Here is a 230,686-nt window from a genome sequence, read left to right on the forward strand (position 1 = left end):
ATTCTTGTTCATATCTTATAAGTCTTGTCCTACAACATACTGCAGGTTTTCGTAGTATTGATTAAGTTCTTTTTTAGTATCCAGTATGATCATTTTATTTCCGATGTAGGTATCCAGAAAATCCATGTATTCCAGCATGCTGATATTTCTTAGTCTGAAATTTTTCTCATGGCTTACCAGCAATCCATCCAATGTAGATTCATAGCTTTCATCGATTTCTTCTGAAACCTGCTGTGTCCGGATATAGTTTCTAAAAACGGAGACAATTTCGTTCTCAGATTTCAACATATTTTTACGGGTTTCTATTTTACTTTTTTCAATTTCAAGTGTGGCTTCCTGGATATTTCCTTTATTGCGGTCGAAAATGGGAAGGTCCACAGATACTCCCAGCCCTATAAAGTCTTTCATAATATTCCCACCACGGTCATACCCTATGGAAACAGCCACATCGGGAGTTTTCATAGCATTTTGTATTTCGAGATTTTTGGCTGCGTGTTTCTCTTTATTTTTCGAGATCAGAATATCGGGGCGGTTTTCTTTTGCCTTCTCCATCCATTGGTTCACTTCCAGTTCTGAAAGTTGTTTCTCCGGCATGACAAATGAATCCGAAATCACCAGATACGTTTGAGAAGGCAGCATCAATAAGGCTTTCAGCTCTACCTGCTGATCTTCAATTTCCTGTTTTAAAGAAATCAGTTTTTTCTTGAATTCAATTTCCTGTGCTTTCAACCGGACATATTCAGCTTTACTGATATTCCCAAGGCTTAATTGATTATTATAGGATTTTGTCAGTTTCTCAATGGAAGCAATCTGCCCTTGGTAGATTTTCTGCTGTTCCTGATTGTAAAGAATTTCAGTGATCGTATTTCTCAATGTTTTCTTAAGCTCACGCAATACTTCCTGCAATTCATACTTCTCTCCTTCCACTTCTATTTTCTGCAGTTCAATATTTTTCCTTCTCTTTCCGGCAGTCTGAATCACCTGTTCTATCTCGGCAGAGATCTGTGTATTTTTCCCCCAGTTTCCTATCAATGCAGGCTGCTCTTCTATATCATAGGTTCTCCATAGATTCACTTCACTGATACTTAATTTGGGATTGGGCCAAAATTTAGCCTGAACAGCACGAGCTTCAGCTTGTGAAATTTCAAGCTTCTGTGCAATAAGGTCAAGGTTTTTAGCCAGAAAAATAGTTTCAGCTTCCTTTCTGCTGATTTTCATAGTATCTGAAATCTGCGCTGAAAAGAAACTGAAACAGGGAATATAAAATAGGGTTAAAAATAGCTTCTTCAAGGGTCTTTTATTTAAGACTACAAAGCTATTTGTCTAATATTAGAGGGAATTTTAAACAAAATTAAAATTCGGTTAGTTCAACATTAGAGTTTGATTAGAACTTTTAAAACACGAATAATTTCACCAATAACACGATTATGAGTGAATCGGAAATTTAAGAAGGACAGTAGTTCCAACATTGACAACAGAATCAATCTTCATTATAATATGATGATGATCGAAAATACTCTTCGAAAGGGATAAGCCTATTCCACTTCCTTTAACGGTATCTACATTTTTTCCTCTGTAGAAAGTTTCAGATATTTTTACAAGATCATCTGACGGAATCCCTCTTCCTTCGTCTCTGACTTCAATATACAATTGATTATCTTTCTCGGACAAGATAAGCACTATGGGTTGATCATAGGAATACTTGATCGCATTTTCAACAATATTATATAACGCTAAGTACAGCAGCGTTTCGTTTCCTGGAAATTCCAGCAAAGCAGGATTTGTTACCTGAAGCTGTATTTTAATGGATGAGTTCTTTTCTTTTGCTTTAGTATCCAGTTTCTCGTAAATTTTCCAGATCAGTTCATCCACTCTCATTGGTTGATGAGAAGATTCAAGTTTGGTCATTCCGGACATCAGTAAAAGATTGTTGAGAATATTTTCAATCTCATATACATTCTCCAATGATTCTTTTGCTACTTCCTTATACTCTTCCGGAGTTCTATCCTTTTGGGCAAAAACTTCCAGATTTCCGGAGATTGCTGCCAGAGGAGTTTTAAATTCATGAGAAACATAATTAATAAAGTTTTGCTGCAAGAGTACATTTTCGGAAATTCTGCCCAGCAGTTTATTATAGGATTTTATCAGATCCTCAATTTCATCATTCGTATTGGCAGATGTTATAATTGCGGTAGAAATATTATTATAATCCACTTTATTGATGCGCTCCACTACATTGGAAATAGGTTTGTAAACCACCTTTGAAAGATACCTGCTCAGAAAATAAATCGCAAGCAGCCCAATCACCAATACAGAAAGCATAATAATAGCAAGCCTTAATATCTGCGACTGAAATGAATCATTAGGGGATTTTACAAAAACCACAAAGTCTCCCTGGTTATCCGGATAGAAAATCCCATAGTAGAATTGGTTATCCGACATAAACTGCATGCCTTTATTAGCCCGGACTGCCTGCAGGTGAAAAGGTTTGATATTCTTATCATTAAGGTTCTGTCCAAAAGTAACCTCATTGTTCTGGTTGTAAACAGCTACTCTGTTATTCTGAATCAGATGATTGTATTCTTTTTTGATCTGGGCATGGCGGTCTTTTGGAAGTTCATCTTTATCAAGATAATAAATAGCAGAAATTAGAGCCGTATTCCTTAGTTTTTCAAAATAAAAAATCTTGGTACTGTCATAATAGGCAAAGAATATCACCGCAGATGTGATGATAGAAACAATGCCGAATGAAAGGCTTGAAATAAGAGTAAACCTGCTTCTGAGAGTCATTTTCAGTCTTTAATTAGATATCCGGTTCCTTTTACCGTATGAATAATTTTCTGTTCTGTTTCGTCAATTTTATTACGCACATAGGAAATATAAACATCTACTACATTCGTTGTATTATCAAAATCAATTCCCCATACTTTATGCAAAATCTGGGTTCTGCTCAGCACCTTGTTTTTATTCTCCATCAGGAAAGTAAAAAGTTTGTATTCTGTGGGAGAAAATTCAATTTCCCTGTTGTCCTGCGTTACCTTGTGAAGGTCTGTATCAATCGTAATATTGCCGCATGACAGGTATTGATCTTCTTTCTGATAACTTAATTTATTTCTTCTGGTTAAAGCCTTAATCCTGGAAATAAGTTCCTCAAAATGAAATGGTTTTGATAAATAATCATCAGCTCCCATATCCAGCATCTTGATCTTATCATCCGGACTATTTAGGGCACTTAAAACCAAAATCGGTGTATAATTTCCTTTAAATCTTATAAGCTGCGTAAGCTGCATCCCATCCAATCCCGGAAGCATAATATCCATTAAAATAAGATCAAAATCATAGGTATGAAGAAGTTCACGTGCCTTTTCTCCGGAATCTGCAAGGGTCAGATTGTAACCAGCCTCGGAAAGGCCTTTTATCAGGAAATTGCTGATTCTTTGATCATCTTCTACCAACAAAATATTCATAAGTCTCTGAAATTTCCCATAAATATAGGTAATCTTTGGGAAAACATAGAGGAAACAAACCGTAAGCAACCTCATGAAAGTTGAAATATGTTTGATAGTAACTTCCACCCTTTTTTCATAATTTTGGAAGATGGAGATGATATATTTAATTATTGGGTTTGTTGCCGGTGGCGTGCTGGGAGCGGTGATATTGTATTTTGCATTGAAATCATCAATGGTTTCGAGAAGCTCTTATGACGGGCTGAATACCTTATCTATTAAAACTCAGTCTGATCTTGAAAATTCAACCCTGAAAATTCAGGAACTTAATCAAAATCTCAGCAAAGAGAAAGAATCCAATATGCTGCAGCAGGATCTTCTGGATGATCTGAAAAATGAATTCTCTAAAATCTCCGCTGAATATTCTTCTTTAAACATCCAGTTTCAGGAATTGAAACAATTCAATCAGCGACAGACCTCTCAAATAGAAGCACACATCATTGAAAAACAGGATATCTTCGCCAAAAACTCAGAACTTTCTGCAAAAAATGAAGGGCTACAGAAGTCTCTGGATACTCAAAAGGAAGAAATTGTAAAAATCCAGGAAGAATCCAAACTTCAGTTTGAGAATCTGGCGAATAAGATTTTGGAGGAAAAAACAGAAAAGTTTACTGCTTTAAATCAAAATAATTTAAAAAACATCCTTGAACCTTTCCAGGAGAAAATTGCCGACTTAAAAAACAAAGTCAACGAAGCCTATGAAAAGGAAAATAAAGAACGTTTCTCCCTTGCCGAAAAAGTAAAAGAACTGGCAGAGCTGAACCAACAGATTTCTGAAGATGCAAAAAAACTGACCCGCGCTTTGAAAGGGGAAAGTAAAACTCAGGGGAACTGGGGCGAGATGATTTTGGAAAGTATTCTTGAAAAATCAGGGCTTGTAAAAGGAAGAGAATATTTCCTGGAGCATGAATTGCGTGACGAAGATAACAATGCTTTATTCTCCGAATTTTCAGGAAAGAAAATGCGCCCGGATGCCGTTATAAAATATCCGGATGAAAGAAATGTTATCATTGATTCTAAAGTTTCTCTGACTGCGTTTACCGAATTGGTAGACGAAACCGATGCTGATGTATACGCTATAAAACTGAGCCAGCATCTTGGATCTATCAAGAATCATATTAATCAATTGAGTCAAAAAGCATACGATGACTACGGAAAATCATTAGATTTCGTGATGATGTTTATTCCCAGCGAACCGGCTTATATTGCAGCCATGCAGGCTGATCAGAATCTTTGGAACTATGCCTACGAAAGAAGAATCCTGTTATTGAATCCCAGTAACCTGATCACCTCCCTTAAACTGATTGCTGATCTTTGGAAACGTGAATACCAAAACCGAAATTCCATAGAGATTGCTGAGCGGGGAGCAAGATTGTATGACAAATTTGTAGGTTTTGTTGATAACTTAGAGAAAGTTGGGAGAAATCTTGACCAGGCGAAAAATGTATATAATGATGCTTACAAACAGCTTCATACCGGAAATGACAACCTTGTCATCCAGACTCAGAAGCTGAAATCGTTGGGTATCAAAAACAAAAAAGATCTGCCTCAAAGTCTTATTGACAATAGCAATCTTGTTGAACCATCTGAAATCTAAATCCGGATTTCATGGGTTTATTTTAAATCAGAATATAATCTTTGGACAGCCATATTTCTGCAAATCGCTATAAATTAATTTCCATTGCTGCTATTATATCCTTTGCTATTTATCTAAAAAGAAAAAATAAACTCCCTTTCAAGATAACCTGGAAAAGTCTTTTTATCAAAACCAGAGAAGTTCAATCATAAATTTTGCATAATTTTGCGGAATGTTGATAGAAAGTTTTCAAAACGAAAAAATAAAAAATGTCACTAAGCTCCTTACTGACAACAGATTTCGTAAAAAATCAAAAGTTTTTGTAGTAGAGGGCCAGCAGGAAAATGAAAGAGCCATGCAGTATGATTTTGAACCGCTGGAATTCTTTGTCTGTGAAAATATCTTTAAAGGAATCCTTCCCGAGGGAAAAATCCATTATGTGAGTGAAAAAGTATATGAAAAAATAGCTTACAGAGGAAGTTCCGAAGGAATTATCGGGATCTATCAGGCGAAGGAGACTCTACTTTCATCATTCGCTCCTAAAGAAAATTCTACAGTAATTATTGTTGAAGGAGTAGAAAAACCGGGAAATCTTGGAGCTATTTTAAGAAGTTGCGAAGCATTTGGGGTAGATGCATTGATTGTAGCTGACGGAAAAACTGATTTTTACAACCCTAATGTGATCAGATCCAGTGTAGGTTGTCTTTTTGGTATGGAAGTATATCAGGCTGAAAATGAAGAAACATTGGAATTTTTGCAAAAAAACAGCTTCAATATCTACACTACATTGATGGACGAAAGTGCTGAAGATCTTTATAAGAGAGATTTCAGACAGCGTTCTGCAGTATTATTTGGAACGGAACATTCGGGATTGAGTGATTTCTGGATCGGAAAAGGAAAAAATACGCTGATTCCTATGGCCGGAAGTATTGATTCTTTAAATCTGAGTAATGCAGTAGCTATTACCTGCTATGAATCTTTAAAACAAAAGAAAGGATAAAGGCTATTGATAAATAAGGCTGAACTTTATTTTCAATGAGATTGCTTCGCCTTCGGCTGGTAATGACTAAGCATAAAAAAACCGTTTCACTGGGTGAAACGGTTCTTTTATTGTTAAGCTTATGCTAGAATTATTTCTTAGCAGCATCTTTAGCAGCATCAGCAGCTCCTTTAGCAGCATCAGCAGCTCCTTTAGCAGCTTCTCCAGCTCCTTTAGCAGCATCTTTAGCAACTTCAGCACCAGCAGCAGTAGTAGCAGCAGCAGCATCTTTAGTAGCTTCTACAGCAGTAGTTGCAGCAGAATCAACAACTTTAGCAGCAGAGTCAGAAACTACAGCAGCAGAATCAGCTACAGTAGCAGCAGCAGAATCAGTTGTTCCTTCAGTAGAAGTAGCTTCAGTTTTTTTACAAGCAACTAGAGAGATTGCAGCGATAGCAGCTACGAATAATGACTTTTTCATAATAAATTAAATTTAATTTTGTTAATATTGTTTTATAAAATTTTCTTCTGTTCTGTTATTTGAACAAGACAAAGGTATAGCAGTTAGAAAATTTGTTTATGAAAAATAATTGTAATACCTTTGTAAAATAGTTTTACAAAAAAACATAGCTGATAATCAACAATTTAATTATTTTTTGAAAAATTGACAGATTTAGATCTATTACACTTTGAGCAGCTAAAAAAGGATGTTCAGGGTCAATACTTAAAAGAACATACCCCTTCGCAGGATGATATATCCAAGTGGAAGGGTATAGATATTATATATTTTCAGGAAGACCTACGCAAAAAGGCAAAAGGCAATATCAGTGAAAAGTCATTTTACACCTATTTCAAAAGTTCACCGGTTACGAAATTACCAAGGATAGATATGCTCAATTTATTGAGTATCTATACGGGTTACGACTCATGGTACGAGTTCAAGAAACTGCATCTTTTTGCAGGCGAACTGCTACAGGAAAATGAAAATCTGGAAGAAGAAGAAATCAATGAACTTGAAAAAACAGTTTCTGCAGCTCCTGAACTTCCAAAAACAGAATTTCAACCTAAAAAAGTCGAAAATACACCCACACAAAACGTTGATTTACAAAAATCAAATACTGAAAATCAACAAGTTAACCAAAACATAAAAACAACGCAGGAAATTGAAATTTCTCCTGTTCCGCCTAAGAAAAATTTCATCAAAAAGAACGCCTGGGCATTGGTTACTTCGGTTTTGATTACAATTACCGGTCTTTTGGGATTTAAAGACGTACTTTTTTCAAAAACCTATAAATATTGTTTCATTGATAAAGACAGAGGAGTTTCTGTCATCAACACTTTAGAAATAATGGTGGTGAAAGAAAATGAGTCTCCATTGATGTATAAAATAAAACCAGGGGAGTGTTTTTATTATTCTACTAAGGATAAAAATTTAAAAATGCGCATCAGTGCTCCTTTCTATGAGCCACTGGAAGTCAACAGAAACCTTGAGAATGCACCTGAGGAGGAAAAAATAGAACTAAAGCCGGATGATTATAAGATGGCAGTGTACTATTTCTCGATAAAAGACATCAAAGGAGGAAATCCGGACGAACAGGTTGCTCTCATTAAACAGAAAAGAAATCAGCTGGAAAATTTAATCAGCAGCAATGCCGTGATCTACCAGGTATACGACAATGATACCTACGGGATAGAAAGACTGGATAAGCAGAAATACATCACTCTGGTAACCACTCCAACGACTTCACTGAAAAACCTGAATGTAATAGAAATGAAAAAGGATAACAAAGGTAAGATTGTATCCATCAAATTTAAAATTGCTACCACAAATGAAAATAATAAGTAATTTTTTAATTTTCGCCGTACTTCTGACATTATTTATTGCCTGTAATAATAAAACCTCAGAGGTAAGCGACCTCGATAAACTACGAAATAGCAACAACGAAAAGAGCTATCCGGCAGTACAGATGGACAGCATGCAGGCGATCAATTCCATTACCAAACAGAAAGTTCAGGAACTTTTTGACCTGTCTACTCTATATCTATCCGGAAATAGAAACACGGAAATAGACACCGTTATTTATTCACAAATGGAAAGCTACTTCCACAAACCGGATTCTTTGACGTTTAAAAGATTACTGAAAGAGCTGGATAGTATGAAAGTAAAAACAGCAAAGGTCAGCAATCTGAATGTATATAAAGAGTTTTATAAAAAAGACACATTAGACTATGCTAAGTTCAGTGTAGAATATTTTGATAATAAAAACAAGTCGTTGGGAAGCTTTGAAAAGAATGCACAATACATTTTGTTATCTACTTCCAAACTCAAAAAGGAATTTAAGTTTTACTTTTTAGATTTTTATTCCAAGCCACTTAAGAAAGACAGTACTTCTGTAGGAGTAACCAAATAGTCCACGGGAATATCATTTTCCCAGACATCATCCACATATTCATCGGGGTCAAAGTAATTGACTCCGATTTTTTTGGTCTCAACTGATATGTTTTGGAATAATCTATCATAAAAACCTTTCCCATATCCTACTCTATTCCCTTTTCTGTCACAGTACAGCAATGGCGTAATCACATATTGAAAGTTATTTTCACCTGAATCCTCATTGGAAACAGGCTCTGAAATTCCCCAGCTGCTGATTTCAAAAACAGTATCTTCAAAGATTTCAATAGTAATTAGCTTATCACCCACAATTTTAGGAACATAAACGCGGATATTTTGAGATAAAAAATAGTGAATAAAGATTTGTGTATCAATTTCTTTTCTTGCCAGAATCGGGATGAAAACATGTACTTTTTCTCCACCTTTAGGATTGAAATGATGAATGAAATTTTCAAAAATCTTTTCAGATAACAAGAAAGCCTCATCTAGAGACAAGGCTTTTCTTTTTTGGGTATATTTTTTTCTAAGCTCAGCTTTTAGCATAATTATTAAGTTATTTTAACTGAAATAATTTTTACCGGACAAGCTTTTGCAGCTTTATCGCTTATTCCTGATTATGCGTTTTGCACAATTCTATACAGTTTATCAGATGAACGAACTCTGAATGGAAGTTCAAAAGTAATCTGATCTCCAGGTTTTGCAGTTTCACAAGGACCGCCATCTACATACATTTCAGTAACCGCCACTTCCTGTTCTCCGGTTGTAGGCCCTGAAATTAATACTTTATCTCCTACTGACAGATCCTTAAGTTCAATTAAGAACTGTGCAATTTTCGATTTTGAATAATAATGTTCTGCTTTACCAATCAATTCTTTTTTGACAGCAATTTTTTGGCGGATATTTTTTGTTTCAGCTTTTGCTAATGGCGCATCTGGTAAATCTCCTGAGTTTTTGAATTTCAAGGCATCAGATTTTCCTTTTCTGAACACTTTATTTCCTACCTGTAGTCCTTTTCTTAATTTCACCTGCTCATCCCAAGACAAATGTATAGTGTCCAAACATTCTGTAGAACAACAGTTTTCCATTGCTGCCTTACATTCATCACATTGGATAAATAATAAATGGCAAGCATCATTAGCACAGTTGGTATGGTTATCACATGGTTTTCCACACTGGTGGCATTGTGAAATAATGTCATCTGTAATTCTCTCTCCTAAACGGTGGTCAAATACGAAGTTTTTACCAATAAACTTACTTTCTATTCCTTCTTCTTTAATCTGGCGGGTGTATTCAATGATTCCGCCTTCCAACTGGTAAACATTTTTGAAACCCTGATGTTTGAAGTAAGCACTGGCTTTTTCGCAACGGATTCCTCCGGTACAGTACATCAAAAGGTTTTTATCTTCTTTAAAATCCTGTAACTGCTCGTTGATAATCGGTAAACTTTCTCTGAAATTTTCCACATCCGGAGTAATTGCCCCTTCAAAGTGCCCTACTTCACTTTCGTAGTGATTTCTGAAATCTACTACTATGGTATTGGGATCTTCAAGTAAATTATTGAACTCCTGAGCTTTTAAGTGAATTCCTTTATTGGTAACATCAAAAGTTTCATCATTCAAACCATCAGCAACAATTTTATTTCTAACCTTAATTGTCAGCTTTAAAAAAGAATAGTTATCCTGATCAACAGCGACATTCAAACGGATTCCTTGCATGAAGTCATACATTTCCAGCGTATTTCGGAAAGCCTCAAACTGATCCGCAGGAACACTCATCTGAGCATTAATTCCTTCTTTTGCTACATAAATACGGCCAAGTGCATCCAGTGCATTCCAGGCTATAAATAATTCGTCGCGAAATTTTTTAGGGTCTTCAATTTTGGCATACGCATAGAAAGACAAAGTAAGACGGTCTTTACCGGCTTCATCAATAAGTTGAGCTCTTTCTTCTGCGCTTAAGGTGTTATACAGTTGCATGCTATAAACGTTTTAAGTGAGAATAAAATTTTTGCAAAGATAATCATTTTCGAATTAAGTATCTTTATGACACAAATCACAGATTATGAATAAGGAGCGGCTGATAGTGACTATCTGACAATAAAAGATGGAAAATACAGCATACTTAGACTCTAAAAACTGACATATTTTCTTTAATTTTTTTTTAAGTTTTGTTAACTCTGACATTAACAATTATGACATAAGGCATAAAATGATATAATAGCCGTTAAATTTTAGTTAAAATTGAAACATAGCATACTAATTGCTTACTTATTTAACATTAAATTTGTTTACTCAAAAACATAAAAAAGAAATTAATTAATAAACAAGAAAGATATACAATGAAGAGTACTTTAAAAAAACTATTACCATTTGCAGTAGTAGGAGTAATTTCCGGAGCTACTACCGTTGGAGCCATACAATATTTAGGACACAACTCCAACAATGGAGATCAATCTTACTTCAGAGCATCAGCACCTAATACCTCATTCGCAGGAATGAATACAGGGGCAGTAGGTGACGATTTTGTGAAAGCAGCCAAAACAACCGTTCCGGCTGTAGTTACCATTAAAAATTACCAAAGCAGAACAGCAAGCAGAGCTTCTGAGCAGGATTTATTTGACTTTTTCTTCGGAGATCCTTTCGGGGGAAGAGGCCAGGGCCAGCAGAGACAGAAGCAGCAACAGGCTCCTGACAACATGCCATCAGGAATGGGTTCAGGTGTCATCATCTCTCCGGACGGTTACATTATTTCCAATAACCACGTGGTAGCAGGTGCTAATAAACTGGAAGTAGTATTGAGCAACAAAAAATCATATATCGCTACTTTGGTAGGAACTGACCCAAATACAGACATCTCTCTATTAAAGATTGAAGAAAAAGGTCTTCCTTATTTAAATTTTGCAAATTCTGACAATATCGACGTAGGACAATGGGTACTTGCGGTAGGAAATCCATTGGGATTAAACTCTACGGTAACAGCAGGTATTGTTTCGGCTAAAGGAAGAGGTATCGGAATCTTAGGAGGCCAGGGAAAAGCAACTAATCCTATTGAAAGCTTTATCCAGACGGATGCTGCGATCAACCCAGGAAACTCGGGAGGAGCTTTGGTGAATACGAATGGGGAACTTATCGGAATTAACTCTGCAATCCAGTCTACTACAGGATATTATCAGGGATATGGATTTGCTGTTCCTTCTAACTTAGCCAGAAAAATTGTTGAGGATATCAAGAAATTCGGAATTGTACAGAGAGGATTCTTAGGAGTACAATCTTTAGATCTTTCGAATGATCAATTGGTAACTTCATACAACAAACAGTTCAAAACGAGTCTGAAAATAGGTTCTGGAATTTATATTACAGGATTCGGCGAAAACAGCGGTGCTGAAGATGCAGGATTGAAAAAAGGAGATATTATTACTAAAGTAGATAACTACGATATTACTGATTTTGCTGATCTTTCTATGTCAATCGGAAGCAAGCGTCCTGGTGACAAAGTTCAGGTAACGTATTCTAGAAATGGTAAAGACGGAACTGCTACAGTAACACTTAGAGACCAGAAAGGAGGTACTTCTACAAGAACTAAAGCTGATCTTAGTGTAACTGAAAAAATAGGAGCTGAATTTGACCCGCTTACAGAGCGTTTCAAAACAGAATATGGACTGAACAGTGGTGTTGTTGCCAAAAGCGTTTCTGAAGGCAGCGAAATGGCTAAAATAGGAATCGTAGACAACTATATCATTATTGAAGTAAACGGCAAGCCTGTGAATTCTCAGAAAGACGTAGAAAAGATCCTGGATAAATACCAGGGAAATGTACAGGTGAAGTTTGTAGATGACTACGGAAGAATTTACACAAAAGGATTCAAAATGCCTTAATCAGAAAACAAAATTAGTTTTTCATATCAACAAAAAACGCTGCAGAGATCTGCAGCGTTTTTTTATTATTTATTTAGGTTTATTCATTTTTTCAGCAATTCTTTTCTGTTTGTTCCGCTCATAAATAATTTCTACAATCTTACCTCCAATCCAGGAAAACGGAAAGAATGTAAGGAAAATAGAGATCTTATAAAATGTAGGGTGATAAGGAAATATAATCACATCCAGCATCGCAATAAAGAGCATAATAAAACCGATCAGAATAGCATAAGCTACTTTAGCATATTTAACGATGATCGCTGTTGCAACGCCTCCAATAGTAGTTCCCAATCCGGAAATAAACAATAGGAATCCGAAAAACGCCTGATCATCTTTCATACTGAAAAGAAACCTCTGCCAGTGCTCAAACGGAGCAAAAGCATCAAAAGTTATCCATTGCGGAAAAACCCTTATACCAAGAGTAATAATAAGCCCTGCAATACCAAGACCTACCAGAACCGCAATTGTATTTCTTATAAAATTCATTAATCCTGATGTGCGATCATAGAAATTTCGATATCCACATTTTTAGGCAGGCAAGAAACCTGTACTGTTTCACGGGCAGGATAGCTTTCTGAATCTAAGTAAGATGCATAGATATCATTCATTACAGCAAAATCATCCATACTCTTAAGGAAGATTGTTGCTTTTACAACGTTTTTGAAAGTCATTCCAGCTTCAGTAAGAATTGCTTCAAGGTTTTTCATTACCTGGTGCGTTTCTTTTTCAATTCCTTCTACCAATTTACCAGTTGCAGGATCTACAGGAATCTGTCCGGAGATATACAAAACTCCGTTTGCCATATTAGCTTGTGAATAAGGACCGATAGCTGCAGGTGCATTAACTGTGTTGATTATTTGTTTCATAGCGGATATTTATTTTTTTCTAAGGTCATATGCCATCACTTTTGTCAGTAAGAAAATTTCTTCAGCAGTGATTTCATTAGAATTTATTTTGGTTGCAAATATAAAATTTATATTATCAAATGCCAATCTGATATTAGAAAGGTGCATTAGGCTGGGTAAAGCTTCTGTCTTTGTACTTCAATGCATCACTTAAGATATTGGCTTTGATCCCGATAAAGAAGTCATACACTTTATACTGTCCGAAAGGAACCCAGTTGAAATTGATCGTAAAACTTCGCTGATCTCTTGAAAAACCAATTCTCGTATACGCCAATTCTTTAGTCACCATATCATAATGAGTACTTCCTGTGATATTCCAGAAAGGTGTCAGCTTAAGACTACCGTCTAATCCTATCGATGCAATTTTGTTGGCAAATTTGCTCAGTCCTTTTGAGTAGGCATAGTTCGCGCTGATATTTAAAGTCCATGCCTGGTCAAAATGGGCATAATGATCATCATCAAAATAATAATTTTCATTTCGGACCTCTCCTTTTGATGAGTATTTCTTAGCATAATCTGTTTTCTCTCCAAAAATTTCGCTGCTTAAAGGATAAGACAGCTGAACATTGAATCCTTGCACACTAAAGTGTCCGAACTGTTCTGTTCTTACCCCAGTATCCTGGCCTGAAGAGAAATCTATTTTATAAGGTTCCAGCGCAAGACTGGTATTTACCGTAAGTTTATTATTAAAGAAAGAAGATTGTCCGTTGATTGAGAACACAGACCAAGGGTGATCCTTAGCAGCGAAGTTGTAGCTTCCTGAAAGGTTCAAAGATTCAAATATCTTGATTTTTTTCACTCCTGTAGAATCGCTCTTAGATTTTACTTTCATCTCGATATTGTTACCAATATTGAAACCTAAAGCTCCCTGCATTCCACTTGACGGGCTTCCTATGATTCCTTTTTCAAAAATAGAATAAGGAGTAAGCGCTCCGGTTGCATTGTAATAATTTTTATAATATCCGAAATTAGGACTTGAAAAATCCGGAGAATAGGTAAAGCTGACACTTGGTGTCATCATATGTCTTACTGCTTCTACTGCAGATCCTTTTTTAAATTTCATCATTCCGAAAAGTGTGGTCTGAAGACTGGCTGAAGTAGAGAATGTAGAATATCCTGTAAAATTCTTATTGATCTCATCTACTGTTACGTTCTTTACCGGATCATAGAATCTATTCAGTGTTTTTGTCGTCAATGCATTGTCGATATTCGCACTTAAACTGAAGGTAAAATATTTTGCCACTGTGGTATTGGTAGCCAATGCGATATTGTTTTTAAGCCCCGTCTGCATTTTGTCCCACATTTCTTTTTTAAACAGTTCGTTTTCCTGAGTATTAACGAAATTGGTAAGATTGAAACCTGTATTCACTGTAATATTTTCAAGAAGTCCCTGTCTTATTCCTGTTCTTGATTTAAACAGATAAAACTGGTTAATCGCTACGTTCATCTGTGGAAGACGAAGGTCTGCCAATCCTGTTGCAAAGTTCTGTGAATATGAAGCCGTTCCTGTAATTGTTGCCGGAAGTTTCAGAAATCTTTTGGTAAGAGTTACCGTAGAGTTCTGTTGGGTATTCAATACATTCTGGTTGAAAATATAGTTGTTGTTAAGCGGATTATTGTAAAACTTCGTACTTACAATGTCCACAGAAGCACTGAAGGTAAGGAAAGGATTCGCTTTAGAATCCTGAGAATGCGTCCAGTTGATTCTATAGGTACTGTTTTTTGTATAATCATCCAGCCCTTTAATACCTCTTACCATGGTTCCGATATCCGCCGTAAAGTTTCCGGAGTAACGGTATTTCTTCTGATAATTTACCTGAGGACGTAAATTCCAGCTTCCTTTGGTATAGATATCAGCAAGAACTTTAACGTCAAAGTGTTCTCCAATTGGCTGGTAATATCCTATTCCGTTAAGGAAAAATCCTACATCTTCCCTTTCTCCGAAACTTGGAATCAGAATACCGGCCGCTCTTTTATCTGAAAACGGTAAAATGGCAAATGGAAGGTAAAGAGGGGTAGGAACCTGCTCTATAAACATCTGGATAGGTCCTGTAACGATCTGAGATTTGCTTTTGGTTTTAATCAGCTTAATATTATAAGCTCTCATAAAATAATCCGCGGCCGTATCTTTTTTCTTAATGAAATAATCATCCGTTGTATAATCCGCTTTTCTCATCGCGAATACGGAGTCATTATATTTTTTGGTCTTCTGCGCTATAATTACCCCTTCACTTTCTTCTGTTCTCGCATTGAAAGCAATAGCCTGTTTGGTTTTTGTATTATAGCTGAATTCGTTGGTTTCGTACTTTTTCCCGGCCTGTGTGGTAATTACGGGCTCAATAATTTTCCCTAAAGAATCCTGTTTTCCTCTGGCATAGATCAGATTTTTATTATCATCAATTGAAATATAGTCTGCATCAATCTGCATATCCTGGTACTTCACCTGGGCATTTTTGTTCAGAAAAGTCATCTTTTTAGGGATGTCTCTTCTCTGATCATCAGCTTTTGTGCGAAGAACATCATCTAAAGTTTCTTTTTTTACAACTATGGTATCCTTTTTGGAAATAGTATCATTAACCGCATTTTTAGGCAATTTTTCAGGAGTTTTCTGTGCTAAAAAATTGTTAAAAATTAGGATAATTAAAATTTGTAATATATTTTTGAGGACGGTTTTGGCCAATTTTATTATATATAATTAAGGCCCAAAATTAATATAATTTTTATAACTGTAAGATGCACAAACAAAATTTTAAAATAATTTTATCATTTCTCCTTATCCTTACGAGCAACTTTATTTTCTCTCAGAAGAAGTTTACTATCGTTCTGGATGCTGGACACGGAGGAAGTGATCATGGGGCCAACAGGACCTATTCCGACATTGGAAGAGTGGCGGAAAAAGACATTACACTTGCCATTACGTTAAAAGTAGGCGCAATGTTAGAGAAAAACAGAGATTTCAAAGTCATATATACCCGTAAAATTGACGAATATCCTTCTCTATCTGACAGAACCAACCTGGCCAACAGGAGTAAAGCAGATCTTTTTGTATCCATTCACTGTAATTCTTCCCAAAGACCTACAGCATATGGTACAGAAACCTATGTACAGGGACCTAACCAGAATAATGAAAACCTTGAGGTAGCCAAAAGAGAAAATGATGTGATCTTCCTGGATGAAAAAGATAAGCAGACCTTCGGTTCTTACAATCCTGATTCTCCGGAGTCATTAATTGCCTTAAAACTTCAGCAGAACAAATATCTGGAATCAAGTCTTCTTTTGGGAGGATTGGTAGAAGACAACTTTGTGAATAAAGACAAACGTTCTTCAAGAGGTGTTTTCCAGAAGAACCTTCACGTTCTCCGTATGAATGCCATGCCATCTGTACTGATAGAAACAGGTTTCATCAACCATCCGGAAGAAAGCCACTATATTGCGTCAGACAAAGGACAGACTGAGATTTCAGAAAGTATCTATAACGCAATCATAGATTACAAAAAAGCGGTTGACAGAAAATCCGGAGGTTCTATTGCGATCAAAAAGCCAGAACCGGAAAAACCAGCTGAAACTCCTCTGAAAAATGATTTCAGAATTCTATTGATGAGTTCGCCTACGAAATACAATGAAAATGATCCTGCTCTGAAAGGATTGAATTACATTCTTACTCTTAAGGAAAACGGACAATACAAGTATTACTATGCTGTAACGAATATGGCTTCTGTAAAAGACATTAATCTTAAAACAGCTAAGGATGCAGGCTTTAGAAATGCTTTTGCCGTTGGATTTATGCCTAATCAAAGGATTAATATGGGGTATTACACCATAGAAGTATACTCCGGAGATAAGCTAAACGGTAATTCTTATATCCTTCAGAATCTGAAAGACGTAGAAAGAGAGAAAGACAATGGCGTTTTTTATTATACCTATGGAAAAGTGTACACGTTGGAAGATGCAGCAAAGCTTCAAAAAGAACTTGAGGCTAAAGGTGTCAAAAACACGGTGATACAAAAAGTCTATAAATAATTAAAAAAAATAATTTTGAAGTTAAAAAGTTAATGATTACTTTTGCAACCTCAAAATTTGGCCTATTCGTCTAGTGGTCAGGACTCAAGATTTTCATTCTTGCAACAGGGGTTCGATTCCCCTATAGGCTACAACTTACAAACCTTTAACAGATCTGTTAAAGGTTTTTTTATGGATTAAGGTCTTCTATACTTTGCGTTCAAAATCAACTTAGGTATTAAAAAAAATGCTGTAAAAGGTAAAGATCTTACGGATTTCCATAGTGAACCTGAGAAAATCATTAAAAATTACAACATCCTAACAACCTGAAATTAATATCATTATAATATAGAGCCTTTACTTTTGTTGTAAAAATTCATTCCATTTACGTTATATGTCACAAAAGCATTATATTTGCAAAAATTTTAGTCATAGTTGGTCACCCGGATATGGCTGCACTGATGAAAAATATTATTGATAAATCATTGTCTGTAGTTTTCTACAGGCTACCAAATTTTATATCATGCCGGATTTAAAAATACAAGAAGCAAAATTGCTTTTTAAGAAAATCCACTCTAACCCAAAAAGTTACGATTTACAAATCAATGAAGACGGGATTACAGGCAGAGATGATAAAATCAGTTTCAGACTTTACAGGACTGGAGAGAGGGTTGCTTTTGAAGTAACAATTGATGGACTCACTTTCACCAACACCACTGGAGAATGGAATAATGCATTGATCATGCTGGGAAATACGATCAAAAAATTAGAAAAAGAACAAGAAAATTTAAAAATAGAACAAGCAATAAATAAACTAAGAAAGTACCTTTCAGAAGAAAATTAAAATTTTTGAAAATAAATTTGGTAGTTTTAAAAAAAGTTTATAGTTTTGCACTCACATTTAAACGATATGGCAAATCATAAATCAGCACTAAAAAGAATCAGACAAAACGAAACTAGAAGACTTCGTAACAGATATTACCACAAGACTGCTAGAACAGCTTTAAAGACTTTAAGAAATGAAGAGAACAAAGCTGCTGCTACAGAACAACTGCCAAAGGTTATCGCTTTATTGGATAAATTAGCTAAGAAAAATATTATCCACAAGAACAAAGCGGCTAACTTGAAAAGCAAATTGACAAAGCACGTTAATAAATTAGCGTAAAAATATAGCTGGCCCGTTCGTCTATCGGTTAGGACCTCAGATTTTCATTCTGGTAAGAGGGGTTCGATTCCCCTACGGGCTACTTAAATCTTATAAAACCACTGATAAAACAGTGGTTTTATAAAGACAAAGTAGGAAAGCTATTTTTTACACAATCAATCTAACCGGCCCGTTCGTCTATCGGTTAGGACCTCAGATTTTCATTCTGGTAAGAGGGGTTCGATTCCCCTACGGGCTACAAGATTAAGAGTTGATACTTATAAAAACAAAAAACTAACACATTACTTTGGTAGTGGAAGATAGAGGGCCCGTTCGTCTATCGGTTAGGACCTCAGATTTTCATTCTGGTAAGAGGGGTTCGATTCCCCTACGGGCTACAAAAGGACTTTTTCGAAAGTCCTTTTTTCGTTTCTATATATACATTCAGACAATTTTTATCTGCAGTATCTTTATTCATTTGATCACTGCATTACCTGAATTACCACACTCCCCTTCCATTTTGGGAATTATTCATTGAATTATACCTGACAATACCTACAGAAAAATCCTCTTAGTTTTCCTTCTATCTATTATACAATCCAAATTGAATCAATAGGGATCAATCTCAAAGCTTGGGAAGGAACAAAGGTTTCAATTCATTTGAATAGAAAAAATGATTTCATAAATTTCATTGAGCCCTATACAAACAATACTCCGTTTCCCAACTTTTACGTTTGATCTATCAATAGTCTATGCCCCTCATAACAGAGGTATATTAAATTTTATTAAAAATATCACCAATAATGGAAATATTATTTTTTACCTGACTATTAATCCTTAAATTTGACTAAAACTATTCACACTAAAATAAATAACATGAAAATTAATTTACTTATGGGAAACTTTAAGGCTGGATTAATGGCTTTATTTCTATTTTCAGCCAGCACCTTATCTTTTGCACAAAACAGAATTTATGCACACGCTCAAAGCTCAGGTGTATTTGGAGTCGCTTGCCTGGGATGCCGTATAGACAATCCTTTAAATGCAGTTGGGTACAACGAAGATGACTATTCAACAATGGTATTGGGAACAGCTTTGTTAGGAGGAATTCAACAAACATTGATCTTTCCTGACCTAAGATCAGATACAAGACTGGTCGTAGGAATCGGAACTGACAACATTCCATTATCTGTACAGTTATTAAGTGGAGTAACTCTTGAAACCATGAATGGAGGAACTTCTAATGAAGACCGCAGAACGATAGACGTAAGTCTTCTTAAACTGGGTGCCATTCCAAACAGAGGAACAGTAGAATTCAAGCCGGCAAAACCTTACGACGGGATAAGAATAGGTTTAACAGGAGGTGTATTAAGTCTTGGCGGCGGATTCAGAATTTATTATGCATACCAGGATCCATTAATCAGTATTATGGCTCACAGCCAAAACGGCCAGGTTACTCTTGGAGGAAATGTTCCGGTAGAAGGTTCAGAGGTTGTATTGTTCAACACTTCCGGAAAAGAAGTATTCCGCTCTACATTAAAATCAAACACTTTTGAACCCAGACAGTCTGAGGGTATTTATATAATGAATATACAAACTAAAGAAGGAAAAACATATTCCAGAAAAATTTTAATTAAGTAATTAAATAAGCGATACAATAATGCGGCAGACTTTTAAGCTGCCGCATTTTTTTTGCATTCACGCTCAGAGAAATACAAGAAAAAAAATAATAAAAACAAATTCATAATCATAAATATCAACAAATTATTAACAAATCACATAAATATGAAATAAAATAAGCAACATAATTATTTTATTTATAAATTTACAAAAAGCTAAAACCCAAAATTTTTCTACATATGAAAACTTATTTATTACTTGGCCAACGCACAATGAAAGCTGCAGTTTTGGCATCATTCTTATTTTTAACAAGCACAACGTCTTTTGCACAGATTGTAAAAACCTATGCAAGCAGCCAAACCAATCAGGTATTGGGAGTATGCTTGGGCTGCGGAGTATTGAATCCTCAAAATGCAGTAGGAAGTAACGAAACTGACTACTCTACGATCCAGGTTTCAGTAGGTCTTTTGGCAAGAACGGAACAGACATTGATCTTCCCAACTACCAACATCGCCAACAACACCAATAAGCTTGTCATTGGAATTGGTTCAAACGGTACTCCACTATCTGCTCAGATATTGGGAGGTGTATCTATTGAGACATTCAATGGAGAGGTGTCCAACAATGATCGTCAAAGCCTTACTACCAGTCTGCTCAACCTTGGAGCTGGCGACCCAAGCAAAGGTGAGATTGAGCTTACCATGAACATTCCTTTTGACCGTATCAAAATCAATGTGAACTCAGGGTTATTGAATATTGGTGGTGAGCTTAGAGTATATTATGGATATCAGTACAAAGATCCGTTCATCAATTTCATGGCTCACAGTCAGAATGGACAGTTTACTCTTGACAAAAATATTTCGGCACCAGGTTCCGAGGTTAGTCTGACCAATACTTCAGGAAAAGAGGTATTCCGTTCTAAGCTGACATCCAATACATTTGAAACAAAGCAGCCACAAGGAGTATATATTATGAACCTTACTACAAAGGAAGGAAAAACATACTCTAAAAAGGTGATCATCAAATAAGAAAGATCCATTACAGATCAAACGCGGCAAGCTTTTCAAGCTTGCCGCGTTTTTTATAGGAATAATGTATTCCCATTCTTCATGATAAACCTCTGTCACTTCATTAAAAAACCCTGACCAAGACTGGCCAGGGTTATATTAACAAGATTTACTATCTAAAATAGTATTAGTTTTTAATTACTTTTTGCTGGTATACAGCTTTATCTGTCACAGCTTTCAGAATATAAATACCTTTTGGAAGAGCACTTACATTGATCTGTCCGTTGTTCAGCTGTGCATTAACCACTCTGCCTGAAGCATCATACATAGAAACAGTCTGGATTTTCTCCTGAGTTTTAAGAGTAAGAATATCGGTAACCGGATTCGGATAAATACCAAACTCAAGCTTCTTCACCTCAGCAGTTGCCAAAGTAGCTCCTAAACTGTTTACACTCACTGTTTTTTCTACAAGCTTACCATTTGAGTTAAAGCTGATCACAATATCAGAAGTTCCTGAAACAAGCGGTGTCAGCACCAATTCATCATTATCGTTAATCACTGCAGAAACTGCTGTAGGATTACTGTTTGATTTTATAGATTTCACTACAGATACCGCCATATTATCAGCATCGGAAACGATTGTTTTCAGATCAATTGCAGTAGTACTTCCGGCTGTAAGCTGTGAAGGTAAAGTATTGCTTACCACAGGAACTGAATTATTGGTAAATACCGTCAGTGATGGGAACCAATAGTAATCATTCAAGGTTTTTGTATTGATAAGAGTTCCGGTCATATTATAAGTATGAATCCAGTTTTTCTGATAGTGTGCACCATATCCGCTTTCTGTTGTATTCAGAACAAGTTCACCCGTAATAGGATTTATACGAAGAGCCGCCCCGTAAGGGATTTGCTTAAACTGTCCTGTTTGTCCCGGAATGGCAGCAAAGTTTTCGTTAAATGTTTTAGTGGTTACATCAAATCTTACAATCTGCGTTCCTGAACTCCAGCTGCTGATTGAATTGATCCAGTATAAAGCATTTTCCTTGTTACTTGCTGTAAATCTACCTGCATGCCATGCTCCCCAGTCTCCCATATATTTGGTAGTAGGAATATTATAAACCTGCGTTGCAAAAGTAGTAGGATTGATGTTGATCAGCTTCTGATCCTGAATTCCCCATACACTTCCATCTTTAGCCTGAACCACTGAGTAAAAACCTCCAGCTATCGTACTGATCACGGTATCTGTAGCAGGATTAATAACCAAAATTCCTGCTCCTTGCTTCACTGCAAACACATATTGTGAAGTACGGATCATATTTCCGATCTGTCCGTTACCTCCTGTTCCAGCAATCAGAGAACCTACCTGCAGATTGTCAATATTGAAAAGAACAATTCCGGTAGAAGTACCAATGTAGCCTTTATGTTCATTTACTCCTACAAATGATCTTCCGTCTCCGCCACCGATTGTATTAAAACCGGCAATTTTCTGCATAGTCTGCGCATTGGCAACTACTAGTCTTCCGCCTGGAGTATATTGAGTATCTCCTCCATCGGCAGCCTGTTTTGATATGAAATAGAATTTATCTCCATAGATTGTTCCGTATTGTGTAGTCGCTCCGAAAGCCTGGTTATTGTTTGCGTTGCTGTACACACGGTAATTGATCTGACCGTTATTGTCAATAAAATTAACAGAACCGTTGGTGTGACCAAACCATTCTTCATTCACCATGAAATATCCGTTCGTAAAGTTATTGGAAGCTACATACGGTGATACAGGAGTGATGGTAGAAGAGACAGGTGTTTGATTAAATCCTACATTGAAATTCCAGACATCCCATGAACCGTTTTCCAATGCACGTGAAGAAGCTCCAACGCTAGAATATCCAAAATCAGCATCTGCAGGATTCTTTACCCAATAAGACCAATATCCGTTCACGGTCCATCCGGACTGCCAGTGATCATTAGCAGCATCTACAATGGTATAGCTGTCAAAATCATAAGCCGTTGTATTAACAAAACCATTCACCGGATATAACGGATAAGTGGTATTTCCACTTTTGATCAGTGCATTGGTCCCTTGACCGTTCAGGTCAAAACCTATTCCTCCTACTGCTGATCCAAATTGTGTTCCCTGATACAGCAATGTGTATAGTCTGTGGTCTGCTTTAGCAATCGCTTTCAGCATGTCTTCTCCTGTGGCATTTCCGTCCCATTTGAATCCCCAAACCATCGCATCAGGGTTTTTGCTGTCGTTCCACTGTACTACAAAAGCAGCCTGGTTCGCTCCGGATCCTACCCAATACTGAATATCAGAAAAACTGATCGTAGTGGTATTAAGATTGCTGATCCCTGAAATATCATTTCGGGGTACACCTTGAACCTTTATCTGTGCATTCGATACGCATGCAAACAGAAAAAGCATCATAAAAAGATAAAACTTTTTCATTCTTTATTAATTTAAATAGATTGTAATATTATTTGAAATGTAAATCGTAAGCTCCTGCCACTTCTGTGGAAACTTCACCCAGCCAGCCAGCTTCCTGATTGACTCCTGTATATATTTTCATAAAATCTACTCCGGGAAGTTTCACATATTTCCCACTTCTGTCTACGGCCCAGGAAATATCAATATTGGAAGCTTCATCATTATTCGGGGCATTATCAGCATATCCGAAATCATATGACTTTCCTACCCAATATGACCCGTCTCCGTTCTGATCGTAAAAATTATTCGCCAGTCTTGTTCCCGAAAAACCGTAAGAACTATCTGTAAACCATAAAGGATAATAGCTCTGTGCATGGAAAGTATTTTTTGTTTTAAAACCCTGATTCCCCAGATTGTCATTCCATTTGATATATTCTACATCGGTCTGCCAAAACTCAGTTCCGGCTACAGGGGTTTTATTTTCATCAGGTTTATGGTACGTTATACTGTACTCTTTTACCGTTGTATTTTTAAAATATTCACTGCCTGCAATTTCGTACCACTCATCATTATCAGGTTTTCCGTTTTTGTTTCTGTCGTAGGCCACCATGATAATTCCCGGTTCACAAGATCCTGAACGCTGATCACTGGCATCATTTCCAAAGAATGCATTTCCAAGCACTTTAAAATCTCTTCCATTCAGGTTCGGAACAGTATGGTCAAAACCAAAAACCACATATCCACCATATCCTCCCAGACTGATCATACTGGAATTGCCTCCCACTAACGACTCATTTGCTTTTTGAAGCATATTTGCTGCGGTATTTCCGGGTAAATATTCAGGAATTTCATTCATAAACTGTCCTACGGCAGGACGGAATTCCAATACTTTGGCGATATATTTACTGTAGGGCGTTTTTTCTTTGGTAACGATGATTTTAGAATGATATACCTGTTCTTTCCCTTTATTATTAATTTTTAAAGTCAGAGGATAGGCATCTGCCGTGGGGCTGATAAATTCAAGTTCTGAATTTTGAGAGATAATAGAATCATTGACACTCCATGTTACAGATCCTGATGCATTGGTTGGGATACTCAACACCTTAAAACGTTCAATGGAATAAGAATCGTCAAGACCATTAAAGGTAAACTCATCTTCATCATCATGTTTACAGGCTATCACTCCTACCAGGAAACATGATAATACTCCGATTTTTAAATAAGTAAAGGTATTTCGTTTCATTTCTTAAAGTTTGATTATTTGTATAAAAAAGCGAAGTGAGCCGGGATATTTCCGCCCTCCGTTTTCCATTTAAAATGTCCGTTTTTATCAAAGCAATACACAAATCCCAGGGAAACATAATTCCTTGCATCTGTAATATAGATATCTTCTGTAATGGGGTTTACTGTAATTCCGTAAGGTGTTTTAATTGCGGCTTCATATTGTTGGTCAAAAATTCTGTTGGCAATAATCTGTTCTGTTTTTACATCAATGATCCCAAAGCTTTTTTTGTAACTGTGGGTGTTGTAATTGAATTCGTTTCCATAGAAATAAAGCTTATCGTTCACAATTGTCATTTCACTCACTGCGAGATGAAAGTCTTTTTTGACAGCACCTGTTGCTGCATCTAATAAATATAAACTGGAAGCAACTTCATAATAATTCCCTCTTGAACTTACATACAGATCACCGTAGTTGTCTTTTTTAATGTGATGAAGATTGATAGCTACATCCAGTTTTTTGATCTCTGTAAAGCTGTTCAAATCTATTACGGAAACGGTCTTGTCATAGTTGGGCGCCCGGTATCCTCCGGAATTGGCAACAAAAAGCTGGTTTCCAACAATCTCCATTTCTTCCGGCTGATATCCTACCGTTACTTCACGATTGATAGAAAGGGAGGTGGTATCAATTTCCACTACTTTTCCCTTGGGTGCTTTAGGGTTAATATCTACCGGACCTGCATAGCTGCTGGCATACGCTTTCCCATCTTTGAAGGCTAGATATCTGCAGTTTTGCAGCGGAATAGAAGTAATTCGTTTGGCTGTTTTCGCATCCAGAACTTCAATTTTGTTGGAAACATTGACCACGATATACAGTTTGCTTCCGTAGACTTTGATATCATTTCCTACATCTCCCAGTTCTTTTACCACGTTGGGGTTAATTTCCGCATAGATGTTCCGGTAGTAGGTTCCTTTGGTATAATCAAAAAAATCCAGTGTACATTTGTTGCTTCCCATATTCCCTTCGTTCAGCATATAAAAGCCTTTTATGGCTGTATTTTCTGAGGGAAGTCCTTCCACCACTTCCTGACGGACAATGACATCATCTGTACGGCATGAAGTAAGAAAAGCTAATACAAGAAACAGAAAATAAAAGTTTAGTTTTCTCATAAGGTGAAGTTTAGAATAAGTTTAAAGTTTCTTCCCGGCATTGGATAGTTGATGACCACATCATAATATTGGTTGAAGATATTATTCATCTCAAGGCTTACTTTAAATTGATGATTCGCCCAGTTGATTTTTTTCTGAACAGACAGATCATGAGTGTACCAAGGCTGTACATAATTGTATTGGATATTATCCTGGTTCACATCATAGCGTTTTCCTACATACATCGCACTGTAATTGAAACTCCAGTCTTTGTAATCTGCCATCAGGGTAAATGAACCACTGTGCCATGGCGTATAAGGAATCTGATTTTTGTAGAATGTATCTTCCGGATCTGTCATATCTCTTGCACTTTGGTAGGTGTAAGAAAATAATGGCCTCAGTTTTACTTTTCCTAACTGCATTTCTGCCTGAACGTTTACATCAGTACCAATGATTTCTACCAATCCAAGGTTCATCATCAGCCAACGGAACATACTTCCGTTAGGAGCTGCGACAATTTTGTCCTGTACTTTGTTGTAGTAGCCGTCTACTTTAGCATAAAAGGATTTAAAGAAATGGTCATTATAATTCTTCTGGTAAGTAAATCCAACATCATACTGATTGGTAAATTCCGGTTTCAGGTAAGTATTTCCTATATTGGTATAATAAAGGTCATTGAAAGTAGGCAGTCGGAAAATTCTTTTATAGAAAGCTCTGAGGGTAAGCTCAGGAATGATTTCAGGCTGATAGCTCATAAATACTGCAGGTGTCCATTCTCTGCTGTCTCCGGGCCTTTTGTTTTTTCTTACTTCTTCAAAGGTAAATGTTCCTAAAAGGCTTCCCAGAATTTTCAACCTGTTCCACTGGTAAGTTGTAGCTAAAGCGACTAATGTTGTATAGCGTGTAGGATAAGAAAAGTTATCCAGGTTGGCATCCAGATTATTGTACTGAAAATCTCCGCTCAGGCTGACATCCCAATTGGGAGTGATAGAATAGACATTGGATGAGGAAAGATAAACCTCTCTTTGGATGTACACATTATCTGTATACATAATAGACTGAGAACGGACTGTATCCATAAAATGGGTATAATCGTAGGCAAATTTTGCTTTCAGCTGTGTTTCAAATTTTGGGAACAACTTTTTTCTCAGGTTGGCCTGTATAAAATAATTCTCATCGGAAAGTCTCGCTCCTCTTCCACCAAAACGGCCATTCACAATAGGAGCCGGCATTCCACGGTCTGAAATATAACCATAACCTCTGATGTTCCAGCTTCCGTTATTTAAAGTTCCGTTTAAGGAAGTTTCAAAGCGTTTTGCTTTAATATCCGAATCCTGTCTTTTTGCAATGGTATCATAAGCCTGCTGCCCATCAGGATATTTTTTAGCATATCGAAACCTGTAGATTCCATCACTTTGCATAAATTCGGCACTGAAACTGGCAGAAACCCTGTCTGATACTTTCTGCTCTAATCGGAATGATGGATTAAAAAGATCAATGGAGGCACTTTTGGCTCTTATCACAAGGTTGGTTTTCCTTGTTCCTTTAAATACTGGTATTTTAGGCTGTAAGTAGATAGATCCCGAAGAGCCGAAATCTTTTGCAGGCTGGAAAATCTCACTTTTCTGACCATTATACAATGATATTTCTTCAAGATCGTCCAATGAATATCTTCCGAGGTCAACAAGCCCATTCTGTGCATTTCCCAGTTGAATTCCGTCATAGAAAACACCTACATGCTGGCTTCCAAGACTTCGGACGTTAATGGTTTTCAGACCACCCATACCACCGTAGTCTTTGATCTGAACTCCGGAAAAATACCGAAGAGCATCCGCAACGGAATGACTGTTCAGTCTTTCCAGCTCTTCTCCCTGTAATGTTTGTGCCGGAACGATTTCCTTAAAGTTCTTTTTGTAGAGACTGATCACCTTGATGGATTCTTCCTTCAGCGTATCATTTTTCTTTTTTTGGGAATATAAAAGCTGAGATGCGATCACCAGTATTGTGAAAACAGCTTTATGAATTGTAGAAGTAGTCAGTTTTGCCGCCATTAGCTCATTTAGGATAATGATGACGCTAATGGATGTAAGAAAACAACGACAAAGCACAGCTGTCACTGCACAGAATCATTGATGTCCTAAGCTTTATTCCACGAAAGCGTCAAACGATTATGGTCTGGCAGGTCTTCTGACTTACTCCATTTTTGAAATCCTTCCCATTAAAAAACAGTGGATATATTTTTCAAAAACTTTGGTGTGGAGCTTACAGCAGCGGGTCTGTTCCGGATTTTCACCGGATTCCCTTTTAAGAGCTTTTTAGGGCTCACCAAATTTCGGCAAAGATAAAAAATTATTCCTAACCCCCAATTAAAATCATGATTCAGAAACAATTAAAGCCCCCGAAGGAGCTTTAACAGTATTAAAAAGAGAGTTTATTTTAAATTCCGATATTCAGGAAAATACTGAACCTGGATTTTGCTTCAATGTCTCCTCCTGCCAAGCGGGTGTACATAGGAAGCATGAGTTCACTTCCCAAACTCAGTTTTTTATAAGAAGCTTCAAATCCTAATTTCCCATACAACGCACTTCCTGCAGTATTGGGTAAAGCTTCATCGAACTGTTTATTCTGAGCATAGACTTCTCCCTGAACTCCTGTTTTTACAGAAAAGATAGATTTTTCATTTCCTGCAACCTGATAAAAACCTGTTGCAGCATAGTTCCACTGATTTCCGAAACGGTAGTTTTTCTTATTTTCCGTTTTTATGGTATAATCTGTATTGACCAATACGGCTACTTTATTTTTCTGAAATTTATAATTCAAAGCAGCCTGATAATCCCAGCTTCCGGTTCCGAGCTGAAAACTCGGATTGACACCGGAGATTCCTTTTTCGTCAAATTTTCCCAAAGGAATTTTTACGCCCAAACCTCCACTCAGGTGATGGGAATTATCTTTAGAACTCATCAGCTGGTAAATTCCCATCAGGTTCAGATCGCCAATTCCATTGATTTTAATATCTCCCTGCATGGTTTTCTTTTCATGGAAATGGAAGGGCAGACTTGCATATACACTCAGCTTATTAGTTAAGGGAATTTTCCCCCAAATCTGCAGGGTATTGAAATACTGATCCTGTGTAAGGTCTTTTACAAATAGGTTCTCCTTTGCTTTGTAATGCTGTGCAAAGTATTTGATCCCTATAAACTGTGGATTCAATAAAGACTCGAAGCCGGATGATCCGTTTCCTGCAGCACAACCGCAAGCGTCACAATCATCATCAAAATCAAACCTGCTAAAGGTTTCCGGAGAAATATAAACGCTGTCTCTAATGGTCTTCGCCTGATACTGATTAAACAGGATTAAACTTAGTATGAATATAATCTTCTTCATGTTTTCTATAAATTATTCTGCAAATTTTGGATTGGATATAAAACTTTTATCAGACAGGGTTTTCAGGAATGCTATAATTGATTGTTTTTCCTGACTGTTCATGGCAATTCCTATATGACCGTTCTGTTTCAGCTGTGGGTCAAGATTGGTATTATCTTCTACCTGATCTGAATAGAAGTTGAGTACCGCATCTAGGGTGTAAAACCTTCCATCATGCATGTAAGGAGCTGTATATTCTACATTTCTTAGACTCGGAACCCGGAATTTCATCCAATCTACCTGATTTAGGGTCACTCTGTAACGCCCTGCATCCTTGAATTCCGTATTATAATACATTCCTGTATTCCGGAAACTTTCATCAGTAAACAGTTCTCCGCTATGACAAGAGGCACATTTTTGCCCGAATAATGCCATTCCCTGAGATTCGGTTGAAGTCAATTGTTCCTTTCCCTGTTTGAATCTGTCATATTTTGAATCTGCAGAAATCAGTGAAGCCATAAACTGAGATAAAGCTTTCAGAATTCGTTCTCCGGTAATGGTTTCGTCTCCATAAGCTTCTCGGAAAAGTCTTTTATACTTCTGGTCATCTTTTATTTTCGAAATCGCTTCCGGTATGGAGCTGTCCATTTCATTAACGTCTGTAATAGGACTAATGGGCTGTTCATTAAGATTATGAATCACTCCGTCCCACATATACCTTTTCAAAAAAGCCATATTCTGAATGGGTGGTGCATTTCTGATTCCGATTCTGTCATCTACGCCATGGCTTACAGTATGCCCGTGGTGGGTAAAAGCATTTTCCTGAATATGGCAGAACCCGCATGAGATGGTATTATTTCTGGAAAGTCTTCCTTCATAGAATAGTTTCCGCCCCAGTTCTACTCCATTTTTTGTCACCGGATTAATGGATTTATCGAATGTCATTTCGGGAAAATAAGAAGGAAACTGCAGATTATATGCTTCATCTTTTTCCAACGGCTGTATCACCTCATCAGAGCATGAAATACAGCTCAACAGAAATACAAGCAGAACCAGTATCGTTTTAACAAAAAAATTAATCATTGTGAACGTGGTCTACTTTAAACATTTTCTTAAGATTGTTGGTAACATCTACCAGGTGCTGGTTTGAACCCATCAGCATATCATTGGCTGTTGTAAGAGTAAGTGCTTTATCTCCACTCAAGAACTGGTTAAGATCTGCCAGAATATGAATAGATGGACGAATCTGTCCTGTCACTCTTGCCGTTGTTGGAAGGTTCAATGTAATTTCACGGTATAAATCGGGCTGTTCGTTAGCTATAACATTTCCCATATTTCCGGTATGATTCATGAATTCTTTAGAAGGAGAATCTGCACCATATTTCCCTTCCAGTTTCACAAAAACATATCCTGCAGCCCATGACCACGACATCCCTTTCTGCTTAGCTTTCGTCCAGAATTCAGCTTGCCCGTCTTGTCCCAGCAAGTAAGCTTTCTGGCTGATTCCCAACCCGAATCTTATTTTTTTATAATTATTTTTCTGAATACCATCCAGATTCAGATAGACCACTCCAGCTACAGCATCTGCCTGATCCACAATAAATGCTCCTTTATCAGGATTGTTTTCGTTGTATTTAAATTCATTTCCGTTCTCATCAATCAGTGTAATATTACTGATGACATATTTTAATGCCGAAAAATTATGTTTCTGTCCCTGAGAAGAAGTCTGCACTGTCTGATTTAAAATAACATCTCCTACATTATTAAATCCGTTTTGAAATTTGATCTGAAGTTTTCCAGGTGTAGTATCTTGTGAATTATCGTCATCCCTGCTGCTGTCGCAGGATACAAAAGAGAATAAAGTAAAGGCAATAAAGAATAATGATAAAAATTTATAAATTTTCATTGTTGATTTTTTAAGTTGAATTATATTTTTGAAATGTGAAAACATTCTTTTTTACCACAAAAGGCACAAAGTTTTTACACTTAAGTTTATTAAGTGACTTTTATGGTTGAATCATGATATGAATAACTTAAAAAACCGGCGGTTTGAAAATATGGCTGAGAAACAGAAAAGAATAGGCTGTTTCGTAGATAAAGTTGAAATTGAAAAACGGGCGTTTTTCAGTAGTCATGATCTCTGCAGTTTCAGGCAGGATATAGGTATCAAGGATCTTCTGTCCTGAGTTTTTGAGTTTCTGAAAAGGGGAAGTTTCTGAATCATTGGTCTTGGCCAATTCTTTACTCAAGTAACATTTCCCGTTGCAGTGTACCTCCGGCCTTGCTTTATTTATACAAAGGACTTTGGTGATATAATCATAATTTACAGCATACTCTACCAATGGCACCAAAGGTCTTAGCACCATATAAAAAGTAAAAAGTATGCTGTAAAGTAATTTCATCAGATTATTTTTTGCTTACAGCTTCTTCATATCTTCTGCTGATCTCCTTCCAGTTGGTAACATTCCAGATAGCGGTAAGATAATCTGCTCTTTTATTCTGATATTTTAAATAATAAGCATGTTCCCAGACATCAATCCCGAAAACAGGTGTTCCTTTCTCTTCCACTACATCCATCAAAGGATTATCCTGGTTAGGAGTAGAGGAAACAAACAATTTCCCATCTTTTCCTACAGAAAGCCAAGCCCATCCTGAACCGAAACGGTCTGCTCCGGCTTTAGCCATTTTTTCTTTAAAAGCATCCATACTTCCGAAAGTTTCAGTGATGGCTTTTGCTAATTTTGCAGAAGGCTGTGTATTTTTCTGAGGAGTAAGTACCGTCCAGAACAGTTCATGGTTGTAATGTCCTCCCGCATTATTTCTCACCGCAGCAGGCAGTTTTGAAACATTGGAAAGAATCTGAAACAACGTTTCTTTTTCCTGTGGAGTTCCTGTAATAGCCTTATTCAGGTTGGCTACATATGCTGCAGCATGTTTTGAATAATGAATTTCCATAGTCTGGGCATCAATATTTCCCTCCAGAGCATTATAAGCATATGGCAGAGGTGTCTGCTTAAACTGAGCCAGTGCAAACTGAGCCGCGAAAACTGCACTTAAAGCAGCTATTTTCATAATCTTCATAACTTTTTTGTTTATGGTTGAACAATGTTTTTCTTTCATCAGCAACGGGAATGAAAAATCCGTTACTTCAATAACTTTTTAATATCTTCTATCAGGATTTCTCTGTCAGGATGGTATTTCCCGGTCAGCTTGGGAGTTTTTCCTTCCGGATCTTCGTAATTTAATCCTGAATAATACAGAATAGGCATATTCTGTTTGTTGTACCTGCAACGGATATTTCCGTCCTGATCTACGAGGGCAATCATTCCGCTGTGGTTCAGACTTTCTCCTTCATTTTCTTTATCACCAACGTAGATATTAAATTGATCAGCAAGATCCCCAATGTATGTACGGTCTCCGGTCAGAAAATGCCAGTTGGGAGATTTTGCCCCTATTCTTTCAGCATGTTCTTTAAGAGCTGATGGAGTATCATTTTCCGGATCAATACTGATAGAGATAATCCCGAAGTTGGGATCATTGACCTGATTCTGAATGGCCTTCATATTGGTATTCATTACAGGACATATGGTGGGACATTTGCTGAAGAAAAATTCTACCAGATAAACCTTTCCCAACATATCTTTATTGGTGATTTTTTTACTGTTCTGATCGGTCAGTTCAAAATCAGGAACTTTCATAACGGTATAAAGGTTCTTTTTAAAATACCCCATTCCTATACCGATTCCTACGAAAAGTAATGCAATAACCGCAATGGGTATAATTACTTTACTTTTATTGTTGGTCTTATTATTTTTGGGCATATTTCTCAGGGCTTTTTTTGAATTCATCTTTACAGTAAGAACTGCAAAAACCATACGTTTTACTTTTATATACAGCAGTATCTTTTAGAAATCCGGCAGTTTCCATATGGCATATCGGATCTTTTTCATTCACTACCTGTACATTTTCTATATTTTTTGCGGAAGAACTCATGTGGCTTTTATGCTTTACCTGAGGAGTTTCCTTTGCACAAGACCATAGTGATATTGACAGCAGAGCAGTCAAAATAATAGGAGATTTCATTTTGATGTTAAATTGAAATTAATAATGTTAAATAAGATTATGATGCAAAGCACAAGTCTAAAATTCATGAACAGTAAGCCTAGCAACACAAGATTTCTGAAAACAAATTCCTGTGTTTTTTACAGCTTACAATTATTGATTTTAATTGTCCAGCATATCTTGAACGACTTTTTAATGAAAGTATAAGAACGCTCATTTTACAAACTAAAATTATAGTTTAAAATAAAAGTTAAGCTAAAGGAGGATGGAATATCCTGGAGAAGTATTCTGAAGAATGAGAATTAAAGTAGCTTGAATCCGGAACTTCAGTATGTAATTCGGAGTTTGGCTGAGCTGAAAAAGAAAGAATATCGTGAGAAATAAAGACATCCAGGCCGGCAATCTTTATCGTTTGAGAGCTATTGGATTGTTTTTCTGTTTTGGCCAGTTCTTTTTCCACATAGCACTTTCCTTTACATGTTGACTGTGGTACATTTCTGTTCTCACAAAGGTTTTTCACAATATAATCATAGTTCACAGCATAATTTACCAGTGGCAAAACGGGACGTACTGCAACGGTAAAAATGATGAATATGGAAATGAATAACCTCAACGATTTAATTCTCTGTTACAAATATACTACTTCAAAATTGTTTTATAACAGATTTATGATGAATGTCATTATGCTTATCTACTGTTACCTATAAAAATCACAAAACTGTGCCTGTCACCGGTATAATATTATTCCGACCTTTGAGTAAGACTTTAGACCTAAATAAAAATTTAGTTCTTTATATACAATTTAATCTTGTTGATAAAAGCTCTGCTGATGTTTTTGGCAGAGCTTTTTCTTATTTTGTTGGGACTCTCAAAGGTGCTCAAATACTTACTGTTTTTGAATGAGACTGATCATTAGATTCCTATAGAATGACAGACTGTGTGTATCATTTTTATACTCGTTGTAATTGTCACTCTGCAGGAGTCTCAATAGCATATGAATTTTAATAAAATGACTGGCATGATGTGTAATTTAAAGCAAAAGCTCCACTGAAATTCAGCAGAGCTTTTATTGAATATAATTGAGTTGTGTTTATTATTTGCTTTTTAAAATTTCATTCTCTGAATTCTCACTGCATTTAAAATAGCCAGCAACGCTACTCCTACATCGGCAAAGACGGCTTCCCACATTGTTGCCAGCCCTCCTGCTCCGAGGATCAGAACAACGGCTTTTACAGCAAAGGCAAGAATAATATTCTGCCAAACGATCTTTTTCGTTTGTTTTCCGATGTTGATAGCCATTGGGATTTTACTTGGTTTGTCATCCTGAATTACCACATCTGCCGTTTCAATGGTAGCATCACTTCCTAAACCTCCCATCGCAATTCCTACATCACTTAATGCAACTACGGGTGCATCATTTACTCCGTCTCCTACGAAAGCTACGGTCTGGTTTTTAGCTTTGATCTCCTTAACCTTATTTACTTTATCTTCAGGCAGCAAATCTCCGAACGCATTGTCTATTCCCAGCTGATCTGCTACATATTTTACAACGGTACTTTTATCTCCGCTCAGCATCGTGGCTTTTACATTCATCTTGTGGAGATTGTCCACGGTTTCTTTGGCATCTTCTTTTATGCTGTCAGCAATGGTGATATATCCTGCAAACTTTTTATCATAAGCTACTGCGATCACCGTGTACACAATATTGGCGTGGTTGATATCATAACTGATATTGAACTTATCCATCAGTTTAAAATTTCCTACCAGAAGTTCTTTCCCATTAATGGTTGCTTTCAGCCCATGGCCTGCAATTTCTTCTAAATTTTCTAAAGGGATCGCGTGATTAATATCTCCTACATAATTGTGAATAGCTGTTGCAACTGGATGGGTACTTTTGCTTTCAAGAACATTGACCATCTGAAGAATTTCTTCTTTATTAAATTCAGAGCTCATGCTCACTTCCTGCACTTTGAATACGCCTTCCGTCATGGTTCCTGTTTTATCCATCACTACATTCTGAATCTCTGCAATGCTGTCCAGGAAATTACTTCCTTTGAATAATATTCCGTTTCGGCTTGCCGCGCCAATTCCTCCGAAATATCCTAATGGGATTGAGATAACCAAGGCACAAGGGCAAGAAATTACAAGGAATATCAATGCTCTGTACAACCAGTCTCTGAACTGATAGTCACTTACAAAGAAATAAGGCAGTAAACAGATTCCTATAGCCAGAAATACAACGATAGGGGTATATACTTTCGCAAATTTTCTGATGAATAATTCTGTAGGCGCTTTCTGAGCCGTGGCATTCTGAACCATTTCTAATATTTTACTCAGCTTGCTGTCTTCATAAGCAGTAGTTACTTTTACCAAAGCAATACTGTTCATATTGATCATTCCTGCAAGAACCACTTCGCCTTTATTTTTAGTATCAGGTTTACTTTCACCTGTTAAGGCTGCGGTATTGAATGAAGCAGAATCTGAAAGCAGCTCACCATCCAGTGCCAGTTTCTCACCGGGTTTCAGCTGAATAATATCTGCTATTTTAGCTTCTTTGGCTTTCATTGTTTTTGGCTGATTATTTTCCATAATCGTCACCTCATCAGGACGCTGATCCAATAACGCTTTTATATTTCCTTTGGCTCTGGTTACCGCCATAGACTGGAATACCTCTCCTACTGCGTAAAACAGCATTACTGCTACTCCTTCAGGATATTCCCCGATAGCAAAAGCTCCGATAGTTGCTATACTCATCAAAAAGAATTCTGAAAACACATCTCCTTTGATGATACTCTTATAAGCATCCTTTAATACAGGAAACCCTACAGGAATATAAGCTATCAGGAACCATACTAAGCGAACCCAGCCCGTAAACCATGCGGGTTTTATATAGTTATCAAAAGCAATTCCCAATAATAAGATGGCAAAGGATATAATGGCAGGAAGGAACATCTGAAAGACCGTCTGATCTCCGGAGTCATGGGAGTGATCATGGCCGTCATGGTTATGACCATCACCTTCTGTATGATTGTGTTGGTGTCCTTTTGTATCTGGTTTTTCCGGGGTTGTACTACAGCATTTTTCCATAACTGATATTTTTATACAAATTTAATGGTGAGACAGGTGCAATGCTATTGCAAACTTTCAAGACAGTTTTCGCAGATTCCTTTGGCAAACAAACGTATTTCATCAATCCTGAAATTGGTCTGTATGTTTTCAGGGAAAGAAATATCTTCTTTACAGGTGGTTTGCTTGCATATTTTGCAGTAGAAATGCAGATGCCAGTCTTTATGTGTTTTTTCATCACAATCATCTTCACATAGTTTGTATTTTGTGGTTGTATTTTCCTGAATGCTGTGAACAATTCCTTTTTCTTCAAAGGTTTTCAATGTTCTGTAAATGGTAATCCTGTCAGCATTTTCAAAATGATTTTCTATTTCAGAAAGGGATAAAGCTGCTTCCTGAGAGCTTAAGAAATCATAGACCAAAATCCTCATGCTTGTAGGCTTGGTATTTTTATCAATGAGTTTGTGTTCTATATCTTTTTTCATTGTACGCTTTTAAAAATTTACAGATGGACTTCCTTTTCTTCATATCCTTCGTCTTCTATCTGAAAAGTGGTATGACTTATTTTAAAGTTATTAAGAGTGGTATCCGTCAATGTTTTTAATAATTGATTCTGAGAATATCCGGCTTCTTTTACCACATGGGTACTCATTGCATTGACGCTGGATGTAAGTGACCACACGTGGAGATCATGAACATTTTTCACGCCGGGAGTTTTTTCCAAAGATTGACGAAGCTCTTGAATATCCACATCTTTAGGTGTTCCTTCTAATAAAACATTAATGGCTTCTTTCAATAGTTTCCATGTTCTTGGGAAAATTAATAGTCCAATTGCTGCTGAAATCAATGGATCTGCGTAATACCAGCCTGTTGTCAGCATAATTACTCCGGCAATCATTACTCCTACTGAAGTAAGCATATCTGAAAGTACCTCAAAATAGGCGCCTTTCATATTCAGACTCCCTTCAGAATCTTTTCTTAGAATCATCATTCCGATAATATTGACGATCAATCCTATTCCTGCTACAATCAGCATTGATTTACTTTGAACTTCGGGTGGATTCTGAAAACGTTTGTATGCTTCAAATAAAACATAGATCGAAATCCCCAGTAAAACAACCGCATTGATTACTGCTGCGAGTATTTCAGTTCGGTAATAACCGTATGTTCTGGAAGGATCTGCTTTTCTTTCTCCTATTTTTATTGCTATAAATGCCAGCAGCAATCCTACTACATCTGTCAGCATATGCGCTGCATCTGCTAATAACGCAAGACTGTTGGTAACAATACCTCCTATCACCTCAGCAATAAGATAGGTACCGCTAAGGCAGAGTACGATCAGGAGGTTCTTTTTATGTCTGCTTCCTGCAGAAACGGTTTGTGTTGGTGTGTTTTCCATATTGTATGTATGGTTTAATTACATTTCGTAATAGGATGTATTTTCTTTTTTGGGTGGAACATTTTGTTCACCAATCATTTGTCTGATGTTGATTTCTATAGTCTGCGCCAGAGAAGTCATCGGAGTATCTACAGGACCATTTTCAAACGGATCCTGCATGATGATTGATGTTTTTTCAATCGCAATGAATGTAACCGGAACCAGGAAAGTAATCGCAATTTCTACGGCCAGCTGTGAATCATCAAGTCCAAACGGAAGTATAGCGGCAAAAACATAGATCAAAATATGAACTAAAACACTGTAAGAACGCGGGAAAACCGTATTCTTGAGTCTTTCACATTTTCCCATACTGTCGCAAAGCCTTGTGATGATATCATTGAGCTGCATCTGCTGAAAATCTGTCAATCCTTTGGAAGCAGCAATTTCTTTCAGCTGTCTGGAATGTTCGTCCAGAATAGCATTGGGAATATTTGCTCCTTTGATTTTATGTTTATCCAGATATGACTGAACTTTCTCAGAAAACGGAAGTTTTCTCAGAGCTTCTCCAAGGGCATAGGTCCAGATAATCTGTCTTTCGGCAAAATCTTTTACCGTGCGATCATTTCCTGCAGGCATAAACTGAATGATCAGTCTCACAAAAGTTCGGGAATCATTCACAATAGCTCCCCAAACGGTCCTGGCTTCCCACCATCTTTCGTAGGATTGGGACGTCCGGAATGCCAACAGTAAGGATACCGCTGTTCCCAGCAATGCAGGAATATTCAACGGCAATGAAATCTTGCGAAACCATGGCAATTCGTCCAGAAGACCAATAGCTATGGCAAATATTCCGATAAACAGAATTTGGGATTTTATTTCACGGATGAAATACCAGACTGATATTTTTTTGTTTAATAACATAATCAGGTTATTTATTAAAATTCGGTGAGATAATCTTTACTCTTTCCAGCCGCTTTTATTCAATAAAACAATTCCGTAAACAGCTCTAATTTAAGGATAAAAATCGACATTTTACTGGTTCCGGCTGCTTTCATTAATGTTCGTGTTCGCCTGAATTCACCAGTTTAGCATTCACAAAAAAGGCACCTTTCACCACGATTTCTGCATTGTCAGGAATATTTCCTACAGATGTTATGGCTGTATATCCCATATCGGATGTTCCTTTTACCACTTCTATTTTTTCAAAGTTTAAGGTCTTTGGGTGTGGTTTTCCTTTTTCTTCGTGTTCTTCTTCCGCTTTTTTATCGGTCTGAACAAATACAAAATATTTCCCATCTGCTTCTACAATGGCTTCTGTAGGAACTGCAGGGGTTGTACTTTTATCAAGGCTTACAATTCCGGTGATATTCATTCCGTCAATCAGACCAGATTTATTTCCGATCACTTCACAATGCATAGAAATGGTTTTACTTTCGTTCTCAAAGGAAGATCCGATGCTGTAAATTCTTGCATCATATTCGGTTTCCGGATTGTTGGTCAGTTTAAAATGAACAATCTGCCCTACTCTCATTTTAGGAAGATCTTTTTCAAATACCTGAAGGTCGAGATGGATAGAACCATTGTCAATCACTGTAGCGACAGGAGAAGAAATGTCAACATAACTTCCAATTTGCGCTGTAATACTGCTGATCGTTCCGCTGATAGGCGCAGTGATCACCAAACCGGATTTCATATTTCCGTTGCTTACTTTTCCAGGGCTTATTCCCATCATCTGAAGCTGTTTCAACAGGGAAGCTCTTTTTGTTCTTAAGGTTTTAAGTTCAGCATCGGCGCTCTGAAGGTTTTTCTTGGCTCCTGCATCATTATCAAAAAGTTCTCTCTGTCTTCTGTATTCCTGTTCCGCGTAGGTTATTCTGCTGTTTGTAGTCAAATAATCTTCCTGAAGCTGGATGTATTCCGGATTGGCAATGGTTGCTATCACCTGTCCTTTTTTTACAATACTACCTACCTGAATATTGATGGTTTTAATAATTCCTCCGTACAGCGAAGTAATGGTTGCTTTATTACTGTTCGGAACACTCAGCAGACCATTTGCTTTTATAGTAGAGGTCAGTTCTTTCATTTCTACCGTTCCCAACGCAACTCCTACAGATTTCATCTGATCTTCCGTGAGAGAAGCGATAGTTTGTGGAGCTTCTTCACGTGCCTGCTCTTTCTGTTCTGTTTTTTCAGGAGCTTTTTCTTCCGAAGCTTCTTTTTTTCCACAGCTTGTTAGTAAGATTAAAATCAGGATAAGGGGTATGATATTATATTTGAGTTTCATATGTAAGAATGTATTTTGTCTGATACTGTATTTCAGCACTTTCATATTATTTATTAATGATTGAATTAATGGTCACTACAGATTGATTCACCTGCTGAATAGATTCCAGATATTTCAGCTGAATATTAGTGGCAGTCTGCAGGGCAAAAAGATATTCCACATAAGAAATCTCTCCTGTTTTATATCCTAGCTGAGCTGCTTTTACGATTTTCTCAGCATTCGGCAGTGCCTGACTTGTATAATAATCATACTGCTGAGTATCCTGCTGATACTGGCTGAAAGCATTTTCCAACTGTGTTGTAAGCTGCTTCTGCTGCATTTTCGCATTGGTTTCAGCTACCTGTCTGTTATATTCCAATGCCTGAATTCTTGCTTTTGTAGCTCCAAATGTCAATGGAATAGCCACTCCTACTGTTGCTGACTGAAACCGTTTCCCTGAGTTATAAAAATTCTCCTGTCCGTTGATGGTATGAAGACCTATCAAAGACTGGTTGGTATATCCTAAACTGAAATCAGGCAGTCCGAGAGATTTTTCAACCTTTTTATTTTTTTCAGCAATTTCCATTTCCTGATAGAAAGCCTTTACAGACGGGTTATTAGCCACTACAGCGCTGTCCAGTACATTTTCTGCTTTTAAAGGTTCATAGTTTTTATTAAACGGAACTTCAATATCTTCCGAAGTATTTATAAGGGTCTTTAAATTCTTATAAGCATTATTCAAAAAGACTTCATTTTGCCTCAGCAGAAGATCAATTTCTCCTTTCTGAGTTTCCGCTGTACTTATTTCAATCTTCTTTATATCTCCGGCTTTAAATCTTACGGTTGCAATTCTGATAAATTCTTCATAATAACTGTCAAGACTGGTCAGCTGTGCTTTATTATACTGAAGATATTCAATCTGATAATAATAAGTACGCACCTGTTTTATCAGTTCATTGGCCGTGATTTCTTTATCAATCTGCCTGCTTTTGATATTCTCATTAATCAAATCTTTTCTTGCTTTAAAAAGTGTAGGAAAAGGAATGCTTTGGGAGATCGCAAACGACTGGTCAAACTTCGGACTGTTGTACTGACCGAGCTGTGCTTCAAAACTTAACTTGGGAAGTTCTTTTGCTGTTGCCCTCAATGCTTCAGCAGATTTAATACTTAAGTCTTTTGACTGTAAGGTTAAGTTATTATTTACGGTTTGTTCTACTGCCTGCTCTACTGAAATGGGTTTGGACTGTGCCTTAAAAGTCTGTCCCAGCATCATAAATCCCAAAACAAGAACGGCAGTAATTGTTCCCGTATTATTATTTTTTCTTTTCAAAATCTTTGTGTTAAAAATGATATATAACATCGGCAAAACAAATAACGTAAGGAATGTTGCCGTTACCAGACCTCCAATTACTACCGTGGCAAGAGGTTTCTGTACCTCAGCTCCCGCTCCAGTGGAAATAGCCATTGGTAAAAATCCTAATGAAGCTACTGTAGCGGTCATTAATACAGGTCTCAATCTGGTTTTTGTTCCTTCAAATACTCTTTTTAGAATATCCGTTTCACCATCTTTTTCTAATTGGTTGAATGTGCCTATCAAAACAATTCCGTTAAGAACCGCTACTCCGAAAAGGGCAATAAACCCAATCCCTGCACTGATACTGAAAGGCATATCTCTTACCAGAAGTGCGAATACTCCGCCAATGGCACTCATAGGAATCGCTGTAAAAATCAATGCAGCCTGTTTGAATGAGCGGAAGGTAAAATACAGCAGCATAAAAATAAGAAGCAGTGATACCGGAACGGCAATCATCAGACGTTTGCTCGCTTCCTGGAGGTTTTCAAACTGTCCGCCATAGGTAAAATAATATCCGGAAGGTAGTTTCACTTTATCCAGTTTTGCCTGAATATCTGTCACTACACTTTCCACATCACGTCCTTTTACATTGAATCCAATAACAATTCTGCGTTTTCCCTGCTCACGGCTGATCTGTGCAGGCCCCAGTTTGTAACTTATATTCGCTACCTGTGACAATGGAATCTGCGCTCCCGTGTTGGAAGTAATCATCAGGTTATTCACATCTGAAATATCGGTTCTGTGAAGACTGTCCAGACGGACAACCAGATCAAAACGTCTTTCATTTTCAAAAACCTGCCCGGCAGATTTCCCTGCAAAGGCTGTGCTTACTGCATTGTTGACATCTTCGATATTTAATCCATAATTGGCGATTCTTGTTCTGTCATATTGAACGTTGATCTGTGGAAGACCGCTTACTCTCTCAATCTGAGGTGCCGTAGCTCCATCAACAGTCTGAATAATCTTTCCAACCTTATCTGCATATACCGCCAGGGAATCCAGGTTTTCTCCAAAGATCTTTACAGCAACATCCTGTCTGATCCCTGTCATCAGCTCATTGAAACGCATCTGAATAGGCTGGTTTTTTTCAAAGAATACTCCCGGGATAGTTTCCAGCTTTTCACTGATCTCATCTGCCAGTTCGTTATAGGATTTTTTGGTTTTCCATTCGCTTTGCGGTTTTAATACTACGATCATATCCGTAGCTTCAGGCGGCATCGGGTCTGTAGGAACCTCAGCAGATCCTGTTTTTCCGACCACCATTTTCACCTCATCAAACTGCTTGATAATTCTTGAGGCCTGCATAGAGGTTTCTATACTCTGGCTGAGTGAACTTCCCTGTGGTAAAATACAGTGAAATGCATAATCACCTTCCTGCAGCTGCGGAATAAATTCACCGCCCATATTTTTAAAAATAAAAGCAGAGATAAGGAAAACTACAGCAGTAGCTGAAACAATAATATATTTTACTTTAACAGCTTTATGCAACAATGGCTGATATACCTTTTGCAGACTGTTCATCATTTTATCAGAGAACGTTTCTTTATGGGATATTTTTTTAGATAAAAACAGCGCGCTCATCATCGGAATATAGGTCAGAGATAGAATCAAAGCTCCCAGAATTGCGAATCCTACAGTTTTTGCCATTGGGGTAAACATCTTGCCTTCTACACCTGCCAATGTAAGAATTGGGATGTAGACGATAAGAATGATAATCTCTCCAAATGCGGCACTGCTTCTGATCTTTGATGCGGAAAGGAATACTTCTTCATCCATTTCAGACTGCGTCAACGCGCGGACAGATTTTCTTACTCCCAAATGGTGTAATGTGGCTTCTACAATAATGACGGCTCCATCCACAATCAATCCGAAGTCTATGGCTCCAAGACTCATCAGATTGGCACTGACTCCAAAAACATTCATCATTCCCAGCGCAAACAGTAAGGAAAGCGGAATGGCAGAAGCTACGATAAGCCCGGCTCTTAAATTTCCAAGGAAAACGACAAGAACGAAAATCACGATTAATGCACCCTCGATGAGGTTTTTCTTAACGGTGCTGATAGCTCTGTCTACAAGGTCTGTTCTGTCCAGGAACGGTTCTATAATGACATCATTAGGAAGAGATTTCTGAATGGTTGGAATTTTTGCTTTGATGCTGCTAACCACTTCATTACTGTTGGCACCTTTCAACATCATGACTACTCCACCTACGGCATCAACTTTTCCATCATATGTTAATGCTCCGTAACGAACGGCACTTCCTAAGCGAACATCAGCAACGTCTTTTATAAAGATAGGGACACTTCCTGTTTCGTTTTTAACCGCAATATTTTTAATGTCTTCAAGAGAGGTTACCAATCCGATTCCACGGATGAAATAGGCGTTGGGCTTTTTATCAATATAAGCACCTCCTGTATTCTGATTATTTTTTTCAAGGGCTGTAAATATTTCGGTAATACTTGTTCCCATTGCTTTTAAACGATTGGGATCAATAGCCACTTCATATTGTTTTAATTCTCCTCCAAAACTGTTGATCTCAGCTACTCCTGGAGTTCCGTTTAGCTGTCTGCGAACAATCCAATCCTGCATGGTACGGAGTTCTTTGGCATCGTATTTTTTTTCACTCCCTTTTTTAGGGTGAAGAATATACTGATACACTTCTCCTAGACCTGTACTTACAGGAGCCAGCTCAGGAGTTCCCACTCCTTTTGGAATTTCTTCCACAGCATTTTTCAGCTGTTCATTAATGAGCTGTCTCGCAAAGTACACATCTACATTTTCTTTGAACACCACTGTAATTACAGAAAGTCCAAATCTCGAAATACTTCTTGTTTCCTGAATATCGGGAACATTGGCAATACTCTGCTCAATAGGAAAGGTAACCAGCTGTTCCACTTCCTGTCCCGCCAGTGTAGGACATACGGTAATGATCTGCACCTGGTTGTTGGTGATATCCGGCACGGCATCTATAGGTAATCTGGTAGCACTCCAAGTTCCCCAGATAATCAGTACCAGGGTCATAATACCAATGATAGCCTTGTTTTTGATACTGAATTTTATGATTTTATCTAACACGATTGATATTTAATTTTTATTGAAAATGAATGCACACAGCATTACAATGCTGCAGCAAAAATATCCTGAAAACCTCTGCAATGGTATTGCAAAGTTTCAAGCACAGTTAAGTATTAGAAAGCAAAACTTTCTAAAGTTCAATAAAAATTAAATTTTAGGAGGCTGCCAGATAGGATCGTAAATCTGGTAAGCAAAGTCGTTTTTATGAAATAAGATCTTCTTTGAAAAGTAAGCTGGAATCTGCTCAGGAATCTCCAATAGAGGATCCATTTTAAATGCTGAAACTGTTATCTGACAGCAGCTGCATGCACACAACGGAGAACAGATATCTCCTTTTTCTGTAGAATGAGCACTATTAATGCTTAATGCAATCTTATTATCTCCTGAATTCAGCGGATGGGACGTGTCTTCACATGGCATCAATGATAATGCCATGAAATAAAATGCAAGTATCCATCTTAAGAGTTTCATTGTTACAAAGGTAGAGATTTTTTCTAAAATAGGGGAAAGCTTAATTATTTAATGCATCTCATTTATTATAATCCCTAATAAAATACATTCCAGCTATTATTTATTAGCTTTGTACTTCATAAAACCGTTATATCCAATATCATCATTACTCTTAATGAATCTGCTTACATCAAAATTACTTTTTACGGTATGCCTTTGTTTCATCATATTATCATGTGAACCCAAAGAAGTAGTGACCAAAGACATTTCCATTGCTACCCCAAACAGGAATCTATCAACTCTCAAAGGCACTGACATTTACATGACCTTATCATACACTGAACCGGACACTTCAGATACCCTCCGATTTAAACTTACAGAGTACGATTGGATTATTTTAAAAAAAAGTTTTGAGAAAAATCAGCTCTATCTGATTAACAACACTACAAAAATTGGGGAAAGAGTACATTCCATCTATATGCCGCATAAGATTAAAATCAAAACCAACAAAAGGCTTTTATCTGTACAGTATCGGTTCTTCATTGATGAAAAGGAAAAGTTTGATAGTATAAAAAGTGAAAAATGTAAAAAGTTCTTGAAGACTTTTGATTCTTTGGTATATTACCGATCAGAAAAACACTTCAATTAAGATTATGAAAATTAAACATGTAACAAAAATCATCGCGATATTTCTATTTTCATTACACATCTGTTGCTCAAAGGAAAAAGACCAAAATAAACCTAAGGATATCCCAATAGAAAAATATAAAAAAGAGATTCTGATGAATGGTAATATTGATGCTTACAAACAACTAACACTATATTATCTTAACTCACCATTTCATAATGAAACTTTGCCCTACTCAATTTTAATGGCAGATAAATATAATAACGGAGATGCCTGTCATGAGATCTTTGTACAAATAATTGGACTGAAACAGGCTCCAGGAACTCAACATTATGATCTATCAATTTTTAATAAGTTGAATAAGGGCGAAAAGGAATATGTTTTATTTTATTTGAAAAAAGGAGCTAAACTCAAAGATATAGGATGTATAGTAGCTCTTAGAGACCTTGGTATTTCTGACAAATAGTATAACCATTGTAACAAATACCCTTTATTCATAAAAACAAACCCGTTGCTAAAAAGCAACGGGTTTTTATTAAAAAACCACCGCAATCGCAGTGGCTTAAAAAATCAAATCTAATTATAAGTATGTCTCCTTATAAGTTTGGGTTATTTTCAGCTTCTCTCTGTGGAATGCTGAATAAATAATAATTGCTATTTGGAGTGAAAGCAGATTTATCTGGAAAATCAAGAACAGAGTGTCCTTTACCGTCTACAGTTTTCACGGTACCGTCCGGTGTAGTGATCTGAACTTTTATAGGTTTACCATCAGCATCTACAAATGGTTTTCTTACCACTGTTCCCTGCGTTCTGATAATATCTGAAAGGGAGAATCCTTCTCCGAATAATTCTTTTCTTCTTTCAATCAGAACTGCATCTACTACCGCATTCTGTGATAATGATCCAGCGTAAACATTGGCATTTCTGGCCGATTTCAACTGGTTCAAGACTGTCACAGCCTGAGAGACATTTCCGTTTCTCGCTTCGGCTTCAGCTTCGATCAGATACATTTCTGCAGCTCTCATGTAAACAATATCTGCAATAAGAGTTGGTTTAAATTTAAACTTAGCATATCTCAGCAATCCTTCTCTTCCCTTCTGTCCATCCCAAGAAAACAGCTGCGATCTGATATCATTGGTATCAAAAAGATCTTTAAAATAAGGATCTGCCATAAAGCTATAATAATAACTTCCTGATGAAGACACATCCAGATAGTGGAAAGCATAACTTTCATCAGATTGTTCCTGTGTTTGACCGTGTCCCCAGATCCATTCTGCATTGTTGATATCATTAAAGCCGTCTTTGTATTTTTCCGGAACCATTAGAGGGAAACCTTCTCTTGCAATTTTCGCAGATGCTGAAGCCTTACTCCATTCCCCTGTATTCAGGTAGGTTCTTGCCAAAAGTCCGTTCACAACGGAATGGTTGATCTTATCCTTATTGTTCCTTGTATAATTTTTCAACAGGTTGTCTGCATCCGTAAGATCACTTTTAATCAAAGTATAAATTTCTTCAAGGCTTGCTCTCTTCTTCCCTACTGTACTTGTTGTGGAAGGCTCAGTATAAATTGGAGCTGTCAACGCCGACTTGTCTTTCAGATAGCTGAACTGATAAAAGCTTGCCAGATTCAGATAACAGAAAGCACGTAATGCTTTGGCCTGTCCTTTCACCTGATCCTTTTTCTCCTGGCTGCCCTCCGTTCCATCAATTCTTGCAATAACATTATTCATATTATTGATCGCAGAATACAGCATCGTCCAGATAAATAACGGGCGGGATGCCGTACTGTTCACCATTTCCGTAAAGGCATAAGTAGAAGCAAATCCATACTTGTTGGTTAGCACCGCTACATCACTTCCCATTGCATCACTGGCTCTTAAAACAGTGGAATACCCGATATTAGCATAGGTTGTTCCGTCATTATTAAATTTTGCCCAGGTACCGTTCACCACGGTTTCAGCATTTTCTGCTGTTTTGAAAACTTCTACGCTGCTGGCCTGATCAGTCGGAGCAGTGTCCAGTTCACTTTCACAGCTTGTCAGCGATAAAAATCCGATGAGTGCAAACGATAGATATATTAATTTTTTCATTGTTTCAATTTTAAAGATTAAAGTGTGGCCTGAAGACCAAAAGTGATCGTTCTCATTGCAGGATATCTGTAATACGTTGTTCCATCCAAAGCCTGCTCAGGATCCATTCCCTTATGTTTATAGAAGGTCAGAAGGTTTTCTGCCTGGATATAAATTCTGAACTTCTTCAATCCTATTTTCTCAAAATAATCTTCTGGAAGCGTATATCCTAAGCTTACATTTTTAAGCCTTGCATACGTTCCGGAGTAAAGAAATCTTGAAGAGGTAGATGTCCAGTTATTCGTTGTTGTACTCAGTCCCGGAACATCAGTATTAGGATTATCCGGAGTCCATCTGTTAAGCATTTCTGCGCTCCATGCCCGTCCGCCGGCACTTCCGTTGTGCATGATAGAAGTATAATCGGTATCCAGAATTTTTCCACCAATTTTGAATGTCAGTAATCCTGAAAAATCAAAATTCTTATACGTAATGCTTGTACTGATTCCTCCGGTCAATTTTGGCAACGCAGAACCTTGCAATAGTTTTGTTGCTTTTGAATATTCTGAAGTAGTTCCTTCTACTGAATTTCCGCTGGCATCTATAGAAACCGTTTTCCACAATGGTTTTCCATTGCTCGGATCTACACCAACCCATTCCGGAATGAAGAAATCATATACAGAACCTCCTACCGTCAATAACTTACTTCCTACCACAAGAGAACCACCAGGCAACTTGGTCACTTTATTGTTTAAAGTACTCAGGTTTACATCTACATTCCACTGGAAATTATCATTCTTAATTGGTGTTGTGAATAATGAAAATTCAAATCCTGTATTCTGAATCGTTCCGATATTCGCCGGATAATCACTGATTCCCAAAGACGGCGCAACCGGCATATTAAACAAAAGATCCTGGCTTTTTCTTTTAAAGTATTCAATATTTCCTTTAACTCTGTTATTCAGAATAGCAAATTCCAATCCTACATTTAAGTTAAGGTTGGTTTCCCACTTTACATTATTGGTAGACGTTTTTTCAAGTGTAGTTCCCGGCTCTCCACCAAGACTGATAAACCTGTACAACTCCTGATAAGCATAATAAAGCGGCTGTCCGTTAGGTCTAAGTAATTTATCATTTCCTTGTCCTCCGTAGCTGGCACGCAATGTCAATTGATTAAAGACATTCAGGCTTTTTACAAATTCTTCATTGGATATTTTCCATGAACCTCCAACTGACCAGAATCTCCCCCATCTGTTATCCTTCGCAAATCTTGAAGAACTGTCTGCTCTTCCTGATGCAGATAAAAAGTAAGTATTGTTATAATCATACTCTACTTTTCCAAGGAAACTCAATAAGCTTAATGTATTACTGTTCCCACTGAAACTTCCCAATAAAGAAGCAGCATCCGGCTCATAGTAATAAGGCAGAGAAAACTGACTTCTTGTTCCTGAAATAGTTTGATAATCATATTTATAGAATTCATGTCCTGCTAAAGCATTTACGTGGTGCTTTCCAAATTTCTTATCGTATGTCAGAATATTGCTAGTTGTATAAGAAAGTGTTCTGGTATTGGTTTTCGTTACCGAACCTCCAATCTCAGCGCCTTGTCCCAGCAATGGGTTTGAGTAATAATGACCGTTATAATTCACCAAATCAACAGAAAAACTCGTCTTGAATTTCAACTCTGGTAAGAAAGTGAATTCCATGAATCCTTTTCCGGAGAAGTTATCTTCTTTATTTTCGTTTTTGTCTAATGGCAGTGTTGCAGCGGCATTCTGATTCTGAAGTGCGTTGGTAGGTCTGTATTTTCCAAAATCATATATAGGGTTTCCATCAGCACCCAAAATATAATTTCCATCGGCATTTCTTTCATAATAAGGATAGAATGAAGGAATGAATCTCGCGGCATTGATGATGTTGCTTGCCTTGGAATCCGAAGAGGTCGGAGCCTGCTGAATACTGTTTGTATAGCTTAAGTTCACCCCAACATTCAGCCATTTTTTCACTTCAGAATTGATCTTTAATCTTGTATTATACCTTTTAAATCCTGATTCAATCGCCATCCCTTTATCATCCAGATATCCTAATGAGAAGAAATAATTACTTTTTTCACTTCCTCCGCTGATATCAAGATCTACCTGATTTCTTGAAGCCACTCTCTGCAGAATATCTCTCCAGTCGTCATTCCAAAGTGGTGATGCACCAGGTAATAGCTTTCCATCGGTTCCTACCGGTTTTGGATAGTTCGTTCCGTAAGGATTGATCCCCAGTGTGGAAACAAGATTGTCTGTTGCCATCTGAGCTGCCTGCTGAGAAGACACTTTTCCGGATTGGTATCCATTTCTCAAAGCTTCCCAATATAATTGAAAGTATTGGTCTGTATTTACCTGTTCGTAATCTTTTACCGCTCTTCCTGAGAATCCCTGACTGATATTAAAATTAACCTTTGCTTCACCCTTCTTACCTGATTTCGTGGTAATGATGATAATCCCGTTTGCTCCTCTGGAACCATACAGTGCACTTGCTGTAGCATCTTTCAAAACACTGATGGATTCAATATCACTTGGGCTTATAGAGTTAATATTTCCGTCAAAAGGAATTCCGTCTACTACATAGAGCGGATCACTGGAAGCACTTATTGAACCAACTCCTCTGATTCTGATGGTAGAAACGGCACCAGGCTGTCCTGACGAACTGGTAGTCTGAATACCGGCAACCTGCCCTTCCAGCGCTTTGGTAACATTGGTTACAGGTCTGTTATTGATTTTATCGCTGGAAATTGTAGCAACAGAACCGGTATAGCTGTTTCTTTTAGCCTTACCATAAGCAACTACTACAACTTCATCAATCTCTTTTTCATGAAGGCTATCCTTTTTCGGATTAGAATTCTGTGCTTTCACACTGGTAATTCCCAGAAAAAATGCTGCAACCGGAGGAATCCAAGCTTTAGAAGTGAATAAATTATTACTAATCATAATCAATTTTATTTGTCGTATATTAAAATTTTGCCCTTTGCAGAAAAGTCAGCAAAGGGCATCGATAAATACGATAAACCAAATGCTTATTTTTCCTTTAAAGGCTGAACGTAACACCTTGCCCTTCGGGGTAGGTTGTCAAGATTTCATAGGGTCAGTTCCCTCCATCTTTCTTTATAAGCCGATCGAAATATGGTTGCAAAGCTAAAAACTTTTAGTCTATAAAACAAGTAGACTTATAATTTTTTCATGATAAATTTTCAAAAATTAACATAAGATTTTAATAAAACTCATTACTATAAGGAGTTGCAACCATTATCATTTTAACAGACATGACAAATATCATTGTCAATAATTTAATTGAACCAAAGAAAATTTGTGCGGAAATTTTTGATCATTAATTAAAAAAAGTTTTTAATTTTATAGTATGAAAGTTTTGATTATAAACGGGCCTAACCTCAACCTGTTAGGTACCAGAGAACCGGAAATCTATGGAAATGTCTCTATGGAAAACTATTTGGAAATTTTAAGATCCGAGTTTCAGTCTTATGAATTAAAATATTATCAGTCTAATATTGAAGGCGAGCTTATTAACAGGCTTCAGGAAGACGATTTTGATGCAGTCGTGATCAATCCGGGCGCTTTTACCCATTATTCTTATGCTATTGCCGATTGTTTAAAAAACATTCGGAAACCAAAAGTAGAAGTTCACATCAGCAATATCTACAAAAGAGAAGAATTCAGACAGAAATCTGTGACAGCAGCTAACACTGACGCAGTTTTATCAGGTTTTGGGATGGATGGGTATAGATTGGCTTTATTAAGTTTAAAATAATTCCGGTTAATTTTCCTACAGATAATTATGGATAAATTTATGAAGATAAATGATAAAATTTACTGTAAGGATATTGGAGTATATTCCGGTCAATTAACGAAAAGAAAATCTTATATCATCGAAGAAATAAACGATGAGAATATAAGGATTCAAAATAACGAAGAAAAACTGAGATGGTATTCGAAATTTCATTTTAGTTTAAACAATGAACCGGAAATAATTTCTATTAAAATAGATGATAAAATAGGAAATATTGAATCTGATGCTATAGAAGTAACGATTATGTTTTCTAATAAAGTAAAATATTGGATGACCTTCACAACTCCAAAGTATTTAGATAAAATATTGGACGAAGCGTCTTACTTTTCTTCAAAACATTTTATGATCATAAAACATCTAACTGAAGAATCAATCAAATCAACAGTCCTAAAACTGGATGAACAGAATGAGTTGATTGAAAACTGTCAAAAATATTAATAAAAAAGCCTCATCAGTGATGAGGCTTTTCTTTTCTGTATATTTTGATAACTATTAGATAGTTTGTTCCTGTAATTGAGGTCCTGAAGCAACTAATTTCTTACCTTCTTCAGTATCGCAGTACTGCTCAAAATTCTTGATATATCTTGAAGCAAGATCCTTTGCTTTTTCTTCCCATTCTGAAGCACTCTCATACGTATCTCTAGGATCTAAAATACCTGTAGAAACGTTTGGTAATTCAGTAGGGATCTCAAGGTTCATGATTGGAACCTGAGTTTTAGGTGCATTATCGATAGAACCGTCAATGATTGCATCAATAATTGCTCTTGTATCTTTCAGAGAAATTCTCTTTCCTGTACCATTCCAACCCGTGTTTACCAAATAGGCTTTAGCACCGTGCTCTTGCATTTTACCGATCAATGTTTTAGAATACATTGTTGGATGTAATGTAAGGAATGCTTCTCCAAATGCTGGAGAGAAAGATGGCTGAGGTTCTGTAATTCCTCTTTCTGTTCCGGCTAATTTTGATGTATAACCGCAAAGGAAGTGGTATTGAGCCTGATCTTCATTCAAGATAGAAACCGGAGGAAGTACCCCGAATGCATCTGCTGAAAGGTAAACGATCTTCTTCGCATGACCAGCTTTAGATGGTAATACAATTTTGTTGATATGATAGATTGGATAAGAAACTCTTGTATTCTCAGTGATAGATCCGTCTGTATAATCTGCTACTCCATTGTTTACTACAACGTTTTCAAGAAGTGCATCTCTCTTGATGGCAGCGAAGATATCCGGTTCTTTTTCTTCTGATAAATCGATAACTTTAGCGTAACATCCACCTTCATAGTTGAATACTCCATTGTTATCCCAACCATGCTCATCATCACCGATAAGGTATCTTTTCGGATCTGCAGACAAAGTAGTTTTTCCTGTTCCTGAAAGACCAAAGAATAAAGCTACATCACCTTTTTCACCTACGTTAGCAGAACAGTGCATTGAAGCCATCCCTTTTAATGGAAGGTAATAGTTCATCATTGCAAACATCCCTTTTTTCATTTCACCTCCGTACCAGGTACCTCCGATGATCTGTAATTTTTCAGTAAGGTTGAACATGATGAAGTTTTCAGAATTCAATCCCTGAGCTTCCCAGTTAGGGTTTATTGTCTTAGAACCGTTGATTACTGTGAAATCAGGCTCTCCAAAGTTTTCAAGCTCATAGTGAGAAGGACGAATGAACATATTAGTAACAAAATGCGCCTGCCATGCTACTTCTACGATAAATCTTACTTTAAGTCTCGTATCTGCATTCGTTCCGCAGAATGTATCTACTACATAAATCTTTTTAGATTCAGCAAGCTGGTTCAGCACTAGTTCTTTACAAGAACCGAAAATTTCTGCTGATGTAGGTAAATTTACTTTACCATCCCAGAAAATAGTATCTCTTGTAACATCATCCTGAACAATATATCTGTCTTTAGGTGAACGACCTGTGAAAATTCCTGTTTTTACTGATACCGCGCCCGATTCCGTAAGTTCCGCTTTCTCAAACCCCTGATTTTCAGAAGAAACTTCAGCCTGGTATAATTCTTCATAAGAAGGATTGTACACTACTTCATAGTTCCCTTTAATCCCTAATTTCTCTAAATCCTGGATGATTTTAGTGTTTTTCATTTTACTTATATTTTCTATTTCTTTATTGACTTCAACAAAAATAATATTAATTATTTGTTAAAGGTGGTTTAAATATACTGATATAAGTCAGAATGACAAATAAAAAAACAGGATCGTAAGGGTTTGATTATAAATTAATTATATTTTCCCAGTCAAAAATAGTTGTAAAACCTTTCTCCCAAAAATAGTCTTTAAAGCCCCCAAATTTGGCACTCATTACAAAATCTCCCCCCCATGCGCCCAAACTTTTGACAAAAGAAGGGCAATCTGAGAAGAACTTCTCCTTAACTGTGGATATTTCAAGAAAATCAGCAATTTTACGCTCATGAATCATCATTAATTCGGAAAAATTTTCCAATTCACTGCATAACAATATTTTTTTTGTGATATCTGAAAATTCACCAACCAATTCCGGAGACTTCTTTTTTGATTTATAAAAGTTGATTCCTTCTCTGCTATCCTGTTTCTGATTTAAATGAATAAAAATCAATTCATTTTTAAAAGAAGGATTGAAATCAACCTTCTCATATTTAATCTCAGGTTTACTTTGGAAAAGGACTGCAGATTTTTCTTTTGCAACGGCAATATCATATCCACTGCCTCCCAAACTGATTGTATTAAGATAAAAAGGATCTATTTCAGCCCATTCTGCAAGATTGTTCATTAAAGTAGAACTGCTTCCAAGGCCATAGTCTGCAGGAAACTGAAGATTGGTCTTTAAATGGTAAGTAAGATTGGTCTTGAATTTAGTAGTAGAAAGCTGCTGAACATTTTTTAATGTTTTGACAATAAACTCAGCGCTTGATGGAATGTTGGTTTCTAGGATCTGCCAGTTTTCATAGTCAATGACAGCTTTCAACCATAATGTATTCTGATGATAGGCTTCCCAAAGAATAAGTGACTTGCCATCTTCTTTTTCTTCAAAGAAAAACTCTTGTCCCAGCTTGGTAGGTACCGCTAAGACAAGAGCTCCATCAATTGCGAAATATTCTGAAGTAAGCATAAGCTTGCCCGGTGAAAATATCGCGTTCATATATTTTTAATTAGATTGCAGAAACTGCATCTACTGATCCGTCAATTTTTTTGATCAATCCCTGAAGAGTTTTTCCTGGTCCTACTTCTACAAAGTTGGATGCCCCATCTTTAATCATATTCTGAACAGACTGAGTCCATTTTACAGGACCGGTAAGCTGAGCGATCAGATTTTGTTTGATCTCGTCAGGATTCGTTACCGCTGTTGTAGTGATATTCTGATATACAGGAATAGTTGCTTTTCTGAATTTTGTTTTTTCGATAGCGGCTGCCAGTCTTTCCTGTGCAGGCTGCATCAATGGTGAATGGAAAGCTCCGTTTACCGGTAATAACAATGCTCTTTTAGCTCCTGCTTCTTTCAGTTTTACACAAGCTTCTTCTACTGCTGGTGTTTCTCCTGAGATTACCAATTGTCCTGGGCAGTTATAATTTGCCGGAACAACGATTCCGCTGATCTGTGCACAAATTTCTTCAACCTTAGCATCATCTAATCCTAAGATAGCAGCCATAGAACTAGGATTGGCATCACAAGCTGCCTGCATCGCTTTTGCTCTTTCGGAAACTAATTTCAAACCGTCATCAAAGGATAAAACTCCGTTGGCAACCAAAGCTGAAAACTCTCCTAAAGAGTGTCCTGCAACCATTTCAGCACCAAGACCGTTTACGGCTTTTAATGCTGCTACTGAATGTATAAATATTGAAGGCTGGGTAACCTCTGTTTTTTTAAGATCTGCATCCGTTCCGTTAAACATAATGGAAAGAATGTCGAAACCTAAAATTTCATTGGCAGATTCCATCAGATCTTTAATATCTTTTCTAGAATCATACAATTCTTTTCCCATTCCTACGAACTGAGAACCCTGCCCTGGAAATACAAGTGCTTTCATGTATTGAATTAAATATTATGCAAATATAACTATAATGTTAACAATATTCTTTTAAAGAGCTATAAATCATGTTAAGGTACCAGCCTGATTACTCTGTAACCGGTGTTTACATAAGCACCATTAGCTTTAGATTTTACAAACTCAAATTTTGTAGCAAGCTGAGTCTGAACTTTATTCATCTGCTTAAAGATCTCGCCTTTTTTATTTTCTCTGGTTAACATGTCGTTTACTACATCAAAACCTACGATAGCATATTTTGGAGGAGTTTTACAGTATTTGCTTTTGTAAGCAGCCAGAATTTCTTTTTCAAAACCACCTTCTGTATTGATCTTTCTGTCCATCAGATATACCAGACTTGCCTGGCTCAGCTCGTCAACTTTCTTCTCAAAAGTCGGAGAATAGAACATACTGAATGCTTTCACGCCTTGTACTTCCTTAGAAATAGCAATAATTCTATTAGCAAAAGCATCTCCTGCTGCATTATCATCATTAGCCAAAATAGCAATAACCGGTGCAGACTGACCTGTCATCATATTCTGATCTGGCTGAATATCTGCCGGAGAATTAACAATAATGACATTAGGGTTTTTCACTGCTTTTTCAAGCCCTGCTTTGATATAATTGGCATTTTCTTTCTTAGCATCTGCCACTACATATATTTTCTGATCAGAATAAATTCCTTTTACTTCTTCTACAATCTTATCAGCATACGTCTGATTGTTGGTTTCAACAATAATAAGATTACTGTAGTTATATAATTCCGGAGTGTTGGCAAATGGTGCTACAATCGGGATTTTCTGATTTTTGGTAAAATCAAGAACATCAATTACATTAGATTTAAAGAAAGGCCCGATAATAAGATCTGTATTGTCCGGATTGATTTGCGTCAAAGAGTTTTTGAATGACGCTTCATTTCCTGAATCTACGATTTTAATATCCAGTTTTTGTCCGCCTCTGGCATTTCTTTCAATAGCAAGTTTAGCTCCTGTTAAGAAGTCAAGTGCCATTGTTCTGTACTGGGTTTCGTTTGTACTGTACCCGAATGGAAGCATTAGGATCACGCTAAGAGCATCACCGTTTTTCTTAATGTATGCTGCATCCTGCTTTTTGATCTTTAAAACCATTCCGGTTTTCAACCCATGAGAAAGGTCCGGGTTAAGAGCAATAAGTTCATCTATAGAAACACCGAATTTATTCACGATGGAAAATACAGTATCTCCTTGTTGAACGGTATAGGTTACGTAATCGTCTCCTGCAGCAACATTGGAAGAGGCAGTCGATTTTTCGTTACCTGAATCCATTTTTGCTTTTGGATTTGCCGGCTCAGCAACGCTATCCGTATTTGTATTAGTATTGGATGTTTTTATTTTAATGGTTTCACCAGGTTTAAGTCCTTTTTCTTCCAATCCTGGATTTAAAGCATAAAGATCCTGCTGGCTTATTCCAAACTGTTTTGTAATTCTGTAATAATTATCTTTAGTCTGAATCACATAAGATTCTCCTTCTACAGCTGTTGTAGGAGTAGTGGTTGTTATTGTTTTTTCAACAGGAGATTCAATATGTTTTTCTGTTGTTACAGCCTGTTGAGTCCCTCCATATTTTTTAATACTGGCAAGAGGTAATGCAATCTCATCTCCGATTTTCATATGAGAATCCAGTTCAGGATTCAGTTTTCTCAAATCAGTTTCAGAAATTCTGTATTGTTTTGTGATGCCATAGATCGTTTGCTTTGGCTGCAAAACAATTTTCCCCACAGAAGAAGCACTTGTGTTTGAAGTTACTTTTTCTACTGGAGCTGGTTTGGTGGCAACCGGAGTGGCAGTTTTTTCTGATTTTATAGTTAAAACATCTCCGATAGCTAGTTTACCATCTTTATTTTTTGGGTTTAGCTTCAGCAATTCATCTACAGTCATTCCATACTTTTTGGCAATGTTGTAAGGATTATCACCTTGCACAACCGTATGTGATTTCTGGGCTGAAACTCCCAAAACCATACATAAACTGGATAGAATAAAAAACCTCTTTATCATATTCGATAATTATAATTTACAAAAATACTTCTTTAAAATTAAATGGCAACAATTATTAATTTGGAATCTTGAACCACCATTTCTTCCAAACAATTTTCAAGCCATGAATAGCCATAATCTGAAAAGAATACACTAAAATTATAGACTCTCTCCTGCCATGTTTTGGCTGGGTGAACATCTAAAAACAGATTTTCAAGCCTTTCCAGCAATTCATTTTGTTTTATTTTCTCAGCATGAAGCAGACGTTTTTTCATCCTTTTAAATGATTTTAATTGTCGTACTTCTTCTGCTTTTACCATATTTCCGAAAGATTTCTCAGTAGTTTCTGCTGAAGTTCTCAACGCTGAAAAATTACTAATCAACAGTTCTTCTTTCTCATCAAGTAATTGTAAAATCGGATTGTCTTTTAAAATTTTATGATTGGTAAGTACAGTGAAATTCTGGAAAAAATCTTCTATTTTAAGATCCAATTTCTCAATCTTCCCTAATGTTTTCTCTTTCAGGAAAAGCATGGAGTTTCTTGGAATCAGTATAGGGAAAGGAATATTAATTTTTGAAAAGTAGTCTTTCAGTTCCAGCCAGTACATGATTTCGGCATTTCCTCCAATATAAGCCAGGTTCGGAAGTACATTTTCCTGATATACCGGACGCATTAATGCATTGGGACTGAATTTTTCAGGGTGATTTTCCAATTCAGCCAGGATTTCTTCTTCTGTAAACTGAGTCGTTTTATCTACGATGATATATTTCTGTCCGTTAAATTCTATTCTGTCTCTGGTTTCAGAAAGATAGAAAAGGTTAATCTCGCGGGGATTCACCTGAACTTTCCCATATTTTTCTGTCAGAAAATCTACTTTATTCTTAGATGCTTTCTGTAAACCAAAGTGAAGAAGTTCATCTTTAAAGATCTCCTTCATTTGATTTTTAAGTTCTTTAGAGTCTCCATCTAAAATCAAAAGCCCAAATTCTGAAAAAAGGCGATTAACAAGAATCTTAATTGCCTCCGTTAAAGTGTTTCCTACTTTATAAGCTTCTTTCATCATTAAGATCAGCTCGGTTCCAAAAATAGAATCTTTGAATTCTTTTTCAAATTCAGAAATAAAATAGGTATCACTGATCTGAATTCTTCCAACCGGACCTCCTGATTTCTCATTGGTCTCGTAATAATTATTCTCGGTTTTAAAATGATTGATCTCTGCGAAATCATGATCTTCTGAAGCCATCCAATATACCGGAACGAAATTAAAATCCGGGAAATTTTCTTTCAGATAGGTACATGTCTTTATTGTCTGAAGAATTTTATAGACAAAGAAAACAGGTCCCAAAAACAGATTCAACTGATGTCCCGTTGTAATGGTAAATGTATTGGGTAGTTTAAGATTTTCAAGATTCTCTCTCTGCTTTGAAGATAGGGACAAGCTTGAAAGCTGTTCTTCGAATACCTCAGATAAAACTTCTCTCTTCTCTGATGAAAAAGAGTCTTTTTTCAAATGTATCTGTTGTTTAAAGTGATCTAAAGAAAATGTATTATTTTCAAAACCCTCAATTTTCTGATTTAAAAAATCTTTTACTAACTGAGGAATACTTTCTATATCGTTGAATGATATTTTATTTATTGTTTTCAACTTGTACAGTTTTTAGTTGAACAAATACCACACGATTCCGATGTTCAATCTGAAATCATATACCGGATAATGTGGAAATGCATATGCTTTGTTATTGGAAATAACAGTTCCTATCTGCTGACCTTCTATGAAAAAGAACATTTTTTTCACTTTCATATTAATATAAATATCGGCGATAGGCTGTCCTCCAATTGAAAATGAATCTGCTCTGGGAAGGATATATTCATTAAGAACAGGGAAATAATCTCTTGATGCAAACTTAGAGAAGTAATATACTTTAATACCTGCCTGAATTTCTGCTGCTTTTTTGAATGCCTGTGTCTGGTAGAAGAAATTGGCTCTACCAATAAAGCTTGGCATAGGAAGCAGTTCTTTATTCGTTAAGGTATTTTGGAAATGTACCCTTGTATTCAGATGGAATTTATTGAAGCTGAATGTAGCATCACCTCCGATCTGAGAGATATTCACAGAATTATCACTTTGCTTCGGATTTCCGTTGCTGTCAAAATAAGTAAAGTTATCTATTCTGAAATAGTTGGCGAAAATCTCTGTTTTAAACCATTTCAAATTGATGCTTCCTCCCACTTCCATTACAGACTGGTTCTTTGCATTTTCAAGATAATAATTGAAATTATTGTAAACAGAAGTATTCAACAAATAATTGAATGAAGGATAAGCACTTTGAAAGTTTACTTTGGCATTAACAAAATAATCCTTAATAGGCTCAAACTTCAGGTTATTGGTTGTTTTAAGGTAGCTTTTAAATTGGCTTCCGTTTGAAAATTCAAGGAATGAGTTCAGCTGGATTTTATCCCAAAGTTTTACATGTAAATTTCCCACGGCTCCAATTCTGTTTTCTTTAAGCTCGCCAGGAAAAGGAACATTATTAAGAGCAACAACATCTCTTATTCCCAATTTGATCATCTGATAACGTACACCGGCGTCCAGTTTGAATTTCTCATTATTAAAAACCAAGCTTACCGTATTGCTAAAGTTTTCAGAATATTTTTTTGTAGTCAATGGAAAACCATCAACCAATTCAGTAGGAGCATCATACCAATAGGACTCCAACCCTGACTGGTTATAATAATATTTATTTCCCTGATGAGAAATAATATGTCTTATGCTGAAAGGAAATTTCCCGGAATTGAATGGAGTGAACTGGTGGCTCAGGTAGTATCTTCTGTAAGAAAACTGCGAGCTGCTGGATACCAGATTCACCTGTGCATTTTGCCTGTTGCTATAATTACTGTCACCATTCATAAAAAGATTATCTTCAGTAATACCCCCACTTTCCTGATTGTTTACATTCTGGTGAAGATAATGAGCGAAGATTTCATAATTTCCACTTTTTGAAATATAGTGCCCTGAAAATAAAGTATTGTTATTCGCTGCTAATGAGTTTCGGTAAAGTCCCTGAGAACGAAGTCCCATATATTCAAGAGCAAAATTGAATCTTTTTCCGATATTCTGGGTGTAAGTAGATGTTAAAGCAGCCCCGTTTCGCATTGCATTATGATAAACAAATGTAGCGGTAGGTGTTTTTACATCATAGTATTTCACATCATTTGCCCCAATGATCATATAAGATTTATTGGATGGCAGTAAAGAAAGGTTCTGCTCATCATTCACCTCAAACACAAGAGGATTGAATCCTGATCCTATATTGGCAGTCTGTACTCTCCCGAAGTTATCTTTATTATTTTGTTGTGAAAAGATATAGGTTTTATCAAAAGTCATTACGGTATCAAAAACTTTCTTTTCAGAAAACTGAGTCTGATACAGGTAATCATTAATAGTGGGCTTGAAAATTTTCAGGGAATCTTTTTTCCCGGAATCTATTACAAGAGTGTCTTCTTTTTTAGATTGAGGCTTTGTATCAGCTTTATTAACGACCTGAGCCCTGGCTACAAAACTTAAAGAGAAGAGTATGAAAAGGATGTACTTCATTATTCATTATTGTACAGCAAAAATAAGAAATAAAAGGACACAAAAAACCCCACAAAAAATGTGGGGTTTGAGATATTTTTATTAGAAAAAATTTTAGTTTTTCACTAGGACCAATTTTTGACCACTAGCAGTCCCAGCAGGACCTGAGAAAGTAAGAGCAGAAATATTTATACCACTAGTACAAAAGTTAACTGTCCCTGTACCCGTTAGTGACATACTACCTGTCGGCGCGTCATAAAGAAAAGGTTGATTGGAAGCTACTGTGATATTACCATTATTCTGAACAGTAACAAGCATGTAAGATGTAGTCGGGTTGCTAATATAAGGATTGTTGGTTGACAATATCTTAAATTGGTTAGCAGCAGGACCTGGCTGTATAGTAATCATGTCTCCTGGTGAATAATCTTCCCAAGTATCTGTTACAACCTTATACGTTCCTGTGAAACCTGACATATTAAATGGACATTCTAATGAATAGCTCAATGTATGAGTTTGATTGAACGTAGCATTAGGCACTGACGAAGAAATCTTAAAAGTAATCTTTTTTTGTGTTTCCAGAGCACCACTTTCTAATAATTGAATTTTAAAGCTTCCAACCTTTTGTCCAGCAGGAAGATTATCCGTTTTATTTAGAATCTTAAAATCAACACCTTCTACTGCTGTAGAATTAGCGGCATCAACAGCAATTTTCACTTCTGTATTTTGCCTTGCTTCACTTAAAGTGGTATATACTACTGCAACCTCTCTAGATGTTGTTCCTTTTACTACTGTTGCCTCAGAGCTTTCAGCACCAAAACTCACAAAATTATCACCGTCATATACTGCATCGTCTCTCTCTGAACAAGCAGAGATCATTAATGCAAAAAGGGGAATACTTAAATATTTTAAAATTTTCATAGCTAAAATTCGCTTTTAATTATTAATAACCAGGGTTTTGTTGCACTTGAGGATTTAAATTAATCTCTTGAACTGGGATAGGCAATGTATACTTATGACTATTGTTCGGAAGGTTGGTAACCGTAACAACATCATCTGTTTGGTTTCTATCCATAGTAACACCTGCTGCAGTAGCCAATCTTTTTAAATCTATATATCTGTGCCCTTCTAACGCAAGATCTACTCTTCTCTCTTTCAAAATATCAGCATAAGCAGCTGTAGATGAAGCATATACCGGAAGAGGAGCTGTTCCACTGTTATATCTTTTCGCTCTTACTTGTTGAATTAATGTTGCTGCACCTGTAAAATTATTAGCAGCTGTTTCACATTCCGCTAAGATGAAATACATTTCTGACAATCTAAATACTTTTAAATCATTTCTTGTAGCAGCACTTGTTTTACCAGGGTATTTATCTACTACCAGTTGATCAGTATCTCTAGGAGAAGTACTTGTTAAATAATTAGGATCAATTAGAGATGAAGGATCAACATATACTGATCTTCTAACATCACCTGGAGTTGTATTAATGATATTAAATAGGTTTCTTCCTAAAGCCCACATTGGATTTCCTGTAATACTAGAACTGTTGGTATTCCATCTTGTTCCAATTGAACTTCCGTTTCCTGTAGCCAACCTGTTTAACGCAAAAATAATTTCTCCTCTTGCAGTATCATTCCACATTGTTGGATATGCTGAAGCAGCTGTTAATGACAACCCAGCATTAGACACTACATCCTGTGCATATTGCTTAGCTAAAGTTGTATTCCCCCTATAAAGATTAAACCTTGCAGAAACAGCATTTACAAATCCCTTATCTACATAATATCTACCTGTTGGAGTATTATAAGCTAATATTCCTCTCGCATAGTCTAAATCTGCATTAATAAAATCATAAACATCTTGATTTTTGCTTCTTGGAAGCTTTACGTCAATCAAGGGAACATCTTTTAGAAGCAAAACACCTAAACCGTTTGCATCTTTCATATCCTGAGCGAAATAAGTTTCCAATTGAAGATAACAGAAAGCTCTTATCGCTCTCGCCTGCGCAATTATTGAATTATATTGAGCTACTTCACTAGCAGCTGGAGTAACTTGTGCTGCACCAGCAATTAACCTGTTTACACGATTAATTACCAAATAATGCTGTGCCCAAATTCCAGTTGTCAAGCCTGTTGTAGGATCTATAAAATAACGGTGTATTTCATATTCCTGACCACCACTACCTGCTCCTGGCTTTACTTCGTCAGTAAATACTGCAGAGAAATAGATATCATTATTGGTATCCATGTTGGCATACACAGATCCAACTAAATAATCATTAAGATTCGATACACTTGTAAATAAAGTTGCATCATCCAGTAACCCAGGCTGCTCTATATCAATGGCATCCTTACAACTGTTTAAAGTAAAACCAACTGACGATAGACATACTGCTATCACTAATGCTTTTTTATATATTTTATTCATTTTTTCTTTTTTTAAAAATCTACATTAACCCCTATAGAATATGTTTTTGGATTTGGATATACGTTAAGTGAATACGTTGTAATCGGCTCCACATCAAAACCTTTCCATCCTGTGAAAGTATATATGTTCTCAGCTTGTGCAAAAACCTTAATAGAATTAATTGGCAAATTACCTAATATTTTTTTGCTGAAAGTATATCCAACGCTTACATTCTTCAATCTAACAAAATCAGACTTGAAAAGGAATCTATCAGAAGAACCTTCTAATGTTGAATTCACAGCTGATAAACTTGGCACTGTGGCGTTCGTATTGTTTGGAGTCCAAGCATTTAGCAAATCAGCTGAAACGTTAAGTCCAGAAGCTGCATAAGAAGGATTCATTACCCAAGAATATAAGTTATCATAGATATATCCTCCTTTCTGATAAGAAAATAAGGCGTCTACAAAGAACCCATCATGTTGGAAATTAAATCCAAATCCACCTGTATATTTAGGCATAGGGCTTTTTCCTGTAAGTCTTCTATCACCAGCAGTTGGTGTTTGAGTTACATTTCCATTGATATCTAAGAATAACTGTTCTCCGTTAGCTGGATTAACCCCTAAATAAGGATAAAGCTGCCATTGATCTGCAGGCCCTCCAACACCGTCAACAAAATCACCTGTAAGGTCATTAGCTTCCATGCTGATAATCTTGTTAGAGTTATAACCCATATTTGCAAATACAGATAATTTAGTACTACCTTTTCTTAATACATGGACTCTTAAAGATCCTTCAACTCCTTTATTATCCATTACACCATTATTACCTCTTAGAGAACCTTGACCTGTAACATAAGTTACTGGGATAGAATTGAATAATCGCGATGTTCTTTTGTGATAATAGTCAAATGTACCTTCTACTAAACCTTTGTAGTTGAAATCTACTCCCAAATCAAGTTGTTTCACCTGTTCCCATTGTAAATTCTTGTTACCAAGGTTTGCCAAATAATATCCTGGTAAGCTTTGGTAAGCAGGCGCTGTAGTAGGGTTTGGTCCATTATAATCTAAATATGAAGAAGGGCCTACTGTTAACACATTGGTATTATTAGCTACAGTAAATAAATTTTGATTACCCGTTGTTCCAATAGAAGCTCTAAGTTTTAATAAATTAAATCCTGAACCTTCCATAAAGCTTTCCTGATCAACATTCCACCTTCCTGCTACAGACCAGAAAGTTTCCCATCTGTTGTCTTTCGGGAATCTATATGAACCGTCTCTTCTTATAACCCCAGACACCCCATACTTTCCTTTGTAGTCATAATCTACAGTTCCAAAATAGGCTAGCGTTCCTGCAGTAACTTTCAACGCACTTGCAGAAGGGCGGTAGATATTTGGTGTAGCTGGGTTGAAAGGAACATAACCGGTTCCTGCACCGAATTCCCAAACTAAAGGATCAAGACCGTTCTGCTGTTGAGTATAACTTTGCCAGTTTACTTTAATATAATCCAGATAAGCAGCAGCAGTAATAGTATGATCACCAAATGAATGGTTATACGTAATATTTGTAGTAGTATTAAAAGTTAAATCATTTACAGTGTTAAATTGTTCAAATCCACCATATTTTGCTCCTTGCCCTGCAGCTACAACTAAAGATAAATAACCGTTTGCTGCTCTTGCAAATTGTCTTTGATAATTTTTATAATCAACACCCGTTCTGTTTCCAATACTCAAATCTGATGTAAGTTTGTAATTAGCACTTACGTTAGCTGTTAAGCTGGTTTCCGTAAACTGGTTTCTAATACCTCCCATGATATTATCATAAAGAATATATGCTCCGTTTCCGTTACCACTTGCCTGTCCAATCTGATTGAATAACCCTAATCCGTTGGTAAATGTAGGTGCCGCTAAATAAGGTGCGGAAAGCACTGTTCCAAATAGAGGATTTTGTACAGTATTTCCATTAATAGCAGTATTGGTTTCGTCGTCTAACTGATTTCTTTTTGAAAATCCTAGTCCTAAGATTGCACCAAAGGTTAATCTTCCATCGCTACTTTTTCCATTAAGGTTATTTCTTAGAGTAAATCTTTTGAAATCCGTTCCACGAATGTTACCTTCACTATCAACATATCCTAAAGAAACAAAGTTGCTTATATTTTCTCCACCTGCACTAACAGAGAGTGTATGTTGCTGGCTCATTCCAACTCTGGAAAACAGGTTTCTCCAATCTGTATTAGTAGTATAATTATCTATATCATTTTGAGACATAGTAGCACCTTTTCCTCCACCTGCATTCTTCTGAACCTGTAATAGTTCTCTTCCGGAAGACATATTGTAATCCGTTTTTGGCAAAGCAGAAAAGGAAGTTAATGCATCGTAGGAAATTCTAAGCTTTGAATTGAACTTACCTCCTTTAGTAGTGATTACTACAACTCCGTTCGCAGCTCTGTTACCATAAATTGCAGTAGCCTGAGCATCTTTTAGAATACTAAACGTGTCAATATCATTAGGGTTTAAGTTTCTAAACTGTGACCCCGATGTAATGATCCCGTCAATAACATACAAAGGATCTGTAGAACCATTTAATGAACTAAGTCCTCTGATGATAATATTGAACTTACCAGAACCTGGGGATCCAGATGCTGAGTTCGCCACAATACCTGGTGCTGTACCCTGTATAGAGTTAAGAACAGAAATATTTGGTCTATTCTCTAATGTTTCAGAACCAATGGTTACTGAAGAAGCACTAGATTTAGCCTTAGTAGATGTCTTGCTATAACCTAACACAACAATTTCTTCAATTTTCTGTTCTTTGTCTTTTTTAGAACCTGTCGTATCTTTTTGAGCAAATACTACCTGCCCTGTGAAAAATAACACACCGGCTGTCAGTACACGTAATTTAACATTCATATTAACAAATTTTAATATATTTAATGGGCAAATATGTTAATAAATATTAACATCTACAAATTAAACCTCCGTTTAAACTATGCTTTTTTTTAATATTTCATTTAAATTCTACACAAATCAAATAAGATTCCATAATAATAGATAGTTTTTATTAAGTGAAAATTATTTTTTTCACGCTTTAAATTCATTTTAACAAATTATTAATAAGTTAAAATTTATTATTTAGAATAATTATAAATTAAATAGGTTTGAAAAATAAAAAATACCCTTTATAAAAAAGTGGTTTTCACCTATTTAGGATATAATTATTTATTTTTTTATTGACAGTTATTTTTTTTTATTAAACTTTAAAAATATCTCAAATTTTGGTGTTATGGTAGCCTTCCAGATTTAAACCACATCATAAACCTTTAGTCATCCATTTAATAATATCTTGAAACATTCCAAACTTTGAAACTTTACACAAAAATTTAATTATTATATTTCTCAGCTCTTAAAGTTTCTAAAGTCTATTCCTGAAAGAAATATACATCCGGCAGTTGGTCCTGTTTTAGAGATTTAAATATTTATTTAATTTCTAAAAATTTAACCATCTATGTCAATATCATAATAATGAATAGCAAATTCAAAAAAAGAAAATCAAGTATTAAAATTGTATAAAAAAGTTAAATTTGGCTAAAACCCTTTATTAATTTAACTTTCCTGACTCTGATGTTTTAAAGCGTATGAAACTGTACATTGCCAATGGAATTATCTTTTTCGTTGATAGATCTATCTACAATGAGATTTATATATGACATAAAAATAATTTAACAAAACTAAAGTCTATCTGACAGTATTCATCATTTTTTATTAACTTTACAATAAATAACTAATTAACCGTAAAAATATTTAGAAATAACTTAAAAATGAAAAAAATACTATCTATCGCTCTATTTTTACCATTTGTATTTGTAGATGCTCAACAATCTTTAAATATAAATAATATAACCGGCAGTCAATCCGTCTTTGAAAGTGTAGCTTCAGGAACCGGAGCTCCTTTAAAATATGAAGATATACAAGGTTCTCCGTATCAATCACCATTGTTCCAAAAAGCTTCAGTTGGAGAAAAATACGGAAATATAGATGTAAGATATAACGCTTACACTGATGATATAGAATTTCTAAACAATGGAAAGACTGAAGTTTTACCTAAACAAGATGATTTTACCAGAATTGAGGTACTTTCGTCTAAACAAGCTTTTGTTTACTTTAAAAGCAGTACGGAGCCGAAAGGTTATCTTACTGAAATAGCAAAAGGAAAAAATTCGGCATATAAAAAAGAAAAAGTTACTTTTAAAGATGCTACTGTTGCTTCTAATGGCTATCAAACAGGAAAACCTGCCATGTTTATAAAACAAGATCCTATTTATTATCTGAAGACAGCTTCAGGAAATATGAATAAAGTCTCATCATTAAAAAAGATAACAGAACTTTTCCCAGAAAAAGAGAAAGAGTATAATACATACATTAAGTCTAATAATTTAAAATTTAATGATGCTGATATAGCTAAACTAGTAGCTTTTATCAATCAATAATTAGAAATTAATTTTCAATACAAGAGTTTTTCTAATTCTCACAACTTGTAAATAATTTAAGTAATACTATAAAAAAATCCATCTCACAAGTGAGATGGATTTTTTTATAGTTACGAATATTTAGTTTCAAGACTAATACTCATATTATTTCAGTTTCTTCTTAACCGCTACTTCTTCGTATACCTCAAGAATATCTCCGATTTCGATATCATTATAACCTTTCAGGTTCAGACCACATTCGTAGCCTTTTGTGACTTCTTTAACATCGTCTTTGAAACGCTTCAAGCTTTCAAGTTCACCATCAAATTTAACAATACCGTCTCTCAACAAACGTACTCTCGACTGTCTTGTAACTTTTCCAGTAAGAACCATACATCCGGCAATTGAACCAACTTTAGAAATCTTGAATACCTCACGGATTTCAACATTACCAATTACCTGCTCCTGAATTTCAGGAGAAAGCATTCCTTCCATTGCTTCTTTTACCTCATCAATTGCTTTATAGATTACAGAATATGTTCTGATCTCAATTTCCTCACGATCTGCAAGCTCTTTTGCATTAGCTCCAGCTCTCACGTTGAATCCAATGATAATAGCATCAGATGCTGCCGCCAAGTTGATATCAGACTCCGTAATCTGTCCTACACCTGAGTGAAGAATTTTTACGCTGATTTCTTCTGTAGACAATCTTTGTAACTGATCAGAAAGTGCTTCCACAGAACCATCCACGTCACCTTTAAGAATAATATTCAATTCCTTGAATTCTCCTAAAGCAATACGTCTACCTAATTCTTCAAGTGTTGTATGTTTTTTCGTTCTAATAGAAAGTTCTCTCTGAAGTTGTTCTCTCTTATTTGCAATAGCTTTACCTTCACTTTCGTCAGCATATACACGGAATTTATCACCAGCTGTAGGTGCTCCGTCTAAACCTAAGATTGTTGCAGGAATTGAAGGACCAGCCTCCGTAAGGTTTTTCCCTCTTTCATCAAGCAAAGCTTTTACTTTACCATGATTTTTACCTGCTACCACATAGTCTCCTACTTTTAAGGTTCCAGTTTGTACCAACATTGTAGCAACATAACCTCTACCTTTATCCAGAGATGCTTCAATAACAACACCATTTGCAGAACGTTCAGGGTTCGCTTTTAGTTCAAGCATTTCAGCTTGTAATAAAACTTTCTCCAATAATACGTCTACATTATTACCAAACTTAGCTGAAATCTCCTGAGCCTGAACATTTCCTCCCCACTCTTCCACTAAAACCGGAGGGTTTAAACCTGAAAGTTGTTGACGGATATTATCAGGGTTTGCATTTGGTTTATCAACCTTATTGATCGCAATAATCATAGGAACTTGTGCAGCTTGGGCGTGAGCAATAGCTTCTTTTGTCTGTGGCATTACATCATCATCAGCAGCAATTACAATAATTGCAATATCTGTGATCTGTGCACCTCTAGCTCTCATTGCCGTAAAGGCTTCGTGACCAGGAGTATCTAAGAATGTAATTCTCTGACCGTTTTCCAGTTTCACATTATAAGCACCAATGTGCTGGGTAATACCTCCGGATTCACCGGCAATTACGTTAGTTTTTCTAACATAATCCAATAATGAAGTTTTACCGTGGTCAACGTGTCCCATTACAGTAACTACTGGCGCTCTTGAAACTAAGCTTTCTTCAGTATCAATTTCATCTTCGCTGTCTGTCTCTTCAAGATCAGCATCCGAGAATTCAATTTTATAACCAAACTCATCTGCCACCAATAATAAAGTATCAGCTTCAAGTCTTTGGTTCATGGTAACCATTACACCTAATGAGAAACAAGCAGAGATTACTTCAGTTGGAGAAACATTCATCAAACTTGCCAATTCACCTACAGTGATGAATTCTGTTACTTTAAGAGTTCTGTCTTGTGCTTCAAGCTCCTGCTGACGCTCATCCTGCTCTCTACGGAAAGTTCTTTTGTCCTTTCTATGTTTTGCAGATTTAGATTTACCTCCTTTGTTAGTAAGTTTTTCTAATGTTTCTTTAATCTGATTTTTAACTTGCTCGTCAGTTAGCTCAACTGGCATAACTCTTTGTCCAGGTCTGTTGTTAGGGCCTCCTTTTTTGAAGCCGCCACCACCTTGACCTTGAGGACGATTTCCACCCCCTTGGTTATTCCCAAAACGGTTTCCACCCTGACCTCCTTGACCTTGAGGGCGATTTCCTTGTCCTCCCTGACCTTGACGGTTACCACCTTGTCCACCATTATTCTGCGGACGGTTTCCTTGGCCTTGACCTTGTCCACCTTGGTTGTTATTATTTCCTGAGTTTTGATTATTCCCCTGACCTTGTTGGTTATTTGGGCCACCAGGTTTTTCAATTCTCTTTCTTTTCTTTTTTGCTCCAGAACCTGGTTTTGGTGCAAATTGAGTCAAGTCAATCTTTTCCCCAACGATCTTAGGACCGTCAAGTTTTTGATAAACTGTCTCAATTTTCTGAGGCTCCTGAGATTCAGGCTCAGCCTCTACTTTTGGAGTTTCCACTTTTTTCTCCACTACAACAGCGGGTTTAGGAGTTTCTTTTACTGGTTCCACAGGTTTAACTTCTTCTTTTTTCTCCTCCATTTTTGGCTTGTCTTTTTTCACAGGTCTGTTTCTAGATTCTATTTGAGACAAATCAATTTTATCCAAAACTTTGAATTCCTGTTTTTCAGGAGCTGCTTTCACTTCCGGTTGTTCTTCTTTCACGATTTCTTCTTTCTTTTCTTCAACCGGTGTAGCAACAGGAGCCACAGGAGCTGCAGGAGCTTCCTCAACTTCAGGCTTCTTAGGTTCTAAATCTATTTTACCTAAAATTCTAGTTTCTGGTTTATTTGCTTTAGCTCTTATCACTTCAGGGGTTTTCTTTTCTTCAATTTCCAGTTTTTCTTCCGGAACTTTAGTGATCACCACCTCATGGGAAGCCTTTCTTTGTTCGCCATCCTTAGCAAACTCAGCCTCCAATGCAGAATATGCCGATTCTTCCAATTGAGCGTTAGGATTGCTTTCAACCACGAAACCCCTTGACTGTAAAAATTCTACTAATCTGGACATCGAAATATTGAATTCCTTAACCGCTTTATTTAATCTAATTTTTGGCATCTATATTATTTACTGTTTTTTAATTTTTAAAATTAAAGTATTTCCTTTTTACTGTTTATTAAAATTTATTTAAATTTTAATCTTCAAATTCTTCTCTCAAAACACGTTTCACCTCTTCGATTGTTTCTTCTTCAAGGTCTACCATATTTAAAAGACTTTCAGTTTCTTTATCTAATACTGATTTTGCAGTTGTAAGTCCTACTTTCTTAAACTCATCCAAAATCCACTGCTCGATATCGTCATTAAATTCTCTCAATTCAACATCGTCATCCTCGCTGGACTCTCTGTATACATCAATTTCATATCCTGACAACCAAGAAGCCAGTCTAATATTCTGTCCTTGTTTTCCAATTACTTTAGAAATCTCTTCAACAGGAGTATATACTAATGCATAGTTTTGCTCCTCATTGATGTCAATTTTATTGATGGTAACATTTCCTAAAGCTCTCTTCACCAAAATCTCAGGGTTTTTAGACCACTGAATAACATCGATGTTTTCATTTCTCAACTCTCTTACAACCCCGTGAATTCTAGATCCTTTAACACCTACACAGGCACCTACCGGATCAATTCTGTCATCATAAGCATCTACTGCAATCTTCGCCTTTTCACCAGGAATTCTTACTACCTTTTTCAGCATAATTGTTCCGTCCTGGATCTCAGGAATTTCCAGCTCTAATAATTTCTCAAGGAATTTAGGTGCAGTTCTGGAAATAATAATCTGTGGTTTAGAACCTTTAAAGTCTACTGTTTCAACAATAGCTCTGATATTCTCACCCTTTTTAAAGAAATCGGATGGGATCTGGTTTTCTTTTGGTAAAATAAATTCATTTCCTTCATCATCCAACAAAATCACGTGCTTGTGACGGATATGGTGAACTTCCCCTACAACAATTTCCCCAATTTTATCTCTAAACTGCTCATACAGCATTGCATTATTGTGCTCCTGAAGTTTCGTAGCCAAAATCTGCTTAAGGGTAAGAATATTTCTTCTTCCCAATTGTGCCACAGGAATTTCCATTGTAAAGTCCTCACCTACTTCGAAGGTAGGGTCAATCTTCTTTGCTTCAGAAATTTCAATTTCCAAATCATCATCTTCAGACATTTCGTCCTCTACAATTGTTTTATTTAAAAATATCTGAAAATCTCCTTTATCCGGGTTTACAATCACATCAAAATGATCATCTGAGTCAAATCTTTTTCTCAAAAGAGTCTTCAGTGAATCTTCAATAATTGCCATAAGATCAATTTTACTGATCCCCTTTTCGTCTTTAAAATCACCAAAGGATTCAATCAACGCTATATTATCCATCTATTCTTTTTTCTTTTTAAAATTTAATTACTACTAACGCTTTTTTGATCTCGGAGTAAGAAATCTCTTTCTCCTCTTCTACATCTACTTTCCCTTTTCCGATATCTTTCGGCTTGCGGTAACGTAAAGTAAGTGTGATCTTCTCATCATCTACTTTTGACAATTCTCCTTCTATTTTAGAAGAATCCTCCAGCATCACCTCAATTTCTCTCCCAATATTTTTACCGAACTGTCTTGGTGTGGATAATGGCTCGCTCAATCCAGCAGACATCACCTGAAGGCTGAAGTCATGCTCTTCACGATCCATATTGAATTCTATTGCACGGCTTGCATCAAGGCAGTCCTGCAGTGAAACTCCATTATCACCATCTAAAATCACTGTAATATCATCCCCTGCAGAAATTTTAAGATCTATCAGAAACAGATCTTTTCTGGTCTCAAGGAATTCATTTAATAATTCATCAATTCTTTTTCTAAACTCCATATAATTTTATCTTGATTTACAGTACGAAAAAAGGCTTTCTTCCGAAGCCTTCCCATTTTTTCCCGTAAATCCATTGCAAATATACGCATTTTTTCTAAAAACACAAAATTATCTTAAGTATCAAGCAAATAGCGCCAGATTCATTTACAATAAATTAAAGGAATATGTCACAGGATTTTTATTACTTTTGTCTCTAGAATTTAAAAACAAACATTTTGAATATAACGATTGTAGGAACAGGTTATGTAGGATTAGTTACAGGAACTACTCTGGCAGAACTTGGCAATTCAGTATACTGTGTTGATATTGATGAAAAAAAAGTAGAAGGTTTGAAAAACGGCGTTGTTCCCATCTATGAGCCGAACCTTGAAGAAATGTTTTTAAGAAACATCCAATCTGAAAGATTATTTTTCACGACCGATCTTAAAGAAGCCTTAGACAAAAGCGAAGTCATATATCTTGCATTACCGACTCCTCCAGGAGAAGACGGTTCGGCAGATTTATCTTATGTACTTCATGTAGCCAATAATATTGGTGAGCTGATGACAGAATATAAAGTTATTGTCAATAAAAGTACCGTTCCCGTAGGAACTGCAGACAGGGTAAGAGAAACAATTTCATCTAAAACCCAACTCCCTTTTGACGTAGTTTCAAATCCTGAATTTTTAAGAGAAGGTTTTGCCGTGGAAGACTCTATGAATCCCTCAAGAGTAGTTGTAGGCGCCAGCTCAGAAAGGGCAAAAGACATCATGTCTAAAATTTACCAGCCTTTTACCAATACAGGAATCCCGATCATCTTTATGGATGAGAAATCATCAGAACTTACAAAATATGCAGCGAACTCTTTTTTAGCAGTAAAGATTACCTTTATGAATGAAATTGCCAACTACTGTGAAAAAGTAGGTGCAGATGTAGACAAGGTAAGACTCGGAATGGGTAGTGATGACAGAATTGGGCATAGGTTCTTATTCCCTGGAATAGGATATGGAGGAAGCTGTTTTCCTAAAGATGTAAAAGCTCTTATAAAATCCGGAAAACAGGAAGATTTTAATTTTCAGATTCTTGAAGCTACTGAAAATGTAAATACCACTCAAAAAGTAATTCTGGTATCTGAAATTGAAAAATATTTCGGAGGAAATATAGAAGGAAAGAAAATTGCCATGTGGGGACTTGCCTTCAAAGCAAATACAGATGACATCAGAGAAGCTTCATCTTTAGACAACATTGCTCTTTTATTAGAAAAAGGTGCTGAGATTATAGCGTATGATGCTGTTGCAGAAAGCAATGTTCAGAAACTTATTGGCGACAAAATACAATATGCCAAGGGAATGTATGATGCACTGGAAGATGTTGACGCATTATTTATTGCTACAGAATGGCCTGAGTTCAAAAATCCAAACTTTGAACTTATGGCGAAAAAAATGAAAAATAAAGTCATTTTTGACGGCAGAAATATGTATCCGCTGGAAATCCCTGAACAAAATGGATTTCATTATAAAAGTATAGGAAGAAAGACCATCTCAAAATAAATAAATGAAAAACATTATCATTACAGGAGGCGCCGGCTTCATTGGCTCCCATGTTGTAAGAGAATTTGTAAAGAACAACCCGGATATTACGATCATCAACCTTGATGCTCTTACCTATGCCGGAAATCTGGAAAACTTAAAGGACATAGAAAATGAGCCTAATTATGTTTTCGAAAAAGCAGACATCACGCAACCTGAAGAACTTAGAAAAGTTTTTGAAAAATACAATCCTGATGCTGTAGTACATTTAGCCGCAGAAAGTCATGTGGACAGAAGTATTACCGATCCAATGGCGTTCATCAACACCAATGTAAACGGAACAGCTAATCTTCTGAATCTTTGTAAAGAGTTTTGGACATTAAATCCTGATCATACTCATGGCAGATTCCCAGATGAAAAAAGAACAAACCTTTTTTACCATATTTCAACTGATGAAGTATATGGAAGTTTAGGGGAAACAGGATTCTTTTTAGAAACAACTTCATATGACCCTCAATCTCCGTATTCTGCGTCAAAAGCAGCTTCTGACCATTTGGTAAGAGCTTATGGAAACACATATGGAATGCCGTTCATCGTTTCCAACTGTTCAAATAATTACGGACCCAATCACTTTCCTGAAAAACTGATCCCTCTTTGTATCTCAAATATTATCAACGAAAGGCCTCTTCCTATTTACGGTGACGGAAAATACACCAGAGACTGGTTATTTGTAATTGATCACGCCAAAGCGATTCATCAAATCTTTATGGAAGCAAAAACTGGTGAGACTTATAATATCGGAGGATTCAATGAGTGGCAGAATATTGATCTTGTAAAGGAACTCATCAAGCAAATGGATGCTAAACTTGAAAAACCGGAAGGTTATTCTGAAAAACTGATTACGTTTGTAAAAGACAGACCAGGCCACGACAAACGTTACGCTATTGATGCAACAAAACTAAATAAAGATTTAGGATGGAAACCGTCAGTAACCTTTGAAGAAGGATTGGGTAAAACAATTGACTGGTATCTTGAAAACAAAGAGTGGCTTGAAAATGTAACTTCAGGAAACTATCAGGATTATTATAGCAAGCAATACAACTAATCACCCAGCTATTGAGAGAAAATAAAGAACACTCTTATTCTTTAATGATCATCTATAAATAGCAAAAGAAATTCAACTTACAACACAAAAGAAATAAGCGTAATACGCACCACCAAATGAAAGGAATAATATTAGCCGGAGGATCCGGAACAAGACTTTACCCTCTAACTATTGCAGTAAGTAAGCAACTGATGCCTGTTTACGACAAACCCATGATCTACTATCCTCTTTCCACACTTCTTTTAGCAGGGATCAAGGATATTCTTATTATCACGACTCCACATGACCAAGCTGGTTTTATCAAGCTTCTGGGCGACGGTTCTCAAATCGGCTGTAATATAGAATACATTGTACAGCCAAGCCCCGATGGTTTAGCACAGGCATTTATTTTGGGTGACCAGTTTATTGGCAATGATTCTGCCGCACTGGTACTGGGCGATAATATTTTCTACGGTTCCGAAATGGGAACTTTACTAAAAAATAAAACCAATCCGGATGGAGGAGTTGTTTTTGCCTATCACGTTGCGGACCCGGAAAGATATGGTGTTGTAGAATTTGACAAAGACTTAAAGGCTGTTTCTATTGAAGAAAAACCTCTAAACCCAAAGTCAAATTATGCCGTACCTGGTCTTTATTTTTATGATAATAATGTAGTAGAAATCGCTAAAAATATCCAACCTTCTGCAAGAGGCGAACTGGAGATTACTGATATCAACAATGTCTATTTAAAAAACGAAAAGCTTGAAGTTGCTGTTCTGGACAGAGGTACTGCATGGCTGGACACCGGAACTTTTGATTCTCTTCATGATGCTTCAGAATTTGTAAGTGTTATTGAAAAAAGACAAGGATTTAAAATCGGATGCATTGAAGAAATTGCATTCAGAAATAAATTCATTAATGAAGAGAAACTTCTTGAAACCGCTGCTAAATATGGCAAAAGTGGCTATGGTGAATACCTGAAACAACTTATTGGTAAATAACAAATACAATTCATAAAAATCATAGACTATTGGCTTTATAGCCAATAGTTTTTGTTCATACCACCAAATATCAATATATTAGTTGTTGCTTTTTAGTTTTATTTATCATGAAAATTTATAAACTAAAAGATATGGTAAGAATTAATTATTATAAATTTGCAAAAACTTACACAGATGAATGAACCACAACAGAAGTGGACTGAGACGATTGATGCAGATCATTCGTTATTTGACTTGAAGCTAAAGGAAGTCTGGAAATACAAAGATCTTGTTTATATGTTTGTAAAAAGAGACTTTATATCCAGTTTTAAGCAGACTATTTTAGGACCTATATGGTTTTTTATCAATCCCATTCTAACAACAATCGTATATCTGGTTATTTTTGGAAGAATTGCCAAGCTCCCAACAGATGGAGCACCACCTCTTCTTTTTTATCTGGCTGGGGTCACTCTTTGGAATTATTTTTCTTCTTCTTTACTGGCAACATCTTCCACTTTTACTGGAAATGCCGGAATTTTCGGAAAGGTTTATTTTCCAAGACTGGTCACTCCACTTTCTATTGTCATTTCTAACCTTATGAGGTTTGGAGTGCAGTTTATTTTATTTATCCTTGCCTGGGCTTATTATTACTATAAAGGTGAAGCTCATCCTAATATCTGGATCCTTGCAACTCCATTTCTCATACTTCTGATGGCACTTTTCGCATTAGGTGTTGGAATGATATTTTCTTCACTTACTACAAAATATAAAGATTTGGCAATGCTGTTAGGTTTTGGGGTAAGTTTATACATGTATGCTACACCTGTGATTTACCCGGTATCTTCATTGCCAGGGTTCTTTAAAAAATTAGCTTATTACAACCCATTGACAGGTATTTTTGAATGTTTCAAATATGCGTGGATCGGTGTGGGAGATTTCTCCCCTGCCATGCTTGGAATCAGTACCGGCATTATTCTTATCCTTTTAATGATAGGAATTGTTATCTTCAATAAAGTTGAAAAGAGCTTTATGGATACTGTATAGTGTTTACTAGTACCTTATTATTAATTTTAAATCAATTAAGAATATGCTGTCTTTAAAAGCAGAAAATATATCTAAACAATACCGTCTGGGACAAGTCGGAACAGGAACTCTTTCTCATGATCTCAACAGGTTTTGGCATAAAGTAAGAGGAAAAGAAGATCCTTATCTGAAAATTGGAGAAGCCAATGACAGAACTACAAAAGGTCAATCTGAATACGTATGGTCTCTTCAGAATATCAATTTTGAAATTGAAAAGGGAGATGCCGTTGGAATTATTGGAAGAAATGGCGCAGGAAAATCAACACTGTTAAAGGTATTGAGTAAAGTTACAAAACCTACAACAGGACAGATTTATACCAACGGAAGAATTGCCTCTTTATTGGAAGTAGGAACAGGGTTTCATCCTGAAATGACAGGGCGTGAAAATGTTTTTCTTAATGGAGCAATCTTAGGAATGACAAGAAAGGAGATCAAGAGAAAATTCGATGAAATTGTAGATTTCTCAGGCGTTGAAAGATATATAGATACTCCTGTTAAAAGGTATTCTTCGGGAATGTATGTCCGCCTTGCTTTTGCTGTAGCAGCTCACTTAGAATCTGAAATCCTTATTGTAGATGAAGTATTGGCAGTAGGAGATGCAGAATTTCAGAAAAAATGTCTTGGTAAAATGAATGATGTAACGAGAGGAGAAGGCAGAACTATTCTTTTTGTTAGCCATAATATGACTGCTATTAAAGAATTATGTACAAAAGGAATTCTTTTAAACCATGGAAAAATTGATTATCAAGGTGATATCCTTAATACCATCATAGAATATCAAAAAAGTAGTGCAAGAGAAAGCTCTTATCAATATAATGGAAATCTGGATGAAGCAATAGGTAATGAAAATATCAGAATAAAAGAGTTTTCAGTATCTCCTATCAATGGAAATTTGTTAGATATAGATTCCGGGGTGCATGTAAAGCTTACTTTTTATAATTACTGCCCTGATATTACACTTGACACCACCTTTGAATTGAAAAATTATGATGAGTTGGTGATATTCCATGTTGGAAAATTTGTTTCATCAAAAGGAGATTCAAAAGTAGGTGAATACACTGTAGAATTTGATATTCCGACAGGACTTCTGAATGCAGGAAACTATTATTTCAAACTTTACTTTGGAAAAGATCAGAAAACACTTCTATACGGAATTGATAATTTTATCGGATTTGAAGTAGAAAATGTAAAAGTAGGAGACATCATGTATGTTTATCCTGGAATAACCAGACCTCAATTTGAATATAAAGTACAAACACCGTAATTGCTTCTAACATTCGTTTTATCATCTTATCAAAAACAACTTTATGACAGGCCCTCATATAATAAATTTGAATAAAATAGGTTCTCCCGAACTCGGATATATTACTATTTCTGAAACACAGAAAGATGTACCTTTTGATATTAAAAGGGTATATTGGACTTATTACACGCCACAGGATGTCAGCCGGGGAGGACATGCCCATAAAAACCTTCAACAGCTAATTGTTGCCGTAGCAGGAACAATTACGTTCAATACAGAAGATAAGAATGGTAAAAAAGAGGTTTTCGTATTAGACAGCCCCAATACAGGTTTATATATTCCTAAATTAGTATGGAGAGATATAAAGTTCAGCCACAGTGCTGTATTATTATGTCTGGCATCCGAACTATATGACGAGGATGACTATTTCAGAAATTATCAGGATTTTAAAAATTACCCAAATGAAATTTAACAATAAGAATGTATCCATAAGCGATAAAGCCAGAATAGGCAAAAACGTAAAAATTGGTGACAACACCGTAATTTATGACAACGTTATTATTGGTGATAATTCTATTATTGCGAATGACTGTGTCATTGGAGAGCCGCTTAATGATTATTATTTTAAAGATGATTATGTAAATCCTGAAACTATAATTGGTGAAAATGCATTAATAAGAAGTCATACGATCTTATATGCAGGTTCCCGTTTTGGTAATAATTTTTCTACAGGACACAGAGTTACGATAAGAGAAAACTCTGTTTTCGGCAATAACTGTAGATTAGGTACGGTAACAGACATACAGGGATATGTTACTTTTGGTAATAACTGCTGGCTTCACAGCAATGTTCATATAGGTCAAAAGTCTACCATAGGAAACTTTGTTTTTATTTATCCTTATGTAGTGCTTACTAATGACCCTACTCCTCCTTCTGATGTGTGTATAGGTGCTACCATCGGGGATTTTTCTCAGATAGCAGTAGGCACTGTTTTACTTCCGGGAACAACAATCGGGAAACATTGTCTGGTAGGAGCTCAATCACTGGTAGGAGGTAATTATGAAGATTATTCCCTAATTCTTGGAAATCCTGGAAAAAAAATCAAGGATGTCAGAGAAATGAAATCGAGAGACACAGGAAAATCACATTATCCGTGGCCTTATAATTTTTCAAGAGGCTTGCCTTGGGAAAATGAAGGATTTGATGTGTGGAAAAAAGAAAACGGATACGAAAACGATTAAGAAAACAATTGAAAACCAATAGTTTCAGATATGATATTTCTTTTCTGCGTGCATTTTCTGTACTCGCAGTTCTTTTCTATCATTATAAATTTCACTGGTTTAAGTCAGGATTTATCGGTGTTGACATATTTTTCGTTATTTCAGGTTTTTTAATGACCAAAATTATTTTGTCTTCTTTTGATAAAGGAAGCTTTAATATTTTAGATTTTTACAGAAGAAGAATTATCAGAATTATTCCCGCACTTTTGGGATTAGTTGTTACTTTCTCATTAGTAATATTCTTTTTTCTTCAACCGCAGATTGTCAATTTTTTCAGAAGTGCTTTTTCCAGCGTTCTGTTTTTTTCTAATATCAATTATTACTTAAACAACGGATATTTCGACTCCTCGTCTCAATACAACTTTCTATTACATTCATGGTCACTTTCCGTAGAATGGCAGTTTTATTTAATTTATCCGCTCATATTACTTCTCTTAAGAAAACTATATACAACTAAAAAGAACAGCTTTATTGCAGTCTTTTTAGCATTAGCCTTTATTTCATTTGGTGCTATGCTAATTCATAGCAGTTATGATCCTGACTTTTCTTTTTATATTTTTTATCCCAGAGCCTGGGAGATGATGTTGGGTGGACTTGCATTTCTGTTGGAAGATAAAATGCATCATATTCCGAAAAAAGTAAAGCTAGTCTTGGCTTTGACTTCTCTTTCGGCAATAATATCTTTTATTTTTCTCTTTCATGCATCTTCATGGCCTTCGTTGTATACCATCATTCCAGTATTCTTTACAGCATTGCTTATCGGCCTGAACTATGAATTCATAGCATACAAAAATAAAATAGTTACCTATCTTGGAAATATATCTTATTCCCTGTATCTGTATCACTGGCCATTGTATGTATTGATCCTGTTTTTTGAAGTGGATGTCAGTTTGAAATATCGTGTTCTAGCAATATGTGTTTCATTTATTCTTGCTATACTCTCCTACGAGGGGATTGAAAAAAGAAATTATTCTAATAAGGCTAAATTAGTTCTGACAGTCAGTCTGATTATATTCATTTTTTCATTCTCAATTACAAAAGTAGATGCTGAGAATTATACGGATGAAAATAAAAATCTGATCAATACTACCTCAAACTATAAGTATAGTAAAAAAGCTGAAGATCAATATAAAATTGACACAAAACACCTTACTCATAAAAAGGATTATAAAACGATTCTCAAAAATTTAGATATTCCTATTCCTAATAAAAAAAACATTGTTCTTTTAGGAGACAGCCATGCAGGAATGTTTTCGGAAACAGTACATAATATCTTTGCTGATACAAAAGATGTTAATCTCATTCAGATTACCGCAGATGCTACCTATCCGATGGAAAATTCTAAAGGGATTTATCCTAATCCTATCAACTATTTCAATTATATATTCAGGGAATATTTCCCAAAATATCATAAGGATATAGATCTTATTATCATTAATGCCAATTATTCAGGGTACCCTGAAAAAGAGATAAAAAATAACCTAAAAATAACCGAACAGTATTTTTCAAAATATAATATGCCTACTATTTATATAGGCATGACCGATATTTATGTGATCGATTTTCCAACGTATTACTACATCAAGAAAAAGTATAATGCAAATATGTATACGGAAGCAAAAAAATCCAGTGAAACTGAAAAATTCAACACCTTCTTAACAAACTATTTGGGGGATAAGTATATTGATTTGCTCAACACAAATGTTAATCAAGTATCTTCAGAAAATTTTCCGTACATCTATGATACCAACCATTTAACACTGTTTGGAACGGAACAATATAAAAATATCATATCACAGAAAATATACAAAACACTGAATTCCAACACAAATACACATAATTAAAGAGATGATTAAATTTTTAGACTTACAAAAAGTTAATTTAAACCACCAAGAAGAAATTGAAACCAAGCTTTCACAGGTTTTCCGTTCCGGATGGTTTCTTATGGGGCAGGAGCTTTCATCTTTTGAAAGTAATCTTTCTCAATATATAGGAGCTAAACATGCTATTGGTGTGGCCAATGGTTTAGATGCTTTACGCCTTATTCTGCGTGGATATATTGAAATGGGAATTATGGATCGTGGAGACGAAATTCTTGTACCATCCAATACTTACATAGCCTCCATTCTTGCAATTTCAGACAATGGCCTGATTCCGGTTCTTGTAGAGCCTGATATTAATAATTATAATATTGACATCACAAAAATTGAAGAAAAAATCACTTCAAAAACAAAAGGAATCCTGATTGTTCATCTATACGGACGAACTGTTTTCTCAGATCAGCTTAAAGATTTAGCAGAAAAACATCAGTTAAAATTAATAGAAGATAATGCTCAGGCTATCGGTGCAATATTGAATGGAAAAAAAACAGGCAATTTAGGAGATGCGGCCGGCTTCAGTTTTTATCCTGGAAAAAATCTGGGTGCTATTGGAGATGCTGGTGCTATTACAACCAATGATGATGATTTAGCAAAAGTAATCAGAGCATTGGCCAACTATGGATCTAATCAGAAATATGTCAATATTTATCAGGGACTCAATTCAAGATTAGATGAAATTCAGGCAGCAGTTCTGGGCGTTAAACTAAAATACATCGACGAAGAAAATACAGTAAGAAAAAATATTGCTAAAAAGTATATTGCAGAAATATCAAACCCAAAAATAATTCTTCCAGAAAACCCAGCAGATGTAAATGAGCATGTTTGGCATTTATTTGTCATCAGAACAGAAAACCGTGATGAACTTCAAAAGTATTTAACTGAAAATGGTATTCAAACATTGATACACTATCCGATCCCGCCTCATAAGCAGGATGCCTATAAAGAATGGAATGATCAGTCTTTCCCAATCAGTGAAAAAATCCATGAAGAAGTATTAAGTTTGCCTATCTCCCCTGTAATGACAGAGGAAGAAGTTGAAAAAGTAATAGAAATTGTAAATAGATTTTAAAGTTTTTTGATCAAAAAGCTTGAATTCAAAAGTAAAAATATCATGACAGAATTGCCTCTGGTTTCGATTTTATGTCTCAGTTACAACCAGGAACGGTTTGTAGTAGAATCTTTAGAAAGTTTCAAATCTCAAAATTACACAAATATTGAGATCCTGATTTGTGACGATTGTTCTAAAGACAATTCTGTAGAAATCATCAGTAATTGGATCAAAGACAATCCCCAACTGAATATCCAGTTTATTCCTCATTCTCAGAATAAAGGAATTTGTAAATCTTTGAATGAACTTCTGAATATCTCAAAAGGTAAGTATATTATTACGATAGCCCTTGATGATCTTATGGAGCCTGATAAAATTGAAAGACATGTAGCTATTCTTGAAAAATCGTCCCCTAACGAAGCTCTTGTATTTTCAAATGCCCATATAATAGACGATAATTCTGTACGCTTTCAAAACACTTTTATTCCTTATTTTCATAGATATCTGAGTATTGAATCAGGAAACTTTTACAAAAGGTTGCTTGAAGATAATTTTCTTCCCGCAATGTCATGTGTCACAAAATCTTCTTTGATAAAAGAGATTGGAGGATGGGATGAAACATTAACTTTTGAGGATTACGATATGTGGCTGAGATTAAGCCAGAAATATGACTTCATTTATGATGACACCAAATCCTGCAGCTATAGAATGCACGCCACGAATTCTCATAAAAAGAAAAACTTTTTAGATGTCTCATTCTTTGATATTTATCTGAAACACAAAGAAGAGCCTGAAATGAAAAAGAAAATTCTAAAACTTATTCATGAGGCTTATAAAGAAAACAAATTGACAGAAAGTCACAAAAAATACCTTAGAGAACTTGATAATAAAACACTTAGCGAGAAGTTAATTCTGAAGAATGTAGGAAAGTTTACTTACAACACAATGCATTATCTTCAAAAAGTTTATTATAAAAGTTGGTAACATTATTCTTAAATCAATGATAAAAAAAATAAAGCCCCTTGCATTTTATCTCCCTCAATACCATCCTGTCCCTGAAAATGACGAATGGTGGGGAAAAGGATTCACAGAATGGACGAATGTAGGAAAAGCCCAGCCTTTATTTGAAGGACATGAACAACCTATATATCCGGGAGATCTGGGATATTACGATCTACGGGTTCCCGAAGTAAGAGAACAGCAGGCTCAGATGGCAAAAGACTATGGAGTACACGGGTTTATCTATTATCACTACTGGTTTGGTAATGGCAAACAACTATTGGAACGTGTTGCAAACGATGTTTTAAAATCAGGAAAGCCAGATTTCCCGTTTTGCTTCTGCTGGGCCAATGAAACATGGTCAGGGATATGGCATGGATTATCAGAAAAGATACTGGCTAAACAGGTTTACCCAAACGAACAGGACTTAATTGCCCATTTTGAATATCTTCTTCCTTTCTTTAAAGATGAGAGGTATATAAAAGTGGACAACAAACCTCTTTTAATTATCTATGATCCTAACCATTTGAACGATGGAGATCCGCACTATATCTCCAGATTCCGCGAGCTTGCAAAGCAGAATGGATTTGATGGTTTATATGTCATGGCATCCAATAAACTCCGTGATGACCTTGATTTTCAGTCTATGGGATATGATAGTAAGATTTCTAATGCTTTTCAGAAAGCATGGATTCCTCATATTGATAAAAAAGAATACATCTCCCATTCTCAATATTATAAAAACAGAATCAAAGGATTAATCGGAATTAAGAAAAAAGAGCAGCCTAAAGTAAGAATCCAGGATGCCAAGGCAGTTGTCAATGATTTAAAGTTTGAAGAAAGCAACGTTCCTACCTACCCTTGTATCCTGCCCAATTGGGACAATACTCCAAGAAGCGGCTACAGAGGCATCATACTTGCTAATAATTCCCCGGAACTATTCGAACAACAGGTTGAAAGGGCCGCAAAATATCTTGAAGATAAAAAAGACTATCCGGAACAGTTTTTAATCGTAAAATCCTGGAACGAATGGGCAGAAGGAAATATCCTGGAACCTGACAGAAAAAATGGTTTCGGGTATTTGAATGCATTAAAAAAAATCTTGAATAAACACAGTCGAAATGAGTAAATTCAGTGTACTTATTGCCAACTATAATAATGGACATTTTTTTGAAAAATGCTACCAAAGCTTAGTTGCTCAGACTGAAACAGACTGGGAAGCTGTAATTCTGGATGACGGCTCTACGGATAATTCACTGGAGGTTATTAAAAAAATAATCGGTGATGATCAGCGTGTTAACATACATCAGAATGATCAAAACAGAGGAATCGGATATACAAAAAGGAGATTAATAGATCTTGCAGAATCAGAAGTATGTGGTTTTCTGGACCCTGATGACGCTTTGGCTCCTCACGCTTTGGAAATTGTTTTAAAAACACATTCCGATTATCCGGAAGCAGGTTTGGTTTATTCAAATTTTGTCCGTTGTGATGAAAACCTTAATCCTCTGTCTGTTCATAAAGCAAAACAAATCACAGAACTGGATCAGTCTTACTTTAACTTCAATGCAGAGATTTCGCATTTCGTTACTTTCAAAAAGAAGATTTATGAAAAAACGTCCGGCATTGATCCTTTCTTAAAAATTGCTGAAGATAAAGACTGGTACATGAAAATGTGCGAAATAGCCCCGGTTAAATATATTGATGAAGATTTATATTTATACAGAATCCATGATAGTGGGATTTCTACGACCAAAAATTCAGAAAAAGCCTTGTTCTGGCACTGGGTTGCCCTGATCAAAATGGCGGAAAGAAGAAACATAAGTGTTGAAGATCTTTTTCTTCAGAGCTATGTTCCAAAAAAGAAATATGACCAGGCACTTAACCAATTGAATCATGTAAAAAATTCAAGATGGGCAAAATTGGGAAATACAATTGGACTTTTTAAAATCTTTAAAAAACTTTAAATCTATTGATGTACCTAAAAGATTTAAAACTAACATCTTAATTAGAAAAGAAGCATATGATTATTGGTAGTGGAATTCTGGCAAATGCCGTAAGACTTTATGATAAAGAGGATGTTATTTTTTTTGCATCAGGAGTTTCCAATTCGCTGGAAAAAAATCCTGCTGAATTTGAAAGAGAAATATCCCTGCTGAAATCGGTTATTAGCCAAAATCCGGATAAAAAGCTGATCTATTTTTCCACATGCAGTATTTATGACCCCACCAAAACAGACAGCCCTTATGTTGTTCATAAAATTACGATTGAAAAAATAATTGCTGAGCAATGTTCCAGCTTTATTATTTTCAGGGTAGGAAATGCTGTAGGCCGCGGAGGAAATCCTAATACACTGATCAACTTTCTTAAAAACTCAATTCTATCAGAAAATAAGCTTACCATTCACAACAATGCAAGAAGAATCCTGATTGGTACAGATGATATTGCATCATTTGTCGGGAAGTATATGCAAGACCTCAACAATGAGATTGTCAATTTGGCCTATCCTTACCAGTATTCATTACCGGAGATTTTGTCTCAGCTGGAAAATCATCTTGCAAAAAATGCAGATTATGAAACAGTGGATGAAGGTTCCTTTTATAATATAGAATTCAACAGTCTTACAGAAGATTTTTTCGCCGGTCTGTCTCCTGATGAATACTTAAAAAAAATCTATTCATCTTATTTATAAAAGATCTTATATGATTGCTTCTGAAAGATACCATTCTGTGCCGAAAAAATAATTTTGTACCTTCGACCAGAAAATTTCGGAGATCATTAAAGCCGAAAAAGCGGAGGTTTTATTACCAACTGAAGAATAAAAAACACATTAAACCTATTGAATAAAAAATGAAAATGAATCCCAAAATATCCGTAATTGTCCCTTGCTACAAACAGGCTCAGTTTTTAGATGAATGTCTGCAGTCTATACTGGATCAGACTTATGAAAATTGGGAATGCATCATTGTCAATGACGGATCACCCGATAATACTGATGAAGTAGCTGATAAATGGGTAAAAAAAGACAATCGTTTTAAATATCTTTATAAAGAAAACGGCGGCTTATCTTCTGCAAGAAATGCTGCTCTGGAAATCGTTACCGGAGATTATATACAGTTTTTGGATTCCGATGACCTGATACACCGTGAAAAGTTTTCAAAGAGCTTTGCAGGAGACAAAGAATACCCGCTGATTGTAAGCCAATATACTATTTACAGGAACCAGACCCATCTTCCGGGCTATAAAGATGTGGAACAGAGTTTTCTTACATTTGATGGAATTGTATATGGCTGGGATCTCAGATTTTCCATTCCTATCCACTGTGCTTTGATACATAAAAAGCTTTTGGAAGGATTCCTTTTTGACACCACTCTTACCAGCTGTGAAGACTGGGTAATGTGGATTTATATCACCAAAGACAATCCTGATGCTCTTCTGATTAATGAACCCCTCGCTCATTACAGAAAAGATGTGAATGATAATATGTCCGCTGATCCGCTTAAGATCATGAAACAGCGTCTTAAAATTTTACCGACATTAAAAAAGCTTTACGGTGAAGAAGTTCATGACAAGCTGGCCTATCAAATCATAGAAGTTCGTACAACACAACTTGTACAGCAAAGAAAGGAATTTCAAAAAATGATTCCGCTGTCTGTAGTTGCAAAATATCTTTCTTTTAAAAGATTTTACTACAAGCTTTTCAGAAAGAAAGTAGATGGCTAAACCTGACGTTCAATGTACTTCAGACAACTATATTTCCATAAAAACTACACAAATGAGCTGGGTACTGCCAAACAGATATAAGCAGAAACCCTTGTAAAATTATATAACTTTAAATAAATTTATTTAGATGAGTCAATTTGTACACGTGATAATGACCAGATTCAATGTTCCTACAAAAGGCTGGAACGAAACACGTTCAGGATATAAACCTCTTACTGAAGAATGGCTGGATGACCGTTTCAGGTTATTCAGAACTTATGTACTTCCTTCTTATCAAAATCAAACCAATCAAAACTACGTCTGGCTTACATTTTTCGATACCAATACATCTGATAAGTTTAGAAAAATCATCAAAGAAATTGAAACAGAATACCCTACTTTCAAAGCAGTATTTGTAGAAGATTTTGATGTTATGAAAACGAAAGCTGTAGAGATAATCCCACAGTTTTTTACTCCTGATACAAAATTTGTGATTACCAGCGAACTGGATAACGATGATATGCTTCATCAGGATTATATAAAAACGGTACAAGAGCATTTCAAACCCATCCATGATCTGGTAATAGATTTAAGAAGAGGATATCAGCTTACCATGCTTCCGGATCGTAAAGCAGTTGTGAATGTCTATAATGAGGCAGTAAACCCTTTTGTAAGTTTAGCAGAAAGTGTAGATAATTTCAAAACAATGCTGAAAGAAAGAGCGCACAACAGCTATCGTCATTATCCGAATTTTTCTGTGGAAGACAGTAAAGAAATGTACATCCAGGTGATCCATCAGTACAACTTAATGAATGTTACCTTTAAACATAAAGCCGTTCCTGAAGTAGATTTTTCAGAATACGGGATGACAGAAGATACCAAATTTACAATAGACGGGTTCAAGACACTTCAGCATAATATTGCCAGAGTACCTTTTGTAATGGGACTTATTTTGAAAAAGATATTAAAAAAATAAGACTCATTCTGTCATGAAACTTAACAACCTCCAGATATTAAGAGGGATCTCCGCCTTATTGGTCTGTTGCTTTCATTTCCGTGAAACAATAAATCTGCCCGGGCTGGATCTTGGTAATATTCTCTTTAAAAAAGGGAGTATTGGTGTTCCCGTATTCTTTATTATCAGTGGATTTATCATGGCTTTCACCACTCAAAAAATAAATTTCAGTAAAGATTCTTTTCAGCAGATTACTTTGTTTTACAAAAGAAGGGTGATCAGAATTGTCCCGCTATATTATCTTTTGACATTCGCTGCAATGATACCTGGCGGCAGTTTTCTCCTGTATTTTCATGGAGCAGGACTCTATGAGCTTATCCATTCACTACTATTCCTTCCCACAAAGAAAGAATTTCCGGTGCTTTTCTTAGGCTGGTCCTTAAATTTTGAGATGTTCTTTTATCTAATATTCGGACTCTCATTATTTTTTAAAGAAAAAAGATATTATTTCATTGCAGGTTTCTTCATCCTTACTTCAATATTGGGATATTTTATCCATTTTGAAAATCCCTATTTACGAATGGTAACCCATTCTCTGAACCTCTATTTTGTTGTGGGAATCCTTTTTTCACTTTTACTGAATAGATTTACAATTCCAAAGAATTGGGCAGCATCACTTACTGTAGCAGGAATCGTATTATTTATATTGGTACTGCTTAGCATTATTCCTATAGATAATGATATGATAAAGCTGGCCATTATTTCCCTGTTTGTCTTTTCTTTCTTAACTTTTGATTATGTATTTCGTTTTAAAGGAAACAAGGCTTTAATATTTCTGGGAGACATCTCCTATTCATTATATCTGTCACATCCTTTTGTAGAAATTGTTCTAAAAAGATTTAAAGTTGAAGGCTACCTCAGCATTCCCTTTTTCCTTTTTAAAATTGTTATAGTCATTATAGTGGCATCACTTCTGTATTATTTTGTTGAGAAAAGAGTAACCAATTATTTAAAAATTAAATTAAAAGCATAATCCGATACAAATGAAAATTTCAGTAATTATTCCCGTTTACAATGCAGAAAAATATGTTTCACAGGCTGTAGATTCTGCTCTCCAGTTTGAAGAGGTATATGAAGTGGTCTTGGTAGAGGACAAATCTCCGGACAATGCATTGCAGGTCTGTAAGGAACTTGCTGAAAAACATGATAGGGTAAAACTTTTTCAGCATCCTGATCAAGGAAATCACGGAGCGGGTGCCAGCAGAAATTTAGGACTTGAAAAAGCGGAAGGAGACTTTATTGCTTTCCTGGATGCGGATGATTACTACCTTCCCAACCGGTTTGATGCAGAAAAAGAGTTATTTGTCAATAAAGATGTAGATGGAGTGTATGGTGCAATTGGGGTTCACTATTATTCTGAGAAAGCAAAAGAACAATATTATAAGGTCTTTGGTGACCGTCTGACTACGGTTTACAAAAAGCATTCCCCAAAAGATGTATTTCCGGGACAGCTTAATATGAGAGGAACTTTCGGACTTTTCAGCATTGATGCACTGACCATCCGTAAAAGTTCTTTGAGAAACATGGAGTATTTCTTTAAAACTCATTTAAAGCTTCATCAGGACACTGAGTTTCTTTTCAGACTCTCTTACTATCTGAATTTATATCCGGGGATTCTTGATAACGCAGTAGCCGTAAGAGGAGTTCATGAGAATAACAGAATTACCAAAATAGATTCCAGAGAAGTTAAGCCAGCCTCCACAAGAGTTGTATTGTGGAAGGAGGTCAACCGTTGGGCAGAGAATGAAAATACTATTCCTGATGATGTTAAGATTCATATCAAAAGAGTCTACAGAAGTTTCCAAATCGCCAATGCTCCGTTTTTGAAAAAATGGGGAATGATTACAAAATATCTTCTTACGGATTATAAAAGTATACGTTCAGGGCTTTATAATATAAATTTTAGAAACGATTTATTCTAACAACAGAATTAAACTAAGTATTTAGTTTAAAAATAAACCTTTAATCTTTTATCGTTTGCCAAAATGAATCTTCCGTAAAAGATCCCGCATTGGTTTTTCGATAAACTGATAAAAAACCGCAGAACTGAACAGCATAACAATAATGTAAATCATAAATACAATATCAATGCTGAACGTATATTCCTGCCATTTTAAAAACTCCCTTACCAGATAAAGAACAGGGATATGAGTAATGTATATTCCGTAACTTATTTCTCCCAGATATTCCATCGGCTTTAGCGAAAAGAGCTTACTTACTTTTCCATTGTTAGCCGAAATCAGAAGAATAGCAGGTACAAAGAGTAAAGCCATCAACCCGTTGTGGTAAAAAAGCGGAACAAACATCAGCGATACAAGGATCAGTAAAAAGACTGCAATCACCTGACGATCGTAATTTTTCTGCTTATAATTTCTCACGAAAAATATTCCCGCCAGATTTCCGATCAGAAATTCATTAAGATGCCAGAAAGGGAAATAATAAAGAAACTCATGACTTTTCGTGTGTGGTCCTTCATACGCCCCATACATTTGATAAAGGTTTGAAAACACCTGAGTGATCAGCCAGAGTCCAATGGCAAATACCCAGATCATTTTATTTTTCTTCGCGTAAAAATAATTATATAAAAACGGAAAAAGCAGATAAAAGAAAAACTCTACAGAGATAGACCATCCCGGAAAATTGAGAATCATAGCTTCTCCCGGTATCCAGCTCTGAATGCCCAATCCGTATAAAACCAGCTTATACCAATCAAACATTTCATATCTTGTCATAAAATATAACACAAGCCCCAGCATATAAAGCGGATAGATCCTGGCAAACCTGTTTTTATAAAACTCAAGATAATCTATCTTATCCTTTTTATGATAAGCAATGATCATGATAAACCCTGAAAGAATAAAGAAATAGCTTACCCCTACATTCGCTCTCAAAAAAAGATTGGAAATGTAATCTATCTTATATAAAAACAGATCTTTATTGAAATGAGAAATGACAATTGCCATTGCGGCAACAAACCTGGTAAATGTAATCTGACTTATCTTCACAGAATCGCAAAATGCTTTACTTTATCAAAACACGGCAGACTCAACGTTAACCGCTGCTTTTATTTGATATAAAGTATTAATTTTAAGGCACAAAAATAAGATTTATTATTATAATTATGTAAAACAAATTATATTTGTAGGCTACAAATGTGAAAATAGATTTAGGTATGCTTCATGAAATTTTAGCAAAACTTCAACGGAAAAGCCAGATTTCTATCCTCAAAAAACATCCTCATGTTTCTTTCAAGGGGATAAAACTTGGGATCAGTGATCATTTTATCCTGCATGAAAATATAAAGAAGGTGACCATTGGTAATGGCGTCAGTTTCAGAAATTATGTACATGTTCTTGTGCAGCAAAATGCCACTTTAGAAATCGGAAACAATTTTTTCATGAATAATTTCTGTTCCATCAACTGTTTGGACAGTATTTCAATAGGTGACAATACGTTATTCGGAGAAAATGTAAAACTGTATGATCATAACCATGCGTATCAGACCCATCCGGATTTTAAACTGTCTCACGCTGAATTCACCACAGCTCCCATCAAAATCGGAAGCAATTGCTGGCTCGGAAGTAATGTTACCGTCTTAAAAGGAGTTACCATTGGGGATAACTGTATTATTGGGGCAGGATGTACCATTTACAAAGATGTGCCTTCCAATACAACCGTGATCAATCATCAGGAATTAATCTTTAAGGAACACTAATGAAGTTTTCTATTCTTATAGCCCATTATAATAACGCTCATTTTTTCAAAGACTGTTTTGAAAGCATACTTCAGCAGACGTATACAGACTGGGAAGCCATTATTCTTGATGACGCCTCCTCTGAAAGCGAAAAGAAAATGATCCTGGAAATCATTTCAAATGATAAAAGATTTAGATTTTTTGAAAATGAAAAAAATTCCGGTGTAGGAGTCACAAAAAGTAAACTGATTGAGCTGGCGGAAGGGGAAATCTGCGGATTCCTGGATCCTGATGATGCTATACACCCGACGGCCATTGAAAAATGTATGGAGATTTTTCAGACTAAAAAAAACACAGTACTTACCTATTCAAGGTTTATGACCTGTGATCAGAATCTGAAACCTATTTCTCCGTTCAGATCTGCAATGCAGGTCCCGAATGGTGATCCTTATTTTTTTAATTTTCCGATTCAGATTGCTCATTTTGTTACTTTCAGAAAAGCAGTATATGAACAGACTGAAAAAATGAATCCGGATTTAAAAATCGGAGAAGACCAGGATCTGTACCTTAAGATGTATGAAAAAGGGAAAGTTCAGTTCATTAATGACACCAACTACCTTTATAGAACCCATCAGGGAGGAATTTCCCAGAATGACAATAAAAAGAAATCCCATGAGTATTTTGCGCAGGTGATTTTCAATACCATGAAGCGCAGAGGGCTTACAACCATCAACGGCCAGAAAATTCCTGATCATTATACAGGTGCAGATGAAATATTTGGCCTGCTGCAATATCAGCACAAGCTTCCTTTCCGCATCAAGAAAAAAATAAAAATTACTTTACAATCAATCTTCGGATAATGGTAGAAAAAAAAATAAAAATTTTGTTCAGACACCGCTCCATGGAAATGGGAGGCGTAGAAAAAGTATTGTTGGGACTCCTCAACAACCTGAATCCTGACAAATTTGAAATGACGGTATGCCTTACCCTCAACCAGGGCAAGCTGCGTGATGAACTTCCGAAACATATCAGAAAAATATATCTTACTGATGGAAAAGAGGACTTTTCCGACAACGCTCTCTTACAGAAACTTCAGCTTGTCAAGAGAAGGTTAAAACTTCGTAAACTGAAAAACAACCCTTCCATTGCAGACAAACTTATCAATGATACTTTTGATATAGAAATCGGGATGGATTACAGGGATTATGATGCGATTCTTAGTTCTACCCATAAGAATTCAAAAAAAATAGGATGGTTTCACTCTGAAATCAATGTTCCAAAATTTCAGCCTTTGGTTCCGGATATTTTAAAGAGTTTTCCGCAGTTTGATCATATGGTGTATTGCTCTCATAAAATAAAGGATATGATGCATCAGTATTATCCGAATCTCAATTATCCCGCTGAGAGTGTTATTATCAATCCTATTCCTATCGAAGAAATAAAACGCAAGGCTGAAGAAAAACTTGACAGTTTCCCTGAAGGACCTGTTTTCGCTTCTATTGGAAGACTTCATTCAAGAAAAGGATATCATAAACTTATTGAAGCCCATACAAGGCTTATCAACGAAGGATTTCATCACAGCATCATCGTCATTGGTGATGGCGACGAAATGAAGAACCTTAAAGCTCAGGTCGCAAAAAATAACGTTGAAAAGACATTTATTTTGGCTGGAAATCAGATGAACCCTTATCCGTACATCAAAAAGGCCGATTATTTCATCCTTTCTTCGGAATCTGAAGCATGGCCTTTGGTAATTGCTGAAGCATTAATCCTCCAGAAACCTATTATTGCAACGAATGTAGGTGATGTAGGGCTGATGATCAAAGACCGGGAAACGGGGTACCTCATCAGTTATGAGGTGGATGAAATGTATTCGGCAATGAAGACATTCTTTACCGATCCCAGCCTTGTTCTCCATATCAGAGAAAATCTTAAAAATATTGAAAGTCAGTTTGACAATAAGAAAATATTTGACAGCGTAGAAAATATTATTGAAACGCTGTACAAAAAATAAATTACTGTGCGGAATATCCTCCGTCGACTACAAGATTAGTTCCTGTAACCCATCTTGAGGCGTCAGACAATAGAAAAATACAAGCATTCGCTACATCTTTAGGATCACCTATTCCCAGCGGATGCTTTTTTATGATTTCTGATGAAGCTTCTTCACCAATATCTTCAAACATTTTTTCCAGAATCGGGGTATTTACCATCGCAGGGCTTATACTGTTGACACGGATTTTACTTCTGGAAAGTTCCATAGCCAACGAACGGGCTCCTGAAATCACAGCTCCTTTACTTGCAGAATAAGCAGCCTTTCCAGCCTCTCCTACCATTCCCGCAACGGAAGAAATAAATACAAAACTGGACGTTTCGTCTTTATATTTTTTTAGAGATAAAATTTTAGCAATTTCAAGTCCAGCGATAACATTTATTGAAAATATATCCTGATATAACTGAGGATTGTGCTTTTTTAATGGTAATGTTTTTTCGATACCGGCACAGTGTATAAATCCTGAAATCTTACCTAAAACTGAAACTTTATCAGCAATGATTGCTTCAAGATTGTCAGATTGGGTAATATCTTCAGCAATGATCTCAACTTTGGTTTCAGGATTCAGCAGAGAAACGGTTTTCATCAGTTCTTCCTGGTTTCTTCCCACGAGAATCAGATCTGCACCGCTTTGGCTGCATTCTACAGAACAACTTCTCCCGATCCCGGAAGAAGCGCCTGTAATGAGAATAATTTTATTTTTTAATGAGAAAGCAACCATTAATCTTCAAAATTTTCTTTTCCTATAACATTCATCAGATCTGAAACGGTTTCGATATCTTTAAAGTGCTTGGTATCAATTTTTTTGCTGAAATTTTCGTCTACAAACGCAATAACAGAAAGCAAACTGATAGAGTCATAGCTTTCCAAAGATTTTAAATTCGTTTCAGTGGTCAATGTTTCATCTTCCTCCAATTCTTCTTGTAGTTTTTCTAAAAAAACGGATGTTTTCATATTTTATAATTTTAAATGTTTGTTATCTTAAATTTCCATAATGGTAGCTCCCCATGAATATCCTACCCCAAATCCTGCCATTAAAACTTTATCACCTTCCTTCAGTATTCCTTTATCCATCATATTTTTAAGAGCAATAGGAATGGTTGCAGAAACGGTATTCCCGGTTTTTTCCATATCAATATAGAACTTTTCAGCCGGTATTTTTGTTTTCTTTCTTAAATAATTCAGCATAAAAGAATTGGCCTGATGAAAAACAAAATGATCAATATCATCCATCGTCATTCCGTTTACTTCAAGGGTTTCTTTTACCAATCCCGGGATATTTTCAATTGTAAAGTTAAAAATCTCAGGACCATTCATATAAATATTTTCAGGACTGAATTCATGCTCAGGATTCAGTTCAAAGTCTTTTTTGAAAGCCCCTTTCTTCACGATAAGGTTTTCGGCACCGCTTCCATCTGTTCCCAGGCAGAATTGGTAGTCATTACCCTCTGCTTTTTCAACAATTGCTGAAGCTGAAGCATCCCCGAATATACTTCGGTTTCCTTTATCATCGGGATGAATATGTTTAGTGTACGTTTCTGAAGTAACCAAAAGAATGCTCTTTGCAATTCCTGCAGCAATCAATCCTTTCGCAAAAGCCAGTCCATATACAAATCCTGAACAGCCAAGATTAAAATCTATAGCTCCGATATTTTTTCTAAGTCCCAGTCTGTCCTGCAAAATACAGGCCGTTGTAGGCAGAAAATACTCTGGACTTTGCGTACAGAACAAAATAAAATCTACTTTATCCCGGTCATAGTTTTCGAAAATTTTTTCTGAAGATTGTACCGCCATATCCAGCACCGTTTCGTTGTCTGAAGAAATATGACGTTGGGAAATACCTACTTTCTCCTTGATGCGTTCTGAACTCCATTCGGGGAACAATTTTTCAAGCCCCTCGTTAGTTAACACCTGCTGAGGCAGATAATATTCTATTTTTGAAATTTTCATCATATTAATAAATTCTCTTTCTTTGCAAAAGTAACGAAAACAACTTTACACTTGTGATGATTTTTATATTCAGAATCCTATTAAAAATAGACGCTCTCTATCAATCTTTTTTGAATAGAGGCAGTCTTGAAGTGGCTAAATATAGAGGTATGAAGGTAGGAAAAAACTTCAATATGCCTGATAAAGTGTATTTTGGAACTGAACCTTACCTTATTGAGATTGGTGACAATGTAAATATTGCCGGAGACGTAAGATTTGTAAATCACGGGGGAACCACTACCCTGCTGAGAAGGCTTCCCGGATATGAAGATGCAAGGATTCTTGGAAGAATAAAGATTGGAAACAACTGTACAATTGGTCTCAATGCTGTAATCATGCAGGATGTACAGATTGGAAACAACTGTATTCTGGGAGCCAACTCAGTGTTGTCACAATCTATGCCTGATAATACGGTTTTTATCGGGAATCCAGCGCAATTTCTCTGCACCATTGAAGATTATGGTGATATTGTTCTTAAAAACAACCCGGAATATCCCCGTGAATTGGAGAAAGACAGAAAAAAACTGGATGCCTATATCAAAGAAAATCTTCCTCACAAGTATAAAAAAGCAAGAAAAATTAAATAAATTTAATCTTGTAAAATCATAAAAGAAACAAATTGAAAAAGAAAAAACTCCTCATTCGTATAGGTTCATTACGTCATGGCGGTGCAGAAAAAGTATTAATCAACTTTTTGAAAAATCTCCCTTCCGATAAATATGAAGTAGACCTTTTGGTCAACCTTTATTCGGGATTATATATTAAAGAGGTTCCGTCATGGGTAACTTTATACTATCTGACAAAAGGAGAAATGATAACAACCAACAGGCCTCAGGATATTCCTGTGAAGGCTTACAGGGTTCTTTATCAGAAAATGTTTCTTTGGTTTCCTTCTCTACTTTATAAATTTGTTTTAAAAAATAAACAATACGATGTAGAAATTGCTGCCATCCATGCCATGCATCAGGAAATACTGTCCAGCCCTCAAAAAGATTCTAAAAAGATTATTTGGGTACAGAATGACATTTTCAATTTGAAAGAATATACTCCGGAAGTCATCAGACAGTTTTTCAAGTTTGACAGAATCCTTGTGATTTCCAACAAACTGCAGGAAGGAATGCATAATCTCGCCAAAAATGAGGCGGAAAAAGCTTCTGTGATCAAGATTTTTAATCCAATTGACAAAAATGATACCTTAAGAAAGGCAGATATTGAAATCACTGATTATCCTTTCAACAGTGATCTTCCTACTTTTGTAACGGTAGGAACTGTATATCCACAAAAAGGCTACGACAGATTATTGAATGTTCATAAAAAACTGATTGATGAAGGGTTAAAGCATCAGCTTTTGATCATTGGTGATGGTTATGATTTTGAGAAAATTCAGGATCAGCTCAACACACTAGGGCTTCAGGATACAGCAAAAATGCTGGGCTTCAGCAGTAACCCATACCCGTATATGAAAAAAGCGGATTTCTATATAATGTCATCAAGGCATGAGGGATTCCCTACCATCATAGCGGAAGCACTTATTCTCAACAAACCTATTTCTGCAACGGATATTTCCGGCATCAGAGATCTCCTGCAAAATGGAAAACTGGGCAATATTACCGCAAATTCCGAAGAGGGAATATATGAGGGAATGAAAAAGTTTCTTACTGATAAAAATGTAACTGAAGAATACAAAAAACAGATCTCAGTAACCGAGCTGCCGTTTGTGCTTGAAAAATCTGTGGAACATCTTCAGAAAATAATTGATGAAGTATAAAAACACTGACAATGGCTGATTATTCTATCATTCAAAAAGACTTTTACCGGGAAAGCGGAAAGTGGCTTTCAACCTTTCAGATCTGGAAAAAATGTATTAATCCCAATCTTCATTTTGTTTACATTTTGAGAAAGGCTCAGAAGTATCAGAAGAATCATCTTTTGAATACGTTCTGGAGAATTGTATTAAGACATTATCAAATCAAATATGGATTTCAGATTTATCCTGAAACCCAGATTGGCGAAGGATTTTATCTGGGTCATTGGGGAAGTCTTGTCATCAATCCGAAAACAGTCATTGGTAAAAACTGTAATATCGCACAGGGAGTTACCATTGGCCAGCAAAACCGAGGAAAAAATGAAGGTTCCCCAATCATTGGGGATGAAGTCTGGATAGGTACCAATGCCGTTATTGTAGGGGCAATCACTATTGGAAATAATGTTTTGATTGTTCCAAATTCTTATGTCAACTTTGATGTTCCCCCTAATTCTGTTGTCATAGGAAACCCGGCAAAAATCATCCCTACCCCTAATGCAACAATGGATTATATCAACCGTAAAGTGTAGTAATTCCACCACTTATAGTAAAAGTTCTACTTGCATTTATCGGTAATTTCGTGTACATTTGTAAAAAAGGCATTGTTTGGTTATGAAATAACGATACAATCAATCGGTTTTATAAACAATAGTAAGTTTTATGATCCGGATGGCCTCAATCCATCAATGTCACTTGTTCTGATAAAAATCGCTTAATATTAAAAACACAACCCAGGCTTAATTAATTTAAAAAATAATTTTTGATGAAAGAAATACATCCGCATTTTCCCCATTCCCTATCTGCACTATCAGCTCTATAGTTACATTTTCTACCATCATTGAAAATCTAAGCGGACAGAAATAACTCTCCGCCATGCAACTGTAACAATTATCTTTCAAAAGTTTCTTTTTGAGTTGATACAATATCTGTAACACCTAAGAATTATTATCTGACATTAATTCTTCTCATGCATACATGATTCTGATATTTAGCAGACTCTTACCCGAAAGACTCTTAAGAAAGATTATTAAAAAATGATCTTAACAGCCCTGAAAATATATATACAACCATGCTCAAAAAAATAATTCCGATTTTTCTTATTTTAATCTATCTCACAGGTTTTCTACTTTCCTTCCCTTATATCTTTGATAATCTATTCGGGGCAGAAAAGCTGGAAAGCATCCGGAATATTTTTGAATATGGAATTATGTTTTGTTCTTTCCTTGTATTCAATGCACTTCTTTTTAAGAATAAATATACCACTGCCATCGCCGTCATTTTATGCATATTATTAAGTATCAACTTTCTGATATCCGTATCTTGTTTTTTCATTTACCATTCAGGGTTTAATGTGGGAATGGCTATCAGTATTCTGGAATCTAATGTGAATGAGGCTATGAGTATGTCTTATATGTTTATTCTGCCGGGAATTTTATTTTTTATCTTTCTGGGGTTGTTACTGTACTCTGTCAATTACCTGAAAAAAAATGTAGTTACATTCAATATCAAATTCATCATTATTGCACTATTGTGGCTTCTCATGCCGTTTACTTTTTACCTTAAACACAGATATGTAAGCAATAAAGGAGGTGGAAAAATGATCAAAAGTGTATATTATCATTATTCTGATTTCAACACAGCATTGAAAATTCAGGAAGATATTAATGAAATCAAAAAAAACGTTCCCGTTTTCAACATCAAGAAAATACAGCCGGGAATAGAAAATGTAATTCTGATCATTGGAGAGTCTGAAAGAAAGCAAAATATGTCACTGTATGGTTATTCTAAAAAGACAACTCCTTATACGGATCAGCAGGCTGAGAACATGATGATCTTTGACAATGCCGTTTCTCCTGCAGGAATTACCAATCTGAGTGTTCCTTTAATGTTGTCCAGCATTCATCCTGATGAATTCAGATATCGTTATGACAAGCTATCCTACAATATTATCAATCTGGCCAATCAAACCGGATACAATTCTTTTTGGCTCAGCACACAGGCGAGCGCAAGAGGGATAACAGCCATCGCTTCGATGTCTAAAAATAAAAAATGGGTAAACGGTTATGATGAAGTAATTGTTCCGGAATTGGAGAAGGTCATTCAGAAGAAAGAGGATAAATTTGTGGTTCTTCACATCATGGGAAGCCACCCAAATCCATGCAACAGACTTCCTCCCAACTGGAACTCCGAGGATCTAAATTGCTATGACAGCTCCATAAAATACACTGATTATGTATTCAATAATATTTTCCGCACGCTGAAAAACACCAATTCCGTAGTCATCTATGCATCAGATCATGGACTTAAAATACAGGGAGACAAATTACTGCATGTAGACTCTAAAGAATCTACCCAGGTTCCATTCTTTGTATGGTATGGAGATAAAGTTCCTGCAGCATATAGAATTACTGGACATGAAACCAAGCAGACCCAGACTACTTATATCTATCCTCTGATTATGAAATATATGGGTCTTGAGGTTCCTCAGCATTATAAAAATGAAGGAAATAAATATTTAAATTTAGAGATGAAGAGTATGGAATATAGACAGCTGCCGGAGTAAAATATAATCTCTACTGAGAAAGAAAAACTATATCACAGTCATTCTTTTATTGATAAAATAAGCAATCAATAGATTAGGGACCCAGCACAACCATGCAACAGCAATATAAGAGTTCTCAGGATCTCCGGTAATATTAGTTAGCAAAGGATACCACAATCTCAGTGTCACCGCAGCAAAAGTACAAGCGTAGCTATAAATCATGAGCTGTTGGTGCATTACAACACTTCCTTTTCTTATCTGCCCAACTGCAGCAAGAGTTGTCATGAGCCAGGTACACCCTAAACTGATAAATCCTATTGCGGAAATGAGTCCACCATTAGCGTAAAAACCCATATAAATAGCAGAAACAGAACTTATGATCACTGCAATTACGTAGAAACCTCCAATTTTCCTATGAATCTTGAAGTATTTATTCCGGAATGAACTGCCAAACTGCCGCCAACCGATAAAAAGCGCCAGCCCTCCGAAAATAATATGGGCAAAAAAGGCTGTTTTCCAGATGATATTATGAAGTATTTCAGGAGATTTAGATCCTAAAAAGGTATGTTTATGCTCCACAAAAGCATAAATAAGAGGATAAGCACCAATAAGCAATGCTAACACACACATGATTACAAATAATAATTTTCTCATAAAGATCTGATTCAATTTTTCTGTAAAAATGAGGAATATAAACGCTTCATCTGTTCCAAAATGAAAGGTGGAACAAATGAATGAGCCGCTATAAAACAACAACTTACGCTTAAAAAAAATCAACTAACAGGTTATTCCATAATAATACTCTGATTTTTTAGAAATTCTCTAGGTGAGCAGTCCATGTATTTCTTAAAATTCCGGTTAAATGACGTTTTTGAATTAAACCCACTCTCAAATGCCAATGAAAGAATCGTAAACTTTCCATTTTCAGGTAATACTGCTATCCTTTTAAATTCTTCAATCCGCTGACGGTTGATATAATCGTAAAAGTTTTTGTTTTCAACAAAATTGATGGTTTGGGAAAGTATATTGGGATGAACATCCAAAAGCTTAGCAACATAATTCAGGTTCAATTCGGGATCTTTATACAGCTTTTCCTTTTCCATCTGAATGACCAGCTTATTATAAATCTCCTGTATTGCTTCTTCTCCGGCAAAGGTTTTCTCATATTTTGGAACTTCAGAAATATTTTCAACCGGAACATTTTCCATTGTGTCCTCTATCTTTATTGCTGAATAATCCAGAATTCCAACCCCGCTGATTCCGAAATAAGCGGCAACCAGGATAAACAAAACTACCATAGAAAAAATAAGAATATTATTTCTTATAATGACAGCCACCCATATCAGTGCTATACCGATAATAAGATAATACACCCAATTCAGGTTGATTTTCTCAGTATTTGAATATTGGTTAGAGATCTCTCTTTTGTATTTTCTGACAGCAAGAAGACTTAGTCCTACATATAGAATTCCGGAGATAATCATAAGAATTTTGATCACCTGGCTCAATGTTTCATATCCTTTACCTTTATTCTGATAAACAGCTAATCTCTCCTGAGGAGAAAGCATCAAAAACTGAAACAAAGCGATATAAATGAACAGAACCGGAATCCAATGCACCAGCCAAATCTTTTTGCCGGAATTTTGGTTGGTAACACACAAAATATATACATACAGCATCGGCCCATGCATGAAAGGAAAAGGAATCTCGAAACCAATGAGAGCAGGAAAATGCAAATAACCTTCTGCGCGAAACAAAACAAAAAAAATGAGATGCACCCCTATGATCATAAACCATATCGCCAACACATAATCTGCTGTCACTTTTTTGGATTTTCCCAATATCAGAAAAGATGAAAAAAAGGCAATAAAAATTCCTGCCCAGTAAAATAGTGGTGATAAGGATTGCAGACCAAAATCAGACATCAGATTGATAGATTAATAGGGTATTAAATTATTCATTTTTTCAGATATATAACAGCTTTTTTAATTAGCCCTTCCAAAACAGTTCGATTATCTGACAATAAATTAAGAATATTTTAATTCACAAATATTGAATTTTAATTTATACTTCGTAATTTTATCGTGGTTTTTGAGCGTTTGGATTACCCTATATAAAGCCTAATGGCTGTAAAGCAAAGTATATCGGAATATGAGATATGATTTTAAGCATATTTTAATATTAAACTTTGTTAAAAGTGATTGATTTTTTAACAAAAAGTATATTTTTGTACAATTATTGATTCAGTCTATTGATTTTGGAAATAATTTAAACGAAATAAATAATTATAAGCTTTTAAAAATTTAAAATTATGTCACAATCGTACGAGGTTATTTTTGAAAACAATAAAAAATGGGTAGAATCCAAAGTAGCTGAAGACCCGAATTTCTTCAAAGAACTTGCAAAAACTCAGCATCCTGAATTCCTTTATATCGGATGTTCAGACAGCAGAGCCACAGCAGAAGAATTGATGGGAGCAAAGCCGGGCGAAGTTTTTGTTCACAGAAACATTGCCAATGTTGTCAATACTTTAGATATGAGTTCCACAGCGGTTATTCAATATGCTGTAGAACATCTGAAAGTGAAACACATTATTGTATGTGGACATTACAACTGTGGTGGTGTAAAAGCAGCGATGACTCCTCAGGATCTGGGATTATTGAATCCCTGGCTGAGAAACATTCGTGACGTTTACAGATTACATCAGGCAGAGCTGGATTCTATTGAAGACGAAAACAAGCGTTATGACAGACTTGTAGAACTTAATGTTCAGGAGCAGTGCATCAACGTGATCAAAATGGCCTGCGTACAGGAAAGGTATATTTTAGAAGAACAACCTATTGTACACGGCTGGGTATTTGACCTTAGAACAGGTAAGATCATTGATCTGAAGATTGATTTTGAGAAAACCTTAAAAGACATCCAAAAGATCTACAACCTTACAGGTTCAGATTGGGTAATGAGCAGAAAGACCAAGTAGTTTTTCTAAAAAGAAGGTAAAATGAAATTCTGGAGTATTATTGTATTAACGTTTTTTCTGAATTTTACAGCGCTGCCAGGCATTGCTGCGGTAGCGGGCTGGGATATTGCAAGAACGAATATAATAATCAACGAAGAAGAACCACATTCTCACCCATCCTCATTCATTGTTTACGAAAAGACTATTCCGAAACCTTTGGACGTTTTCGACTACCTGAAGTTTTCCGAACCTGATTTTCAGGGCGTGTCTTTTGTACTGATAGATGATTCTTTTCATCTTTCACCTTTACTTACTATATTTTCTCCCCCTCCGGAAGCGTAACTCCTATCATTAGATTTTTTTGATACTATTTCCATATCATTTTTTGATATCGGATACACACGTACTTTAAAAATTATTTTTTTTCTCAACTTTTTATAATTGACTTATTTACAATGAAATAAGCCGGTTATACTTTACAGCTTCACATTATGAAAAAGACATCATTAATAGGAGGAATCAAGGAGAATTTTCCTTCAGGACTCGTGGTATTTTTAGTAGCACTTCCGTTGTGTTTAGGAATTGCTTTAGCATCAGGTGCTCCCCCATTATCCGGTATTATTTCCGGTATTATAGGCGGCCTGGTAGTAGGAACACTCAGTAATTCTAATATTTCAGTTTCCGGACCTGCAGCAGGTTTAACGGCAATTGTTTTAACCGCTATAACAGATCTTGGCGCATTTGAACTTTTCCTTTGTGCAGGAATTATTGCAGGACTTATTCAATTGATTTTAGGATTTGTAAGAGCTGGAAGTATTTCCAACTATTTTCCAAACAATGTGATTGAAGGAATGCTTGCTGCTATAGGAATCATTATTATTTTAAAACAGATTCCGCATGCTCTAGGATTCGATAAAGACTATGAAGGTCATGAATCTATTTTTGACAATGGTTTAAACTTCGGATATTTTACAGAATTATTTGGGGCTATTCATCCTGGAGCTATCGTGATTACTTTAGTTTCAGTGGCAGTTCTTATCGCATGGGATAAAATCCACGTTCTGAAGAGGCTGAAAATGCTTCCCGGAGCTTTGGTTGCGGTAATTGTAAGTATTCTTTTGAATCAGCTCTTTAAGATGTCCGGAAGCTCTCTGGCTATCGAAACCCAGCATTTGGTTTCTTTACCTGTTCCCAAGTCTTTTGATGATTTCAAGAACCTGATTACCACTCCTGACTTTAATGGTTTCACAAATCCTAAAGTATGGATCGTAGGAGCAACAATTGCTATTGTAGCCTCTATTGAAACGTTACTTTGTATAGAAGCATCAGACCGATTAGACAGACAGAGAAGAATTACGGATACCAATCTTGAGCTTAAGGCTCAGGGAATCGGAAACCTTATCAGCTCATTTATTGGAGGTCTTCCAATGACATCTGTCGTGGTAAGAAGTTCTGCTAATGCTAACGCCGGCGCAACTTCTAAAGCTTCAGCTATTATTCACGGGATATTCTTATTGATCTGTGTACTTTCTATTCCTGTTATTCTCAACTTAATCCCATTAGCTACTTTGGCGGCGGTATTAATTTTAGTGGGATATAAATTGGCAAAGCCAGCTACGTTCAAGCATTTCTGGCATTTAGGAAAATTCCAGTTTATTCCGTTTGTAGCAACGGTGGTAGCTGTTGTGGCAACAGATTTATTAAAAGGAGTAGGAATTGGTCTTACCATCTCTGTTTTCTATATTCTTCAGGGGAATATGAAAAGAGCTTATTACTTAAGCAGAGAAAGGCTGGATGATGCAGATGGAATCAATATAAAACTGGCTGAAGAAGTTTCATTTTTAAATAAGGCGGCTATCAAAAAAACACTTAAAAATATAAAACCAAGCTCAACGGTTATCATTGATGCAAGAAGCACTTCATACATTGCCACGGATGTATTGGAAATGATTCAGGATTTTGCCAATATCCGCGCAAAAGAACAGGACATCAACGTAGAACTTCTAGGCTTTAAAACTTCATACAGAGATTACGAAAGAAGTGAGGATTCCCATATTCTGGTTACTCACAAAAGAGCCATGTAATCTCCATTTACAATTAATTTTTTTTTTAACTTTAAATTCGAAAACAATACATAATATGAAAGCACATACATACGAAACACAGTCTACTATCACTCCAGAGAAAGCATTAGAATTCTTAAAAGAAGGAAACCAAAGATTTGTAAACAACCTTAAAGCAAACAGAGACCTTCTTGAACAAGTGAATGCTACCCGTGAAGGACAATGGCCGTTTGCAGTAGTTTTGAGCTGTATAGACAGCCGTACTTCTGCGGAACTTATCTTTGACCAGGGATTAGGAGACGTTTTCAGTATCAGAATTGCCGGTAATTTTGTTAATCAGGACATTCTTGGATCTATGGAATTCGGCTGTAACGTTGCCGGTTCTAAACTTATTGTAGTTTTAGGACACACAAAATGCGGCGCTTTGAAAGGAGGCCTTGATGCTGCACAGATTGAAGGATTGGGAATGGATAATCTTAACCACCTGATCAATCATTTCAACCCTATCATCAATGATATTATTGAAGAAAATGAAGAGCGTTCATCAAAAAACAGTTCTCTATTGGAAAGGCTTAATCAGCAAAATGTAAAAAATGCAATTGAAGATATCCGTAAACAAAGTTCAACACTTAGAAACCTTGAAAACGAAGGTAAAATTAAAATTGTTGGAGCCAACTACGATGTTGAAACAGGTGCAGTAAGCTGGTTATAAAGATAAAACTCATTAAATTTCAATTATAATTTACAGGAATGCCACCGGAATCCGGTGGCATTTATTTTTTATTATGCAATGGTGCAGAGACAAGCCAGAATAAAAAACCGTCACGTCCCTATCACCTGACACCTATAATCTATTACCTCTCAACTATTTCCCATTAAATGCAGACATTGTATTATTCAATCCTGCAAATACGAAAGAAAGGCTTGCCTTTGAAAAGGTTTCAATTCTCTCAGTAAGTGTTGCCACTTCTTCTTCATTCCAGGTTCCTAATACATAGTCTACCTGTCTCCCAGCAGAAAAATCAGCAGATATTCCAAAACGAAGCCTTGCGTAATTCTGAGTCTGTAATACTTCATTAATATTTTTAAGCCCGTTGTGGCCTGCATCAGACCCCTTTCCTTTCAATCTCAACGTTCCGAAAGGAAGGGCAAGATCATCTGTCACGATCAGTACATTTTCCAAAGGAATATTTTCTTTTTGCATCCAGTATTTCACTGCATTTCCGGAAAGATTCATGTAGGTATCTGGTTTAAGGATAAAAACTTTTCTGCCTTTATGCTTCCCTTCTGCCAACCATCCAAAATTGGAGGTATTGAATGGTACTTCAAGAGTTTCGGCTATTTTTTCAGCTACTTTAAAGCCTATATTATGTCGTGTATTTTCATATTCTGAGCCTTTATTACCAAGCCCAACAATTAAATATTTCATCAGAAATTTTTTGCAAAATTAAGGGATAAAAAATAAAAAACTCAATCTTATGAAAGATTGAGTTTTAATATTGTTAAAAAAGTCTTCTATTGTGGTTTGTAGATGTAATTAACACCATATCCTTTGGTCATATAAGTCTGAGGATCATAAACGTAATTGGTACTCTTCACAATCGGAGTTGGAATAGGTGGCGAAAGATCTGTCACCGACCATCTCTTAGGATTGTTTGGAGATAAAATAAGGCTTTCTTTATCATTGATTACCGTAGATAAAAGTCTTGAAATCTTATATACGTGTGGCAATAATGTGAACGGGCTTACCTGATCATCATATGCATAATATTCATAACTATACTTTCCTGTAACCGCACCAAATGCACCTCCTGCCATTGTTCCATAGTATCTTGCCACCTTAGATACATTGTCTCCTACATATGTATACGCTGTTTTAGAATAATCTGTGAAAGCAAGCGGCACTCCTGCTACATCCGGACCATTCTTCATGATGATAGAATCCAGTTTTCCAGTAGCTGTGCTATATTTAATACTGTAAAGACTCTTCTCTTTTTTCAGTAATGTCTGTGGTCCCGGAGGATCTCCTGGTATTACTGGCGGAGGTCTTCTGAAAATAGAACGGTTTTCAGAAATAGTCTGAAGCTTATTGTTATTGACGTAAGTAAATAATTGAGTGTATGATACACTATCCTTATCAAGCTTTCCGTTTCCGTCAAGATCCAAAAAGCCGTTGAAATTAATCTGGCTGATCTTATCTCCACTGTACATAATATTAGTAACTGAAGCACTGTCTGTAAGCACTTTAGTTACCAGAAGCCCGCTGTACTGATATTCTGCGATAGTATCTTTATCTGTAATTTCTCTGTATAATGCTCTGGGACCGCTTAATCCTCCTGTATTATTAAGATCCAATAATGGATTCCCATCTTCATCTAGTAAACTCTTGCAGGAATGTATTGAGGAAAAACCTGCGATTAATAAAATAAAATAGAAAATTTGCTTCATTTCCTTGTAATTGATTATTTTTTTGACAAATATAATTTTTTTTACCTAAAAATTATATGATTATTTTATATTCTGGTAAGATTAGTAATTATCTCCTTCTCCTATAAATTTTTATAGGTAAAAGTAACATTCTGATTTTTCTCAACTACTACATACCCTTGATTATCATAAGAATAACTCTGAGCTGTATTAACAGGAGCAGCTGGTGAAGGCAATTCTATAAACATTGAAGTAGGATTATTCGGAGAAATTTTATAGAATTGAGCCGGGTTTATCAGACTTCGTGTAATGAAATAGACGGATGGAAGTGTAGAGTAAGGACTTTTCTGAGCATCATAGTTCTGAAAGCTGTATTTGCTTACTACTGCAGTACCCATATTCGGGCTTCCGTTGATATCCAATATTCCTTTGGAACAAACTACCTGAATAACATTTTCTCCACTATACACAAAAGTATAGTCTATAAATTTGTTATAAGCACTGATTCCACCTTCTTTTCTCTTCTCAAGAATCTTGGTAAGTTTATTGGTAACTGAGTTATAAGTAAAAGTATAGTCACTTATAACAGAGGCCGAAGGAGTGGCTCCTGTAGTTGTAGAAGTGGCATTATAAATCTTTTTACCTGTAGCATCAGGAACAATATTAAATTCATAAACAAGACTGGATGTTGCAGAGCTTACATATTTAACCTTCGTGATATTCTTGTTGGTATACGTTACCGTTCCGGTATAATAAGCACTTCCCCCAGCAGATTCATCTTTAGAGATTGCAGCCTGTAAATCTCCGGTTCCGGCAGTTGTAATATATTCTTCCTGAGAAACATTGTTTGCTCCCACCTTTGATAACACTCTTTTAGGCGGTGCTCCATCATCCGGATTCGGGATAGATTCTGTAGGATCTGAGGTAGTATTACATGCTGTCAGCAGCCCAAGAAAAGCAATACTGGCAAACATTTTAAAAAAATAGTTTTTTACCATATAGAATTTTTTTAGCTTGCCCAAATATAATTCAATTTTCGATAATACACTTCACTTTATCTGGACAAATTCACAAGAAATAGAGTTAATAATCAAAAAAAATCTAAAAACATAACGTTTTTAGATTTATAATTATTGTATTATGATAAAAATTAATAAGGCTGCAATATAGATGTTGTCAAAACAGATTGTGACATATCACTATTAAGATAAGTAGCATCAACAGCTTTTCCTATTCCCAGAGTTGTTCCTGAGATGGCTCTTTTGATGCAAGCCACTTTCACACTATATTGGTTTTTAGGAGTAAGGTTTGCAAGAGTAGCATTAAGATTAAAAATCTTATATGCACCACTATCTCCTAATAAAACATCCGTTCTTACTGCTCTAAGTTTGTCATCTATAAAAATACCGCAGGCAAAACTCGCAGAGTTTGTTCCTGTTTTTTGAACCGTAGTCTGAAAGGAAAATGTAGCTTTATTCACCATATTGGTTACAGAGAACGTATCTACTGCCCCTGGAAGCACGGTCCAGTTCCCAGCTAAAGCATCTCCATCGCTATAAGGAGTAGTAGCCCCGTTTGGTGCAACAAAAGTAACTCCCGTTTTATCAGCAACTGTATTGATTGAAAAAACAGACATACTTCCTTGCCCATCTGCAATTTTTATCGCCTTCCAGTCATTGGTAGTCAGGTTGGCATTATTGTGAAATATATCACCTGCTGTTCCGGCAGATCCTCTCAATACATCTGTACCTCCTGTCCTTAATTCTTTTCCAACATTCAGATCTCCGTTTACATCCAGCATATTAGTCGGATCAGGTGTATTAATACCCACTTGGGCAGAAGCTGCAACAGTTAACAGAAGTGTTGTTACAAATAATATTTTTTTCATAATCTGCATTAGTTTATAATCGTGTTAAACACTTCTGGAACTTCATACACATCTACTTTGAGAGATGATTGTGAAATAAATCCATTAATATTAGTATATACATTAGTTCCTATCGTAAGGGTATTGTTGGACGCTCCGTAAGAACCCAATCTTGTACAGGCAACATCAACGGTATGATTTCCTTTCGCAAGATTATCTACAATACCAATCTGAGTATGAGTAAGGAAAGGATATGAAGTACTGATTGCTTTTAAGTTTCTCTGTCTCAAATTCACCAGTTTATTGTCTACAAAAATACCACAGGCATAATCTATTGAAGTATCTGTAGAACCCACACCTCCGAAGTCTGCCTGTACAACCGTTTCAAACTGAAAGTAAGCTTTACTCTGAGTACTGAATACACTGATCACTTGCGAAAGATTGTTTATTTTTTTAAAATTAGTAAGACTGCTGATATCTTTTCCTTTGGTAAAAGTTCCCCCTCTAGAGGCTAAACCTACCGATGAATCATCAGAAGAAGTAAATGAAACCCCTACTTTATCTGAAAAAGAGTTATTGTAGATCAGGTAAAATTTATTAGGCTCATATTCAGGAATACGAAGCGATTTCCAGATCGGGGCATAGCCTTCTCCCTGAGAAACCAGCAATTGGTCATTATTTCCCTGAGAAATTGAGTTATCGGTAGTGTTAAGAACTGCAATTTTATTTCTGAAGTTGACATCTCCGTTTACATCAAGAGTTGCTTTTGGAGTATCTGTTTTTATTCCTACCTGAGCTGAAACCAAAAGTCCTATGGTCAGAAACAGTGTTGATAATAGTTTTTTCATCATTAGTTGGTTTTATAGCTCACGTATTCAATAACGTCCATTTTCATTGTAGATTCCAAAGTAAATGCACTGGAAGCTCCGTTTGAAGCCTGTACATTACGCCCGATAGCAAATTGTGAGGTAGAATTTGAAGTATCAATCTTTCTGCAGGCAATCTCAATCGTATGAGCTCCAACGGGAACGTTCTGTTCGGTATAATTAAGGGTAAAGATATAGTCCTGAAGACCATTTTTTCCACTGTTATTATTAGAAGCAATTCTATCCGGGCGTACAGCTACCAGAGTTCCGTTTCTGAAAACACCGCAGGTAAATCTTACACTTTCTATCGTTGTAGAGGTAGGTGCTTTGATTTCAACCCCTGTCTGGAACTGATAGGTAAGTCTGTTTTTACCATTTTTGATGGTAAAGGTATTTTGAAGCCCATCAATCTTTTTCCAGGCTCCTTTAGCAGCATCAGTAATATTATCTCCAACACTATTTTTATAAATACCATCACCAGCAGTACCATTGGTAAGTGATATAATCCCTGCTTGATCTGACGACAGATAAGAGTTGATCAACTTATACTGTCCCTCTTCCATAAAGGAAATGTTCAAAGATTTCCACACGGGAGGTAAACCCTCACCCTGAGAAACCAAAACCTGGCCGTTCAACCCGGCATTTCCAGCCTGAGTTGAAGTACCGCCTACTCTAAGTTCTTTTCTTAAGGTGGTTTTTCCATTCACGTCAAGAACAGATTTAGGTTTTGCAGTACCTATTCCCACCTGTGCGTTAGCGCAGAGTGAAAGAAGTCCAGCCGCGCAGCAATATATAATTTTTTTCATAATAAGGACTGCAAAGGTACGCAATGAAGTCCTAAAAATTCCAGTTATACATCCATAAACCTATAGAAATAAACACATTACAACATAGAATTAATCACACATAAAAGTAGAATTATTTCTACATAACTCTACTTTTCAGATTTTAAATTTTCAATTAAGGTCTCAAACCCTTACTGTACGGGGATTTGCAGAATATTTTTACTCATTAAAAAGTGATTTTAGCCCCCTTAAAATGGCCTTAATTCCCATCTCAAGGAATATTACCCAATAAAAACATGATAACAATCACAAAAAAGCGTATAAAAATCTAAGATTTTTATACGCTTTTTACATCTTTTACAAATTTGTTTATAACAAACAGAATCTATAATTTAATTATGTTCAATAATAGCTTTCAGTAACATATTGACCTCATCTACATTTTTCACTCTTTCTTTCCTCATCATCAATTGATTACCTTCTTTTCCGGACTTCTCTTTAAGTTGGGCTTCAGCAGGATTTCGGGTTAAATAATTAATGATATGTCGGAATCTATCCGTCTGGTAGAATTTATCCTGAGGATTCCCCGGGAAGTATCCTAAGAACACCCCATTTTTCATAACAATTTTCTCAAAACCTATATCCGCAGCAAGCCATTTCAGAGAAACACTTTTCAACAGATTGACGGCTTCTTTAGGCAATGCTCCAAAACGGTCAATCAATTCAAGTTCAAACTGATGAAGATCTACTTCATTATTAATCTCTGCTATTTTCTGATACAGCAGCAGTCTTTCTTCTGTATTCGAAATATAGAAATCAGGTAACATTAATTCAAGATCAGTATCTATATTGACATCTTTCACAGATTTGAAAAGTTTCTGCCTGTCTTCTTCATTTTCAAACAGGTTTTCAAAATCAGCATCATCTTTAAGTTCTTCAAGTGCTTCCTGCATTAGTTTCTGATACGTTTCAAAACCCATTTCATTGATGAATCCACTTTGCTCAGCACCCAAAAGATCACCGGCACCACGGATCTCAAGATCTTTCATTGCAATCTGGAAACCACTTCCCAGATCGGAAAACTGCTCAATGGCTTCCAAACGTTTTCTGGCATCTGAAGTCATCATATCATAAGGAGGAGTGATCAGGTAGCAGAATGCCTTTCTGTTACTACGTCCTACCCTTCCTCTCATCTGATGCAGATCTGCCATCCCAAACCGTTGTGCGTCATTGATAAAAATAGTGTTCGCATTCGGGACATCCACCCCACTTTCTACAATGGTAGTAGATACAAGAACATCATATTTTCCTTCCATAAAATCCAACACATTCTTCTCCAGCTGTCTGCCTTCCATCTGCCCATGCCCTGTAATGACTCTTGCATCTGGAACCAGCCTCTGGATAAGTCCGGCAATATCCTTCAGGTTTTCAATCCTGTTGTTGATGAAATACACCTGTCCATCTCTCTGAAGCTCATAAGAAACGGCATCACGAAGAATCTCTTCATTGAATCCGATTAATTGTGTATCTACAGGCTGTCTGTTGGGTGGTGGTGTTTTGATAACAGATAAATCCCTTGCAGCCATTAATGAAAACTGTAAAGTCCTTGGAATAGGAGTTGCCGTTAGGGTAAGCGTATCCACATTATTTTTAAGTGTTTTCAGCTTATCTTTTACCGAAACCCCAAACTTATGCTCTTCATCAATGATCAGCAAGCCCAGATCTTTAAATTTTACAGAACTGCTTACCAACTGGTGTGTTCCAATGATAATATCTACTTTTCCATTCTTTAAAGCATCTAAAGTTTCAGATTTTTGCTTCGCCGTTCTGAATCGGTTGACATAGCCAACATTTACCGGAAAATCTTTAAGTCTTTCTTTAAAACTTCTGTAATGCTGAAAAGCAAGAATGGTTGTAGGAACCAATATAGCAACCTGTTTACCGTCTGTTGCTGCCTTAAATGCCGCACGGATTGCCACTTCCGTTTTACCGAAACCAACATCACCGCAAACCAGCCTGTCCATCACAGTATCGGCTTCCATATCTTTCTTTACATCTACTGTAGCTTTTTCCTGATCCGGCGTATCTTCATAGATAAAGCTGGCTTCAAGTTCATTCTGAAGATAAGAATCCGGTGTATAAGCAAATCCTTTTGCCGTTTTTCGCTGGGCATATAATTGAATGAGGTCAAAAGCAATTTGTTTTACCTTCGCTTTTGTTTTCTGTTTTAAGGATTTCCAGGTCGGAGAACCAAGTTTGCTCAAAACAATCTCTCTTCCATCTGGTCCGTTATATTTCGAAATCTTATGCAGAGAGTGAATACTTACATACAATAAGTCTCCGTTTTTATAAGTCAGTTTAAAACATTCCTGAATCTTACCGTCATTATTTACTTTTACCAACCCCATAAATTTCCCAATTCCATGATCGATATGGGCAATATAGTCTCCAATTTTTAAAGACATCAGGTCTTTCAGGGTAAGCTGCTCTGATTTTGCAAAAGTATTCTTCGCTTTATATCTCTGATAACGGTCAAAAATCTGGTGGTCTGTATACACAAGCAGCTTGTGTCCGTTGTCTACAAATCCTTCATGCAGTTCAGACTTAAAACTTTTAAAAGGAAGTTCATGTTCGAGTTCTTCAAAAATAGACTCCAGTCTTTCTCTTTGTTTTTCCGTTGAAAAGGAAATCCAGGTATCAAATCCGCTATTCTGCTTTTCTTCAATATCTTCAATCAGAAGTTCAAAGTTTTTATGGAAAGAAGGCTGTGGAAGCTGTTCCATTCTGACTTCAGTAATTTCTTTCAACCCTTCAATCACTGACCCTCCAAAATCAACAGTTTTGAATTTTTTATAATCGAATAAAAACTCCTGATCAGAAATAAAAAGTTCCTGGGGAGTTCTGTGTGCAATATCTTTACTTAATGTATCATATTTTTCCAGGGACTTTTCATAGAATGTCCTAATCTTCTGCATTCCTATCATTCCATTTTTAGAAACTACAAAGCTTTCATTTGGCAATAGCTGCAGTAATGAAACTCTGCTTCCTGTAACAGAGAAGTTCATATTGGAAACCAATTGAAAGTCCTTTACTTTAGCTATAGAAAGCTGGGTTTCAATATCAAAAGTTTTAATGCTTTCCACTTCATTCCCAAAGAATGTAATCCTGTATGGTTTCTCATATGAATAAGAAAACACATCCACAATTCCTCCTCTTACTGAAAACTCTCCCGGTTCTGAAACAAAATCAGCCTGCTGAAAATGGTAATGAGTGAGCAGTTCGTCTACAAAATCAAAGTCCAGCTGGTCTCCTACTTTTATATGATGAGAGATGGCTTTAAAATCTTCTTTCTTCAGCACTTTTTCAGATAAGGCTCCGGCATAGGCCACAATGACTTTCGGAGATCTTCCGGAATTGATTTTATTTAAAACTTCAGTTCTTAAAACCAGATTGGCATTTTGTGTCTTTTCTACCTGATAAGGCTCAAGATGGGTTGCAGGAAAATACAGCACTTTTTCTTTACCAAGAAGATCTTCCATCTCCGTATTGGCATACAATGCATCCTCTTTATCATCTACCAGATAAAGAATATTTTTCTTTTGAACCAAAAAAAGCTCAGCCACAAAAATAGAAACCGAAGATCCTGCACTCCCTTTTACGGCAATATGCTGGCTGTTTTCTAGCTGGGTGAAAATTTCTTTCCCGAACTCTTTCTGCATCAGATCTGGAAGAAACTTTTCGTTGATGGATTTTAATTGCATAAATAGTATGGTATAAACGACAAAAGCGATTTCGGGAGTTTTCCGAAACCGTTTATGATGTACAAAGGTACGGATATTTTTTTCTTCCTTTAAAAAACTGAATGACTTTCGGATTTAAAATGAATGACTTAGCATAATAAATCTTAATTTTTTACAAATTTATTTAAGAACCCGTTAAAAAAAACCAATTTTTCCCTCATGGCATAGTGTTTGGGATTTTAAGCCTAACCAAACATTTAAGTATTATGAAAAAAGCAATTAAAATCTTAGGAGTTATGATGCTGTTGGTATTTACAGCATTATCTTTTTCGTCGTGCAGCAAGGATGATGACCCGGTAAACAACGAATTCTTTGCAGGAACATATAAAGGCAGTATTTCTTATAACGATGGCGGATCTACTAATGTAAGTACAGATAACGGAAGTGTTTTTGTAACGAAGATTGCCAGCGGCACCAAGTATAATTTCGCTTTCTCAAACAGTATTCCGGATCTTAACGGAATAGAGTTTAATCAGGAAGGAGATCACACTCTTGTTATGATTGGTTCTACAGCAACCTCTTATATCAGAATTGACAACAATACATTAAAAATCCTATACGCAAAGGATGGTAAAACGTGGACAGCCAACTGTACACGTTAGCCTCCTGTCTATTTATATATTATTGCAAGCCTGTTTTCCTCTGAAGACAGGCTTTTCTATTGTAAATGAAGTGTTTTAATTTTTTTTTAAGCAGTAATAAACTTTAGTTAAGGTTGAAAATCTAAATTTTCTAGCCTGCTTTTTGTATATCTTTATTCAACAAAAAACAAACAGTAATTCTTATGAAAAAATTATTATCTGCAATGTCATTGATCCTGGGATTAGGACTTGCAACTGCTCAGCAGACTGCTCCCGCTACAAGCGCTCAAGCTCATCCTCCTGTAAAAACTACAGTGAAAGCTGCTAAACCTGCAGAAGTAAAAGCTGCTAAACCGGCAATGGATGCAAAAGCAGCGAAGCCTGCTGCTCCGGCTGCCAAAATGAAAAAAGACGGTACTCCGGATAAGAGATATAAAGACAACAAGCATCTTAAAAAAGACGGTACTCCGGATAAAAGATACAAAGCAAACAAATAAGCATAACATTAACATATAGTTGTTATTTTCATAATCAAATTTCGAAAAAGCCGGTGGAACTTGTTCCATCGGTTTTTTTATGTGAAGCTTCGTAAAAAATGATTCCAGATTCTCTAGTTATTTATAAATTTGACCCATGTTAAACTTCTTCAAGAAAAATGCAGCGCTTATCTGGGCAAAGAAACATGTTCAAAAAGCGGAGGAATTCAAAAAAAATGCAGAGAAAAACCAGGAAGACTTATTACTTTCTCTAGTCAATACAGCTCAAAAAACACTTTTTGGGCGGGAACATGATTTTGAAAGCATTCATTCTGTAAAAGAATTTCAGGACAGAGTTCCGGTAGCAGACTATGAAGATCTGAAACCTTATATAGAGCGGGTCAAAAAAGGTCAGGGCAATATTCTATGGACGGAAACGCCTGAATATTTCGCCAAAACATCGGGAACAACATCCGGATCTAAATACATTCCGATTTCCAGAGAAGGAATGCCACTTCAGATTGCAGGTGCCCAAAGTGCTCTATTTCATTATATCAGTAAAAAGAACAATGCTGATTTTGTAAACGGTAAAATGATTTTTCTACAGGGAAGCCCTGAACTGGAAGAAGTTTTTGGAATAAAAACAGGAAGGTTATCTGGTATTGTAGCACATCATATCCCCAATTATCTTCAAAAAAACCGTCTGCCAAGCTGGGAAACCAATATTATGGAAGACTGGGAAGCCAAAGTAGATCAAATCATTGGAGAAACAGAACATGAAAACATGACCCTGATCTCAGGAATTCCGCCATGGCTGATCATGTATTTTGAGAAGTTAACAGAAAAACACGGCAAAAAAATCAAACAGCTTTTCCCGAATCTGCAGCTTATTGTTACCGGAGGTGTCAATTACGAACCATACCGGGACAAAATGGAAGATCTGCTGGGAGGAAAAGTGGATATTATTCAGACATTTCCAGCTTCTGAAGGCTTTTTTGCTTTTCAGGATGATTATACAAAAGAAGGTCTCCTATTATTGACCAATCATGGAATTTTCTATGAATTTATTCCTTTGGAAGAATATGGCAAGCCTGGAGCAAGAAGATTAACATTGAAAGAAATTGAGCTTCATAAAGATTATGCCCTTATTCTTACTACGAATTCCGGACTGTGGGCTTATTCTATTGGAGATGTTGTAAGATTTATCAGTAAAGATCCTTACAGGGTTCTGGTAAGCGGCAGGACCAAACATTTTACTTCTGCATTCGGGGAACATGTGATTGCTTTTGAGGTAGAAGAAGCGATGAAAGCCACTCTTGAAAAACACCCTGCACAAATTACAGAATTCCATCTTGCCCCTCAGGTAAACCCAGGTGAAGGACTTCCATATCACGAGTGGCTGATTGAATTTGAAAAGGAACCGGAGAGTTTAGAGGCATTCAGAGATGAGCTGGATCTGCAGCTGAGAGCAAAAAACACTTATTATAATGATCTTATTTCCGGGAATATTTTACAGAAACTGCATATCACGGGACTAAAGAAAAATGCCTTTCATGAATATGCTAAATCTCAGGGTAAATTGGGAGGGCAAAACAAGACTCCAAGATTGGCTAATGACAGAAACATTGCAGATCTCTTAGAAATTTACAAAAAATAATCACATTTTTTCAATTCCAAAAACGTATATTCGAAAAAAATTATAAATTTGAAAAACTAAAAGAAAATAATGAAAGCATCTGTACTGTTAAAATCATCTTTACTAACCTCTTTATTTGTTATCACGTCTTGTGCAACGACAAAATACAGCGAAGATATTTCAAAAAACAACTATTCTAATCTTGAAGCCGGAAAAGTATATAAAGTAACTATGAGAGACGGCTCTCCGAAACAGACCATCTTATTCAGAAACATGGTGGGTGATAATCTTGTAGGTACAGCAGGTAAGAAAGACAGTACGGAAGTGGTCATTCCTAAATCGAATGTAGCGGCTGTAAAAGACAGAAGAAAAGCAAGAATTGCTGCCGGAGCTACTATTATTGGGGCTGCAGGTGTTGCTGCCATCGTAATCAGTTCTTCAAGAGCTGACTAAAATAGATTTTATCTTTTGAGATATATTTAATATATCTTTCAAAAATTGTCATATGGATAGTCCTAAATAAATTTTTAGGGCTATTTTTGTTCATGATTTCCTTTACCCCGTTACAAACATTGCAAAATGTTGAGTTCAGAAATCTTCTCACCGGGAGATTTTTTATTGTTTTAGCTTTCAGAATGCTGGCCACTTTATTAGGATGGTGGGTATATCAATTAACAAAAGATCCTTTTTCTATAGGCCTTATCGGGCTTTCGGAGGTAATTCCTGCTGTAAGCTGCGCGCTGTATGCCGGACACGTTATTGATATGAATGAGAAAAAGAGATTGCTCCTTATCTGCAATTACGCTTATATTTTTCTGATCGGACTTCTGCTGGTTCCCGCATTCCTTGATGTAGAAATGCACTTCACAGGCCATCAGATTACTTATTATATCTATGGAGTTATCTTTTTTACCGGAATAGCAAGAGCATTCATTGGCCCTATTGTACCTTCTATGATTCCTAAAATTGTAAAGAAAGAAAACCTTCCCAACGCAGTTACGTTGAATCAGGCCACTTTCCTGATATCTTCTGTCTGCGGACATGCGGTAGGCGGTATTCTTATTGGGTTCATAGGTGTAAAATGGACATTGGTCGCAATTTTAGCATTAATATTCGTTGCTTCACTGTTTTTCTGGCAGCTTCACAAACAGTATTCAGAGTACAAAAAGGAAACTGTAAATGTAGCGGAGAGTATGCGTGAAGGAATTTCTTATATTTTTAAAACCAAAGAGATTTTGGGAGCATTGTGTCTTGATATGTTTGCTGTGCTTTTTGGTGGTGCAGTCGCTATGATCCCGGTATTTGCTACCGACATTTTAAAGTCAGGGGCTGAAGGTTTCGGATTGCTGAACGCGGCATCTGATATCGGTTCCATGTGTATCATTACTATTTTATCCATTGTTCCTCTTCGAAAAAATCAGGGAAAAATTCTTCTTGCTGTTGTTACAGGATTCGGGCTTTGCATTATTGGTTTTGGCTTATCCAAATTGTATTGGCTGTCATTCATGTTCCTTGTAATGAGCGGAATGCTAGATGGAATTTCCGTAGTTATCCGAGGTACCATTGTACAGTTAAAAACACCTGATCATATAAGAGGACGTGTCCTCAGTGTCAACTCAATCTTCATTATGTCCAGCAATGAAATGGGACAGTTCGAAAGTGGTGTGATGGCCAAATTACTGGGTGTTGTCCGCTCTGTGGTATTTGGAGGATGTATGACTGTTTTGATTGCTTTACTTGTTGGAAGCACCAATTCTAAACTAAGAAAAATGCAATATTAACTTATTATTTATCAATCCATTTCAAATTTAATATTAAAAAAATCACAATCCGAAATACTTAAAATCAGAATAGAACGTTTTCTATTCTGATTTTACTTTTATAGGCATTTTTTCAAAACCATTCAAAGGATTAAATCCCAAATATTCAGTGAAATCATTAATATCTTTACGATCTCTGTATAATTTCACTTAAATAATAAAATACAATATTAGAAATCAATATATTACTTTCATTAAATATATCTCAAAATCTTTAATTTAACGTTAATAATTTTTTATATTTGCTTGATAAAATATCCCCCTATGTATAAACTTTTACTAATTTTGAGTTTTTTCGTCACAGGTTCGCTGATGAATGCTCAATTTTTTTCAGATCAATCTTTACAGCAATCTGTTTTGCAACTGAATAATGCAAAAACAAAAACCGATTATGATACTCTTTTTTCTAAGTTTTCAGAGGCTAAAACTTCAGAAAAATGGCAGGCTAATTATTATGCGGCTGCAACCTTGTATCTTAAAACAAATTTCCTTTTAAAGAACAGCCCGAACAGCCCTCTTGGAGAATCCAATGAATCTGCAAGAAAACTGGCTATGCAGGCACTTGCTTCTGAGAAGAATAACGGAGAAATCAATATTCTCCTTGGTCTTATCCACTTTCAAAAAATCAGGATAAAAACAGCAGCAGACCCTAAGATAGAACTAAAGACAGCTACGAGCTTCATGACGAAAGCGGAAACAACTCTAAAGAACAATCCAAGACTTTCTTTTTTAAAGGCCGAAATGGCTGAAAAGCAAGGTAACAAAACGGAAGCTATCAAGTTTTACCAAAAAGCAGTTAAAGAATTCGAAACATCAAACGTCTCATCCAGTTCACCTAACTGGGGAAAACAGCTGATCGGAACAAATTAACAGTAAGAGAATGCATGATCATCTGAGTAAATCGGGTGGTCAGGTTGCTATTTGATATAAAGGTTTTAAAATTATTTAATGTTCAGAGAAACATTATTTTGTATCAGATAAAGCACTGCATTTTTTTAGTAATTAAACAATTTTACTATTTGTTTTTAAAATCAACTCTTATGAAAAAAGCATTACTTGTTTTCTCAATTATATTTTCACATTTCTTATTTGCCCAATCAGACTGTAATAGTGCAATGGCAGTTTGCGGTAACTCGGATATTTCATATACTCCGGGCGGGCACGGAGATATTGCCGAAGACCTTGGCGGATGTTTAAGTTCCGATGAAAAATACTCTGTATGGTACTCGTTTACGGTAGCTACAGCCGGAACCCTAACTTTTGAAATCATTCCTAATGATCAGACCGATGATTACGATTTCGGTGTATATGGTCCAAATAAATCATGTGGTAGCCTTGGAGCTCCAATCCGTTGTTCTTATTCCGGAGCAGCTGGAAACACAGGTCTTAATATGACCGCTACAGATCTTAGTGAGGATGCCTCAGGAGACAAATGGGTGAAATACCTTGACGTATTACCTGGTCAGACTTATTATTTAATTGTAAATAACCACAGAGAAACCGCTAACGGATTCAAATTGTCATGGGGTGGAACAGCTACTTTATCTTCACCTTTCACGGATCCGAATATCCAGCCTCACCCGTTCATTCCACCGGGAATTCCAGGAGCAACGCCTGCAGATCCTAGAGAAGTAGTGGTGTGTGCAAACCCTGCAAGTTTTGATTTCTCTTCATTAACAGCAGGAATCCTTAATGGAAACCCGAACTTCAATATCACTTACCATACAAGCCAGAATGATGCATTAACAGGCAACAACCCTCTTGTTGGTCCTCAAACAGTTACTCCTGTAGGTGTTTATTTCTACAGTATCAACTACACCGATCCTACTAACCCCAACAGTCCTATTAATAAATGTAGACAGACGGGTAAATTTAAATTTAAAGATGGTACGATCAAGGCAACGAACGTTACTTTAACAAGCTGTAATAACAACAATGCAGGTACAGCAACTTATGATCTTACAACAGCAGATGTTTTTGCAGATCCTACGGCTACAAAAAAATATTATTATACTTTATATGATCTGAATCACTCAATCAATGAGATTACCAACATCTATCAGTTTGTTTCAGCTGAAGGTAAAATCTATGTAAAAGTAACCTCCGTATTTGGATGTTCTGATATTGCAGAGATCACCCTTAAGTTCTACCCTGCCATTATTGCAAAAGATGCTGAATTAAGATCATGTTTTATTGAAGCAAATCCTTCTACAGCATTATTTAACCTTGATAATGCAGCTGTCATCACACCGCAAGCTGGTATTACTAAGAAGTATTTCCCTTCATTAACAGATGCTGTGGATGCAACTAATGAAATTTTAAATGCAAATTATATTGCACCTAGTGGTCTGGTATACGTAAGAGTATCTGATACCAGAGGATGTTTTGTAGTTGTAAAAATTGGTTTAACAGTCCTTGCACCTGTAAAATCTAATGTACTGAAAGACAAAATCATATGTATAGAAGACACAACAACTTTAGATGCAGGACCTGGATTCAAAAGCTATGAGTGGAGCACTGGAGCTACAACTCAGTCTATCAAAGATGTAGGAGTTGGAATCTACTGGGTAAAATTAAAAACAGGAGAATGTATTACCACTCAAACGGTAACAGTATATCCTTCTGATCAGCCGGTTGTAGCAAGCATTGATGTTTCTAACACTACACTAACAATCAATGTTATAGGAGGAACACCGGATTACCAGTATTCTATGGATAAAATCATATGGCAGCCTTCGAATACATTCTCGAATGTAGCAAGAGGAACATACAAAGTATATGTAAAAGATGCTTACGACTGCGACCCTATTGAAGTTACGGTAGTAGTTCCTAACCTGATCAATATGATTACTCCAAACGGAGATGGTGTGAACGATGTTGTAGATTATTCTGCCATTGCTGACAAACAAAACCTAGTTTTGAGTATCTTTGACAGATACGGAACAAAAATCCACCAGGGAGACAAATCCAATGGATACAAATGGGACGGGACTATTGCAGGAAAGAAGATTCCAACAGGTACCTACTGGTATTCTGTAACATGGAATGAGAATGACAAGAAGAATACTCCGTTCAAGTTTTCAGGTTGGATCGTTGTAAAAAACAGAGAATAACCCTTATATAATATGAAAAAGCCGCTTTGGCGGCTTTTTCTTTTAACTAAACCATGAAAAATTAATTGATCCCAATTTTGTTTAACAAAAATCGTTTTAACAATGAAAAAAATACTACTTCTTTTTATTTTATTGATAACACAGATAGTCTACTCACAGTCAGATTGTATCACAGCCATTCCAATCTGTGGTAACTCTGACATTTCTTACACCCCTTCAGGACCTGGAAATATTATAGAAATTCTTAATGCAAACGGAGGGTGTCTTGGCACCAATGAAAGATATACCGTTTGGTACACTTTCACTGTATCTACACCAGGTACACTTGCATTTAAAATAAAACCTAATGACCAAACTGATGATTATGACTTTGCAGTCTATGGACCTACAACAAACGGTTGTGCCTCTTTACAGAATGCAGATCACGTCTTCATACAGCCTATAAGATGTAACTATAGCGGTACTCCGGGAGATACAGGACTTGATCTTACTCTTGCTCCACCTGCAGTATTCCCTACCAATCCTCCTGGTACCACAGCCAGTATGAACAATGGTAAATGGAGTCCTTATATGGATGTATTAGCAGGACAAACCTATTATTTGGTTATTGATAACTTCAGTAGATCCGTTAATGGCTTTTCTATGGAATGGTCAGGTACTGCGAGTTTAAGTTCTGCATTTAACGATCCTCTCCTTTCTCCTAATCCATTCATTCCACCTGGAATTCCTGGAGCAACTCCTAATGACCCAATGCAGGTAATGGTTTGTTCATTGCCTTCACAATTCGATTTTACAACCCTGTCAGCAGGAATCATTAATGGTAACAGTTCTAACTTCAAGGTTACGTATCACAAGACAACCAATGATGCCCTTACAGGAGAAAACCCTCTTACAATAGCAACTGTAGATGGGACAACAATATACTATTACAGAATTGTATATAAAGATCCGAATAACCCAACGAACCCTATCAACGGATGTTTCATAACCGGGAAATTTAAATTTGTGAATGTAGGCATCTCAGCCAATACTGCCACTTTATATTCTTGTAATAACAATGGAGCCGGTACAGCTAAATATGATTTAACAACAGCCAATATCTTCGGCGGAGGTGGAGCAACGATTAAGTATTACACTACAGTTGATGATATGAATGCAGAAGTTAACGAGATTACTGACCCTGTTAACTATATTTCTCCGGAAGCAACTGTATACGCAAAAGTAATTTCCACTTTTGGATGTAAAGCAACTACTACTATCAGACTATTGTTCTACCCAACAGTAGTATTAAAAGATGCTGTACTTCAAAACTGTTATATTGATAATGATGTTACCCGTTCAACTTTCGATCTTTCTAAAGCTGATATCGGAGTACCTGTACCAACACCTACAGGAACTATCATTAAGTATTATACATCGATAGCTGATGCTAAGGCTCAGACCAACCCAATTTCGGCAGCGCTTAATTATCTTTCAGAAAGCACAACGGTATACGTAAGAGTAAACAATGACAAACAGTGTTATGCAATTGCTAAGATTGAACTGAAAGTATTACCTCCTGTAAAATCTGCAGTATTAAAAGATAAAACGATTTGTGCTGAAAGTAAAACAACATTGGATGCAGGACCTGGATTCGACAGCTATGAATGGAGCACAGGAGAAACTACACAATCTATCAATAACGTAAGTGTAGGAGTTTATTTTGTAAAACTTCAGACTGGAAAATGTTTCACTCTTCAGGAAGTACGTGTACATGCAAGCCTTCAGCCAGTGATTTCAGGAATAGAGATCTCAAACAACAACATTACTGTTACCCCTACAGGTGGAGTTCCTCCATATAAATTTTCTGTAGACGGCATCAACTGGCAGGATTCAAATACATTTACTGGACTTCCAAGAGGTGAGAATACAGTATATGTAAAAGATACTTATAATTGTACACCTACTCAGGTGACGGTTACTGTTCCTAACCTTATTAACGCGATCACTCCAAACGGAGATAACGTAAATGATGTTATCGACTACTCCGCACTGGCATACAAGAAAAACCTTATCTTCATTGTGTATGACAGATATGGAAACAAACTTCATGAAGCCAACAAAATGAGAAACTTCACTTGGGACGGAACTGCTTTCGGTAAGAAAATCCTAACAGGAACTTACTGGTACACGATCTCATGGAACGAAAACAATAAAGACAATACAGAAACCAAATATTCAGGATGGGTATTGGTAAAAAATAAAGAATAAGTTATACTCAATCTTTTTGAAAAAATCACCTCAGACCGAGGTGATTTTTTTTATCAACAAGATCAATCTCCTGTTTACAGCATTTTCCGAAAGACTGCTAATAATTTGTTGAATACTATTTTTTTATTATTTTTTAAATAAACTATCTTTGCACCATGGCGCAGAAAGAAACATTATCATCCCTGACACACGGAAACTTTGCAAAAGAATTGTCTATTGCGGATGGAAAAATGCCTCCCAATGCAGTGGATTTTGAAAGACTTGTTATCGGAACTTTTTTGATTGACAAAAAAGGTCTTGACCACTCCATTGACCTCCTTACTTCAGAAGTATTTTATGATCCAAGACATCAGGTTATCTTCTCTACCATTTTAAAGCTTTATGAAGGCAACCATCCGGTAGACTTAATGACCATTATTCAGGAATTAAAAAAAGAAGACAAACTGAGCCAGGCAGGTGGTGACCACTATATCATCGATCTGACTATGGGAGTAAGTTCATCTGCCCACATTGAATACCATGTACGTGTCATTCTTGAAAAATATATTTTAAGAAGCCTTATCAATGTTTCTGCCAATGTAATAGATTCTTCCTATAAAGAATCTACGGATGTTTTTGAACTTCTGGACAAAGCAGAACAATCTTTCTTCGAAATCACCAACGGAACGATTAAGAAGGGATTTGACACGGCCAATTCATTAGTAAAACAGGCAATTGACACGATTAAATCTTTAAAAGATAAAGAAGGACTTTCAGGTGTTCCTTCAGGATTCAGAGATGTAGATAAGGAAACCGGTGGATGGCAGAATTCTGACCTTATCATTATTGCTGCCCGTCCCGCGATGGGTAAAACAGCATTCCTTCTTTCCATGGCCAGAAATATTGCAGTAGGACACAAAATTCCTATGGCTCTTTTCTCTCTCGAGATGGCGTCTGTACAGCTTATCACCAGAATGATTGCTTCTGAAACAAGAATTTCTTCTGAGAAATTAAGAAAAGGAACCCTGGATGATGAAGAATGGCAGAGACTATTCTCTAATGTATCTGAGTTGGAAAATGCTCCTTTATATATTGATGAAACGCCTTCCCTTTCCATATTCGATTTCCGTGCAAAATGCCGAAGACTTGTCATGCAGCATGGAGTAAGGGTGATCATGGTCGACTACCTTCAGCTGATGACAGCAGGAAGCAGCGGAGGAAAAGGAGTTGGAAACCGTGAACAGGAGATCTCCATGATTTCACGTTCATTGAAAGCCATTGCAAAAGAACTTAACGTACCGGTAATTGCACTTTCGCAGCTTTCAAGAAGTGTGGAAGCACGTCCAGGAAAAAGACCTCAGCTTTCTGACTTGAGGGAATCCGGGGCGATTGAGCAGGATGCGGATATCGTATCTTTCATCTTCCGACCGGAATATTATAAAATTACTGTTTGGGATAATGATGAGGAAGGACAGGAAACTTCTACAGAAAACCAGGCCGAGCTGATTATTGCAAAACACAGGAATGGTGCTACTGCAGATGTCAGATTATCTTTCTTAAAACATTTTGCAAAATTTGCTGATATTGAAGCAGCAATGGAAGGAGCCGGAGGAGGATACCCTTCCAACTTTGGAGAACCAAGCGGCTTTGACAAAATAAAAACCACCATTCAGCCAGGAGCAGCATTTGACCTTCCGGACAGCTCAAAACTCTCCGGATCATCAATGAATGACTTTGATGATGATGATGATTTTCCGTTTTAAGTTGAAAACTGAAGCTTAAACTAAATTCAGCTTAATTCCCAAACCATAATTCAATTTTTTAAAAAGCAGATTTGAGAATCGAAATTTATACCGACGGAGCTTGCAGCGGAAATCCCGGAAAAGGCGGATATGGAATTCTTATGCGCGTTCCCGAAAAAAATTATCAGAAAACGTTTTCCAAAGGATTTCGAAAAACCACCAACAACAGAATGGAGCTTCTGGCGGTCATCACCGCATTGGAAAAACTGAAATCAACAGAAAATGACATCCATGTGTATACCGACAGTAAGTACGTATCTGATGCGATAAACCAAAACTGGATTGCCGGATGGATCAAACGAGGCTGGAAGAATGTAAAGAACCCTGACCTCTGGAAAAGATTTGTTGAGTTATACAATAAACACACCCCTAAAATGCATTGGGTAAAAGGCCATGCAGGGCACTTTGAGAACGAACTTTGCGACAAATTAGCGGTTGCAGCCGCCAGCTCTCCTGATCTCGAAATTGATACTTATTTTGAGGGTTTGGATAGCAATTCCTTATTTTAATTTAATTCATATAAATACGTAATCAATACTGCAACATTCACCATTACCTCATAATAAGTATTATTTTTTTAAAATATTATTAAAATTTTAGCAAAATTAACACTAAATACATATTATTTAATCGGGATTTAATATCTTTACACATTAATCAAAGTCCCATTTAAATGAATAAAAATCTATTATTGTATTTATCTGTTTTTTTACTCTGCATAGCCGGGAAGTCCTTTGCCCAGACTTATCAGCTTATCGGAAACCCAGTGACGACTACTGGATGGACGATGGTTTCCCCTACCCAGGTAAACACAGATTTTATTCAGCTCACCCCGGACACCAACAACCAATCCGGTTCTATCAGGCTGAATGACCCCATCAACTTAAAATATTGTGACAAATGGAGAGTAGAATTTGATTTCAGAATGGATTCTAACCAAACCTCCAACGGAGATGGAATCGCCTTCTGGTATCTAGCTAATCCACCTGTCGCCAGTGTATTAGGATCCGGACTCGGAGTATCTCAAAACGCAGTTGGACTTATCGTAGGACTGGATACTTACAACAATACAACCACTGCTACCATGAGCAAGGTTCATGTTGCTTACGGACAGGTTCAAAATACAACCGATAACAATAACGTTGAATTTTTCAATGTTGCAGGAAGTTCCTTTCACTCACCTGATTTGAACACTACACAACCTTTTCAGGGTACCACCTTTAAACATGTTGAAGTAACCGCACAGGTAGATCCCGCAGCTCCTACAAGCTGGATTTTAAAAATAACAATAGACGGTAATGTAATTTGTAATCAGTCTTTTGCTCCTGCCGGAACAGCTGCTGCAATGACCGTAGGATATTTTGGATTTTCAGCTTCCACAGGAGGCGCAAGATCAAGACATTCTATTAAAAATGTAAAAATTTATACTGATAAAGTTCCTATTTTACAAAACTCGGCCACGCAGTCTTTCTGTCCTAATCCCACTACCGGATACGGATCTGTAAACCTGACTTCGTTCAATTCGCAGTTTGTCAACAATACTTCAAACTATACATTTACCTATTATCCACTGGGAAGTTCAACTCCTATTGCTAATCCCGCCAATTACCAATTCAATGCGAATACAACGGTTACTGTTGTTATTAAAGATAATGCAGGATTGCTCTGCGATAATCCAGATGGTAAAATATTACTGGTTCTTGCTCCTTTTAAAGCTGAGGACAAAACCATTACGGTATGTAATAATAACAAAGCCGGAAGTGCCGCTTTCAACCTGAATACAGCAAATGTAACAGGTGTTCCGGGAGCTATTAAAAAATATTATAAAACATTAGCAGATCTCAACGCGGATACGAATGAAATTCAAAATCCCGGCAACTACTTATCTGCTCCGGGAGTAGTGTATGTAAAAGTAACAACTCCTCAGGGATGTACAGGTACAGCAAAAATCACGCTGGCCTTTTATGCCGACACTCCTGTGCAAGAAGCTACACTTAGATCATGTTTTATTGAAAACAATGTTACCAGTGCTATTTTTAATCTGACCACTGCGAATGTTACCACATTAACCACCGGAGCGACAAAAAAATACTACACCTCCATTGCTAATGCTTTAGACGGAACCAATGAGATCATGAATCCTCTTCAGTACTTATCCACGAGTACTGCCGTGTATGCAAAAGTAACGGATGCCAACGGATGTTTTAATATTGCCAAAATCAATCTTATTGTATTACCGCCTGTAACATCTTCTGTCTTGAAGGACAAAACCATTTGTATTGGTGAAAAAACAGATCTGGATGCAGGTCCTGGCTTTGATGGATATGAATGGAGCACCGGAGCAACTACCTCATCTGTTAAAGATCTGGGAGTAGGTGTTTATTGGGTGAAGCTTAAAACAGGGAATTGTATCACTACTCAGATTGTAAAAATAAATGCATCTGCAAACCCTGTGATCTCCAGCATTGATATTGACAACAATACCATCACAGTAAATGTTGCCGGAGGAAAACCTCAGTATCAATTCTCTCTGGATGGAGTCAACTGGCAGACCAGCAATATATTTACCGGACTGGCAAGAGGGGAAGTAAGAGTGTATGTAAAAGACTTCTACAACTGTACTCCTATTGAAGTTCAGATCACCGTACCTAATCTGATTAATGCCATCACTCCAAACGGCGACAACGTAAACGACTTCATTGACTATTCAGCACTTGCTTATAAGAAAAACCTGGTATTCATCGTCTACGACAGATATGGTAACAAATTATATGAGGCTGGAAAAATGAGAAACTTCACATGGGACGGAACTGCTTCCGGTAAAAAAGTTCTTACAGGAACTTACTGGTACACCATCTCATGGAACGAGAACAATAAAGACAATACAGAAACCAAATATTCAGGCTGGGTATTGGTTAAAAACAGAGAATAAATTTAGTATCCGAAACTACCTCATATGGGGTAGTTTTGGTATTAAAATAAGCATTCTCGCCTCCTGAATTTGAAATTAAATATTGCTTTTATAATCAAATTAAACATGTAACAAAATCAATTTTATATCAAAAAAAACAAATAACATCACAATCCATCCACTATGAAAAAAGATATACTCATTTTTTTACTGACTATCTTATTATGCTTGCCGGGAAGGGTATTTTCACAAACATACCAGCTTACCGGAAACCCTGTAAATACAACAGGCTGGGATCTGGTCTCTGATGCTGTGGTAAGCGGAGACTTTGTAAGACTTACAACCGATCAGACCAGCAGATACGGGGCTGTAAAATTATCCACCCCTATCACCTTGAGCTATTGCGATAAATGGAAAGTGGAATTCGATTTCAGAATTGACGGAAACGGAACCGCACAGTTTGGAAAAGGAGACGGCTTTACCTTCTGGTATCTTGCCAATCCACCTACAGGATTCGTTTCAGGAGGAGGACTTGGTATCCCGGCGAATGCTTCCGGGCTAATGGTTGGTTTTGATATCTTCAACAACACTACCGAGGGTCAGATGAGTAAAGTTCATATTCTTTACGGCACCAATAATACAGCTGGTAACAATATCGAATACAATACTACCGCAGGAAGCACATTCCATTCTCCAGACCTTATTGCCACTCAGCCGTTTGTAGGAGATACCTACAGACATGTTGAAGTAAATGGAGAAACAGACCTTACCAATCCAACAAACTGGATTATCAAAGTAAGAATCAACGGTGTGCTTATCGCAGATCAGTCTTTTGCTCCTTCTGGAGGCGCAGTAGGAATGTCACAGGGATATTTCGGTTTTTCTGCAGCAACAGGAGGTGCCAGCGCAAGACATTCTATTAAAGATGTAAAAGTATTTGTAGATAAAGTTCCTATTTTAAGCAATACGGTAAGTCCTTTCGTATGTACAAATCCCGCTACCGGAAATGGTGTAGTGGATCTTACTTCTTTCAACTCTCAATTTGTAAATAATCCTGCAAACTACGTTTTCACTTATTATGTTTTGGGAAGCTCTACGCCTATTGCCAATCCTGCAAGTTTCCAATATTCAGGAAACACTACCATTAAGGTCATTGTAAAAGACCCTACTTCCACTCTTTGTGATAATGGTGATGGGGTTATTCAGCTTAATCCTACTCCATTTGCTGCAACCGATGCCAGTCTTACAGGCTGTAATAATAACAATGCGGGAACGGCAACATTTGATCTTAACACTGCCACTGTAACGAACGTAGCAGGAACTACCAAAGAGTTCTATCCCACTTTATTTGATCTCAATAATGGAACCAACCAAATTACTAACCCTTCAGCTTATGCTTCTGCAGCAGCTACAATATATGTAAGGGTAACTACTCCTCAAGGTTGTGTAAGTACAGCTAAAATTACACTTAACATCTATCCTGTTGTGGTTGTCAATGATGTTGAAATAAAATCCTGCTTTATAGAAACCAATCCATCTATGGCATCCTTTAATCTTACAGGAGCCATTGTTTCTCAAGGCGGACTTACAAAAGAATATTACCCATCATTAGCTGATGCAATCAGCGGAACTAATGCCATCTCTACTCCGGCGGCATATATTGCTCCTAATGGGGTTGTTTATATTAAAGTATTCAGTGCAAACGGATGTTATTCAATTGCTAAAGTTACCTTAACTGTCATTCCACCTGTTTTCTCAAGAACATTACTTGATCAGACCATCTGCATAGAAAATACAACAATATTAGATGCAGGGGCCGGCTTCAAAAGTTATGAATGGAGCACAGGAGCTACCACTCAATCAATCAAAAATGTAGGAGTAGGAACCTATTGGGTAAAACTTAAAACCGGAGATTGTATTGCATTACAAAAAGTAACGGTATATCCTTCTGATAATCCGGTTGTCACTACTGTTGATATTTCAGGAAGTACGGTTACAGTATTTGTAAACGGCGGAACTCCTCCTTATCAGTATTCTATGGATAATATCAACTGGCAGGATTCTAATATCTTTACCAATATTGCCAGAGGTGAAGCCAAAATATATGTAAGAGACGGATATAATTGTATCCCTGTTGAGGTTAATATTACTGTACCTAACCTGATCAACGTGATCACTCCTAACGATGACGGCATTAATGATTTTGTTGATTATTCTGCTCTTGCCAACAAACAGAATCTGGAAATAGGAATCTTCGACAGATATGGTTACAAAATGTTCCAGGCTGATAAAACCAATGGCTACAAATGGGCTGGTACTACTAATGGAAGCAAAAAAGTTCCTACAGGAAATTACTGGTATTCTGTTTCATGGAATGAAAATAATAAAAACAGTACTCCGATAAAATTCTCAGGTTGGATTGTTGTAAAAAACAGAGAATAATTACACTTTCCATCACATCAAAAGAATCACCCCGCCAGCCGGGGTGATTTTTTGCATTAACAGGGCGGAGATATTTCATTTTAAAGACTCTTTATTCATATTCAATTCTTAAATTTGTCCTATGAATTATTTGGAAGCTTTAAGCAGAAGATATTCTGTAAAAAAATTCAATCATCAGATTATTCCTCAGGAAACTCTTCACAATATTCTTGAGTCAGGAAAGCTGTCTGCCAGTTCTCTGGGACTTCAGCCCTATAAAATAGTTATTGTTGAGAGTGAGGAAATGAAGCAGAAATTAATTCCGGCTTTCTATAATCCTTCTCAGATATCTACCTGTTCTCATCTTATTGTCATTATTTCAAAAAAAGTCATTGAGGAGAACTATATCCGTGGATATTTTAATCACATATCTGAAGTAAGAGATACTCCTGTTGAAAAACTGGATCCTTTCAGAAACAGTATCAGCCAGCATATCAATCAGAAAACACAGGATGAAATTTTCAATTGGGCAGAAAAACAATCTTATATCGTATTGGCCAATCTTATGTATGCCGCTGCTATTGAAAGTATAGATTCTTGCCCTATGGAAGGCTTTCGCCAGAATATTATAGAAGAAATTCTGAATATCAATCCTGAAACAGAAAAAGTAACCGTCACCCTCGCTTTAGGCTACCGTTCTGAAGAAGACCATTTTCAGCACATGAAAAAAGTAAGGAAACCAAACGAAAAATTGTTTAAATTTATTTAATCGTTTTCAAACGATTGTACCTAAAGCAAGCATATGATAAAAGCGGATGTATTAGTAATTGGTTCCGGCATTTCCGGACTTTCCTATGCCATTAAAGTTTCTGAACAGCTCCCTGATGCCAAAATCATTATCGTAACAAAATCTGACGAAGACGAAAGCAACACCAAATACGCACAGGGCGGTCTGGCTGTCGTTACAGATTTTCAGAATGATAATTTTCAAAAACATATTGACGATACGATGCGTGCCGGAGACGGAGAAAACAAGCGTGATGTTGTAGAAATGGTGGTAAGAGAAGCTCCTGCAAGATTCAACGAAATTGTAGAATGGGGCGCTCAGTTCGATATGAAAAACGGCAAATTTGCTTTAGGAAGAGAAGGCGGCCACACCGAAAACAGAATTGTACACCACAAAGATATTACAGGCTTTGAAATTGAACGGGCATTACTGACAACAGCCAATAACAGCCCGAATATTGAAATTCTCGACCATCATTATGTAATCGATATCATTACCCAGCACCATGTTCCCGGAAAAGAACTTAACGAAGGAGATATTCACTGCTATGGCGCTTATATTCTGGATGAAAAGTCCAAGACCATCAAAAAAATCACTTCTAAAATAACACTGGCTGCAACAGGAGGCGCAGGACATGTTTATAAAAACACAACCAATCCTACCATTGCTACAGGAGACGGAATAGCTTTCGTGGCCAGAGCAAAAGGAAAAGTTTCCAATATGCAGTATTATCAGTTCCACCCAACAGCTTTGTACAGCAAAATGGATGGAATGTTGTTTTTAATTTCTGAAGCCGTTCGTGGAGACGGAGCAAAATTAAGAACAAAAAGAGGTGAAAAATTCATGCATAAATATGATGAGCGTGAAGAATTAGCATCCAGAGATATTGTGGCCAGAGCCATCGATGCCGAAATGAAAATTACCGGAGACGAATTTGTCGGTTTAGACTGTAAGGAAATGAACCATGAAAAATTCTTAGAACATTTCCCCAATATTTATAAAAAATGCAGAGACGAAGGAATTGATCCTTTCACTCAACTCATCCCTGTTGTACCGGCCTGCCACTATTTAATGGGCGGTATTGAAGTGGACAGAGACGGACAGTCTTCCATCAGAAATCTTTTTGCTGTAGGAGAATGTACCAACTCAGGACTTCACGGAGCCAACAGACTGGCATCCAATTCACTACTCGAAGGTTTGGTTTTCGGACACAATGCTGCCATGAAAACAGTAGACCTTCTGAATGAAAACAATTTCAACTTTGATGATCTGAAAGCCGTTCCGGAATGGAATGAAGAAGGAATGAAAATCATGGACGAAATGGTAATCGTAAGCTATCTCAGAAAGCAGCTCCAGGAAATGATGAGCGATCTGGTAGGTATTGTAAGAAGTGACAGACGTCTGAATATGGCTTTGCAGAAACACCAGGAAATTGCGGCTGCCGTAGATGAGATCTACCACTACTCTATTCTTTCTCCACAATTATCGGAATTAAGAAATCTTACAACCGTTGCCCACCTCATCATTACCCAATCCATGGAAATGACAGAGAATAAGGGAGCATTTTATAATAAAGATTTGGTTTAATTTTAATTAAACAAATGAAAACCCTGAATTTAAATATTCTTACAACAGTCAATATTTTATTCTATTCAAGAATGATCCTTTCATTGACTTGTGGTTTAGTATTATTGAGTTTTGGGAGCAAGATAAAAAAATTGATACTTTTTCAAATATAGCCATCCTTGCAGGAGTAATACTTTTGGGCCTTTTTTTCGGATTATACGGAATCACATTATTAAAAAAGATTATTGTTCCCAGATCCAAATACCCTTTAGCTTTAAATCTTTTATGCAATATGCAAGGGTTGGGAAAACCGAATTATTATGGAAGTCTAAAATTTGATTTAAATAATATCATTAAAGATAATAAGTTACGCTTAACACTATACTATATCAATAATCCTCAATATCCGATTTTAACATTCAATAGAGAAAAAATCACTTACTACACTCAGGAATATAATTGGGATCATTTTAAATGGAATTATAAAATCATACCACAAGGACGAAACGAAAAACGAGTATTAGAGTTTCAAGGTATTAATCAAAACAATATAAATATAAAAGACAATATAGATTTTGAAAAAATAGATGCAAAGGAAAATGAAGTCCTTTTACTCTTCATTATTCACGATTTATTATTCGGAAAAAGATCCTCCTTTTATTATTAAAATCAAAATTATGAAAAGACCAGCATACGTAACAGATAAAACACTAAAGACATTTATAAAAAACGCTCTTGAAGAAGATATTCAGGATGGAGACCACTCTACCCTGTCTACCATTCCGCAGGATCTTATACAAAGTGCTAAGCTTTTAGTAAAACAGGACTGTATTCTGGCAGGTGTTGAGCTGGCGGAAATCATTTTCAATACTTTTGACAAAAATCTGAAAGTGGAAGTTTTCATTAAAGATGGAACGCCTTGTAAATTCGGAGATGTAGCTCTTGTTGTAACAGGAAGCGCAAGATCCATACTTTCTACAGAGAGATTCGTTCTTAACTGTATGCAGAGAATGAGTGGTATTGCCACCCTTACCCATGACTGGGACTCAAGATTGGTAGGGACAAAAACTAAACTTTTAGATACAAGAAAAACGACTCCTAATTTCAGAATGTGTGAAAAATGGGCGGTTGCCATAGGCGGAGGAACCAATCACAGATACGGTCTTTATGACATGATCATGCTGAAAGATAACCACATTGATTACAACGGAAGCATTACCAATGCGGTGGCAATGGCGAAGGACTATGTTAAAAAGAATAAGAAAAAGTTAAAAATAGAGGTTGAAACAAGAAACCTTGAGGAAGTTCAGGAAGCGATCAATGCAAAAGTTGACAGAATCATGCTTGACAATATGGATGTAGAGACGATGAAGCAGGCTGTAAAAATGATCAATGGTTCATGTGAGTCTGAAGCTTCAGGTGGAATTACCCGTGATATGCTGAAAGAAATTGCTTCCACAGGGGTCACATTTATCTCTGTAGGAGCCCTTACACACTCTGCTGAGAATATAGATTTGAGTCTCAAAGCAGTGAAATAGCGTTGAATTTTTAACAAAAACACCCCCACTTTGTTAAAAATTCAATAACATGACTTTTTTCATATAAAAACCCGGTTTTTAGTTACAATACTGAATTTCAACACATTAACGTTATTGAGAATAATTAAAAATTAACATTGAGTTAATAATAGTTAAATTTTATTTTGCGAATTTTGCAGAAAATTAAATCTAATTATTACTAATTATTACTAACGATTATGAAATTAATCAACAAATCGATACTAACTGCGGTTATTACTTTATCTACAGCTAGTGTTTATTACGCTCAACAAGTTCAGGACACAGTACAAAAGTCCAAGGATATTGACGAGGTAATCTTAAGAGGTGTAACGGATATCGCTAAAGATAGAAAGACACCAGTTGCTGCTTCTACCATTAAAGCAGCACAACTTGCAGAAAGATTAGGTAACCAAGAGCTACCTGAGATTTTGAACACTACTCCATCTGTTTACGCTACAAAATCCGGAGGTGGTTTTGGTGATGGAGGTCTTACAATCAGAGGTTTCGAATCAAGAAACATTGCTGTAATGGTAAACGGTATGCCAGTTAACGATATGGAAGGTGGTGCTGTTTATTTCTCAAACTGGACTGGTTTATCTGATGTAACAAGCACATTACAGGTTCAGAGAGGTTTAGGTTCTTCTAAATTAGCTATTGCTTCTGTAGGAGGAACAGTTAACTTCCTTACCCGTTCTGCTGATATGAAAAGAGGAGGGGTAATTAGATTAGGTGTTGGTAACAACGATTATTTAAAAACTTCCTTTTCTTACAATACAGGAAAATCTAAAGATGGTGTTTCAGCATCATTCTTAATGAGCAGACAAGCCGGAGGTACTTATATTGAAAATACAGATTATGAATCTTATGCATATTTCTTTGCATTAGGTTATGAAATCAACAAAAAACATAACTTACAGTTTACTGTAACTTCTGCTCCTCAATGGCACGATCAAAGAACTTTTGCTCCAACAATTCAAAATTACATCAACTATAATCCTGACCATGATGGAACTCCTTATAGAAGATATAATTCAGATTTTGGATACTATACGGATGCAAACGGAAATAAAGTTGCCTTAGCAAACAGATCAAACTACTATGCTAAGCCGGTAATGATGTTGAACTGGGACTGGACAATGAATGAAAAGTCTAAGTTAAGTACGGTTTTATACATGTCCAATGGTAGAGGTGGTGGAACTGGTGAACTTGGTAGAGTAGGTGGAAAAGGAATCACTGATTTCTATGATACAGCAGGTCATTTCAACTATGATGCTATTTTTGCAGCTAACGCAGCAGTTAACTTAAATACTGCAGGTGCAGGAAGTACTTTGGTTCGTAGATCAAATATCAACTCTCACAACTGGTATGGTATCTTGGCTAACTTCCAACACAAAATCAATGACAACTGGAACTTCTCAATAGGTACAGATGACAGATATTACTATGGGTACCACTATCAGGTTCTTACAGACCTTTATGGAGCTTCAGGATATAAAGATGCTGCTAACAAAAACATCACTGCACCAAGAATCGTAAATGCTCTTTATGATTACAAAAAACTTTCTTGGAATCCTTTCGGAGGTAAAATGGCTCCAGCTGAAGATCAGGTAGGATATAGCAATGACGGAGAAGTACTTTGGTACAGTGGATTTGCACAAGTAGAATATACTAAAGATAACTTATCTGCATTCTTGCAAGGTTCCGTATCTAACCAAGGGTATCAGAGAATTGACAACTATGTTGTAGACGGAAGTACATTAAAAGGTCAGACGGTAAATACTAAAACAGGGTTCAAAAACCTTTTTGGATATAATATTAAAGGGGGTGCTAACTATAACATCAACGAGCAACATAACGTTTTTGCAAACTTAGGTTACTATAGCAAACAGCCTTTCCTTAACACAGTTTATCCAAGTAACCAACAGCTTATCAACCCAACTCTAACTAACGAGAAGATTTCTTCTGCTGAAATTGGATATGGATTCAGATCTGCTAAATTCAGTGCAAACGTTAACGTGTACAGAACACAGTGGAAAGACAGATGGTTAAGAAAAACTAACCAGACATTTACATTGCCTGATAATTCAACAGTTACAGGTTATGCTGAAATCAACGGTATTACTGAAGTTCACCAGGGAGTGGAATTTGACGGAGTTTACAAACCTAACCGTTTCTTAGAAATTCAAGGAATGTTCTCTTGGGGAGATTACTACTATAAAGGAAATGCTTCTGTAGCAGCGTTTGATGACAACAACAACCCAGTAACTTTAGCTGGTGCGTCTGGAAACGAATTATACCTTGATAAAGTAAAAGTGGGTGGATCGAGTAACAACAGTATTCCTCAGATGACTGCATCATTAGGACTTACTGTAAAACCAGTAAAAGACCTTAATATCTTTGGAACGTGGAGATATGTAGGTAAACTATATTCTACTGTTGATCCTGGAACATTCACAAATGTTTCCGCACAGGAAAGAGGTGTATTGAAATTACCAGATTTCAACTTATTTGATGTAGGCTTCTCTTACAAAATCAGATTACAGAACGAAGCTCAGTATTTCACTATTGGAGCTAACGTTTATAACCTGTTTGATAAAATTTATATTTCTGATTCTGCAACAAGCATCTTTGGAACAGATAAAATTACAGCAAACAACGATCCTGATAAAGGAAAAACTTACGAAGAAGCTGGTAGAATGTACAATGGTGTAGCAACTGGTAACCGTGCTTATTTTGGTTTCGGAACTACTTGGGCAGCAACATTATCATTCAACTTCTAATAATATCACAATATTAGATTTTATAAATATCAATCCCGGCTTTGAGCCGGGATTTTTGTTATCTTTGTGTACAAAAAAATAGGATTATGGATTTTTACAAGATTTTTCTTAGTGCACACAAAGGATTCGGGTATTTAGAACTTCTTTTAGTTGCATTATTTATCATTGCACTTTTAGCTACCATGTTTGGCTTCAGTGGAAAAGTGAACAAATTTTTAAAGAAGACTACTCTCTTTACGATGATTTTCTTCCACGTTCAGTTTTTAATAGGAATATGCTTGTTATTCATATTTTCTCCAGGTTTCAAAGCTGCTTTAGATGCAGGAACATTAATGAAAGATGCTTACAGCAGACAGACATTTGTTGAGCACCCTTTCTCTATGTTAATCGCAGCAGTATTAATGACCATTATCAACAAAAAAGTAAAATCCAACGACACAATCTCTCTGGGAGTAGTTATTATGGGATTGATCGCGGCAGGTTTATTTGCATTCGCTTTCCCTTGGCTAAGAGTCTTTGGAGCTTAAAAAAGACAAAGAAATTATATGCGTTATAATTTATAAATAGTTTAATCTTAAATTTTTAATTAAATCAATGAAAGTAGCTGTAGTAGGTTCAACAGGAATGGTTGGACAAGTTATGCTTAAAGTTTTGGAGGAGAGAAACTTCCCTGTAACAGAATTAATCCCGGTAGCATCCGAAAGATCTGTAGGCAAGAAGGTGAAGTATAAACAGAAGGAATTTACCATCGTAAGCATGAAGGACGCTATAGCTGCCAAACCGGATATTGCAATCTTCTCTGCAGGTGGTTCTACTTCTCTTGAATTTGCACCCTTATTTGCAGAAGCAGGAATCACAGTAATTGATAATTCTTCAGCATGGAGAATGGATCCTGATAAAAAATTAGTTGTTCCTGAGATCAATGCTGATGTTTTGACAAAAGAAGATAAAATCATTGCAAATCCGAACTGTTCTACCATTCAATTGGTAATGGTCCTGGGACCTTTGAACAAAAAATATGATTTAAAAAGAGTAATTGTTTCTACTTACCAATCCGTAACAGGAACAGGTAAAGCTGCTGTAGACCAACTAAACGGTGAAATCAGCGGAGATGAATCTACTGAAAAAGTATATCCTTATCAGATCTTCAAAAATGCATTACCACACTGTGATGTATTCTCTGATGATGATTACACGAAAGAAGAAATCAAACTGATGAAGGAGCCTAAGAAAATTTTAGGAGACGATACCTTCAACCTGACAGCAACAGCAGTAAGAGTTCCGGTTCAGGGAGGACATTCTGAAAGTGTAAACATTGAATTCGAAAATGAATTTGAACTGGATGAGGTAAGAAAAATCTTATCCGAAACTCCTGGGGTAATTGTAATGGATGATGTGAAAAACAACCAATATCCAATGCCTTTATATTCGGAGGGAAAAGATGAGGTCTTCGTAGGAAGAATCAGAAGGGATCTGTCACAGCCCAAAACGCTCAACCTCTGGATCGTTGCAGACAATCTGAGGAAAGGAGCAGCAACCAACGCTGTACAAATTGCAGAATACCTTGTAGCAAACAACTTAGTATAAACTAACAAAATAAAAAAGAGTCTCAAAATTGAGATTCTTTTTTTTATCAAACTTAATATGAATACCCAGAAAAATACCCACAAAGAGAAAATAGGATTCCAAAAGCTCATAGCTATATTTGGAATCATCCTTTTTATCGGAAAGATTATTGCCTGGAAACTTACCAACTCTGATGCTGTATTTTCCGATGCCATGGAAAGTATCGTCAATGTCATCAGCGCATTCATGGGACTGTATTCACTCCATCTTGCAGCCAAGCCTAAAGATGAAGATCATCCATACGGCCACGGGAAAGTAGAATTTGTGACTTCCGGTATTGAAGGAGCTCTTATCGCTATTGCCGGTGTTATGATTATCTATGAAGGGGTTCATAGTCTTATCGTAGGAAAAACTCTGAGTAAAATAGATCTTGGGATATGGATCATTGCTGCAACGGCAATTATTAATTATTTATTGGGATATATCTCTATAAAAAAAGGAAAAAGAGAAAACTCTCTGGTTCTTATTTCATCCGGTAAACATCTTCAGTCTGATACCATTACAACCCTTGGAGTAGTTGCAAGTTTAGTGATTGTTTATTTTACTAAAATCTATTGGCTGGATTCAGCAGTAGCACTATCTTTTGGGCTTTATATCATATTTGTAGGCTATAAAATCGTCCGAAAATCCTTAAGTGGTATTATGGACGAACAGGATCCTGAAATATTGAATCAGGTCATTAGAATTCTTGAAGGAAACAGACAAATAGAATGGATTGATGTACACAATATGAAAATACAGCAATTCGGGTCTTCTCTGCATATTGATGCCCATATTACCCTTCCCTGGTATTATGATCTTCGTGATGCCCATAGTGAGATGGAAAAAGTAATTATCCTTCTTGCCAAAAATATGAAGCGCAGTATTGAGTTCAATTTTCACATGGATGATTGTAAACCGATTTCATGCCCGGTCTGCCAGATCAAAGACTGCCCTGTCCGCGAAAAAGACTTCGTCAAACGTGTAGAATGGACTCCGGAAAATGTAACCAGTATAGATAAACACACCGTAGAATAGATAAGCTTGCTTATTTCCCTTCCTTATCCATCATCTGTTTTCTGTAATAAAACATCGGGACAATCAGCAGTATAATCAAAGGCTGGATCACAAACCTTCTCATATAAAAAGAAAAAAGATATCCTATTTCGAATTTATCATGAATACAATACAGATAAATAGGCAGAGAGATCACAAACACAATAACCATCATCACAGCACCCTGCAGTGCCCATTGTTTGTTTTTGAATAAACCATAAATGATCAGGCAGGAAAACAAAAGATTTAAAACAAATCTAAACAGATGCCCACCAAGCAGTTTCCCCCATTCAAATGAAGGGAATTCAATATGTTTATTCGCTTCATGGAAGTAACCAAGGAAAGGATCATAAAAAAGAGTATTCTCCAGAGCCCTCACCCCTATTAATCCGCAGATGCCAGCTATAACCAGAAGCCAATTAAGAATTTTCATGTTTTAAAGCAAAAAATTTAATCCAGACCAACCAAAGTACAACGACACTTCCATAAATAATAGCAGGAAAAATGAAATCATGGAACATTTTACCATACTCCTTATAATCGGTCATGACGATATTTAATCCTACGATTCTCAGAAGATTCATTATGTACAGTATAACCAATCCTACTCCAACAAAGACAAAAGTCCTCATCCCTTTATAAAAAGCAAAAACGAAAGAGACAAACAGAATGATAACAGAAACCGCATTACAGCCCTCCACCATTCTCGTCTCATAACGCTGTTTTACATAAAACCAAACCTGCTCATTCTTTACATCATCATAAAGTTCCGTAGGATAGCCTATCGTATTCTGCAGAGCAGCCACCTGATTGGCAATTATTCTTGAAAAAGAATCCAACCCGGAATCTTTACCGCTATTCAGGTAAAACTGATAGGCAAAAAGCAGTACCAGGTAAATAATAATGAAACGCAATAAGATACCTAAAACAGGTTTAAAGTCTTTCAGCATACTGCAAAGATAAAAATTAGCCTCTAATATCCTGAATTTGAATTAAGAAACTTAAAAATCATCCATCAGATCTATCGATTATTGGTTATAACAGTGAAAAATTTTCTTTAAAATACTTAGTAAAACAAATATTCAACACTTCTTTTATACCCTCATTACAACAGTCTCTTCCCTTCACATTTTCACTTATTTAAACAATAATTCCCAACTCATGTTAATTTAGTATATTTGTTTCCATATTATGACTTCTGAAAACGCAAAACGATTTTTTGAAAACCATTTGGGTAAAAAATCTTCCGAATTCGTCACATTAGCTCAAAGCGGCTCTGCGAGGGTAAATTTCCTGGCCACTGCCGGCACTGAAAAATACATCATCACCTACAATGAAAATATTCCGGAAAATGAAAGTTTTCTTTACTATTCGGGGCTATTTTCAAATTTGAACCTTAATACTCCTTCCATTCTTGCTGTTTCTGATGACAGAACAATGTATATCCAGGAATTTTTGGGACAACAAACCCTTTCGGAGGTGATTACAAAAGAACAGCAATCTTCTACTGTAAGATCTTTGGTACAGCAGACATTGGAAAAACTTTTCCAAATGCAGACACAAACACAGGGGAAAATTGATTTTTCAAAAACCTTTGAATATGAAAGTTATGATGAACTACCTGTGATTCATGATCTTTATTATTTTAAAAACTTTGTGGCTGATGTCCTGGAGCTTGAATACAACAAATCGACACTTTTAAAGGAATTCAAAAAGATTGCTTCACTCATTGAAAGCATTGAGCCTAAAGGAATTATGATCCGTGATTTTCAGGCAAGAAATATCATGGTGAATGAAAAGAATGAAGTTTCTTTCATCGACTACCAGTCTGCAATGAAAGGCCCGTTAATGTATGATGTCATCTCTTTTCTTTTTCAGGCAAAAGCAAACTTCACCGATGATTTTAAACAGGAAATGCTTGAATTTTATATTCAACAGTTTGAAAATCCTGAAACAAAGATTCAACTAAAAAATGCGGTGATGCCTATTCAGATGATGAGATTTTTACAGGTTTTGGGAGCTTACGGATTCCGGGGATTAATTCAGAGAAAGCAGCACTTTATAGCCAGTTTGGAAAAAGGAATTCAGAATATTACACAATTTGCTTCTGCATGGGAGCCAATGAATGATTATCCGGAACTGAAAAAAGTAATTCAGCAATTAGAATCAGATAAAGCCCAAGAAAAAATTAAAGAAATATTGAATCCTTAAGTCTTTAACTTCACTCAGATGATAATTGAGCAAAATAAAAAGACCCTAATATCACTAAATAAACCTTAATGGTTTAAAAATTTAAAAGAAAGAATATGCTACACATCGAGATACACAGTTTTTCATACAAGAAAGGAGGAATTCCTAAAGACAATTCAGGAAACGGCGGAGGTTTCGCTTTTGACTGCCGTGGAATTTTAAATCCCGGAAGAATTGAAGAATATAAAATTCAAACCGGAAATGACATCGGAGTTCAGGAATATCTGGAAACAAAAACAGAAATGCCAAAGTTTTTAGAATTGGCAAAATCTCTAGTTTCTATCAATATTGACAATTACCTTGAAAGAGGATTTGAGCATCTTCAGATCAACTTCGGATGTACAGGTGGACAACACAGATCGGTATATTCTGCTATAAAAATCGCTGAATTTATCCGAGAAAAATATCCTGAAGGAACCGAGATCACTCTTCATCACGACGAACAACCGCAACTGAATTCATAAAAGATAAACGATGATTGATAAATGATTATTTTCCAATGTTATTTTAATAATCATTTATTAATTATAAAAGTTTTATCATTCATCAACTATCATTTATCAATTATAAAAAAATGAAAGCTCTAATTTTCGCAGCAGGAAAAGGCACCAGATTGAAACCGTTTACCGATCACCATCCAAAAGCGTTGGCAAAAGTAAACGAAATCCCTCTTCTTGAAAGAAATATCACTTACCTGAAAAGTTTCGGAATAAAGGATTTTGTAATCAACATCCATCATTTTGGAGAACAGATTGTTGATTTTTTAAATAAAAACAATAATTTCGGATGTAAGATTGAAATCTCTGATGAAACCAACGAACTTCTTGAAACAGGAGGTGGCTTGATTTTTGCGAGAAAATTCCTTGATCACGGAGAAGATTTTTTAATCATGAACGCTGATATCCTCACCGACTTAAATATCAATGCGTTGGTAGAATACCACAAAAAGATAAAAGATTTTGCTACTTTAGCGGTTTCGGACAGAGAAAGCTCGAGAAAACTCCTTTTCAATGATGATATGGTTTTGAGAGGCTGGCTCAATGTACAGACTGGTGAACAAAGGCTGGCAGAATTCAACAAAGGCTTTAAAGCTCTTGCTTTCAGCGGAATTCATTGTATCAATCCCAAGATCTTCGAAAAAATAAAAAGAACAGGCAAATTTTCTGTTATGGAAGAATATCTGGACCTCATGCAGACCGAGCATATACACGGTTTTGTACATGACAGTATTCTTATTGACGTCGGAAGACCGTCATCTGTAACAGAAGCCGAAAAACACTTTAAATAAATTTGCAATGGAAATTGATGGAATTAGGGATGAGAGTTTAGTAAATCCGGAACTTGATATTAACGAAACAAAACTGCATAACAGTTTCAGACAAAAAACCTGGGACGAGACAATCGCCAAAGACAGCTGGATGGTCTTTAAGGTCATGGCTGAATTTGTAGATGGCTATGAAAAACTGGCCAGGATTGGACCATGTGTTTCTATATTTGGTTCTGCCCGACTAAAGCCGGAGAACAAATACTATGAAATGGCTGTAGATATTGCTGAAAAGATCACCAAATTAGGCTTCGGAATTATCACCGGAGGCGGCCCGGGGGTTATGGAGGCAGGAAACAAAGGAGCTTTCAACGCTAAAGGAAAATCAATCGGATTGAATATTGATCTTCCTTTTGAGCAGCACTTTAATCCTTACATCAATAAATCCTATTCCATGAATTTTGATTACTTTTTCGTGAGAAAAGTAATGTTTGTAAAATATTCTCAGGGGTTTGTAGTAATGCCCGGCGGTTTCGGGACATTGGATGAACTTACTGAAGCAATGACCCTTATTCAAACCAACAAAATAGGAAAATTTCCAATTGTTCTGGTAGGAAGCGAATTCTGGGGAGGATTACTAGATTGGTTCAAGGCAACCTTATTAAAAGAAGGTATGATTGCTGAAGATGATTTGGATCTTTATCGTGTGGTAGATACCGCTGACGAGGCCGTAGCACATATTAAAGCCTTTTATGATAAATATTCTGTGAATGTAAATTTTTAATTGGCATATTATTTGTGACTTATAACTAACAAGAATGATTGTAAATCTATTAATTAAGATGAAAAAACTTTTATATATATCAGGTATTTTAACATTTTTTGTGTTAATGAGTTTTATGTATGTAGACTTTTTCTCTTCAATGACCAAAGTGGATTATGTTGATGGAAGCAAGACATTGAAGTTTACCACAAAAATGAATACAAGCCACATCTCTGATGCGATCAAGATCAACCCCAACACGGCTGGATTTGAAGCGGAGGTAAAAAAATATGTAAACAATAATTTTGATGTGTTTGTTAATGGTGCTCCTAAAACGATAACCTTTACAGGAAGTCAGGTCAGTGGAGAAACTGTATGGGTGTATTTTGAAACCGGAGGCGTTTCAGATATTAACACCTTAAAGATTAAAAATACGATTCTTTTAAGCGCTTTTCCTAAGCAGATCAATCTGGTGAATATTGCCTATAAAGGCAGCCAGAAAACAATGAACTTTCAAAGAGGAAAAGAAGTGAATGAGGTTTCTTTTTAACGTGAATTAGATTTAACCATTATAAAATGAGTACCCTGGAAAGTAAAACTTTTTAGGGTATTTTTTTGTTCATACCCAAAAACAAATCACATTAAAGAGACTAATTACGTACAAATACTTAATCATTAATTTCAGCATTTACACCATAACATATTAAAATACAGCAATGTACATTTGTATTGTAATTACAACCACAACGTGAAGCCGGAATCACTTAAATAACGGGGCAGAATCTGAAAAGCCAAATGAGTAAGAAACCACCAAACTAAAACCAAATATCATGGACGACGTAACACTTAAATCATCGAGTCAGGCAATAGATGTCCTGATCGTAATTGACACGGATTATGTACGAGCAAATTATAAAAACCCCAGTACGGATCCAAATAAACCTGTAGGGATTGACCATAACAGTCAGCATATGATTGTTTCCAATGCCAACGCTATTTCAGGACAAGGTTCTGCTGACCTGAACTTCAGCGCAAGAGCCGGAGATACAGTTTCATTCAGAGGAACTTCAATCTATCAGAATTCGGATGACGCAGTTATTATTTATAATATTAAATACTGGTCAGGAGATCAGGTTTTTAATAATTTCGTATACAATTCTGTGAGAAGAAAGCAAGCTGCTGTACCAGATGTAAATTCTTTAAACGGCCTCCCTGCCACTTCTGCAGATATCAGCTTTGCCAGTATTGACTCAAAAGTAAGATCTACTGGAAAAGAGAACTTCTATGTACAGTTTGGTCTTTATATTTTAGATCCGAATGACAGTAACAAACAGATTCTGTACGGTTACTTTTACTGGGATCCAACAATTACGGTTAAGTAAACGAAAATAAATGAAACCACTGCTGATGCGGTGGTTTTTCTTTTTTAAATGCTCCCAAATCCACTGCTCCATAAAAGTACTGCAAGATCCAATTCACTGATATCAAAATCATCATGGTGATCTTTAAAGCCAGGTTTATTTTTGAGTTCTTCAATAGCTTTTTCTGCTTTTTCTAAAGATGAAAATACTCCGATATATCTTTCGTCATCCAGAAAGGTGTGTATTGTATAATAATGACTGACACTAAAGACAGTACTTAAACCTAATTCTTTGATTGAAATATGATTTTCATCTATCTCATCACCTTTTTCAATATAATCACGTCCTATTTCACCAATTACCTTTTTAAACCCATCATTCCAATGTATCTTATCAAGTATATAACAATCTGTAACAAAACAATCCGGATAATCCCTGAATCCAGGCATAAGAATAGCTTTTGCTTTTAGCTCTTCCAAATCCTCAAGGCTATTTGAAAAGCCCAAAAACTTGGTATCCGTATGAGACTCATCGGTATAGGTATGATTCAATGCATAAATGAAATATTCCATGTAAAATATAGCTTCTTGGTTTAAAACTGTTTTTAAAAATATAAAATTCTTTGATTTTTGAAATCAAAAAAGTATTAAAATAAACTCGGGCAGCTCTTACGAGCTGCCCGAGTTTTATAAAGTATATTAGAACTATATTCTATCCTAATGTATTACTCAATTTTGATATTATCAATCTGAAGATCATATATTCCGTCTTTTCCTGTTTTTAGGGCAAACATTGGTTTTCCAGCGGTAGTATTAAGATCGGTAAGACCTGTAAGGGTAAGCTCAATCAGTCTCCATTGTCCGTTCGTATTGATAGATCCTGTATATGAATTAGCACTTTCCGGGCTTAAAGTAGCCCCTGTAGAGAATGTTCCTAAATTGAAGGTATAGAAAGCAGATGTATTAGGAGCCAGTGGCGTTGCTCTATATACATTGAAAGAAAGTGATTTTCCTGATACAGTCCCTTTGATATACATTGTAATTCTCTTCGGAACCGCTGGCACTCCTGACGCAGCATTGGCTGTAAATACATAGTCGTTATTGGCAGGTGTACCTTTAATCTGAAGGGAATTTGTACCGTTATATCCCAAACCAATACCCTGAGATGCATAAGGCATAAGCCCGAAGCTATTTAAACTTGATAGGAAAGATGGCCAGTTTTCAAAATCAGAGCTCGGGAAAAGATTTACGGCATTAGCAGATGGAAGTTCTGGCTCACCTGGGGTGAATCTGGCGTTAGGGAAGTTAATATCATTAAGATCTCTTATATAAGCCTGATCTGTGAAAACCGTAGCGTTATTTGAGCTTGTAAAACGGCTTAAAACAAGAACGATATCACCACTTTTTTCATATTTAGGAGAAATTGGAGATTTTCCAAAAGTTGAAAAGTTACTGAAACGAAGATCTAATCTGCCTGCTTTTTTATCTGTAATATAACGATCCCCTGTTGCTGATTCGTCAGCAAAGTTCTTTGTCAATTCAGGTTCTTCAAACTGAACATTTTTAATTTTCACAAGCTGGTTAATGTGCGCACCGTTTTTCAGAGCATCAGAGATAAAGTTGAACTCTAATGGCTTCATTGCGGCTACTACAGGCTTCTGTCCGTCACAAACTCTTGCCATGTAATTTGAAACTTTATTTGGGTTGATTCTACCGATAGGATAGTTCGGATCATAAGATCCTACTTTAATATTTCCATTAACTCCCTGAACGATCAATCCTTTCAGATTGATTCTTACTAAAGCTCCTACCGGGTAATCAAGATATTGGTTTCCTCCATCAATATCAATCTCAATACCTTGTGTTGGGTTTTCAGGCTTATCCTGAAGGAACATCATTTTGTAAAGGTTTGAAGATTCATCACTTGAAGAAACATAAGCTTCTACGATGAAATCTTCTTTAATAATATCAGCTTCAACGGGTTTTGCTTTTGCAACGGTTATAATTTCAGATAACTGGTGATTAGCTGCTGCAAATTTGTTGGTACATTTGATTTCCGGCACATCATAATCATCAGTTTTTACACAAGACGAGATTGCCAGCATTGAAATGGCACTAAAGATCGCTGCTTTAAAATATATATTTTTCATTGTTTTCGATTTTTAATTTTAATTTTTTTAGAATCTGAATTGAAGGTTAACAAAATAAGATCTACCTTGGTTATACCAATATTTAGGAGCGAATACCATGTTTCCGCTGTCATAATCCTTAGCATAGTCAGTATAGTTAACATTTCTCGTCTGCTCAAAGCCACCTGTAATAAAGTTTCTGTTATTAAGGATATTATTTACGGATCCGGAGACTAATATATAATACTTACCAATCATCCATGATTTACCTGCATTCACATTGAAGAAGAATGCTGAAGGCAATTTCGTAGGAGTCAGAATTCTTGCAAGTTCTTCCTCGGTTACGTTATCAGAAGGTACACCCGGTGTATTGGGGTTCGTATAGAATCTTTCTGTTCTTGTTACCGGAGAAGGATCAAGGAAAGAATGTCCGAAATAGTTCCATGTAGCTCCTACCCACCAGTATTTTGGACTGCTGTAACGAAGGCCTAAAGTATATGCCTCCTGAGGAGTTCCACCTTGTCTGTAGTTTTTTAGGGTAGCCTCTCCCATGTTAGTATAAGATCTTGATATAATATTTCCGTTTCCGTCAAGCTCTCTGAATGTTCCTACAGCATCAGATGCAAAATAAACAGTAGGATTGTTTGTATATGTATATTGTCCTACACTTAATAATCCACTTGCTGTCAAAGTAGGAGTAAGTTTCACCTGCGCACCAAGTTCGATCCCCATGTTTCTCTTATTAGCGCCTGCCAATACCTGTGTAATGAAAGCACCATCCTGAACAGGAGTCTGATCCCCGCTTTCAGTCAGAGTAGTCAGCTTAACTCCCTGTGCGAAGTATCTTTGTACACTTGTTTCATTCTGAGTATTAACAAGGTAACCCGTCAATCTAAGTTTAACTACCGGAGTAGAAATCACATAACTCAAATCGTTTGCATCTACAACAACGTTTTTGATTCCCGGAGTTGTAACACCACTTACTCTGGTATTAAAATAAATATCATTTAAGAAAGGAGATTGTGAAAAGTAAGCTCCGTTATAAACCAGGAAGTTTCTACCATTGATTTTATAGGTAACCTGACCTTTAACCCCTGCATTCCAGAAGTTTTGGTCTGCTCCTTTTCCGTAAGAAGACTCATACAGATAATGTTGAAATAATCCTTCCCTGCTGTTCGTTGTATAACCGAATAATCCGGAAATAAAAACATCAAATTTCCCTGTTGAGAATTTGAAAGCAGGATTTACTTTAAATTCCTGTCTCCTGAAAATATAGCTATATCCTATTTTATCACCTTCTCTTTTGGCAACATCAGTATCATTTTCTCTTGTATTAAATTTACCCCAAACGCTTCCTGCCGTTGTATTAGATGCAAACGGGTCCATATTCAGGGCAAAATCAGCACCCAAAAGATCGTTTACTTCTCTGTACTGTTCGGATCTGTAGTTTTGGTAAGATAAGTTTAAAATGAAACGGGATGTGTCACTAAAGTTATAAGTATAATGTGTCGCCAGATTCCATACTTTATCATCTTTTACATCATCCACAAGATAATAAGCGGCTCTTCTACCACCAAACATAGCATTATACGCTACATTTCTGTTGGCATTATAAAGATTATCCCAGTTGATCTGTGTATGTGACTGATCATCATTCATCCACCAGTCTCTTGTAATTCCGATGTTGGCCGCCTGCTCCGGAGCCGGGTTTGTATAATTTAACCAATAGCTTGGTAAATTACGGTAGTAAGTTGGTGATGGGTTATTGGCTCTGTACCAATCTAATCTTGAACTGTACTCTTTACCAAACTGGTAAGAAACAGATGTCCATAACTGAGAATTTTTATTGATTTTCCAGAAGTCCTGCAATTGAATCATTGGTTGGAAACCTCTTTTTACTCTCTCATTTCTTTTATCTCCGTTTTGCCATCCCCAGTAAGAGTTGTAGTGAACTCCCCTGAAATCATATACTTCCTGAGTACTTGGACTTGAAGAACTTCTTGAGTATTTAGACCCAATAGCATTTAAAGTCATCGTATGACTGTCACTGAATTTCTTCTCAATACCAATATATCCACTGTATGCATCATAAGCTGTACCATCCTGAATCCCTTCCTGTGCCCATCTTCTCGCAATCATTCCTGTAAATGCCCATCCGTTCTTATTCATTCCGGAAGAGAATCTGTAAGACAATCTATTGGTATAGTTTCTGTTGGTCAGAGAATACGTCAGCTGACTTCCTTTTCTGTACTCGCTGGCTTTAGTATTCTTATAAAATACTCCGGTAGTTCCTCCGAAAGCATATTCGGAAGGTGCATGATTAGCTGAAATTTCCGGGTAACGGGTAATTTCGTTCAATCCTCCCCAGGTACTGAAGTCTACGTCTCCATTATCTGCAGCAGCCATAGAAATCCCGTTGATCATATTCTCACCTGTTCTGCTATCAATTCCTCTTGGGCGGAACCAGTATGGTCCTAAATCGAAACTTGCAATTCTGTTGAATACATCCTGAGAAGACTGTAGTAATCCTACAGTTGCCGTTTGCTGTGCACCACCGCTGTCACTTTCTCCCGAATCCTCTACAATAGCAAGACCCTGATCTGCACCATTCAATGCAGAATAAAGAGTAATTACTCCAAGATCCTTTCTCTTCTCATTAGTAGTTACGTCAAATTCAAAAATTTTAGTTTCAAAATTTGGTTTTGTAACCATAATCTGATAATGTCCTGGCATCAAATCCGTAAATTGGAAATATCCGATTTTGTCTGCCTTTGCATCATTTCCTGCTCCTTTTAAATCTACACTTGCTTGCTCAACAGGTTTTCCTTCCGCATCCTTAAGATACGCAAACACAGTTGTCTGCGCATAGTAATATGACGCAGGCAGCAAAGTAAATAAAGAGATCAATGATAATTTTTTAATCATGATTATATTTATTTTTTTAATACTTTTCTTGTTAATTTTCAACAGTTTAAAAGTTGGGGGCACAAATTTAATCAAATTTTGTAATTCACAACTTTTTTAACAATATTTTTCCTTAAGGCTGCAAGCTTTTAAGAATCATTATATAAGTGACGCTAAGGCAATTGCTCTTAAATTTACAAATATTTAAAACGTAGTGAATTAAAAAAAGTAAATTTGTAAATTAAATAGTATTAATAATAACTCAAAGAGGATGAAGAGATTTTCGAGTCTGTTTGCCATCATTATTTCGATCATGGCATTCTCACAACAACAAGGAAAACTGAGAAAAGTAGCTACTGTAGGTTTTTTAAACGTAGAAAACCTTTGGGACACTATTCGTTCAGCGGATTATATTGATGGAACCAAAGACATTAAAAATCCTGCTTTTCACAGAAGTATCCCTATAGATTCTATTAAACTTCTGGAAGCTGAAAAATATGACGGACCATGGAGTGACGGTGCTTTAATTGGTAAAAAAGCAGTAAGAGAACAAAGTGGTTCCGAAGAGTTTACCCCGAAAAGTGCAAAAAACTACGGAACTAAAATTTATAAAGCAAAATTGGCCAACGAAGCCAAAGTAATTTCTGAAATGGGAGCACAGTATACCAAAACAGCTCCTGCAGTAGTTGGTTTAATTGAGGTTGAAAACAGACAGGTTATTCAGGATCTGATCAACGAACCTGCTTTAAAGAAATATGATTACGGAATCATTCATTACAATTCTTATGACTACAGAGGAATTGACGTCGCACTGATCTATCAGAAAAGAAGATTCACTCCTACCAATTCATTAAAAAAAGAACTGAAAATTTATGGTGACAATGGCAGAAGAGAATATACAAGAGATATCCTTGTTGTAACAGGATTTCTAGATAATGAAAAAGTGGCATTCTTTATGAACCACTGGCCTTCCAGAAGAGGAGGTGAAGCAATTTCTTTACCTAAGAGAAATGCCGCAGCAGCTTTATTGAAACAACAGATGGACAGTGTAAGAGCTGCAGACCCAACGACGAAGCTTTTTGCAATGGGTGACTTTAATGACGATCCTGTAAGTCCAAGTTTAAAAAACCACCTGAAAGCTCAGGCTGCGCCTAAAGATTTAAGCGATGAAACACCCTACCTGAACTTGATGTATCCTTTATATAAGAAAGGTGTGGCATCTCTTGCTTATCAGGATGCACCCAACCTGTTTGACCAGATTATTGTTTCTAAAAACGTCATTTCAGATCAGGTAACTAAAGAATATTCTGTGTACAAAACAGAAATTTTTGCCCCGGCTTATTTAGTCAATAAAGAAGGAAATTATAAAGGTTATCCTTTCAGATCCTGGAATGGAGACCAGTTTACAGGAGGCTACAGTGACCACTTCCCGGCATTTGTAGTTCTTCAGAAAGAACCATAAAAAAGTTAGGCACTCTTATTGGAGTGCTTTTTTTATGTAAATACCTACATCATGAAAAATATTATTTTATTAGTAATGATTGCATTAGTTCCTTTCAGCTGTTTTTCTCAGGAAAAAACAAAAAAAGACAAAGAGCAGCATGAAATGAAGCCTTATAAAAATGAAGACGGAGAATGGGAACTTACAGTCATTGATACACAATTCGATTATTTTTTGAGCGCTGTTGCCAAACCTATCAGCCAGTATTCAGAATTCTATCTGAAAACAAAAAATACATTCTTGGTCAATGAGTGGAATAGCTATTACAATTCCGGCAGATACAGAAATATAATAGAATCCGGGATAGATTATGATCCTCAGGAAAATTACGGGATCAAATTTGAATATAAATTATACCAGGTTTTCGCCTATGTCAACTGGAAGTACAAATTAAAAATGAATGGGTTATCCGGAAGCGATGCCATAAGGTAGTTTTACAATCACACCCAATAAAAAAGGTTCAGAGTACTTCTGAACCTTCTTATTTTTATAATAGCTGAAAATTATTTATTGAATAATTCTTCTACTTTATCCCAGTTTACGACTGCAAAGAAAGCAGAAACATAATCAGGTCTTCTGTTTTGGTAGTTTAAATAATAAGCATGCTCCCAAACATCTAATCCTAAAACCGGTGTTCCTTTAACGTCTGCTACAGGCATTAATGGGTTATCCTGGTTTGGTGTAGAAGAAACAGATACAGAACCGTCAGCATTTTTTACTAACCAAGCCCATCCTGAACCGAATCTAGTTTTAGCAGCATCAGAGAAGTCAGTTTTGAATTTCTCAAGACCTCCGTAATTTTCGATAGCAGCTTTTACATTTCCTACAGGTTCATTGCTTCCTCCCGGAGTTAAAATTTCCCAGAATAAAGAGTGGTTGAAGTGTCCTCCTCCATTGTTTCTTACTGCTGGCTTATCAGTTCCTGTCTGGCAGATTTCTTCAATAGTTTTTCCTGCTAGTTCAGTTCCTTCAATTGCTTTATTTAAATTGTCAATATATGCCTGGTGGTGTTTTGTATGGTGGATTTCCATAGTTCTTGCATCAATAGTAGGCTCTAATGCATCATATGCATATCCAAGTTTTGGTAATTCAAATGACATAATCTTTATTTTTAATGTTATACCTCAAAATTAGCCAATATTTAAGGGATTATCAAGGATTGAAGATTACTTTAATAAATCTTTAACATTGACACATTGATTTAGAATGAATTACGTTTTTAAATATTTATCCACATGACAACAAAAAGCACGAACCGAATGGCCCGTGCTTTCTATTTAACAATAATTAAATTTATTTATTCATAGACATCAGGAATTCTTCATTATTAAGAGTTCCTTTGATGTTTTTATTTACAAATTCCATTGCTTCCACAGGATTCATTTCAGAAAGGTATTTTCTAAAGATCCACATTCTCTGAGAAGTTACTTCATCCAGAAGAAGATCATCTCTACGGGTGCTTGAAGAAATTAAGTCGATAGCAGGATAAATTCTTCTGTTAGCAATTTTTCTGTCTAACTGAAGCTCCATGTTACCTGTACCTTTAAATTCTTCAAAGATCACTTCATCCATTTTAGAACCTGTATCAATCAATGCAGTTGCAATAATCGTCAGAGATCCTCCTCCTTCGATCTTTCTTGCAGCTCCAAAGAATCTTTTCGGCTTGTGAAGAGCATTGGCATCTACCCCACCGGAAAGAACCTTACCTGATGCAGGCGTAACAGTGTTGTAAGCTCTTGCCAATCTCGTGATTGAATCCAGTAAGATAACAACATCGTGTCCGCACTCAACCATTCTCTGTGCTTTCGCCAGAACAAGGTTAGCTACTTTCACATGTTTTTCAGCGGCCTCATCAAATGTAGAAGCAATCACTTCTGCATTTACACTTCTTTCCATATCAGTAACCTCTTCTGGACGTTCATCAATAAGAAGAACCATCATATATACTTCCGGGTGGTTAGCTGCAATAGAATTGGCGATATCTTTAAGCAACATGGTTTTACCTGTTTTAGGCTGTGCCACAATCATTGCTCTCTGTCCTTTTCCGATAGGTGCGAATAAATCAACAATTCTTGTAGAAATTGTAGATTCGCTTCCTGCAAGATTGAATTTCTCTTCAGGGAAAAGCGGTGTAAGATATTCAAAAGCTACACGGTCTTTAATGAACGCAAGGTCACGTCCGTTAACTTCTGTAGGTTTTAGTAGTGAAAAATATTTTTCTCCTTCTTTCGGCAGTCTTACAATCCCTTTTACGGTATCTCCGGTTTTTAAACCATAATTTCTAATCTGTGCTGTAGATACATACACATCATCAGGAGAAGAGATATAACTGAAATCTGAAGAACGTAAAAATCCGTAGTTATCTGGTAAAATTTCCAAAACCCCTTCAATACTCACCAATCCATCGAAATTAAATTCTTTTTTATGGTCATGCTGCTCCTCTGCCTTTTCAGAATGTCTGTTCTGATTTTGGTTTTGATGCTGCTGATGCTGGTTTTGATTCTGGTTCTGGTTCGGGTTTTGGTTTTTATGTTGGTTTCCACTGTTCTGTGGATGATTGTGTCCTTTTTGAGGTCTGTTAGCCTGTTGTTGAGGGGGATTGTTCGGCTTTTCTTCAGCCTGAGCAGGCTCTTGAGATTCTGTGTTTTTTGGAGCTGCTGCAGCTTCCTGAGATACTTCTGTGTTACCTGTATTGGTAGTAACTCTTTTTCTTTTCTTTTTAGCTTGAGCTGCGGCTGATACATCTTCTGTAATGGCTGCTGCTTCCGCTTTAGGTTCTTCCTGTTTTATTTCTTCAGGAGCCGGCACCTTTTCTTCTACTTTTTCCTCTGCTTTAGGTTCTTCCGGAGCTTTCGCATTTGTTTTTGGTTTTGCTGCTGGTTTTTTCGGAGCAGCTTTTCTTACCGGGGCTTTAGCAGTTTTCTCTGCTGGGGCCTCTTCAGTATTTATACTGGCGGGTTCTGTGGCGTTGAAATAATCTTTTGCAACTTTAGGGTTAGAAGCCTGAAAGTCAAGAATAGCAAAGATCTTGTCATTGTCATTGCTTGTTCTTGCAACTTTAACGCCCAAATCTTTTAAGATTTTAGTCAGTTCCGTTACGGATTTTGACCTTAACGTTTCTATGTTAAACATATTTATGTAAAAATGTAATTAATTGTGAGTAAGAAAAGTAAGTCCGGTGACTATTGTTTTCAAGTACATTGTATAATGCAAATCTACACTTATTTTTGAATTGTGCAAAATTTATGTTATTTTTGCCAAGAATTTAATATTCAATGCTACAGAGAATACAAACTATATGGACGTTATTGGCAGTTTTAGCCGCAGTTTTCCTTTTCATAACGGGACAGGATGTTGTCATATCTGACAGTATTCCTCTACTTAATATAGGCAGTATAGTGCTTGTTATCATTGGAGCATTAAGTATTTTTAGTTTCAAAAACAGAAAAAGACAAATTTTGCTGAATACCATCAGCATCATTATAAACGTTTTGTTGATTGGTGTATTGGCGTACTGGTTACTAAACTTATCCGGAGGAATTCATTTTCCTGAGAAGGGTATTGAGCCGATTTTCCCATTAATTGCGGTAATCTGTCTGCTTATTGCAAACATGTATATCCGTAAAGATGAGAGGCTCGTAAAATCTGTAGACAGACTTCGATAACCTTACAACGATTTTTTGAGTGAGAACAGCTTCTTTTAAGGAGCTGTTTTTTATTTGTCTATCCTTAATTTATAAAGCCTTCTCTGTCAGATAAATTAATTTATGTAAATTCATTGCAACTTTTTAATCAAAAACGCGACAGATCATATAACTTTTAATAAAAGACAATGAAAAAGCTCACCTATCTTACTTTATCACTATTCTCCATATTTACCTTTGCACAGGAAGTTTCCAATGAAAGAGTAAAAACTGTTCTTTCCACTCTCGCATCAGACGAAATGAAGGGCCGTGAAATCGGAACTCAGGAAAATGAAAATGCAGCCAACTATATTGCTAAACTTTTCAAAGAAAATAATCTGGAATACTGCACCGGAAAATCTTATCTGGTACCATTTGATTATAATGGGAAAACAGTATATAATGTCTGTGGTGTAAAAAAAGGAAAAACAGATCAATATCTTGGATTTTCAGGGCATTTTGATCATATCGGAACCAGTGATAAAAGCGGTGACAATATTTATAACGGAGCGGATGATGATGCCAGCGGAATAACGACTCTGGTAGGTATTGCCGACTATTTTAAAAATAAAAAGCCTGAGTTCTCAATGGTTTTTATGGCTTTCAATGGAGAAGAAAAGGGAATGCTGGGTTCAAGAGCAATTTCAACAGATAAAAACCTGGATCCTATCTATAATAAGATGACCGCTCTTTTCAATTTTGAAATGGTAGCTACAGAATCACAATGGGGAAAAAATGCATTATATATGACCGGAGACGGATTCTCAGATCTTGATGAACTTTTCAATCAAAATGCAGTAAACCGATTAAAAATCAATGCAGATCCCTATGCGAAACAGCAGCTTTTCTACCGTTCAGACAATGTCAGCTTTGTAAAAAAGAAAATCATTGCCCATTCATTCTCTACCGTTGATATGACGAAAGCGTCTCATTATCACCAGGAAAATGATGATATCCATGTTGTAGATTTCGATAATATGACACACATCATCAATAACTTTGGAAAAACGCTGGATAAACTGAATCCTAAAAATTTTACTCCAAAGTACAATGATCAGGTAAAATTTTAATTAAACCAACATATAAAGAACCGCTGTTTCAGCGGTTTTTCTCATTAAACAAACAAAGTCTTTTATCTCATCATTTTAAGTACTACCCTGCTTATTTATTTTAAAAATAATTCAAAATACCCCTAAGTTGTAACAAAAAGAACTTTTTTGAAACTTATCCATTAAAGTAAAACAGGATTAAGAACGTCTTATCTTTTAATTTTACGTAATTTTGCTATCCAATTTTTTCATTGAATGAACCAATATATTAAAATACTGAAGTTCGCAAGACCTCACCAAAAATACATCTACGGAAGTTTGTTTTTCAACCTTATGTATTCTGTATTTCAGATTGCTTCCTTAGGAACTATTCTGCCGGTTTTGGGAATGCTTTTCGGAACCATTGAGGCCAAAAAATACAGCAAACCACCTGTTTATTCGGGTGAGATTTTAGATTTTTTCTCTTATGCAAAAGAATATGCCAATTATTATGTTCAGAGTTTAGTAACTGAGCATGGAGCCCTTAACGTTTTGGCGTGGCTTTGCGTGATAACGGCTTTTATGTTTTTACTGAGAAACCTTTTCAGATATTTAGGTTCGTTTTTATTGATCAATTATCGTGTAGGTGTTACTAAAGACCTTCGTGGAGCAATGTACAGAAAGATTCTTGCTTTACCTGTTTCCTTTTTTACAGAAAGCAGAAAGGGAGATTTGATGTCCCGTATGTCCAATGACGTGGGTGAAGTAGAAGGTAATATTCTGGGAAGTTTAGTGGAATTGATTAATGCACCTTTTATGCTGATAAGCACATTGGTGACTCTTTTCTTTTTAAGTACAGAGATGACTCTTTTCTCACTTCTGGTATTGCCGGTAATGGGAACAATGATTGCTTTAATAGGAAAAAGCCTGAAAAAAGACTCTCACGAAGCTCAGAATGAGATGGGAACTATTTTCTCCATTGTAGATGAAACATTGAAGTCTACAAAGGTGATTAAGATTTTCAGTGCAGAGAAAATAATGGATAACCGTTTTATGCAGTCAATGCAGAAATGGATCAACAGTTCCATAAGATTAGGAAGAAAAAAGGAACTGGCATCTCCAATGAGCGAATTTTTGGGTTCAGTTACGTTCTTAATCATTGCCTGGTATGGTGGAAAACAAATCATTGTAGAACAAAGTATTTCACCAGCGGATTTCTTGGTTTTCCTTGGAATTTTCTTCCAGATTTTACCTCCTGTGAAAAGTTTGTCTCAGTCTATTTCCAATGTACAGAAGGGAGAAGCTTCTCTTGAAAGAGTGTTAGCCATTCTGGATGCTGATGTAAAAATTGATGAAATAGCAAATCCTGTTTCTATCTCAACATTAAATAATTCAATCGAGTTTAATAATATTGGCTTTTACTACGATAAAGATCATACGATTCTTAAAAACTTCTCACTTTCTATTCCAAAAGGAAAAACAGTTGCTCTTGTTGGGCAAAGTGGAAGTGGTAAAACAACGATTGCCAATCTTTTAGCCAGATTCTATGACGTTTCTGAAGGAGAAATCATGATTGACGGCACCAATATTAAACATTTAAAATTAAATGAATACCGTAAGCTTTTGGGTATGGTAACACAGGAATCTGTATTATTCAACGATTCCGTTTACAATAATATCCTGATGGGTAAACCTGATGCTACAAGAGAAGAAGTGATTGCTGCCGCAAAAATTGCTAATGCAGATGCATTTATCACAAGACTTCCTGAAGGATATGATTCCAATATCGGAGATGATGGCGGTAAGCTTTCCGGAGGCCAAAAGCAAAGAGTTTCCATTGCAAGGGCAGTACTGAAAAACCCTCCAATTATGATTCTGGATGAAGCAACTTCTGCTCTGGATACAGAATCTGAAAGATTTGTACAGGATGCACTGGAGAAAATGATGGAAAACAGAACTTCTCTGGTAATCGCCCACCGTCTTTCAACCATTCAGAAAGCAGACTGGATTGTAGTGATGGAAAAAGGTGATATTGTAGAACAAGGAACACATCATGACCTGATTGCTAAAAAAGGAATGTATAACAAGCTTGTTGAACTTCAAAACTTTGACTAACATTTTAATATCATAAAATGAACCCCATACAAGAGTATTTCTACAGAATTGAAGAGCCTGAAAGAAGTACTCTTTTATTTTTACGCAATGCTATTTTAGCTTCAGATCCGGAACATATTACAGAAACATTCAGTTTCGGGCTTCCGTTTATCAAGTACAAAAAGAAAATGCTGTGTTATTTCTATTACAGCAAAAAATACAGGAAACATTATATCAGCTTTTACCATGGTGATAAACTGGATTACCCGGAGCTGATTATGGATGGCAGAAAGAAGTTTAAAATCCTCTTAATTGATCCTAAAGAAGATCTTCCCGTAGAATTCATATTAAGCCTTACAGAAGAGATTAAAAAGTATATAAAATAAAAAACTCCGGCACGAATCATCGTACCGGAGCCCTCTTTAAAAAACTTTATCATTGTGTGTTTATTCCGCTGAATTCTGCTTGTTTGATAGCCCAGGCAATCATATTGGCAAAAAGAATCGAATTCTGAACCTGCATTGATCCTGTTGCATATCCGTTTCCAGCATATCCATAAGAAGATTTTTGAACCGGAAAATATCCTCCCGAACTCGGTGCTACAAAAGGTTCAATGGTATTACTTGCATATTGATTTCCATTCGCATTTTCATTACTTAAAAAACCACCGTCACCAAACCAGATAAAATTCAAACTGGTGTTTCTTAATCCTGAAATTCCTGTTCTCGCCGTTGTACTGTTGATAGGCTGTGCATAGCTGTAAGGAACAAATCCACTTGTCAATCCGGAAATATTTACGGTTGTAGAGGCATCTTCACCCCAGTTTTTACCTCTTACATCTCCAAAAGGTCCGTTAAGGATAGGATCATTAGAATTGGTAAGAGCATACACAGAACCTGCACCACCTCCATAAGAAGCTGAAATTGTAGGATCAGAGAATATTCCTCTGAATAAATTCTGCGCTGTGCCTGTATCATCTGTCATGGCAATTACAACTCCTTTTTTATTAAGATAAGAAGCAATATAACCTGCATCGGTAGCATTAGGGGTATAGTTGTACCCAATGACAACAATATCAGGTTTGTTATTAAGAGCTGTCTGAAGAGCCGCAGATGAAGGTGAGTTTCCTAAAGATATATGGGTAAAACCTTCATATTTAACAATACTTGAAGCAGTTGTTCCAAAGTTCGTAGGGGCATCCATCAGACTTCGTGAAGGGCCGGTGTAAGCACTATAGCCATAAGCTGTTTCTAATCCGATATGAAGCACTGTCTTCTTCGGAATTACAACCACTACATTTACTGAACAGGTTGTAGATACTCCTCCCTGACTGTCTGAAGTAATAGTAATTGTTTTCACTGATGTAGAAGATGGTGTTCCTGTTCCGCCTAATGTTATATTTTGATTTCCTGTAGCAGTAAATGTTCCTGACCCACTGAAAGATATCCCGTCAACCGTATTGGATGTAATGGTGTAGCTTCCCAATGTTGAAACATTTACAGGCAATGTAATCGTATTGGAAGCTGTAAGAGCTGTGCCTACTTTGTACACGCCATTTACCGTTGCACTTCCGCAACTCATGGTATATGTTCCTGCAGGACTTAATACTGTAATAGAGATCGCCGGAGTACACGTAACAGCAGTTCCATTGGCTTCAAGTGATACATCATCTGTCTGGATATTCTGAGGAGTTCCCTGCCCGGGAATCTGTATCGTTTGTGTTCCTGTATTCAGAAATACTCCTGTTCCGTAAAAGTTATACCCGTTTGGAGTAGTTCCGGAAATAGTGTAGTTACCCACTTTCGTGACATTGACTGCAATGCTCAGATAATTTGAATTGGTAAGCTCTTTTCCTTTTACATAGCTCCCCATCGCCTTGGTAGAGGAACAATCTACCGTAAAAACAGCTTTTCCCATTTGTCCGCAGACACTTTTCCATTCGTTATCTGCAAGACTCCAGTAATTAAAACAATCTTCTGTGGTATTATAAATTGTCAGTCCGTCATCTTTGGACTGATTAATTACAATAGCATTTCGCTGTGCTTCTGTAAGCCTTGGAATCAGCACTCCTTTGTTATTATTTCCTGAGATGACATCCAAAACAGAATTATCATTCGGTGTAGTAGTGTTAATTCCTACCGCACCATTATTGGCTTGTGAATAAAATTTTCCAAAGGCAAAGAGCAGTGCTATCAGCAAGACTTTGATTGGGGGAATTGTAAATTTTGTTTCCATCATTTTAAAGTTATAATTGTTTAATGATTAAAATTTTCGACTAAGTCATTTAACCGTCACAAAATTATCACCCTCAGACAATTACAAATTAATTCTCACTACGCAATACTACTCACGCGTAGTAAAACTCACAAAACCACAGCAAATTAGGATTACATGGAAATACAGATAGAAAGTTGAGTTATTTCATTTAATTCAATAATAAATTCAAAAAACTACAACCAATCAAACACAAAAACCATTATTATTTATTTATCAAAAAAAATAATTTAATTAAACCCAATGAAGTACAATGTCATTTCATATTTTAAAAACAGTTTTCCATTTGGCAATTGTATTTCTGCTTATTTTAAAATGACAGCCAAGCTGAAAATTGCTAAGTCCGTTTTTTTTCTGATATCTGAGAATTTCCAAAATAGATTCTTCATCATAAGAACGGAGTCTTTGACTCTTGAACCCAACTGCATATTCCGGTTCACCAAAAATCAATTGATTAAACTTCAGAACATCAATTGCTGAATGCAATCTTTCCAACTTATTCTTGATGCTTATATCTATTAGTTTTTCCGGAAATTTTTCCTTAAGAATATCAGTATAGATCTGCTTATAGTCAGGTATCATATTATAATTTTTTCATCCATTTGTATAAAGTTGTTTTGGGAATATTATATCTTTCAACAACTTCATTGGCTGTCATTGCTCCCATTTCTATTTTTTCAAGTATGAAATTCTTTACCTCCTGGGTATAAATACTTTTCCTGAAAATTATGGTACTTCCCTTTTCTCTGAATTCATTATCAATTCTTGACTGCGGAGCATACAAAATAAGGTGACCGGTATAAAATCTAAAAAAATCAAACTTTAATAGCTTACACCATTTCATCAGTATATCCGTATCCATACTTTTTGCCTGATACATCATTTCTACATCATCTTCTGTCCTGTCTAAAAATCGGGAGATTCTTTCTATTGAAATCTGATGTTCCTCTACTTTGGATCTTAACAGGCTTCCAATATGAATGTTCTTAATATTCATCACAATATTTTTAAGTAAAAATATTGACAAGAAAAACAAAAAATACCATCAAACGATACTCAACACTACGTATAAGTAACAAAAATCGGAATTTTGTTTAAATTTTAATCAGAAAGCTGTTGATATTGATCTCAGAGGATATATTCAGTTTTTTCCGGATTCTGTATTTTTTACTTTCTACCGCCCGAATACTGTTATTGGTGCACTGTGCAATTTTTTTGGTATCAAAATCAAGCTTCATCAATGCACAAAAGTACAGCTCTGAATGAATAAGATTAGGATTTATTTTTAAAATACCCGGAATAAAATGAGGAAAAAACACTTGGAATTTTTCAAAAAACATCGGTGAATTATTACCTGCCAGATTTAAAATCTCTTCAATATTTTCTTCTGAAAGATGGTTGATAAGCATCTGGTGTTTCATCAGCTCCGTATTGGTTTTTACCAGATCTTTAATGGTAGAATCTTTCTCTTTTTTATCAGAAATTAAACCATGAATCAGCGCGTCTTTTTGAGTAATAAAAACAATATCCATTAGGAAAGAGGTAACGGAAAATAAAATATTCAGCAACTTTATTGTTTTAAAATCCCCTGCTTCTATAAATCTGCTCTTCGGCAGGAAATCAAAATCAAAATACAGACATACAATAAAATTAATGCTGATCATAAAAGTAATGAGAAAGATAGAAAAAGCCTCCTTTTTATAGTTCAAAAAGAACGGGACTGCAAATAAAAGACAGAAATAGAAATACTCTACTCCCGCATTTTTATACGTATAAATATTAAAAAAACTTACTATAAAAGTCAGCAAGACAAATACAAAGAGAATAGAATTTTTCAAGACCTTCCTGAACCGATTCATCTTTCCTTTCAGTGCCATTAATAACAGCCAAAAAAAAGTAATTACTGTAAGAAATGTTGAGATCAACATATCCCCAAAAAAAACAATAATAAAAATGGAATAAAACAGGAATATAAGAAACAATAAAAGCAAATAACGGTTAATGAGATTGAGATAGTTACTGTCAAAATCATCATCCATTTTCTCTGCTTCGTCATTGATCATCTTAAAGAAAAACTTATAAATCATCGTGTTGTTTTTTATGTTTTCACAAGCTCAAGTTGGCATTTGTACTACTTATAGCATAAATTTTCCAATATTAATAGCTTTTAAATAAAAACTCACAAAACAAAATATAGGTCTGTAATTTTTAGTAATAAAAGGATATGATTCGTGTTTTTCAATTACAATTTACTAAAATCTGACATTAAATCATCAAATAAAAAAGCATTTTTATAAAAATTAATATCGATTTGTTTTATCTCATTTAAAAGTATAAATAGCATGTGTTTTTTCAGCAAACAAAATTATTAATACAAATAAAAAATACATCTTTCCCTGATACGCAATATTACTCACGCGTAGTTAAACTCAAATGAGCAGAACATCCTTCTTATTCTCCAAATAAAAAAGAGAGCCTTTATGGCTCTCTTTTTTATTTAAAACTATAAAATTTTTTAATTTTCTTTCAGTTTGGCAATAACATCCAAACCTCCTTTTGTAATATCTCCGATCTTACAGATAATCTCAGTGTCCAAAGGCAGGAATACATCCATTCTGGACCCGAATTTAATAAATCCAAACTCATGCCCGGCTTTTGCTTTATCACCTTCATTACAGTAGAAAACAATCCTTCTTGCCACATATCCGGCAATCTGTCTGAAAACTACTTTATGATTGGTTAAAGTTTGTACCGCTAAAGTGGTTCTCTCATTTTCTGTAGAAGACTTTTCATGCCATGCAACCAGATATTTTCCTGGATGGTATTTTTTGTAAATCACTTCACCCGAAACCGGATATCTACAGATGTGAACATTCAGTGGAGACATAAAAATAGAAACCTGGATGGCTTTTCCTTTTATAAATTCATCTTCATCCACTTCTTTGATCATTACCACTTTTCCGTCCACCGGAGCTATCACGTTTTCTTTGTGCTCAAGGATATTACGATCCGGAACTCTGAAAAACCAGAAAACTAAACTGTAAATAACCAACAAAGGCATAATGATCAGCAGGGACCACATTTTAAGGAAATAAATTGCTAAAACACCCAGAATGATAAAAAGCAGGGTTGCAACGGTAATTGTTCCTTTTGATTCTCTATGTAATTTCATGAGACTAAATAAATTTTTCTAAAATAAAGTACAAATATACGACAGGAACGCAGATAATAAAACTATCCAGTCTATCTAAAACTCCTCCGTGTCCCGGAATGATGTTTCCACTGTCTTTCACACCGAAATTTCTTTTCAATTGACTTTCTACCAAATCCCCTAGCGGAGCAAAGGCAGCAATCAAAAATCCTACGATCATCCAGTTCCCTCTCAATTCAAGCTGATAATGTTCAATAAAGTAGGATAAAACCAATGTTAGCACTACGCCACCTGCATATCCTTCCCATGTTTTTTTAGGTGAGATTTTAGGTGCCATTTTATGCTTACCAAAGAACTTTCCTACCAGATAAGCAAAAGTATCACTACTCCAGATCAGGATAAACAGGAAGAGAACCTCCAGTGAGAAAGTATCATTAAAGCTGGAAAACTTTGGCAGTCCCAGTGCAAAACTGAATGGGAGCGCTACGTAAATAACGGTAAAAATAAGTTTTCCGCTGTCGAAGTATAATTCGTTAGGATATTTGAATAAAGTAACCACAGCAATCCCAATCAACGCCAGCGCCAGTATTTCACTGAGTCTGAAATCAAAAAAGAAGTCGTGATTAAAATATCTTTTGGAAAAAATATAGAATATAAAAATGACCAATGGATATACCACCCACTTTTCATATCCGTTTCCAAATTTCATGATTTTGACACATTCCCAGGTACCCACAATCAGCAGCAGACTCATTAATCCGTAATAAAGATACTGTTGCTTTACAAGACCAGGAACAATGCTGTTAAGCAACTGAGCTCCCAACGGAGTAGAACAAAGAATAATGATGGCTACATAGACTATACCTGATAAGGTTCTTTGAATGAGATTTTTGTCCAAAATTTAAAATTTAGAAGTGGTTGCTTAATCTTCAAGCAGCAATAAAAACAGTTTTGTATTGGAATTGGAAGAACTGTCCATTTTTGACTGGCTTCCACTGATGGAAGTAAGGTTCTTGATATTTCCGTTTCTTTTTATTTTTCCCATGGCATCATTCAGGTTGTTTACAATCTGAGAAACATTGGCAATGATGATAATTTTATCGGGAAGTCTTGAAGAATGATAATGAAGAATATTATTGTGTGAAAGCATGATTCTGCCGTCATAGGCAATCAGGTATTCACAAGTGATGAATGCGGCATCATTAGACTGCTGCAGTTCTGACGTGTAAGAAGTCCTCACAACGTTTAAAAAGTTCTGAAGTTCTTTGTCCCAACAGAAAAGGTTGTGGGTACCTTCTATTTTGATAATTTGATTTAAAGTTTGTAGAGCTTCCGCTTCATCTGCACAATAATTAAAAAATCCCCCCGAATGCGTAAATAATTGCGCAAACTTATAGTCAAGATCCGCATTTTTCAGCGAATCCCCAAGCTTCTCCAGGCTCTGTTTGTCCTCTTCGTCAGGCTGGTTGGTAAGTTTGCTTACAATCCTCTTGAATAAATTCAACTTAATCTATTTTTAGTCAACTTTATACAAAAATAGAAAATAAATTACAATAGAGTCCAAAATATCTCTTTAAATATGAAAAAACCTGACAATTTTGAGGTTGTCAGGTTTTTGTAAGGTTTATTTTTTAAGAGTCTTAAAGCTGTGTTGGGCTTTCTGGAGCCTGTATTTCGCTTTCTTCTTCTTTTTCTTTGATCTGAGGTGTTTCCACTACTATCGGCTGATCTTTTTCAGGAATAGTATTGGTAACGGGTTTCTCTGTCAATTCAGGATCCCATGCTCTTTTTCCGAATATATCTTCTAAGTCTTCACGGAAGATCACTTCTTTTTCTAATAATTTATTAGCCAGAGCATCCAGTTTATCTTTATTTTCTTCAAGAATCCTTACCGCTCTTTCATACTGATCTTCGATAATCAATTTGATCTCTGCATCAATTTTAGTAGCTGTTTCTTCAGAATAAGGTTTCCCAAAAGAATATTCAGACTGTCCTGAGCTGTCATAGTAAGAAATATTACCAATGTTTGGACTCAAACCGTAGATTGTTACCATGGCCTGAGCTCTTTTCGTTACCGTTTCAAGATCAGAAAGTGCTCCAGTAGAGATATTGTTGAAGATCACCTGTTCTGCTGCTCTACCTCCCAATGTTGCACACATTTCGTCCAGCATCTGCTCAGTAGTGGTAAGCTGTCTTTCTTCCGGAAGATACCATGCTGCCCCTAAAGAACGTCCTCTTGGAACAATCGTTACTTTTAAAAGTGGTGATGCATGTTCTACCAACCAAGAGATTGTAGCGTGACCTGCTTCATGATAAGCAACTCTTCTTTTTTCAGATGGCTTGATGGCCATATTTTTCTTTTCAAGTCCACCGATAATTCTGTCTACAGCATCCAGGAAGTCCTGTTTTGTAACGGAAGTATGGTTATATCTTGCTGCGATTAATGCTGCTTCATTACAAACATTAGCAATATCTGCCCCACTGAATCCAGGAGTTTGTTTTGCTAAGAAATCTCTGTCTACATTATCATCAAGCTTGATCTTTTTCAAGTGAACATCAAAGATCTGTCTTCTTTCGTGAAGTTCCGGAAGATCTACATAGATAGAACGGTCAAAACGACCTGCTCTCATTAATGCTTTATCAAGAATATCCGCTCTGTTGGTAGCCGCCATTACAATAACATTGACATCTGTTCCGAAACCGTCCATTTCGGTAAGAAGCTGGTTCAATGTATTTTCTCTTTCATCATTTCCGCCAGAGAAGTTATTTTTTCCTCTTGCACGTCCAATAGCATCAATCTCGTCAATAAAGATGATCGCCGGAGATTTTGCTTTAGCCTGAGCAAAAAGGTCTCTTACTCTGGAAGCTCCTACCCCAACAAACATTTCAACAAAATCAGAACCTGAAAGTGAGAAGAACGGAACTTTAGCTTCACCTGCAACGGCTTTTGCCAGTAACGTTTTACCAGTTCCCGGAGGGCCTACTAAAAGGACACCTTTAGGAATTTTACCTCCCAGTTTTGTATATTTTTCAGAGTTTTTCAAGAAATCCACAACTTCCTGAACTTCTTCTTTAGCTCCTTCCAATCCTGCAACATCTTTAAATGTCACCTGAATTCTTTCTTTTTCGTCAAAAAGCTTCGCTTTAGATTTACCAATAGAGAAGATTTGTCCGCCAGGACCTCCGCCTCCGCCCATCTTTCTGAAAAGAAGGAAGTAGAATAATCCCAGAATAGAAATCCAAACCAGCGCAGGAACTAAAATATCCATTAATGCGCTTTTGCCTGTTCCGTAATCTTTCGATGTTTTAATAACCGGATTGCTGGCTTTCACCTGCTCAAATTTCTGAAGGAAAAGTTGAAGGTCTCCATATTTTACAGAAAAATCTGCTTTAGGAGCCATTTCGAAGGCAGAAAGAGGGTTATTTTCTTTTCCGGCTTTGGAAACCATTGCCGATTTTGCTTCTTTTGTTAGGAAAACATCAGCTTTCTCTATGTCTTTGTATATAATTATATTCTGGACTTTTCCCGCCTGCATTTCTCTAAAGAAACCATCTTCATCAATAGATTTTGCGCTATCACCTCCAAGGAAATTGGAGCCAAAGAAAAGCAAAAGTGCTATGATTGCAATTGGAAAGAACCAGTTGAATCCTTTATTATTCATTTAGACTTTTTAAATTTTTATTATTCATTTTCAATTTTGGTAATGACTGCGTCACCCCAAAGCTCTTCTATATCGTAGTACTCACGTACTTCTTTTTGGAATATATGAACTACCACTGTAACGTAATCTACCAATACCCACATTGCATTTTCAGTACCTTCTACGTGCCAAGGTCTGTCTTGCAGTTCGTTTCTTACTTTCTTCTCAACACTTCCTGCTAATGCAGCAACCTGTGTATTTGAGTTTCCACTACATATCACGAACGTTTCTGCTACGGAGTTTTCGATGTTGGAAAGATCGAAGATCATAACATCTTCTCCCTTTACATCCTGGATAGCTTCAACGATTTTATCTATTAACGCCTGTTTTTCTGCTGTTTTATTCATTAAAAAAATACTATAATCTGCAAATTTATTGTTTTTTCTTTACTTTAACCTTACTTTTACCCTCTTAATGTCTTAAAGTTTTCTTAAATGAGCCAACTCTTCTATCTGAAAGAATGTTCTTCTACTAATGACGAAATATCAAAGTTTTTACTTTATAAAAATTCAGATTTTATTGGACTGCATACTTTTAATCAAACTAAAGGGCGTGGTCAGTATGGAAATGTCTGGACTCAAACTGCCGGAAAAAACCTGGCTTATACGCTGGCAGTAAATACTCAGAACATCCTGTGCTCTGACTTTATACTCAATTATTATACCGCAATGGTTATCCGGGATTTCCTTGCCAAATTGTCTGAATCTGAGGTGAAAATCAAATGGCCGAATGACATTATCCTTAAAGGTAAAAAAATCGTTGGGATTTTAATAGAAAAGAAAAAAATTAATCAAAATAATTATTTCATCATAGGAGCAGGAATCAATATTCTTCAGGACAAATTTGATGAAATATCTAATGCGGGATCACTTCTAACGCAAACAGGCCTTGTATTTGACCTTGAAAAAGTCTCATTAGATCTTCATGAATACTTGTCTGAAAAACTGAAAAACATTCCTTCTGATCAGGAAATTCTGGATAGATTCAATACAAACCTTTTCAGAAGGGATCAGATCTCTGTCTTTGAAATTGAAAAAGAGCGACAAAATGGCATTATCCGAAATGCAGACGAGAAGGGAGAACTTTGGATCGAACTGGAAGACGGAATGCATTCCTTTTATCACAAGGAAGTAAAATTGCTTTACTGATTGGCTCTTTTGATATAAAGATATAGGGTAAGCGGCAGAAACACCATATTAGGCAGCCACATAGCTACAGCGGGAGACAAACTTTTATTTTCCGAAACCACTTTCAAGGCTTCAAATGAGAACACGAAAACAAAGGCTAATGAGATCCCTATGGCAAGGTTAACTCCCAACCCTCCTCTTTTCTTTTGTGAAGACAGGGAAAGCGCCAGAAATGTCAGAATAATGATAGAAGCAGGCATTGATGTTCTTTGATGAAGCTCATTCAGATAAGAGTTCAGATTACTGTTTCCTCTTGCCTTTTCTCTTTCAATAAATTTTAAAAGTTCTGGAGTGGTTTTATTTTGCCCCAAAAGCTCATTAGGGAAAAGTTCTTCCGGTGAATGCCCGTAGTTTTTCCTTAATTCTATCCCGTTACTCAGCTTTTCGGTATTGTCTTTATTGATTGTTTTTTCTAAATAATTATTTAAAACAAACTGCTTTTTAGCTTTATCCCAATAGACTTCACTAGCTTTTAGCTCGTAGATCATTTTTCTGTCTTTATCATATTTCTGATAGACAAAACTTGACCCTCTTTTTTCTCTTTTATTCCAGGAATCAACAAAGATATATTCTGTTTTGCTCAGCTGTGAAGAGGCTGGAGCTGTTCCTAAAATCTTTTCTTTATTGGCTGCATTATAGGTATAAGCTTCCAATTCATTTTTCTTGATATTAGCCCATGGCAGCACCATATGATACACCACAAGGGCAATCAGACCAATAAAAATGGATGTATACAGATAGGGTTTTGAAAATCTGTGAAAACTTGCTCCACTACTGATAATGGCTACAATTTCAGTGTTATTTGCCATTCTGGAGGTAAAATAAATCACCGAAATAAATACCAGAATGGAAAGAAAGGTCACTACAAGATTAATAATCCAGAAGGGATAAAAATGTACAAGGAAGTACATCAGATCCAACTTTGGATCAATGGCTTTGGCATTTTCTATCCTTGGAATCTTTTGCTGAACATCAATTACAAGTACGACTATAGACAATAATACCAACATGAAACTGAAGGTTCCCAGGTATTTTTTAATGATATATTTGTCTACAATTTTAAGCATAATCTCTTACAGTCTTTGTCTAAGAACCGGTACTACAGAGTTTTTCCATTGGTAGAAATCACCTGCAATAATATGTTCTCTGGCTACTTTTACTAAATCAAGATAGAATGCAAGATTATGAATCGAAGCAATCTGTTTTGCCAGATATTCTTTAGATACAAACAGGTGGCGAAGATACGCTTTTGAATATTCACGATCTACAAAACTGGTTCCAAATTCATCCAAAGGCGAAAAGTCGCGCTTCCATTTTTCATTTTTAAGATTCATCACCCCCTGCCATGTGAAAAGCATTGCATTTCTTGCATTTCTTGTTGGCATTACGCAATCCATCATGTCAATTCCCAGTCCGATAGATTCCAGGATATTCCATGGAGTTCCTACTCCCATCAGGTATCTTGGTTTTTCTTTTGGAAGAATATCTGTCACTTCATCTGTGATTCTGTACATTTCCTCTTCAGGCTCTCCAACAGAAAGTCCACCGATGGCATTTCCTTCTGCTCCCGATTCAGAAATTACTTCAGCAGAAATTTTTCTAAGGTCAGAATAGGTAGATCCCTGAACAATTGGGAAAAGTCTTTGCTTGTACCCATATAATTCAGGATTATCATTAGTCCATTCAATACATCTTTTCAGCCAACGGTGTGTAAGCTCCATAGATGATTTTGCCTGGTTATATTCACAAGGGTAAGGAGTACATTCATCAAAAGCCATGAAAATATCGGCTCCGATCTGTCTTTGAATTTCCATTGATCTTTCCGGAGAGAACATATGATAGCTTCCGTCGATATGAGATTTGAATCTCGCTCCTTCTTCTGTCATTTTTCTGTTACTCGCCAGTGAAAACACCTGAAAACCTCCTGAATCGGTAAGAATAGGAAGATCCCAGTTCATGAATTTATGTAACCCACCTGCATCCTGCATCGTCTCCATTCCCGGACGAAGGTAAAGGTGGTAAGTATTTCCCAGAATAATCTGAGCTTTAATGTCTTCTTTTAATTCTCTCTGATGAACTGTTTTTACACTTGCAACAGTTCCCACAGGCATAAATATAGGAGTTTGAATCTTCCCGTGATCTGTGGTAATTTCCCCTGCTCTTGCTTTTCCTTCAGAGGTTTTTTCAATATTAAAAAATTTCATCTCTCTACTTTTTTAATTCACCTTATTATCAGTGATTTCTTATAGGTTAGAAACTCTGGTGATGTTTTTACCTTACCAAAGGTATTACAGCTCCATTTTGTTTCAGTTTATCCTTTATATATTTATCTGCTTTGGGATCTTTTTTCACCAGTATTTCCTGTGCATCATTGGTAATCCCATCCATTTGTTCTTTGATCACATAGTATTTGAAGCTTTCTACAAAGTCATCAGATTTTACTTTATGTGATTTCAGGACAGCCCTTGTACCGGCTTCCATATTTTTATCAGGATACACATAGATAGCCTGATCGTTGATCGCAAGATCTGCAATGATTTCTGCCATCACATCTTTATCGATCAGATTTTTGGGCTTATCAATATAATCGCTGCACGAAAACATGCCCAGCAAAACGAAAATAAAGATTAGCTTTTTCATCAGTTTATTTTTATATTTTTTAATGGTCTGATAGAACTCTGCATATACATATTCCTCTATGTGAGAAGAATTGCTTATACATTGTTTCACAGTCTATTGATGATTGATTTCCACTTTAAGTTTAACACTCCAAAAACGGCTTCATGAATAATTCCGCCGTTCATTTTGCTTTCTCCTAAAATTCTATTGGTAAATATAATAGGAACTTCTACAATTCTAAAGCCTTTTTTAAATGCTCTGAATTTCATTTCTATCTGAAAACCGTAACCTTTCAGTCTCACATTATCCAACCCTATTTCTTCCAATACTTTTTTTGAAAAACAGACAAATCCTGCGGTAGTATCATGAATCGGAAGACCTAATACGAACCTTACGTATTTTGATGCAAAGTAAGAAAGCAATACTCTTCCCATAGGCCAGTTGACCACATTTACTCCTTTCGAGTAACGGGACCCGATGGCCATATCTGCATTCATACATGCTTCAAAAAGTTTCGGCAGGTCGTTAGGATTATGGGAAAAATCGGCATCCATTTCAAAAATATAATCGTATTTATTTTCGATAGCCCATTTAAAACCATGAATATATGCCTTTCCCAACCCGTCTTTTATGTGTCTTATTGACAGATGTAAATAATGGGGATGTTTCTTCTGCAATTCTTTTACAACCTCTGCTGTTCCATCCGGAGAAGTATCATCCACTACTAAGATATGAAAGTCATCCTCCAATGCAAAAACCGCGGAAATAATATTTTCAATATTTTCCTTTTCGTTGTATGTGGGGATAATGACGAGTTTTTTCATTTCAGTTTGCAAAGATAGTTTATTTAACCTTTTTATTTTATACAAAATAATCTATAATTTTGCAAAAATATTTCTCAGGGATTGGGCGGATGAAACAGAAACTTTTATTTAAAAGATCTGAACAACACGTAAAATCGATGAGAGCAAATATTTTAACTACGGATAGCTAAATCAGGTGATAGGAAAATCTGTGCCGGATTGTGCTATAGGAAGTTAAATAATAAATAATAAAAACTTAAATTTTGCCATCATCACAACACTTCATCAATCATGTAAGAATACCTGAGAACAATGACTGGGTAATCTTTATCCTCGTGGGCTGTATATTTTTATATGTTTTTATGATGAACGTCATAGAAAGAGATGCCAGTCTCAAAGATTTTCTGCTTCAAAAGTATTTTGATGCCAGTAACAACCTTCCCAGCTGGATCATTACCTCATGTGTGACTACCCTCACCTTATCTGTTTTGATTTCGCAATACATTCCTATTGTACCAAAATTTATTGCCGATCTTCAGCTTTTTGGATATCAGCTTAATAAATTCGGGTATACTTTGCTGGCTGTATTGTTTTTTTATTTAATAAAATCAACATTCGGGTTTTTATTTTATCAAAGTATAGGAGACGGAAAAAAATGGACTATTTTTTATTTTACCTCCACAAAATTTTATTTCATTCTTACATTTTTGCTAATAATTCTGTGTGTAACCCACTATTACTTCCCTATAGACAGAAATAAAATGTTTTTGTATTACCTGTCTTTCTTTTCTTTTGTATTCATTTTCAAAGTCTTTTTCTACTTATTTCACAAGAACAAGATTCTTCCTGAAAAATGGTATTATAAATTTTTGTATATTTGCACCCTCCAAATCGCACCATTATTATTGCTTTGGAAGTTGTTATTTTTTTAATAAATGTCAATGATGAGAATAAAGTCTATATTGGTTTCTCAACCAGCGCCTAGTGAATCTTCTCCATATTTGGATATAGCGAAGAAGGAAAAAATAAAGATTGATTTCCGTCCATTTATCCACGTCGAAGGGGTTGACAATAAAGAGCTCAGAACACAGAAGATAGATCTGACGCAGTATACCGGTATTATATTTACCAGTAAAAACGCGATTGACCATTACTTCAGACTTGCGGAAGAACTTCGTTTTGCCGTTCCGGATACAATGAGATATATCTGCCAGTCGGAAGCAATTGCCAACTATCTTCAAAAACATATTGTATACAGAAAAAGAAAAATCAGCTTTGGGGAGAAAAATTTCTCAGATCTGCTTCCTCTTTTCAAAAAATTCCCAACTGAAAAATATCTGTTGCCATCTTCAGATGTTCTAAGTTCGGATACTGTAAAAACCATGGATGCGTCTAATGTAGACTGGACAAGAGCGATCATGTACCGTACTGTATGCAGTGACCTTACTGATATCACTGTCAAAGATTATGACATGTTGATCTTCTTCAGCCCACAAGGAATAAAATCACTACAACAAAATTTCCCTGACTTCAAGCAGGATGAAACCAAGATTGGTGTTTTCGGAAACACGACTTTGGCTGCTGCAGAAGAAGCTGGATTAAAAGTAGATTTAATGGCACCTACGAAGGAAACTCCTTCCATGACAATGGCCCTTGAAAAGTATATTAAAGCACTTCATAAATAGTCTTTAATTATAAAAATACCATCAACCATCTTTTCAATAAAGGAAAGATGGTTTTTTTTTACCTAAATTTGAACGAAAATTAACATTGAATGAGACGTCTGCATAAAAAGTTGCTTACTTTCAGAAGAAAAGTATAAAGACGAGCTCTGCTCAATAAAAAATCAAAATATCCGGATGAAAGCTCCACAGGCAAAAAAAATAGAAAAAATATTAGAAACCCACGGCGATAGAAGGATCGATAATTACTTTTGGCTGAATGAAAGGGAAAACCCTGAAGTCACCCAATATATTGAGGAAGAAAATGCCTACGAAGAATTCATCATGAAAGATACAGAAGCTCTTCAGGAAGAACTTTTTGAAGAGATGAAAGCGCGTTATAAGAAGGACGATGAATCTCTACCTTATATCTTTAATGAATACTGGTATATTGTACGCTATGAAGAAGGTAAGGAATATCCTATTTTCTGCAGAAAGTACAAAAGTCTTGACAATGAAGAGGAAATCGTCCTTGACGTTAATATTCTGGCGGAAGGCAAAGAATTTTTTGAAGTAGGAAGTCTAGCGGTAAGCCCTAGTAATGAATTAGCTTCTTTTTCTTCAGATGATGTAGGAAGAAGAATCTATACGCTAAATTTTAAAAATTTAAAAACCGGAGAAATTCTACCGGACACTATTCCTAATACAACAGGAAAAGCAGTTTGGGCAAATGATAACCAGCATGTCTTCTATATCAGAAAAGATAAAAGCCTGCGTGCATTCCAGGTATATAGACATAAGCTGGGAACAGATTCTTCTGAAGATATTCTGATTTTCCACGAACAGGATGAAACTTTTGATGTCAATGTATTTAAAACAAAATCCTTACAATATATTTTCATTGCGAGCTCAAGTACTATTTCTGATGAACACCGCTTTATTCCTTCTGACAATGTATTTGCAGAATGGAAAATAATTCAGCCAAGAATAGATGACCTTGAATATTCTGTAGAGCATTATGAAGATGAATTTTACATCATTACCAATGCTGACGATGCGATCAATTTTAAAATTGTAAAAGCGAAGATTGACAACTGCGGTATGGAAAATTGGGTAGATGTTATCCCTCACCGTGCTGAAGTTTTGTTGGAGGGCTTTGAAATTTTCAAAGATTATTTGGTTCTTGAGGAAAGAGAAAGAGGATTGCTTCAGATCAAAATTATTGATGAGAAGACGCAAGAATCTTATTATTTACCTTTCTCTGATCCAACATATACAGCTTATATTGGAATCAACCTTGAATTTGACACTGAGATTCTTCGTTATGGCTACACGTCTCTTACACAGCCGAGTTCCACTTACGAATATAACATGAAAGACAAAACCACTAAGCTCCTGAAACAACAGGAAGTATTGGGTGGGAAATATTTTCATGAAAATTATATTTCAGAAAGAATCTGGGCAGACTCCAGAGATGGAGAGACAAAAGTGCCCATTTCTTTAGTATATCATAAAGACACCAAAAAATCAGCTGATACTCCACTTCTTTTGTATGGATATGGAAGTTATGGACATACCGTTGATGCCAGCTTTTCAAATGTAAGATTATCTATTCTGGACAGAGGCTTTATTTATGCTATCGCTCACATCCGTGGTGGAGAATACCTGGGAAGAGAATGGTATGAAGACGGAAAAATGCTTTTCAAGAAAAATACATTCTTTGATTTTATTGATGCTGGAAAGTATTTAATCAAAGAAAATTATACGTCATCTAGACATATGTACGCGATGGGTGGAAGTGCTGGAGGTCTGTTGGTAGGTGCTGTGGTCAATTATGAACCTCAGTTATTCAATGGAATTGTAGCGCAGGTCCCTTTCGTAGATGTAGTTTCCACAATGCTGGATGATACGATCCCTTTGACTACCGGAGAGTATGATGAGTGGGGAAATCCTAATGATGAAGAATACTACCATTATATGAAAGACTATTCTCCTTATGACAATGTAGAAGCTAAAGATTATCCACATATGCTGATCACTACAGGATTCCATGATTCACAGGTGCAGTATTGGGAACCTGCAAAATGGACGGCAAAACTTAGAGAATTAAAAACAGACGATAATATTTTAGTCTTTAAAACTGACATGAGCTCCGGACATGGAGGAGCAAGCGGAAGGTTTGAATCTCTAAAAGAAGACGCATTAGAATATGCCTTTTTATTAAAGATTGATAAAAAATAATTTTATTCTTTTCTTCACTAATTTTCAAATACAGCGTATATGTTATTATTAGTTTTTATTTCAATCGCTATCATCTATTACCTGATCCAAAAACAGAAAATTACCAGAATAGAAAAGAGAGAAGACTTTAAAGCCAAACAAGAAGAAAAAATACAGGATCTGCTGAAAAAAGCAAGAGAAGAAGATATTAAAAATAAAGAAAGTAACAATTTATAAAAGACACTGTCATGATAAAATGGCAGTTATAATCATATGAACGAGTCCGAATATTGGAAAAAAATAGAACAGTTCTTTGAAGACAATTTCCAGACTGAAAAGAACCCGCCCATTGAAACCCTTTTATTTTTGATTGGGTTGCAGGAGCTGGGAAGCGGCCAGCAAAAATACACTAAAGAAGACAAAGTAAACCTGATTCACATTGCAGTCTGCAGACTGCTTGAGCCGTTTGGATATTATAAATTCACACACTATGAAGATGGATGGCCACAGTTTGATAAACTGGAAGGACTTCCTGAATTAAAGCCCAACGAGCAAACTTTGCTTATGAAAAAGGCTATTATTCAATACTTTCAGGAAGAAGAATTGATTTAATAAAAAACAGGATGTCTATTCAGGCATCCTGTTTTTTTATTATAAAATGTATCCGCAACATCATTTTTCACTTCAGATTTTTCCGATGCTCAATTTTTATGAGCTGATCAATTCTTCCAATTGGGTCAGTCCCATTGTAAATCCTTCTTCAAATCCCATATCCATGATCTTCTTCATAATTTCCTCGGAATGGTAATGAATATTGATCGTGACTTTGGTTCCCTCTTCTACTCCCGTAAAGCCGATCAGCCATTTTGACCTGGGAAAATCTTCATTGATATTTCCTTTTTCATCACAAAAAGCACTCATCCAGTCCAGGCTTCTGTGCTCCGTAATTTCGCCATATTGAGACTGAGCATACATAGGACCTCTTTCACCGTTTGGCCCTACCATCGCATACATCCAGATTCCTCCTTCTCTGAAGTCCTGGCTTACTGTTTCGCATTTCCAGGGTTTGGGCCCCCACCACTGATCCAATAATTCAGATTGAGTAAAGTGATCCCATACTTTTGAAACATCAGCCTTGTAAATCTTCATGACATATGTACTTGCCGCATCAAAATCTTTGTTGAAAATGATATTAGATTCCATATATTTTTATTTTTAATAAAGTTAGCACTTTATTTATTGAAAGGGACTTTTCATATGACAAGTAAAAGATAATTCATAAATAATTGTTAAAAAACAGTCTTTTAAGAAAAAAAAAACAATTATTTGGCTCGTTTTTTGTTTATGTAGTCTTAAAACAATTAATTTTAACATTCATTTTTCCAAAACATATATAATTAAATAATGAATAACAAATTCATCCCAATAATTTCAGTGTTTATGACGATCTCACTGATTGTCTTTGTGACGCTCCAATTTTATTGGTTGAAAGGCTATTACGGCGTACTGGAACAGGATTTTTCAAATAAAGTATATGCAGTTTTGGAAAGTACTTCAAAAAGTATTGAAGAGATTGAAGCCGATAAATACCTGAACGAGGATTATAAAGATTTCAGAAAAAATATTCTTGCCAACAGCAAACAGCCGTCTTTAACTACTATTCAACAGGTAGAAGACTCCGGTACTCAGAGACAGATTATTTACTCTAAAAATATTATTGAAAAAACTCAGCTGCCCATTTCTCAAAAAGGAGATTCTATCAAACTGACAACCTTATATACAGACGAAGCAGCTTATAAAATAAAAAGAGATACCACTAACCGTGAACTTCTTACCACAGATATCAATCAGGAGATTGAGACTGGAGATTACTCCATGAAAGAATTTGTGAAAGTATATGGAAACAATCTTCCTATCACCAAAAGAGTGGATCCGAAAACACTTGATTCCGTAATCGCTAAAGAACTTAAAATCAGAGGGATATCCGCCAAGTTCGGATATGGAGTTCTAGACCGCAACAACAAGCTTACAAGCATTGTAAATAAAGCTTATAAGGAGAAAAAAGACAGTAATATCTACAGCTTTCCTCTTTTTGCAGACAAAAAAAACACATTGTACAGCCTCGCATTGGTTTTCCCTAAAAAAGAATACTCACTGGCGATGAACAACTGGCCAATGCTTTTAGGAACATTTCTTTCTCTTCTTACCATTCTTGGAATTTATATTATTTCCATCAATTATATGATGAGACAGAAAAAGCTTGCTGAAGTAAAAACAGACTTCATCAACAATATGTCTCATGAGTTCAAAACACCATTGGCAACCATTTCTGTAGCAACGGATTCTTTGGCGAATGATAAAATTGCCACCAATCCGGATAAGGTAAAATATTACTCAGAACTGATCAAGCAGGAGAACTTAAGGATGAAAAAGCAGGTAGAAAACGTGCTTAATATGTCTAAACTTGAAAGAAATGAAGTAGAACTGTTTTTAAGAGAAACCAACGTAAGGGAACTGATCAAAAGAACTACAGAATCTTTCAATCTGATTGTACAGCAAAGAAACGGATCTCTTACCCAGAAATTTAATGCCACTCATTATAATTTTAAAATAGACGAATTCCACATCTCGAATATGCTGGTCAATTTACTGGATAATGCGAATAAATATTCTCCTGAAGCACCGGAAATACATGTGGAAACAAGAAATGAAGGACACTGGTATATTATTGAAATTTCCGATAAAGGAATGGGAATGGATACTCAGAATAAAACCAAAATTTTCGAAAAATTCTTCAGGGAAGAAACCGGAAATATTCACAACGTAAAAGGACAGGGATTAGGCCTTTCCTATGTGAAAAAAATTGTAGAACTGCACAAAGGGCTGATTATCGTAGACTCTCATAAAGGAAATGGAAGTACGTTCACGATAAAACTGCCAATGGGCTAGAAAAGAATATCAATGATCGATGATAAGCCATAAATGATCAAAGGACGATTTCAAAATCAACCATCATTTATCATTCATCAATTATAAAGTTTAAACCAAATATCAAAATATAGAAGATAGAGTGAGGAAGTTCATTCTTAATTGTTAATTATTAATTATTAAAAAGTTATGAGCAACAGAATATTATTAGTAGAGGACGATCAGAGTTTCGGGGCGGTGCTTAAAGATTATTTGACGATCAATAATTTTGAAGTAACGCTAGCCACTGATGGGGAGCAGGGACTTAAAGAATTTACAGAAAATGAATTCGACATCTGCATATTTGACGTAATGATGCCTAAAAAAGATGGGTTTTCATTGGCTGAAGATGTAAAAAAGATTGATAAAAATACACCGATCATATTCCTTACAGCAAGAAATATGAGAGAAGATATTTTGAAAGGATACCAGTTGGGAGCTGATGATTATATCACAAAACCTTTCGATACTGAGCTTCTTTTATACAAAATAAAGGCTATTTTACAGAGAAGTTCTACACTGGAAAATGAAGAACAGGAGCAGTTTAAAATCAGCAATATTTTCTTTGACTCTATGCTGAGACAACTGAAAGTAGGTGATAAAGAATATAAACTTTCTCCTAAAGAAAATGAATTATTAAAGCTTCTTTGTATTCACAGAAACGATTTCATGCCTAGAGATCTTGCATTGAGAAAGATCTGGAAAAAAGAAAATTACTTTACAGCAAGAAGTATGGACGTGTATATCGCAAAGCTTCGTAAGTTATTAAAAGACGACGAAGGATTGGAAATCATCAACGTTCACGGAGAAGGATTTAGACTTTTGGTAAAAAATTAATCCAAAAATCTTATTATAAATATAAAATTAGCAAAACAATTGAAAATGTTTTGCTAATTTTGTTTCATACCCATGGATATGAAGAATACATTTATAGGTTTGATCGCCGTATCACTATTAGCTGCATCTTGTAAAAAGGATGAAAAAGCCACTTATTTAAAAGAAGAAGCCAATGCCGGACAACCCAGCGTAGCCCTTAATACAACCTCAAAAACAACACTCATGGATCAGGCTGGCATTCAATCTGCCTCTACTCCTGCTCCAATGGCAACTGCCCCAGGGATGAATCCTCCACACGGACAACCTGGCCACCGATGTGACATTCCGGTAGGACAACCTCTGAACAGTAAGCCTGCAGCCGCAGCTCCTGCCACACAAAATATAAATACAAACGGAAATAATATTGTTCAGATTGATCCTAATGCAGTATCACCGGGAAAAATCACTCTTGATAATAACGGGAAGCAGGCAAAAACTGCTCCGGGGATGAATCCTCCACACGGACAGCCAGGACACCGATGTGACATTCCTGTAGGGCAGCCATTAAACAGCAAACCTGCACCAGCTCCTCAACCAGCTCAAAATGTAGTACAGACTACCCCTGCTCCAGCACCTGCGGCACAGAATCTGGCAATGGGAGAAAAACCTAAGTTAAACCCGGCACATGGAGAACCTTGGCACAGCTGTTCTCTAAAAGTTGGTGATCCTTTGCCATAAATTTCTTATTTTTGCAGATATGAAGCTGTTTCATCTACTTGCAATTGTACTTTGCCTGGGAGTTTTTTTAATTCCCAAGGACAATTTCTATGCGCAGGCAATGCAGGAAACATGCTGTAAAGCAGAATCTTCGAAAAAAAGTGACTGCTGTAAAAACCATTCTTCAAAAAAAGACAGCAAGCATGATAAAACAAAATCATGTAATGATGACTGCTGCTCATCATGTGTTGCCTGCTACACTTTTATTGAAACTCCTTTCTCAAAAAATCTACGTTTGGAACTCTCTTATTACAAAGCAAATAAGAATGCTCAGTTCCGATATTCAGATCCTTATCTTTCAGACCGTTTAAAGGAAATCTGGCAGCCGCCTAAGATAGGTTAATTAAAACACCGCGGGTTCATTATATTCTATAATGAGCTGATTTTTAATTAATTTAAACTTTTAAACAAAATGAAATTACATATTTCCAGGTTTATACTTGGTGCATTATTCCTATTTACACAATTTATATCTGCTCAAACACTTTCAAAAAATCAGTTCAAGGTAAAAGGGAACTGCGAAATGTGCAAAACAAGAATTGAAAGTGCCGCCAAAAAAGCAGGGGCAAAAACAGCAGTTTACTCTGTTGATCTTCAAACCTTAACTTTAGAAACTGACAAGGTATCTACCGATGATATTCTGCAGAAAGTGGCTGAAGCAGGCCATGACAATGAGAAATTCAAAGCTTCAGATGCTATTTACAATAGCCTTCCGGGATGTTGTCTGTATAGCAGAGATCTACAGCCATCCCAGACGGAAACTCATCACGAACAGCATATAAATGCTAATGTTTCTGATAAAAAAGAAAATGAATTCTATGTAAGAGGAAACTGTGCTTCTTGTAAAGCAAGAATTGAAAAGGCATCAAAAAGTGCAGGTGCAGATGCCGCAGAATGGAATGCAGAAAAGCAAACTGTTATTTTAAATTTTGATCCTTCAAAAACTTCAGCAGATAAGATCTTAAAAGCGATTGCCGATGCAGGTCATGATAATGAAAAATACAAGACTTCGGATGCAACGTATAATGGACTTCCGGGATGCTGCCTGTATGACAGAGATTTTACTTTTGGTGAAGCTAATCCAAAGGTACATTATGAAGAAGAAGCAAAGCAGGGAGATCATAAAGACCACGAGACTTCACCAGCTAAAGAAGACCATTCTCAACATGAAAAAAACATTGATGGTGTAGTGGTAACAGGTTCTAAAGCTGCAACTTCCTTAAGTAAGAAAGAAGCTGGCCTTGTTTTTAATATTGATAAAAAAGAACTTTTAAAGGCAGCTTGTTGTAATCTGTCAGAAAGTTTTGAAACCAATGCAACGGTTGATGTTTCTTTCAGCAATGCTGTTACCGGAACAAAACAGTTGAAAATGCTTGGTCTGGATCAGAAATATACTAGCTTAACGAAAGAACAGTTACCCGAAATCAGAGGACTGGCTTCTGCCTACGGATTAAATTTTATTCCGGGAAGATGGATTGAAAGCATCCAGCTTACTAAGGGAGGAAGCACTGTGACGAATGGTTATGAAAGTATTACAGGACAGATTAATACTGAGCTTTTGAAAAATGCAAAAACTCCGGAAACTTCACTGAACCTTTTTTCTGACTTCAACGGAAGAGCGGAAGTCAATATTACCAATGTCTCTCCTATCAACGATAAATGGTCTCAAACTTTCCTTCTTCACGGAAACGGAACTTTCGGGAATACGGATATGAATGATGACGGTTTTCTGGACAGACCGAAAGGAACTCAGATCAATGCTGCCTATTTATTGAATTATAATGATCTTGAAAAATCAGGATTCGGATCTCACTTCGGAATTAATTTTATCCGAGATGAAAGAACGGCAGGACAAATTGGTTTTGATAAGAAACTGGCTCAGGACAAACAGCCGTTTTATGGGGTAGGAATTGATATTTCAAGATTTCAGGTTTGGAATAAAACCGGGTATGTCTTTAAAGGAAAACCTTACCAGAGCATCGGGTGGATGAACCAGTATGTGTATCACCAGCAGGATAGTTTTTTCGGACTGAGAAATTATGCAGGACAGCAGCACACGTATTATTCCAATTTAATCTTTGAAAGCATTATTGGAAATACCAACCATAAGTATAAAGCCGGGGCAAGTTTCTTATATGATGGTTATAAGGAAACGTATTTATTGAACGACCTGAAAAGAAATGAAATTGTACCGGGAATTTTTGCGGAGTATACTTTAACAGGGTTAAAATATACATTAGTAGCAGGAACCAGAGTAGACTTTCACAATCTGGCAGGAACTCAGTTTACACCAAGGTTAAATTTCAAGTATGATTTCACGCCTCAGACTATTGTAAGACTTTCTGCGGGAAGAGGATTCAGAACAGCGAATGTATTTGCAGAAAGCCAGCAATATTTTGCATCGAACAGAGCCATTAACATTTTATCCAACGGAGGAAATATTTACGGTTTAAAACCTGAAATTGCCTGGAACTATGGCGTAAGTTTACAACAGGAATTCAAATTATTCGGAAGAAAATCCAGTATCATCGCTGATTTCTTCAGAACAGATTTCCAGGATCAGGTGTTGGTGGATCTTGACAAATCTCCTCAGCAGCTTACGTTCTATAATCTGGAAGGAAAATCTTTTGCAAATTCATTCCAGACTCAGTGGGATTTTACGCCTTTCAAAAACTTTGATGTAAGACTTGCTTATAAATATTATGATGTTCAGGCTGATTATATCGGAGGAAGAAGAGAAGTTCCTTTCATGGCCAAGCATAGAGGATTTGTGAATTTAGCGTATGCTACCAATAAAAATAACAATGGAGGATTCTGGAGCTTTGATACCACTTTAAACTGGGTAGGAAAACAGAGACTTCCTGATACTTCAACTAATCCGGCAGAGTTTCAGTTACCAACATATTCTGAATCTTATGCGGTTCTAAATGCTCAGATCTCAAGAAATTTCAATAAAAAAATCAGAGCGTATGTAGGTGGTGAAAACCTGACTTCCTATTATCAGAAAAATGCAATTGTTGATTTTAAAAATCCTTTTGGAAATTATTTTGATGGAGGAATGGTATATGCCCCAATCATGAAGGCGAACTTCTATGTGGGACTGGATGTGACATTTTAAATTCCTGAATAGAATAAACAAATCTTAAGAAACAAAACTTTATAGGTTGCTAAACCTATAAAGTTCACATCAGATCTTTTTAAATAGTAGAAAACAGTATCAGATTGATACTGTTTTTTCATTTTTATTAAAAAAAATCATCATCAAATCAAAAAAATACTATATTTACACTTTCTTATATGTATGAACATACCTACTCACGATTTTACAATTGATCATAACAGCAAACTCCCTCTGCATGTACAGGTTGAGGACCTTTTCCGTAAACTTATCCAAATGGATGTTTATAAAAAAGGGGCTTTATTACCCAAAGAGGTTGATCTTGCCAATCTGTGGGGAGTGTCCAGAAATACCATTCGTCAGGCAACTAACAAGCTTGAAAACGAAGGGTTGATCCTACGTAAAAAAGGGATCGGAACCCGTGTTGCGGAAAAGAAAAGTCTGGTAACAGGTCTGGATCATTGGTACAGTTTTACCAGAGAAATGCATGAAAAAGGAATCCATGTCATCAATCAGCTGCTGAAAACAACTATGGTACAGCCCAATGAAGAAATATGTAATTTCTTTCATTGTGCACCGGATAAAAAAATATTCAAACTTTCAAAGTTAAAAGGGGAAAGCTCGGGAGATCCTATCGTTTATTTTGAAAGCTATTTCCACCCAAGGATCGGGATTGATAAAAATGATGACTTCAATATGCCATTATATAGTATGCTGCAGGAGAATCATGGGGTAATCGTACATCGTTCCCGGGAAAACATAAGTGCCTGCCAGGCAGGTGCTGTAATAGGAAAAAAACTGAAAGTATCTGCTTCTTTTCCCGTATTGAAACGTGAACGTTTTGTATATGACATCAATGGTAAACCTGTAGAATATAATGTAGGGTATTACCGTTCTGATAAGTTTACGTATACCATAGATATTAATAAATCTCCGGGAAGTTAATTCCTTTTTAGCAATCAATATGTTCAAACATTCTAACATATAATTATAAAAACTAAGCTTATGTATAACAGGTATTTTCTTTTGCTTGTATCTTTCCTAATAAGCAATATTGCATATGGTCAGAAAAAAGTGCCCTATTTTGGCAATGTAAAAGCCATTAACGGATACAACCGTGAAATAACAGGTGAAAACATTGATTATTTTTCTGCCTTTCCCGATCATGCCACCCGGGCACTTCTTACCCGTACTACGGATGGCGCTAAAACAATAGAATGGGAAACGGCTCCTGTACCGCAAAAAAATACTGGTCCCTATATATATTTTAACTGGTTGGTCTCACATTCATCGGGAACCAGCGGAGGAAACCGAAATTTTGATCTGTACATCGATGATCAGAAGGCATTAACTCTCACTACCTACCCAGCCAATCAACGTCCGGATTGGATATCCAAAGCTGCTGACAGTACTGCTTTTGTCTTTCATCAAACTAAAGTGGATGGACTGAAGGATTCTTATGGAATTGCCTACTTACGTGTTCCGGCCAGTAAAATAACTCCGGGGAAACCTCTCCGTTTAAAACTGGTAGGACAAGCCCAGAACAGCAGGGACTGGTTTATGACTTATAAATTTACTTTTGAAGAAAAAATAGACGCCGCTTCTACTCCTTTTATCCTGAAAGATGGAAAGCGCCTGATCACTCTTACCACTTTACATTTTGGTCCGGATCAAAAGATAACAGCAACAATAAATGGTAAAGACATCCATTCTTTCACCATGCCAGATGGAATCAAGACATTTGATATCCCGGTTACCTTGTCGCCTGAAGGAGGAGCATTACAATTGGTTGTAACCTCAGGAAAAAAAGAACTTTTCCGGAAAAATATTGAAGCTGGAAAAGTAGTTCCGCGCACGCTCTATTTTATTCATCATTCCCATACTGATGTAGGATATTCTCATCTGCAGGCGGAGGTAGAAAAGATTCATACTCAAAATATCTATGATGCCATCAAAATGGTTGAAGAAACCAAAAACCTTCCGGAAGAAGCCCGTTTCAAATGGAATGTGGAAGCTCTTTGGGATGTGGAAAATTTCATGAAAAATGCAACTACCGAGGATAAAAAATCATTTGTAAAAGCAGTAAAAGAAGGAGGAATCGGTCTTTCTGCCATGTACGGAAATATTTTAACGGGGCTAAGCCAGCCGGAAGAACTCTTCCATTATACAGAATATGCCCAAAAACTTGAAAAAGAATATGGCCTAAAAATCAACAGCGCAATGATGTCTGATGTACCGGGATTTGCCTGGGCATTGGTTCCGGCCTTAACTTCATCTGGAGTAAAATATTTTTCCAGCGGACCTAATTATTTAGGAAAAACGAATCCTTATCTGGGAGATCGTGTAGGGAATTTTGTAAAAAACTGGGGTGATAAACCTGTGTGGTGGCAATCTCCTTCCGGAAAAGAAAAAATATTATTCTGGACTGCCGGAAGAGGATATTCTTCATGGCATGGTGTACATCCGGGAGCTGTATTTGATACCGGACAGAAAAAAATTGCAGAATATCTGAATGATCTTACCCAAAACAATTATCCGTATGATATGGTACAATGGCGTTATAATATTGTAGCAGATAATGGCCCGATAGATCCTTCTGTTTCCAGATTTGTAGATGAATGGAATAAAAAATATACTTCGCCTAAGATCATCTTAAGCACGAATGAAAAAATGTTTGAAGTATTTGAAAAAAAATACGGTGATCAGATTCCGGTAGTAAAAGGTGATATCAGCCCTTATTGGGAAGACGGTGCCATGTCAACTGCGAAAGAAGAAGGCATCAACCGAAACAGCAGCCTGAAATTACAGCAGCTCACCACACTTTATGCTATGCTGAACCCTGCTCAATATAATCATCAGAGTTTTTATGAAGCCTGGAGAAATGTGATTCTGTTTCATGAGCATACATGGGGAGCTTTCAACAGTATTACCGCTCCTGATCTTCCATTTGTGGCAGATCAATGGAAAGTGAAAAGGCAGTTTTCTCTTGATGGAAATTCCCTTGCAGAGAAGCTAGAAAAAGAACTGTTGCAGCCTCTCACGGATCCTTCTTCCAAATCAATTGCTGTTTTCAACACCTCATCATGGATAAGAAGCGGTATGGTCACAATTCCGGAAACGGCTTTTGGGAACGCTGTTCAGGATATCTCTGGAAATAAAATTCCTCTTCAGAAATTACAGGACGGAACGATGGTATTTTTTGCTAAAGATATTCCTGCATTGGGATCTGCGATCTATACTGTCATTAAAAATAAAGCAACAACTCAAAACTCTTTCACAATTACGGATACCGGGATCTCCAATGGAAAAGTTTCTTTGACATGGGATCTTAAAACAGGAAGCATTACCCGATTTACTGATAACAATTCAACAAATTATGCAGGAAACTTCAATGATCAGGGGCTGAACAGTTATTGGTATGTACCGGGATCTGACCCGAAAGAAGCGGTATCAAATGCTGATGTAAAAGTAAAAGTATTGGAAAATGGTCCTGTGATCGCTAAAGTTTCAATTACATCAGAAGCTCCAGGAGTTAAAAAATTAGAAAGAATCATTACGCTGACAGCCGGAAGTGATGAAGTAGCGCTGGAGAATATTGTGGATAAAAACCCTGTCCGTACAAAAGAATCTGTACATTTTGGTTTTCCTTTCAATGCAGATTTTAAAAATATTACGATAGATGCTGGTTATGGAACGATGAAATATCTTAAAGATCAGCTTCCAAGCTCCAATATGGATTACTGGTACAGCCGCCGCTGGGTAGATGCATCTTCCGGACAAAAGGGAATGCAGTGGATGATGCTGGAAACGCCATTGATTGAAGCAGCAGAAATGATTGATGAAAGAATGACTATTGACAACAGCCACAAAAAATGGAAAGATCAGGGAACCCCCGGAACGACAAACTGGTTCAGCTATGCAATGAATAACTACTGGCATACCAATTATAAAGCAGATCAGGAAGGCCCTGTACATTATCATTATACGCTGCGCCCTCATGCTGCTTTTGATGCTGTAGAAAATGAAAAATCAGCAACAGCTTTTACACAGCCTCTTATCGCAATTCCTGTCAAAGATAAATCATCTGTTGCAAAAAGCCTTTTCCGTGTGAACCATGACAATATTGTTGTGACAAGTGTTACTCCACAAGAGGATAAGAGTTTCCTTATCAGACTTTACAACCCTTCTGAAAGTGAGCAGACAACTGCTTTCTTATGGGAACAAATGAAGCCTTCGAAGATTATTGAACTTAAAACCGGAAAAGTATTATCTCCTGACGAAAAGATTAGTTTATCCGGAATGGATGTGATAGAAATCAGAATAGTTCCTTAGTTTTTTGATTTAAATCTTACAGGTTATATTATTTTAAAACATTTAAAACCAAAATCAGATGTCAAAGCCAGTAATTGCTATAGACATGGGTGGAACCAGAATTAAAATAGGAATCATAAAAAGTGATACTATCTTATCTTCTGTATCCATTGATGCCAATTCCGATAAAGGTCTCAGGCAGAGATTGCCTTCCATACAGGAAACTGTGGAAAAAATGCTACATCAGCAGGGACTTTCAACTGCTGATATTGCCGGCTTGGGGATAGCTTCTCCAGGTATTGTGGACAGTATTCAGAAAAAAATTCTTTCTATTGATAAAAAATTTGGAGATGCTCCTGATATTGATCTGAAAGAATGGTGTTTACAATCATTCAACCTTCCTTTTACTATAGAAAATGATGCCCGTTCTGCATTATTGGGAGAATGGAAATATGGAAATGCAAAAAGTTATGAGAATGTTGTTTTAATGACATTAGGAACCGGTGTTGGAAGTGCTGCCATAATGGAAGGACAATTGCTGAAAGGCAAACATTTTACAGCCGGCATATTGGGTGGGCATTCTGTAATTAATTATAAAGGAGATTCCTGCAACTGCGGAAATAAAGGCTGTGTAGAAACTGAAGCTTCCACCTGGAATCTGCCTGCAATGGCAAAATTACATAAAAATTTTACCGAAAGTAAGCTGTCTGCCTCTCCCGTTATTGATTACGAACTTGTTTTCAGACTCGCTGAAGAAGGTGATACCACAGCTTTGCATCTGCGGGATCAAAGTTTACAGGCATGGTCAGCAGCTGCCATTAACCTCATCCATTCCTATGATCCGGAAGTTCTTGTACTAACGGGTGGCATTATGGCCAGCAGTTCACAAATTATTCCTTATATCAAACACTATATAGACACTCACGCCTGGACTCCATGGGGAAAGGTACATATCGAAGAAGGTGCATTTCCAGGTACTGCAGCTTTGCTGGGGATCGCACATCTTGTCAATCTTTAATAAAAAATCAGAATGAAATCAAATTTCAATAAGTTTCCTGTCATCAGAATACAAAACCACACCTGCAAAACAGGTTGGGAAGATATTTACAGAGAAATTAAAAAAAATACGCCTAAAATAATTGCCATTGAATGTTATCCAGGCGTTTTTCTCAAAGAGATCATTAGCTCAGCACAGGAATTCTTAAACCCGGGATTGATCATTGATACTTCAGCAGCAATGAAATCTGAAAATGATATTGCAGCAATGGTACAGGAATATGTTACGGATGATCCTGTGTTCGGTTATATTACTCCGTTAAAACTTGAAGATTATTTTGATACTTCAAAAGTATTGGAAATTCAAGAAAAAATTGATGAGAACAAGGGCTTTACAGTAGTTATAGGGCCAGGAGCCACTTTGATTACCAGCCAACCTGATCTTGCTATTTATGCTGATATGCCGCGATGGGAAATACAGATGCGTTTCCGAAACAATACGGCCTGTAATCTGGGCAGAACTAATTATGCAGATGCTTTTTCTTACCAATACAAACATGCCTATTTTGTAGACTGGCGCGTCTGTGACCATTATAAAAAAAGAATTCTTAAGACTTGTCATTTTGTTTTGGACACCACCATTCCTCATCAGCCTAAAATGATAAGTACTCATGCGCTGTTTGAAGCTCTTCAGCAGACCGTACAACAGCCTTTCAGAGTAGTTCCTTTCTTTGATCCGGGACCATGGGGCGGACAGTGGCTGAAAGAAGTTTGTGATCTGGACAGAAATGCGACCAATTTTGCCTGGGGATTCGATTGTGTCCCGGAAGAAAACAGTTTATTATTGGAGTTTGGAGGTCAGGTTGTGGAAATTCCATCTATCAATCTTGTATTTTTCCAGCCGGATGCTTTGCTTGGAAAAGAGGTCTATGAAGGATTTGGGGACGAGTTTCCTATCCGTTTTGATTTTCTTGATACCATGGAAGGCGGAAATTTAAGCTTACAGGTTCATCCGATGAAAGAATACATCAAAGAAAAGTTCGGAATGTCTTATACTCAGGATGAAAGTTATTATATGCTGGATGCCGGAGATAATGCTTTTGTATATCTTGGACTGAAAGAAAATGTGGATCCCGATCATATGATGAAAGCACTTACTGCGGCTCAAAATGATCATCTCACTTTTGATGCTGAGGAATATGTACAAAAATGGCCCGTCCGCAAACATGATCATGTATCTATACCAGCCGGAACCATACATTGCTCTGGAGCAAATTCTGTAGTACTGGAAATAAGTGCAACCCCTTATATTTTTACATTTAAACTCTGGGATTGGGGAAGAATGGGACTGGATGGTAAGCCAAGACCGATTTCCCTTGACCATAGCAAAAACGTAATACAATGGGACAGAACCACTTCCTGGACTCAACAGCATATCCTCAATCTTACAGAACCGATTGCTGAAGGGGAAGGATGGCGTGAAGAACGTACCGGACTGGATGCATGGTCATTTATTGAAACCCGCAGACATTGGTTTACCCAAAAAGTTCATCATCACACAGAAGGTATTGTGAATGTACTGAATCTTATAGAAGGCCGTGAAGCAATTATTGAGAGTCCGGATAACCATTTTGAGCCTTATATCATTCATTATGCTGAAACCTTTATTGTTCCGGCTCATGTAGGTGCTTATACCATTACTCCTCATGGCGAAAGTGCAGGCAAGGAATGTGCTACGATAAAAGCCAGTGTCCGTACGGAAATGATTGCAGATAAAGTTTTAAAATAAACGGTATGTCAACAAACACCTCTTCAAATATTATTTATAAATCGACTCTGGTAGCTTCTGTGGGCGGTTTATTGTTCGGGTATGATACGGCTGTGATCTCGGGAGCTATCGGCTTTATGAAGGTCTATTACAGCCTTTCTGATGTGATGACCGGATGGGCAGCTTCCTGTGCTTTACTGGGCTGTATCATCGGAGCTCTGTATTCAGGGAAACTTAGTGATCAGGTTGGAAGGAAAAAAGTATTAATGCTTTCTGCCCTATTGTTTACAGTATCTTCTATAGGTACAGCATTGGCTCCTAACCTCTGGATTTTTGTCATATTCCGAATTATTGGAGGTATGGGAATCGGGATTGCTTCTATGCTCTCTCCGATGTATATTTCAGAAATGGCACCTGCAGCAATTCGGGGGCGATTGATATCTATCTTTCAACTGGGAATTGTCACAGGTATTCTTGTTATTTATTTTGTGAATGCTTATATCGCCGGTATCCATGATGAAAGCTGGAATATTTCTACGGGATGGCGCTGGATGTTTGGGTCGGGAATTATTCCGTCAATAATCTTTATTCTGCTACTACTTACTATACCTGAAAGCCCACGCTGGCTGGCAAAACAGAAACGAAACAATGAAGCATTAGCTATTCTTACACAGATCAATGGCTCTAATGCGGCTCAGCAGGAACTGGAATCTATTAATGAATCCCTGAAAGACGAAACTCCCTTTTCTTTTTCCGAGATAAAGGAACCCAAATTAAAACGAGCCCTTGTTATCGGGATTTTACTCGCTGTATTTTCACAGATTACAGGAATCAATGCGATTATGTATTATGCTCCTGAAATTTTCAAATCAACAGGTGTAGGATCTGATTCTGCTTTTATACAGACCATTCTGGTGGGAGTTATCAATCTCATCTTCACTTTTGTTGCCATAAAATATGTAGATCTCTGGGGCCGGAAAAAACTTCTCCTTCTGGGAATTTCCGGGATGGCTATTTGCCTTTTTATCGTCGGTTTTGCCTTCTATACCCAACAGCAGGGATATCTTGTACTCATTGCAATCCTTGGTTATATTGCATGCTTTGCCATGTCTCTAGGGCCTTTGACATTTGTTGTTATTGCTGAAATCTTCCCTACAAAAGCCCGTGCTACGGCAATGTCTGTGGCTACTTTCTTTCTTTGGCTGGCGGTGTTTCTGGTATCTCAAACCTTTCCCGTTCTTATAGGATCTATTGGGAATGCATATACATTCTGGATTTATATGATTGTTGCTATAATCACCTTCTTTTTTATTTGGAAAATGATTCCCGAGACGAAAGGAAAAACGCTGGAAGAGATAGAAAAAACCTGGGAAGAATAAGAACTCGTCTGCCATTTCCACTTCAATAAAAAATCCCATTTTAGAGCCCTATGACCTACTAAAATGGGATTTGTACTATTTACTTATTCTGGATTATCTTCCAAAATCATCCTGCACTCTTACGATATCATCTTCATCAGAAGGATTGGATGCATCCGTGTGCTGCCAGATTTCAGCTACGATTCCCCATCCTGCAAGACCAATAAGTCTGTGTCTTTCTCCCTGCTGAAGTTTTACCTGGTCTTTCGGGCCGTATTCTCCTAATTCTCCTTCTTCATCGGTATTGCTTCTTTTGATTCCTACAGTTCCTTCTACCACCTGCCAGATTTCAGCTCTTCTGTGGTGATACTGCCAGCTTAATCTTGCTTCTGGAGCAACAATAAGAATTTTAGGACTAAGCTTCCCTCCTATTCTCAAATTGTCTACATCAATCCCATCAAAATACTGGTTGGCAAAATCCTGCGCCTGCGTTTCATCAATCACAAAGAAACCTCCCCATGGTCTTGTATCGTCTTTAGCTGCAATAGTAAAACCTTGTGTCTGCAGCATGTTCTCTACTCTATCGAATATTTCTTTTTTTTCTGTACTCATACAGCGATATTTTTAAATTAAAAATTATTTACTTGATTCTTCTTTTGACATTGAATACGGAAAATCTTTTTCCTGTGAACCTCTCTCTTTATTCGGTTTGTTATCCATTTTAAAGTCTAACACAGCGCCTTTCATCAACTCTTTATGACTTAACCAGTTTTTGGAATAAGGCTGTTGGTTTACATTCAGTGATTTTACATATAGATTTTCGGAAGTATTTTCCGGAGCTTTTATTTCAATTTTCTTACCATTTTCAAGATGAATGGTGACTTCTTTAAATAGTGGTGCTCCCAACACATACTGATCTGTTGCCGGTGTTACCGGATAAAACCCAAGTGCTGAGAAAATATACCATGCAGAAGTTTGTCCGTTATCTTCATCTCCACAATATCCATCCGGAGTAGCATGATACAATTTATTCATCACCTGTCTTGCCCAATATTGTGTTTTATAAGGCGATCCTGCATAATTGTACAGATAGATCATGTGCTGAATAGGCTGGTTTCCGTGGGCATACTGACCCATATTCATGATCTGCATCTCTCTGATCTCATGGATAACACCTCCATAATAACTGTCATCAAAAACAGGTGGCAATGAGAATACCTCATCTAATTTAGCTTCAAATTTCTTCTTTCCACCCATCAGTTCTGACAGACCATCGATATCCTGGAAAACAGACCATGTATAATGCCAGCTGTTTCCTTCTGTAAAGGCATCACCCCATTTGAAAGGATTAAAAGGTTTCTGGAAGTTCCCGTCTTTATTTTTACCACGCATTAAGCCTGTTTCCTTGTCAAATACATTTTTGTAATTATAGGCTCTTTTCTTATAAATATCTATTTCTGAAGCGGGTTTTCCTAATGCTTTTCCTAGCTGATAAATAGAAAAATCGTCATAAGCATACTCTAATGTTCTTGCTGCATTTTCATTGATTTTTACATCATAAGGAACATAACCCAATTCATTATAATACTTTACCCCCGCACGACCAACCGCTTCTATAGGACCTTCATTATTAGCTCCGTGTTTTACAGCTTGCCAAAGCGCTTCCGTATCATATCCGCGAAGTCCTTTGATGTAAGCATCTGCTACAACGGATGCAGAATTGTTTCCGATCATAATATCAGAATATCCCGGGCTGCTCCATTCCGGTAAGAATCCGCCTTCTTTGTAAGCATTAGCCAATCCTTCCTGCATTTCTACATTGATGCTTGGGTAAACAAGGTTCAGGAAAGGATACAAAGCACGGAAAGTATCCCAGAATCCGGTTCCGGCAAACATTTTTCCGTCTGCAATTTTACCGTTATAAGGACTCCAGTGCTTTATTGTATTCTGAGCATCCACTTCATATAGTTTCTGTGGGAAGAATAAAGTTCTGTATAAAGAGGAGTAAAAGGTTCTCATCTGCTGATCTGTTCCTCCTTTTACGTCTATTTTGCCTAATGTTTTGTTCCAGATATTTTTAGCATCGGTTTTTACCTGTTCAAAATTTTTGGTTCCGATTTCTCTTTTCAGATTCAGTTCTGCCTGTTCAAAACTGATGAATGAAGAGGCTACTTTTGCATAAACCGTTTCTTTATTTTTAAGCTTAAAACCTACGACAGCTCCTGTATGATCGCTGGTAATTTCTAATTGGTCATTAACCAGTTTATCGTCTTTCCAGGTTTTTGTCAGTTCAAAATCTTTATCAAACTGAACGACAAAATAGTTTTTAAAATTATCATATTTCCCGGTAGAATATTTTGTGGTATACCCAATAATTTTTCTTTCTTTCGGTAAAATTTTGATGTAAGAACCTTTGTTCAAAGCATCTACAACGACATAAGCACTGTCTGTTTTAGGAAAATCAAATTTAAAATAAGAAGCTCTTTCTGTAGGGGTAAATTCTGTAGTTACATTGATGTCTGCAAGATATACACTGTAGAAATAAGGCGTGGTAACCTCAGCTTTGTGGCTGAACCAGCTCGCTCTGTCATCTTCTTTGAATTTTACTTTTCCTACTCCCGGCATGATGGCAAATGCGCCATAATCATTCATCCAGGGAGAAGGCTGGTGGGTCTGTTTAAATCCTTTTATTTTATCTGCATCGTAACTGTATGCCCATCCGTCACCCATCTTACCAGTCTGTGGTGTCCAGATATTCATTCCCCAGGGAAGTCCGACTGCCGGATAGGTATTACCGTTGGATAAGGAAGGCTTGGATTGCGTTCCCATCAAAGGATTCACATAATCTACGGGAGATATGTTCTGACCCAGGGCCCATGCCTGTAACAGCAGTAAGCAAGTAGAAAATATAAACTTCATTGTATCGTTTTCGTTTGTTAATTTATATAAGCTTTTTTAATGCATAGCTGGCAGCTCCCAGAATGGCTGCATCTTCAAATATGGCAGAAATTTTAACCTGCAAGTTAATATTATTCTTTGTTACATTCTGAATAAATCTTTGCTCAAAGTAAGGGTATGCCTTCGCAATATTACCTCCTATAACTAAAACTTCCGGTTTGTAATGGTCTACATATTTCACGATAAATTCAGAGAATGAATCTGCATATTCATCAAATATTTGGGTTTGTATTTCCGCTGGTTTATCCAACAAATCTTTAGTCCCTGAAATTTCTTCTCCGGTCAATTCTTTATACCGATTCACAAACCATCGAGTCGCCAGATAATCTTCACAGATAGAGTCTCTAAAAGGAGAATCCCATAAGTCTTCATCCGTAGCAAACTCCCCGTTGAAGAAGGTAGTTCCCAATCCTGTACCGAGCGTCACACCAAAAATTTTGTTGAATCCCTGAGCACATCCTCCGAATACCTCTCCTTCCATAAAGGCAGCCGCATCATTTACAAAATGAATCTGCTCCTGAGAAACAGACAGCCTTTTTGCCAGCTCTTCTTTGATATTCACCTGATAGATATCGATAAATTTTCCCTGCTGCATCAGTGATATTCCATTTTCATAATCGAAAGGCCCCGGCATTGCAATCCCAATTAAAAGGTCTTCTTTTACCAGATCATGCGCCACTTTATGTATGGCTGAAACCCATGCGGAGAAAATAATTTCTTTGTTTTCAAAAGCATCTACATGTTCTCTTACATAGGTGGATGAAATGATTTCACGTTTTTCCGGATCTACCTGAGCCAGCGTGATGTGTGATCCTCCGATATCTATTCCTACTATATTCTGCATTATTTATTATTTTAAATTCAAACATCCCTGTGACTGAAAAAACAGACAAACAGGAGTACACCACCTGTCTGTCTGCTTTATATTTCAGACTTTATATTATTAATCCTGATAACTATTTCATTATCTGAATCTTATTTTACGATTACTTTACCAGTGGATAGTACTTTACTGTTTGTGGATGTAATTTTGTAAATATAGGTACCACTGATTAAATCCTGTGTATTGACTGCGTTATTATTTTGATTAATGCTCTGTTTTTTGAACAATTTTCCTGAAGCATCATACAATGCCACTTCACTTGCTGAGCTGTCACTGATAACGAAATGAATATCAGTTCCTCTTTTCACAGGGTTTGGATAGACTGCGCTGTTCTCCTTCACAGATTCAACATCTTTCACTGCAAGATTAGAAGCACAGGCAACATCTGTTTTCCAGTTAGCGTCTGTCATATTGATCAGGGTTGCAAAATGGGTATTTGTAGTAGCATCCAAAGCACCATTACCATTACCTTCATCCATTTTCCAGTTGGCTTCAAGTCCTGTGGAATTGGCTGGAATATTACAGTTGTTACTCAATATTTCCTGAGGAGTTAATGCTTTTTTCCAGACTCTGAATTCATCCAGGAATCCATTGATCGTACGGGAATTATCATAATTTCTACCTAGATACAAAATGCCGTTGGCATTGAAATTACCCGTTACTGCTGAACTTGCATCCAGATTTCCATTGACATAAATTTTCATGGCTGCACCGTCATAAGTGGCTGCAATATGATACCATGTATTGGTATTAAATGCGGTATTACTGTTAAGCTTCACCTGAGATGAACCGAAACTCAAAATAAACTGAAGTTTGTTATTGGCCAGGTTTCCATCCCCGAATCTAAGCATTGCTGAGTTATTATCTCCCACTTCAATACCCATTACTGATGAAATATAAGGGAATCCTGTTTTGAAAGCATTTACTTTTACCCATCCTTCGAATGTCATCGCATTTCCGCTCAGGTTAAATTGGCCAGCATTCAGATAGTGAGTACTTCCGTTGAAAGAGAGAGATCTTGCACCAGGACTTGTAACAGGAGCAAAACCGCTGTTGAATGATCCTTCTCCTGAATAAATACTTGTACTTCCTCCCGCACATCCTGCCTGCACTTTCCATACATAGTTTGTATTAGGTGTCAGGTTTTGTAATGAATAGGAATTGGTCGTAATATTCGGAATTTCAGACCATGTTGTAGCGGCTGTTGTTTTATATTGCAGTGTATATGAAGTTGCATTTCCTGCATCCCATGACAGCTGAGCAGTATTACCAAGGAAACTTCCGGAAGTTAATCCTGATGGCGTAGTGCAGCCACTTCCGGAGTTAAACCTTGGTGCAAAAATATAAGTACTTGTTAATGTCGGTGAGCAGTTGGACTGTATTCTCCAGTCGTAGTATGTATTCAGCGTAAGATTATTGATTACAATATTATTTCCTGAATAATTATTGGCCGCGTTTGTCCATACCGTTGAATTGGCTGGTTTGTAATCAATTTTGTAAGACTGAGAAGCGTTGGAAGTCCAGTTCAGTTTTGCTGAAGTTCCTGTCACATTGGAAACATCCAGTCCCAATGGCGGATCACAGGTTTGTCCCTGAGACCATGAATATAACTGACCGCTTAGGAGCGTATTTTCGTTGTAAAGAATATTGGATCCGGTACTCAGATAACTGGCAACATTTGTTCCTCCCAGATCATACCACATGAACACACCGTATTGGTCATTTTTTGTGCTGGTCGCTAAATTAGCAAGTGTTGTAGCGGATGTAGATCCTGAATTAGAATTAAGAATCCAGGTCGCCGCAGCTGAGATTTTGGATTTATTAAGAGGAGGAACTACAGGAGCATTGTATGTACTGTACATTGCATTCCAGGTGTAATCGATATAATTTCCAGCCAGATCCCCGTTATAAGTCTGTCTTGTGGTAGCCGGACCATAATAATAGAATGTAATCAGTTTATCCGGCATTGCTGCTTTCAATTCCTGCAAAAGCATTACAAAAGAGCTGTTATTGGGCTGCCCTGTTCCGTTATTTCCGTAGCCTGCATATTCATCATCAAGGTCTACTCCATCCAATCCGTAAGTATAAACAGTGTGAGCTACCTGCAAAGCGAAATCTTTTGCTGCTTCACGGTTAGGAAAATTAGAAATTCCGGCTCCCTGGTGGTTTCCAAGAAGATCCAGAAGTACTTTTATTCCTTTTTGCTGTAAAGGTTTTACATAGGTATTGACATCATTCAGAACTTTAGTAACGTTATTATTGTTTGAGATATAAGCTCTGTTTTTGGAAACATCATAATTGATATTCGCAGCAAAGATAATGGCAACATCAAAAAGCTGTCTGTTGGTGTTCTGCAATGTATAAGAACCAGCATTCAGCATATTATTGTTGTTCACTTCCACATAGCAGACTCCCAAAGGATCAAGCTGCTGTGCTTTGAGCAACGGAGCTGTCTGAAGCATCAGGGCCATCAAGGGAATAAAAAAGGATTTTTTTCTCATAGTATATTAATTTTGTAGTAGAAAAATCATTGGGCCGAAGCCCAATGACTGAATTTATTATTTTACAATCAGTTTTTCGGATTGTTTTAAACTTCCATCATGGGATTCAAACTGAACGATATAGCTTCCTGCTGAAAGTCTTGTCAATTCAATTTGATTATCTCCTGAGTTCAGTGATTTTGTGTCTACGATTCTTCCATTAAAATCATAAACTGTCAATTTTCCTTTACTGTATTCATCCGGAACAGAAACTGTAAGTGGTGAAGATTTGCTTACCGGATTAGGATATAGTTTTATTTGATTCTTAATGTTGGTCTGTCCTGCGCTTACTGCCTTTTGACTCGCGCCATTTCTTGCCAATAGTGAACTTCCTGTTGTACATGGCAGATCTGTTCCCCAATTAGAAGCATCAACCCCTGTCAATGTTAAGGTCACACCATTTCCTGAAGTATCCTGAACAGTAGAACCACTGCCTTCGTTAAACTTCCAATAAGCCGCCAATGATGTAGCTGGAACAGATACATTACACATATTCTGACTGATCTCCGTTTGATTCAATGCACGTTTCCAAACTCTTACTTCGTCTATTTTGCCGTTGAAATTTCGGGAAGTATTGTATAGATATCCTACGTTGAACGCTCCGGATGAATTTACACTTCCGGTTTGTGCCTTAGTTGCATTCAGAACACCATTGATATAGAGTTTCATATTGGCACCGTCATAGGTTACTGCGACATGATACCAGGTATTGGCATTCAAAGCGGTTGCAGAAGCCAGTTTTTGCTGTACATTATTAATACTTACTACAAACTGAAGCTTATTGTTGGCAAGGCTTGCATCTCCCAATCGTAAGAATGCAGAATTGCTGTCGCTTATTTCCGTTCCCATAATAGAAGAAATATAAGGAGAAGCGGATTTAAAGGAAGAAGGTTTGATCCAGCCTTCAAAAGATAATGCTGAGCCACTTAAATTCATACTTCCGGCAGCTCCAGATTCAGTACTTCCATCCAGAGATAATGCATAAGAACCTGTAGGCGTTGTCCCAGAGGTACTGGTAAATCTTGGAGCAAACATATAAGCACTTTTCACACTACAGTTTGTTCTGATTCTCCAGTCATATTCGGTATTGGCTGTTAAACCTGAAACCGTTACAGAAGTAGAGTTGGTTGCTGATACCGCATTCGTCCAGGTTGTTGAAGAAGCTGGTTTATAATCAATATCATAGGTATTGGTTCCTACGGCTGACCAGTTGAGCTTTGCACTTGTACCGGTAAGATTGCTCGTATACAGTCCGATAGGTGCATCACAGTTTGTGCCTTGTGTCCATGACTGTAAAGTACCACTTAAAACAGTCGGCTCTCCGTATAATGTTTGAGTTCCTGCTGAAAGCTGTGACGTTTCATTGGTTCCATGCAGATCATACCACATAAATACTCCATAACCTCCATTTTTAGTTTGGGTAGCCAGGCTGGTTGTCGTAGAATTGGAAGTATTTCCCATCCATACGGCTGCAGGAGAGATTTGTGCTTTGGTAAGAGGTGGAACATTGGGAGCGGAGAATGTACCATACATTGCATTCCAGCTGTAATTAACATTATCTCCAACTCTGGCTCCGTTCCAGGAAAGTCTTGAAGCAGCGGGACCATAATAATAGAATGAAATGATTTTACCCGGAAGCAATGCTCTAAGCTCCTGAACAAGCATTACAAAAGAGCTGTCGTTAGGCTGACCTGTTCCGTTATTTCCATATTCTGAATATTCATCATCAAAATCAATTCCATCAAGACCGTAGGTATTCACTGTATTGGCAAGCTGTAGAGCAAAGTCTTTGGCTGCTTCACGGGTAGGAAAATTACAGATTCCTGCTCCCTGGTGGTTTCCTAAAATAGTGAGTACTACTTTCATTCCTTTTTGCTGAAGTGGCTTTATATAAGTATCCGCATTGGTAAGCACTTTCGTGACATTATTATTGGAATACAGATAAGCTCTTCCACGGCTGGTATCATAATTAATATTAGCCGCAAAAATATTCACCACATTGAACAGATAGCTGTTCGATGTCTGCAGTTTATACGCTCCTGCATTCAGGAGGTTGTTGTTGTTCACTTCCACATAGCAAATTCCTGTAGGATTAAGCTGCTGTGCGTTAATCAGAGAACCTGACTGAAGCATCACTGCCATCAGTGCGGTAAGGATGGATTTTTTTTTCATTGTATAATCTTTTTAAGGTGTTTTTGGTGTCTGAAATTTTATATAGCTTTCCCCAGATACCTTCTTTTCAGGAAAGTACCTCAGATGAATAAACCATATAAAAAGGAGGGCTATGTCAGTAGCTCAGGGTTTTCGTTAAAGGTTTTCCATAACAATTCACCGAATAGCGTATTTGCCCATGCAAACCATTCTCTGGTGAATTTTTTGGCATCGTCTTTATGGAAGGATTCATGCATAAAGCCTGTCCCGCCGTGCGTTTTCTGTAGGGTATCGATACACCATCTGATCTCACTTTTGTCATTCGTAGTGAGTGCTTTCATAATGATACTCATTGGCCAGATCATGTCTAGTCCGATATGTGGACCTCCTATCCCTTCTGCCAGTTTACCTTTGAAGAAGAACGGATTGTTTTCTGACCACACAAATTTTCTTGTATTCAAATAAACAGGGTCGTCAGCTTTCACCGCATCCAGATAAGGCAGTCCTAACAAACTTGGACAGTTCGCATCATCCATCAGGTTGTAACTCCCGAAGCCATTCACTTCAAAAGCATAGATTTTTCCAAATTCAGGATGATTGTAAATTCCGTATTTTTTGATGGCTGCCTCTACCTCATCAGCAAGGCTGTTCAGCTGTTGAGCCAACGTTTTTTCATTTTTAATCTGAGAAACCATTTCTGCTGCCTGACGTAAGCTTACTACTGCAAATAAGTTAGACGGAATCAGGAATCCATAAATAGTTGCGTCATCACTTGGACGGAACATAGAACTGATAAGACCTACAGGTTTTGTTGGATAACCATATCCACCCATAGGAACTCCATCTGTAGCCCACGCTGTTGTACGCTCGAATTTGTAAGGTCCCAGATCATTTTTTCTCTGCTGTTCTGTGAAAGTCTGCAGGGTAAGTTTAATTCCTTTCAGCCAGTTGGCATCGAAAGGTTTTGTGTCTCCTGTTGTTTTCCAGAAGTGGTAAGCCAGACGGATAGGATAGCAAAGCGAGTCAATTTCCCATTTTCTTTCATGGGTTCCCGGCTTCATATCGGTATGGTCATATTCTTTCCATTTGCTGATCTTCTGGTCATCGTTATAGAAAGCGTTCGCATAAGGATCTTTCAGAATAAAAGTAGTCTGTTTGTGGATTACTCCTGAGATCAGTTTGTGCAGCTTTTCATCTTTTTTGGAGAACTGCAGGTAAGGAAATACCTGTGCAGAACTGTCACGAAGCCACATCGCATCAATATCTCCTGTGATGACGTAAGTATCCGGCGTTCCGTTGGTTTCACTATAGAAAACAGTAGTATCTAATGTATTCGGAAAGCTGTTTTCAAAGAGCCAGCTGAGTTCTTTGTTTTTAACTTTCTTTTTAAAAGCAGCGATAGCATTTTCTACGGATTCGCTGGTAAAATGTCTTTTCTCTTTAGGAACACGGACAACAGGAAAATCATCCAGCACTAAATTTTTAGCAAAAACATTCTGAGTAAACAGCAATCCGGCTCCTGCCAGTGCACTTGTTTTAATAAAATTTCTCCTTTCCATTGATACTTTTGTTTCGTTTATTTTTATGAGTCTTATTTTACCGGCTTGCTTCCCATTACAAATCTCAGTTCGCCACCGTTCATAATATCGCTGTGATTCAGCTCCCAGCTTTTGTATTCTTTTCCGTTCAGGAACATCTTCTGAACATAAATATTTTTATCAGAAATTTTGTCTGCGATCACCGTGAACGTTTTTCCATTCTCTAATTTTAAAGAAGCTTTCGGGAATTGTGGTGCTCCAATGGCATAAACAGGTTTCCCCGGTGTCACAGGATAGAATCCTAATGAAGAGAAAATATACCATGCGGACATTTGACCACAGTCTTCGTTATTTACAATTCCGTCCGGTTTTGCCGCGTACATATTGTCACGGATATATTTTACCATTTTCTGAGTCTTGTAAGGGCTTCCCGCATAATTGTACAGATATGTAACATGATGTCCTGGCTCATCACCAAATCCTAGAGATCCGATGAATCCTGAAATATCAACATGCTGCTCCCCTTCCATATGCAGCGCTTCTGTAAAGGTTTTATCCAGTTTTTCTTCAAATCCTTTTTTCCCGCCATACAGATTCATCATTTCATCAATCTGATGTGGAACAAAGAAATCATACGCCCAGATATTTCCGGAAACCCAGTGTGGCTGGAGTTTTTTCCAATCATTAAGCTTGAAATCCGCTAAGAATTTCCCGTCTTTTTGTCTTGGCCAGAAGTGATTATTTTCTTTATTGAAGGTATTCAGGAAGTTCATAGAACGTTTTTTATACACTTCTGCTTCCTCTTTCTTCCCTAATTTTTCTGCAAGCTGCTGGATACACCAGTCATCATATGAATATTCTAATGTTGCAGAAACTGAAGCACCGTTTTCTGATGGTGTATAGCCTAACTTGATATAATCATTAAGACCACCGCCTCCGTCGCTGCTGCTCATTTTATCTGTTAAAGAAGCATCTTTCATTGCTGCAAATGCCTTTTCTCCATCAATACCCGGAACGCCTTTGGAAATGGCATCCCAGATTACTGATGCACTGTGATAACCCAACATACAGAAGTTATCATATCCGCACAATTCCCAGATTGGCATGTGATCTTTACGATCTGTATACCTGCTGATCAACGAGTTAGCAAATTCTTTCGTATGTTTCTGATCCATAATGGTCAAAAGCGGGTGCGTTGCTCTGAATCCGTCCCAGTATGAATAGGTACTGTAGTTCGTGAACCATTTGGTATTCATGTTTTCCTGAGCGGCAACATAATCTCCATTAACGTCCATATAAAGGTTAGGTGCAATGAATGTATGATAAACGCCTGTGTAGAAAATTTTTCTCTGACTTTCTGTTCCTCCTGTCACCTGGAATCTTCCGATAAGATCTCTCCAAGTCTTTTGGGCCGTTTCTTTCGCTTTTGCAAAGTCAATATTTTTTGCTTCAGTATCGAAATTTTCCTGTGCGTTTTCCGTACTCACTGGAGATAAAGATACCTTTACTTCGATGCTTTCCTGGTCTTCTGTGGAGAATCTTACAAAGGCTTTAGCATCCTTGGCAAGGGCAATTTTTTCATCATTTTTGATTTTTCCGTCAGCATATACGCCGTAAGACTTAAACGGTTTGGAAAACTCCATGACGAAGTAAGCAAATCGTTTACCTCCCCAGCCATTGCTGTAACAGTACCCTTTGATTTTATTATTGCCTTCCACACTCACTAAAGTATGGTAGATATTTCCGAAGATTTTATTGGTAGGATCAATAATGATATTGGATTCATCGCTTTTCGGGAAAGTATATTTATGAAATCCTACTCTTGGAGAAGCAGTCAATTCAGCTTTTATTCCATAGCTGTCCAGCATTACGGAATAATATCCCGGAGACGCCACTTCTTTATCGTGTGTGAATTTTGAACGATACCCTGTTTCCGGTTTATCTTCTGATCCCGGGACCATTTTCACTTGTCCTACCGTTGGCATTACCAGAATATCTCCAAGGTCTGCCCAACCTGTTCCGCTAAGATGGTTATGGCTGAATCCCATGATCGTCTTACTGCTGTAGTGGTATCCTGAACACCAGTCCCAGTCGCCGCTTTTAGTATTCTGATCCGGACTTAGCTGTATCATCCCGAATGGCGTAGTTGCCCCCGGAAATGTATGGCCGTGCCCTCCTGTTCCTATGAAAGGATCTACCCAGGATAAGACATCGTTTTTATTTTGCTGGGCATTTGCTACAGAAATCAGGGCTGTAAAAAAGCAGATAAGCAGTTCTTTTTTCATGATAAGAGAGGTATCGGAGATTTTTTTGTTTAAAAGTTGGTTTAAAAATAGGAAAACCATTATAAAATTCCCAAAAAAAGGGAAAATTAAGATGATTAACCTATTTTCCTAAAAACTTTATATTACTAATTAGATTGAATTCTTTTTCATAAAATCAATAATTTCTGAGATATATCCAAAGGCAATAGCAACCACGGTATCAGCGGCACCGTAATACACTGTTACTTTATCTCCTTCCGTCAATGCTGCACAAGGGAAGACCACGTTCGGCACATCTCCTGTCAGTTCATACAATTCTGCCGGAGCCAGTAGATAAGGCTTCGTTCTGTACAATACTTTTGTAGGGTCTTCAAGGTCCAGCAAAGCCGCTCCCATTGAATATCTGAATCCTCTGCAGGTATTGATCACGCCATGATAGAAAAGCAGCCATCCTTCTTCTGTTTTGATAGGAACGGGTCCGCCTCCGATCTTTGTACACTGCCATGCACTGTCTTCGAAAGGTGTTACTTTCATCACGCAGCGGTGTTCTCCCCAGTACTTCATATCAGGGCTATAGCTGATATAAATGTCTCCGAAAGGAGTATGTCCGTTATCACTCGGACGGCTCAACATCGCATATTTACCATTGATTTTTTCAGGGAACAAAACGCCGTTTCTATTGAATGGAAGAAAGGCATTTTCACACTGGAAAAATTCTTTAAAATCAAAAGTATATCCAATTCCAATGGTAGGACCATTGTATCCGTTGCACCATGTAATCCAGTAGCGGTCTTCTATAAAAGTGACACGGGGATCGTATTTGTAATCGGATTCAATCATGTCTGTATTTCCTGCCTGCATTTCAATAGGGTCATGATTGATGTCCCAATTGATTCCATCTTTACTGAAACCAGCAAAAATATTCATCTGCACTGCTTTGTTATCACAACGGAATACTCCAGCGAAGCCATCTTCAAAAGGAATTACTGCACTGTTGAATATACTGTTGGATGTTGGTATCGCATATCTGTTAATGATCGGGTTTTCGGAAAACCTCCACATGATATCATTGCAATCTTCCGGGCGATCCTGCCATGGGATCATTACTGATTGAGCTGTCATAAAGTATTTTTTACTTTTTATTTAAAATTGTTTATTAATTGATTTCTTGTTCTTTCTGATTTTCCGGATAAGGGAAAGGAACGAATAAGGTGACTAAAAATGCAGGAATGGTAGCAATCAGCACCCAGATAAAGAACATTTTATATCCGATCCAGTCACTGATCATCCCGCTGAACATTCCGGGAATCATCACTCCAAGGTTCATAATGCCTGTGGCAAATGCATAGTGCGCAGTTTTATGTTTTCCAGGTGCAATCTGCTGCATCATGTAGAGCATTAACCCTACAAAACCAAATCCATAACCGAAATATTCCACTACCACTGCAATTCCTACAGGCAAAAGGGTATCCGGCTGATAGTGAGCCAATAATGCATAGACCACAAATGGGATATTGAATGCACAGCATAGCCATATTAAAGATCTTTTCAGTCCGCGGGCTGAGATAAAATATCCTGCCAGTACAGATCCTAAAATGAATGCTGCAGAACCATATGTTCCATAGATAAGTCCGATATCCGAAGTGGATAGTCCCAATCCTCCTGAAGTTCTTGGAGCTTTAAAAAATAATGGCGCAATTTTGATCGCAAATCCTTCTGCAAAACGATACAAAATAATGAACAGGATACACCATAAAATCTTCTTTTTGGTGAAGAAAGAGGTAATAACTTCCAACAGTTCTTTACGAACATTTCCGGCTGTTTTCTCTTTTTTCAGTTCTTCTTTATTTTCTTTCGGCAGAATGAAATAGTGATAAATAGCCAATAGAAAAAACAGCAATGCGTAGATCACCATAATAATCATCCAGGCATGAGTAACTCCTTTTGTCTTTTCTAAAAAGCCAGCAAAATAAACCAATGCCCCACTGCTGATAATCTTAGCCAGATTGTAAAAAGCGCCCTGCCATCCGATATATTTCGCCTGCTCTTTATTGGTAAGAAAACCGATATAAGTTCCATCTGCTACCACATCATGGGTTGCTCCACAAAATGCAATTACTGCAAAAAGGGCGATACTGTATTTGAAAAAATCATGCATTGGCAGGCTTAAGGCCAATAATGCAAACAGAATTCCTATGGCAAACTGAGTAAAAACAACAAAGAATTTTTTTGTTTTATAGATCTCCAGGAACGGGCTCCAAAGAGGCTTTAAAGTCCAGGAGAATAGAATAAGGGCTGTCCAGAATGTAATCTGCGAATCCGAAACACCCATATCTTTATACATAATTCCTGAAACCGCATTAATGGTTACAAAGGGAACACCCATTGCAAAGTATAATGTGGAAATCCAGAGAATTGGCTGAATCCGACGGGTTCCGGAGTTGTTTTTTCCCATATTTGAAAATAAGATTCTAAATAAAAGAGAACATCTCAAAAGTTCATTCAGGCTAAAAACGAAACTATAATTTTTTTAGAGATTTACTCTCCTGCCTCAATGAATGACCAGATAAAATCTGATTTTGAGATGTCTCTTTATTAATGAGTGATTCTGAATATTTTTTATTTCTTATCCCACCACAGCTTAGTGCCTCCGGTATCAGGGCCGTTAAGCATTTGTGCAGCCTGCTGGTAATTATAGAGTGAAGTTTTAGTATCAATAGTGAAAGGAATTCTTCTGATCATTGCTTCTGTACTGATTGCTCCGCCACTATCATTTTTTCTTACTTTGAAAAGAACCGGATATCCTGTTCTTCTCTGCTCAGCCCATGCTTCCGGTCCGTTTGGATAAAGAGAAAGCCATTTTTGGGTAATGATTCTTTCTAATTTTCTTTCGTTGGTATCACCATTATTCCATGCGATAGTAATGGTACTTAACTGAGGGTTTCCGGCAAGTACGTTATTGTCTGCATTTTTTGGATCAAGATAAGGAGCTTCTGTAGAAGTTGTATCAGCTAGATAAGTAGCAACACTAGCACTTTTTCCCCATTCTCCAAAAGACTGCTGAACTCCTGTAGTATAATTTGTTTGAATATCTCCTGCTCCGGCATATCCTCTCAAAGCAGCTTCAGCTTTCAGGAACCATGTTTCAGCAGCAGTGAATAATTTCATTTTACCGTCAGTACCGGAAAAATAATCTCCATTGGCAGATTTTGCCTGTGGTTGTGAGAATCCTCCGTAAGTTGATTTACCGTTTAATAAATCAATTCCCTGACGTATTCCTATGTATTTTCCTTGTAGACTTGGATCAGATGCAGGAATAGCATATGCAGAAAGTCTTGGGTCATTATATCCGTTCATATAAGACATCAAAGGTGCACCGATCAAACAGTCTCCCCATGAGTAAATGATAAAGCTTAATTCTGATTGTCCTACACTGATCAAAGCGTTGTCTGCATTATCAGTGATCAATCCTGCAGGGGAAGCTAATGCCTCCTCAGCATATTGTTTAGATTTTGCTGGATCTGCATAGCTCATTCTCATGGCTAACCTCAGCTTTAGTGAATTGGCCAATTTTGCCCATTGTGCCATATTTCCACCGTACACCAAGTCAGCTCTTTTCAATGCTGCTTTATCACCTTCATTTCCGGTAGCAGGCATGCTCTGTACTTTTTGCAAATCTGTAATAGCCACAGTAAGGTCACTGATAAAGTTTTGATAGGCTTGTTGCTGAGAATCAAAATCAGTTACCCCGTTTGGATTGGGTGTTTCATATTTACTGTATACTACCGGTCCGTGATTGTCCGATACCCTTGCTGCTGTAATTATCTTTAAGATCTTTTTAACAGCAAATGTTCCTGTAAAATCTATTCCCGGGTAGAAGTTTTTAGCGGCATTATCGATGATGATAGAATAATTGAAGATATCCTGCTGTCTCGCAATAATCCTGTTATTCCACCCATCCATCATAAAATAAGTTGTATTGTTCTTACCACCATTAAATTGGCTTGCTGTACTGAACATCCCACTGAACATATCCGCACTTAGATTCGGATACAGCTGATAGTCTGACTGAAGACCTCTTTGTAGAGATTTTAAAGGATTAACAACTGCGTTATAATCCGCATACATATTTTCAGGATTCCCCAGCTTTTCCTGGTTATACTGATCTAGATCACCGCATCCGGAAGCAGCCATTAAGACTACTGCGCCAAATACCAGTGTTTTAATATTATTGAATTTCATTTTCGTAGAATTAGAAGTTAGCCTTTAATGATAGTCCGATTGATCGTGTAACTGGTAGTCCAAATGAGTCTACCCCAACCCCACCAGGTGTATTTCCTGATACTTGTTCCGGATCAAATGGTGCTTTTTTATAGAAGAAAAACAAATTGGTTCCCACTAAGCTTACTGTTGCATTTCTCATATATCTTGATTGGATATCAAAGCTGTATGAGATGGATGCCTGACGTAAACGTACAGTTGTTGCACTGTACATATAAGCTTCGTCAATTCCTGTTCCCATACCACCTGCACCACCTGTTCTCTTATAATATGCTTTTGCATCAGTAACTCCGTTATAAGCCTGTCCTGCTAAAGGTGTCCCCGGAGCATATACCGCATTTGGAATGGATACTCCACCAGCATCTCTGGCATCAGCAGTGGCCTGACTTACTCCATATAAATCATTTGCTTTCTCAGTAAGAGACAACACTTTACCTCCGAATTTACCATCAATAAGGAAAGATATTCCCAGTTTACCAATATTAAAAGAGTTATTAAAACCTAGAATAAACTTAGGGTTTGGATTACCTAAATATTGAGGATCACCTGTAGTAGCTAATGGAACTCCATTTTCATCTACCAAAATACGTCCCTGATCATCTCTTTTGAATTTAACTCCATAAAGGTCTCCAAAAGATCCTCCCAGTCTCAATTTTGTAAAATCTCCACCACCAGTTAATGAGAAAAGTTGGTTTTCGGGTATAGATAGACCTGATGGAAATAATTCAACAATTGTATTTTTGTTTGCTGAAGCATTCACTGTAGTGGTCCATCCGAATTTTTCTGTACTGAAAACTTTGTATGATAAAGAGGCTTCAAAACCTGTATTACGTATTTTACCTGCATTAATATAATATGAACCTGATGGAATCCCTCCAAAGTTAGAGCCTATAGTAGTCTCCAGCAACTGATTGCTGGCATTAGAGTTATAATAGGTAAGATCAAAATTTAATCTGTTACTAAACATTCTCAGCTCAGTTCCTGCCTCAAAAGTTTTATTAAGTTCCGGGCGTGGAATAAGATCTGGTCGGCTGGTTACAAATGAACTTTTTGGATATACAATACTTCCTGCATCTACTCCATAAGAATATGCATTATAATAGGCTACCATCGCATTAGAAATATTGGCAGGCAATCCCAATCCTACAGTTGCATAAGAACCTCTTACTTTCCAGAAATTAATGACTTCCGGAAGTTTAAAAATTGAAGATAAGATCGCATTAGCTCCTACAGACTCATAATCAAATCCGCTTCTTCCTGTTAATGCCAAAGTAGAATCCCAGTCATTTCTAAAGGTCATATCTACATAAAACATATTCTTATATCCTACTGAAGCACTTGCAAAAACCGATCGCACCTGTTTTTTCAAATTCCAGTAGGTATTATGATATCCATCACCGGGACTTCGGTCTACATTCCATTGCAGGTTGTTTACCGCAAACAAATTAGGAATGGACAGATAAGCATTATCAATCTGCGTTACTTTATTGCTTGTCGTATTCACACTTCCTCCAACGGTAAAGTCTAAAGAAAGTGATTCGCTTAGTTTTGGACTACCAATTAACAAAACGTCACCATAGGTAGAGGAATTTTCATATACGTTTTTAAGCATTCTTCCATTAACCCCTTGTTGCACAGCCAATAAAGAAGGTGCTGAATAAGCAGAAATATCACGCTGGCTTTCAGAGATATTCCAGCTATAGTTACCTCTTACCCGTGCAGTCAACCATGGATTGATCTCGTAAGATAATGAAACAGCACTGTATGCATTTTTATTTTTAACGGTAACCTGGTTTTTATTTAAAATCCAATATGGATTTTGTGTTTCCGGACTTCCTTTGAAGCTTCCGTCCGGTTTTACTTCCCACCAGTTCTGAGCAGGTAAAAGTCTTTTTTTATCTATGAAAGAATAGTTATCCGCTCCATACTGATCAAAATCTACCCCTCTTGGCAACCAGTATAAACTGGCTAAAGGAGAAAAAGAAGCTCCCGGTGTTTGTCTGTTTTTACTGTCCTGTAATGAACCAATGAAATTAGCATCCAATGTCAGTTTATCATCCAAAAACTTACTTGAATTTCTGAATGACACATTATACTGATCAAAATAAGAGATTGGAATAACCCCTTTATTGGTAGTATTTCCAATGGAAAAATAGTTGGTTGATTTTTCGTTTCCAGATTGGAAAGAAAGACTGTTTACCCAAGTCGTTCCAGTTTGAAGAAAATCTTTAAGATAGTCTTTTGAAGCACCTTTTGCTCCCCAACTCTCAATACTATTTCCTGGAGATTGAGTAGGATCTGATGGATCATAAGATAAATAACTATGTTGCAGTTTGGGTAGGCTATAAGCTCTTTCTACCGTTAAGCTTGTGCTGTAAGCGATAGAGCTCTTCCCTATTTTCCCTTTTCTGGTAGTAATCAAAATAGCTCCGTTTCCACCTGCAGAACCGTATAATGCGGATGCAGAGGCTCCTTTCAGAAAGTTGATGCTCTCAATATCATCAGGATTGATGGAACTTAATACATCTCCCGGGTCAGGCATATTAGCATATTGGCTTATATCAGTTGATTTTCCTGTTCCATTGATGATAGGAATTCCATCCACTACATATAACGGCTGGCTGTTTGACACAGACTTATTTCCTCTCATAATCACCCTTACGGAGCTTCCTACACCATTGGTTCTGTTGATCTGTACGTTGGAAACTTTTCCATTGATCGAATTTAATAGATTGGGAGTTTTCACTTCGGTAAGCTCATCTCCACCAATCTGCTGACTGGAATACGTCAAAGAGCGGGCCTGCCTTTTTATCCCCAAAGAGGTGACTACGACCTCCTCAATACTGTTTGTCTTCGTAGTGTCGGCCGATTTTTTCTCCTGTGCATTCGCAGAAAGTGAAAAAACGAACAGAACAGGTATAACTGCTTTTCTCATAAGGTTTAGATTCGTTAGATTTAATTGAGAATCAATTACATTGCTTTATTTTTCAATACAAAAAAAACTATTGTTTTTTTAGCAAAATTTTGCCGTTTATGTATTAAATTATTTAAAGTTTTGTTAAGATTTAATTCACATTCACAAATCTAAATTTTGTAGCCAGTCTGATATAATACTATTTTATCATAAAACGATATTATTTTTTCAGCAATTTTATTTAAAAGCCATTAAATCATTACATATCAATAAAATACACTACATTGAAATCAAACAAAAAAAGGGATTTATCGTTGTTTTCAGCAAAAATTATCCGAATATCTATATCCGGATTTTATTGTAATTTTGAGCTGATTATGCAGAAAAAGTGAATTTCAAAAGCGTATTACTCAATTTTTTTCACTCCCTTAAATTGTTCTTTAAATTCAGTAGGAGTTGTCTTTTTAATTGACTTAAATACCTTGTTGAAGTTGGCAATATTATTAAACCCTGCTTCAAAAGCGATTTCAAATACAGTAAGATTTTTTTCCATCAGCCAACGTGCAGCATAGCTGATTCTTATTTCATTCAGATAATTGATAAAGGTTTTTCCTGTTCTTTTTTTAATAAACCTGTTGAACGTTACGTTGCTCATATTCACCAATGAGGCTACTTTGTCCAGGGTTATTTTATTTTCAAAATTCTTATGTACAAAATCATGAACGACCTTCATTTTATCATTATCAGCAAAGGTTTCAAGCTCAATGCTGTATGATGACAAAAGCGTTTTATTTTCTGCAACCGCCAGCTCATTCAGTATCTTCATTATCTCTATAAAAGATTCAAAGCTGTTCATCTTTGACAGGTTGAGAAACGAATCTTTTAGTTTTTCAGCTGTTTCTGAAGAAAAAAGAATTCCTCTGATGGAGTCTTTCATCAGATTGTTGATGGGTTTCAGAATATTCTTCTCCATCAGTGACTGTTGAAAGAAATCCTGGTTAAATTGTATCGTGATCTCGTGGGTTTTTCTGTTTTTGCATCTGTAATTGGCCCAGCAATGCGGTAAATTGGGTCCTACCAGAACCAATTCTATATTTCCTATTTCCCCGGTGTGATCTCCAACCATTCTGCGATATCCCTTCCCTTTGTAGATAAAGTTGATTTCAATTTCCGGATGGTAATGATATGGAAAGTCGAATGACGCTTTGATCCTGTCAAACACAAGAAAACTGTCCTCAGGAGATAGTGGAGTTATTTCTCTCAGAATATTTTCTAATTCGCTCATGCAGGCAGTTTTGAAAAAAGGGTTAATATAGATCGTAGTACAAATCTTTGTAAAAATGATAAAATAATATCAATGTAAAAACATATTTCCGATTTATTTTATTCCAATTCTATATGCCTGACATCAGAAATTGGAGTTTCAATAATTTAATACAGTTCAAATCATGCTTTTTTGTATCTTTAAACTAAAGTTAAAGGATGCCGCAACAGCTTATTTTTGAAGATCACTATAAAAGACTCGGACTGGAAATATTTTCAGAAGATAATCTGGAGAATTTTAATGGAAACCAATTCAGAACTGATATCAAAGTTTTTTTTATTCCTTCAGGATATGAACTTACGGTAGACTTTAACCATTATAAGACAAAGAAACCCTCTCTTTTTTTTCTCACCAACCAGCATTTGAACATTCAAAAAGGAAAAGATGAATCTATCCTTCTTTTTTACAACCGTGATTTCTATTGCATTCAGATTCATGATAAAGAAGTGGCTTGTGACGGGCTTCTTTTCCATAATGTATTTGAAATTCCTTTCGTAGAGCTTGACCCTTCCGAAACCACTCTTATAAAGGGTCTGTTTCAGAATATTCATGATGAGCTTGAGTGGAAAGATTCGTCTGCTGAGGAAATGATCAGGACCTATGTAAAACAGATCATCATCCGCGCCACCCGAAAATGGAAAAAACAGAATTTAGATCATGACACGCTTAGAATACCAGGCAGTGAACTTGATGTTTTCAGAGACTTCAGCAGACATCTGGAAATTCATTTCAGAGAAAAACATCATGTAGCAGATTATGCAGACCTCCTTCACCTGGCTCCAAAAACCTTAACGCATAAGTTTAAAAATTTAAATCTGGATTCCCCGAATCAGTTTATCATCAACAGAATCTTATTAGAAGCAAAAAGACTGCTATTCTATACGGATAAACCTATAAAAGAAATTGCTTACGACCTCGGCTATGAAGATCCGGCCTACTTTAACCGTCTTTTCACGAATAAAACCGGAAGCACACCAGCAAATTTTAAAAAAAATTACTCCTCGGGAAAAAAGTACAATATTTAAGTCTTTTTATCTATTGAATATGCTATTCCGCGGATATACCTTTGTAACATCAAAATCAAACAATATTAAAATACAAAAAACAAACATTATGAGACGTAACGCAACAGCCGTTTGGAACGGTACTATCAAAGAAGGAAAAGGGCACTTAACTACTCAAAGTACAACTTTAAACCAGACTCAATATTCTTTCAACAGCCGTTTTGCGGATGGTGTAGGTACCAATCCTGAAGAATTACTGGCAGCAGCCCATGCAGGATGTTTCACTATGAAACTGGATGCAGAGCTTTCACAGGCAGGATACAATCCTGAAGAGTTAAAAACAACTTCTGTAATCACTTTAGATCCAAATATCGGAAAGATTACAAAATCTGAGTTGACTTTAACAGCAAAAGTTCCGGGAATCTCAGAAGAAGAATTCCAGAAGTTTGCTAAGATTGCTGAAGAAGGATGTCCGGTAAGTGCAGCATTTAACTTTGAAATTACATTGACTGCTACTTTAGAGAATTAATCATAAGTATTTATTCAAAATCAATAGGAACGGGCTTTAGCCCGTTTTCTATTTTAAAAGTAATTCTATTGGCTTTAGCCAAAGCTGAAAGACCAAAACATTTTCTCAGTTAAACTTTTTTGGAACAAATATACCAAATGGTATATTTTTGTATATTTGCATCATAAAACAAACATAAATGTCGAAGGCAGAGAAAACAAAACAGCATATCATCGAGAAAACAGCAACTCTTTTTAATACAAAAGGGTATATTTCTACGTCTCTGTCTGATATTACCCAGGTTACCGGACTGACGAAAGGAAGCATCTATGGAAATTTTGAAAATAAAGATGAAGTAGCCATTGAGGTGTATAAATACAATGCCGGATTGCTGAGCAGAACCCTCGGCCGTTCTTTTGGTGAAGAATATCCTAAATCTTTGGATAAGCTCCATGCTTTTGTAGATTTTTATAGAAAAAACTGGAAGGCAGTATTTTCCAACGGTGGATGTCCGTTAATGAATGCGGCAACAGAAGCAGATGATTCTTTCCCGGCTCTAAAAACCCAGGTTAAAGTGTCATTCGAACAATGGATGTCAAAAGTAGCAACTGCCATTCTTGAGGGGCAAAAGAAGGGTGAAATTGATAAAAGAATCAATGCACAACAGTATGCCTCCTTATTTATTATGCTTATTGAAGGCGGAATCCTACTTTCAAAAACCATGGGTGATCAAAGTTTTCTAAACCATTCTTTAGACAGAATCGCTCACATGATTGATCATGAACTCAATATTCTTCCATCATAAATTATACGATATGGAAACAAAAAAAGTGGCTATTGTAGGATACAACAGAATTCCTTTTGCCAGAATGAATACCGCTTATTCAGAGCAGGGAAACCAGGATTTGCTGCTCGCTTCTCTGAACGGACTGATAGACCGTTATCACCTCAAAGGAAAAAGACTCGGAGAAGTTGCCGGAGGTGCAGTTATAAAGCACATTTCTGAAAGTAACCTCATCAGAGAAACTGTAATGAATACCAGTCTTGATCCTGCTACACCTGCTTGTGATCTTCAGCAGGCGTGTGATACAGGAATTGAAGCTGCCATTTACATAGGAAATAAAATTGCTTTAGGACAGATAGACTGTGGCATTGCGTGCGGAGTGGAAGCCATGAGCAATATCCCGTTTGAATCTTCACCCAGATTAAGAAAAGCTTTATTAAAAGCAAATAAAGAAAAATCAGCATTTGGAAAATTAAAACAACTGCTAAGCCCGAAATTAAAAGACTGGATGCCTATTCCTTACAAAGGACAGGAGCCCAAAACAGGTCTGGTAATGGGAGAACACACAGAAATTACAGCAAAATATTACAATATACCAAGAGAAGAACAGGATCTATTAGCTTTAAAAAGTCATCAGAATATGGCAAAAGCTTATGATGAAGGATTTTTTGATGATATGATCACTCCGGCTTTTGGCTTAGATAAAGATAATAACCTTCGCCGTGACAGCAGTATTGAAAAATTATCCCAGTTGAGACCCGCTTTTGATAAGCAGAGCGGAACTTTAACGGCCGGAAACTCGACTCCATTTACAGATGGAGCTTCAGCAGTTTTACTGGCCAGTGAAGAATGGGCAAAAGCCAATAATCTTCCTGTTTTAGCATATATCAGTTTTTCTGAACTGGCAGGGATAGAATATGTTGAAAATAAACAGGATTTACTTCTTGCACCAGTTTTTGCTGCAGAAAGAATGCTGAAAAAAGCAGGTATGAATCTATCAGACTTTGATTATTATGAAATTCATGAAGCATTTGCCGCACAGGTTTTAGCCACCATAAAAATCTGGGAAAATGATGAGCTTGCCAAAAAGTTCGGACTGGAAAAAGCACTTGGTAAGATAGACAGAAGCAAACTCAATGTAAAGGGTGGAAGCCTTGCAGCAGCTCATCCCTTTGCCGCAACAGGAGGAAGAATTATCGCAACGCTGGCAAAATTACTTCACGAAAAAGGCAGTGGAAAAGGTTTTATATCCATTTGTGCAGCGCGTGGGCAGGGCGTAACTATGATTTTAGAGAAATAAAAATTGAAAGTATGGACAGATTAGCACAATTAAAACAATTCATCGGAAAAGAATTTGATCAGTCACCATCTCCTTTTATGAAATGGCTCAATCCTATTGTTCTTTCTGTTGAAGAAGGACAATTGACCTTTCAATATACGGTAAGACCAGAGTGGCTGAATCCTATAGGGAATCTTCATGGCGGGGTTACAGCAGCTATTGTAGATGATATTATTGGGGCCACCATGTTTTCTTTAAATGAAAATTCTTTCATCACTACTATAAATAATGTCATCGATTATTTTTCAACTGCAAAAGAAAATGATAATATTGTAGCTGAAACTAAAATCATTAAAAGAGGTAAGCAATTCGTAAACGCACAATGCGAAATATGGAATGCAGACAAAACACGATTAATCGCAAGAGGAACCTCGAATTTATTCAAAATCAATAACTAAGTATGAAGAGAGTTGTCATTACAGGTCTTGGCGCTGTGACGCCTTTGGGAAATAATGTCGAAGAATTTTGGCAAAACAGTATCAATGGAGTGAGTGGAGCTAATACAATCACCCATTTCGATACGGAAAAATTTAAAGTACATTTCGCTTGTGAGGTTAAAAATTTTGATCCAAAACTCCATTTAACACACAACGAAATCAAAAGAAGTGATTTATTTTCACAATATGCAATGTATTCTACCGCGGAAGCTCTTAAAGATTCCGGGCTTGAACTGGAAAATATGGACCCGTTTGATATTGGTGTCATATGGGGAACGGGACAAGGCGGAATGTGGACTTTCGAAAGTGAAGTGATGAATTTTGCAGCCGGTGACGGAACGCCAAGATTCAATCCTTTTTTTGTACCGAAATTCATTGCCAATATGGCATCGGGAATGATTTCCATGAAATATGGTCTGCAGGGAATTAACTATACAACAGTTTCTGCATGTGCAACCGGAAATACAGCATTGATGGATGCCTTCAACTATATCCGTCTTGGAAAAGCGAAAGTGATCGTGAGCGGTGGTTCCGAAGCGGCTATTTCTCCAGCTTCTATCGGTGGATTTTCCATTATGAAGGCAATGTCTACAAGAAATGATGATTTCGCGACAGCCAGCCGTCCTTACGATGCAGACAGAGATGGTTTTGTAATGGGTGAAGGTTCTGGAACATTGATTCTTGAAGAATATGAACACGCTAAAGCAAGAGGCGCAAAAATATATGCAGAATTAGTAGGAGCAGCCATGACAGCAGATGCTTATCACATGACAGCACCTCATCCGGATGGTGTGGGAGCTATCAAAGCCATGCAGCTAGCGCTTAATGAAGCAGGAATCAACACAGATGATATTAATTATATTAATCCTCATGCCACCTCTACTCCTCTTGGGGATCTGGTTGAATTGAACGGAATTAATAAATTATTTAAAGGAAGTAAAAACCTTGACATCAGTGCTACAAAATCTATGACAGGTCATTTATTGGGTGCTGCTGGTGCGGTCGAAGCGATTATTTCTATTAAAGCGATTCAAAACGGAATTATTCCGCCAACAATCAACCTTCACAGTATTGATGAAAATATTCCACAAGATATCAATATTGTTTTTGGAGAAGCAAAGGAAAAAGAGATTACTTATGCTTTAAGCAATGCTTTTGGATTCGGAGGACATAATGCGACTCTGGTTTTCAAAAAATTCAGCTAATCAGAATTAAAAAATAATTGAAAAAATCCCTGCATGAAAATCATACAGGGATTTTTTATTTTATCTCTAACTATTACATAAAATCAGCATCAGGAATGAAAAAATCACTTTCGTTTTCTGAAATCGGAATATAAAGTCTCTCCCACTCTTTACCTTTCACCATATCCCAACTGTGTCCGGCACCTTTAAGATCTTCAGCTAAAAGGATAACTCCCGGTTTAATTATAAATGTAGTACCATCTGTTACTTTAAACCTTATATTCCCTTTGATTGTAATAACATATTGCCTTCTGGGTGCCGGATGGGCATTTTTTTCCCATTCTTCCGTTTCATTACTCATCCAGAAAACCGTTGCATTGATAGGTTTAAGAGTGGGCATTTTACCTTTCTCAAAAGTACATGAGCCATCAGGATTATTAATCAGTCTTATGGCTGGAATGAATCTGATAGAGGTTTCCAGAGCTACATTTATATTTTTGTGGTTTTCATCTTGTCCATTCATCATTCTATGATACTTTAATGCTAAAAGGGTTATATAAATTTAATTGTTATTTTCGAATTACAGGACTTATTTTAAAAGAAAAAGAGCAGTCAAATCTGACTGCTCTTTTTATCTTATGCTTTCAACCACTCTGAGGAGGAAAGATAATTCTGGTCGGGATAATAGATGAAGAGACAATTTTTTCCTTTAATCGTATTGATTATAGATTGTGTCAGTTCTCTTGGAACCGCGGGACATCCCCAGCTTCTTCCGATTCTTTTGTGCATAGATGCAAATGCATCACTTACATAATCAGCACCGTGTAATACAATAGCTCTTCTGTATGCGGCATCATTAAAACCTTTATCCATTCCCAATAACTTCAGAGAATATCCGTTGTCACCCTGATAGGTTGCATCCGTGATATAAAATCCTAAGCTGCTCTGTAACGAACTTTCCCTGTTAGAAAAATTCGTCGCAAATTCTTCGCCGGTGTTTTTTCCGTGTGCTACCAATGAGTTGAACAGAACTTTTTTGTCTTCCAGGTCAATGATCCAAAGTCTTTTTGTGTTAGAAGACATAGAAAAATCGCAGATAGTCAACAAATGCGACTCTTGGGTAAGTAATCCTGCTTTTTTCAAATTTTCAAACCCAGTCAATGCTTTTGAGAACACTTCATAATTCAATTCATGTTCAGGGTCAAATGCAATTGATTGGTATAATGCTTCTGACGAAGATACAACTGCTGTGCTCTTCTCAGATTTCGTTTCAGCTACTTTTTCCGTTTTCGTTGTATTGACATTCTCACTTTTCACCGCTATTCTTGGAGAAATGTAGAATGAAGTCGTCACCATGTAAACAAGGCCTAATACGCTATAAAATCCTTTCATTCAATAATATGTAAATCCAAATTAGTGGGGCAAAATTATAAAAACATAATTACCAAGGGGTTATAACTCTAAAAAGTTTAACGCTATTTAAGAAACTTTAACGTCCTGATTCTGTGAATTAAACGCCTTATTTTTGAGTATCAGCCACAAATTCCAGGCTCACAGAATTCATACAGTATCTCAATCCTGTAGGCTTAGGACCATCATCAAAAACATGCCCCAGATGTGAATCACACCTTTTACAAAGCACCTCTACTCTATCCATTCCGTAAGCTGTATCTCTTTTGTAATACACACCTTCTTTATCCGCTTCAAAGAAACTCGGCCAGCCGCAGCTGCTGGAAAATTTTGATGTAGAACGGAAAAGGTGATTTCCACAAACAGCACAATAATAATCTCCTATCTCATCAAACTCATTGTATTTTCCGGTAAAAGCTCTTTCTGTTGCTGCTTCTCTGGCGATTGCATACAAGTCCGGGGCGAGTATTTTTTTCCATTCATCGTTGGAAATATTGAGTTTTGTAGTATCGGTTCTCGAATAGTATGGATTGTTTTTTGCTTCTGTATTTTCCATAGAGGAGGTTTTTATAGGTTCATATTTCTGCGTACATGCCTGCAGAAAAAATAATAAGATGGCTGAAACTAAAAATTTCATCGTAAATTTCATTCTTTACCTGCAAAAGTTTTGAGGTTTAAAAGCTTTTATTAAGATTAAACGGTTTCATAACCAAATTTAGTAAATTTGAGAATATGAATGACGAAGCAAAAAGAAAACAACTAAGAAAATATAAAGCATTTGCTACAGGATTATTTGTCCTGATGGCCATTATTTTCATTGTTACCACTATTTTACAGAAGTCTAATACCTCTCATTGGGTCGGTTATGTACGGGCTTTTGCCGAAGCTGCTATGGTGGGAGCTTTGGCTGACTGGTTTGCTGTAACCGCATTATTCCGTCATCCTCTCGGGCTGCCAATCCCTCATACCAATCTGATTGAAAACAGCAAACAGAGATTAGGAGACAACCTTGGTAATTTTGTAGTAGGTAACTTTCTTTCTCCTCAAAATATAAGACCTTATATCCAGAAGCTTAAAGTTTCCAATTTTGTTGGTGAATGGCTGGGTAAGGAAAAGAGTCAGGATATTTTGATTAAAAATCTTTCAGATATCGTTCTTGATATTCTTAATAAACTGGATGATTCCACGGTAAGCCAGTTTATCAGCAAAAAGGTGTCTGAAATGACGGATGATATTAAGCTTAATAAAGTGGTTGGAAACGGAATCGGTTATATTCTGGAAAAAAATGACCATCAGAGAATCATTACCAATCTTTCTAAACAGATCAAAGATTACATCATTGAGAACGATGAAATGATTAAAGACCGCGTAAAAAAAGGCAGTTACACATTCATCCCTTCTTTTGTAGATAATAAAATTGCAGATAAAATCGCAGATGGCCTTTCTGATTTTTTTAAAGAAATAGAAGAAGACCCGCAACATGAAGTAAGAGGATTGATAACTCAAAAGATTCATGAGTTTTCTATGGATCTGAAAGAAGACCCGAAATGGGATGAGGAGTTTAAAACCATCAAAAACGGACTGCTTAAAAATGATAAACTGGATGAGTATGCCAGCGATATCTGGACTTCCATCAAGAAAACATTGATGAAAGAACTACAGGATGATCGATCCTCTTTAAAAGGCTACCTCACTAAAAACCTGAATGAATTCTCTCAAAATTTAAAAACAGACGAAAATCTTCAGAATAAGATCGACCACTGGGTAAGAGTAACCGCGTACAAATATATCCTTAAAAACACCCACCAATTTGGAAACCTCATCAGTTCTACCGTAGGAAACTGGCAGGGTAAGGAATTAAGCGAGAAAATGGAACTGGAAGTGGGAAAAGACCTTCAGTTTATCCGGGTGAACGGAACACTGGTTGGCGGCCTGGTAGGGCTCATTATCTACACTATCGCCCATTTCTTCCTCTAAAAAACGAATACTATTGATAACCCAACCATGAAAAAAATTTTTACTTTATTATTTTCCTTAAGCTTAGCATTTTTTCTCTGTCAGAAAGTTGAACTTAAGGAGGTAACGGATTCCTCGCAGGTTTTCAGAGGAGAAATTGCAGGAATACCAATTACTATGCAATTAAATTACACCGGAATTGTAGATTGCAGTCAATATCAGCATTTTGTAGAAGGCTGGTATTATTACAACAAGCATCAAAAGAAGATTCCTTTGTCCGGAATTTATGATTATGGTAAGCTCTACCTCTACAATTTTGGAAATAAACAAAAGCAAAGTTTTAAAATACTTCAGGAAAAGATTACTTCTCCCCAGTTAATAGAAAAAACAGATAGTATTGCCCAAACGCTGGAACCTAAAGAAGTCTTTGACTTTACCAATGAAGATTTGCATACAGAAATTACCGGAAATTTTCATTTGAAAGATAAAACTTATGCTGTAAAATTATTTACCATAGACAATATGATTTATAGGTTTAACAATTACCTGATTCTCCCTAACAATAGGAAAATAAATACATACGATTTCATCGACCGATATGGCGGTAATGAATTAATATCCTATAAATCTGACCATGCAGGAAACAGAGTTCTTTTATATTTTGAACGGATGTCTAATTTCAACGCATGCGGAATGTGTGGGGCAAGTGAAGGCGAAAAAGGCTACAGAATCCTGTACTTTACAAAGGACTGGAATTATAAAAACTATGAAGAATTCCTGACTGAAAGCTGCCTGCAAAACATTTACGACACGACTAAGACAAAATCTAAAGACCGAAAAACATTAAAATATAAGATCAACAAAACTGCCACTTCTCCGTCTTATACTCTTACAGTTGATGTAAACAATGCTTCTATTATAAAATCGAAATAAAAAAGAGAGTTTACATAACTCTCTTTTATTTTATCTTGGTAATCTGCTTGCTCTTTTCAGAAGCTCCTGATTGATTTCGTTGATCAGTTCCGGACCTTCATAAATAAATCCTGTGTACAGCTGGATCAGGCTGGCTCCCGCATCTAATTTCTCAATAGCATCTTTTGCGGAATGTATTCCTCCTACTCCAATGATGGGGAATGCTCTGTTGCTTTTATCAGAAAGGTATTTGATCATTTTCGTACTTCTTTCACGAATCGGCTTTCCGCTCAGACCTCCGTTTCCTATCTGTTCTAAAACTTCCGGGGAAGTCTTCAGACCTTCTCTGTTTACAGAAGTATTGGAAACTACAATACCATCAATCTTTGTTTCTGCAATCAGATCAATAATTTCGTCTAATTGATTGTTATTAAGATCTGGTGCAATTTTCAGCAGTATAGGCTTCTGTACAGATTTTGACTGGTTGATCTTCTTCACTTCTGTAATCAGTTCTCTCAGATATTCTACATCTTCAAGTTTGGCGTGGCTTCCTACATTAGGGCAGCTTACATTCAGGACAAAGTAGTCTACATGAGGATGAAGCCCCTCAAAACAGTCCAGATAGTCCTGGGTATAGTTTTCCGGGCTTGTATCTGTATTTTTTCCGATGTTTCCACCGATGATTATTTTTCCTTTGTTGGATTTCAGTTTTTCAATAGCGGCTTCAAGACCGTCATTATTGAATCCCATTCTGTTGATAATTCCGCCATCTTCTATGAGACGGAATAATCTTTTCTTAGGGTTTCCTACCTGAGCTCTTGGGGTTACAGTTCCTATTTCTACAAATCCGAAACCTAAGTCTCCCAATTCGTTGAACAAGACTGCATTTTTATCAAAACCGGCAGCCAGTCCTACAGGATTTTTAAATTTCAATCCGAAAACTTCTCTTTCCAGACGTTTGTCTTCAATAGGTTTTGGGAGAAATAATTTAGTAAGGAATCCAAAATTCTTAAGCATTGAAAATGTAAAGTGATGAACCTCTTCGGGATCACATTTGAAAAGAATCGGACGGATGAGCGATTTGTACATTGAAAAAAAGTTTTACAAAAATACTCAATTTAAAATTAATCTATGGTTAACCTATGATATTTTATCAAAATGTCTTTTATATATAAAATCTAAAAGAGACCAATATCTCCATTATCTACTGAATAGAGCGGGATATTTTATTATTAAATTAAGAATACGAACTCAAATCGAAATTTAAAATATTCCCTACCCTTTTAAATTCGTCATTTATAGTAGCGTTGACTGTCATTCTTTCATTGGTAACGGGATGATTAAAAATCAATTGATGAGCATGAAGCATCAGTTTGTTCATATTGAAAGTTTCCAGCCACAGTTTATTCTGCTTATTGCAGCCATGAGGACGGCATCCCAAAATAGGGTGCAAAATATGTTTAAAATGCTTTCTCAGCTGATGCATTCTACCCGTTTCCGGAATAGCTTCTACCAGACAGTACCGTGATGTCAGATGTTTTCCAAAAGCTAAATCTATTTCTGAAGTCTGTAAACGATGATAATAGGTAATGGCATTCTGCTGAATTTCATCCTCATTGATTAAATCATAATCAATTGTCTCTTCTTCTTTTGTCCAGCCCCGAAGAATTGCCAGATATTTTTTTTCAACCTGCCGCTGTGCAAACCGGTCACTCATTATCCGTAAAGTATCTTTATCTAGAGTAAACAGCAAAACACCCGAAGTTTTTCGGTCTAAACGATGTACAGGATAAACATATTGTCCAATCTGGTCTCTCAGTTCCTGAATAGCGTAGGTATCAGCTTCTCCGGCATAATACGATTTATGAACCAATAATCCACTTGGTTTATTGATAGCAATAATATGCTCGTCGCGATAAAGAATTTCTAACATGGTGCAAAAGTAGAAATTTTCAATCGATCTAGCCCTGATTGTAGCGGCATCCTTTTGCAAAGCAAAAGATAGAGTGAAAAGCAGGTTCCCGGCTCCTGAAAAATTAAAATGTAAATATTTGTCTGTTTATTAACTGCTTTTTTTATTGAATCTCATGATTTTGGATCCAATTTGCTATTTTTGCACATCAGACGTAAAAAAAATTATGGCAAAGCAAGAAGATGTTTTCAAGAAAGTGATTTCTCACGCTAAAGAATATGGTTTTATTTTCCCATCAAGTGAGATCTATGATGGTTTATCCGCTGTTTATGATTATGGACAGAACGGGGCCGAACTTAAAAATAATATCAAACAATACTGGTGGAAAGCTATGGTACAGCTTAACGAGAATATTGTGGGTATTGATTCGGCAATCCTTATGCACCCAACAACATGGAAGGCATCGGGCCACGTAGACGCTTTCAACGATCCATTGATTGATAATAAAGATTCTAAGAAACGTTTCAGAGCAGATGTTTTGGTAGAAGATTACTGTTTGAAAATTGAAGATAAAGAGAACAAAGAAATCGAAAAGGCAGCGAAGAGATTTGGTGACTCTTTTGATAAGGCTCAGTTTGAGGCGACTAATCCAAAAATTTTGGAATACAGAGCAAAAAGAGAGGCTATTCTTTCCAGACTGGCAAAATCTCTGGAAAATGAAGATCTTGCTGATGTAAAAGCTTTGATTGAAGAGCTAGAAATTGCAGATCCTGATACAGGTTCTAAAAACTGGACAGAAGTAAGACAGTTCAACCTGATGTTTGGTACAAAGCTGGGAGCTTCTGCCGACAGTGCAATGGATCTTTATTTAAGACCTGAAACAGCACAAGGTATCTTTGTAAACTTCTTAAATGTACAGAAAACTTCACGTCATAAACTTCCTTTCGGTATTGCGCAGATTGGTAAGGCATTCAGAAATGAGATTGTTGCAAGACAGTTTATCTTCAGAATGCGTGAATTCGAACAGATGGAAATGCAGTTCTTTGTAGCTCCGGGAACAGAACTTGAGTTCTATGAGAAATGGAAAGAAAAACGTCTGAACTGGCACTTGGCTCTAGGTCTAGGAAATGATAACTACAGATTCCATGACCATGAGAAATTGGCTCACTATGCGAATGCTGCTGCAGATATTGAATTTAACTTCCCATTTGGATTTAAAGAACTGGAAGGTATTCACTCAAGAACGGATTTCGATTTAAAAGCGCATGAGGAATTCTCTGGAAGAAAGCTTCAGTTCTTTGATCCTGAAAGAAATGAAAATTACGTTCCTTATGTAGTGGAAACTTCAGTAGGTTTAGACAGATTATTCCTTTCTATATTCTCTCACTGTTTAAGAGACGAAGTATTGGAAGATGGTTCAGAAAGAACGGTTTTATCTTTACCTCCAGCATTAGCGCCAATTAAAGCAGCTATTCTTCCATTAATGAAGAGAGACGGTTTGGCTGAGTATGCAGAAAAAATCTTTAATGATCTGAAATATGATTTCAACCTGTTCTACGAAGAAAAAGATGCTATTGGAAAACGTTACAGAAGACAGGATGCTATTGGTACTCCATACTGTATCACTATTGACCATGACTCTTTGACTGATCACACCGTAACCATCAGAGACAGAGACACGATGCAGCAGGAAAGAGTTCCTGTTTCAGAGTTGAGAAGAATCATCGATGAGAAAACGAACTTCAGAAATTTACTTTCTCAATTATAATTTAAAAGCCCTGGAAACAGGGCTTTTTTATTTTTCAACATATGGGTTAATTTATTATTTTTATCCCTCAAATTTTAACCATGAAAAAAATAACACTCATAGTGTTTGGACTGATCCAGACATTTGCATTTTCCCAAACCCAGGACCTGACAACACTCGCTGCCGGGGATCACGTGGGAATGAATGCATTATTCGATGATAAAGACAATCTTTACGGTTACGTTTCTCTATATTCTTACGGAAAATCCGGTGATAAGACCAAAAAATTTGAGTATGTAGTTCTAGACAAAAACCTCAATCCTGTTGCCAATAAAGAGTTTGAAGGAGATATCACTGCTGCTTCTTATTTAGGATATGTCGACTTTAAAGGACAGATCATCTTAAAACCATCAATGATGGATTATTCTCTGGTAAAAAGCAGAGAAGTATTTACACCGGTTTCTATGGTGATTGATCCTAAAACAAACTCTATTACCAGAAAAATATATTATGATTATCTGGAAAACGGGACTTTCAAAGAAATCAACGAACCGAAGAGCTGGAAAGAACAGCGTAAGGAAAATCGTGATGAGAAAAAAGACAAAGGGTACAACTACGTTTCTGCTGTAGGTGAACTGAAAGAAGGCGGTTACTTTGCTGTGGAGTATAAAGATTACGGAAAGTATGAAAATAACAACAGCCTTATGAAGTTTGATGAAAACAAAAAGGAAGTTTGGAGATATAAGTACAATACAGACGGAAGCAAGAAAATTCACACCTCATTATCTGTTCTGGAAAGAGACGAGAATTACATGTACTGCATTCTGAAGAAAGTGAATGACAAGCAGAAAACGTTCAGCCTTCTGGTTCTTGATATGAAAACAGGAAAAGAAACTTCCAACAAACCGGTTACAGGGTTATCCGATGATACAATAGACAATATTGAATCCTTCTACTCTAATTACAGAAAGATTGATAATGATAAGAATTTCGATGACAAAGTGGTTCTGTTGGGAAGAAACTATGATGACTCTGAGTCAGTAGGATTTGCAAGAATGATGGTAGACAAAAAAAACTTTACGGCAGATACTAAAACAATCAATTACGAGCCTAATATTTCCGCATTCCTTCCAAAAGTAAATAAAAACGGAATGGTGGAAAACGGATATATGCTTCAGACGAAGGATATGTATTTTATGAATGACGGAAGCGTGGGAATCTTATCTGAAAAATATAAACCGGCTGGACAATACAACGCTCCCAAAACAACAGACCTTGTTTACATCTACACCGATAAAGATTTCAAAGTGAAAAATGTTCAGGTATTTGAAAAAGAAAAATCAAAATGGGTAAACAGTGATTATCTGTTTTCTCAATACCTCAATGGAGGAAAAGATGTAGTATTTTTCTATCGTGACTATCAGAAAGATGAAGTAACAAAGCAAAAAAGATGGAATTTATTCATCAATACTATTATTGACGGAAAATTCAAACAGGAGATCATCCCTATTTCTGAAAAAGACAATTATACGGTAACGCCCTATGTAGGAAAAGAGGGGTATATCCTTCTTAGGGAGTATAATGAGAAAGAAAAATTCAATAAAATCCGTTTGGAGAAATTAAATTACTAGTATAAAAAGACCCCTGATGAAACATCAGGGGTCTTCTTTTATGTTTTGGCTAAAGCCCGTTCCTATTGATATTTAAATCGTTGATAATAAAATTAGTTTGCTTTTGCTAGGGTTTCATTCATTTTATAATAGTCTGCAATATTTTTTATTTCATCCAAACTTAAATTCCACATAAAGTTTAGGAACTGCTGGTAGCTTTCACTTTGATTTTTAGGTTCTATACGGTCCAGATACCTGTTCAGGTTGTAGTTTTTTCTGGCCTCATATATTTTGGAAAAGCATCTTCCCAGCCAACTTTTATAATACTTTTCTTCCTCTTCATCCTGCAGAAACTGCATGGCTGCATAAATTCCCTGTCCATAGTCTTCAGAGTGAAAATAATTGGGCAAAATTTCCATTCTTGCTGTTTTCTTTAATGTGACAAACAAATCTGAAGGTTTTTCCGGAGCAATTGGGCTTTTAAGTTCTGCAAACGTTTTTTTAAG

Annotated in this window: 196 protein-coding genes, 4 tRNA genes and 2 riboswitches (2 of these 202 only partly in view); of the genes, 104 read left to right on the top strand and 96 right to left on the bottom strand. The window is 36.5% G+C overall.

From position 1 onward, the window contains the following. The 4 genes from GFU89_RS11495 to GFU89_RS11510 all read right to left on the bottom strand — a co-directional run. Nucleotides 1-12, bottom strand: partial view of an efflux RND transporter periplasmic adaptor subunit gene (locus tag GFU89_RS11495; protein ID WP_318847257.1) — the 5' end (the start) only. Its footprint begins 1,104 nt before the window's first position; only the first 12 of its 1,116 coding nucleotides appear in the window; the start codon lies at nucleotides 10-12; its stop codon lies off the left edge, out of view. Nucleotides 13-15: 3 nt separating this feature from the next. Continuing rightward, nucleotides 16-1,290, bottom strand: coding sequence for a TolC family protein (locus tag GFU89_RS11500; protein ID WP_318847258.1), 1,275 nt, complete (start codon nucleotides 1,288-1,290; stop codon nucleotides 16-18). A gap of 135 nt (nucleotides 1,291-1,425) precedes the next feature. Continuing rightward, nucleotides 1,426-2,790, bottom strand: coding sequence for a HAMP domain-containing sensor histidine kinase (locus GFU89_RS11505; protein ID WP_318847259.1), 1,365 nt, complete (start codon nucleotides 2,788-2,790; stop codon nucleotides 1,426-1,428). A 2-nt stretch (nucleotides 2,791-2,792) separates the two neighbouring features. Then, nucleotides 2,793-3,467 (bottom strand): response regulator transcription factor, encoded by a 675-nt coding sequence (locus GFU89_RS11510; RefSeq protein ID WP_318847260.1) that lies wholly within the window; start codon nucleotides 3,465-3,467, stop codon nucleotides 2,793-2,795. A 130-nt stretch (nucleotides 3,468-3,597) separates the two neighbouring features. Here GFU89_RS11510 and rmuC point away from each other — a divergent pair, with 130 nt between their 5' ends. Together rmuC and GFU89_RS11520 are read left to right on the top strand one after the other, a co-directional pair. Further along, entirely contained in the window at nucleotides 3,598-5,103 is a 1,506-nt protein-coding gene (rmuC, locus tag GFU89_RS11515) for a DNA recombination protein RmuC (protein ID WP_318847261.1), read from the top strand. Nucleotides 5,104-5,314: 211 nt separating this feature from the next. After that, the gene (locus GFU89_RS11520) at nucleotides 5,315-6,082 is read left to right on the top strand and encodes an RNA methyltransferase (RefSeq protein WP_318847262.1); all 768 of its coding nucleotides are present in this window, start codon (nucleotides 5,315-5,317) and stop codon (nucleotides 6,080-6,082) included. Between the two features lie 130 nt (nucleotides 6,083-6,212). Here GFU89_RS11520 and GFU89_RS11525 read toward each other — a convergent pair whose 3' ends face one another. Next, complete coding sequence (locus GFU89_RS11525) at nucleotides 6,213-6,542, bottom strand: hypothetical protein (protein WP_318847263.1); 330 nt, start codon at nucleotides 6,540-6,542, stop codon at nucleotides 6,213-6,215. A gap of 183 nt (nucleotides 6,543-6,725) precedes the next feature. On the opposite strand from GFU89_RS11525, the gene GFU89_RS11530 reads away from it, so the two are divergent. Next, nucleotides 6,726-7,907, top strand: coding sequence for a hypothetical protein (locus GFU89_RS11530; RefSeq protein WP_318847264.1), 1,182 nt, complete (start codon nucleotides 6,726-6,728; stop codon nucleotides 7,905-7,907). Then, nucleotides 7,891-8,472, top strand: a complete 582-nt coding sequence (locus GFU89_RS11535; protein WP_318847265.1) for a hypothetical protein — start codon at nucleotides 7,891-7,893, stop codon at nucleotides 8,470-8,472. Before GFU89_RS11530 ends, GFU89_RS11535 begins: the two co-directional genes overlap by 17 nt. Here the strand turns inward: GFU89_RS11535 and GFU89_RS11540 are convergent. Beyond that, nucleotides 8,421-8,996, bottom strand: a complete 576-nt coding sequence (locus GFU89_RS11540; protein ID WP_318847266.1) for a 5-formyltetrahydrofolate cyclo-ligase — start codon at nucleotides 8,994-8,996, stop codon at nucleotides 8,421-8,423. The genes GFU89_RS11535 and GFU89_RS11540 overlap by 52 nt on opposite strands. Nucleotides 8,997-9,067: 71 nt before the next feature. Continuing rightward, on the bottom strand, nucleotides 9,068-10,429 hold the full coding sequence (locus GFU89_RS11545; RefSeq protein ID WP_318847267.1) for a rhodanese-related sulfurtransferase: 1,362 nt from the start codon (nucleotides 10,427-10,429) through the stop codon (nucleotides 9,068-9,070). Between the two features lie 362 nt (nucleotides 10,430-10,791). On the opposite strand from GFU89_RS11545, the gene GFU89_RS11550 reads away from it, so the two are divergent. After that, nucleotides 10,792-12,327, top strand: coding sequence for a trypsin-like peptidase domain-containing protein (locus GFU89_RS11550; RefSeq protein ID WP_318847268.1), 1,536 nt, complete (start codon nucleotides 10,792-10,794; stop codon nucleotides 12,325-12,327). A 69-nt stretch (nucleotides 12,328-12,396) separates the two neighbouring features. Here the strand turns inward: GFU89_RS11550 and GFU89_RS11555 are convergent, their stop codons facing one another. The 3 genes from GFU89_RS11555 to GFU89_RS11565 all read right to left on the bottom strand — a co-directional run bounded on the left by GFU89_RS11555 (nucleotide 12,397) and on the right by GFU89_RS11565 (nucleotide 15,951). Next, nucleotides 12,397-12,852 carry a hypothetical protein gene (locus GFU89_RS11555; protein ID WP_318847269.1) on the bottom strand — a complete coding sequence of 152 codons (456 nt, stop codon included), beginning with the start codon at nucleotides 12,850-12,852 and terminating at the stop codon, nucleotides 12,397-12,399. Then, a complete protein-coding gene (locus tag GFU89_RS11560) occupies nucleotides 12,852-13,232 on the bottom strand; it encodes a RidA family protein (RefSeq protein ID WP_034694591.1) in 381 nt (126 codons plus the stop codon). The genes GFU89_RS11555 and GFU89_RS11560 overlap by 1 nt, the downstream gene beginning before the upstream one ends. 133 nt (nucleotides 13,233-13,365) lie before the next feature. After that, nucleotides 13,366-15,951 carry a putative LPS assembly protein LptD gene (locus tag GFU89_RS11565; RefSeq protein WP_318847270.1) on the bottom strand — a complete coding sequence of 862 codons (2,586 nt, stop codon included), beginning with the start codon at nucleotides 15,949-15,951 and terminating at the stop codon, nucleotides 13,366-13,368. 53 nt (nucleotides 15,952-16,004) lie between these two features. Here GFU89_RS11565 and GFU89_RS11570 point away from each other — a divergent pair, with 53 nt between their 5' ends. The 9 genes from GFU89_RS11570 (at nucleotide 16,005) to GFU89_RS11610 (ending at nucleotide 21,062) form a co-directional block, all read left to right on the top strand. Further along, the gene (locus GFU89_RS11570) at nucleotides 16,005-17,291 is read left to right on the top strand and encodes an N-acetylmuramoyl-L-alanine amidase (protein WP_318847271.1); all 1,287 of its coding nucleotides are present in this window, start codon (nucleotides 16,005-16,007) and stop codon (nucleotides 17,289-17,291) included. A 59-nt stretch (nucleotides 17,292-17,350) separates the two neighbouring features. After that, nucleotides 17,351-17,422 (top strand) — tRNA-Glu (locus GFU89_RS11575). Between the two features lie 371 nt (nucleotides 17,423-17,793). Continuing rightward, entirely contained in the window at nucleotides 17,794-18,114 is a 321-nt protein-coding gene (locus GFU89_RS11580; protein WP_047380487.1) for a hypothetical protein, read from the top strand. A gap of 66 nt (nucleotides 18,115-18,180) precedes the next feature. Further along, complete coding sequence (rpsT, locus tag GFU89_RS11585; RefSeq protein WP_076353226.1) at nucleotides 18,181-18,435, top strand: 30S ribosomal protein S20; 255 nt, start codon at nucleotides 18,181-18,183, stop codon at nucleotides 18,433-18,435. Between the two features lie 10 nt (nucleotides 18,436-18,445). Next, nucleotides 18,446-18,517 (top strand) — tRNA-Glu (locus tag GFU89_RS11590). An 84-nt stretch (nucleotides 18,518-18,601) separates the two neighbouring features. Continuing rightward, nucleotides 18,602-18,673, top strand: a tRNA-Glu gene (locus GFU89_RS11595). A gap of 67 nt (nucleotides 18,674-18,740) precedes the next feature. Then, nucleotides 18,741-18,812 (top strand) — tRNA-Glu (locus GFU89_RS11600). A gap of 478 nt (nucleotides 18,813-19,290) precedes the next feature. Continuing rightward, entirely contained in the window at nucleotides 19,291-20,055 is a 765-nt protein-coding gene (locus GFU89_RS11605; protein WP_318847272.1) for a T9SS type A sorting domain-containing protein, read from the top strand. Nucleotides 20,056-20,273: 218 nt separating this feature from the next. Further along, a complete protein-coding gene (locus GFU89_RS11610; RefSeq protein ID WP_318847273.1) occupies nucleotides 20,274-21,062 on the top strand; it encodes a T9SS type A sorting domain-containing protein in 789 nt (262 codons plus the stop codon). A 166-nt stretch (nucleotides 21,063-21,228) separates the two neighbouring features. Here GFU89_RS11610 and GFU89_RS11615 read toward each other — a convergent pair whose 3' ends face one another. The 20 genes from GFU89_RS11615 to GFU89_RS11710 form a co-directional block, all read right to left on the bottom strand. After that, complete coding sequence (locus GFU89_RS11615; RefSeq protein WP_318847274.1) at nucleotides 21,229-23,487, bottom strand: DUF5074 domain-containing protein; 2,259 nt, start codon at nucleotides 23,485-23,487, stop codon at nucleotides 21,229-21,231. A gap of 28 nt (nucleotides 23,488-23,515) precedes the next feature. Beyond that, nucleotides 23,516-24,709, bottom strand: a complete 1,194-nt coding sequence (locus GFU89_RS11620) for a cell surface protein (RefSeq protein WP_318847275.1) — start codon at nucleotides 24,707-24,709, stop codon at nucleotides 23,516-23,518. A gap of 14 nt (nucleotides 24,710-24,723) precedes the next feature. Further along, nucleotides 24,724-25,857, bottom strand: coding sequence for a YncE family protein (locus tag GFU89_RS11625; protein WP_318847276.1), 1,134 nt, complete (start codon nucleotides 25,855-25,857; stop codon nucleotides 24,724-24,726). Further along, nucleotides 25,854-27,887: a TonB-dependent receptor plug domain-containing protein gene (locus GFU89_RS11630; RefSeq protein ID WP_318847277.1), complete on the bottom strand. Its 2,034-nt coding sequence runs from the start codon at nucleotides 27,885-27,887 to the stop codon at nucleotides 25,854-25,856. Before GFU89_RS11630 ends, GFU89_RS11625 begins: the two co-directional genes overlap by 4 nt. Nucleotides 27,888-27,995: 108 nt before the next feature. Continuing rightward, nucleotides 27,996-28,181: riboswitch (cobalamin riboswitch) on the bottom strand. 91 nt (nucleotides 28,182-28,272) lie between these two features. Beyond that, a complete protein-coding gene (locus GFU89_RS11635; RefSeq protein ID WP_318847278.1) occupies nucleotides 28,273-29,220 on the bottom strand; it encodes a transporter in 948 nt (315 codons plus the stop codon). 12 nt (nucleotides 29,221-29,232) lie between these two features. Further along, nucleotides 29,233-30,282 carry a cytochrome-c peroxidase gene (locus GFU89_RS11640; protein ID WP_318847279.1) on the bottom strand — a complete coding sequence of 350 codons (1,050 nt, stop codon included), beginning with the start codon at nucleotides 30,280-30,282 and terminating at the stop codon, nucleotides 29,233-29,235. Next, entirely contained in the window at nucleotides 30,275-31,105 is an 831-nt protein-coding gene (locus GFU89_RS11645; RefSeq protein ID WP_318847280.1) for an MbnP family protein, read from the bottom strand. Before GFU89_RS11645 ends, GFU89_RS11640 begins: the two co-directional genes overlap by 8 nt. A 127-nt stretch (nucleotides 31,106-31,232) precedes the next feature. Beyond that, nucleotides 31,233-31,601, bottom strand: coding sequence for a hypothetical protein (locus GFU89_RS11650; RefSeq protein WP_318847281.1), 369 nt, complete (start codon nucleotides 31,599-31,601; stop codon nucleotides 31,233-31,235). A 4-nt stretch (nucleotides 31,602-31,605) separates the two neighbouring features. Further along, the gene (locus GFU89_RS11655) at nucleotides 31,606-32,280 is read right to left on the bottom strand and encodes a superoxide dismutase (protein ID WP_318847282.1); all 675 of its coding nucleotides are present in this window, start codon (nucleotides 32,278-32,280) and stop codon (nucleotides 31,606-31,608) included. Between the two features lie 62 nt (nucleotides 32,281-32,342). Then, nucleotides 32,343-33,020: an SCO family protein gene (locus GFU89_RS11660; protein ID WP_318847283.1), complete on the bottom strand. Its 678-nt coding sequence runs from the start codon at nucleotides 33,018-33,020 to the stop codon at nucleotides 32,343-32,345. Continuing rightward, entirely contained in the window at nucleotides 33,007-33,282 is a 276-nt protein-coding gene (locus GFU89_RS11665; protein WP_318847284.1) for a YHS domain-containing protein, read from the bottom strand. Before GFU89_RS11665 ends, GFU89_RS11660 begins: the two co-directional genes overlap by 14 nt. A gap of 229 nt (nucleotides 33,283-33,511) precedes the next feature. Continuing rightward, nucleotides 33,512-33,874, bottom strand: a complete 363-nt coding sequence (locus GFU89_RS11670) for a hypothetical protein (protein ID WP_318847285.1) — start codon at nucleotides 33,872-33,874, stop codon at nucleotides 33,512-33,514. A gap of 491 nt (nucleotides 33,875-34,365) precedes the next feature. After that, nucleotides 34,366-36,348 (bottom strand): heavy metal translocating P-type ATPase, encoded by a 1,983-nt coding sequence (locus tag GFU89_RS11675; protein WP_318847286.1) that lies wholly within the window; start codon nucleotides 36,346-36,348, stop codon nucleotides 34,366-34,368. Between the two features lie 44 nt (nucleotides 36,349-36,392). Continuing rightward, nucleotides 36,393-36,812, bottom strand: a complete 420-nt coding sequence (locus tag GFU89_RS11680; RefSeq protein WP_034691375.1) for a Fur family transcriptional regulator — start codon at nucleotides 36,810-36,812, stop codon at nucleotides 36,393-36,395. 17 nt (nucleotides 36,813-36,829) lie between these two features. Beyond that, the gene (locus GFU89_RS11685) at nucleotides 36,830-37,726 is read right to left on the bottom strand and encodes a cation diffusion facilitator family transporter (protein WP_318847287.1); all 897 of its coding nucleotides are present in this window, start codon (nucleotides 37,724-37,726) and stop codon (nucleotides 36,830-36,832) included. A gap of 18 nt (nucleotides 37,727-37,744) precedes the next feature. Then, nucleotides 37,745-38,626, bottom strand: a complete 882-nt coding sequence (locus GFU89_RS11690) for a bestrophin family protein (protein ID WP_318847288.1) — start codon at nucleotides 38,624-38,626, stop codon at nucleotides 37,745-37,747. A gap of 133 nt (nucleotides 38,627-38,759) precedes the next feature. Beyond that, nucleotides 38,760-39,989 (bottom strand): efflux RND transporter periplasmic adaptor subunit, encoded by a 1,230-nt coding sequence (locus GFU89_RS11695; protein WP_318847289.1) that lies wholly within the window; start codon nucleotides 39,987-39,989, stop codon nucleotides 38,760-38,762. Nucleotides 39,990-40,035: 46 nt separating this feature from the next. Continuing rightward, nucleotides 40,036-44,397 carry a CusA/CzcA family heavy metal efflux RND transporter gene (locus GFU89_RS11700; RefSeq protein ID WP_318847290.1) on the bottom strand — a complete coding sequence of 1,454 codons (4,362 nt, stop codon included), beginning with the start codon at nucleotides 44,395-44,397 and terminating at the stop codon, nucleotides 40,036-40,038. 147 nt (nucleotides 44,398-44,544) lie between these two features. Then, nucleotides 44,545-44,868 carry a DUF6660 family protein gene (locus GFU89_RS11705; protein ID WP_318847291.1) on the bottom strand — a complete coding sequence of 108 codons (324 nt, stop codon included), beginning with the start codon at nucleotides 44,866-44,868 and terminating at the stop codon, nucleotides 44,545-44,547. A gap of 96 nt (nucleotides 44,869-44,964) precedes the next feature. Next, a complete protein-coding gene (locus GFU89_RS11710; RefSeq protein WP_318847292.1) occupies nucleotides 44,965-45,165 on the bottom strand; it encodes a hypothetical protein in 201 nt (66 codons plus the stop codon). 335 nt (nucleotides 45,166-45,500) lie between these two features. Between GFU89_RS11710 and GFU89_RS11715 the strand changes: the two genes are divergently transcribed. Then, nucleotides 45,501-45,941, top strand: a complete 441-nt coding sequence (locus GFU89_RS11715) for a hypothetical protein (protein WP_318847293.1) — start codon at nucleotides 45,501-45,503, stop codon at nucleotides 45,939-45,941. Nucleotides 45,942-46,071: 130 nt separating this feature from the next. Here the strand turns inward: GFU89_RS11715 and GFU89_RS11720 are convergent, their stop codons facing one another. Together GFU89_RS11720 and GFU89_RS11725 are read right to left on the bottom strand one after the other, a co-directional pair. Further along, the gene (locus tag GFU89_RS11720) at nucleotides 46,072-47,565 is read right to left on the bottom strand and encodes a RagB/SusD family nutrient uptake outer membrane protein (RefSeq protein ID WP_318847294.1); all 1,494 of its coding nucleotides are present in this window, start codon (nucleotides 47,563-47,565) and stop codon (nucleotides 46,072-46,074) included. Nucleotides 47,566-47,582: 17 nt separating this feature from the next. Further along, nucleotides 47,583-50,516 (bottom strand): TonB-dependent receptor, encoded by a 2,934-nt coding sequence (locus tag GFU89_RS11725; protein ID WP_318847295.1) that lies wholly within the window; start codon nucleotides 50,514-50,516, stop codon nucleotides 47,583-47,585. A gap of 83 nt (nucleotides 50,517-50,599) precedes the next feature. Beyond that, nucleotides 50,600-50,699, bottom strand: a riboswitch (SAM riboswitch). A 244-nt stretch (nucleotides 50,700-50,943) separates the two neighbouring features. Between GFU89_RS11725 and GFU89_RS11730 the strand changes: the two genes are divergently transcribed. Together GFU89_RS11730 and GFU89_RS11735 are read left to right on the top strand one after the other, a co-directional pair. Then, entirely contained in the window at nucleotides 50,944-51,351 is a 408-nt protein-coding gene (locus GFU89_RS11730) for a type II 3-dehydroquinate dehydratase (RefSeq protein WP_318847296.1), read from the top strand. Nucleotides 51,352-51,390: 39 nt separating this feature from the next. Then, nucleotides 51,391-51,828 (top strand): hypothetical protein, encoded by a 438-nt coding sequence (locus tag GFU89_RS11735; protein WP_318847297.1) that lies wholly within the window; start codon nucleotides 51,391-51,393, stop codon nucleotides 51,826-51,828. A 54-nt stretch (nucleotides 51,829-51,882) separates the two neighbouring features. Here GFU89_RS11735 and pckA read toward each other — a convergent pair whose 3' ends face one another. From pckA to GFU89_RS11780, 9 genes are all read right to left on the bottom strand, one after another. Beyond that, a complete protein-coding gene (pckA, locus tag GFU89_RS11740) occupies nucleotides 51,883-53,499 on the bottom strand; it encodes a phosphoenolpyruvate carboxykinase (ATP) (RefSeq protein ID WP_318847298.1) in 1,617 nt (538 codons plus the stop codon). 127 nt (nucleotides 53,500-53,626) lie between these two features. Next, nucleotides 53,627-54,532, bottom strand: a complete 906-nt coding sequence (locus GFU89_RS11745; RefSeq protein ID WP_318847299.1) for a GYDIA family GHMP kinase — start codon at nucleotides 54,530-54,532, stop codon at nucleotides 53,627-53,629. A 10-nt stretch (nucleotides 54,533-54,542) separates the two neighbouring features. Next, nucleotides 54,543-55,418 (bottom strand): ACP S-malonyltransferase, encoded by an 876-nt coding sequence (gene fabD / locus GFU89_RS11750; RefSeq protein WP_318847300.1) that lies wholly within the window; start codon nucleotides 55,416-55,418, stop codon nucleotides 54,543-54,545. 71 nt (nucleotides 55,419-55,489) lie between these two features. Continuing rightward, the gene (locus GFU89_RS11755) at nucleotides 55,490-57,448 is read right to left on the bottom strand and encodes a LysM peptidoglycan-binding domain-containing protein (RefSeq protein WP_318847301.1); all 1,959 of its coding nucleotides are present in this window, start codon (nucleotides 57,446-57,448) and stop codon (nucleotides 55,490-55,492) included. A 38-nt stretch (nucleotides 57,449-57,486) separates the two neighbouring features. Next, entirely contained in the window at nucleotides 57,487-59,073 is a 1,587-nt protein-coding gene (gene bshC / locus GFU89_RS11760) for a bacillithiol biosynthesis cysteine-adding enzyme BshC (RefSeq protein WP_318847302.1), read from the bottom strand. A 12-nt stretch (nucleotides 59,074-59,085) separates the two neighbouring features. Further along, on the bottom strand, nucleotides 59,086-61,023 hold the full coding sequence (locus tag GFU89_RS11765) for a putative porin (protein ID WP_318847303.1): 1,938 nt from the start codon (nucleotides 61,021-61,023) through the stop codon (nucleotides 59,086-59,088). A 93-nt stretch (nucleotides 61,024-61,116) separates the two neighbouring features. Then, a complete protein-coding gene (locus GFU89_RS11770) occupies nucleotides 61,117-61,920 on the bottom strand; it encodes a hypothetical protein (protein WP_318847304.1) in 804 nt (267 codons plus the stop codon). A gap of 22 nt (nucleotides 61,921-61,942) precedes the next feature. Continuing rightward, nucleotides 61,943-63,427: a RagB/SusD family nutrient uptake outer membrane protein gene (locus tag GFU89_RS11775; protein ID WP_318847305.1), complete on the bottom strand. Its 1,485-nt coding sequence runs from the start codon at nucleotides 63,425-63,427 to the stop codon at nucleotides 61,943-61,945. An 11-nt stretch (nucleotides 63,428-63,438) separates the two neighbouring features. Then, nucleotides 63,439-66,312: a SusC/RagA family TonB-linked outer membrane protein gene (locus GFU89_RS11780; protein WP_318847306.1), complete on the bottom strand. Its 2,874-nt coding sequence runs from the start codon at nucleotides 66,310-66,312 to the stop codon at nucleotides 63,439-63,441. Between the two features lie 908 nt (nucleotides 66,313-67,220). Here GFU89_RS11780 and GFU89_RS11785 point away from each other — a divergent pair. Further along, complete coding sequence (locus tag GFU89_RS11785; protein ID WP_318847307.1) at nucleotides 67,221-67,889, top strand: hypothetical protein; 669 nt, start codon at nucleotides 67,221-67,223, stop codon at nucleotides 67,887-67,889. 144 nt (nucleotides 67,890-68,033) lie between these two features. Here the strand turns inward: GFU89_RS11785 and infB are convergent, their stop codons facing one another. The 3 genes from infB to rimP all read right to left on the bottom strand — a co-directional run bounded on the left by infB (nucleotide 68,034) and on the right by rimP (nucleotide 72,808). Further along, entirely contained in the window at nucleotides 68,034-71,012 is a 2,979-nt protein-coding gene (gene infB / locus GFU89_RS11790; protein WP_318847308.1) for a translation initiation factor IF-2, read from the bottom strand. 76 nt (nucleotides 71,013-71,088) lie between these two features. Continuing rightward, on the bottom strand, nucleotides 71,089-72,324 hold the full coding sequence (nusA, locus tag GFU89_RS11795; protein WP_318847309.1) for a transcription termination factor NusA: 1,236 nt from the start codon (nucleotides 72,322-72,324) through the stop codon (nucleotides 71,089-71,091). Nucleotides 72,325-72,340: 16 nt separating this feature from the next. After that, a complete protein-coding gene (gene rimP, locus GFU89_RS11800; RefSeq protein ID WP_255813581.1) occupies nucleotides 72,341-72,808 on the bottom strand; it encodes a ribosome assembly cofactor RimP in 468 nt (155 codons plus the stop codon). A 215-nt stretch (nucleotides 72,809-73,023) separates the two neighbouring features. Here rimP and GFU89_RS11805 point away from each other — a divergent pair, with 215 nt between their 5' ends. The 17 genes from GFU89_RS11805 to GFU89_RS11885 all read left to right on the top strand — a co-directional run bounded on the left by GFU89_RS11805 (nucleotide 73,024) and on the right by GFU89_RS11885 (nucleotide 90,552). Then, a complete protein-coding gene (locus GFU89_RS11805) occupies nucleotides 73,024-74,337 on the top strand; it encodes a UDP-glucose/GDP-mannose dehydrogenase family protein (RefSeq protein ID WP_318847310.1) in 1,314 nt (437 codons plus the stop codon). 4 nt (nucleotides 74,338-74,341) lie between these two features. Beyond that, nucleotides 74,342-75,421, top strand: coding sequence for a dTDP-glucose 4,6-dehydratase (gene rfbB / locus GFU89_RS11810; protein ID WP_318847311.1), 1,080 nt, complete (start codon nucleotides 74,342-74,344; stop codon nucleotides 75,419-75,421). Between the two features lie 116 nt (nucleotides 75,422-75,537). Then, the gene (rfbA, locus tag GFU89_RS11815; RefSeq protein WP_318847312.1) at nucleotides 75,538-76,401 is read left to right on the top strand and encodes a glucose-1-phosphate thymidylyltransferase RfbA; all 864 of its coding nucleotides are present in this window, start codon (nucleotides 75,538-75,540) and stop codon (nucleotides 76,399-76,401) included. A 174-nt stretch (nucleotides 76,402-76,575) separates the two neighbouring features. Beyond that, nucleotides 76,576-77,424, top strand: a complete 849-nt coding sequence (locus GFU89_RS11820) for an ABC transporter permease (protein WP_318847313.1) — start codon at nucleotides 76,576-76,578, stop codon at nucleotides 77,422-77,424. 43 nt (nucleotides 77,425-77,467) lie between these two features. Further along, nucleotides 77,468-78,727, top strand: a complete 1,260-nt coding sequence (locus tag GFU89_RS11825; RefSeq protein WP_318847314.1) for an ABC transporter ATP-binding protein — start codon at nucleotides 77,468-77,470, stop codon at nucleotides 78,725-78,727. A 67-nt stretch (nucleotides 78,728-78,794) separates the two neighbouring features. Beyond that, nucleotides 78,795-79,178, top strand: a complete 384-nt coding sequence (locus GFU89_RS11830; RefSeq protein ID WP_318847315.1) for an FdtA/QdtA family cupin domain-containing protein — start codon at nucleotides 78,795-78,797, stop codon at nucleotides 79,176-79,178. Beyond that, nucleotides 79,168-79,947, top strand: coding sequence for an acyltransferase (locus tag GFU89_RS11835; protein ID WP_318847316.1), 780 nt, complete (start codon nucleotides 79,168-79,170; stop codon nucleotides 79,945-79,947). The genes GFU89_RS11830 and GFU89_RS11835 overlap by 11 nt, the downstream gene beginning before the upstream one ends. 8 nt (nucleotides 79,948-79,955) lie before the next feature. Further along, the gene (locus GFU89_RS11840) at nucleotides 79,956-81,830 is read left to right on the top strand and encodes an acyltransferase family protein (protein ID WP_318847317.1); all 1,875 of its coding nucleotides are present in this window, start codon (nucleotides 79,956-79,958) and stop codon (nucleotides 81,828-81,830) included. A gap of 4 nt (nucleotides 81,831-81,834) precedes the next feature. Continuing rightward, nucleotides 81,835-82,935, top strand: a complete 1,101-nt coding sequence (locus GFU89_RS11845) for a DegT/DnrJ/EryC1/StrS family aminotransferase (protein ID WP_318847318.1) — start codon at nucleotides 81,835-81,837, stop codon at nucleotides 82,933-82,935. Between the two features lie 42 nt (nucleotides 82,936-82,977). Continuing rightward, on the top strand, nucleotides 82,978-83,898 hold the full coding sequence (locus tag GFU89_RS11850) for a glycosyltransferase (RefSeq protein WP_318847319.1): 921 nt from the start codon (nucleotides 82,978-82,980) through the stop codon (nucleotides 83,896-83,898). A gap of 16 nt (nucleotides 83,899-83,914) precedes the next feature. Further along, a complete protein-coding gene (locus tag GFU89_RS11855) occupies nucleotides 83,915-85,042 on the top strand; it encodes a glycoside hydrolase family 99-like domain-containing protein (protein WP_318847320.1) in 1,128 nt (375 codons plus the stop codon). Continuing rightward, nucleotides 85,035-85,880, top strand: a complete 846-nt coding sequence (locus tag GFU89_RS11860; RefSeq protein ID WP_318847321.1) for a glycosyltransferase family 2 protein — start codon at nucleotides 85,035-85,037, stop codon at nucleotides 85,878-85,880. The genes GFU89_RS11855 and GFU89_RS11860 overlap by 8 nt, the downstream gene beginning before the upstream one ends. A gap of 56 nt (nucleotides 85,881-85,936) precedes the next feature. Next, on the top strand, nucleotides 85,937-86,605 hold the full coding sequence (locus tag GFU89_RS11865; RefSeq protein WP_318847322.1) for an NAD-dependent epimerase/dehydratase family protein: 669 nt from the start codon (nucleotides 85,937-85,939) through the stop codon (nucleotides 86,603-86,605). Nucleotides 86,606-86,769: 164 nt separating this feature from the next. Continuing rightward, the gene (locus GFU89_RS11870) at nucleotides 86,770-87,636 is read left to right on the top strand and encodes a glycosyltransferase family 2 protein (RefSeq protein WP_318847323.1); all 867 of its coding nucleotides are present in this window, start codon (nucleotides 86,770-86,772) and stop codon (nucleotides 87,634-87,636) included. A gap of 127 nt (nucleotides 87,637-87,763) precedes the next feature. After that, nucleotides 87,764-88,591 (top strand): glycosyltransferase, encoded by an 828-nt coding sequence (locus GFU89_RS11875; protein WP_318847324.1) that lies wholly within the window; start codon nucleotides 87,764-87,766, stop codon nucleotides 88,589-88,591. A 13-nt stretch (nucleotides 88,592-88,604) separates the two neighbouring features. Then, nucleotides 88,605-89,603: an acyltransferase gene (locus GFU89_RS11880; RefSeq protein WP_318847325.1), complete on the top strand. Its 999-nt coding sequence runs from the start codon at nucleotides 88,605-88,607 to the stop codon at nucleotides 89,601-89,603. 10 nt (nucleotides 89,604-89,613) lie between these two features. Beyond that, the gene (locus GFU89_RS11885; protein WP_318847326.1) at nucleotides 89,614-90,552 is read left to right on the top strand and encodes a glycosyltransferase family 2 protein; all 939 of its coding nucleotides are present in this window, start codon (nucleotides 89,614-89,616) and stop codon (nucleotides 90,550-90,552) included. Between the two features lie 48 nt (nucleotides 90,553-90,600). Here GFU89_RS11885 and GFU89_RS11890 read toward each other — a convergent pair whose 3' ends face one another. After that, nucleotides 90,601-91,635, bottom strand: a complete 1,035-nt coding sequence (locus tag GFU89_RS11890; protein WP_318847327.1) for an acyltransferase — start codon at nucleotides 91,633-91,635, stop codon at nucleotides 90,601-90,603. Between the two features lie 149 nt (nucleotides 91,636-91,784). Here GFU89_RS11890 and GFU89_RS11895 point away from each other — a divergent pair, with 149 nt between their 5' ends. The 3 genes from GFU89_RS11895 to GFU89_RS11905 are packed head-to-tail and all read left to right on the top strand — an operon-like array spanning nucleotide 91,785 to nucleotide 94,338. Continuing rightward, nucleotides 91,785-92,345: an acyltransferase gene (locus GFU89_RS11895; protein ID WP_318847328.1), complete on the top strand. Its 561-nt coding sequence runs from the start codon at nucleotides 91,785-91,787 to the stop codon at nucleotides 92,343-92,345. Next, nucleotides 92,345-93,184: a glycosyltransferase family 2 protein gene (locus GFU89_RS11900; RefSeq protein ID WP_318847329.1), complete on the top strand. Its 840-nt coding sequence runs from the start codon at nucleotides 92,345-92,347 to the stop codon at nucleotides 93,182-93,184. The genes GFU89_RS11895 and GFU89_RS11900 overlap by 1 nt, the downstream gene beginning before the upstream one ends. Then, complete coding sequence (locus tag GFU89_RS11905) at nucleotides 93,184-94,338, top strand: glycosyltransferase (RefSeq protein WP_318847330.1); 1,155 nt, start codon at nucleotides 93,184-93,186, stop codon at nucleotides 94,336-94,338. Before GFU89_RS11900 ends, GFU89_RS11905 begins: the two co-directional genes overlap by 1 nt. A 1-nt stretch (nucleotide 94,339) precedes the next feature. Here GFU89_RS11905 and GFU89_RS11910 read toward each other — a convergent pair whose 3' ends face one another. Genes GFU89_RS11910 through GFU89_RS11920 form a run of 3 tightly spaced genes read right to left on the bottom strand, consistent with a single transcriptional unit; the run spans nucleotide 94,340 to nucleotide 96,330 of the window. Further along, entirely contained in the window at nucleotides 94,340-95,098 is a 759-nt protein-coding gene (locus tag GFU89_RS11910) for an SDR family NAD(P)-dependent oxidoreductase (RefSeq protein WP_318847331.1), read from the bottom strand. Further along, nucleotides 95,098-95,331 (bottom strand): phosphopantetheine-binding protein, encoded by a 234-nt coding sequence (locus GFU89_RS11915; protein ID WP_047380387.1) that lies wholly within the window; start codon nucleotides 95,329-95,331, stop codon nucleotides 95,098-95,100. Before GFU89_RS11915 ends, GFU89_RS11910 begins: the two co-directional genes overlap by 1 nt. 27 nt (nucleotides 95,332-95,358) lie before the next feature. After that, nucleotides 95,359-96,330 carry a ketoacyl-ACP synthase III gene (locus tag GFU89_RS11920; RefSeq protein WP_318847332.1) on the bottom strand — a complete coding sequence of 324 codons (972 nt, stop codon included), beginning with the start codon at nucleotides 96,328-96,330 and terminating at the stop codon, nucleotides 95,359-95,361. Nucleotides 96,331-96,476: 146 nt separating this feature from the next. Between GFU89_RS11920 and GFU89_RS11925 the strand changes: the two genes are divergently transcribed. The 4 genes from GFU89_RS11925 (at nucleotide 96,477) to GFU89_RS11940 (ending at nucleotide 100,733) form a co-directional block, all read left to right on the top strand. Beyond that, on the top strand, nucleotides 96,477-96,953 hold the full coding sequence (locus tag GFU89_RS11925) for an acyltransferase (RefSeq protein WP_228408609.1): 477 nt from the start codon (nucleotides 96,477-96,479) through the stop codon (nucleotides 96,951-96,953). Nucleotides 96,954-96,985: 32 nt separating this feature from the next. Continuing rightward, entirely contained in the window at nucleotides 96,986-98,134 is a 1,149-nt protein-coding gene (locus GFU89_RS11930; protein ID WP_318847333.1) for a glycosyltransferase, read from the top strand. Nucleotides 98,135-98,145: 11 nt separating this feature from the next. Then, complete coding sequence (locus GFU89_RS11935) at nucleotides 98,146-98,700, top strand: serine acetyltransferase (RefSeq protein ID WP_318847334.1); 555 nt, start codon at nucleotides 98,146-98,148, stop codon at nucleotides 98,698-98,700. Nucleotides 98,701-99,239: 539 nt separating this feature from the next. Then, nucleotides 99,240-100,733, top strand: a complete 1,494-nt coding sequence (locus GFU89_RS11940; RefSeq protein ID WP_318847335.1) for a phosphoethanolamine transferase — start codon at nucleotides 99,240-99,242, stop codon at nucleotides 100,731-100,733. A gap of 27 nt (nucleotides 100,734-100,760) precedes the next feature. On the opposite strand, the gene GFU89_RS11945 is transcribed toward GFU89_RS11940, so the two are convergent. Continuing rightward, nucleotides 100,761-101,366, bottom strand: a complete 606-nt coding sequence (locus tag GFU89_RS11945; protein ID WP_318847336.1) for a DUF2306 domain-containing protein — start codon at nucleotides 101,364-101,366, stop codon at nucleotides 100,761-100,763. Nucleotides 101,367-101,497: 131 nt separating this feature from the next. Then, nucleotides 101,498-102,637: a helix-turn-helix domain-containing protein gene (locus GFU89_RS11950; RefSeq protein ID WP_318847337.1), complete on the bottom strand. Its 1,140-nt coding sequence runs from the start codon at nucleotides 102,635-102,637 to the stop codon at nucleotides 101,498-101,500. 386 nt (nucleotides 102,638-103,023) lie between these two features. Between GFU89_RS11950 and GFU89_RS11955 the strand changes: the two genes are divergently transcribed. The 4 genes from GFU89_RS11955 (at nucleotide 103,024) to GFU89_RS11970 (ending at nucleotide 106,446) form a co-directional block, all read left to right on the top strand. Beyond that, entirely contained in the window at nucleotides 103,024-103,692 is a 669-nt protein-coding gene (locus GFU89_RS11955; RefSeq protein ID WP_318847338.1) for a carbonic anhydrase, read from the top strand. Nucleotides 103,693-103,713: 21 nt separating this feature from the next. Continuing rightward, a complete protein-coding gene (locus GFU89_RS11960) occupies nucleotides 103,714-104,013 on the top strand; it encodes a hypothetical protein (protein WP_047380370.1) in 300 nt (99 codons plus the stop codon). A 149-nt stretch (nucleotides 104,014-104,162) separates the two neighbouring features. After that, a complete protein-coding gene (locus GFU89_RS11965; RefSeq protein ID WP_318847339.1) occupies nucleotides 104,163-105,755 on the top strand; it encodes a SulP family inorganic anion transporter in 1,593 nt (530 codons plus the stop codon). 55 nt (nucleotides 105,756-105,810) lie between these two features. Beyond that, nucleotides 105,811-106,446 (top strand): carbonic anhydrase, encoded by a 636-nt coding sequence (locus GFU89_RS11970; RefSeq protein WP_413228593.1) that lies wholly within the window; start codon nucleotides 105,811-105,813, stop codon nucleotides 106,444-106,446. A gap of 153 nt (nucleotides 106,447-106,599) precedes the next feature. Here the strand turns inward: GFU89_RS11970 and pth are convergent, their stop codons facing one another. The 7 genes from pth to mfd form a co-directional block, all read right to left on the bottom strand. After that, a complete protein-coding gene (pth, locus tag GFU89_RS11975; protein WP_318847340.1) occupies nucleotides 106,600-107,163 on the bottom strand; it encodes an aminoacyl-tRNA hydrolase in 564 nt (187 codons plus the stop codon). A gap of 86 nt (nucleotides 107,164-107,249) precedes the next feature. After that, nucleotides 107,250-108,182, bottom strand: coding sequence for a hypothetical protein (locus tag GFU89_RS11980; protein ID WP_318847341.1), 933 nt, complete (start codon nucleotides 108,180-108,182; stop codon nucleotides 107,250-107,252). A gap of 101 nt (nucleotides 108,183-108,283) precedes the next feature. Next, entirely contained in the window at nucleotides 108,284-109,159 is an 876-nt protein-coding gene (locus tag GFU89_RS11985) for a hypothetical protein (RefSeq protein WP_318847342.1), read from the bottom strand. 152 nt (nucleotides 109,160-109,311) lie between these two features. Then, nucleotides 109,312-110,049, bottom strand: coding sequence for a hypothetical protein (locus GFU89_RS11990; RefSeq protein WP_318847343.1), 738 nt, complete (start codon nucleotides 110,047-110,049; stop codon nucleotides 109,312-109,314). Between the two features lie 8 nt (nucleotides 110,050-110,057). Continuing rightward, nucleotides 110,058-110,879 carry a hypothetical protein gene (locus tag GFU89_RS11995; protein WP_318847344.1) on the bottom strand — a complete coding sequence of 274 codons (822 nt, stop codon included), beginning with the start codon at nucleotides 110,877-110,879 and terminating at the stop codon, nucleotides 110,058-110,060. After that, nucleotides 110,879-111,700, bottom strand: a complete 822-nt coding sequence (locus tag GFU89_RS12000; protein ID WP_318847345.1) for a hypothetical protein — start codon at nucleotides 111,698-111,700, stop codon at nucleotides 110,879-110,881. Before GFU89_RS12000 ends, GFU89_RS11995 begins: the two co-directional genes overlap by 1 nt. A 371-nt stretch (nucleotides 111,701-112,071) precedes the next feature. Beyond that, a complete protein-coding gene (gene mfd, locus GFU89_RS12005) occupies nucleotides 112,072-115,440 on the bottom strand; it encodes a transcription-repair coupling factor (RefSeq protein WP_318847346.1) in 3,369 nt (1,122 codons plus the stop codon). Between the two features lie 245 nt (nucleotides 115,441-115,685). Between mfd and GFU89_RS12010 the strand changes: the two genes are divergently transcribed. From GFU89_RS12010 to GFU89_RS12105, 20 genes are all read left to right on the top strand, one after another. After that, complete coding sequence (locus GFU89_RS12010) at nucleotides 115,686-116,081, top strand: hypothetical protein (RefSeq protein WP_318847347.1); 396 nt, start codon at nucleotides 115,686-115,688, stop codon at nucleotides 116,079-116,081. A 182-nt stretch (nucleotides 116,082-116,263) separates the two neighbouring features. Continuing rightward, a complete protein-coding gene (locus tag GFU89_RS12015) occupies nucleotides 116,264-116,557 on the top strand; it encodes a hypothetical protein (protein WP_318847348.1) in 294 nt (97 codons plus the stop codon). Between the two features lie 136 nt (nucleotides 116,558-116,693). Beyond that, a complete protein-coding gene (locus GFU89_RS12020) occupies nucleotides 116,694-118,193 on the top strand; it encodes a GH3 auxin-responsive promoter family protein (protein WP_318847349.1) in 1,500 nt (499 codons plus the stop codon). Nucleotides 118,194-118,262: 69 nt separating this feature from the next. Beyond that, nucleotides 118,263-118,625 carry a hypothetical protein gene (locus tag GFU89_RS12025; RefSeq protein ID WP_318847350.1) on the top strand — a complete coding sequence of 121 codons (363 nt, stop codon included), beginning with the start codon at nucleotides 118,263-118,265 and terminating at the stop codon, nucleotides 118,623-118,625. Between the two features lie 92 nt (nucleotides 118,626-118,717). Further along, nucleotides 118,718-119,953, top strand: a complete 1,236-nt coding sequence (locus GFU89_RS12030) for an MFS transporter (RefSeq protein ID WP_318847351.1) — start codon at nucleotides 118,718-118,720, stop codon at nucleotides 119,951-119,953. A 303-nt stretch (nucleotides 119,954-120,256) separates the two neighbouring features. Continuing rightward, nucleotides 120,257-120,862 (top strand): hypothetical protein, encoded by a 606-nt coding sequence (locus GFU89_RS12035; RefSeq protein ID WP_318847352.1) that lies wholly within the window; start codon nucleotides 120,257-120,259, stop codon nucleotides 120,860-120,862. A 170-nt stretch (nucleotides 120,863-121,032) separates the two neighbouring features. Further along, nucleotides 121,033-123,105, top strand: a complete 2,073-nt coding sequence (locus GFU89_RS12040; protein WP_318847353.1) for a T9SS type B sorting domain-containing protein — start codon at nucleotides 121,033-121,035, stop codon at nucleotides 123,103-123,105. Between the two features lie 102 nt (nucleotides 123,106-123,207). Then, entirely contained in the window at nucleotides 123,208-125,355 is a 2,148-nt protein-coding gene (locus GFU89_RS12045) for a T9SS type B sorting domain-containing protein (RefSeq protein WP_318847354.1), read from the top strand. 155 nt (nucleotides 125,356-125,510) lie between these two features. Continuing rightward, complete coding sequence (gene dnaB, locus GFU89_RS12050) at nucleotides 125,511-127,097, top strand: replicative DNA helicase (RefSeq protein ID WP_318847355.1); 1,587 nt, start codon at nucleotides 125,511-125,513, stop codon at nucleotides 127,095-127,097. 71 nt (nucleotides 127,098-127,168) lie between these two features. After that, entirely contained in the window at nucleotides 127,169-127,645 is a 477-nt protein-coding gene (rnhA, locus tag GFU89_RS12055) for a ribonuclease HI (protein ID WP_318847356.1), read from the top strand. 164 nt (nucleotides 127,646-127,809) lie between these two features. Continuing rightward, nucleotides 127,810-130,068 carry a lectin-like domain-containing protein gene (locus tag GFU89_RS12060; RefSeq protein ID WP_318847357.1) on the top strand — a complete coding sequence of 753 codons (2,259 nt, stop codon included), beginning with the start codon at nucleotides 127,810-127,812 and terminating at the stop codon, nucleotides 130,066-130,068. A gap of 162 nt (nucleotides 130,069-130,230) precedes the next feature. Continuing rightward, entirely contained in the window at nucleotides 130,231-132,489 is a 2,259-nt protein-coding gene (locus GFU89_RS12065) for a T9SS type B sorting domain-containing protein (protein WP_318847358.1), read from the top strand. A gap of 121 nt (nucleotides 132,490-132,610) precedes the next feature. Further along, entirely contained in the window at nucleotides 132,611-133,237 is a 627-nt protein-coding gene (locus GFU89_RS12070) for an NAD(P)H-dependent oxidoreductase (RefSeq protein ID WP_318847359.1), read from the top strand. Between the two features lie 33 nt (nucleotides 133,238-133,270). Beyond that, a complete protein-coding gene (gene nadB, locus GFU89_RS12075) occupies nucleotides 133,271-134,842 on the top strand; it encodes an L-aspartate oxidase (protein WP_318847360.1) in 1,572 nt (523 codons plus the stop codon). Nucleotides 134,843-134,930: 88 nt separating this feature from the next. Then, entirely contained in the window at nucleotides 134,931-135,488 is a 558-nt protein-coding gene (locus GFU89_RS12080; protein ID WP_318847361.1) for a hypothetical protein, read from the top strand. Nucleotides 135,489-135,498: 10 nt separating this feature from the next. Further along, nucleotides 135,499-136,359: a carboxylating nicotinate-nucleotide diphosphorylase gene (gene nadC, locus GFU89_RS12085; protein ID WP_318847362.1), complete on the top strand. Its 861-nt coding sequence runs from the start codon at nucleotides 135,499-135,501 to the stop codon at nucleotides 136,357-136,359. A 218-nt stretch (nucleotides 136,360-136,577) separates the two neighbouring features. After that, complete coding sequence (locus tag GFU89_RS12090) at nucleotides 136,578-139,160, top strand: TonB-dependent receptor (protein WP_318847363.1); 2,583 nt, start codon at nucleotides 136,578-136,580, stop codon at nucleotides 139,158-139,160. An 86-nt stretch (nucleotides 139,161-139,246) separates the two neighbouring features. Then, entirely contained in the window at nucleotides 139,247-139,687 is a 441-nt protein-coding gene (locus tag GFU89_RS12095) for a hypothetical protein (protein ID WP_318847364.1), read from the top strand. A gap of 67 nt (nucleotides 139,688-139,754) precedes the next feature. After that, nucleotides 139,755-140,747, top strand: coding sequence for an aspartate-semialdehyde dehydrogenase (locus GFU89_RS12100; protein ID WP_318847365.1), 993 nt, complete (start codon nucleotides 139,755-139,757; stop codon nucleotides 140,745-140,747). 57 nt (nucleotides 140,748-140,804) lie between these two features. Then, the gene (locus GFU89_RS12105) at nucleotides 140,805-141,803 is read left to right on the top strand and encodes a cation diffusion facilitator family transporter (protein WP_318847366.1); all 999 of its coding nucleotides are present in this window, start codon (nucleotides 140,805-140,807) and stop codon (nucleotides 141,801-141,803) included. A gap of 10 nt (nucleotides 141,804-141,813) precedes the next feature. Here GFU89_RS12105 and GFU89_RS12110 read toward each other — a convergent pair whose 3' ends face one another. Continuing rightward, nucleotides 141,814-142,254 (bottom strand): exosortase F system-associated membrane protein, encoded by a 441-nt coding sequence (locus tag GFU89_RS12110; protein WP_318847367.1) that lies wholly within the window; start codon nucleotides 142,252-142,254, stop codon nucleotides 141,814-141,816. Then, on the bottom strand, nucleotides 142,241-142,771 hold the full coding sequence (xrtF, locus tag GFU89_RS12115; protein ID WP_318847368.1) for an exosortase family protein XrtF: 531 nt from the start codon (nucleotides 142,769-142,771) through the stop codon (nucleotides 142,241-142,243). The genes GFU89_RS12110 and xrtF overlap by 14 nt, the downstream gene beginning before the upstream one ends. 241 nt (nucleotides 142,772-143,012) lie before the next feature. Here xrtF and GFU89_RS12120 point away from each other — a divergent pair, with 241 nt between their 5' ends. The 6 genes from GFU89_RS12120 (at nucleotide 143,013) to GFU89_RS12145 (ending at nucleotide 147,480) form a co-directional block, all read left to right on the top strand. Continuing rightward, nucleotides 143,013-144,032 carry an aminoglycoside phosphotransferase family protein gene (locus GFU89_RS12120; protein WP_318847369.1) on the top strand — a complete coding sequence of 340 codons (1,020 nt, stop codon included), beginning with the start codon at nucleotides 143,013-143,015 and terminating at the stop codon, nucleotides 144,030-144,032. Between the two features lie 95 nt (nucleotides 144,033-144,127). Next, a complete protein-coding gene (locus GFU89_RS12125) occupies nucleotides 144,128-144,535 on the top strand; it encodes an RNase adapter RapZ (RefSeq protein ID WP_318847370.1) in 408 nt (135 codons plus the stop codon). A 110-nt stretch (nucleotides 144,536-144,645) separates the two neighbouring features. Continuing rightward, nucleotides 144,646-145,359: a nucleotidyltransferase family protein gene (locus tag GFU89_RS12130; protein ID WP_318847371.1), complete on the top strand. Its 714-nt coding sequence runs from the start codon at nucleotides 144,646-144,648 to the stop codon at nucleotides 145,357-145,359. A gap of 7 nt (nucleotides 145,360-145,366) precedes the next feature. Beyond that, nucleotides 145,367-146,119 (top strand): TIGR00730 family Rossman fold protein, encoded by a 753-nt coding sequence (locus tag GFU89_RS12135; RefSeq protein ID WP_318847372.1) that lies wholly within the window; start codon nucleotides 145,367-145,369, stop codon nucleotides 146,117-146,119. A 58-nt stretch (nucleotides 146,120-146,177) separates the two neighbouring features. Further along, nucleotides 146,178-146,648, top strand: a complete 471-nt coding sequence (locus tag GFU89_RS12140) for a DUF6702 family protein (RefSeq protein ID WP_228408605.1) — start codon at nucleotides 146,178-146,180, stop codon at nucleotides 146,646-146,648. Between the two features lie 280 nt (nucleotides 146,649-146,928). Then, on the top strand, nucleotides 146,929-147,480 hold the full coding sequence (locus GFU89_RS12145; RefSeq protein WP_149834031.1) for an inclusion body family protein: 552 nt from the start codon (nucleotides 146,929-146,931) through the stop codon (nucleotides 147,478-147,480). Between the two features lie 44 nt (nucleotides 147,481-147,524). On the opposite strand, the gene GFU89_RS12150 is transcribed toward GFU89_RS12145, so the two are convergent. The 3 genes from GFU89_RS12150 to GFU89_RS12160 all read right to left on the bottom strand — a co-directional run bounded on the left by GFU89_RS12150 (nucleotide 147,525) and on the right by GFU89_RS12160 (nucleotide 152,512). Then, entirely contained in the window at nucleotides 147,525-148,031 is a 507-nt protein-coding gene (locus tag GFU89_RS12150) for a hypothetical protein (protein ID WP_318847373.1), read from the bottom strand. Between the two features lie 152 nt (nucleotides 148,032-148,183). Then, on the bottom strand, nucleotides 148,184-149,608 hold the full coding sequence (locus GFU89_RS12155) for a DUF5689 domain-containing protein (RefSeq protein ID WP_318847374.1): 1,425 nt from the start codon (nucleotides 149,606-149,608) through the stop codon (nucleotides 148,184-148,186). 27 nt (nucleotides 149,609-149,635) lie between these two features. Next, nucleotides 149,636-152,512 (bottom strand): carboxypeptidase-like regulatory domain-containing protein, encoded by a 2,877-nt coding sequence (locus GFU89_RS12160; protein ID WP_318847375.1) that lies wholly within the window; start codon nucleotides 152,510-152,512, stop codon nucleotides 149,636-149,638. Between the two features lie 250 nt (nucleotides 152,513-152,762). Here GFU89_RS12160 and GFU89_RS12165 point away from each other — a divergent pair, with 250 nt between their 5' ends. After that, nucleotides 152,763-153,953 carry an endonuclease gene (locus tag GFU89_RS12165; protein WP_318847376.1) on the top strand — a complete coding sequence of 397 codons (1,191 nt, stop codon included), beginning with the start codon at nucleotides 152,763-152,765 and terminating at the stop codon, nucleotides 153,951-153,953. Between the two features lie 51 nt (nucleotides 153,954-154,004). After that, a complete protein-coding gene (locus GFU89_RS12170; RefSeq protein ID WP_318847377.1) occupies nucleotides 154,005-154,424 on the top strand; it encodes a DUF6146 family protein in 420 nt (139 codons plus the stop codon). Between the two features lie 71 nt (nucleotides 154,425-154,495). On the opposite strand, the gene GFU89_RS12175 is transcribed toward GFU89_RS12170, so the two are convergent. Then, nucleotides 154,496-155,092, bottom strand: a complete 597-nt coding sequence (locus GFU89_RS12175) for a superoxide dismutase (protein ID WP_318847378.1) — start codon at nucleotides 155,090-155,092, stop codon at nucleotides 154,496-154,498. A 193-nt stretch (nucleotides 155,093-155,285) separates the two neighbouring features. After that, the gene (gene rho / locus GFU89_RS12180) at nucleotides 155,286-157,124 is read right to left on the bottom strand and encodes a transcription termination factor Rho (RefSeq protein WP_318847379.1); all 1,839 of its coding nucleotides are present in this window, start codon (nucleotides 157,122-157,124) and stop codon (nucleotides 155,286-155,288) included. Between the two features lie 143 nt (nucleotides 157,125-157,267). On the opposite strand from rho, the gene GFU89_RS12185 reads away from it, so the two are divergent. The 4 genes from GFU89_RS12185 to GFU89_RS12200 all read left to right on the top strand — a co-directional run bounded on the left by GFU89_RS12185 (nucleotide 157,268) and on the right by GFU89_RS12200 (nucleotide 161,183). Then, nucleotides 157,268-157,657, top strand: a complete 390-nt coding sequence (locus GFU89_RS12185; protein WP_318847380.1) for a DUF4293 domain-containing protein — start codon at nucleotides 157,268-157,270, stop codon at nucleotides 157,655-157,657. A 167-nt stretch (nucleotides 157,658-157,824) separates the two neighbouring features. Further along, entirely contained in the window at nucleotides 157,825-158,745 is a 921-nt protein-coding gene (locus GFU89_RS12190; protein WP_318847381.1) for a M28 family peptidase, read from the top strand. 234 nt (nucleotides 158,746-158,979) lie between these two features. Beyond that, on the top strand, nucleotides 158,980-160,818 hold the full coding sequence (locus tag GFU89_RS12195) for an ABC transporter ATP-binding protein (RefSeq protein WP_318847382.1): 1,839 nt from the start codon (nucleotides 158,980-158,982) through the stop codon (nucleotides 160,816-160,818). Nucleotides 160,819-160,835: 17 nt separating this feature from the next. Beyond that, nucleotides 160,836-161,183, top strand: a complete 348-nt coding sequence (locus GFU89_RS12200) for a DUF1801 domain-containing protein (protein WP_318847383.1) — start codon at nucleotides 160,836-160,838, stop codon at nucleotides 161,181-161,183. 49 nt (nucleotides 161,184-161,232) lie between these two features. On the opposite strand, the gene GFU89_RS12205 is transcribed toward GFU89_RS12200, so the two are convergent. From GFU89_RS12205 to rsfS, 9 genes are all read right to left on the bottom strand, one after another. Continuing rightward, nucleotides 161,233-163,035 carry a hypothetical protein gene (locus GFU89_RS12205; protein ID WP_318847384.1) on the bottom strand — a complete coding sequence of 601 codons (1,803 nt, stop codon included), beginning with the start codon at nucleotides 163,033-163,035 and terminating at the stop codon, nucleotides 161,233-161,235. Between the two features lie 297 nt (nucleotides 163,036-163,332). Further along, the gene (locus tag GFU89_RS12210; RefSeq protein WP_318847385.1) at nucleotides 163,333-163,653 is read right to left on the bottom strand and encodes a helix-turn-helix domain-containing protein; all 321 of its coding nucleotides are present in this window, start codon (nucleotides 163,651-163,653) and stop codon (nucleotides 163,333-163,335) included. A gap of 1 nt (nucleotide 163,654) precedes the next feature. Continuing rightward, nucleotides 163,655-164,068, bottom strand: coding sequence for a transposase (locus GFU89_RS12215; protein ID WP_318847386.1), 414 nt, complete (start codon nucleotides 164,066-164,068; stop codon nucleotides 163,655-163,657). Nucleotides 164,069-164,165: 97 nt separating this feature from the next. After that, on the bottom strand, nucleotides 164,166-165,158 hold the full coding sequence (locus GFU89_RS12220) for a Two component regulator three Y domain-containing protein (RefSeq protein WP_318847387.1): 993 nt from the start codon (nucleotides 165,156-165,158) through the stop codon (nucleotides 164,166-164,168). Nucleotides 165,159-165,586: 428 nt separating this feature from the next. Next, complete coding sequence (locus GFU89_RS12225) at nucleotides 165,587-166,243, bottom strand: phosphatidylserine decarboxylase family protein (RefSeq protein ID WP_318847388.1); 657 nt, start codon at nucleotides 166,241-166,243, stop codon at nucleotides 165,587-165,589. 4 nt (nucleotides 166,244-166,247) lie between these two features. After that, nucleotides 166,248-167,120, bottom strand: coding sequence for a phosphatidate cytidylyltransferase (locus GFU89_RS12230; protein ID WP_318847389.1), 873 nt, complete (start codon nucleotides 167,118-167,120; stop codon nucleotides 166,248-166,250). A gap of 24 nt (nucleotides 167,121-167,144) precedes the next feature. Beyond that, nucleotides 167,145-167,726, bottom strand: a complete 582-nt coding sequence (locus GFU89_RS12235) for an LUD domain-containing protein (protein WP_318847390.1) — start codon at nucleotides 167,724-167,726, stop codon at nucleotides 167,145-167,147. A gap of 136 nt (nucleotides 167,727-167,862) precedes the next feature. Then, nucleotides 167,863-169,884, bottom strand: coding sequence for an ATP-dependent zinc metalloprotease FtsH (gene ftsH, locus GFU89_RS12240; RefSeq protein WP_318847391.1), 2,022 nt, complete (start codon nucleotides 169,882-169,884; stop codon nucleotides 167,863-167,865). 20 nt (nucleotides 169,885-169,904) lie between these two features. Beyond that, complete coding sequence (gene rsfS / locus GFU89_RS12245; protein WP_318847392.1) at nucleotides 169,905-170,270, bottom strand: ribosome silencing factor; 366 nt, start codon at nucleotides 170,268-170,270, stop codon at nucleotides 169,905-169,907. Between the two features lie 87 nt (nucleotides 170,271-170,357). On the opposite strand from rsfS, the gene GFU89_RS12250 reads away from it, so the two are divergent. Continuing rightward, nucleotides 170,358-171,071, top strand: coding sequence for a biotin--[acetyl-CoA-carboxylase] ligase (locus tag GFU89_RS12250; RefSeq protein WP_318847393.1), 714 nt, complete (start codon nucleotides 170,358-170,360; stop codon nucleotides 171,069-171,071). Here the strand turns inward: GFU89_RS12250 and GFU89_RS12255 are convergent. The 4 genes from GFU89_RS12255 to GFU89_RS12270 form a co-directional block, all read right to left on the bottom strand. Beyond that, nucleotides 171,065-172,177, bottom strand: coding sequence for an LptF/LptG family permease (locus GFU89_RS12255; protein WP_318847394.1), 1,113 nt, complete (start codon nucleotides 172,175-172,177; stop codon nucleotides 171,065-171,067). The genes GFU89_RS12250 and GFU89_RS12255 overlap by 7 nt on opposite strands. Before the next feature lie 6 nt (nucleotides 172,178-172,183). After that, the gene (gene tgt, locus GFU89_RS12260) at nucleotides 172,184-173,314 is read right to left on the bottom strand and encodes a tRNA guanosine(34) transglycosylase Tgt (protein ID WP_318847395.1); all 1,131 of its coding nucleotides are present in this window, start codon (nucleotides 173,312-173,314) and stop codon (nucleotides 172,184-172,186) included. Between the two features lie 67 nt (nucleotides 173,315-173,381). Next, nucleotides 173,382-173,750 carry a DUF4296 domain-containing protein gene (locus tag GFU89_RS12265; protein ID WP_318847396.1) on the bottom strand — a complete coding sequence of 123 codons (369 nt, stop codon included), beginning with the start codon at nucleotides 173,748-173,750 and terminating at the stop codon, nucleotides 173,382-173,384. 86 nt (nucleotides 173,751-173,836) lie between these two features. Then, nucleotides 173,837-174,553, bottom strand: a complete 717-nt coding sequence (locus GFU89_RS12270) for a polyprenol monophosphomannose synthase (RefSeq protein WP_318847397.1) — start codon at nucleotides 174,551-174,553, stop codon at nucleotides 173,837-173,839. A gap of 242 nt (nucleotides 174,554-174,795) precedes the next feature. Between GFU89_RS12270 and GFU89_RS12275 the strand changes: the two genes are divergently transcribed. The 5 genes from GFU89_RS12275 (at nucleotide 174,796) to GFU89_RS12295 (ending at nucleotide 179,025) form a co-directional block, all read left to right on the top strand. Continuing rightward, nucleotides 174,796-175,464 (top strand): DUF4271 domain-containing protein, encoded by a 669-nt coding sequence (locus GFU89_RS12275; RefSeq protein WP_318847398.1) that lies wholly within the window; start codon nucleotides 174,796-174,798, stop codon nucleotides 175,462-175,464. Between the two features lie 12 nt (nucleotides 175,465-175,476). Next, nucleotides 175,477-176,217 carry a uroporphyrinogen-III synthase gene (locus GFU89_RS12280; RefSeq protein WP_318847801.1) on the top strand — a complete coding sequence of 247 codons (741 nt, stop codon included), beginning with the start codon at nucleotides 175,477-175,479 and terminating at the stop codon, nucleotides 176,215-176,217. A gap of 174 nt (nucleotides 176,218-176,391) precedes the next feature. Continuing rightward, on the top strand, nucleotides 176,392-178,434 hold the full coding sequence (locus tag GFU89_RS12285) for a S9 family peptidase (protein WP_318847399.1): 2,043 nt from the start codon (nucleotides 176,392-176,394) through the stop codon (nucleotides 178,432-178,434). A 39-nt stretch (nucleotides 178,435-178,473) separates the two neighbouring features. After that, nucleotides 178,474-178,650, top strand: coding sequence for a hypothetical protein (locus GFU89_RS12290; protein ID WP_318847400.1), 177 nt, complete (start codon nucleotides 178,474-178,476; stop codon nucleotides 178,648-178,650). Between the two features lie 36 nt (nucleotides 178,651-178,686). Continuing rightward, nucleotides 178,687-179,025, top strand: coding sequence for a hypothetical protein (locus GFU89_RS12295; protein WP_318847401.1), 339 nt, complete (start codon nucleotides 178,687-178,689; stop codon nucleotides 179,023-179,025). 96 nt (nucleotides 179,026-179,121) lie between these two features. Here GFU89_RS12295 and GFU89_RS12300 read toward each other — a convergent pair whose 3' ends face one another. After that, the gene (locus tag GFU89_RS12300; protein WP_318847402.1) at nucleotides 179,122-179,616 is read right to left on the bottom strand and encodes an SRPBCC family protein; all 495 of its coding nucleotides are present in this window, start codon (nucleotides 179,614-179,616) and stop codon (nucleotides 179,122-179,124) included. A 201-nt stretch (nucleotides 179,617-179,817) separates the two neighbouring features. On the opposite strand from GFU89_RS12300, the gene GFU89_RS12305 reads away from it, so the two are divergent. From GFU89_RS12305 to GFU89_RS12350, 10 genes are all read left to right on the top strand, one after another. Continuing rightward, complete coding sequence (locus tag GFU89_RS12305) at nucleotides 179,818-181,362, top strand: HAMP domain-containing sensor histidine kinase (protein WP_318847403.1); 1,545 nt, start codon at nucleotides 179,818-179,820, stop codon at nucleotides 181,360-181,362. A 168-nt stretch (nucleotides 181,363-181,530) separates the two neighbouring features. Beyond that, entirely contained in the window at nucleotides 181,531-182,217 is a 687-nt protein-coding gene (locus GFU89_RS12310) for a response regulator transcription factor (protein ID WP_002982671.1), read from the top strand. A 78-nt stretch (nucleotides 182,218-182,295) separates the two neighbouring features. Then, the gene (locus GFU89_RS12315; RefSeq protein WP_318847404.1) at nucleotides 182,296-182,934 is read left to right on the top strand and encodes a hypothetical protein; all 639 of its coding nucleotides are present in this window, start codon (nucleotides 182,296-182,298) and stop codon (nucleotides 182,932-182,934) included. Between the two features lie 19 nt (nucleotides 182,935-182,953). After that, entirely contained in the window at nucleotides 182,954-183,316 is a 363-nt protein-coding gene (locus tag GFU89_RS12320; RefSeq protein WP_318847405.1) for a hypothetical protein, read from the top strand. A gap of 69 nt (nucleotides 183,317-183,385) precedes the next feature. Continuing rightward, nucleotides 183,386-186,091: a TonB-dependent receptor domain-containing protein gene (locus GFU89_RS12325; protein ID WP_318847406.1), complete on the top strand. Its 2,706-nt coding sequence runs from the start codon at nucleotides 183,386-183,388 to the stop codon at nucleotides 186,089-186,091. Between the two features lie 183 nt (nucleotides 186,092-186,274). Then, on the top strand, nucleotides 186,275-187,036 hold the full coding sequence (locus GFU89_RS12330) for a GntR family transcriptional regulator (RefSeq protein ID WP_318847407.1): 762 nt from the start codon (nucleotides 186,275-186,277) through the stop codon (nucleotides 187,034-187,036). A gap of 60 nt (nucleotides 187,037-187,096) precedes the next feature. Continuing rightward, nucleotides 187,097-190,423, top strand: a complete 3,327-nt coding sequence (locus tag GFU89_RS12335) for a glycoside hydrolase family 38 C-terminal domain-containing protein (protein ID WP_318847408.1) — start codon at nucleotides 187,097-187,099, stop codon at nucleotides 190,421-190,423. A gap of 58 nt (nucleotides 190,424-190,481) precedes the next feature. Further along, nucleotides 190,482-191,420 (top strand): ROK family protein, encoded by a 939-nt coding sequence (locus GFU89_RS12340; RefSeq protein ID WP_318847409.1) that lies wholly within the window; start codon nucleotides 190,482-190,484, stop codon nucleotides 191,418-191,420. Between the two features lie 12 nt (nucleotides 191,421-191,432). Beyond that, the gene (locus GFU89_RS12345; RefSeq protein WP_318847410.1) at nucleotides 191,433-193,187 is read left to right on the top strand and encodes a class I mannose-6-phosphate isomerase; all 1,755 of its coding nucleotides are present in this window, start codon (nucleotides 191,433-191,435) and stop codon (nucleotides 193,185-193,187) included. Between the two features lie 5 nt (nucleotides 193,188-193,192). Then, nucleotides 193,193-194,545 carry a sugar porter family MFS transporter gene (locus GFU89_RS12350; RefSeq protein WP_318847411.1) on the top strand — a complete coding sequence of 451 codons (1,353 nt, stop codon included), beginning with the start codon at nucleotides 193,193-193,195 and terminating at the stop codon, nucleotides 194,543-194,545. A gap of 93 nt (nucleotides 194,546-194,638) precedes the next feature. On the opposite strand, the gene GFU89_RS12355 is transcribed toward GFU89_RS12350, so the two are convergent. The 12 genes from GFU89_RS12355 to GFU89_RS12410 all read right to left on the bottom strand — a co-directional run bounded on the left by GFU89_RS12355 (nucleotide 194,639) and on the right by GFU89_RS12410 (nucleotide 215,338). After that, nucleotides 194,639-195,136: a phosphoheptose isomerase gene (locus GFU89_RS12355; RefSeq protein ID WP_149834060.1), complete on the bottom strand. Its 498-nt coding sequence runs from the start codon at nucleotides 195,134-195,136 to the stop codon at nucleotides 194,639-194,641. Nucleotides 195,137-195,160: 24 nt separating this feature from the next. Beyond that, a complete protein-coding gene (locus GFU89_RS12360) occupies nucleotides 195,161-197,443 on the bottom strand; it encodes a GH92 family glycosyl hydrolase (protein WP_318847412.1) in 2,283 nt (760 codons plus the stop codon). A 22-nt stretch (nucleotides 197,444-197,465) separates the two neighbouring features. Beyond that, complete coding sequence (locus GFU89_RS12365) at nucleotides 197,466-198,326, bottom strand: ROK family protein (RefSeq protein ID WP_318847413.1); 861 nt, start codon at nucleotides 198,324-198,326, stop codon at nucleotides 197,466-197,468. 131 nt (nucleotides 198,327-198,457) lie between these two features. After that, nucleotides 198,458-200,866, bottom strand: coding sequence for an endo-beta-N-acetylglucosaminidase H (locus tag GFU89_RS12370; protein ID WP_318847414.1), 2,409 nt, complete (start codon nucleotides 200,864-200,866; stop codon nucleotides 198,458-198,460). A gap of 57 nt (nucleotides 200,867-200,923) precedes the next feature. Then, a complete protein-coding gene (locus GFU89_RS12375) occupies nucleotides 200,924-203,077 on the bottom strand; it encodes an endo-beta-N-acetylglucosaminidase H (protein WP_318847415.1) in 2,154 nt (717 codons plus the stop codon). Between the two features lie 110 nt (nucleotides 203,078-203,187). Continuing rightward, nucleotides 203,188-204,615, bottom strand: a complete 1,428-nt coding sequence (locus GFU89_RS12380; protein WP_318847416.1) for a glycoside hydrolase family 125 protein — start codon at nucleotides 204,613-204,615, stop codon at nucleotides 203,188-203,190. A 32-nt stretch (nucleotides 204,616-204,647) separates the two neighbouring features. Then, nucleotides 204,648-206,879 carry a GH92 family glycosyl hydrolase gene (locus GFU89_RS12385; RefSeq protein WP_318847417.1) on the bottom strand — a complete coding sequence of 744 codons (2,232 nt, stop codon included), beginning with the start codon at nucleotides 206,877-206,879 and terminating at the stop codon, nucleotides 204,648-204,650. Between the two features lie 129 nt (nucleotides 206,880-207,008). Next, nucleotides 207,009-207,980, bottom strand: a complete 972-nt coding sequence (locus GFU89_RS12390) for a glycoside hydrolase family 130 protein (RefSeq protein ID WP_129038662.1) — start codon at nucleotides 207,978-207,980, stop codon at nucleotides 207,009-207,011. A gap of 34 nt (nucleotides 207,981-208,014) precedes the next feature. Further along, nucleotides 208,015-209,313, bottom strand: coding sequence for an MFS transporter (locus tag GFU89_RS12395; protein ID WP_318847418.1), 1,299 nt, complete (start codon nucleotides 209,311-209,313; stop codon nucleotides 208,015-208,017). Between the two features lie 164 nt (nucleotides 209,314-209,477). Further along, on the bottom strand, nucleotides 209,478-211,100 hold the full coding sequence (locus tag GFU89_RS12400) for a SusD/RagB family nutrient-binding outer membrane lipoprotein (protein WP_318847419.1): 1,623 nt from the start codon (nucleotides 211,098-211,100) through the stop codon (nucleotides 209,478-209,480). A gap of 10 nt (nucleotides 211,101-211,110) precedes the next feature. After that, a complete protein-coding gene (locus GFU89_RS12405; protein WP_318847420.1) occupies nucleotides 211,111-214,074 on the bottom strand; it encodes a SusC/RagA family TonB-linked outer membrane protein in 2,964 nt (987 codons plus the stop codon). A 385-nt stretch (nucleotides 214,075-214,459) separates the two neighbouring features. Beyond that, nucleotides 214,460-215,338, bottom strand: coding sequence for an AraC family transcriptional regulator (locus tag GFU89_RS12410; RefSeq protein ID WP_047376302.1), 879 nt, complete (start codon nucleotides 215,336-215,338; stop codon nucleotides 214,460-214,462). Between the two features lie 197 nt (nucleotides 215,339-215,535). Between GFU89_RS12410 and GFU89_RS12415 the strand changes: the two genes are divergently transcribed. From GFU89_RS12415 to fabF, 6 genes are all read left to right on the top strand, one after another. After that, nucleotides 215,536-216,402, top strand: a complete 867-nt coding sequence (locus GFU89_RS12415; protein ID WP_318847421.1) for an AraC family transcriptional regulator — start codon at nucleotides 215,536-215,538, stop codon at nucleotides 216,400-216,402. An 88-nt stretch (nucleotides 216,403-216,490) separates the two neighbouring features. Then, on the top strand, nucleotides 216,491-216,910 hold the full coding sequence (locus tag GFU89_RS12420; RefSeq protein WP_318847422.1) for an OsmC family protein: 420 nt from the start codon (nucleotides 216,491-216,493) through the stop codon (nucleotides 216,908-216,910). A gap of 178 nt (nucleotides 216,911-217,088) precedes the next feature. After that, on the top strand, nucleotides 217,089-217,694 hold the full coding sequence (locus tag GFU89_RS12425) for a TetR/AcrR family transcriptional regulator (RefSeq protein WP_318847423.1): 606 nt from the start codon (nucleotides 217,089-217,091) through the stop codon (nucleotides 217,692-217,694). Between the two features lie 10 nt (nucleotides 217,695-217,704). Further along, entirely contained in the window at nucleotides 217,705-218,973 is a 1,269-nt protein-coding gene (locus GFU89_RS12430) for an acetyl-CoA C-acetyltransferase (RefSeq protein WP_318847424.1), read from the top strand. Nucleotides 218,974-218,984: 11 nt separating this feature from the next. Further along, nucleotides 218,985-219,410: a PaaI family thioesterase gene (locus tag GFU89_RS12435; RefSeq protein WP_318847425.1), complete on the top strand. Its 426-nt coding sequence runs from the start codon at nucleotides 218,985-218,987 to the stop codon at nucleotides 219,408-219,410. A gap of 2 nt (nucleotides 219,411-219,412) precedes the next feature. Next, a complete protein-coding gene (gene fabF / locus GFU89_RS12440) occupies nucleotides 219,413-220,654 on the top strand; it encodes a beta-ketoacyl-ACP synthase II (protein ID WP_318847426.1) in 1,242 nt (413 codons plus the stop codon). 73 nt (nucleotides 220,655-220,727) lie between these two features. Here fabF and GFU89_RS12445 read toward each other — a convergent pair whose 3' ends face one another. From GFU89_RS12445 to msrB, 3 genes are all read right to left on the bottom strand, one after another. After that, nucleotides 220,728-221,159 (bottom strand): hypothetical protein, encoded by a 432-nt coding sequence (locus tag GFU89_RS12445; protein WP_318847427.1) that lies wholly within the window; start codon nucleotides 221,157-221,159, stop codon nucleotides 220,728-220,730. A gap of 110 nt (nucleotides 221,160-221,269) precedes the next feature. Continuing rightward, nucleotides 221,270-222,025, bottom strand: a complete 756-nt coding sequence (locus tag GFU89_RS12450; RefSeq protein WP_318847428.1) for a murein L,D-transpeptidase catalytic domain family protein — start codon at nucleotides 222,023-222,025, stop codon at nucleotides 221,270-221,272. A gap of 127 nt (nucleotides 222,026-222,152) precedes the next feature. After that, entirely contained in the window at nucleotides 222,153-222,680 is a 528-nt protein-coding gene (gene msrB, locus GFU89_RS12455) for a peptide-methionine (R)-S-oxide reductase MsrB (protein ID WP_318847429.1), read from the bottom strand. A 95-nt stretch (nucleotides 222,681-222,775) separates the two neighbouring features. Here msrB and GFU89_RS12460 point away from each other — a divergent pair, with 95 nt between their 5' ends. Beyond that, on the top strand, nucleotides 222,776-224,020 hold the full coding sequence (locus tag GFU89_RS12460) for a DUF445 domain-containing protein (protein WP_318847430.1): 1,245 nt from the start codon (nucleotides 222,776-222,778) through the stop codon (nucleotides 224,018-224,020). Nucleotides 224,021-224,047: 27 nt separating this feature from the next. Beyond that, nucleotides 224,048-224,932 carry a hypothetical protein gene (locus tag GFU89_RS12465; RefSeq protein ID WP_318847431.1) on the top strand — a complete coding sequence of 295 codons (885 nt, stop codon included), beginning with the start codon at nucleotides 224,048-224,050 and terminating at the stop codon, nucleotides 224,930-224,932. A gap of 30 nt (nucleotides 224,933-224,962) precedes the next feature. On the opposite strand, the gene GFU89_RS12470 is transcribed toward GFU89_RS12465, so the two are convergent. Next, the gene (locus GFU89_RS12470) at nucleotides 224,963-226,000 is read right to left on the bottom strand and encodes a quinone-dependent dihydroorotate dehydrogenase (RefSeq protein WP_318847432.1); all 1,038 of its coding nucleotides are present in this window, start codon (nucleotides 225,998-226,000) and stop codon (nucleotides 224,963-224,965) included. A gap of 148 nt (nucleotides 226,001-226,148) precedes the next feature. After that, on the bottom strand, nucleotides 226,149-226,844 hold the full coding sequence (locus GFU89_RS12475; RefSeq protein ID WP_318847433.1) for a pseudouridine synthase: 696 nt from the start codon (nucleotides 226,842-226,844) through the stop codon (nucleotides 226,149-226,151). A gap of 205 nt (nucleotides 226,845-227,049) precedes the next feature. Between GFU89_RS12475 and GFU89_RS12480 the strand changes: the two genes are divergently transcribed. Further along, entirely contained in the window at nucleotides 227,050-228,591 is a 1,542-nt protein-coding gene (locus GFU89_RS12480) for a glycine--tRNA ligase (protein WP_318847434.1), read from the top strand. Between the two features lie 80 nt (nucleotides 228,592-228,671). Beyond that, nucleotides 228,672-230,201, top strand: coding sequence for a hypothetical protein (locus GFU89_RS12485; RefSeq protein WP_318847435.1), 1,530 nt, complete (start codon nucleotides 228,672-228,674; stop codon nucleotides 230,199-230,201). Between the two features lie 92 nt (nucleotides 230,202-230,293). Here the strand turns inward: GFU89_RS12485 and GFU89_RS12490 are convergent, their stop codons facing one another. After that, nucleotides 230,294-230,686, bottom strand: the 3' end of a protein-coding gene (locus tag GFU89_RS12490) for a M48 family metalloprotease (RefSeq protein WP_318847436.1). Its footprint extends 936 nt past the window's final position; the window shows 393 of its 1,329 coding nt (coding positions 937-1,329); its start codon lies off the right edge, out of view — the gene reads right to left on this strand; the stop codon is at nucleotides 230,294-230,296.

Origin of the sequence: Chryseobacterium sp. JV558, from assembly GCF_033712365.1 — a bacterium.
Taxonomy (GTDB): Bacteria; Bacteroidota; Bacteroidia; order Flavobacteriales; family Weeksellaceae; genus Chryseobacterium.

What these genes read in the sequence shown, in the direction of transcription:
- GFU89_RS12225 (WP_318847388.1), bottom strand. Translation starts at nt 166,243, where the DNA reads ATGAAATTACATAGAGAATCAAAAGGAACAATTACCGTTGCAACCCTG.
- GFU89_RS12070 (WP_318847359.1), top strand. Translation starts at nt 132,611, where the DNA reads ATGAATTATTTGGAAGCTTTAAGCAGAAGATATTCTGTAAAAAAATTC.
- GFU89_RS11905 (WP_318847330.1), top strand. Translation starts at nt 93,184, where the DNA reads ATGGTAGAAAAAAAAATAAAAATTTTGTTCAGACACCGCTCCATGGAA.
- GFU89_RS12430 (WP_318847424.1), top strand. Translation starts at nt 217,705, where the DNA reads ATGGAAACAAAAAAAGTGGCTATTGTAGGATACAACAGAATTCCTTTT.
- GFU89_RS11605 (WP_318847272.1), top strand. Translation starts at nt 19,291, where the DNA reads ATGAAAATTAATTTACTTATGGGAAACTTTAAGGCTGGATTAATGGCT.
- GFU89_RS12010 (WP_318847347.1), top strand. Translation starts at nt 115,686, where the DNA reads ATGAAAAAAGCAATTAAAATCTTAGGAGTTATGATGCTGTTGGTATTT.
- GFU89_RS11625 (WP_318847276.1), bottom strand. Translation starts at nt 25,857, where the DNA reads ATGAGAAAACTAAACTTTTATTTTCTGTTTCTTGTATTAGCTTTTCTT.
- GFU89_RS11720 (WP_318847294.1), bottom strand. Translation starts at nt 47,565, where the DNA reads ATGAAAAAATTAATATATCTATCGTTTGCACTCATCGGATTTTTATCG.
- GFU89_RS12465 (WP_318847431.1), top strand. Translation starts at nt 224,048, where the DNA reads ATGAAAAAAATTTTTACTTTATTATTTTCCTTAAGCTTAGCATTTTTT.
- GFU89_RS11940 (WP_318847335.1), top strand. Translation starts at nt 99,240, where the DNA reads ATGCTCAAAAAAATAATTCCGATTTTTCTTATTTTAATCTATCTCACA.
- GFU89_RS12035 (WP_318847352.1), top strand. Translation starts at nt 120,257, where the DNA reads ATGTATAAACTTTTACTAATTTTGAGTTTTTTCGTCACAGGTTCGCTG.
- GFU89_RS12105 (WP_318847366.1), top strand. Translation starts at nt 140,805, where the DNA reads ATGAATACCCAGAAAAATACCCACAAAGAGAAAATAGGATTCCAAAAG.
- GFU89_RS12205 (WP_318847384.1), bottom strand. Translation starts at nt 163,035, where the DNA reads ATGATGGAAACAAAATTTACAATTCCCCCAATCAAAGTCTTGCTGATA.
- GFU89_RS12295 (WP_318847401.1), top strand. Translation starts at nt 178,687, where the DNA reads ATGAACGAGTCCGAATATTGGAAAAAAATAGAACAGTTCTTTGAAGAC.
- GFU89_RS12480 (WP_318847434.1), top strand. Translation starts at nt 227,050, where the DNA reads ATGGCAAAGCAAGAAGATGTTTTCAAGAAAGTGATTTCTCACGCTAAA.
- GFU89_RS12135 (WP_318847372.1), top strand. Translation starts at nt 145,367, where the DNA reads ATGGAAATTGATGGAATTAGGGATGAGAGTTTAGTAAATCCGGAACTT.
- rpsT (WP_076353226.1), top strand. Translation starts at nt 18,181, where the DNA reads ATGGCAAATCATAAATCAGCACTAAAAAGAATCAGACAAAACGAAACT.
- GFU89_RS11710 (WP_318847292.1), bottom strand. Translation starts at nt 45,165, where the DNA reads ATGTCAGTGCCTTTGAGAGTTGATAGATTCCTGTTTGGGGTAGCAATG.
- GFU89_RS11730 (WP_318847296.1), top strand. Translation starts at nt 50,944, where the DNA reads ATGAAAGTTTTGATTATAAACGGGCCTAACCTCAACCTGTTAGGTACC.
- GFU89_RS11615 (WP_318847274.1), bottom strand. Translation starts at nt 23,487, where the DNA reads ATGAAAAAGTTTTATCTTTTTATGATGCTTTTTCTGTTTGCATGCGTA.
- GFU89_RS11545 (WP_318847267.1), bottom strand. Translation starts at nt 10,429, where the DNA reads ATGCAACTGTATAACACCTTAAGCGCAGAAGAAAGAGCTCAACTTATT.
- GFU89_RS11850 (WP_318847319.1), top strand. Translation starts at nt 82,978, where the DNA reads ATGACAGAATTGCCTCTGGTTTCGATTTTATGTCTCAGTTACAACCAG.
- GFU89_RS11925 (WP_228408609.1), top strand. Translation starts at nt 96,477, where the DNA reads ATGAAGGTAGGAAAAAACTTCAATATGCCTGATAAAGTGTATTTTGGA.
- ftsH (WP_318847391.1), bottom strand. Translation starts at nt 169,884, where the DNA reads ATGAATAATAAAGGATTCAACTGGTTCTTTCCAATTGCAATCATAGCA.
- GFU89_RS12425 (WP_318847423.1), top strand. Translation starts at nt 217,089, where the DNA reads ATGTCGAAGGCAGAGAAAACAAAACAGCATATCATCGAGAAAACAGCA.
- GFU89_RS11990 (WP_318847343.1), bottom strand. Translation starts at nt 110,049, where the DNA reads ATGAAAAAAATATTATTTGTAACAACACTTCTGTTAACTGTTGCAGCT.
- GFU89_RS11620 (WP_318847275.1), bottom strand. Translation starts at nt 24,709, where the DNA reads ATGAAACGAAATACCTTTACTTATTTAAAAATCGGAGTATTATCATGT.
- GFU89_RS11765 (WP_318847303.1), bottom strand. Translation starts at nt 61,023, where the DNA reads ATGAAGTACATCCTTTTCATACTCTTCTCTTTAAGTTTTGTAGCCAGG.
- GFU89_RS12365 (WP_318847413.1), bottom strand. Translation starts at nt 198,326, where the DNA reads ATGCAGAATATAGTAGGAATAGATATCGGAGGATCACACATCACGCTG.
- pth (WP_318847340.1), bottom strand. Translation starts at nt 107,163, where the DNA reads ATGAAATATTTAATTGTTGGGCTTGGTAATAAAGGCTCAGAATATGAA.
- GFU89_RS11540 (WP_318847266.1), bottom strand. Translation starts at nt 8,996, where the DNA reads ATGCTAAAAGCTGAGCTTAGAAAAAAATATACCCAAAAAAGAAAAGCC.
- GFU89_RS11510 (WP_318847260.1), bottom strand. Translation starts at nt 3,467, where the DNA reads ATGAATATTTTGTTGGTAGAAGATGATCAAAGAATCAGCAATTTCCTG.
- GFU89_RS11705 (WP_318847291.1), bottom strand. Translation starts at nt 44,868, where the DNA reads ATGAAACTCTTAAGATGGATACTTGCATTTTATTTCATGGCATTATCA.
- GFU89_RS11650 (WP_318847281.1), bottom strand. Translation starts at nt 31,601, where the DNA reads ATGAAATTACTTTACAGCATACTTTTTACTTTTTATATGGTGCTAAGA.
- GFU89_RS11645 (WP_318847280.1), bottom strand. Translation starts at nt 31,105, where the DNA reads ATGAAAATTTATAAATTTTTATCATTATTCTTTATTGCCTTTACTTTA.
- GFU89_RS12335 (WP_318847408.1), top strand. Translation starts at nt 187,097, where the DNA reads ATGTATAACAGGTATTTTCTTTTGCTTGTATCTTTCCTAATAAGCAAT.
- GFU89_RS12475 (WP_318847433.1), bottom strand. Translation starts at nt 226,844, where the DNA reads ATGTTAGAAATTCTTTATCGCGACGAGCATATTATTGCTATCAATAAA.
- GFU89_RS12375 (WP_318847415.1), bottom strand. Translation starts at nt 203,077, where the DNA reads ATGAAAAAAAAATCCATCCTTACCGCACTGATGGCAGTGATGCTTCAG.
- GFU89_RS12410 (WP_047376302.1), bottom strand. Translation starts at nt 215,338, where the DNA reads ATGAGCGAATTAGAAAATATTCTGAGAGAAATAACTCCACTATCTCCT.
- GFU89_RS12125 (WP_318847370.1), top strand. Translation starts at nt 144,128, where the DNA reads ATGCTACACATCGAGATACACAGTTTTTCATACAAGAAAGGAGGAATT.
- GFU89_RS12395 (WP_318847418.1), bottom strand. Translation starts at nt 209,313, where the DNA reads ATGGGAAAAAACAACTCCGGAACCCGTCGGATTCAGCCAATTCTCTGG.
- GFU89_RS12460 (WP_318847430.1), top strand. Translation starts at nt 222,776, where the DNA reads ATGAATGACGAAGCAAAAAGAAAACAACTAAGAAAATATAAAGCATTT.
- GFU89_RS12130 (WP_318847371.1), top strand. Translation starts at nt 144,646, where the DNA reads ATGAAAGCTCTAATTTTCGCAGCAGGAAAAGGCACCAGATTGAAACCG.
- GFU89_RS12415 (WP_318847421.1), top strand. Translation starts at nt 215,536, where the DNA reads ATGCCGCAACAGCTTATTTTTGAAGATCACTATAAAAGACTCGGACTG.
- GFU89_RS12320 (WP_318847405.1), top strand. Translation starts at nt 182,954, where the DNA reads ATGAAGCTGTTTCATCTACTTGCAATTGTACTTTGCCTGGGAGTTTTT.
- fabF (WP_318847426.1), top strand. Translation starts at nt 219,413, where the DNA reads ATGAAGAGAGTTGTCATTACAGGTCTTGGCGCTGTGACGCCTTTGGGA.
- GFU89_RS11580 (WP_047380487.1), top strand. Translation starts at nt 17,794, where the DNA reads ATGCCGGATTTAAAAATACAAGAAGCAAAATTGCTTTTTAAGAAAATC.
- GFU89_RS11655 (WP_318847282.1), bottom strand. Translation starts at nt 32,280, where the DNA reads ATGAAGATTATGAAAATAGCTGCTTTAAGTGCAGTTTTCGCGGCTCAG.
- GFU89_RS11550 (WP_318847268.1), top strand. Translation starts at nt 10,792, where the DNA reads ATGAAGAGTACTTTAAAAAAACTATTACCATTTGCAGTAGTAGGAGTA.
- GFU89_RS12090 (WP_318847363.1), top strand. Translation starts at nt 136,578, where the DNA reads ATGAAATTAATCAACAAATCGATACTAACTGCGGTTATTACTTTATCT.
- GFU89_RS11960 (WP_047380370.1), top strand. Translation starts at nt 103,714, where the DNA reads ATGAAATTCTGGAGTATTATTGTATTAACGTTTTTTCTGAATTTTACA.
- GFU89_RS12120 (WP_318847369.1), top strand. Translation starts at nt 143,013, where the DNA reads ATGACTTCTGAAAACGCAAAACGATTTTTTGAAAACCATTTGGGTAAA.
- GFU89_RS12185 (WP_318847380.1), top strand. Translation starts at nt 157,268, where the DNA reads ATGCTACAGAGAATACAAACTATATGGACGTTATTGGCAGTTTTAGCC.
- GFU89_RS12435 (WP_318847425.1), top strand. Translation starts at nt 218,985, where the DNA reads ATGGACAGATTAGCACAATTAAAACAATTCATCGGAAAAGAATTTGAT.
- GFU89_RS11555 (WP_318847269.1), bottom strand. Translation starts at nt 12,852, where the DNA reads ATGAATTTTATAAGAAATACAATTGCGGTTCTGGTAGGTCTTGGTATT.
- GFU89_RS11680 (WP_034691375.1), bottom strand. Translation starts at nt 36,812, where the DNA reads ATGAAAAAAGATATAGAACACAAACTCATTGATAAAAATACCAAGCCT.
- GFU89_RS12290 (WP_318847400.1), top strand. Translation starts at nt 178,474, where the DNA reads ATGTTATTATTAGTTTTTATTTCAATCGCTATCATCTATTACCTGATC.
- rimP (WP_255813581.1), bottom strand. Translation starts at nt 72,808, where the DNA reads ATGGAGTTTAGAAAAAGAATTGATGAATTATTAAATGAATTCCTTGAG.
- GFU89_RS11870 (WP_318847323.1), top strand. Translation starts at nt 86,770, where the DNA reads ATGAATCCCAAAATATCCGTAATTGTCCCTTGCTACAAACAGGCTCAG.
- GFU89_RS11725 (WP_318847295.1), bottom strand. Translation starts at nt 50,516, where the DNA reads ATGATTAGTAATAATTTATTCACTTCTAAAGCTTGGATTCCTCCGGTT.
- GFU89_RS12350 (WP_318847411.1), top strand. Translation starts at nt 193,193, where the DNA reads ATGTCAACAAACACCTCTTCAAATATTATTTATAAATCGACTCTGGTA.
- xrtF (WP_318847368.1), bottom strand. Translation starts at nt 142,771, where the DNA reads ATGCTGAAAGACTTTAAACCTGTTTTAGGTATCTTATTGCGTTTCATT.
- GFU89_RS12195 (WP_318847382.1), top strand. Translation starts at nt 158,980, where the DNA reads ATGAACCAATATATTAAAATACTGAAGTTCGCAAGACCTCACCAAAAA.
- rfbB (WP_318847311.1), top strand. Translation starts at nt 74,342, where the DNA reads ATGAAAAACATTATCATTACAGGAGGCGCCGGCTTCATTGGCTCCCAT.
- GFU89_RS11780 (WP_318847306.1), bottom strand. Translation starts at nt 66,312, where the DNA reads ATGAATGTTAAATTACGTGTACTGACAGCCGGTGTGTTATTTTTCACA.
- GFU89_RS11675 (WP_318847286.1), bottom strand. Translation starts at nt 36,348, where the DNA reads ATGGAAAAATGCTGTAGTACAACCCCGGAAAAACCAGATACAAAAGGA.
- GFU89_RS11630 (WP_318847277.1), bottom strand. Translation starts at nt 27,887, where the DNA reads ATGGCGGCAAAACTGACTACTTCTACAATTCATAAAGCTGTTTTCACA.
- GFU89_RS11885 (WP_318847326.1), top strand. Translation starts at nt 89,614, where the DNA reads ATGAAAATTTCAGTAATTATTCCCGTTTACAATGCAGAAAAATATGTT.
- GFU89_RS11915 (WP_047380387.1), bottom strand. Translation starts at nt 95,331, where the DNA reads ATGAAAACATCCGTTTTTTTAGAAAAACTACAAGAAGAATTGGAGGAA.
- nusA (WP_318847309.1), bottom strand. Translation starts at nt 72,324, where the DNA reads ATGGATAATATAGCGTTGATTGAATCCTTTGGTGATTTTAAAGACGAA.
- nadB (WP_318847360.1), top strand. Translation starts at nt 133,271, where the DNA reads ATGATAAAAGCGGATGTATTAGTAATTGGTTCCGGCATTTCCGGACTT.
- GFU89_RS12330 (WP_318847407.1), top strand. Translation starts at nt 186,275, where the DNA reads ATGAACATACCTACTCACGATTTTACAATTGATCATAACAGCAAACTC.
- GFU89_RS12145 (WP_149834031.1), top strand. Translation starts at nt 146,929, where the DNA reads ATGGACGACGTAACACTTAAATCATCGAGTCAGGCAATAGATGTCCTG.
- GFU89_RS11910 (WP_318847331.1), bottom strand. Translation starts at nt 95,098, where the DNA reads ATGGTTGCTTTCTCATTAAAAAATAAAATTATTCTCATTACAGGCGCT.
- GFU89_RS11665 (WP_318847284.1), bottom strand. Translation starts at nt 33,282, where the DNA reads ATGAAATCTCCTATTATTTTGACTGCTCTGCTGTCAATATCACTATGG.
- GFU89_RS11520 (WP_318847262.1), top strand. Translation starts at nt 5,315, where the DNA reads ATGTTGATAGAAAGTTTTCAAAACGAAAAAATAAAAAATGTCACTAAG.
- GFU89_RS11845 (WP_318847318.1), top strand. Translation starts at nt 81,835, where the DNA reads ATGATTAAATTTTTAGACTTACAAAAAGTTAATTTAAACCACCAAGAA.
- GFU89_RS11570 (WP_318847271.1), top strand. Translation starts at nt 16,005, where the DNA reads ATGCACAAACAAAATTTTAAAATAATTTTATCATTTCTCCTTATCCTT.
- GFU89_RS12400 (WP_318847419.1), bottom strand. Translation starts at nt 211,100, where the DNA reads ATGAAATTCAATAATATTAAAACACTGGTATTTGGCGCAGTAGTCTTA.
- GFU89_RS12250 (WP_318847393.1), top strand. Translation starts at nt 170,358, where the DNA reads ATGAGCCAACTCTTCTATCTGAAAGAATGTTCTTCTACTAATGACGAA.
- GFU89_RS11855 (WP_318847320.1), top strand. Translation starts at nt 83,915, where the DNA reads ATGATAAAAAAAATAAAGCCCCTTGCATTTTATCTCCCTCAATACCAT.
- GFU89_RS12030 (WP_318847351.1), top strand. Translation starts at nt 118,718, where the DNA reads ATGATTTCCTTTACCCCGTTACAAACATTGCAAAATGTTGAGTTCAGA.
- GFU89_RS12040 (WP_318847353.1), top strand. Translation starts at nt 121,033, where the DNA reads ATGAAAAAAGCATTACTTGTTTTCTCAATTATATTTTCACATTTCTTA.
- GFU89_RS11560 (WP_034694591.1), bottom strand. Translation starts at nt 13,232, where the DNA reads ATGAAACAAATAATCAACACAGTTAATGCACCTGCAGCTATCGGTCCT.
- GFU89_RS11775 (WP_318847305.1), bottom strand. Translation starts at nt 63,427, where the DNA reads ATGAATAAAATATATAAAAAAGCATTAGTGATAGCAGTATGTCTATCG.
- GFU89_RS11995 (WP_318847344.1), bottom strand. Translation starts at nt 110,879, where the DNA reads ATGATGAAAAAACTATTATCAACACTGTTTCTGACCATAGGACTTTTG.
- GFU89_RS12160 (WP_318847375.1), bottom strand. Translation starts at nt 152,512, where the DNA reads ATGATTAAAAAATTATCATTGATCTCTTTATTTACTTTGCTGCCTGCG.
- nadC (WP_318847362.1), top strand. Translation starts at nt 135,499, where the DNA reads ATGAAAAGACCAGCATACGTAACAGATAAAACACTAAAGACATTTATA.
- GFU89_RS12470 (WP_318847432.1), bottom strand. Translation starts at nt 226,000, where the DNA reads ATGTACAAATCGCTCATCCGTCCGATTCTTTTCAAATGTGATCCCGAA.
- GFU89_RS11735 (WP_318847297.1), top strand. Translation starts at nt 51,391, where the DNA reads ATGAAGATAAATGATAAAATTTACTGTAAGGATATTGGAGTATATTCC.
- GFU89_RS12370 (WP_318847414.1), bottom strand. Translation starts at nt 200,866, where the DNA reads ATGAGAAAAAAATCCTTTTTTATTCCCTTGATGGCCCTGATGCTTCAG.
- GFU89_RS11945 (WP_318847336.1), bottom strand. Translation starts at nt 101,366, where the DNA reads ATGAGAAAATTATTATTTGTAATCATGTGTGTGTTAGCATTGCTTATT.
- GFU89_RS12215 (WP_318847386.1), bottom strand. Translation starts at nt 164,068, where the DNA reads ATGAATATTAAGAACATTCATATTGGAAGCCTGTTAAGATCCAAAGTA.
- GFU89_RS11820 (WP_318847313.1), top strand. Translation starts at nt 76,576, where the DNA reads ATGAATGAACCACAACAGAAGTGGACTGAGACGATTGATGCAGATCAT.
- GFU89_RS12065 (WP_318847358.1), top strand. Translation starts at nt 130,231, where the DNA reads ATGAAAAAAGATATACTCATTTTTTTACTGACTATCTTATTATGCTTG.
- GFU89_RS12100 (WP_318847365.1), top strand. Translation starts at nt 139,755, where the DNA reads ATGAAAGTAGCTGTAGTAGGTTCAACAGGAATGGTTGGACAAGTTATG.
- GFU89_RS12265 (WP_318847396.1), bottom strand. Translation starts at nt 173,750, where the DNA reads ATGAAAAAGCTAATCTTTATTTTCGTTTTGCTGGGCATGTTTTCGTGC.
- GFU89_RS12175 (WP_318847378.1), bottom strand. Translation starts at nt 155,092, where the DNA reads ATGTCATTTGAATTACCAAAACTTGGATATGCATATGATGCATTAGAG.
- GFU89_RS12325 (WP_318847406.1), top strand. Translation starts at nt 183,386, where the DNA reads ATGAAATTACATATTTCCAGGTTTATACTTGGTGCATTATTCCTATTT.
- GFU89_RS12095 (WP_318847364.1), top strand. Translation starts at nt 139,247, where the DNA reads ATGGATTTTTACAAGATTTTTCTTAGTGCACACAAAGGATTCGGGTAT.
- GFU89_RS11835 (WP_318847316.1), top strand. Translation starts at nt 79,168, where the DNA reads ATGAAATTTAACAATAAGAATGTATCCATAAGCGATAAAGCCAGAATA.
- GFU89_RS12305 (WP_318847403.1), top strand. Translation starts at nt 179,818, where the DNA reads ATGAATAACAAATTCATCCCAATAATTTCAGTGTTTATGACGATCTCA.
- pckA (WP_318847298.1), bottom strand. Translation starts at nt 53,499, where the DNA reads ATGAAAAACACTAAAATCATCCAGGATTTAGAGAAATTAGGGATTAAA.
- GFU89_RS12300 (WP_318847402.1), bottom strand. Translation starts at nt 179,616, where the DNA reads ATGGAATCTAATATCATTTTCAACAAAGATTTTGATGCGGCAAGTACA.
- GFU89_RS11640 (WP_318847279.1), bottom strand. Translation starts at nt 30,282, where the DNA reads ATGATTAATTTTTTTGTTAAAACGATACTGGTTCTGCTTGTATTTCTG.
- GFU89_RS11860 (WP_318847321.1), top strand. Translation starts at nt 85,035, where the DNA reads ATGAGTAAATTCAGTGTACTTATTGCCAACTATAATAATGGACATTTT.
- GFU89_RS12015 (WP_318847348.1), top strand. Translation starts at nt 116,264, where the DNA reads ATGAAAAAATTATTATCTGCAATGTCATTGATCCTGGGATTAGGACTT.
- GFU89_RS12200 (WP_318847383.1), top strand. Translation starts at nt 160,836, where the DNA reads ATGAACCCCATACAAGAGTATTTCTACAGAATTGAAGAGCCTGAAAGA.
- GFU89_RS12485 (WP_318847435.1), top strand. Translation starts at nt 228,672, where the DNA reads ATGAAAAAAATAACACTCATAGTGTTTGGACTGATCCAGACATTTGCA.
- GFU89_RS12270 (WP_318847397.1), bottom strand. Translation starts at nt 174,553, where the DNA reads ATGAAAAAACTCGTCATTATCCCCACATACAACGAAAAGGAAAATATT.
- GFU89_RS12020 (WP_318847349.1), top strand. Translation starts at nt 116,694, where the DNA reads ATGTTAAACTTCTTCAAGAAAAATGCAGCGCTTATCTGGGCAAAGAAA.
- GFU89_RS12360 (WP_318847412.1), bottom strand. Translation starts at nt 197,443, where the DNA reads ATGAAGTTTATATTTTCTACTTGCTTACTGCTGTTACAGGCATGGGCC.
- GFU89_RS12315 (WP_318847404.1), top strand. Translation starts at nt 182,296, where the DNA reads ATGAAGAATACATTTATAGGTTTGATCGCCGTATCACTATTAGCTGCA.
- GFU89_RS12405 (WP_318847420.1), bottom strand. Translation starts at nt 214,074, where the DNA reads ATGAGAAAAGCAGTTATACCTGTTCTGTTCGTTTTTTCACTTTCTGCG.
- infB (WP_318847308.1), bottom strand. Translation starts at nt 71,012, where the DNA reads ATGCCAAAAATTAGATTAAATAAAGCGGTTAAGGAATTCAATATTTCG.
- GFU89_RS11985 (WP_318847342.1), bottom strand. Translation starts at nt 109,159, where the DNA reads ATGGTAAAAAACTATTTTTTTAAAATGTTTGCCAGTATTGCTTTTCTT.
- GFU89_RS11695 (WP_318847289.1), bottom strand. Translation starts at nt 39,989, where the DNA reads ATGAAACTCAAATATAATATCATACCCCTTATCCTGATTTTAATCTTA.
- GFU89_RS11935 (WP_318847334.1), top strand. Translation starts at nt 98,146, where the DNA reads ATGGCTGATTATTCTATCATTCAAAAAGACTTTTACCGGGAAAGCGGA.
- GFU89_RS12140 (WP_228408605.1), top strand. Translation starts at nt 146,178, where the DNA reads ATGAAAAAACTTTTATATATATCAGGTATTTTAACATTTTTTGTGTTA.
- GFU89_RS12110 (WP_318847367.1), bottom strand. Translation starts at nt 142,254, where the DNA reads ATGAAAATTCTTAATTGGCTTCTGGTTATAGCTGGCATCTGCGGATTA.
- GFU89_RS12310 (WP_002982671.1), top strand. Translation starts at nt 181,531, where the DNA reads ATGAGCAACAGAATATTATTAGTAGAGGACGATCAGAGTTTCGGGGCG.
- GFU89_RS11715 (WP_318847293.1), top strand. Translation starts at nt 45,501, where the DNA reads ATGAAAATTAAACATGTAACAAAAATCATCGCGATATTTCTATTTTCA.
- GFU89_RS12340 (WP_318847409.1), top strand. Translation starts at nt 190,482, where the DNA reads ATGTCAAAGCCAGTAATTGCTATAGACATGGGTGGAACCAGAATTAAA.
- GFU89_RS12170 (WP_318847377.1), top strand. Translation starts at nt 154,005, where the DNA reads ATGAAAAATATTATTTTATTAGTAATGATTGCATTAGTTCCTTTCAGC.
- GFU89_RS11980 (WP_318847341.1), bottom strand. Translation starts at nt 108,182, where the DNA reads ATGAAGCAAATTTTCTATTTTATTTTATTAATCGCAGGTTTTTCCTCA.
- GFU89_RS11880 (WP_318847325.1), top strand. Translation starts at nt 88,605, where the DNA reads ATGAAACTTAACAACCTCCAGATATTAAGAGGGATCTCCGCCTTATTG.
- GFU89_RS12155 (WP_318847374.1), bottom strand. Translation starts at nt 149,608, where the DNA reads ATGAAAAATATATATTTTAAAGCAGCGATCTTTAGTGCCATTTCAATG.
- rho (WP_318847379.1), bottom strand. Translation starts at nt 157,124, where the DNA reads ATGTTTAACATAGAAACGTTAAGGTCAAAATCCGTAACGGAACTGACT.
- GFU89_RS12165 (WP_318847376.1), top strand. Translation starts at nt 152,763, where the DNA reads ATGAAGAGATTTTCGAGTCTGTTTGCCATCATTATTTCGATCATGGCA.
- GFU89_RS11875 (WP_318847324.1), top strand. Translation starts at nt 87,764, where the DNA reads ATGAGTCAATTTGTACACGTGATAATGACCAGATTCAATGTTCCTACA.
- GFU89_RS11635 (WP_318847278.1), bottom strand. Translation starts at nt 29,220, where the DNA reads ATGAAGAAGATTATATTCATACTAAGTTTAATCCTGTTTAATCAGTAT.
- GFU89_RS12255 (WP_318847394.1), bottom strand. Translation starts at nt 172,177, where the DNA reads ATGCTTAAAATTGTAGACAAATATATCATTAAAAAATACCTGGGAACC.
- fabD (WP_318847300.1), bottom strand. Translation starts at nt 55,418, where the DNA reads ATGAAAGCACTTGTATTTCCAGGGCAGGGTTCTCAGTTCGTAGGAATG.
- GFU89_RS11920 (WP_318847332.1), bottom strand. Translation starts at nt 96,330, where the DNA reads ATGATGAAAATTTCAAAAATAGAATATTATCTGCCTCAGCAGGTGTTA.
- GFU89_RS12380 (WP_318847416.1), bottom strand. Translation starts at nt 204,615, where the DNA reads ATGGAAAGGAGAAATTTTATTAAAACAAGTGCACTGGCAGGAGCCGGA.
- GFU89_RS11690 (WP_318847288.1), bottom strand. Translation starts at nt 38,626, where the DNA reads ATGTTATTAAACAAAAAAATATCAGTCTGGTATTTCATCCGTGAAATA.
- GFU89_RS12385 (WP_318847417.1), bottom strand. Translation starts at nt 206,879, where the DNA reads ATGAAAAAAGAACTGCTTATCTGCTTTTTTACAGCCCTGATTTCTGTA.
- msrB (WP_318847429.1), bottom strand. Translation starts at nt 222,680, where the DNA reads ATGAAATTTTTAGTTTCAGCCATCTTATTATTTTTTCTGCAGGCATGT.
- GFU89_RS12220 (WP_318847387.1), bottom strand. Translation starts at nt 165,158, where the DNA reads ATGATTTATAAGTTTTTCTTTAAGATGATCAATGACGAAGCAGAGAAA.
- GFU89_RS12420 (WP_318847422.1), top strand. Translation starts at nt 216,491, where the DNA reads ATGAGACGTAACGCAACAGCCGTTTGGAACGGTACTATCAAAGAAGGA.
- GFU89_RS11610 (WP_318847273.1), top strand. Translation starts at nt 20,274, where the DNA reads ATGAAAACTTATTTATTACTTGGCCAACGCACAATGAAAGCTGCAGTT.
- GFU89_RS12190 (WP_318847381.1), top strand. Translation starts at nt 157,825, where the DNA reads ATGAAAAAGCTCACCTATCTTACTTTATCACTATTCTCCATATTTACC.
- dnaB (WP_318847355.1), top strand. Translation starts at nt 125,511, where the DNA reads ATGGCGCAGAAAGAAACATTATCATCCCTGACACACGGAAACTTTGCA.
- GFU89_RS11825 (WP_318847314.1), top strand. Translation starts at nt 77,468, where the DNA reads ATGCTGTCTTTAAAAGCAGAAAATATATCTAAACAATACCGTCTGGGA.
- GFU89_RS11745 (WP_318847299.1), bottom strand. Translation starts at nt 54,532, where the DNA reads ATGAACGCGATATTTTCACCGGGCAAGCTTATGCTTACTTCAGAATAT.
- GFU89_RS12045 (WP_318847354.1), top strand. Translation starts at nt 123,208, where the DNA reads ATGAAAAAAATACTACTTCTTTTTATTTTATTGATAACACAGATAGTC.
- mfd (WP_318847346.1), bottom strand. Translation starts at nt 115,440, where the DNA reads ATGCAATTAAAATCCATCAACGAAAAGTTTCTTCCAGATCTGATGCAG.
- GFU89_RS12025 (WP_318847350.1), top strand. Translation starts at nt 118,263, where the DNA reads ATGAAAGCATCTGTACTGTTAAAATCATCTTTACTAACCTCTTTATTT.
- GFU89_RS11965 (WP_318847339.1), top strand. Translation starts at nt 104,163, where the DNA reads ATGAAAAAGACATCATTAATAGGAGGAATCAAGGAGAATTTTCCTTCA.
- GFU89_RS11900 (WP_318847329.1), top strand. Translation starts at nt 92,345, where the DNA reads ATGAAGTTTTCTATTCTTATAGCCCATTATAATAACGCTCATTTTTTC.
- GFU89_RS12450 (WP_318847428.1), bottom strand. Translation starts at nt 222,025, where the DNA reads ATGAAAGGATTTTATAGCGTATTAGGCCTTGTTTACATGGTGACGACT.
- GFU89_RS11685 (WP_318847287.1), bottom strand. Translation starts at nt 37,726, where the DNA reads ATGGAAAACACACCAACACAAACCGTTTCTGCAGGAAGCAGACATAAA.
- rsfS (WP_318847392.1), bottom strand. Translation starts at nt 170,270, where the DNA reads ATGAATAAAACAGCAGAAAAACAGGCGTTAATAGATAAAATCGTTGAA.
- GFU89_RS12060 (WP_318847357.1), top strand. Translation starts at nt 127,810, where the DNA reads ATGAATAAAAATCTATTATTGTATTTATCTGTTTTTTTACTCTGCATA.
- GFU89_RS11525 (WP_318847263.1), bottom strand. Translation starts at nt 6,542, where the DNA reads ATGAAAAAGTCATTATTCGTAGCTGCTATCGCTGCAATCTCTCTAGTT.
- tgt (WP_318847395.1), bottom strand. Translation starts at nt 173,314, where the DNA reads ATGAAATTTTTTAATATTGAAAAAACCTCTGAAGGAAAAGCAAGAGCA.
- GFU89_RS11660 (WP_318847283.1), bottom strand. Translation starts at nt 33,020, where the DNA reads ATGCCCAAAAATAATAAGACCAACAATAAAAGTAAAGTAATTATACCC.
- GFU89_RS11535 (WP_318847265.1), top strand. Translation starts at nt 7,891, where the DNA reads ATGAAAATAATAAGTAATTTTTTAATTTTCGCCGTACTTCTGACATTA.
- GFU89_RS11865 (WP_318847322.1), top strand. Translation starts at nt 85,937, where the DNA reads ATGATTATTGGTAGTGGAATTCTGGCAAATGCCGTAAGACTTTATGAT.
- GFU89_RS11505 (WP_318847259.1), bottom strand. Translation starts at nt 2,790, where the DNA reads ATGACTCTCAGAAGCAGGTTTACTCTTATTTCAAGCCTTTCATTCGGC.
- rmuC (WP_318847261.1), top strand. Translation starts at nt 3,598, where the DNA reads ATGGAGATGATATATTTAATTATTGGGTTTGTTGCCGGTGGCGTGCTG.
- GFU89_RS12345 (WP_318847410.1), top strand. Translation starts at nt 191,433, where the DNA reads ATGAAATCAAATTTCAATAAGTTTCCTGTCATCAGAATACAAAACCAC.
- GFU89_RS12445 (WP_318847427.1), bottom strand. Translation starts at nt 221,159, where the DNA reads ATGATGAATGGACAAGATGAAAACCACAAAAATATAAATGTAGCTCTG.
- GFU89_RS12150 (WP_318847373.1), bottom strand. Translation starts at nt 148,031, where the DNA reads ATGGAATATTTCATTTATGCATTGAATCATACCTATACCGATGAGTCT.
- GFU89_RS11970 (WP_413228593.1), top strand. Translation starts at nt 105,811, where the DNA reads ATGAAAGCACATACATACGAAACACAGTCTACTATCACTCCAGAGAAA.
- GFU89_RS11770 (WP_318847304.1), bottom strand. Translation starts at nt 61,920, where the DNA reads ATGAAAATTTTAAAATATTTAAGTATTCCCCTTTTTGCATTAATGATC.
- GFU89_RS11785 (WP_318847307.1), top strand. Translation starts at nt 67,221, where the DNA reads ATGAAAAAAATACTATCTATCGCTCTATTTTTACCATTTGTATTTGTA.
- GFU89_RS12280 (WP_318847801.1), top strand. Translation starts at nt 175,477, where the DNA reads ATGAGAATAAAGTCTATATTGGTTTCTCAACCAGCGCCTAGTGAATCT.
- GFU89_RS11955 (WP_318847338.1), top strand. Translation starts at nt 103,024, where the DNA reads ATGTCACAATCGTACGAGGTTATTTTTGAAAACAATAAAAAATGGGTA.
- GFU89_RS12000 (WP_318847345.1), bottom strand. Translation starts at nt 111,700, where the DNA reads ATGAAAAAAATTATATATTGCTGCGCGGCTGGACTTCTTTCACTCTGC.
- GFU89_RS12285 (WP_318847399.1), top strand. Translation starts at nt 176,392, where the DNA reads ATGAAAGCTCCACAGGCAAAAAAAATAGAAAAAATATTAGAAACCCAC.
- rfbA (WP_318847312.1), top strand. Translation starts at nt 75,538, where the DNA reads ATGAAAGGAATAATATTAGCCGGAGGATCCGGAACAAGACTTTACCCT.
- GFU89_RS12210 (WP_318847385.1), bottom strand. Translation starts at nt 163,653, where the DNA reads ATGATACCTGACTATAAGCAGATCTATACTGATATTCTTAAGGAAAAA.
- GFU89_RS12390 (WP_129038662.1), bottom strand. Translation starts at nt 207,980, where the DNA reads ATGACAGCTCAATCAGTAATGATCCCATGGCAGGATCGCCCGGAAGAT.
- GFU89_RS11950 (WP_318847337.1), bottom strand. Translation starts at nt 102,637, where the DNA reads ATGTCTGATTTTGGTCTGCAATCCTTATCACCACTATTTTACTGGGCA.
- GFU89_RS11755 (WP_318847301.1), bottom strand. Translation starts at nt 57,448, where the DNA reads ATGATAAAGAGGTTTTTTATTCTATCCAGTTTATGTATGGTTTTGGGA.
- GFU89_RS12355 (WP_149834060.1), bottom strand. Translation starts at nt 195,136, where the DNA reads ATGAGTACAGAAAAAAAAGAAATATTCGATAGAGTAGAGAACATGCTG.